This is a genomic window from Citricoccus sp. SGAir0253 (genome assembly GCF_005877055.1).
In the GTDB taxonomy this organism is placed as follows: domain Bacteria; phylum Actinomycetota; class Actinomycetes; order Actinomycetales; family Micrococcaceae; genus Citricoccus.
The window spans coordinates 514,339-737,838 of sequence record NZ_CP039424.1; the positions used below are offsets into that span (position 1 = coordinate 514,339).

Consider the following 223,500-nt stretch of genomic DNA (forward strand, 5'->3'; position numbering starts at 1 on the left):
AGGCCCTGGTGGACGTACCGCGAGCCGCCGCGGGAGTCCCGGGTGTGCAGCACGGAGACCTGCAGGCGGCTGCGGTCGGCCAGCGGGGAGCACAGGGAGTACTGGCGCACGTGGTCCGGCAGGACCAAGTCGATGTGGGCCCCGGGCTCCCAGCGGGCGAACTCCGAGCCGTCCAGGGTGCGCAGCGTCAGGCGGCGGACGCCCTCGGCGACCTCCTCGAGGCGCTCGACCACGACCTCCTCGAGCTCGTGCCCGAAGCGGCCGGTGGACCCGGCCTCGGCGGCCAGGGCGGCGGTGTCAGGGATGGTCTGCATGGTGCCTCCTTCAGGCGGCCGCGGGGGCCATCGCGGTGACGGACCGGTGGGCCAACAGCCCACCGTCCACGCACAGGTCGGTGCCGTTGAGCCAGGCCGCCTGCGGGCTGAGCAGGAAGGCGATCGCCGCGGCGATGTCCTCCGGCTGGCCGGCGCGGCCGAGCAGGGAGACCGCGCCCTCGACCTTCTCCCGGCCGTGGTCCTTCTTGAAGTCCTCGAGGATGGGCGTCTGCACCGGCCCGGGGCTGACCGAGTTGACCCGGACCCGGCCCAGGTTCTCGGACGCCTGCACCTGGGTCAGCCAGCGCACGCACTCCTTGGAGAAGCGGTACGAGTTCCCGGTGACCTCCGGGTCGTCGGCGACGGCGGCGATCGCCTCGGCGGCGTCGGCGGCCTGGACGAAGCGGGCCACCTCCTCCCGGCGCTCGGCCCAGCCGGCGGCGACGTTCGAGGCCAGGTTGACGACGGCGCCGCCGTCGGCGATCTTCGGCAGCAGCAGGCGGGTCAGGTCCCGGACGCCGAAGACGTTGACGGCCAGGACCGTCTGCCACGGCGCGGTGCCGGGCACCCCGGCGATGTTCAACAGGCCGTGGATCCCGGCGGGCACCTGGTCGGCGACGGCGGCCACGCCTTCGGGCGTGGAGAGGTCGCCCTGGACGAAGGTCCCGGCGAAGGCGTCGGGGATGTTGCGGTCCACGCCGACGACCGTGGCGCTGCCGCGCTGCAGCAGCGCCGCGGTGGCCGCGCCGATGCCCGAGGCGACGCCGGTGACGACGAGGGTCTGCCCATCGAGGTTCATGGGGATGTCCTTCCGGTGGTCCGCATCCGGTCCTGCGCGAGCCCCGGAGGGCCGGGATGCGTCAGGATGATGATGCCTGCTGACGGTGTTGCCTCTCACTATGTGGCGTCGAGCACAGGATCTTCAGCCCGGCTTTTCACTGGACGAGAAGACGCGTGGGTCGGCCTCCGCCCGCGGCCCAAGCTTGGAGTGGGAACCCGCGCCCGCCCGCCGGTGGGCGCCTCATCCGTCGAGCCCGAGGAGTACGCGTGACCGCCACGTATGAAGTCATAGACCCGGCCACCCTGGAGCCGGTGGGAGACGTGCCCCTGCACCAGCCCGAGGACGTCGAGCGCGCCATCACCGCCGCCCAGGGGGCCGGGCGGGCGTGGGCCGCGGACCGCGAGGCGCGCCGGGCGGCCCTGCGGTCCGCCGCCGACGCCGTGGACGCGGAGGCCGGGGACCTCGGGCGCATCCTGTCCCTCGAGCAGGGCAAGGTGCTGGCCGAGGCCGTGCAGGAGTTCCGCGTGGCCGCGGGGCTGCTGCGCCACTACGCGGACCTCGACTGGGCCCAGTCCGAGACGCTGCCCCCGCGCGACGGTCGGCAGGTCCAGGTCCAGTACGCCCCCGTGGGACTCGTCGGGGCCATCACCCCGTGGAACTTCCCCATCTCCCTACTGGCCGTGAAGCTGGCCCCCGCCCTCGTGGCGGGCTGCACCGTGGTCGCCAAGCCCTCGCCGTCCACCCCGATGTCCACCCGGGCCCTGGCCGAGGTGCTCAACCGCTTCCTCCCGGAGGGCGTGCTGCAGGTCGTCACGGGCCGCGGCGTGCTGTCCCGTGCGCTGTCCGAGATGCCCGGCGTCCGGAAGATCTCCTTCACCGGATCCACCGAGATCGGCGCGGCGATCATGGCCCAGGCCGCGCCCACCGTGAAGAAGGTGACCCTCGAGCTCGGCGGCAACGACCCGGCGATCGTCCTGCCGGACGCCGACCTCGAGGTCACCGCGCAGCGGATCGTGGCCTCCGCCTTCCGCAACGCCGGCCAGGTCTGCATGGCCGTCAAGCGGGTGTACGCGCCCCGGGAACTGGGCGGCGCGCTGACGGAGGCGCTCGTGGCCGCGGCCGCGGCCCTGCGCGTGGGCCACGGCGTGGCCGAGGGCACCACGATGGGCCCCATGCACACCAGCGGGCAGCAGCAGCTGGTGAAGGACTACGTGGCCCAGGCGGTCGCGCAGGGCGGGCGCATCGCCCACGGCGGTGAGCACGGCACGTCCCTGCCGGGATACTTCCTCGAGCCGACGATCGTGGCCGACGCCCCGGCCGGCTCGGAGCTCGTTTCCTGTGAGCAGTTCGGTGCCGCCCTGCCCGTGGTCGCCTACGACGACCTGGACGCCACGATCGAGGCCCTCAATGCCCAGGAGTTCGGCCTGGGCGCCTCCGTCTGGTCCCCGGACCTGCACCGCGCCCACGAGGTCGCCTCCCGGCTGGAGGTCGGCACCGCGTGGATCAACCAGCACACCGTCGTGGAGCTGGACGCGCCCTTCGGCGGCTGGAAGGGCTCGGGCCTGGGCCGCGAGCGCGGGCGCTGGGGCCTCGAGGAGTACCTCGAGCCGCGCACCGTCAACGCCCGGGCGCACACGGACTGAGCCACGGCGCCCCGCCCTCGCGGAGGGCAGGCCGAGCGGGCCCCGCACCGGACGGTGCGGGGCCCGCGTGCGTCCGGGCGGCCGGGACACCCGCCCGCTCGCCGCGGGGCCGGGGCACCGCCCGCGCGCAGGACGCCCGGTGGGAGGTTCCCACCGGGCGTCCTGGATGGTGCGCCGCCCTCGGCGGCACGGTCGGCGGACGGCTCAGGCCTCGATGCCCAGCCTGCGCCGCTGGCGCTGCTGGTTGACGAACACGAGGGCCAGCACGCCGAACACCGTCAGCAGCACGGCGGTGACCTGGAAGGCCACCTGGTAGCCGGCGGCCGGCGTCACGGCCTGGCCGATGAGGAAGCCCCCCACGGCCGGGGCGAAGACGCCACCGGCCGTCAGGACGGCGTTGGCGACGTTCAGGTGCGCCCCGCGCTGGGAGATCGTCGTCAGCTCACCGACGATCAGGTAGGTGATGGCGAACAGCGCCGGGGCGGTGCCGAAGCCGAGGCTCATCAGGACCAGGGCCAGCACGGGGGAGGCGACGAGCGTGGAGGCCAGCAGGGACAGCCCGGCCAGGGTGCCCGCCAGGCCGAGGGTCCAGCCGCGCGAGCGCCGGCTCGGCACGCCGCGCTGGTCCAGGCGCTGGATCATGGCGTTCAGTCCGATCGTCGCCACCACGCCCCACAGGGCGGGCAGGGCGATGAGCGAGCCGGCCTGCTGGCCGGAGAAGCCCATGACGTTCTGGAAGTAGGCCGGGCCCCAGGACATGGCCAGGGTGAAGGTCCAGTAGCCGAAGAAGGACGCCAGCACCGCGAAGATCCAGGTCGGGTTCGCGATGGTGCGGAAGAACGGCACCTTCTCCTCGCTGACGCGCGTCGCGCCGGGATCCATGGCCGCCACCGGGGTGCCCTCGATCTCCCGCTCCACGGCCAGGGACGTGTAGGGGCCCTCCTTGCCCAGCCACATCCAGACGGCGCACCACACCACGCCGACGACGGCCAGGGCCACGAACGCGGTCCGCCAGCCGTGCTGGGTGATGACCCAGGCGAGGACCGGGGCGAAGGCCACGATGCCCAGCGTCACCCCGGAGGAGGCGACCGCGGCCGGCGTCGCGCCCTTCTTGGAGGGGAACCACTTGTAGATCGCGTGCATCAGGACCGGGGCCAGCGGGCCCTCGCCCGCGCCGAGGGCCAGGCGGCTGACCCACAGGGCGGGCAGGGTGGCGAAGACGACCACGGGCATCACGGACAGGGACCAGATCAGGCACATCACGAACAGCAGCGTCTTGGCCCGGATCTTGTTGGCCAGCGGGGCGGCCACGAGCTGCGCGAGCCCGAAGGTCAGGAACATGGCGCTGGAGACCAGCCCGAACTGCTCGGGGGTGATGCCCAGTTCCTTCATCAGCGGCACGGCCGCGATGCCGAGCACCGCCTTGTCCGCCCAGCTCAGCATCATGAGGAACAGCAGCAGGCCCGTCAGCATCCACGCGTACCGCGTGCGCCGGCGCGCGGACCAGTGGCGCGGGTCGCCGGTGTCGACGGGCGTGGGGCTCGGCATGGTGGTCTGCGCCTGTTGGGGTGGGGCCAGGGTCATCTGATTCTCCTCTGGGGGGACCGTGGGGGTCGGCGGGGGAATGTCTGGAGGCGAATCTAGGAGCGTGTGAACTGGCGCACATAGGTGGCTTTTCGTCCAGTGAGAAGGCCACCTGAGGCGGCGGCAGATGGTCGGGCACAGTGTGGGGGAACCACTGACCCACGGAAGGCCCCCACATGGACCACCGCACCACCACCGAGCAGCACGCCGAGGACCGGGCCTCGGGCCGCGCCGGGCTGAAGGTCGTCACCCTGGGCACGGCGGCCGGACCCGCCATCCGCTCGGAGTGCGCCGGCATCGCCACGGCGATCGTCGTCGACGGGGCGTACTACCTGGTGGACTTCGGCTTGGGCGTCACCCGGGCGGCCCACGAGGCGGGCCTGCGCGGCCAGGACCTCCGCGCGTGCTTCGTGACCCACCTGCACTCGGACCACGTGGCCGAGCTGCCCGCGTACCTGCTGTGGAACTGGGGCCTGCCCGTGCAGGGCTTCACCGAGCCCGTGCCGATCATCGGGCCCGGCTCCGCGGACCCGGCGGCGGGCGCCGTGGGGCTGGCGGGCCTGGTGGACCACGTCCTGCGCGGGTACTCCTACGACATCGACGTGCGCATCGTCGACGAGGGCCGCCCCCCGCTGTACGACCTCGTCACGGTGGAGGAGATCGCCCTGCCGGAGGCCGCCGCGGGCGCCTCGGGGGAGTCCACCCCCGCCATGGACCCGTTCGTGGTGTACGCTGACGAGCGGGTGCGGGTCAGCGCGATCCTGGTGGAGCACCCGCCGATCTTCCCCGCGTTCGCCTTCCGCTTCGACACCGCCCACGGCTCCGTGGTGGTCTCCGGGGACACCACCGAGTGCCAGAACATGGTGCGGATCGCCGCCGGCACCGACCTGCTCGTGCACGAGAGCGTCTACCTGGACTTCTACCGCGCCCGGGACTTCGGCCCGGAGTTCCTCAACCACCAGCTGATCTCCCACACCACCCCGGAGGGGGTCGGCCGGGTGGCCACCCGGGCCGGGGCCGGGCGCGTGGTGCTCTCGCACCTGGCCGGCGTCGCGACGGACGAGCAGTGGGCCGCGGGCGTGGCGGCCGAGTACGACGGGCCCGTCAACGTCGCCCGGCCGGGGACCGTCTTCGAGGTCACCGGGACCCGGGCGGGAACGGGAGCGGCCGTCGTCGGGACGCCGGCCTGAGGTGACGAGCCCGGCCCGGCCGCTGCGGCCCGGACGGGGGAGGGCCGCCGTCGGGGCGACCGCCCGGGCCGCGCCGGCCGCGTCCGCCGCCCCTAGCCGGCGCGCGTCAGGGACCGGGAGATCGCGGCCGAGGCGACCTGCAGGGCCGGCACGATCCGCTGGAAGTCCGTGATCCGCGCCAGGCTGACGATGCCCAGCGCCGCGATGACCTCGCCCTCCGCGCCGCGGATGGGGACGGCCAGGCCGTAGGCGCCGGAGGAGTGCTCGCCCTCCGTGGTGGCGTAGCCGCGCTCGCGCACCAGCTCCAGTTCCGCCTCGAGCCGCGGGCGGTCGGCGATGCTGTACCGGGTCTCCGGGGTCAGTCGCGCGGCGGCCGCCTCCACCAGCTCCGCGGGGCCGTGGGCCAGGAGGACCTTCCCGGCGGCGCTGGTGTGCAGGGGCAGCCGGTCCCCGGGGCGGGCGATCGGCGAGCCCACGCGCGTGCCCGCGATCCGGTCCAGCAGCAGCGCCTCCGTGCCGTCCAGGACGAAGAGGTTGACGATCTGGCGGGTGGCGAAGAGGACGTCCTGCATGTAGGGCGCGGCCGTCTGGCGCAGGCCGCGCTCGAGCGGGGCGAGCAGGCCCAGCTGGGCGAGGCGGGGGCCGATCGTGTAGGTGCCGTCCTCGCCGCGGGCGACGGCCCCCCACTCGGCGAGGTCACGCAGCAGGCGGTAGCAGGTGGGCACGGGCATCCCGGCGCGGCGGGCGATCTGGGACAGGTTCTGCCGGACGTGCTGGGTGTCGAAGGTCCCCAGGAGGTCGAGGGCCCGCGACGTCACCGACCGTCCCGGTGCGTGCGCGTTGCCGGCCACGGAACCGCCTTGTCACTGGATGAAAAATACGCGACCAGTCTACGACCCGGAGACCAGAATGACCCCCATGGACCTCCAGGCGATCACCGACTCCGTGGGCGCCGTGGCCGTCCCCCTGTTCGCCGTGGCCAGCATGGCCGCCGTCGGGCTCGGGCAGACCGTGCAGGAGTTCCTCGCCCCGCTGCGCAGTGCCAGGCTGCTGCTCTCCGGCGCCGTGGCCAACTTCCTGGTGGCCCCGGCCGTGGCCCTGGCCCTGACGGCCCTGCTGCCGATTCCCGCGGACGCGCGCACCGGGCTGATGGTGCTGGCCTGCGCCGCCGGGGCGCCCTTCGCCCTCAAGCTCACCGGCCTGGCCCGCGGCCACATGCCCTCCGCCTCGGCCCTGCTGGCCGTGCTGCTCGTGGCCACCACGCTGTTCATGCCCGTGGTCCTGCCCCTGCTGCTGCCCGGGGCGGAGGTCTCGGCCGCCAGCATCGCCGCCGTCCTGGTGCCCACCATGCTGCTGCCCCTCGGCGCGGCCATCGCCGTGCGGCAGTTCCGGCCCGGCCTGGCCGCCCGGCTGCAGGGACCCGTGCGGCGATTGAGCCTCTGGTCCATGCTCGTGATGCTCGCCAACCAGTTCCTCGCCGACCACCGGGAACTCGCGGGGCTGCTCGGCACCGGCACGGTGCTGGCGATCGTCCTGTTCACCCTGGCCAACCTCGGGGCCGGGTGGGCGCTCGGGGCGATGACGCCCGGCAGTGGGTCCCTCGTCGGGATCTCCGCCTCGCAGCGGAACATGGGCGTGGCCACGCTCGTGGCGGTGGCGAACTTCGGGGACTCCTCCGTGGTGGTCACCGTCGTGCTGGCCGGCTTCCTCGCGCTCGTGCTGCTGCTGCCGCTGACCTGGCTCGCCGGGCGCAGGTGGGGCGGCCGCGCCGCCGTGCCCGCGGGCTGAGCGGGTGGTGGCGCTGCCGGACCGAGGTGGTGTCCCGGGAGGCCCGGAACCGGTCAGAGCCGCTCGGCGAACGCGGCCACCCGCAGCTGCAGCTGCTCGATCCGCCCCTGCCGCGCCGCGTCCAGGTCGTAGCCCTTGTAGGGCAGGGGCGGATCCCGCCGCACGTTCTCCGAGCACTGGAAGTCGCGGCAGAGGTAGGTCCCCATGGTGTTGCCCTGGCGCCCGGAGGCCCCGGAGCGCTTGGCCCCGTAGAACACGACCTCGCTGCTGAGCCACACGTCCTCGCACCAGGCGCACATCATGCGCAGGCCCGCCGGCGCCTCGGCCTGGCGGAAGAGGATGCCGACCGGGCCGCCGTCGAGCGGGACGACCGCGTAGGCCCGGCCCGGGATCTTCGGGTCCCGCCAGCCGAGGTAGTCGAGGCCGTCCCAGTCGGTGGACGCCAGCTCCGCGGGCAAGGTGGCCCCGGTGCGCTCGCGGCGCGAGGCGTTGACGAAGGAGGAGCGGATGTCGTCTTCCGTCAGGGCGATCATGGGCGTCTCTCCTCGTGGGCGGCCGAAACGACAGGACGGTACCAGGGCGCACGGGAGGCTTGCGACGGACCTCACCGCCCACCGGCCCTTGAGCCGCCCCGGGGCCACCGGCCTAGGCTCGGGCCGTGCGCCGCCACCGTGGGCGACGCCGGGACGGACACCGCCCCGCAGTCCGACGTGGAATGAGGTTGATGGCATGAAGGCCTGGCAGTTCGTGGGAACCGACAAGCCCCTGGAGCTCAACGAGGTCGAGGAGCCGCACGCCGGCCCCGGCGAGGTGGTCGTGGACGTCAAGGCGTCCGGCGTCTGCCACTCGGACGTGACCGCCCTCGACGACCCCGGCTGGATGGCCCTGTTCCAGCACGGCCTGCCGCGCACCATGGGCCACGAGTCGGCGGGTGTGGTCAGCGAGGTCGGCGAGGGCATGGACCACTGGGAGGTCGGGGACCGCGTGGGTCTGGCCCCCGTGATGTCCGACGGTGACGCCCTCGGCTACGGCAAGTGGGACGGCGGCTTCGCCGCCAAGCTCCGCGCCACGGACGACAACCTCGTCCGCCTCCCGGACGAGGTCCCCTTCGACCTCGGGGCCATGGCCACCGACGCCGGCCTGACCGCCTACCACGCGATCATGACCGCCGGTGGGGCGAAGGAGGGCATGCGCGTGGGCGTGATCGGCCTCGGCGGGCTGGGCTACATCGGTGCCCGCTGCGCCGTGCTGGCCGGCGCCGAGGTCTACGGCGCGGAGATCAACCCCGAGACGCAGAAGCTGGCCGACGAGATCGGCCTGGCCGGCGTGGCGGACTCGATCGACGCCTTCAAGGACAAGGACCTGCAGCTGATCGTGGACTACGCCGGCTTCGGCACCACCACGGCGGCCGGCATCGAGACCCTCGGCGAGTTCGGCACCCTCGTCCAGGTGGGCATGGGCAAGCTCGAGGCCACGATCAACACGTACCCGATCATCATCAACCAGCTGACGATCAAGGGCTCGAAGTCCGGCACCAAGGAGGACCTGGCCGGCATCTACGAGATCATGAAGTCCGGCCAGCTCAACCCGCCGGTCAACCACATCTCCCACGGCGAGATCCCGGAGGCGATCGACAAGCTGCGCAAGGGCGGGGTGATCGGCCGCTTCATCGCGATGTACGAGTGAGCGGCGGGGGCGCGGGGCGCCCTGACCCTGCGGTGGACGCCGTCGGATGGGTCACGTACACGCCCGACGGCGTCCTGCTCGGCGCGTCTCCACATTCAGCGTGTACGTGAGGCGAGGGCAGGCACGCCAGGCCTAGGGGGGCGGCGCCGTCGGCGCCGCCCCCCTTTCTTGTCCCGGCAGGCCGGGGAGTGCGGTGTCAGGCCGCTCGTGCCACCCTCTCCCCATGACGATCACCCGCGCGACGCCGGCCCACGCCGCCACCGTCGGTCGGCTGCTGCACGACTTCAACGTGGAGTTCGACTCGCCCACGCCCACGGCGGAGGAGTTCGCCGCCCGCTTCACGCGGCTGCTGGAGTGGGAGGACCAGCTGGTGCTGCTGGCCGGCGATCCCGCGGACCCGGAGGGTTTCGCCTACCTCACCACCCGGTCCTCGCCGTACTACGACGGCCCGCTGATGCAGCTCGAGGAGCTCTACGTGCGCCCACGGCTGCGGGACAGGGGCATCGGCACCGAGTTGGTCCTAGGGATGCTCCGCCGGGCGCGGGAACGGCACTGCGGGGAGATCCACGTCAACGTCGACGAGGTGGACGTGGACACCCGGCGGTTCTACGAGCGCCACGGTTTCACGAACACCGAGCCGGGGGAGGACTCCCGCATGCTGCTCTACCTCCGAGAGCTCTGACCAGCACGCCGGGTCGCGTCGCAACGTCCCGGGCGGAGGGGTTACGTACACGGCCGATGGTGTGTTCGTCGGCGTGTCACCACGCGCATCGTGATCGTGACGGAGGGGTGAGGGAGCGGGGCCTGCGTCCGGTGCCGGGCTTCCAGGGAAGCCCAGGGGCGTGCAGTGGGCGCATTAGGGATTCGGACCTCCGTGCCGTACCGTGGGAGTCGAAGTTGTACTAGCAGTAAGTCCGTCACATTTGCGGACCGGGCGGCCCCTCGGGGCCGAACGGGGCGTCGAGAAGCGGTTCGCAACATGCCGCTTCGCCCCGCGGGAATCCCCGCGGGTATACACCCCGAGAGAAAAGAGGCCACCATGGCCACCGGTACCGTCAAGTGGTTCAACGCTGAGAAGGGCTTCGGCTTCATCGCGCCGGACGACAACTCCGCTGACATCTTCGTTCACTTCTCCGCCATCGAGGGCACTGGCTTCAAGGAGCTGCAGGAGGACCAGAAGGTCTCCTTCGAGGCGACCCAGGGCCCCAAGGGCATGCAGGCCTCGGCGGTTCGCCCCGCCTGACCTGACCAGCCCGCGGGCTGACCAGTAGTCGAACGGCCGTCCTCCCCTCGGGAGGGCGGCCGTTCCGCTGTAACCCATTACCTTCCCGACCGTGACCGACTGTGTCGCCCTGCGAGCGGCCGGCGCGCCCCGGGCCCGCGCGCCTGTCATGCTGGGGACATGACCGTGGACCAGTCCCTTCCCGTCGCCGCCGCCCCCACCTCCGGGACGGCCCCCGCCGGCGAGCCCGGAGCCGCCCTCGTGGGCTACCAGGAGCGCGCCGAGTGGCTCGGCGAGCCGATCCTCACGCTGCGGGACCTGTGGCCGCAGGACGCCCGGGCCATGATCGTGGGCCTCAACCCCTCGCCGGTCAGCGTCGCGGCGGGGCACTACTACCAGGGCCCCGTCGGCCAGCGCCAGCTGCGCAGCCTGGCCGAGGCCGGGCTGTTCACGCTCGCCCAGGACCAGCACGCCTTCGAGGAGGCGGCGCTCGCGGCCGGCGTCGGGTTCACGGACATCGTCAAGAAGCCGACCGTGGGGGAGAAGGACCTGACCGCGGAGGACCTGCGCGTGGGCCGCGAGCAGCTGCGGGCGAAGCTCGACGCCCACCCGGTGGACCTCATCGTCTGCGTCTTCCGGCACCCCGTGGAGGCGCTGCTCGGCCACCCCGGCCGGCCCGGGTTCCAGGAGGAGCGCACGGCCTCCGGCGCGCGCATCTTCCGCATGCCCGGCCCGTTCGCGGCCACCCGCCCGCGGCAGGCCGTCCTGGCCCAGCTGCGGGACGCGCTGGCCTGACGCCACCGGCGGTACCCGCCGTCACCGCCCGCCGAACCGCAGCACCCGGTCGTCGTCCGGGCCCGGCCGGCCCCGCCCGTCGGTGTTGTTGGTGAGCACCCACAGCTGCCCGTCCGGCGTGCGCACCACGTCCCGCAGGCGGCCGAACTCGCCGGCCCAGTGCTCCGTCGCGGCGCCGGGGTCCGCCAGGGGCACCTCGCGCAGCCGCCGGCCGCGCAGGTTCGCCACCCACACCGCCTCCCGGGCCACGGCGATCCCGCTGGGGCTCGCCTCGCGCGGGGCCCACTGCTGCACCGGGTCCACGAACCCCTCCCGGCCCGCGATGCCCTCCACCTCCGGCCAGCCGTAGTTGCCGGCGGGCTCGATCACGTTGAGCTCGTCCCACGTGTCCTGCCCGAACTCGCTCGCGTAGAGGGTGCCATCGGGCGCCCACGCCAGGCCCTGCGGGTTGCGGTGGCCCAGCGAGTACACGAGCGAGCCGGGGAACGGGTTGTCCGGCGGCACGCCGCCCTCGGGCGTCATCCGCAGGACCTTGCCCGCCAGCGACCCGGGATCCTGTGCGCTCGGGCGGTTCCCGGCGTCCCCCGTGGTGGCGTAGAGCATCCCGTCCGGGCCGAACGCGATCCGTCCGCCGTTGTGGTTCCCGGCCGCCGGGATGCCGCCGAGCACCTCCCGCGGCTCTCCGAGCGCCAGGGAGCCGGGCTCGCCGGCCACGGTGAAGCGCTGGATCCGGTTCTGCCCGTCTCCGGTGGAGTACGCGTAGAGCGTCCCGTCCCGCACGGCGAGCCCGAGCAGCCCGCCCTCGCCGCCGTGGCGCACGCCGGGCACGGTGCCGACCTCACGCGCCCGCCCGTCCGGGGCCAGTTCGAGCACCCGGCCCGAGTCCCGCTCGCTGATAAGCGGCACCGTCCCGTGGAACGCCACGGACCAGGGGGCCTCCAGCCCGCCCACGACGACGGCCGGCCCGCTCGCGGCCGGCGTGCCGGTGGGTGCCGCGGACGGGGAGGACCGGCCGGAGGCCGGTCCCGCCGGAGACGAGGTGGGGGCGAGCGCGCCGGGGGAGCCGTCGACCGGGGCGGAGGTGCCGGGTCCTGCCGGCCGGTCCCCCTCGCCGTCGCCGGTCCCCATGCCGCAGGCCGCTGCGGTACTCGCGGAGGCGAGGACGGCCGCCGTGGCCAGCATCGTCCGGAGCCGGGGTCCCATGCCCCGAGGGTACGGCGCGCGGCGCGCGCCGGGGGAGTGGCCGCCGTCGGGGGTCGCCCCGCCGCGCCGACCTACCCAGGGCGCGTGACCGCGCGCAGGGCGACCGAGGTCCGGCCGGGACTGAACAGCACGTGGCAGGACGCTGGGAGGGTCCTGCGAGCACGGCGCTCCCGCTCGCCTGACATGGGCGGATGGGCCACGCTGGACCGCGGCCCCGATCCGGGGCGGCCGGCGGGAGGCCCGCCGGGCCGATCCACCCGAGAGGACTGCACGTGACGGACATCCAGACGACCGACCGCGGCCCCGGACGGCGCACGGCGGCTCCGGACGCGGGCCCGCCCTCGCCCGAGGAGCGCGCGGCCCAGGCCCTCACCGCCCGGAGCGCGACGCCGCGGCCCCCGGACGCGGTCGAGGCCGGGACCCCGGAGCCGCCGGCGGGAGCCGACGGCGGACGCCCCGGGCGCCGTGCGGCACGGACGGTCCCGGGGGACGGCACGCTCGTGGGGATGCCCCAGGCCGCCCGGGACCTCGTCCTGCTCCTCGCCCGGCTGGTGCTGGGCGCGGTGCTCGTCGCCCACGGTCTCCAGAAGGTGGCCGTCGGGGCGCCGGGCACGGCGGAGGGCTTCGGGCAGCTGGGCATCCCCCAGCCCGGGGCGGCCGCGGTGTTCACCATGGTCGCCGAGACCGGGGGCGGGCTCCTGCTGCTGCTGGGCGCGCTGACGCCGCTCGCGGCGCTGCTGCCGGCCGTGGTCATGGCCGGTGCCCTGCCGCTGCACGTCGGCCGCGGGGTGTTCGTGACCGACGGCGGCTGGGAACTGGCCGCGACCGTGGGGGCCGGACTGCTGGTGATCGCCGTGGTGGGCCCCGGGCGCGTCAGCGTGGACGGCCTGGTCTCCCGGGCGCGGCGCCGCCGGGCGGCCGTGGCCACCGCGTCGACGCCGGGCTCCACCGGCGGGTGAGGGCACGCGGGCGTGGGCGGCCGGCCGGGGGGACCGGCCGGCCGGAGGGCTCTACCCCATCACGTGCAGCAGGACCTCGGCGGCACCCGCGAGGGCCGTCAGGCCGACGACGCCGGTGATCGTCCAGAAGGCGGTGGTCTCCGACGTCGCGCCGGACAGGCCGGTGCGCGAGACGGGGGCGAAGGAGGGCAGGAAAGCGGACATGGCGTCCTCCAAGTGATGCGGAACCTCTACGGCCCAGAGCGGGCACGGTCCTGCCGAGAGCCGGCATTGGGCAGGACACTACACCCCCTGTGGGGGCCGGAAAAACGCCACGCCGGACGACACGCCGAGGACGTCCGGAGAGGTGGGCGTGCCACCCCTCGCGGGGTCCCGCGGGTCCCGGATATGGTCCGGAGTGCCAGGCGCGGCGCGGGAGCGCTGGCCCGGTTGCGCCAGGGCGGGACGTTCCCCGCCCGGGCCGCCGAGGACCGTCGAGGGAGGGTTCCGCGCCCGCGCCCGGCTGATTAACATGATCGCTGCGCCGCGGACACGGGAACCTCCGGGGCCGCACCCGGGGGCCGCGAGCGCGTGGAACCAGTGGAGGTGAACCCCGCCATGAGCGATCTCTTGAGGTGGAACCCGTTCGAGCGCCGCACGCCCTTCGACCTGGCCGTGCCCTTCCGCCGTCTCCTCGAGGGAGACCTGGACCAGTCCATGATCCGCGTGGAGGAGGAGGTCAAGGACGGCAAGCTGTGCATCCGCGCCGAGCTGCCGGGCGTGGACCCGGACAAGGACGTGGACATCAGCGTCTCCGACAACACGGTGACGATCCGGGCGGAGCGCCGCCAGGAGGAGCGGACCGAGGACCAGGAGGGCTTCCGGTCCGAGTTCCGGTACGGCTCCTTCTACCGCACCCTGCCGTTGCCCGCCAATGCCCAGGCGGACGACATCCAGGCCTCCTACCGGGACGGCGTCCTGGAGATCACCGTCCCCGTCCCGGAGCCGGGCCCGGGCGACGAGGGGCGGCGCAAGGTGCCGATCAGCCGCGGCTAGCCGTCGCCGCCCGGCCGGCGGCGAGGTAGCGGAGGAACTCCGCGAGCACCCCCGCGCCCAGCGCGAGCAGGGCCAGCACGGGCGAGAGGGGCGCGAGGGCGGCGGTCGCCGGCACCCCGGCGGCCGCCATGACCGGCAGGCCGATCGCGAGCACGACGGCCAGGACGAGGCCGAGGAGGATCAGCCCGACGCGCGGCCTCCGCCGGGGCTCGGGGGCCAGCCGGGCGGCGTAGTCCTCGGGATCGCCGAACGCGGAGACCCGGTCGCGCTCCTCGAGGGGCTCCACCGCGCGCACCGCGGAGCGCACCAGGGCCTCGTCCGCGCCCCGGGCCCTCAGGGCCGCCGACAGCCGATCGGTGTAGTCGAACATGGCTCACTCCGCTCTGGTCGTCTCGGTGCGGGACCGCCTCGCGCGTCCGGCCGCCGTGTCCTGGGCCTGCTCCGGGCGGGGACCACGCCGGGCCGCTGGCTCCGGGGCCAGGGCCGCCCGCGCTGCCCATCGTAGGGATCGCCGACGAGGCCGCACCATTGACCGAAGGTCCATGTCCCGCTCCCGCCGGCCGTCTCGCTACGCTGGGCACCGCCGTCACCCGCACCAAAGGGAGCCCCATGGACGTCCTCGCGCTGGACCGCCGCCTCACCGCCCTCGCCGAGGGCGCCCCCTGCGCGCTGCACTACCGCATCGTCCTCCTGGACCCGACGCCGGCCGGGCACCCCGCCCTCCCGGCCGCCGGTCCGGCGGCGCCCACCACCGCACCCCCGGCGGCCACCGCCGGTGCCCCGGCACCCGCCGCCGGCCGGACGCTGTCCCGCGGCGCCGACGTCGTGGTCCCGTCCTTCTCCACCCGGAAGGTGGGGGTGCTGTGCGCGACGCTGGCGCTCGTCCGGGCCGGGCGGCTCGCGCCGGACCACCGGCTCACCGTGACCGAGGAGCTCAAGGAGGGGGTGCAGGCCGGGATCCTGCGCAGCCTCTCCGCGGGGATCGAGCTGGGGCTGCGCGACTGCCTCGTGCAGATGATGGCGACCTCGGACAACGTCTGCACGCGGCTGGTCTTCGAGGCCATCGGCAGCGCGGTGGCGCCCGGCGCGGACCGGGCCGCCGCCGAGGCCGAGGCGCTGCAGTACGTCAACGACTACTGCGCGTGGGCCGGGATGCGGGCCACGTGGCACCGCGAGACCTTCCCGCGCACGGGGGACCTGGCGTGGTCGCACCCGCTCGACGCCGTCACCGTGACCACCGCCGCGGACCAGGCGCACCTGCTGACCCTGCTCGCCACGGGGACCACCGACCCCCGGGCCGCCGCCCGGCTGCAGCTGGCGCCGGAGGACTGCCGGGCGGCGATCGGGCTGATGCGCGGCATCGCCACCCCGCGCCTCGGCGCCGCGACGGAGCGGATCGCCTTCGCCGAGAAGAACGGCCGGGGCCTGCGCTCGCTGTCCCAGGTGGGCATCGCGCTGGACGGGCGGGGCGCGGCGCGGGCCGCCGTCGCCGCCTACGCCGAGACGGTCCCCACGCGGCTGCCCGACGGGGTGCCCGGGCGCAACGCCGTGTTCGACGTCTTCGCCGAGCTGGGGCTCGCGGTGCAGGAGGCGGTCGAGCCGCGGCACCGAGCGTGACCGGCACCGGGTCCGGGCGACGACGCGGCCTCCCCACCGCGGCGCCGACTGCGGACAATGGCGTCAGGACCGCTGCCGCCCGCGGCCCGCACGAGGAGGGCGAACCGGTGACGCCAGACCAGTGGTCCCAGCTCATCACGGCCGGTGCCGCCGTGCTCTCGGCCGTCGCGTGGCCGCTGGTCGTGGTGGTCCTCGTGCTGGCCGTCCTGCGGCGCTTCGGCGCGGACCTGATCGCCAAGTTCAACGCCTCCGACCAGGCCACGGTGCAGGTCGGGAGCTTCCAGCTGGACCTCAGGCGCAGGGTGGAGGCCGGCGTCGCCCTCGCGGTGGCCACCGAGCAGCGGGGCGCCGCCCCGATGGACCCGGCGGGCATCGCCGAGGCCGTCATGGCCCCGGGCACCCGCGCGGGCGGCCGCGAGGGGCTCCAGGGGGCGCGGATCCTGTGGGTCGACGACCGGCCGGAGAACAACCGCTACGAACGGCAGGTGTTCGAGGCGCTCGGCGCCGCGGTGGACACGGCGCTGTCCACCGAGGACGCGCTGGAGAGGCTGCGGCAGCGGGGTGCCGACCTGGTCATCTCGGACATGGGCCGCCCGGGCGACCGGTCCGCGGGCTACACCCTGCTGGAGCGGCTGCGCGCCGGGGGAGACCGCACACCCTACGTCATCTACGCCGGCGCCGGGGCCCGGCAGCAGGCCGCGGAGGCCCGGGAGCGCGGTGCCGCGGGCGCCACGGATTCCCCCGGCGAGCTGCTGTCCCTCGTCACCGCGGCACTCTCCGGCGGCCCGGCCTCCCCGCGGGCGCGCCGGTCCTAGGGTGGTGCCATGAGCGCACCCTCCCCGGCCCGCCCCGCCCCTCCCGCCCTCGGCACGCCGCTCGCGGACGTCCCGACGGCGGCGCCCGGCCTGCGCTTCGCCGTGCGGTTCCCGGGGGCACCGGCGTCCGGGGAGGAGGCCGGTGCCGCGGCGTCGCGGCCCGGCGCCGCAGCGGAGGAGGTCCGCCCCGGGCCCGCGCGGGAGGCAGTGCGCCCCGGCCTCGCCTCGGAGGCGGTGCGCCTCGGCCCCCGGGACCACGAGGCCGACCGGCCGCACGCCCTCGCCGGCACCGGGAAGCTGGTCCTCGCGCTGGCCGTGGCCCGGCTGGCCGACGACGAGCCGGGCCTGCTGGCCCAGCCCGTGGAGATCGGTGCCCGGCACCGCGCCGGCGCCCGGGCCGGGACGTTGCGGCTCATGGGTGGGGACCTGTCCCTGGCGGTCGGCGACGCGATGGCGCTGGTCGTCGGGACCGGGGACGGGGCCTGCGTGCTGGCGCTGCTCGAGGCGCTGGCCGCCCGCGGCGTGGACGTCCTGGCCGAGGCGCGACGGGCGGTGGCGGACGTGGGGCTGGCGGCCACGGAGCTGACCGGCCTGGAGGCGGGGGAGAGCTGGGGCGAGGGGCTGCTGGGCACCACGACCCCCGCGGACCTGTGCGCACTGCTGGAGCGGCTCGTCGCCGCCGGGATGCCGGTTGCCCACGGGGGCGCGCCCGCCGGGCCGCCGCGGGTCGCCCACCGGCTCGCGGCCATGGGAGAGGCCGCCGGGGCGCCCGGTGGCCCGGCCTCGCCGTCTCCGCCCGTGGCCAACCCTGCCCCGGCCACGGAGGAGGGATCCGGAGCGCCGGGCGGACCGGCGCCACTGCCTGCGCCCGTGGCCGACCGCGTCCTGGGCTGGATGGGGACGGCGTTCGAGCCGGCCGGGCTCGCGAGCGCGCTGCCGGGCTTCGGCCCGCGGACCCTCCCGCACCGCACCGTCTCCGGGTGGGAGCTGCTCGCCCCTCCCGGGGCACCCGGGTGCGCCTCCGTGCTCGTCCTGCCGGCCGGCGTCGGGACCGGGAGCCCGGCCGCCTGCGTGGCGGCCTATCACCCCGGCGCCCGGGCCGACGGATCTGCCGTGCCACCGCGGGAGCGCTCACGGACCCTGGGCGCGCTGGGCCTGGCCGTCGCCGCGGCCCGTGGCGACGCCAGCCGCCTCGGCTGAGGCGCCTCCGGACGGTCCCGGCCCGGCCGTCCGGACCCCGGAGACCCGTCCAAGCCCCGGGACCACCCCGGACATGTCCTCCGGAGCCGGACGAATGCCGGCTGGGCCGCCAGCCGCCAGCCGCCAGCCGTCAGCCGCTGACGTGCCCGGCCAGCTCGGCGCCCCAGGCCTTGGCCCGGTCGATCTCGTCGTGCTTGAGCGGGCCGGCGGTGTCCTCGACCCAGAACGTCTCCCCGCGCTCCACGTGCTGGAAGCCGCGGTGCTGCAGCGCCTTCAGTGCGCTCTTGGCCGCCGAGCCGGGCAGGCCGGGGACCTTGACGCGCGTGTCGAAGGTGTACACCGGCACATCGGGCCGGGCCTGCACTGACTCGATCCACTCGCGGATGCCGGACTCGGACGGCTCGTGCGCGGTGGCGCCCTGCTCGTGCGCCCCCTCCCGGGTCCGTTCCCGTGTCATGGAGAAGGCATGCGTGGGACCGCCCACCAGCAGCAGGCGCACCTCCGCGGGGATCTGCGGGCCGGCGTCGGCGGCGTCCACCACCTCGACGGCGGCGCCCCCGCCGAGGGCGTCGTGCAGTCCCTCGGCCACGGCGTCCGCCGCGTGCCGGGTGTTGCCGAACTGCGATTCCACGATGATCAGCACGCTCATGACGACCTCCGGACCGGTGCGATGCCGCCAGTGTAGGAAGCCGCCGGGCGGCCGGTGAAGGCCCGGCCGCCCCCTGGCCTCAGGTGATCCGGACGGTGACCCGCGGTCGCCGGCTCACGGCCAGGACGGCTCCTCGGCGTGGGCGATGAACAGCTCGCGCACCTCGCAGCCGGCCGGCTGGGACAGCGCGAACAGCACGGCGTTGGCCACGTTCTGCGGGTCGTTGAGCTGGGAGTCGTCCTGCGGCTTGTACTGCTCCGTGCGGTCGTCGAAGAACCGGGTCTTCATGCCGCCGGGGATGAGCTGGGTGACGCCCACCTCGCCCTTGAGCTCCGCCGCCAGGGCCTGCGTGAAGCCCAGGACGCCGAACTTGGAGGCGCAGTAGGCGGTCGCGTCTGAGACGCCCTTGAGGGCCAGCGTGGAGGCCACGGTGACGATCCGGCCGCGCGAGGCCCGCAGCGCCGGCAGCGCCGCGCGGACCGTGGAGACGGTGCCGAACAGGTTCACGCCCACCACCAGTTCCCAGTCCTCCACGGACACGTCCTCGAGGCGGCCGCAGCGGTCGATGCCCGCGGCGGTCACGACGGCGTCCAGGCCCCCGGCCTCCTCGGCCGCCGTGCGCACGGCCTCGGTGACCGCGGCGGTGTCCGCCACGTCCACCTGGTAGGCGGGCACCCCGGACACGGCGCTGATGTCCCGGTCCAGGACGATCGGCGTGCCGCCGTGCTCGCGCACCGCCGCCACGATCGCGGCGCCGAGGCCGGAGGCGCCACCGGTGACCAGGACGCGGCCGGGGTTGGGGGACTGGGAGATCATGCGTGGTCCTCTCATCGGGAAGGGCCGCCCCCGCGGCGGCCCGACTTCCCCCACCGTAACGGAGGGCCGGTAGGGTCGGATCCATGACCACCACCGCCACCGCCCCTGCAGAGATCACCGTGCTCAGCCCCCACGACGGCTCCGTCGTCGGGACGCTGCCCTGCGCCGGCGAGGACGAGGTCCGCGCCGCCGTCGCCACCGCCCGGTCCACCGCCCGGGACTGGGCCCGCACCAGCCCGGAGGAGCGCGGCCGCATCCTGCGCGCCGCCGCCGACGCCCTGGCCGAGCACGCGCAGGAGCTGGCCGAGCTGAACACCCGGGAGACGGGCAAGCTGGCCGGCGAGGCCCTCGGCGGCGTGATGGCCGGCGTCGGGACCCTGCACCAGTACGCCGAGCTGGGCCCGGTGCACCGCGGCCGCAGCCTGCGCGGCTCCGCGCTCGCCGCGGACTGGACCGTGGCCGAACCCCGCGGCGTGGTCGCCGCGATCACCCCGTGGAACGACCCCGTGGCCGTGGCCGCGGGCCTGCTGGGCGCCGCGATCGTCACCGGCAACACCGTGGTCCACAAGCCCTCCGAGCGCTGCCCGCACACCGGGGCGCGCCTGGGCGAGATCCTCGCCGCCGCGCTGCCCGAGGGCGTGCTCGTCACCGTCACCGGCGGCCCGGAGACGGGGCGGCTGGTGACGTCCAGCCCGGACGTGGACATGGTCGCCCACGTCGGTTCCACGGAGACCGGCCAGGCGATCGCCCGCGCCGCCCTGGAGACCGGCGCCCACGTGATCCGCGAGAACGGCGGCAACGACCCGCTCGTGGTGGACGAGGACGTGGACCCGGCCTGGGCCGCCGAGCAGGCCGCGATCGGCGCGTTCACCAATGCCGGCCAGATCTGCACCTCCGTGGAGCGCGTCTACGTCCACCGGGCGATCGCGGAGCCGTTCCTGGCGGCGCTCACCGCCGAGGCCGAGCGCCGCTCGGCCGACCCGGAGCTGCTGGCCCCCCTCGTGGACCGCCGCCTACGCGAGACCGTCCACGGGCACGTGACCGAGGCCGTCGCCGCCGGGGGCACCGTGCTCGCCGGCGGGGAGGTGCCCGCGGGAGAGGGCTCGGCCTACCCCGCCACCGTGCTGCGCGACTGCACGCAGGAGATGACCGTGATGCGCGAGGAGACCTTCGGCCCCGTGGCCCCGGTGTGCGTGGTGGACGGCTTCGAGGAGGGGCTGCGGCTGGCCGCCGAGGGCCGCTACGGGCTGGCCGCCACCGTGCTGACGGGGTCGATCGCGCACGCCCAGCAGGCCGTGGCCGAGCTCGGCGTGGGCACGCTCAAGGTCAACAACGTCTTCGGCGGGGCCCCGGGCGGGGCCGCCCAGCCGCGCCGGGACAGCGGCTCCGGCTTCGGCTACGGGCCCGAGCTGCTCGACGAGATGACCGAGGTCAAGGTCGTCCACGTGGAGATGCCGCCGGCCCGGTGACGGCCGGATGAGGGTCCGGGCGGGGGCGGCAGCGCCCGGCGCCGGTCAGCCGCGGATCATCCGCCGCACCCGCGTCACCTGGGTGTCCAGCGTCTCGACGAGCCGCGCGGCCCGGGCGATGTCCTCCGCGAGCCGGAACTCGACGTCGCGGTCCTTCACCGGCGCCAGGTCCGTCTCGAGGGTGACCACCGCGGCCACCAGCCCCGCGCGCACCCCGGCGAGGGCCGTGCCCACGTCGCTGAGCACGTTCGGGTTGCACTTGTCCAGCAGCTCCCGGGCCACCTGCACGACGTCGGCCCCGATCGTCACGATCGCCCGCGGCGGTTCCGCGGCGCGCGTGATTGCCGACTGGATGCGCCGGGAGCGCTCGGCGCGCTCGTCCTCGGTGTCCTTCGGCAGCGCGAAGGCGTCCGCGACGGCGGCGAAGCCGGACTCGTCCGCGTCCGAGAGTCCCAGCGCGCTCGCGATCAGCTCCTCGCAGCGCGCGGCCAGCTCCTCGCGCTCGCTGAAGCGGGCGGCCATGGCCACGAGCGCGGCGCCCTGGGCGGTCATCAGCGCGCCGGTGGCCCCGCCGCCGGGCGTCGGCTCCCCGGAGGCCAGGCGGTTCAGGTAGTCCTCGATGCGTTCGTGACGGATCATGGCCCCATCATGCCCTGCCGCGCCACCGGCGGTCGATGGACGCCCCCGCCTGCCCGCCCGGTTCCCGCCGGATCGCCATCACCGGATGGACGATTCCTGTGGGAACGGTCCGGGGAATGGTCCATCAGGGCATGAACCGTGCGGGTGGCTGTGCCTCGGTGGCGCGGCCGCACCGTGGTGGTCAGCCGCCCAGCCGCACCGTGCTGGTCAGGGTGGTGAGCGTGGGCGAGCGCGGCGTGGAGCTGAACCCGAAGCGCGGTGGCGGGTCCATGTCCGCCAGGGCGCCGAGGTCCTGCCCGTCCCACGTCGCGCTCGATGCGGTGAGCCGGTGCAGGTCCCGGGCGGCGTACCACTCGAGGCGGTCGTTGCCGGCCGTGCCGAGGGTGCGCACGCCGGGCATGACGAGCCGGGCGACCCGGTCGCTGACCCGGGCCACGGTGAGCGTGCGCCCCAGCCGCGGCGGCACCGCGCGCAGCACGTGTCCCCAGCCGGTCCGCGCGCCGACCGTGAACTCCCAGCGCAGCGGGCCCGCGGCGACGGTCCAGCGAGCCCCCGGGCGGTCGCCCGTCCCGATCCCGTCGCCCGCGCCGCCGTCGACGGTGACCGTCACGGGGACCAGCCGGACGGCGTCGAACACGTAGGTGGCGGCCACGAACTCGGCGACCCACTCGTCCGGGGCCAGGAGCTCGCGGCGCCCGTCCGGGTGCTCGACCATGACGTCGGCGAAGGCCCCGTGCGGGCTCCGGTCCCAGGCGCCCAGCACGAGCCGGGTGCCGCCGGCGGTACCCGCCCCGGCGATGTGGCCGGTGAACCGCCACCGTTCCATGGTCGTCTCCTGCCGTCGTCGGGCGTGGCCGGCCGGTCCGCGCACCCGGGACGGACTCTATCGAGGCGGTGGGCGCCGGGGCTGCCGCGAGGGTCTCAGGTGAGGAAGTCCCGGACCGCCTCGTTGAAGGGGCCCGGGGCCTCGGCGGAGATGCCGTGCCCGGCGCCGAGGATGACCACGAGGCGTGACCCCGGGATGGCCTGCTGCAGGGCGCGCGCCACCGAGAGCGGTGAGCGCTCGTCGCGTTCGCCGTAGAGCAACAGGGTGGGCGCCGTGATGGTCGGCAGGACATCGCGCAGGTCGGCGTCGGCCATCGGGCGCAACAGGTGGAGGCACGCCGGTCGCACCGATCGGAGGAGTTCCATGGACTCGGCCACGACCTCCGGGGGCGTGGCGGCGCCGAACACCGTGTCGAGGAACGGCGGTCCCCACTCCTCCACCGGCCGCTCCAGCAGCCCTGTCATCCATTCCTTGCGCCGGGCCACCTCCTCGGGCGGCAGCGAGCCCGCCCAGCCGGCGTAGGCCGAGGCCAGGACGAGACGCCGTGCCAGGCCGGGCTGGTGGCGCTGGATCGCCAGCACGCACACGGAACCGAAGGAGAGTCCACCCAGGTCCGGGTGGTCGAGGCCCAGCGCGGCACAGAATCCCGCCATCAGGTCGGCATATCCCTCGAGGGTGAGGTCCTCGACCGGGTCGGCGGAGCCCCCGCACCCGGGGGCATCGACTGCGATGACGTCACAGTGTTCCGAGAGCCCCGCCAGCTGGTGGTGCCACTCGCGGCCGTCACTGAGCGCGCCGTGCAGGAGCACGAGGGGATGACCCCGTCCGGCGCGCCGATACGCCAGACGGACGCCGTGGACGTCGACCGTGTGCAGTGGGGGCATCATGGGCGCGCCCATTCCGCTCTCGACGGGCCGGAGGCGGTCGGGAGGCCTCGGGCGAAGAGGAACCCGGCGGACCCGGAGGGTCTCGAGGGGGTGGCCAGGGACCCCTGGACCATGGCGGCCCCGACGTCGAGAGCGGTCCGGGGGGCGCGAGCGTGCCCGCGGCCGGCCCGTGCCCGGACCGCGCTGACGACGGTGACGACTAGGAGCCGTCCGGGCATGGTCACCTCCTGGATGGGGGGAGCGGGGGCGCACCGTCCGCCGGGACCAGTAGAGCGACGGCGGCCCCCCGCGTCAATGCATGAGCGAGCGTGCCGCGCGGGGATGAGGGACCGGCGCCGAGGGGTGGCTGGGGCGCGCGGACCGGGCGCACACTGCCGCCATGAGCATGGACCCAGCCGTCACCAACCCGGACCACTATCGCGTGGTGTTCGAGAACGAGCACGTCCGGGTGCTGAGATACCACGACGAGCCGGGGGAGCGGACGACCGCGCACGAGCACCCCGACTCGGTCATGTACACCCTCAGTGCCTTCCGCCGCCGGCTGGTCTCCGGCGACCAGGAGCGTGAGGTGGAGATGGTGGCCGGGATGACCGGCTGGCTGCCGGCGCAGCGGCACATGGGGGAGAACATCGGGGACACCCCGACCGACGTGCTGTTCGTCGAGCTCAAGCACGCCGGGGCGGCCGCCGTTGACCCGGGTTCGGGGAGCGCCGGGAGCGGCGCCGATTCGAACGCCGGGGGAGACGGAGCGGACCAGCCGCTCGGACCCGGCTGAGAGGCGGGGCTCGCGCAGCCGGCACTGCTGTCGCAGGAGCCGTCATGGCCCGGAGGACATGTCCGTGAGGGGCCGCAGGGGGACAAGTCTCCTGGAGCATGACGGAGCCCGCACGGGCGTCGGACGACGGGCGCTGGGCGTTGCGCGGCGGCCGGCGGGCCTCGGGCGACGCGCACCGGACGGAAGCGAGGGGGCGCCGGGCCGGGGGGCACTGCCCCCGGGCATAGGGTGGCGGGGAAGGCCCGGTCCGGGCGTCGGCCCGCCGGGGACCACGAGCACAGGAGGTGCCATGTCCGGATCGTCGACCGACTTCTCCGTGGGAGACCACGTGAGCTGGAACTCCGAGGCCGGCCGCGTCAGCGGCAGGATCACGAAGGTGCACACGAGCGACTTCGAGTTCAAGGGGCGGACCCGCCGCGCCTCCAAGGAGGAGCCGCAGTACGAGATCGCCAGCGACAAGACCGACCACCTCGCCGCCCACAAGGGCAGCGCGCTGCGCAGGCTCTCCTCCTGAACCCTGGGCACTGGGCCCTGGGCCCCGGGTCCTGAGCCCAGCGCCCTCCTGGCCCTGGGCCCTGCGCCCGGAACGCCGCGCCCAGGGCCCCGCGTTCAGAGCCCGAGGTCGCGCCCGATGAGCTCCTTCATGATCTCGTTCGAGCCGGCCCAGATGCGGTTCACGCGCGCGTCCTTCCACGCCCGGGCCACCCGGTACTCGTTCATGTAGCCGTAGCCGCCGTAGAGCTGGACGCAGTGGTCCAGGATCTCGTTCTGCACGTCCGAGGCCCAGTACTTCGCCTTGGCCGCGTCCACGGCGGAGAGCTCCCCGGCGGTGTGGGCCATCACGGCGTCGTCCACGAAGGACTGCGTGACCTCCGCCTTGGTCACCAGCTCGGCCAGCAGGAACTTGTTGTGCTGGAAGGAGCCGATGGGCTGGCCGAAGGCCCGGCGCTCCTTGGTGTACTCGAGCGTCTCCTCGAGCACCTGCCGGGCGTGCGAGAGGCCGTACACGGCGGCGCAGAGCCGCTCCTGGGGCAGGTTGACCATCATCTGGATGAAGCCCGTGTCCACCTCGCCGATGATGTTCTCCGAGGGCACCCGCAGGGTGTCGAAGAACAGCTCGGCGGTGTCCGACTCCGGCTGGCCCACCTTGTCCAGCTTGCGGCCCCGGTGGAAGCCGTCCATGGTGGCCTCCACCCCGAACAGGGTGATGCCGCGGGCCTTCTTCTCCGGGCTGGTCCGGGCGGCGACGATCACGAAGTCCGCCGAGTAGCCGTTGGTGATGAAGGTCTTCGAGCCGTTGAGGATCCAGTCGTCGCCGTCCCGCACGGCGGTGGTGCGCAGGTTGGCCAGGTCGGAGCCGCCGGAGGGCTCGGTCATGGCGATCGCGGCGATGGTGGACCCGTCCGCGATGCCCGGCAGCCACCGCTCCTGCTGCTCGCGCGTGCCCAGCTTGACGAGGTACGGCGGGACGATGTCCGCATGGATCCCGATGCAGGAGGGCAGCGCGAAGTTGACCTTGGAGAGCTCCTCGAACAGCACGGCGTTGAACCGGTAGTCCTGCGGGTAGCCGCCGCCGAACTCCTCCGGGATCTCCAGCCCCAGCAGCCCCTGCTCGCCGGCGGCCCGCCACAGCTCGCGCGGCAGGGACTTGTCCTCGGCCCACTGCTCCACGTGGGGGGTGATGTGGCGCTTGACGAACTCGGCGACGGAGTCGCGGAAGTCCTCGTGCTCGGTCTCGAACATGCGGCGGCGCATGGCTGGTCCTCTCGGTGCTCCGGACGGGGTCCCCTGAGGTTGTCAACCGTCCCGGGGAAAAGCAATACCCGCCGGTAACTTATCCGGTCGTGTCGCGCCCCGGGGCGGGGTCGGCGGGGGATTCCGCGACGTCGGCCGGCGCCTGGGTCCCGGTGGCCGCCCCCTCCGGGGCGGGCGCCCGGTGCGGGGTCCCGACGGCGGCCGGCCCCTCGGGCGCGCCCGGCGCCTCGCCGGCGGGCAGCGGGAAGACGCTGAGGTACAGGCGGACGCGCCGCGTGGGCTCCTCGCCGGAGGGGGCGTCCGTGGCGGGCTCCTCGCCGCCTCCGGCGTGCTCGGCGGACTCCTCGACGTCCGTCTCGGCGGTCCCCTCCGCGGCATCCTCGTCCACCGGCTGGGCACCCGGGGCGACGTCGGCCGGGCCGAGGTGCCGGGCGACCACGGCCATGAGCTCCTCCGTCAGGGCGCGCGCCTGGGCCGCGGTCAGTGACCGGGTGGTGGTGTTGTCCACCGAGGCCTCGATCCACTCCCGGTCCTCGGTGGTCTCCACGGACAGCCAGCGGGCCAGGGCGTCGGCGCGCTCGTGGAGGCGGTTGCGCATCATCGCCTCGATCGCCGGGCGGTTGGCCTCGTCCTGGGCGAGGTCGAAGGTCGGCACCGCGAAGCCCAGGGGCTTCCACCAGCGCTCGCGGCCCGTGCCGCGGCCCGGGTCCTCCGCCACGAAGCCGTGCTTCTCCAGCTGGCGCAGGTGGTAGCTGGTCTGTCCCGTGCTCTCGCCGAGGTGCCGGGCCAGGGCCGTGGCGGTGGCCGCGCCCACGTCGGTCAGGTGGGAGTAGATGGCCATCCGCAGTGGGTGGGCGAAGGCCTTCATCGCCTGCGCGTCCACGGTGCGCGGGGCGGTGCCGGGGAAGCGGGCCGACCCCGCGGCCGCGGGGTCCGGCGAGTCCGGCCCCGAGGGGGCGGACTCCGGGGCGCCGGGCGCGCTCGACTTGTCGGAGGGCATGATGCAGAGGTACCTTTGCATAGACATCTTTGCAAAGAAATCTCTGCAAAGTCTTCTCGGCACCAGTCTACGGAGATGATTCCCTTGCTGCGATCCAGCCTGGACGCACCCGCCGCCTGCCCGCCGGCCGTCGCGACGGCCTCGGCCCCCTCGACCTCCCGGGCCGAGCGCGCCCTCGAGGCGGAGGCCCCGGCACCCGGCGCCGTGCCGGCCGCCGACTCCAGCGGTCCGTCGCCCACGCCCCGCGTCACCGCCCCCGTGGGTGCCGCCGACCCCGCCACGGCCCGGCGGGCGGGCGCGGTCCTGGCCGCGGCCGCCGAGGCCACCGGCACCCCGAGGCGTCGTTCGCGGGGCTGGCTGTCCCGTCGCGGCACCGCCGCCCGTCGCCCCCGCCCGGTCGCCCCCGACCCGCGGGACGCGGAGGCGACGCACCGCATCTGGCGCGCCGCCGTCGTCGGCGGAGGCCCCGGCCTGCGCTGAGCCGGGCAGCCCGGCGCCCTGCCACGGGGTGCCGGGCCGCTCGGGCGCGACGCCGGCGGGCCGGGATCGGAACGGGACCGGCCGGCCGCCGTCGGGCCCACGGGCGGGCCGTAGACTGCAGGACGTGGAGAGCGCAGAGACCACCGGCCGCGGGGCCGGCACGGAGGCCGGTCCGGGGGCCGACGTCGACCCCCGCCCCAACCGCGTCTGGCCCCGGTTCCTCGTCATCGTGCTGAGCCTGGCCGGACTGGTCATCGCGCTGCAGTTCGTGCAGGGGCTGCAGGGCATCATCGGACCGGTGTTCCTGGGCCTGAACCTCGTGATCATCGCCTACCCGCTGCAGTCGTGGCTGATCGGCCGGGGCGTGCACCGCTTCGTGGGAGCCTCGATCACGGTGGCGCTGGTCGTCGTCGTGCTGCTGGTGTTCCTCGGGCTGATCCTGTGGTCGGCCTCCGAGCTCGTGCTGGCCCTGCCGCAGTACAGCGAGCAGTTCACGGACCTCTACGACGGCGTCATCGCCTGGATCGGCAGCTTCGGCGTCACCCCGGACATGGTGCTGGAGCAGCTGTCCGGGCTGAACATGTCCACGGTGATGTCCACCCTCACGGGCGTGCTCACGGCGCTGCTGTCCAACCTCACCGCGATCGTGGGCCTGCTGGCCACCGTGGTGATGGCCGTGTTCTTCCTCGCCATGGACTCGGTGGCCGTGGAGCGCCGGATGGCGCTGCTCAACACCGCCCAGTACGAGCTCGGCCGGGCCCTGGGCGCGTTCGCCCAGGGGGTGCGGCGGTACTGGGTGGTCACCACCCTGTTCGGCCTGATCGTGGCGCTGCTGGACGTCGTGGCCCTCATGGCGATCGGCGTGCCGATGATCTGGGTGTGGGGCGTGCTGAGCTTCCTGACCAACTACATCCCCAACATCGGCTTCATCATCGGCATGATCCCGCCCGCGCTGCTCGGCCTCGTGGAGGGCGGCTGGGGCGCGTTCTTCGGGGTGATCGTGGCCTACTCGGTGCTGAACTTCGTCATCCAGTCGATCATCCAGCCCAAGTTCACGGGCGACGCCGTGGGGGTCATCCCCACCATCTCGTTCCTGTCCCTGCTCTTCTGGGCGTGGATCCTCGGCCCGCTCGGTGCCATCCTGGCCCTGCCGGCCACCCTGTTGCTCAAGGCCATCATGATCGACGCCGATCCGCAATCCCGCTGGATCAACGCCTTCATCGCCTCGGACCTGCGCGGCATGGAGGCCCGCAGCCGCCGGGCGTCCCGGCGGCTGCTGGCGGAGGCCCCTGCACAGCAGTCCGCGTGAGGGCGGGCGTCCCCCGCCGGCCCGCCCCGTTGCCGGACCGGCCGGCGGCGCGTGAAACCATGGAGCGATGACCGCCCGCACCGCCCTGCCCTATGTCGCCGACCAGGAGATCGTCTCCCTGGTGGGGGCCGCGGCGGCCGCCAAGGGCAAGGCCTACGCGCGCCAGGGCGCGGTGACCGGCCTGCAGTGGGATCCCCCCGCGGTCACGGACCCGGGCGCCGGGATCCCCACGGGCGCCGCCCCGGCGGGAGCCCTGGCCACCCTGACCGGATCGGTCCAGGGCAACGACCCGCTGCCCTACGAGACCTACGTGCTGCTGAAGCCGGCCCGGGCCGCCCAGGCCGCCGCCATGCCCGATCCCTGGACGCCGGTCCGCGGCGGCTGCACCTGCCCCGTCCGCAACGACTGCAAGCACGGCGCCGCCCTGCTCTATGCGGCCACCACCGAGTCGATCCGCCGGCACCTGCGGCCCCAGGCGGCCGGCGCGCCGGCCGTGGAGGGCTGGGGCGAGGTGCACCGCTTCACCGAGGGGGCCGGGGCGGCGTCCGACGGCGGCGCCGGCGAGGAGCCCGCGGACTGGCGGGCGGTGCTCGGCGGCCTCGCCGGGGACGGCCCCGCCGAGCACGCCGAGGACCCCGTGGGGATCGGCGTGGAGCTGTTCGCCGAGCCGCGCAGCGCGATGCGCCGGCGCTGGGGCGCCGCCCCGGCCACCGTGGCCGACGTCCGGGAGGGCGCCGCGCTGCAGGTGCACCTGCGCCCCATGCGCCGGGGCTCGCGGGACAACTGGATCAAGGGCGGGCTGACCTGGAAGAAGTTCCAGTACGGGGGCCTGCGGCACCAGCTGCGCGAGGACCACGTGGAGCTGCTGGGGCAGTTCTACCGGCTGTTCCTCGCCGAGCGGCCCCACCAGTCCCTCGGCACGGACGACACCCTCCGGCTCGACCAGCTCTCGGGCCCGGCGGCCTGGCAGTTGCTCGCCCGGGCCCGGCAGGCCGGCATCGAGTTCATCGGCCAGGGCGTGGTGGGGGAGGTGGTCCTGGCCGAGCCGGCCACGCTGCGCCTGGACGTGAGCCGGGACGCGGACCTCGCCGTCGCCCCCGTGGTGGAGTCGGCCGGGCAGCCCGTGCCGGGGGCGCGGGCGGCCGGCACCGGCGGCTTCCTCGCCGTCGAGGTGCCCGACGACGCGCCCCAGTGGGGTGCCCCGGTGCGCCTGACGCTCGTCCCGGCGGCGCAGACGGTGCCGCGGCCCGTGCTGGACCTGCTGGGCCGCGGGGAGTCGCTGCGCATCCCGCAGCAGGAGGCCGAGGAGTTCTTCTACGACGTCTACCCCCGGCTGTCCCGCCTCATGCCCGTGGACAGCGCCGACGGCACCGTGGAGTTCCCCGAGGTCCCCGCCCCCGAGCTGCGCCTGGCGGTCCGCTACGGCCGGGACCACCGGGCCAGCCTCGAGTGGAGCTGGCTGTACTGGGGCCCGCGCCGCGAGCTGCCGCTGGAGGTCCGGCGGTCCCGCTCGCGGGGCGGCTGGTCCCCGACCGGCTACTCCGGGCGCGCCCGGAACCCCGGGGCGGAACGGGACATCGAGCACGAGGACGCCGTGCTGGACCGCGTCCAGGAGCACTGGGCGCCGGGCGGGTCCGGCGGCCTCCAGCACCTGGCCGGCGCCGAGACGGCCCGGTTCGTGGAGCACGTGCTGCCGGCGCTGTCCGCGCTGGAGCACGTCACGGTCACCGAGCAGGGCGAGAGGCCGGACTACCAGGAGCTCACGGACGACCCGCTCGTGCGCGTCACCCAGGTCCAGTCGGCCCGCCCGAACGAGAACGACTGGTACGACCTGGGCTTCGAGATCACCATCGGCGGGCAGCTCATGCCGTTCACCGCGGTGTTCACGGCCCTCGCGCGCGGCGAGAAGGCCCTCGTGCTGGACGACGGGACGTACTTCCGCCTGGACCACCCCTCCTTCGAGCGGCTGCGGGACCTCATCGCGGAGGCCGAGGTGATGGGGGACTGGACCGCCGAGGCGCCGCGGATCACCAAGTACGACGTGGCCCTGTGGGAGGAGTTCGAGGACCTCGCCCACGAGTCCGTCGAGGCGGTGGCCTGGCGCGAGTCCGTGGGCGCCCTCAAGGACCTCCGGGAGATCCCGACGCCGGCCGTGCCCGCCGGCCTCGACGCCACCCTGCGGCCCTACCAGCTCGAGGGCTTCGCGTGGCTGTCCTTCCTCCACGACCACGGCCTCGGCGGCATCCTCGCCGACGACATGGGCCTGGGCAAGACGGTGCAGACCCTGGCGCTCATGGTGCGCGCGCGGGACCGGGCGCCCGCGGGGACGCCGCCGTTCCTCGTGGTGGCGCCGTCCTCGGTGCTGTCCGTCTGGCGGGACGAGGCCGCGCGCTTCGCGCCGGGGCTGGCACTGCGCGTGCTGGACACCACCGCGGCCAAGCGCGGCACGACGGTCGCCGCGGAGGTGGCGGGGGCCGACGTCGTGATCACCAGCTACACCCTGCTGCGGCTGGACTCGGAGCAGTTCACCGCGCTCGACTGGGACGGGCTGGTGCTGGACGAGGCGCAGTTCGTGAAGAACCGCTCGGCCAAGGCGCACCAGGCGGCCAAGGCCGTCCGCGCGCCGTTCCGGCTGGCCATCACGGGCACCCCGATGGAGAACTCCCTGTCCGACCTGTGGGCGCTGCTGTCCCTCACCGCCTCGGGCCTGTTCCCCTCGCCCACCGTGTTCCGCCAGGAGTACCTCAAGCCGATCGAGTCCCCGGACCCCTCCGAGGACGGCGCGCGGTTCGCCGCGGAGCGGATGGCCCGGCTGCGGCGGCGGATCCGGCCGTTCATGCTGCGCCGCACCAAGGAGCTCGTCGCCTCGGACCTGCCGCCCAAGCAGGAGCAGGTCTCCCACGTGGAGCTGGTCCCCCGGCACCGCCGCCTCTACGACCAGGTGCTCCAGCGCGAGCGCAAGAAGGTCCTCGGGCTGCTGGAGAACATGGAGGAGAACCGCTTCGTCATCTTCCGCTCGCTCACCCTGCTGCGAATGCTCGCCCTGGACCCGGCGATCGTGGACGAGGAGCACGCCGCCGTTCCCTCGTCCAAGCTGGAGGCGCTCATGCTCCAGCTCGAGGAGATCGTCGCCGAGGGGCACCGGGTGATCATCTTCAGCCAGTTCACCTCGTTCCTGACCCGGGTGGGGGACCGACTGGCCGACCGCGGCGTGGACTTCGCCTACCTGGACGGCTCCACGCGGAACCGCTCGGAGGTCATCGAGCGGTTCAAGCAGGGCAGCGCCCCGGCGTTCCTCATCAGCCTCAAGGCCGGCGGCTTCGGCCTGACCCTGACCGAGGCGGACTACGTGTTCCTGCTGGACCCGTGGTGGAACCCCGCCACGGAGGCCCAGGCCGTGGACCGCGCCCACCGGATCGGCCAGGAGCGCACCGTGATGGTCTACCGGATGGTCGCCGAGCGCACGATCGAGGACAAGGTGCTGGCCCTGCAGCAGCGCAAGGCGGCCCTGTTCTCCTCGCTCACCGACGGGGACACGGCCTTCGCCAGCACCATCACCGCCGACGACGTCCGGGAGCTGTTCGCCCCGGACCGGGACTGAGCCTCCCGGCGGGTGGGGGCCCGCCCGTCAGGGCCGGCGGGAGGGCTGGGGCAGGCCGACGTGCCGGACGCCCACGCCCCGGCGGTACAGCCGGTGCGCCGGGACGGGGACCACGGTGCGGCCCGGATAGGCGGCCTCGAGCAGCTGGTGGGCGCCCTCGTCGTGCGGGTCGTCGAAGGACGGGACCACCACGGCGCCGTTGACGGGCAGGACGTTGACGTAGGACCACGAGACCTGCGCCCGCGCGTCCGCCTCGGCCAGCGGGGCGACGACGGCCGCCACGTTGAGCGTGCGGCCGCGGGCGTCCGTGGCGCCCTGGAGGATCTCGAGGGCGCGCGCCGAGACCTCGTGGTCCGGGTGGGACGGGTTTTCCTGCCAGTGCAGCAGCACCACGGTGGGGGAGGCGAAGGCGACCAGCTGGTCCACCTGCCCGCCGAGCCCGCGCGGGCCGGCGTCGTGGGTCAGGCCGCCGGGCAGCCAGATCACCTTGCGGACGTCCGTGTACCGGGCGAACTCCGCCTCCACGTGGGCCCGCGTCCAGCCCGGGTTGCGCGCCGGGTCCAGCAGCACGGCCTCCGAGGCGATCACGGTCCCCTCGCCGTCGGTGACGTAGGCCCCGCCCTCGTTGACGAGCAGCGAGAGCTGGCGGCGCGCCCCCGTGAGCTCGGCGATCGTCCCGCCGGCCACGTCGTCGAGCCGGTACTCGATGCCGGGACGGCGGCCGAAGCCGTTGAAGGCCCAGTCGACCATCCCGAGGCGGTGCTGGCCCGTCTCCCGGTCCACCCCGCCCACGGTGAACGCCGGCCCGGACAGCCGCAGGAAGGGGTTGTCCATGGCCAGTGGCACCACCGGGACCAGGGGGTCCACGTAGGTGTGCACGACCTGCCGGTCCGCGGGGTCCACCAGCAGGGTGACCGGCTCGTGGTCCATGACCGCGTGCGCCACCCGCGCCCAGGCCCGGCGTGCACCCGAGAGCTCCCAGGAGTTGGCGCCCATCCGGTGGTAGTCGCGCGGGAACGCCATCCACAGGCGCTCCTGCCGCTCGGTGTCCGCCGGCAGGTGCCACGTGGTCTCCCCGCCCGCCGGCCCGGGGAAGTCCTCGACGTCCGCCTCGCCCAACGACGCCGACTGCTCGCGCATGGCTCCCTCTCCTCCGGTGCTCCACGGGGTCCCTCGCTCCGGCACGCGCGGCGTGGCGGACGACACATGCCTCATGCTATGCGAGCGCCCCGGACCCCCGGCTCCGGGGCGTCGCATGACGCGCCGGGGCCGGGGATCCCGCCTGGGGGCCCGTGCCGAGGGGCCCAGGACCCGTCAGCGGGCCAGCTGCCCCTGGCTGAGGGCGCTGCGCAGCGCCGGGTAGTAGCCGTACAGGTAGCCGAGCTGGTTCGGGTGCAGGTTGTTCGGGTCCTGCAGGTTGGCGGGGTTGAAGTAGATCCACGGGTCCGTGGAGTCCGCGCCGTGGCCGGCGAAGCGGTCGGTGACGTCCACGAAGATCGCGCCGTTGGCCTCGGCGGCGGCCCGCAGCGCGGCGTTGAGCGCGTCGGTCGCCGCGTTGAGCTGGGCGATCCGCTCGGCGGAGAGGAACGCGGTGTCCGCGCCGCCGTCGAACAGGTGGGGGTAGCCCAGCACCACGATCGTGCCGTCGGTGTTGGCGTCGATGAGCCGGATGGTCTCCCCGGCGCTGGCCGCGGCAGCGGCGATCCGGGCCGGGACCTGGGCCAGCAGGGCATCGCAGAGCGCCGGGTCGCCGAGGGTGCTGCAGGCGAGGAGGACCTGGGTCCAGCCGACATCGTTGCCGCCGAGGGTCAGGGTGACCAGCTCGGCCTCGTCGAGCGCGGCGTCCACGGTGGGGTACTGCGCGATGGCCGCGATCTGCGTGGTGGTGGCGCCGGAGCACGAGGCGTCCAGCAGGAGGTCCAGTCGCCCGGTCGACCCCAGCTTCTCGGCGGCGCTCGTCCCGGTGCCCTGGTAGCACCCCGGCACGTCCTCCGCCGGGGCGGGATAGCCGGCGCCGATGCCGGCCGAGAAGGAGTCGCCGAGGTTGACGACGTCGTAGGAGGGCTGGGCGGCGGTGGCGGGCGTGAGGGCGGCCCCCGCGACGGCGACGGAGGCCGCCAGGGCGGCGGCGGAGCGGACAACGGTGCGGATCATGGGGGGTCCTCGGGGCTCGGGACGCGGGCCGCCGGCACGGGGCGTCCCACGGGGGTCTGACAGGGGTGTCTGGACAGTACCGCGCGGCGGGCGGGTTGGTAAGCCCCGTCCCGTCAGTCGGTCCCCTCGACCGTCACGCGCCGCCCGCCGTCCGGCCCCCCACGGGGACCTGCCCCTGGGCCGGAGGAGGGCCATCGGCACCGCTGGCCTCCGCAGGACCGTCCCGACCGGCCTCGAGCCCGAGGCCCGCGGCCACCTCCTCGAGGGCCGAGCGGACGGCGACGACGGCCGGGGACCGGGCGGAGGAGGACCGGACGGAGGTGAAGACCGTGCGCAGCGGCCGGCCGTCCAGCGGGATGCGCCGGAGGCGGGCGGGGGCGTCCACCAGCATCAGCCCGGGCAGCAGGGCGACCGCGTTGCCGGAGGCGACGAGGGCGAGGTGGACCTGGAGGTCGGCGGACACGTAGCGCACGTCCGGCTCGTGGCCGGTGGACCGGCACACCTGCTCGGCCCAGTGCCGGGTGGCGGTGCCCCGCGGCTCCATCACCCACGGCAGCGGACGGTCCTCGAGCAGCCGGCGCAGCTGCGGGCCCGCCCCGCCCTCCGGGCCCGCCCCGCTCGCACCGCACTCGCCCCCCTCGCCGAGGTCCAGCCCCGCCGGGACGACCAGCTGCAGCTCGTCGCGCAGCAGCGGCCGGCGGTCGAGGCCGGGCCAGTGCGGGGCGGCGTGCCCGGGGTACTGCTCGGCGACCACCACGTCCACGTCCCGCGCCCATGTCTCGTGCAGCGCCGCCTCGGGCTCGTACTGCACCACCTCCAGGCGCAGCCCCGGCTGGCGCGCCCGCAGGAGGGTCAGCACGGGCGGCAGCACGGTGAGCGCGGCGGACTGGAAGACCGCCAGGGTGACCCGTCCGCTGAGCTCCTCGCCCGCGGAGGCCAGGGCCGCCTCGGCCTCCTCGAGGGCGTCGAGGATCGGCTCGGTGCGCTCCACCAGGGCCCGTCCGGCATCGGTGAGCTGCACGGTGCGCCCGGCCCGGCGCAGCAGCCGCGTGCGGGTCTCGCGCTCCAGCAGGGCCAGTTGCTCGGAGACGGAGGACGGCGCGAGGTTCATGGCCCGGGCCACCGCGGTCATGGTGCCGCGGATGGACAGTTCGCGCAGCAGGACCAGTCGTCGCACGTCCAGCACAAGGCCTCCCATGGTTCGGTAGAACCGAAGGATACCCTGCGGAAACGTTCGCTGGCCCGGGGGGATGTGACGGAGAACAATGTCAGCATGAGCACCCACACGACGCACTCGGTGATCCCCGACCCGGCCCCGCTGCGGGACCTCGCCCCGGCCGCCGTCGAGCAGGTCCGCGCCTGGCTGCGCGAGGCCCGGAACCATCCCGCCACCTTCTCCGCCCGCCAGCTGGCCGGCGTGCTGAAGGACCCGGCGGGACTGGACTTCACCGTCGGGTTCGTGGACCGCGTGGTCCGCCCTGAGGACCCGGCGATCGCCGCCCGGGCGCTGAGCGACCTCGCCCCGCGGACCCCGCCGTTCCTGCCGTGGCCCATGCGCGCGGCGATGGGCGCCGGCGGCCGGCTCGCCCCCGCCGTGCCCGGCCTGGCCGTCCCCGCGGCCCGGACGGTGCTGCGCGAACTGGTCTCCCACCTCATCGTGGACGCCTCGGAGGACAAGCTCGGCCCGGCCATCGCCCGGCTGCGCGACCCCGGCACCCGGCTGAACATCAACCTGCTCGGCGAGGCCATCCTGGGCCGGGCCGAGGCCGAGCGGCGCATGGCCGGGATCCGCACGCTCATCGAGCGCGACGACGTGGACTACGTCTCCGTCAAGGTCTCCGCCGCCACCGCCCCCCACGCCGCGTGGGCGTTCGACGAGGCCGTCGAGGAGATCACCGAGTCCCTGCGCCCGCTCTACGAGCTCGCCGCCGCGCAGCACGGCCAGCCCGGGCACCCCGGCCCCACCTTCATCAACCTGGACATGGAGGAGTACCACGACCTGGACCTGACCCTGGCCGTGTTCATGCGCCTCATGGACACCCCGTCCCTGCGGGGGCTGCCGGCCGGGATCGTGCTCCAGGCCTACCTGCCGGACGCCCTGGACGCCATGGTCCGGCTGCAGGAGTTCGCCGCGCACCGCGTGGCGGCGGGCGGCGCCCCGATCAAGGTCCGGGTGGTCAAGGGCGCCAACCTGCCCATGGAGCACGTCCAGTCCTCGCTCACCGGTTGGCCCGCCGCCACCTACGGCTCCAAGCAGGCCACGGACACGAACTACAAGCGCGTGCTGAACTACGCGCTGACCCCCGAGCACGTGCGCAACGTGCGCATCGGCGTGGCGGGGCACAACCTCTTCGACATCGCCCTGGCCTGGCTGCTCGTCCGGGACCGGGGGCTCAGCACGTCGCCGCAGGGGGAGCGCGCGGCGGACGTCGAGTTCGAGATGCTCCTGGGCATGGCCACCGGCCAGGCCGAGGCCGTCAAGAAGGACGTCGGCTCGCTGCTGCTCTACACGCCCGTGGTGCACCCGCACGAGTTCGACGTGGCCATCGCCTACCTGGTCCGCCGGCTCGAGGAGGGCGCCAGCCAGGAGAACTTCATGTCCGCCGTCTTCGAACTGGACTCCGATCCCGCGCTCTTCGCCCGCGAGGAGGCGCGCTTCCTCGCCTCCGTGGCGGACGTGGACACCACGGTCCCGACGCCGGCCCGCACCCAGGACCGGCGGGCGGGGGTCCCCGGACCGGTCCCGGAGCCCGTGGACGGCTTCGCGAACACCCCCGACACCGACCCCTCCCTGGCCGCGAACCGCGAGTGGGCCCGGCGGATCACCGCCGCGATCCCCGGCTCCCGGCTCGGGGTGGACGAGGTGGCCGCCGCGCGGCTGGGCAGCCCGCAGGAGGTACGCGACGCCGTCGGGACCGCCGCGGCCGCCGGGGAGCGCTGGCGCACCCTGTCCGGGGCCGAGCGCGAGCGCGTGCTGCGGGCGGTGGCGGACGAGCTCGAGGCCCGGCGCGCCGAGCTGCTCGAGGTGGCCGCCGCGGAGACCGGCAAGACCCTGGACCAGGGTGACCCGGAGGTCTCCGAGGCCGTGGACTTCGCGCGGTACTACGGGCGGCTGGCCCGCGGCCTCGACGAGGTGCCCGGCGCCCGGTTCGAGCCCTCGCGGCTCGTGGTGGTCATCCCGCCGTGGAACTTCCCCGTGGCCATCCCCACCGGCGGCGTGCTCGCCGGGCTCGCCGCCGGGGCGCCCGTGGTGTTCAAGCCCGCCGCGCCCTCGGCGCGCACGGGTGCCGTGGTGCACCGCGCCGTCGTGGAGGGCCTCCGCTCCGGGCTGACGGGCCTGGGGTGGGACGCCCGGGAGGCCGCGGACGTGGCCGGGTCCCTCGTGCGGTTCGTGACGATCGACCGGCAGGACGAGGCGACCCTCGGCCGCGAGCTCATCTCCCACCCGGACGTCGAGCGGGTCATCCTCACCGGCAGCTACGAGACCGCCCGCCGGTTCCGGTCCTTCCGGCCGGACCTGCCGCTGCTGGCGGAGACCTCGGGGAAGAACGCGATCATCGTGACCCCCTCGGCGGACCTGGACCTGGCCGCGAGGGACGTGGTCCACTCGGCCTTCGGCCACGCGGGGCAGAAGTGCTCGGCCTCCTCGCTCGTGGTCCTGGTGGGATCCGTGGCCACCTCGAGGCGCTTCCACCGCCAGCTGCTGGACGCCGCGGCGTCGCTGACCGTCGGCTACCCGGAGGACCCGCGATCGCAGGTGGGGCCGGTCATCCAGGTGCCGGGGGAGAAGCTCGAGCGCGGGCTGACGCAGCTCGGCCCGGGGGAGCACTGGGCCCTGCAGCCGCAGCCGCTGGACGAGACGGGCCGGCTGTGGAGTCCGGGCATCCGGGCCGGCGTGCGGCCCGGCTCCGACGCCCACCTCACCGAGTACTTCGGGCCCGTGCTGGGCGTGATGACCGCCGGCTCGCTCGAGGAGGCCGTGGAGCTGGTCAACGCCGTGGACTACGGGCTGACCAGCGGGCTGCACTCGCTGGAGGACGAGGAGATCGACTACTGGTTGGAGCACGTGCACGCCGGGAACCTCTACGTCAACCGCGGGATCACCGGGGCGATCGTGCGCCGGCAGCCCTTCGGCGGCTGGAAGCGCTCCGCCGTGGGCGCCGGGACGAAGGCCGGCGGACCGCACTACCTGCACGGCCTCGGCACGTGGGTGGACGCCCCGGAGACGTCGGCGGGGGAGCGGGCGGTGTCCTCGGGTGAGCCGGACGCCGCGGCCGTGACCGCGAGCGGGTCACCGAGCGGGACGCCGGCCGGGGCGCCGAGCACGGGCGCCGCCGAGGGCGACCTGCCCGCCCGGCTGCTGGCCGCCGTCGCCGAGGACCTCGACGACCGGGAGCTGGCCTGGCTGGAGCGGGCCGTGGCCCTGGACGCGGCCGCGTGGGAGGAGCGGTTCGGCGTGGCCCGGGACGTCTCCGGGCTGATGGCCGAGCGCAACCTGCTGCGCTACCGGCCGGTGCCCGTGCTCATCCGCTGGGAGTCCGGGCCGCTCGTGCACCTGCTGCGGGTGCTCGCCGCGGGCCTGCGGGCCGGGGGGCCGGTGACGCTGAGCACCCCGGAGCCGCTGGCCGCCGAGGCGCTCGACGTCCTGGTCGAGGAGGGTGCCCCCGTGGACGTCCAGGTCGAGTCCGCGGCCGCCTTCCACTCGCGGGCGCGGCAGCTCGCCGACGTCCCGCCGTCCGCTGAGGGCGGCGGCGATCCCCGGGTCCGCCTGGTGCTGGACTGGGGCGGGGCGGGTGCCGGCGCCGGACGGGCCGGCGGGGCCGAGGAGGCCGACGAGCTGGCCTCGGGTGCGGCGCGCGCCGCCGTCGTGGCCCTGCACGAGGCGGTGGACGGCTCGCCGGACCTGGCGGTGTACGCCGGCCCCGTGGTCTCGGCGGCCGACGTGGAGCTGCTGCCCTTCGTGCACGAGCAGGCCGTGTCCATCACCGCGCACCGCTTCGGCACCCCGGACGGGCTCACGGACCACCTGCTCTGAGGCCGGCGCCGGTCACCTGCGGGGTCGGCCGCCCCGGACCCGGCGCCAGGGCCAACCGTCCTGTCCCAGGAGACTCGTCCGTGGTGGTGCCACCCCGGACGAGTCTCCTGGGGCATGACGGGCGAGCGGGATCGCGCACCTAGAGTCGGGGCATGACCCAGCCCCCGCTCCATGACCCGCCCTCCTCCGCCCCGGCTGCCCGCCCGGCCGACGTGCGCTCGCGCGTGGTGGAGGCCGCCGTCGCGCTGTTCGACGAGCGCGGCTTCGAGGCGACCAGCGTGGACGACATCGCCCGGGCCGCCGGGGTGTCCCGGTCCACCTACTTCCGCCAGGTCGGCGGCAAGGAGGACGCGGTATTCGCCGACCACGGCCCCCTGCTGGACCAGCTCGCCGGGTGGATGGACGAGCGCGCCGCCCGCCCCGGCGACGACCCGTGGGGGACCGTGTGCGCGGCCTCGGAGCGCGTCTTCGCGCACCTGTCCGCGGACCTGCCCCTGGCCCGGCGCCGCTACCGCGTGGTGCGGGCGGTGCCGGCCCTGCGCGACCGGGAGATCGTCACCGAGCGCCGCTACGAGCGGCTCTTCGCCCGCTTCCTGCGCACCGCCGTGCCGGGCCTCGAGCCGGTGGACGCGGTCGGCTTCGCCGCGCTCGTCACCGCGACCCACAACCACGTCCTGCGCGAGGCGGTCCGCTCGGACGACCCCACGACCGAGGCCCACGCCCGCGCCCTGGCCCGGGCGCTGGAGACGGTGCGGCGCCGCTTCGGGGTCGCGGCGGCGGGGGAGGGGCCCGACGGCGGCCCCGCGGGCGAGGCGGGCGGTGCCGGTGCGCGCGTGGTCGTCGCCGCGTTCCCCACGACCATGCCCTCGGGAGAGGTCATCCGCCGCGTGCAGGAGTCCCTGCGCCGGGACGCCGAGGCGGGCGGGCCGGTCGAGGACTGAGAGGACCGGGCGGAGGCGCCGGCGCGCAGCGACCCCGCGGGACTGAGTTCCTCTAGACGCGGAACTGAGTCCCATCTACGATGGGCGGCATGACCGAGACCACCGCCCGCACCGACGCCCCGGCCCCCGCCGGTGAGGCCTCCCCCGCCGCCGGACTGCCCGGCGCCACCGAGCCCGGGTACGACGTGACCACCCCGCTGGACATCGACTACTACGAGGCCTTCGCGGACCTCCCCGCCGCGGACCGCGCGGTGTGGGAACGCGCCCGGGCCGCGGCCACCGCCGTGCAGGCCGAGTTCGTGGCGGCGTGGGACCGCCACGAGTACCCCGTGGCGGCCGCCGCGGGCCTGGGGCGCCACGGGCTGTTCAACGACGGGCTCGACCACCCGGAGCTGGAGCGGTTCTCCCCGCTGGCCACGGGGCTGGTCAACATGGAGCTCTCCCGCGTGGACGGCTCCCTGGGGACCGTGCTCGCCGTGCAGGGCGGCCTGGCCCTGCGCACGCTCGTGTACTTCGGCAGCGAGGAGCAGCAGCGCCAGTACGTCGGGCCGCTGGCGCGGGGCGAGGTGCTCGGCGCCTTCGCCCTGACGGAGCCGGACCACGGCTCGGACTCCGCGGGGCTCGAGACCCGCGCCACCCGGACGGAGCGGGGCTGGGTGCTGCGCGGGGCCAAGAAGTGGATTGGCAACGGGGCCTCGGGCGGGATCACCTTCGTCTGGGCCCGGGTCGAGGACCCCGGGGCCGGGGGCGGCGGCGCCGGCGACCACGGGGCGGTCCGGTGCTTCCTCGTGCCGCAGGACACCCGCGGGTACCGGGGCGAGGTCATCGCCGGCAAGGGCGCGCTGCGGGCGATCGACCAGGCCGTCATCACCCTCGACGACGTGGAGCTGCCCGCCGAGGCGCTGCTGCCCGGGGCCCGCACGTTCAAGGACGCCTCCCGGGTCCTCTACGCCACCCGGGCCGGCGTCGCCTGGTCCGCCCTGGGCCACGCGACCGCGTGCTTCGAGTCGGCCCTGGCCTATGCCACCCAGCGCGTGCAGTTCGGCAAGCGGCTGGCCCAGCACCAGCTGGTCCAGGAGCGGCTCACCCGCATGCTCTCCCAGCTCGTCTCGATGCAGCTGTACTGCGTGGGGCTCGCCGACCTGGAGGCCGCGGGCCGGCTGCGGCCCACCCAGGCCTCGCTCGCGAAGTACCACAACACCCGCACGGCCCGGGCGATCGCCGCCGAGGCGCGCGACCTGCTCGGCGGCAACGGCATCCTGCTCGAGCACGGCGTCATCCGCCACCAGGCGGACATCGAGGCCATCCACACCTACGAGGGCACCGAGTCCGTGCAGGCGCTGCTCATCGGCCGCGACCTCACCGGCTACGGCGCCTTCGCCTAGCGAGCCCTCGGCCGGGTGCGCGCGGTCCGCGCCGGACCGCACCGGGACGCGTCCGCCGGACCGGGGTCACGCGCGGGCGTCAGGGCGCCACCGGGGGCTCCCCGGTCGCCGCCTGCTCGCTCTTCAGGACCCCGCCGACGCACCAGAGCCCCGGGTCCACCTCCTGGGCCACCACGCGGACCGAGGACAGTGGCGCGTCCAGCGTGCGGGCCACCGTCTCCGCGACCTGGCGCAGGCACTCCTGGACGGTCTCGCGGTCCCGTCCGGCGACGAGGTTGATGGTGACGATCGGCATGGCGGGTCTCCGTTCTCCGGCGCCGCGGGCGGCGGCGCGCGTGGACTGGTGCGGACGATACCAAGGCCGGGAACGACGAGGAGCGAAGGGCGAGGCGCAAGGGGGCCGACGAGGTCCGGCGCCCACCGCCCCTTGCCTCCCCACCGACCCCTACCGATGGGTAACATCGCGTGCCACCATGGACCGCATGCACCTGCTCCTGCGCACCCTGCTGCTGCTCATCACCGCCCGGCGCCGCCCGCGCCTCGGCATCTTCGACGACTCGTCGCTGCCGCTCCGGGCCCTGCCCACGGACATCGACATCGCGATGCACGTCAACAACGGCATGTACCTCTCCCTCATGGACCTGGGCCGCTTCGACCTCATGGTCCGCTCCGGCGTATGGGACCTGATGCGCCGGCGCAAGTGGACACCGGTGGTGCAGGCCGAGCAGATCGCCTTCCGGAGGTCCATCACGCTCTGGCAGGACTACGCCTTGGCCACCCGGCTCGTGGGCGTCGACGACAAGGCGGTCTGGTTCGAGCAGCGCTTCGTCGTGGACGGCGAGGTCTACGTCCGCGGCTACGTGGCCACCCGGCTGGTGGGCCCGGACGGCCCGGTGTCGAACGAGGAGATCCTCGCCGCCGTGGAGCAGGAGCTCGGGCACGTCCGGCCGGCGGACCTCGAGCTGCCGGAGTGGCTGCACCAGTGGCGCCTCGACGCCTCCCTGCCCGGCTCCCGGAAGCCGGCGCCGCACCGCTGGTGAGGGCCCGACGGCGGCCGGGCGCCGCCGTCGTTCTCCACGGACCCGCGCGGTGGCACGATGGCCCCATGAACAACCGGCTCCTCCTCATCGGCGGACTGGCGACCCTGCTGCTGGTCCTGGTCGTCGCCTATCTCGTGGGCCTGTGGGCCTGGATCGTGCTCGGCGTGATCGTCCTGCTGCTGATCGGCCTGGCCGTCTGGGACATGACGCAGCGCCGGCACTCGATCCTGCGCAACTTCCCGGTGATCGGCCACGCGCGCTACCTCCTGGAGTCCATCCGGCCGGAGATCCAGCAGTACTTCGTCGAGCGGAACGTGGACGGCAAGCCGTTCAACCGGGACCAGCGCTCGCTCGTCTACTCCCGGGCCAAGGGCCAGGACGACCACAAGGCCTTCGGCACCGAGCGGGACACCAACCTCATCGGCTACGAGTACCTGCTGCACTCCACCGCGCCGGTGCCCACGCCCGAGCCGCTGCCCACGGTGCGGATCGGCGGCCCGGACTGCCGGCAGCCGTACGACATCTCGTTGCTGAACATCTCCTCGATGTCCTTCGGCTCGCTGTCCAAGAACGCCGTGCTGGCCATGAACAAGGGCGCGGGGATGGGCGGGTTCATCCACGAGACCGGCGAGGGCGGGCTGACGCGGTTCCACCGCGGCAACGGCGCGGACCTGTTCTGGGAGATCGGCTCCGGGTACTTCGGCTGCCGCACGGAGGACGGGCACTTCGACCCCGAGCGATTCGCCGCCAAGGCGGTGCTGCCGGAGGTCAAGGGCATCACCATCAAGCTCTCCCAGGGGGCCAAGCCCGGGCTCGGCGGCGTGCTGCCCGCGGCGAAGGTGACCCCGGAGATCGCCGAGGCCCGCGAGGTCCCGGTGGGCGTGGACTGCATCTCCCCGGCCTCGCACTCGGCGTTCCACACCCCGCGCGAGCTGATGCGGTTCATCGGGCGGCTGCGCGAGCTCTCCGGCGGCAAGCCGATCGGCATCAAGCTCTGCGTCGGCTCCCGCACGGACGTGCTCGCCATGTGCAAGGCCATGTGGGCCGAGCGGATCGCGCCGGACTACGTCATCGTGGACGGCTCGGAGGGCGGCACGGGCGCCGCCGCCCTGGAGTACCAGGACAACGTGGGCACCCCGCTGACCGAGGGGCTCATGCTCATGCACAACGCCCTCGTGGGCACGGGCCTGCGGCACATGATCAAGATCGGCGCCGCCGGCAAGGTCGTCTCCGGCTCGGACATCGTCAAGCGCCTCATCCAGGGCGCCGACTTCACGATGTCCGCCCGGGCCATGATGATGGCCACCGGCTGCATCCAGGCGCAGAAGTGCCACACCAACCACTGCCCCGTCGGCGTGGCCACCCAGGACCCGCGGCTCATGCGCGCCCTGGACGTGGACGACAAGGCCAACCGGGTGCACAACTACCACAAGCTCACGGTGCGCGAGGCGGTGCAGATCATGGCCTCGATGGGGGTGTCCAACCCCTCCCAGCTCACCACGCGGATGCTGCGGCGGCGGGTGGACCACCTCACCACGCGTTCGTACGCCTCGATCTACCACTGGCTGCGCGAGGACGAGCTGCTCGAGGACCCGCCGCGCGGCTGGGCCGCGGACTGGGCCGAGGCCGATCCGGACACCTTCGGCGAGCATGCACCGCTGCCCTACGCCGAGGCCGGCCCGCGCTGGCGCACCGACCTGGCCGTGGACACCTCCGCCCTGCCGGTGCGCGGATTGCGGCCCGCCGAGCCGCCCCGGCAGGCCGAGGAGGTCGAGGAGGTCGAGGCGGGGGCCGATGCCGGGGCTCCGGCCCGCGAGCGGGTCCCCGTCGGCGCCGGCCCGGGTGGCCGCGGCGGCTGGGGGGACGCTGGCGGCGACGCCGCCGAGGGCGGTGGCCGCGGTGCCGAGGAGGGCCGGCCCCAGCCGCGCACCGGCGGCAGGGCCCCGGTGCGCGACGCCGCGCCGGCGACGAGCGGGAAGGAGCCGAACCGGGGCACCCGCCGCGGGGAGACGGGGTCCACGCCGGTCGTGAGCGACGCCCCCCGCCCGGAGGGCCGCCCCGGCCGCTGAGCCAGCCGTGCCGCGATCCGGCCCGGGCTCAGCCCCAGGCGGAGCCCGGCGCGGTGTACTGGCCGGTGCGGGCGCCGTCGGGGTCCAGCCGCCAGCCCACGCGCTTGGCGATGGCCGCGATGATGACGCTCTCCCGGATCTCCAGCGTGGGCAGTTGGCGGGAGGCGGCCTGCTCCACGGTCATGATGTCCGCGGCCGAGCGCAGCCACATCATGAACGTGAAGTTCGTCCGCCCCGTGGTGGAGGCGCACAGCCGCAGGGCGCCGAGCGGGGCGAGCGCGGCCGCGGCGGCGTCGTGGTCGGCGGCGGGCAGCCGCGCGAACCACTGGCAGATCACGGGATAGCCGGCCGCGCGGTGGGAGACCTCGCACCGGAAGGACAGCATGCGGCTGTCCAGCACCCTCTGGAGCCGACGCCGCGCCGTGGCCGGGTGCAGCCCGGTCTCCTCCGCGATCCGTGTGGCCGTCATCCGGGCATCGCGGCCCAGTGCCCGCACGATCGGCCCGAACGAGGGCGGCGGTGCCACGTAGCGGGCGATCGCGTGCCGCGGGCCGGCCGCGGACCGCAGGGCGGCGCGTTGCTCGGGGGAGAGGGCGTCGAGCTGCCAGTCCCCGCCGCTGCCGTGCAGCCGGGTACAGAACGCGGACTCGTAGCGGGTGAGCCCGGGCACGCGGTCCAGCTGGGGGTACACCGACCGGGTGAGCTCGGTGGGGCCCGGCGTGATGGCGGTGAGCATCAGGTCGCGGTCCCGGTGACACTCCTCGATGGTGAACACGTCCGGGATGGCGGCGATGGCCTCGGCCACCGCCCGGCGCCGGCCGGGGGCGCACTGGACGTCGTGGAAGGACAGGGCCATCTGGTCCGGGTGGCCCACCGGATGGGCGGTGAGCCAGGCGCGCCCGCTGTCCTCGAGGCGGCGCCAGCGGTCCGCCAGGGAGGTGGGGTGCACGCCGAGGACCTCGCCGAGGACCGCCCAGGGCAGCCGGGGCCCGATCTGCAGGGCGTGCACGAGTTGCAGGTCCTCCTCGGTCAGGAGCGTGGCGCTGTCCATCTCCCCATCATTCCTGACGCGCGATGCAGATTCCGAGGGATTCCGCGTGAAGTGATGTGCATCACCTCACCATGGTACCGAGACGATTCACCGCACCGCCCCCGCCCGCGGACCGCGCCCGCCGCGCGCCGTGGCAGACCCGACGTGGAGGTCCCCATGCCCATCCTGACCACGATGGCCCCCGAGCCCAGCCCGCTGCTGATGCTCGCCAACTCGCCCGTCCTGTGGGCCTGTGCCCTGGGCGTGTTCCTGGTGATCATCGTGCAGTCGGTCATCTACGTGCGCGCCGCCCGGAAGGCCGCCCCGGCCGCCGGGATGAGCCCCCAGGACCTGCGCACCTCGTTCCGCAGCGGCGCGGTCGCGGCGGTCGGCCCGTCCCTGGCCGTGGTGCTCGTGGCCATCGCCCTGCTCTCCCTGTTCGGCACGCCCGCCGTGCTCGTGCGCATCGGCCTCATCGGCTCGGTGTCCTACGAGACCGCGGCGGCGAGCATCTCCGCCGGGACCGCCGGCGCCGAGCTGGGCGGGCCCACCTACACCCCCGAGGTCTTCGCCATCGCGTTCTTCGCCATGAGCCTCGGCGGGGCCATGTGGATGCTCGCCACCCTGGTCCTCACGCCCCTGCTGCAGCGCGGCGAGAACCGGCTGGCCAAGGTCAACCCGGCCCTGATGACCGTGGTCCCGGCCGCCGCCCTGCTCGGCGCCTTCATCTCCCTGGGGCTGGCAGAGGTGCCCAAGAGCATGGTCCACGTGCTCACCCTGGTCACCTCCGCGGCCGTGATGGGCGTGTGCCTGCTCATCGCCCGGCTCCCCGGGATGCGCTGGCTGCGCGAGTGGGGCCTGGGCATCGCCATCCTCCTCGGGCTGACCGTGGCCTTCCTGGCCCAGTCCGCCGGCCTCGGCCCCGCCGCCTGAGCCCGTCCCCCTCCACCGGCCGCCGCTGCCGCATCCCCCGCTGACGCACATCCCCCAGGAGACCCCGATGTCCACCTCCGTCACCACCGCCCCGGGCACCACCGGCATGGCCGAGTTCGAGCGCACCACCTCCCGCTGGGGCCGGCTCACCATGATCGCCGGCCTGGTGTTCTCCCTCGCCGGCCCGCTCTACCTCGTGTTCTTCGCCGACCTCGGCGTGACCGCCACCCAGCTGTTCGGCGCGTTCGCCGCCGTGGCCGGCACGTTCTTCGTCATCTGGCTCGTGGAGCCCCTGACCTACTTCCCGATCCTCGGCCCGGCCTCGATGTACCAGGCGTTCATGATCGGCAACATCTCCAACAAGCTGCTGCCCTCGGCCCTGATCGCCCAGACCAACATCAACGCCAAGCCGGGTACCCCGCGCGGCAGCCTGGCCGCCGTGATGGCGATCTGCGGGGCGGCGTCCGTGCACCTGCTCTCCCTGCTCGTCTTCGTCGGCATCCTGGGCACGTGGCTCATCAGCATCGTCCCGCCCGAGGTGACCGACGTGGTCCGCGTCTACGTGCTCCCCTCCGTCATGGGCGCCGTGATCATCCAGGCGATCGTGAGCCTCAAGCAGGTCCGCGCCACCATCGTGGCCTTCGTGGTGGCCATCCTCGTGCTGTTCGTCCTCGTCCCGCTCGTGCCGGCCCTGTCCATGGTGGCCACCGCGATCGTGGTCATCACCACGCTGGTCATCGGCTGGTTCGTGCGCAAGCGCGAGGGCAACACCGGCCAGGACGTGACGCCCGAGGCCCCGTGAGCCCCCTCAGTCCCCGGCGGGCGGCGTAGCATCCGAAGCGGCGCCGCCCGCCGGCCCACCCCCGAGACTCCCCGCCGCCGCCCGAGAGGAACCCGCGATGTCCACCGACCAGAGCCTGCAGCCCGCCGACCGCCTCGAGCTGGGGGAGGACCTGCGCGCGCGGATGCTGGAGTTCTACCGGCACCTGCACGCGAATCCCGAGCTGTCGATGCAGGAGCACCGCACGGCGGAGTTCATCGAGGCCCACCTGGACACGCTCGGGATCGAGCACGTCCGGGTCGGCGGCACCGGCGTCGTGGGCGTCCTGCGCAATGGGGACGGGCCCGTCGTCGGGTTCCGGGCGGACACGGACGCGCTGCCGATCGAGGAGGACTCGGCCGTCGCGTACCGGTCCACGGCACGCGGCACCCTCGAGGACGGCACCGAGGTGCCCGTGATGCACGGCTGCGGCCACGACACCCACGTCACGGCGCTGATGACCGCCGCCGAGGTGCTGGCCGCGGACCGGGACGGCTGGGCCGGCACCGTGCTGCTGATCTTCCAGCCCGGCGAGGAGACCGCCGCCGGGGCGAAGGCCATGGTGGAGGACGGGCTGTGGGAGAAGGTGCCGCGCCCGGAGGTGGTCTACGGCCAGCACGTGATGCCCGGGCTGGCCGGCACCGTGGAGATCGTGCCCGGCGCCGTGATGGCCTACGCCGACTCCTGGAAGGTCACCCTGTTCGGCGAGCAGTCCCACGGCTCCCAGCCCCAGGACTCCATCGACCCCATCGTGCTCGGCGCCCACATCGTCACCCGGCTGCAGTCCATCGTCGCCCGGGAGATCCACCCGCGCCGGGCCGCCGTCGTGACCGTGGGCACCTTCCACGCGGGCCTGAAGGAGAACATCATCCCGGCCAGCGCGGAGTTCACGCTGAACATCCGCACCATGGACGACGACGTCCGGGAGCGGGTGCTGGCCTCCGTCCGGCGCGTCATCGCCGCCGAGGCGGCGGCCTCCGGCGCCCCGGAGCCGCGGATCGAGGAGCTGTACCGGTTCCCGCGCAACTTCAACGACCCCGCCGAGACGGAGGCGCTGACCGGCGTGCTGCGCGGGGTTCTGGGCGAGGGCAACGTGCTCGAGGCCGAGCCGAAGATGGGCTCCGAGGACTTCGGCGCGCTGCCCGCGGCGCTGGGCGTGCCGAGCGTGTTCTGGTTCTTCGGCGGCTTCGACCAGGCGACCGTGGACTCGGGGACCATGCCCGTCAACCACTCCCCGCGGTTCGTGCCCGTCCCCGAGCCCACCCTGTGGACGGCGGCGACGGCGGCCCTGGCAGCGATCCGGAGCAAGGTCGCCCGCTGAGGCGGGGCCGGCCGGGAGGGCCGGCGCCGCAGTGCCCTTGTCCGGGGGACGCCGCCGACCACGTCGCTACGGCCGGTCCCACGCTCCGGCCCGTGCCGTCCGCAACGATCACGGGCCCGGCCGGCCTGGGGACCATACTGGAGGCGGTCCGGGAGCGGGGTGACGCCACCTCGCGCGAGGAGGGCGCCGAGGGGATCCGTGCCGTGGCCGTCCCGGTCCGCAGCCGGGGCCGGGCCCCACGAGACCAGGAGGACAGGCAGCGGCATGGCAGAGCGATTGACGGCGAGGCCCGGCGAGGCGCCGGCGCCCGGGACGGCCCTGATGGTCGTCCTGCTGCTCACGATGGGCGTCGGCCCGCTGCTGAACTACGGCCTGTCCTCGACGAGTGCCCTGCTCATCGACGACCTGCGGATCACCCCGTCGAGCTTCGGCCTGCTGATCACGGTCCTCTTCCTCAGCGCCGCCGCCGCGTCCATGGTCCTGGGGCGGCTCGCGGACGTCCTCAGCATCCGGGCCCAACTGGTGTTCAACTTCGGCGGCACCGCGCTGGCCCTGCTCGTCTCCGCGATCGGGCCGCAGTACTGGATCCTGATGGTCGCGATGGTCCTCGTCGGGCCGGCCCAGGTCATCGCCAACCCCACCACCAACCGGGTCATCTACCAGGCCGTCCCGGCGGCCAAGCGGCCCGGCTGGATCGGGATCAAGCAGTCCGGCGTGCAGGTCAGCCAGCTGGCGGCGGGCGTGCTCTTCCCGCCTGCCGTGCTCCTGGTCGGCTGGTCGGGCGCGGCGGTCGGCGCCGCCGTGGCCGTGCTCCTGCTGCTGTGGTGGTCCCTCGGCCACGTCCCGCCGGAACCGCCGACGGACTGGGGCCGGCTGCGCACCGCCGCCCGGTCGGCCCTGCGCCGGCGCCGGCCCGCCGCGTCGGTGCCGCTGCCGCTCACCGTCTGGCTGTTCACCGCGGTCGCCTTCGTCTCCGGAGCCGGGACGCAGGCCACCAACGTCTACCTGCCGCTGTTCGCCGTCCGGGAGATGCAGTACAGCCTGGTCGTCGGCGGGTTCGCCGCGGGCCTGTCCGGGGTGATCGGCGTGGCCAGCCGCGTGGGCTGGGGCCGGCTGCTGGGCCGGGGACGGGCACCGGGGGCCATCCTCGTGCTCATCGCCTCCGGCGCGCTGCTGGGCATGGCCAGCATGGTCGGCGCCGCCCTCACCGGCTGGGTCCCGCTCTTCTGGGCCGGGGTGGCGCTGCACGGCATCACGGTGCTCGGGACGAACGTGGTGGTGAACGCCGGGACCATGCAGGCCGTGGGCCGCGGCCAGATCGGCGCCGCCTCGGGCGCCACGACCATGGGCATGTACGCCGGCTTCGCCGTGGGCCCCTTCGGGATGGGCCTGGTCGTGGAGTTCTCGGGCGGATTCGCCCTGGGATGGATCCTCGTGGGCGTCGCCTACCTCCTGCTGCTGGTCCTGGCCCTCCTCACCCTGCGCGCCGGACGCCGGGCCTGAGCCGCCCCGCATCTCCCGTCCCGTCCGTCCCGCCCCGTCCTGCCGGGCGGACGGAGGCGCCCGGACTAGGCTGGAGACCATGGCGAAACGTGGCTCCCTGACCTGGCTGTGGGTCATGGTCGCCGCGGCCGTCCTCACCCAGACCGCCCTGAACCTGCTCCGCCCGGTCACCAGCTACAAGCTGCTCACCCTCGGGGCGGACGAGACGGCTGTCGGCCTGGCGACCGCCGCCTACGCCATCGTGCCCCTCGTCAGCGCCATGTGGCTCGGCCGGGTCACCGGCCGGCTCGGCTCCCTGCGCGGCATGATCGCCCTGGGCGCCGCCGTGATGGCCGCGGCCGGGGCGGCCCTGGCCTGGAGCGACTCCGTCCTGCTCGTCATGGTGGCCTCCGCCCTGCTGGGCATGGGGCACCTCGTGTTCACGATCGCGGGCCAGGCGGCGATCGGCCGCCGCGCGCCGGCCGAGCTGATGGACGCGGCCTTCGGCTGGTTCACCGCCGCCTTCTCCGTGGGCCAGATGGCCGGGCCCCTGCTGTCCGGGCTGATCCTCGGCAGCGTCCCCCTCGCCGCGGCGGCGGCCGGCGGCGGCCTGGACGCCGAGATCGGCTGGGCCCTCTGGCTGGGGGCGGGCGTGGCCCTGCTCGCGGTGCCCGTCATGTACGCCCTCCGGCCCCCGGCCCCGCACCGCACCGGCCCGACGGCGGCCGGCGCCTCCCCGGGGGCGGAGGCCGGACCCGGGCCCTCCTCCGTGGCCCGGGCCACGGTGCCGCGCATCCTGCGGGTGCCCGGGATCCCGTCCCACATGCTCGCCGCGCTGGCCCTCCTGGCCGTGATCGACATCCTCACGGCGTTCCTGCCGCTCGTGGGCGAGGCCGCCGGCGTGCCGCCGCTGTGGGTCGGCATCCTGCTGGCCGTGCGCGGCGGCGGCTCCGTGCTGTCCCGTGTCTTCCTGCCCTGGTTCTCCGCGCGCTGGTCCCGCAACGCGCTCGTGCTGGCCGCCCTGTGGATCTCGGCGGCCACGATCGCCTTGGTCCCGCTGGCGCTGGAGCCCCTGGACGCCCTGTGGCTCGCCGTGGCGCTCATGGCGGTGGGCGGCGCGTTCCTCGGCCTGGGCCAGCCGCTGACCATGACCCTCATCTCGCAGGCGGTCCCGGACAGCTGGCGCGGGGCGGCGCTGGGCCTGCGGCTGGTCGGCAACCGGCTGGGACAGGTCCTGCTGCCCGCGGCCGCCGGCCTCGTGGCCGCGCCGCTGGGCCCGGCCGGGGGCGTCTGGTTCGCGTGCGCGGTGCTGGCCGCCTCCGGCACGGAACGGCTGCTCGGCGGCCGGGCCCGGGGGACCGGCACGCCCTCGGGCGGGGCGGGCGGGAACGGCGGGGACTAGCCCCGCTCGTCCTCGTCCAGGTCCTCGTCGTCCTCGGACGCCCAGTCGCCGTCCTCGTCCGGGTCGTCCTCGCCGGTGGAGTCCTCCCGGCCCTCCTGGTAGTCCGGGATCCCGTTGTAGTCCTCGTCCCCGTCCAGCAGGAACGTGTCCCGCTTCAACGGGTCGATCGCGTCCAGCGTGTCGGGATCGTCGGACGAGCCGAAGTCGACGGTGCCGTCCCGGCCGTCCGCCGGCTCCTCCAGGTCGTTCTCGGGTTCCTCGATGAACTGCTGTTCCAGTTCGTCCTCGTAGCGGGCCACCGCGGACCTCCTCCATCTCGGGCGGCCCTGACTGGGGCTGTTCCCGCCGTCACCGGCCGCGTCGTGGCCCCAGTCTAGTGCTGGCGACGTCCTCGCGGCAGGGCCATCACGGCCAGTCCGGCCAGGGCCATGAGGAGTGCGCCCACCCCGGCGAACAGCCATCCGGAGGCGCCCAGGACCTGGGCGCCGGGCCCGCCCGCCACGGCCGCCGCCGCGGGGGAGGCGTCCTCGGCGGAGGCCGATCCGGCGCGGGCGGCCGACCCCGCGGCGGCCGAGCGCACGAGCCGGCCGGTCCGCTCGAGGGTGCGCTCGGCGCCCTGGGCCACGGCGGAGGGGATGACGTCCCGCCACGGGGACGCCGCGGTGGGGCCGGCGGCGGGCACCGGGGCGACCGGTCCGCCCGCCGTGGGCGCCCCGCCCGGGGCGTCCGGTGGCGCCGGGGCCTCCGGGCCGGCCTCCCGGCCCGCGTCGGGGGCCGCTCCCTCCGGGCCCGAGGACCTGCCGTCGGCGGCGCCGCCCGGGGTGTCACCCGCGGTTCCGCCGTCGGTCCCGTCACCGCCGCCGGGCGTGCCCGGGGCCGCTGGGCCGTCCGTGCCGTCGTCCTCGCCCGGACCGGCCGTCGCCGGCTGTCGCGGCGTCCCCGCCGGCGGCCGGGACGGGGTGGCAGGTGCGGAGTCCGGGGCGGAGGGCGTGCCGGGCACTGCGGGGGACATGCTCGGGGGCGCGGGGGTGGCCGGGGCCGTCCCCGTGGGCTCCGGTGCCTCGCCGCCGGGCCCCGGGGCCGACGTCGGGCTCGCGGCGGGGGCGGTGGGCTGCGGTTCCCCGGCGCCCGGCGTGGGGGAGGCGCTCGTCCCGCTGGGCGAGGGGGTGGGCGTCGGCTCGGGGGCGGGGGGCGCCTCCTGGACCAGCACGGCGATCTCGCAGTTGGCCTCCGCGCCGTGGTCGTCCACCGCCGTGACCGGGACGCCGTCCTGGCCGGTCCGCCCCGAGGGGGCCGTGTAGGTCACCACGTGGCCGGACACCGTGGCCTGCACGCCGAACATGGACGGTCCGGTGCGCAGCGTGACCGGGTCGCCGTCCGGGTCCAGGACCGAGACGCGGATGGACTCCGTGGCCCCCGCCTGTGTCACCACGCCCGGGCAGTCGGCCTGCGGCGCGCCGTTGCCGGGTGATGGGGACTCCGTGGGGGACGAGGAGGGCGAGCCGGCCGCGGACGAGTCTGGGTCACCGTCCGGGGAGGCGGACCCGGCGGGGGCCGGTCCTGACAAGGAGGAACCGGAGGGGACGGCGGCGCCGGCCGCGGCGGGGCGGAGGGGTCCCGGGGCCAGGGCGGGGAGCAGGAGGGCGGCCGCCAGGGCCGTCCCCGTGCCGATCGCCACGATGCGGGCCGCGGTGCCGCGGGCCGCACGGCCGCGGGGGGCGGGGCGCGGCGGCCGGGCGCCGGGATCCGCCGGGACGACGGGAGCGGCCGCCGGCGACAGGCGGAGGGCGGAACGGATGGGGGAGGGGAACCGGCACCGGCCACCCCGGGACGCTGATCGTGCTGCGGTGGTGGTCATTCAGGTGCCCCCCGGCGCTGAAGTGAGTTGGCCCCGTGCCGTCCGCCCCGTCGGGCGGGACGGACGGCACCGGCGTATTCGTGATCATACCGTGATCTTTGCCGAGGCGCATCACGTGCCCGTCACGCCCCGGGACCGGCCCACGCCGGGGATCACGCCCCCGGTGCCCCGGCGCGGGGGCCACCCGGGGCGGGGGAGGCGGGCCCGATGGCGGTCCGGCGCGCCGGCCGGGGCAGGGGCTCAGGCCACCCGGGCCTCGGGGACGGCCACCTTGGCCGGGTCGTCCGTGACCACGTGGCCGATCGCGGCGTCGACCGCGCCGAGCGTCGCCTCGTCCAGGACCAGCCCGGAGGCCGCCACGTTCTCCGCCACCTGTCCGGGCCGAGAGGCGCCCACGATCGCGCCGGCCACGTTGGGATTGGCCAGCACCCAGGCGATCGCCAGCTGGCCCATGGTGCAGCCGAGGCCCTCGGCGATGGGGCGCAGCCGCTGCACGGCCCCCAGCACGTCGTCGCGCATCCAGCCGGCCATGGCCTTCTGGCCGCCCTTCTCGTCCGCCGCCCGCGAGCCGGCGGGCGGCTGCTGGCCGGGCAGGTACTTGCCCGTCAGCATGCCCCCGGCCATGGGGGACCAGACGATCTGGGAGACGCCGAGGTCCTCGCACGCCGGGATCACCTCGGGTTCGATGACCCGCCACAGCATGGAGTACTGCGGCTGGCTGGAGATGAGCTGGATCCCGAGCGAGCGCGCCATGGCGTGGGCCTCGCGGATCCGGTCCGCCGGCCACTCGGAGACGCCGATGTACAGTGCCTTGCCGGCGCGCACCACGTCGGCGAAGGCCTGCATGGTCTCCTCCAGCGGGGTCTCCACGTCGTAGCGGTGCGCCTGGTAGAGGTCGACGTAGTCCATCCGGAGCCGGCGCAGCGAGCCGTCGATCGACTCGAGCACGTGCTTGCGGGACAGGCCGGTGTCGTTGGGTCCCTTGGGGCCGGTGGGCCAGTAGACCTTGGTGAAGACCTCGAGGGACTCCCGGCGCTCGCCTGCCAGCGCCTCGCCGAGGACCTCCTCGGCCCTGCCGTTGGCGTAGACGTCGGCGGTGTCGAAGCTGGTGATGCCGTTGTCCAGGGCCGCCCGGACGCAGGCGTGGGCCGTGTCGTTCTCCACCTGGGACCCGTGGGTCAGCCAGTTGCCGTAGATGATCTCGGAGATCTTGAGTCCGCTGTTGCCCAGGTACCTGAATCGCATGGCCCCACCCTAGACGGGGCGGTCACGGGATGGGCACGGTCCGGTCGGAGACGAGCCGCTTCATCACGAGCGTGGAGGTCAGTCGCTGGACCCCCGGCAGGCTGCCCAGCACCGAGTCGTAGAGCTCCTGGTAGGCCGCGAGGTCGCGCGTGAGCAGCCGGAGGATGTAGTCGGGTTCGCCGAACAGCCGCTGGGCGTCCACGATGTTCGGCACCTCGAGGGCCGCGGCCTCGAAGGCGGAGATGGTCTCCACGTCCGTGACCCCCAGGGTGACGAAGACGATCGCCTCGAAGCCCAGGCCCACGGCCTCGGGGACGACGACGGCCCGGTAGCGCTCGATCACCCCGGACTGCTCGAGGTCCTTGAGCCGGCGGTGGCAGGAGGACAGGCTCAGACCCACCCGCTGGGCGAGGTCCGTGGCGCTCATCCGGCCGTCCTCCTGCAGCAGTGAAAGCATCTCCCGGCTGATCCCGTCCATGCGGATAATCCTCGCACCCACCGCGGCGTTTCTCGCGAAGCGGCGCAGCACATTCCGCGCCGATCTCCGTAGGATCTACGTCCAGGCAAGGTGGGTCGCCCCTCGGGGCCGGCCCGGGACGGGGCCCGGTGCGGCCCGGAGGGAGCGTGGCGCGTGGATGCCTCACTGGCGGTCCAGTTCTGGATGGTGGCGCTGCTGCTGGCCCTGACCCCGGGGGCGGACTGGGCCTACGCGATCTCCACCGGCCTGCGATCGCGCTCCGTGATGCCCGCCGTGCTGGGGATGGTCTCCGGCTACGCCGTGGTGGTGGCCGTCGTCGCCGTGGGCGTCGGCGCCCTCGTCACGCGATACCCCGCGGCCCTGACCGCGCTGTCCCTACTCGGGGCCGCCTACCTGCTCTACCTGGGCGCGGGGGCGCTGTTCCGCCGGGTCGAGCAGGTGGGGGCCAGCGAGCGGCCCACGGGTGAGCGACCCCTGTCCCAGTTCCTGCTCGGGGCCGGCGTCAGCGGCATCAACCCCAAGGGGCTGCTGCTGCTCCTGGCGCTGCTGCCGCAGTTCACCTCGCCCGCCGGCTGGCCCTCCGGGGTCCAGATGCTCGCGCTCGGCAGCCTGCACGTGCTGAACTGCGCCGTCATCTACACCCTCGTCGCCCTGCTCGCCCGCCGCATCCTGCACTCGCGGCCGCGCGCGGGGGCAGTGGTCACCCGGGTGGCCGGCGTGGCCATGACGGTGTTCGGCGTGGCGGTGCTCGTCGAGCAGGGGATGGCCCTGCTCTGAGCCCCCGTGGTTCCTCCGCCGACCCGGTGGCCCCGGCGGGGCGGGCGTGGAGCGGGGCCCCGGCCCGGAACGACGAGACGGCCGCCCTCCCCGAGGGGAGGACGGCCGTCCCGGTGCGTGGGTCAGGTCAGAGCGCGCGGACCGCGGCGGCCTGCATGCCCTTGGGGCCCTGCTGGGCCTCGAACTCGACCTTCTGGTCCTCCTGGAGCTCACGGAAGCCGTTGCCCTCGATGGCGGAGAAGTGCACGAAGATGTCGGCGGAGTTGTCGTCCGGGGAGATGAAGCCGTAGCCCTTCTCAGCGTTGAACCACTTGACGGTACCGGTGGCCATGGGAGCCTCTTTCTGTGGGGTGTCTACCCGCCGGGGTTCCAGCGGGGGCGAAGCGGCGTGTACATACCGCTTCCCAACGCCCCGTGCGGCCCGGAGGCCGACCGGTCCGCAGTGATGACGGACTTACTGCTACTACTACTTCGTCACCCATAGTACGGGACATCCGGCAGAACGAAAGACCCCCTATTCTGCCAGACGCGAAGGGCCCGGCGCTGAATGGGCCGACGATGACCGTGTCGCGGCGGCCGTCAGTCCGGGGCGGTGCGGCCGCGCAGGCGCTCCATCTGGCGGCGGTCGCGCTTGGTGGGCCGGCCGGTGCCGCGGTCCCGCAGCGGGACGGCGAGCAGCTCGCGCGGCACCGGCGGCGGGGAGTGGTCCGCGTAGTGGCGCGCCGCCTCGGCCGCGCCCACCCGCTTGGCCAGCAGTCCGGTGACCTCGAGGATGCGCTCGCGCCCGGGCTGGCGCAGCCGGATGGTGTCCCCGGGCTTGACCACCTGGGCCGCCTTGGCGGGCTGGCCGTTCAGCCGGACGTGGCCGGCCCGGCAGGCCGCGGTGGCCGCCGAGCGGGTCTTGAACATGCGCACGCCCCACAGCCACGCGTCCAGGCGGACCTGGCTCGGGGGCTGCGGGGCGTTCGGCATGCCGGACAGCGTACCGTCCCCGCGCGGGGGACGGCCTACTGGTTGCCCTCGGCGGTGCGCAGGTTGCGGAAGGCGGAGCGGTGGAACACGAGCGGCTCGTGCTCGCTGGAGTGGTCGTGCACGCCGTGGACCTCCAGCAGCACCACGTGGTGGTCGCCGGCCGGCAGCTCCGCGTAGACGGTGGTGTCCAACCACAGCGCCGCGTCCTCGAGGAACAGGGCGCCACGCTCGGAGGCGCGGACGTCCAGCCCGGCGAACCGGTCGCCGTCCTTGGAGGCCAGCTGGCGGCACACGTTCGTGTGGCCCTCGGCCAGCACGGAGATCCCGATGCGCTCGGCCTGCTTCAGCCGGGGCCACGTGCGGGAGGTGTTCTGCACGGCGAAGGACACCAGCGCCGGCTCGAGGGAGACGCCCACCGTGAAGGAGGAGGCCACGAGGCCCTCCTTCTCCCCGTTGGCGATGCCGCACAGGGCGGCCACGCCGGAGGGGAAGTGGGAGAAGGCGGTGCGCAGCGTCTGGGTGCTCAGCTCGGTGTCCAGGGCGACGGCGCGGTTCAGGTCGGTGGCGGCCAGTGCGGTCATCTCAGTCCTCCGTTCGAAGGCGCATCTGCGTGGGAGGACCGGGGGCGGCACGTCCGTCCGGCACCCGCAGAGACGCGGTACTTGCCCGCCGGGGGTACCCGGGGGGCCGAATCCTCACCTGGAGCACCCCACTACTGCGTGGAGAGGGTTGCCGTCCCGCAAGCCAGGGCTGTAACAGCGGGAACTCGTGATTCTGGGATCCAGCGTAACGACGGGGGCGCGGAACGGTCAAAGGCCCCGGTGGGATGTGAACCCCCGTGACGGCCGCCACGCCCCCGCCGCCCCACCGGCGCGGCGGGGTCGACGGGGGCGGCTCAGCGGAAGCGGCGCCGGACCGCCTCGCCGTGGGCGGGCAGGCCCTCCGCCTCGGCGAGCGAGGAGATGTTGTCCGCCAGCTCCTTCAGCCCCGTCTCGGAGTACCGGATCAGCTGCTGCAGCCGCAGGAAGCTGACCGTGTTCAGCCCGGAGGAGTACCGGGCGGACCCACCGGTGGGCAGCACGTGGTTGGAGCCGGAGGAGTAGTCGCCCAGCGGCACGGGGGAGTGGGGGCCCACGAACACGGCGCCGGCGTTGCGGATCCGCCGCGCGGTCTCCAGCGGGTCCACGGTGTGCACCTCGAGGTGCTCGGCGGCGTAGGCGTCCGCCACGGCCACCGCCTCGTCGAGGGTGTCCACCACGAGCACGCCGGACTGCGGGCCGCCGAGGGCCTGGCGGACCTGCTCCTCGTGGAAGGACCCGGGCACCTGCGCCTCGATCTCGGCGACCACGTCCCGGGCCAGCTCGGGGGCGGTGGTGATGAGCACCGAGCCGGCCATCGGGTCGTGCTCGGCCTGGCTGATCAGGTCCGCGGCCACCCAGGCGGCGTCCGCCGTGGCGTCGGCCAGCACGGCGATCTCCGTGGGCCCGGCCTCCGCGTCGATCCCGATCGTCCCGAGCAGCGCGCGCTTGGCCGCGGCCACGAAGATGTTGCCCGGCCCCGTGACCATGTCCACGGGCGCGCACACCCGCGTGCCGTCGTCGTCCGCCACCCCGTAGGCGAACATGGCCACCGCCTGGGCGCCGCCCGCGGCGTAGACCTCGTCCACGCCCAGCAGGGCGCACGCGGCGAGGATCACCGGGTGCGGCAGGCCGCCGAAGTCCTTCTGCGGCGGGGAGGCCACGGCGAGCGAGGGCACCCCGGCCGCCTGGGCCGGCACCACGTTCATCACCACGGAGGAGGGGTACACGGCCCGGCCGCCGGGGACGTACAGCCCCACGCGGTTGACCGGCACCCAGCGGTTCTCGACGACGGCGCCCTCGCCGAGCTCGACCTCGGAGCCGGACGGCAGCTGGGCGGCATGCACGCGGCGGGCGCGGGCGATGGACTCCTCGAGGGCGGCGCGGACCTCCGGGTCGAGGGCCTCCAGCGCCTCGGCCAGCGCCGCGGCCGGCACGCGGAGCGAGGGCGGCCGGATGCCGTCGAAGCGCTCGCCCAGCTCCAGCACGGCCCGGGCCCCGTTGGAGCGGACCTCCTCGAGGATGGGCAGCACGCGCGGCACCGCGCCGGCCACGTCCAGCTCGGCCCGCGGCAGCACCGTGGCCGGGTCGTAGTCGCGTCCGCGCAGGTCGGTGATCGAAAGCATGAAGGGTCCTCTCCCGGTCGTCTCAGGGTCCATTCTCCACCCGTTCAGGTGCGGTGCAGGCGCAGGTGTCAGACTGGTGCCCATGCCCAGTCTGTTCCCCTCCTCCGTGCTGCCCGCCGTACCCCCCGCCGACCCGTCCGCGGCCGACGCCGCCGAGCCCGCCGCGGCGCCCGTCGCCGCGGGCAGCGAGCAGACGGCGGTGCCGCAGGACATCACTGGCACCGTGCCGGACACGGTGCAGGAGGGCGCGCAGGGCGCCGTCGACTCCCTCGGGCCCTTCTGGGGGATCCTGTCCACGGTCGCGCTCGGCGTGGGCATCGCCCTGGCCGTGGTGGTGGCCGGGGCGCTGGTGCTCAACACGCTGCTGGCCCGCCGCCCGCTGATCCGCCAGCAGGTGGCCCGCTGCCGCATCCCGGTGGCCGTGGCCCTGTCCCTCATGGCGAGCCGCGTGGCCCTGGGGCTCACCGCCTCGGGGTACGACTGGTTCGAGGGGACGAACTTCCTGCTGCTGGCCGGCATCATCGGCGCGCTCGCCTGGCTCGCGCTGCGGATCGTGCGGATCGTCGAGGAGCGGCTGCTGGCCAAGTACGGCACCGCGGGGGAGGACGACCGGCGCGACCGCAAGATCCAGACCCAGACCGTGCTGATCCGGCGCATCCTGCAGGCGGTCATCATCGTGATGGCCGTGGCGGCGATCCTGCTGACCATCCCGCAGGTCCGCGCGGTCGGCGCCGGCCTGCTGGCCTCCGCGGGCCTGGTGTCCGTGGTCGCCGGCCTGGCCGTGCAGTCCACCCTGACCAACGTGTTCGCGGGCGTGCAGCTCGCCTTCACGGACGCGATCCGGGTGGGCGACGTGGTCACCATGGAGGACGTCTACGGCACGATCGAGGACATCACCCTGTCCTACGTGGTGGTCAAGATCTGGGACGGGCGCCGGGTGATCTTCCCCTCCAGCCACTTCACCACGACCCCGTTCGAGAACTGGACGCGCGTGGGCTCGGAGCTCTCCGGGACCGTGGAGATGGAGGTCGACTGGCGGGTGCCGATGGACGCCACGCGCGAGCGGCTCAAGGCCCTGCTGGAGTCCACCGAGCTGTGGGACGGCAAGGAGGGCTCCGTGCAGGTCACCGACGCCCTCGGCGGGATGGCCAAGATCCGTGCCGTGGTCTCCGCGCGCAATTCCGGCGACCTGTGGGACCTGCGCTGCCTGGTCCGGGAGGACCTCATGACCTTCCTGCGCGAGGAGCACCCGGAGGCGATCTTCCACCAGCGCCTGGCCGAGGGCGTCACCGTGGTCACCCCCGCCTACGAGGACGAGGCCGGTGCGGAGGCCGACGGCGGCGCGCCGGCCGGCGGGCCCGGCACCTCCGGGCGGCTGCCGGGCGGTCCCGACGCCGGCCCGGTCCCCGGCGCGGCCGCCGGCCCGCGCACCGGCTGGGACGCGGAGGAGGCCGCCCACGACGCCGCGGCCGCGGGCTCCGGGAACGGCGTCGGCCGGGCGGCGGGGAACGGCACGGGGAACGGGGCGGGCCACGCCCACCCGGCACGCCCCGGCCGGACCGCGGAGACGGATCCCCGGACGGGGCCGGTGCACCCCCGCGAGCCGGGGCCCTCGACCAGCCCGCTGCGTCGCATCGGCGGCCACCACGGCCCGGCGACCGCCCAGCAGCCGGCCGTCACCGGCGGCCAGCGCGTGGTCACGGGCTCCGGGCCGGCCGTCACCGGCTCCACGCCGCTGACCCGGGCCTCGGGGGACTCCTCGGTGTTCACGGGCTCGATCACCGCGATCGAGCGCAACAGGGAGTTCGCCGGTCCCGGCGAGAAGGCCTACCAGGAGCGCAAGGAGAAGGCCGCGCAGGCCGAGGCAGGCTCCGGCGACCACGGCGACCACGGCAGCCACGCGGCCGAGACGGACCCGGAGCGGCGCGCCCGTCCGGACGTCGACCTCGAGGGGGACTGAGCCCCGCCTCGTTCCCGAGGCGGCCGCCGGACCGCGGGCTCGCCCGGGGGACGGGCCCAGCCGTGGCCCCCGCGCCGCCTGCGTCCCGACCCGCGCCGCCGTGTCCTCACCGGTCGGAGTCCGAGGGGCCGGGGCTCAGCCGCGGCCGCCGCGGCCGGGGGCGGCCCAGCGGCCCAGCCCGCGGCGCCCGTCCCGGCTGGGCTCCCGCTCCGGGACGCCGTCGCCCCGCCCGCCGGGGCCGGCGTCGGGACCGCCGTCCCGCGTGGGGGAGGGGCCGGGCAGGGCGGTGGGCTCCTGGGCGGCCGTGACGTCCCGCGAGGGATCGTGGCCGTGGACGCCGGCGGGCCGGTCCGGGGACTCCTTGACGCACAGGACCGGCTGGTCGAGCTCCTGCAGCAGCGTGTCCGCCACCGAGCCCATGAGCACTCGGCCGAACGTCCCGCGCCGGCGCAGGCCGATGACCACGAGCGAGGGCTGCACCTCCGTGGCCAGGTCCTTGAACTCGGTCACCGTGGAGCGGCCGCGGGCGTACTGGCGGAACTCGGCGCGCAACCCGGAGGCGTCCAGGACGCGCTGGAGCTCCACCTGCTCGTCCTCGGTGACCATGGCCTCGTGCCGGTGCTCGCCCCCGGGGCCGGCGTTGACCACGAGCAGGTCCTCGAGGGTGATCCGCGCCAGGCGGATGGCCTCCGCCAGGGCCGCCCTGGACTCCGGGCTGGCCGTGTACCCCACGAGGATCGTCATGCCGGCTCCCTGCTCCCTTCCGGTGGGGCGGGCGTCAGGCCCCCGCCCTGCGTGACTTGGGCTCGGTGCGGCTGAGCCGCTCGAGCACGGCGTCCGGGCTGAACCGGGCGGCCGTCATGAGGGAACGATACCGCCGGGACGGCACGCACACGCTGCGGCCCTCGGCGGCCGCCGTGAGGCCCTCGCGCACCACGTCGTCGGCGTCCATCCACGTCCAGCGGGGCCAGCGGGAGGTGTCGATGCCGGCGCGCTGGTGGAACTCGGTGCGCACCAGCCCCGGGCACAGCGCCGTGACGGTGACGCCCTCCGGCTTGTAGCGCGCGTTGGCCCAGCGGCTGAAGCTCACGGCCCAGGACTTGGCGGCGCCGTAGCTGCCGTCCGGGATGAGCCCGGCCACGGAGGCCACGTTGAGGATGCGCCCGCCGCGGCGGGCCAGGAAGGTCTGGATCGCCGCGTGCGAGAGCAGCATGGGCGCCTCCACGAGCAGCCGCAGCATCCGCCGCTCGTCCTCGGCCCCGCTCTCGTGGAACTCGGTGGGCAGACCGGCCCCGGCGTTGTTGACGAGCATGGTGACGGGCTGGTCCGGCGAGCGCAGCCGCGCCGCCACCACGTCCACGCCCTCCGGGGTCGCCAGGTCCGCCGTGAGGGTGTCCACGCTGACCCCGTACTGCGCCTCCAGGCCCTGGGCCTTGCCCACGAGCGCGATCGGGTCGCGGCCCGTGATGACCAGGTGGTGGCCCTGGCCCGCCAGCTGGCGCGCGAACTCGGCGCCGAGCCCGGAGGTGGCGCCGGTGATGAGGATGGTCTGGCCGGTCTCCCCGGGAGCCGGCACGTGCTGCACGTCCCATTCCTGCGGGACGTCGCGTTCGCCGAGTCGTTCTGCCATGAGTTCCGCCTCCAAGCATGGTCCGAGCACCCGGGCCCACGGCGCCCGGGCGCTGGAGGTGCCCCCACTCTCCACAGCACATGCTAGGAGCCGGCGCCGCCCCGGCGGCGGCGCGGGACCGGCGTGGCAGGTCACGGTATGGACACTCTCGCGCCCCGGGGGACGGGGACCGCGGCGACCGCGTCCCCGGGCGGCTCAGCTCCCCGCCGCGCCGGTCTCCGGGGCGAGGTAGGCCAGGTGCGCGGCCATGGTCATCGCCGCCACCGAGCGGACCCGGCCGGTGACCTCGGGATACACCGTGGCGGCCAGTCGCTCGGCGAGTGCGCAGAACGCCGCCGGCTGCTCCCCGGACACCGCCGTGGCGGGGTCCCGGCCGGGCCCGCGGCGCAGGACCTCGAGGTCCGCGGGGCCCAGGGTGGCCACGAGCCCGCGCACCTGCTCCAGCCGGGCGTGCCGGTGCTCGCGGTACTGCCGGCCCACCTCCGCGATCGAGGCGAGCGCCGGGCCGTGCGCGGGCAGCACGGTGGCGTCGCCGAGCGAGATGAGCAGCTCCAGCGAGCGCAGGTAGTCCGCCAGGGTGCCGTCCGGGTGGTCGATCATGGTCGTGCCCCGCCCCAGCACGGTGTCCCCGGTGAGCACCGAGCCGGCCGCGCCGTCGTCGGGCAGGGCGAAGGAGTAGGAGTCCGAGGTGTGCCCGGGGGTGTGCCAGGCGGTGACCACGACGCCGGCCGCCGGGATCCGCTCGCCCGGGGCCAGCGGCGCGGCGCCGCGGGACCAGGCGGGGGAGCCGCCGCGGACCGGCGCGCCGGTCCGGCCGGCGAACAGCTCCACGGCGCCCGTGTGGTCCTCGTGGTGGTGGGTGACCAGGATGAGCTCCACCCGCCGGCGGCCGGCGGCCTCGAGCACGGCGGCCAGGTGCTCCTCGGCGCCCTCGGCCGGCCCCGGGTCCACCACGACGACGGAGTCCGCGGCGGGGTCGCCCACGAGGTAGGTGTTCGTCCCCTCCAACGTCATCCCCGAGGGGTTGCGGGCCAGGACGGCGGCGGTCAGGTGGGTGTCCGGGGCGGGAGAGGCCATAGGCTCAGTGTATGGACCAGTCACAGGACCGCCAGCGCGCGACGGACGACCAGCCGGGCACGGACCGCGAACAGGGGCAGGGGCAGGAGGCCCGCCAGGGCAGCTACGTGCTCGCCGGCCAGGAGTTCACGCGGGACACGAACTACATCCAGGACCGGATCGTCGCGGACCCCGCGGCGATGACCGCCGCCGAGCGGGTGGGGACGGACAAGGTGGGCCACGTCCACGGCGGGCTCACCGAGGACGCCCAGGCGTGGCCGGTGGAGGCCGGGCGCTACCGCCTCGTGGCCGCGCGGGCGTGCCCGTGGGCCAACCGGACGATCATCGTCCGCCGGCTGCTGGGCCTGGAGGACGCGATCTCGCTCGGCATGCCCGGGCCCACCCACGACGAGCGGTCCTGGACCTTCGACCTGGACCCGGACGGCCGGGACCCGGTGCTGGGCACCGAGCGGCTGCAGGAGAACTACTTCAGGCGCTTCCCGGACTACCCGCGCGGGATCACCGTGCCGGCCATCGTGGACGTCCCGACGGGGGCGGTGGTGACCAACGACTACCCGCAGATCACCCTCGACTTCTCCACCCAGTGGTCGGCGTACCACCGCGACGGCGCGCCGGACCTGCTGCCGGAGGAGACGCTGGACGAGATGCACGAGGTCATCACCCGGGTCTTCACGGAGGTCAACAACGGCGTGTACCGGTGCGGCTTCGCCGGCTCCCAGGAGGCGTACGACGCCGCCTACGACCGGCTGTGGACGGCGATGGACTGGCTCGAGGAGCGGCTGGCCACGCGGCGGTACCTGATGGGGGACACCATCACGGAGGCCGACGTCCGCCTGTTCACCACGCTGGCCCGCTTCGACCCCGTCTACCACGGGCACTTCAAGTGCAACCGGACCAAGCTCGACCAGATGCCGGCCCTGTGGGCCTACGCACGGGACTTGTTCCAGACGCCCGGCTTCGGTGACACCACGGACTTCGTCCAGATCAAGCGCCACTACTACGAGGTGCACCGGGACATCAACCCCACGGGCATCGTGCCGAAGGGCCCGGACCTGTCCGGCTGGCTCACCCCGCACCACCGCGAGGAGCTCGGCGGGTCCCCGTTCGGGGACGGCACCGCGCCCGGGCCCGTGCGCGAGTCCGAGCGCGTCGCCGCGGGCCACAACCCGCTCTACCCGGCCTGACGCCCCGGGAGGCGGGGCGGTGCCCCCGCCCGGCGCGGCCGGGGGCCCACCGTGCCCCGGCCGGGGGGCCGACCGCGGGGCCGACCGCGGGGCCGGCGCTCAGGCGTCGGGGGAGCCGGGGCCGGACCACAGGGCGGCGGAGCGCCCGAGGTGGTCCAGGACCGTGGTGCGCACGGAGTGCAGGTGCGCCCGCATGGCCCGCTCGGCCGCGGCCCCGTCGCCGGCCGCCACGGCCTCCACGATGGCCTCGTGCTCGGCCAGCTCCCCCGGGTGGGCCATCTGGACCTGCAGGCCGGGCAGGACGTGGTGGGCCCGGGCCATGTCGTCGAGCACGCGCTCGAGGGCGGCCACGAGCCGGGTGCTGCGGGAGGCCGCGGCCAGGGCCAGGTGCACGTCCCGGGCCGCGCCCATCGCGGCCAGCGGGTCCCCGCCGGTGAGCTCGCGCTGCCGGTCCACGGCGCCGCGCAGGGACGAGACCGTGGGGCTGGTGGCGTGCCGGGCCGCCTCCGCGGCGGCGTGCGGCTCGAGCAGCATCCGCAGGTCCAGGACCTCGCCGAGGTCCTGGGGGGACATGGTCCGCACGAGGTAGCCCTTCTTGGGCAGGACCGTCACGAGGCCCTCCGCGGCCAGGATGTGCAGCGCCTCGCGCACGGGGGTCTTGGACACGCCGAAGCGCTCGGCCAGCCGGGCCTCGGCGAGCACCTCGCCCGGGGCGAGGCGGCCGGTGAGGACCATCCGCCGCATCTCGGCGAGCAGGCGGGGCCCCTTGGGCGGTGCCGGGTGGTGGGCCTCGTCGGTCATGGGCGGGAAGGCTAGCACAGCGTGCTAGAAATATATTTCATGGATTCCCTGACCCTCCGGGCGCCCTCGCCACGCATGGCGCCCGGGGCCCGCCGTGCCCTGTTCGCCGCCGTCACCGGCACGCTGATCGAGTGGTACGACTACGCGCTCTACGGGGCCGCGGCCGGGCTGGTCATCGCCCCCCTGTTCTTCCAGGGCGCGACGGCGGGGGCCACCCTGGCGGCCTTCGCCACCTTCGCCGTGGGGTTCGTCGCCCGCCCGCTGGGCGGGGTGGCCGTCGGCCACCTGGGGGACCGCTACGGCCGCCGGCCGGCACTGCTGCTGACCATCGTGGTCATGGGCGTGGCCACGGTGGGGATCGGCCTGCTGCCCACCGCCGCGGCCGTCGGCGTGCTCGCCCCCGTGCTGCTGGTGCTGCTGCGCCTGCTCCAGGGCATGGGCGCCGGTGCCGAGCTGGCCGGGGCCACCACGCTCGTGGCCGAGTTCGCCCCGCCCCACCGCCGGGGGCTGCTCACCTCGCTCGTGCTGGCCACGCCGCCGGCCGGGATCGCCCTGGCCACGGGCGCGTTCCTGTGGGCCTCCACGGCCGGGGACGAGGCCCTGCTGGACTGGGCCTGGCGGCTGCCCTTCCTCGCCTCCGCCGTGCTGTTCGCCCTCGCCGTGTTCATCCGCCGCCGGCTCGAGGAGACCCCGGAGTACGTCCAGGCCCAGGACCGGGCCGCCCGGGACGGCGAGCGGGACCGGGTGCCGGTGGTCGAGCTCTTCCGCCGGCACCGCCGCGCCGTGCTGCTGGGCTTCCTCGGCGTCACCGGCCACAATGCCCTGAACTACACGATGGCGGTGTACGCCCTGTCCCTCATGACCTCCCCGGCGGTGGGCCTGGACCGGGGCGCGGCGCTGGCCGCCGTGACCCTCGGCTCCCTCGCCGGCGTGGTCGCCACGCCGCTCGGCGGGCTGGCCGCGGACCGCTTCGGCGCGCGCACCGTGCTCGCCGCCGGCTCGGCGCTCGGCGCCCTGTACGTCTTCCCGCTGCTCGGGGCCCTGTCCAGCGGGGACGCGGTCCTCGCCACGGCGGCGATCGCCCTGGGCTACGCGGCCGTCATCTCCTGCACCTCCGGCGCCCAGGGCGCCTACCTCGCCGGGCTGTTCCCGCCCCGCGAGCGCTTCAGCGGCATCGCCGTGGCGCGCGAGGCCAACGGCGCGCTCGTGGCCGGCACCACCCCGCTCGTGGTCGCCTGGCTCGTCACCTCCGGCGGTGGGCTCTGGGCGGGCGGGCTGTTCGTGGCCGGGTGCTGCCTGCTCTCCGCCGCCGCCGTGGCGCTCGCGCCGCACGCCGAGCGGCACTGACCTCCTCCCGAAAGGACCACCCCATGGCCGGACTGAAGCGCCGACTGCCCCAGCCCTCCGAGCTGCTGCCGCTGATGAGGTTCACCGCACCGGGCCTGGGCCGCCGGTCCCACCGGCTGCGCCAGGCGGCGGACATCGCCGACCTGCGCTCGATCGCCCGGCGCCGGACGCCGCGGCCCGCGTTCGACTACGTGGACGGGGCGGCGGGGGCCGAGCTGACCGCCCGGCGCACGCGCGAGGCGTTCGAGTCCACGGAGCTGCTGCCCCGGATCCTGCACGGGACGGCCGAGGCGGACCTGTCCACCACGATCGCCGGCGGCCCCTCCGCCCTGCCCTTCGGCATCGCCCCCACCGGCTTCACCCGGTTCATGCACGCCGAGGGCGAGGACGCCGGCTCCGCCGCCGCGGCCGCCGCGGGCATCCCCTTCACGCTGTCCACCATGGGCACCCGCTCGGTGGAGCAGGTGGCCGCGAACGCCCCGGCCGGGCGGCGCTGGTTCCAGCTCTACCTGTGGCGGGACCGCGAGGCCTCGCGCCGGCTGCTCGAGCGCGCGTGGGCCAGCGGCTACGACACCCTGCTGGTCACGGTGGACACCCCCGTGGCCGGCCAGCGGCTGCGGGACGTGCGCAACGGGATGACGATCCCCCCGCGCCTGTCGGCGCGCACCGTGCTGGACGCCTCGTACCGTCCCGAGTGGTGGTTCAACCTCCTGAGCACCGACCCGCTGACGTTCGCCTCGCTGAGCGACACGACGCACGACCTGCCGACGCTGATCAACTCGATGTTCGATCCCACCCTCTCCGTGGCGGACCTGGAGTGGGCCCGGCGGAGCTGGCCCGGACGGCTCTTCGTCAAGGGCGTGCTGACCGCCGAGGACACCCGCCGCGCGCTGGACGCGGGGGCCGACGGGCTGGTGGTCTCGAACCACGGCGGGCGCCAGCTGGACCGGGCGCCGGTGTCCCTGAAGGCGCTGCCGGAGGTGCGCGCGGAGGCCGGCGGGGACGTGGAGGTCATCCTGGACTCGGGCATCCTCTCCGGGGCGGACATCGTCTCCGCGCTCGCCCTGGGCGCGGACTTCACGCTCATCGGGCGGGCCTACCTCTACGGGCTGATGGCCGGGGGCCGCGAGGGCGTGGACCGGGCGATCGAGCTGCTGGCCACCGAGGTGCGCACCGCGATGCAGCTCATGGGCTGCGCCACGATCGCCGACCTCAAGGCCTCCGGGCAGGTCCGCGCGCCCTGGCTGTGACGCACCCGTCAGCGGCCCGGCACTGGAGGCCGCCGGGGGAACCGGCCAGACTGGGGCCATGAGCGACGCCCCCGCCACCCCGGACCGCGCCGGGACGGGCGCACCCGGCCACCCGGGACGCCACGAGCCCCACGGGGGCGGCGAGTCCCTGGCCCAGCGCCTGAACTGGCTGCGCGCCGGGGTGCTCGGCGCCAACGACGGCATCGTCTCGGTGGCGGCCACGGTGGTGGGCGTGGCCGCGGCCACCACGGCGGACGCCCCCGTGCTCATCGCCGGCGTGGCCGCCGTGGTCGGCGGGGCCATCTCCATGGCCGTGGGCGAGTACGTCTCGGTCTCCTCGTCCTCCGACAGTCAGACGGCCCTGATCCACAAGGAGCGCCGGGAGCTCGCCGAGGACCCCGCCGGCGAGCTCGAGGAACTCGTGGAGATCTACCGCCAGCAGGGCCTGTCGGAGCCGACCGCGCGGCGCGTGGCGGAGGAGTTCACCGCGCAGGACCCCATCCGGGCACACCTGCGCGCCGAGCTGAACCTCTCCGAGGACGAGGTGCTCAGCCCGTGGCGTGCCGCCGGCGCCTCGTTCCTGGCCTTCCTGGTCGGCGCCCTGCTGCCGTTCCTGACCATCGTGCTCGCCCCGGTGGACACGCGCATCCCGCTGACCTTCGCGGTGACCGTCCTCGCCCTCGCACTGACCGGGGCGGCCGGCGCGTGGCTCGGCGGCGCGCGCCCGCTGCCGGCCACGCTGCGCGTGGTGGCCGGCGGGGCGGTGGCGCTCGCGGTCACCTTCGCCATCGGCGCCCTCCTCGGCACCACCGGGGTCGTCTGACCCCCCTGTCCCTGACCCGTTCCCCTCCCGTTCCCCCGACCCTGAAGGAGCCCCCCATGCGTGCCGTCGTCTTCGAGGACTACCAGTCGTTCCCCACGCTGAAGGACGTCGAGCGGCCGGTCCCCGGCCCCGGCGAGGTCCTGCTCAAGGTGGCCGGCGCCGGGGCCTGCCACTCCGACGTCGCGATCTTCCGGGACTTCACCGCCGGCGCCCCCGGCGCCCAGAAGCCGCCGTTCATCCTCGGCCACGAGAACTCCGGCTGGATCGAGGAGCTCGGGCCGGGCGTGGAGGGGCTCACCGTGGGGGACGCCTTCCTGGTGTACGGCCCGATCGGCTGCCAGCACTGCCGCGCCTGCTCGCGCGGCCAGGACACCTACTGCGAGAACGCGGCCACGCAGCCCTACGCGGGCATCGGGCTGGGGCGCGACGGCGGTATGGCCGAGTACCTGCGCGTGCCGGCCCGGAACCTGGTCCCCCTGGGCGACGCCGACCCCGTCGCCGCGGCCTCCCTCGCCGACGCGGGCCTGACCCCGTACCACGCGATCAAGCTCGCGCTGCCCCACCTGGCGGGCGGCGGCAGGTACGCCCTCGTAATCGGCCTGGGCGGCCTGGGGCTGCTCGGGGTGCAGATCCTGCGGGCGCTCACCGGCGCCACCGTCATCGCCACGGACCTGAAGGAGGAGGCGATGGCCGAGGCCGAGCGGCTCGGGGCCGTCACCGTCCCCGGCGGCGAGGGCCAGGTCGAGCGGATCCGCGAGGTCACCGGGGGCCGCGGCGTGGATGCCGCGTTCGACTTCGTGGGGGCCGGGCCGACCATCCGGACGGCCATGGCCGCCACGGCCCGCCAGGGACGCTGCACGGTCGTCGGGATCGCCGGACACCCTTACGAGTGGTCCTTCTTCACCGCCCCCTACGAGGCGGAGCTCACGAGCACCTACTGGGGCACCATCGAGGAGCTGTACGAGCTCGTGGACATGTTCCGCGCCGGACAGGTGACCCCGCAGTACACGACCTACCCCATGGACCGGGCGCTCGAGGCCTACCGGGCCCTCGTGGCCGGAGAGGTGTCCGGGCGCGCCGTGGTGGTGCCCCACGCCTGACCCGCGCCCCCGGGCGACCCGACCGCCGGCCCCTAGGCCACAGATTGTTGAACAATCCGTGGCCTAGGGGCATGCTGGTGTGACCACGAGAGGAGACGGAGGTCACACGATGGGCGAGGTGGTGGGCGATGCGGTGGATCGTGGCGCGGGAGTGCGCATGGACCTGAACAGCGACGTGGGGGAGTCCTTCGGCCCCTACACCATGGGCGACGACGCCGCGATCCTGCGGTCCGTCTCCTCCGCCAACGTCGCGTGCGGCTTCCACGGTGGGGACCCCTCGGTCATCGCCGCGACGTGCCGCCACGCGGCGGCCGCGGGGGCCACGGTGGGCGCCCACGTCTCCTACCGGGACCTCGCCGGCTTCGGGCGACGCTTCCTGGACTGCTCGCCCACCGAGCTCGCCGATGACGTCCTGTACCAGATCGGCGCCCTCGAGGCAATGGCCCGGTCGGCCGGCACGGGCGTGCGCTACGTCAAGCCCCACGGCGCCCTCTACAACGCGATCGTGCACCACGAGGACCACGCCCGGGCCGTCGTCGACGCCGTCCGGGCCTTCGACCGGGACCTGCCCCTGCTCGTGCTGCCGGAGTCCGTGGCCGCCTCGATCGCCGAACGGGCCGGTCTGCGCGTGGTGACCGAGGCCTTCGCCGACCGCGCCTACACGCCCGCCGGCACCCTCGTCTCCCGGCGCGAGCCCGGGGCCGTCCTGCACGACGAGGCGGAGGTGGCCCGGCGGATGGTCCGGCTGGCCACCGAGGGCGTGGTCCGGGCCGTGGACGGCACCGACGTCCGGGTGGACGCCGCCAGCATCTGCGTGCACGGCGACACCCCCGGGGCCGTCTCGATGGCCGCCGCGGTCCGGGCCGCCCTCGAGGACGCCGGGGTGCGGATCGGGTCCTTCGCATGAGGGAGGTGCGCTGGGCGGGCCCGCGCGCGTTCCTCGTCGAGTGCGGGTCCCTGTCCGAGGTCGTGGCGCTGCACGCCCGGCTGCGGGCGGAGCCGCTGCCGGGGCAGGTCGAGGCGGTGGCCGCGGCCGCGACCCTCGCGCTGTCCTTCACCCACCGCTCCGCCGCGGTGGCCGCGGCCGGGGCCGTCCGCACGCTCGCCCCGGTGGCCGGCGAGGCGGCGGAGGCCCGCACCGTGGAGATCGACGTGGTCTACGACGGCGAGGACCTCGCCGAGGTGGGCGAGCTCACCGGGCTCGGGGCGGACGGCGTGGTCCGCGTCCACGCCGGCACCGAGTGGACGGGCGCCTTCGGCGGCTTCGCCCCCGGGTTCACCTACCTCGTGGCCGAGGGCGATCCGCTGAGCGTGCCGCGCCGGGCCACCCCGCGCACCGCCGTGCCCGCCGGCTCGGTGGCCGTCGCCGGGACCTTCTCCGCGGTCTACCCGCGCAGTTCCCCGGGCGGCTGGCAGCTGCTCGGCCACACCGACGCCCGGCTCTGGGACCTCGACCGGCCCGAGCCCGCCCTGGTGCGCCCCGGGGACCGGGTGCGCTACCGGCCCGTGCGCGCCCTCGCCACGCTCACCGATGCCCGGCCGGGGGGCGCCCCGACGCCGGCCGCCGGGGCGACGGCCCATCCCGCGCTGGAGGTGGTCTCCGCGGGGCTGCAGTCGCTCGTCCAGGACCTGGGCCGGCCCGGGCTGGGCGACCTCGGCGTCCCGGCCGCCGGGGCGGCGGACCCCTCCTCGGCCCGCCAGGCCAACCGCCTCGTGGGCAACGGCCCGGACGCGGCCGTCGTCGAGGCCCTGCTCGGCGGGCTGGCCGTGCGCGCCCGCGGCACCCTCGTGCTGGCGCTGGCCGGCGCCGAGGTGCCCGCGGTCATCACCGCCGCCCCCGGCAGGCCCGTTGGGGATGCGCTCCGGTCCGGCGGCGCCGCCGCGGACGCGCCGGGGCCCGGCCGCCCCGCCGCCGGTCCCGGCCGTTCGGTCGACCGTCTGGCGCACCGCCCCGCCACGCGCCCGGCCCCGCTCCGGGCACCCTTCGCCCTGCTGGACGGCGAGACGCTGGAGCTCGGTGAGCCGGTCGCCGGGTTGCGCGCCTACCTCGCCGTGCGCGGCGGGATCGACGTCCCCGCCGTCCTGGGCAGCCGCTCCACGGACACCCTGTCCGGGATCGGCCCGGAGCCCCTGGCCCCCGGTGCGGTCCTGCCGGTGGGCACCCCGGCGAGCCTGGCCGCCGTCGGGCTCCCGGAGCCGGCCCCGGCCGCGCTGCCCCGGGCCGGCCGAACCACCGTGCTGCGCGTGCTCCCCGGCCCGCGCGCCGACTGGTTCGGGCCGGCCGGGCTGGAGGTGCTCACCGGCCAGGACTGGGCCGTGGGGAGCCAGTCGAGCCGGGTCGGCGTGCGGCTGGAGGCCCCCGCGGGTGGCGCGCCCCTGGCGCGGCGGCGCGAGGGCGAACTGGCCAGCGAGGCGGCCGTGGCCGGCGCCCTGCAGGTCCCGCCCTCGGGGTTGCCCGTGCTGTTCCTGGCCGACCACCCCGTCACCGGTGGCTACCCCGTCATCGGCGTGGTGGTCCCCGAGGACCTGCCCCTGGCCGCCCAGCTGCCCCCGGGCGCCGCGGTGCGCTTCGCCCTCGCCGACCCGGACGCGCCCGTCGCGGCGGACGCCCCGACCGACCAGCACGCCTCCCGGGAGGACTGACCCATGACCACGCTGAGCAAGGTCCTGATCGCCAACCGCGGCGAGATCGCCGTGCGGGTGGCCCGTGCCTGCGCGGACGCCGGCCTGGCGTCCGTGGCGGTGTACTCCGACCCGGACGCCGACGCCCTCCATGTCCGCCGCGCGGACGAGGCCTACGCCCTGCACGGGGCGAGCGCCGCCGAGACCTACCTGGACATCGGGAAGCTGCTGGCCGTGGCCCGCCGCTCCGGGGCCGACGCCGTGCACCCCGGCTACGGCTTCCTCTCCGAGAACGCGGACTTCGCCCAGGCCGTCCTCGACGCGGGGCTGACCTGGATCGGCCCGTCCCCGCAGGCCATCCGCGACCTCGGGGACAAGGTCTCCGCGCGGCGGATCGCCGTGGCCGCCGGAGCCCCGCTCGTGCCCGGCACGGACGGGCCGGCGCGGGACGCGGAACAGGTCCGCGCCTTCGCCGAGGAGCACGGCCTGCCCGTGGCCATCAAGGCCGCCTTCGGCGGCGGCGGTCGCGGACTGAAGGTGGTCCGCCGGATGGAGGACATCGGCGACGGGTTCGACTCGGCCGTGCGTGAGGCGGTCGCCGCCTTCGGCCGCGGGGAGTGCTTCGTGGAGCGCTTCCTGGACCGGCCCCGGCACGTGGAGGCCCAGGTGCTCGCGGACGCCCACGGCACCGTGGTGGTGGTCGGCACGCGCGACTGCTCCCTGCAGCGGCGCCACCAGAAGCTCGTGGAGGAGGCCCCCGCGCCGTTCCTCACCGACGCCCAGCGCGAGCTCATCCACGCCTCCGCCAAGGCGATCTGCCGGGAGGCCGGCTACACCGGCGCCGGGACCGTGGAGTACCTCGTGGCCCCCGACGGGCTGGTCTCCTTCCTCGAGGTCAACACCCGGCTGCAGGTGGAGCATCCCGTCACCGAGGAGACCACCGGCGTGGACCTGGTCCGCGAGCAGTTCCGCATCGCGGCGGGGGAGCGGCTGGACCTCACCGAGGACCCGGCGCCCCGCGGGCACGCCCTCGAGTTCCGGCTCAACGCCGAGGACCCGGCCCTGGGCTTCCTGCCCTCGCCCGGACCCGTCGAGGCGTTCGAGGCGCCCACCGGCGCCGGGGTCCGCGTGGACACCGGCGTGCGCAGCGGCTCCGTGGTGCCGGGGGAGTACGACTCCCTGCTGGCCAAGCTCATCGTGTGGGGCGAGGACCGCCAGCAGGCACTCCGCCGGGCCCGCACCGCCCTGGACGAGATCGTGGTCCGCGGCGTGCCCACCGTGGTGCCCTTCCACCGGGAGGTGCTGCGCCAGGAGGCCTTCACCGCCCCGGACCGCCTCGGCGTGCACACCACGTGGATCGAGACGGAGTTCGCCGCGGACCTGGCCGCCTCGCCGTACCTCGCGGCCGCCGCCCCGGACGCCGAGCGCACCGAGCTGACCGTCACCGTGGACGGCCGGGCCGTCCGGCTGGGCCTGCCGGCCGACCTCGTCCGCGCGCTGTACGGCGGGGGAGGGGCCGGCGTGGGGACCGGGACGGACGCCGGTGCCGGCGCGGACGGCGCCGGGCCCGGGGAGCGCGACGGCGTCGTGGCCGCGCCGCTGAGCGGCTCGGTGGTGACGTGGCTCGCCGAGGACGGGGCCGCCGTCACCGCGGGGCAGGGGCTCGTGGTGCTCGAGGCGATGAAGACGGAGACCACCGTGCCGGCGCCGCGGGACGGGACGTTCTCGCGCGGCGACCTGCGACCGGCCGACCCGGTGACCCGGGGCCAGGAACTCGGGCGCCTGGACTGACCGGGCGGGCTCCCGGCGCGCGCGGGGCTGTGGGGCGGGAACGGTGGAGCAGGATGGGGGCAACGGAAGGGGAGCCATGACCGAGGCCGAGGTGGGGCAGTGGGCCCGGCCCGAGGACGCCGCCGTGCACGCGCACACCGGGGCGTGGGTGGCCCAGGTGCTGCGCGAGCGGATCTCCGAGGGGCACCTGCTGCCCGGAGCCAAGCTGCCCGAGGCGGCCCTGGCCGAGGCGCTCGCCGTCTCCCGCAACACCCTGCGCGAGGCGTTCACCACGCTCGCCGCCGAGTCGATCGTGCGCCGCGTGCCGAACCGCGGGGTCTTCGTGGCCTCCCCGGACGCCGAGGACATCCGCGAGGTGTACCGGGTGCGGCGCATGCTCGAGCCGGCGGCGCTGCTGTGGGGCGAGCGCTGGGGCGCCCCGGACAGCCCCGTGGAGCGCGCGCTGCCCGCGCTCCTCGAGCGCATCCGCGCCGCCCAGCAGGCCGGCGACGGGGCCGGCATGGCGGACGCGAACCAGCAGCTGCACGGGGCCATCGTGGCGATGTCCGGCTCCTCGACGCTGAGCACCGCCATGGACCGCACCCTGGCCCGGATGCGCCTCGTGTTCCACGGCATGCCGGACGCCGCCGAGTTCCACGCCCGCTACGCCGCCCGCAACCTCGAGCTGATCCGGCTGCTGCGGGAGGGCCGCCGGGAGGAGGCGGCCACGGCCCTGCGCGGCTACCTCGACCTCGCCGAGCGGGAACTGCTGGACCACCTCGGGCACTGACCGGGGCACCGGTCCGGCCGCGGCGGCGCACGGGCCGGCGGGCGCCGGTGTGGCCGGACTCACGGGCCGGAGGGGAACACCCCGGCTTACGTGACGGTTCAACTGAACATGACCACGATCGCTGATGACCTGACCCGCGACGGCCTGCTGCTCGACGAGGGCGCGCAGGACCTGCTGTTCCGGGAGGCCCGCACCGCCAACGCCTTCACCGACGAGCCCGTCACCGACGAGCAGCTCGCCGCCATCTTCGAGCTCGTGAAGTGGGCTCCCACGGCGATGAACGCCCAGCCGCTGCGCGTCGTCGTGGTGCGCTCCGCCGAGGCGCGCGAGCGGCTGCTGCCGCACCTGGCCGAGGGCAACCGGGCCAAGACCGCGGCCGCCCCGGCCACCGCGCTGCTGGCGGCCGACCTGGACTTCCACGACGAGCTGCCGCGCACCTTCCCGCACTTCCCGGGCGCGCGGGACATGTTCGCCGGGGACGAGGAGGGCCGCGTCCGCACCGCCGAACTCAGCGCGGGGCTGCAGGTGGGCTACGCGATCATCGGCATCCGCGCCGCGGGCCTGGCCGCCGGCCCGATGACCGGCTTCGACGCCGATGCGCTCTCCCGCGAGTTCTTCCCGGACGGCCGCCACCGCGTGCTCGTGGCCGTCAACATGGGCAAGCCGGCCGAGGACGCCTGGCGCGACCGCCTCCCGCGGTTGCCCTTCGACGAGGTCGTCACCGCCGTCTGACCGATCGGCCCCTCCCGGGATCCGCGGGGGCACGGGCCCACGGGCGACCCACGACGGGCGCGGCTCCCCTCCGGCGGCCGCGCCCGTCGTCGTCGAGAGCCTCCACCAGCGTCACGTACACGGCGGAGGTGGCGACACGCCGCGCCGGACCCCGCCGAGCGTGTACGTGACCTCCGGGGGCGGTGCGGGGTGGGCCGGTGGCGGAACCCGGCCGCGGCTTGAGGCGGGGCCGCTGGGGGACCAGACTGGCCCCATGGCTGAGAAGAAGGACGACAACGCCCGGATCAAGGACCCCGAGGTCTACGAGGCCCTGCGCGCGGACGGGGCCAGCAAGGAGAAGGCGGCCCGGATCGCCAACGCCGCGGACCGGGACGGCCGGTCCGACGTCGGCGAGCGCGGCGGCGAGGCCCCGTCCTACGAGGACTGGACGGTCGAGGAGCTCAGGGGCCGGGCCAAGGAGCTCGGCCTCACCGGGTACTCGGACCTGCGCAAGGACGAGCTGATCGAGCGACTGCGCGACCACTGACGCGGCGGGGCCGGTGGGCCCCGGCCGGAGGAGGGGCGGGTCCCCGCCCGCGGCCCTTTCGGCACTCGGTCCCCGCACTCGGTCCCCGCCCTCAGTCCTCGGCGGTCATGAGGGCCAGCAGGGCGCGGTCCGGCTGGCCCCGGAGCGACATGACCCGGCCCTTCTCGAACAGGTCGACCACCCGCGGGTCCACGTAGGAGTCCCGCGCCACGGTGGGGGTGTTGTGCAGCAGCGCCGCGGCGGCCTTGATCGCGATCGTCACCGCCTGGGGTGAGGTGCTGCCGCTGCGGTGGGACCGGGCCAGCGAGCGCGCCGCCGCCAGGGTCCCCTGCCAGGTGCGGAAGTCCTTGGCGGTGAACTCCAGCCCGGCGAGGTCCTTGAGGTACTGGTTGACGTCCGCCGCGGAGATGCCCTTCCACTCGCGGCGGCGGCCCGAGCGCACGGGATAGCAGACCGCGGCGGCCTTGCGGGGCGTGGCGGGGACGGCGTCGAAGAACTCGGCGAGGGCCTCGTCCTCCAGGGTCAGGTCCCACTGGCTGCCGGACTTGCCGCGGAACGCCAGGTGGACCTGGGGGCCGTCCACGTCCACGTGCCGGCGCTGCAGCGTCGCCGCGCCGAAGGCCTCGAGCTCGCCGGTGTGCTCGGTGCCGCCCACGCGCAGCGCCCCGCGGTCCATCAGCCGCACCGCGGCGGCCAGGGCCCGGCGCCGGCCGGCCACCTCGTCCTGCTCCCCGGCGGGCTTCAGGTCCCGCGTCACGCGCCGGCGGACCGCGGGCAGCGTCCGGCCGAAGGACAGCGAGCGCTCGAACTTCTCCGCGTCCCGGGCCTGGCGCCACTGGGGGTGGTAGAGGTACTGGGTGCGCCCGGCGTCGTCCACGCCGGTCGCCTGGATGTGGGCGTTGTCCTCGGCGGCGATCCACACCTGGGTCCAGGCCGGCGGGATGGCCAGCCCGCGGATGCGCTCGAGGGTGTCCTCGTGGGTGATGCGCCGGCCGTTGGCGCCCCAGTAGGTGAACCCCCGGCCGGCCCGCCGCCGGGTGTAGCCGCCCGTGCCGGGGGTGACCGTGGTCAGCCTCGGCACGTCAGGCGCTCTCGCGGCGGGAGGCGCCCGCGGCCTTGCGCCCGCCCCGGCCACCCGAGGAGGCCGTCCCCGGCGACCGCGTGCCCGAGGACTTCGTCCCGGACGTCGCTCCCGATGTCGCCCCCTTGCGCCGTCCCCCGCCGGAGCCCGTGGCCTTCCGCGAGTCGCCGGATCCCCCGGAGGCCCCGGCGCCCGCGGCGTCCGAGTCCTTCGCCCGGGAGGACCGGCCGCCGGCCGCGGTGCCGCGCGCCGACGTCGCCCTCCGGCCCGTGGCCGTGCCCCGGCCGCCGCCCCGGCCCTTCGCCGCGCCCCGGCCACCGGCTCCGCCCGCCCGGCGCCCGCCGCGCTTCTTCTCGAGCGAGGCCTTCAGCGCCTCCATGAGGTCGATCACCTCGGCGTCGTCCTCCACGGCCGAGTCCTCGACGTCCCCGAAGGTGGCGTCGGTGTCCAGGGCCTCGCCCTGCTCGAGCTTGGCGTCGATCAGCACCCGCAGCTCCTGCTGGTAGGTGTCCTCGAAGTCCTCGGGGGAGAAGTCCCCGGCGAACTGGTCCACGAGGGCCCGGGCCAGCTTCTTCTCCTTGGGGCTGATCCGCGCGCGGGACCGGGTGGCGGGGAAGTCGACCTCGCGGATCTCGTCCGCCCAGTGCATCCCCTGCAGCACCAGCACGTCGTCCTGGACCCGCAGCACGCCGAGCCGGGTCTTCTGCCGCAGGGCGAACGTGACCACGGCGGTCCGGTCGGTCGCCTCGAGCGCCTCGCGCAGCAGCAGGTAGGACTTGGGGGACTTGCCCTGCGGCTCCAGGAAGTAGCTGCGCTCCAGCCACACGGGGTCGATCTGCCCGGCGGGGACGAACTGGACCACCTCGATCTCGTCGTTCGCGGCCTCCGGCAGCGCCTCGAGGTCGTCCTCCGTGAGCACCACGGTCTGCTCGCCGTCGTCATAGGCCTTGTCGATGTGCTCGTACTCGACCGTCTTGCCGCACACCTCGCACCGGCGCTGGTAGCGGATCCGGCCGCCGTCGGCATCGTGGACCTGGTGCAGGGAGACATCGTGGTCCGTGGTGGCCGAATACGCCTTGACAGGCACGTTCACCAGACCGAAAGTGATAGATCCAGACCAGATGGCTCGCATGTCCGCCAGCATAGGCGGACCCGCGGCCGCACCGGGAGGGGTGCCATGGCGCGCGGCGGGAGGCAGTCCTACACCGTGGGGGGCCGCAGCCTCTCCGTGTCCTCGCTGGACAAGGTCCTCTACCCTGCCACGGGCACCACCAAGGCCGAGGTGATGCGCTACTACCTGGCCGTGGCGGACGTGCTCATCCCGCAGGTCGCCCAGCGGCCCGTGACCCGCAAGCGCTGGGTCGAGGGGGTGGGCACGGCGCGCGAGCCCGGCAGCATGTTCTTCCGCAAGGACCTCGAGGACTCGGCGCCCCGGTGGATCCCGACCGGCCGGATCGCCCACGCCGACCACACCAACACCTATCCGCTGGCCAACGAGCCGGCCGTGCTGGCCTGGTTCGCCCAGATGGCGGCCCTGGAGCTGCACACCCCCCAGTGGCGCTTCGGCCGCAACGGCCGCCCGCGCAACCCGGACCGCCTCGTGCTGGACCTGGACCCGGGCGAGGGGGTGGGCCTGGCCGAGTGTGCGGAGGTGGCGCGGCTGTGCCGGGACCTGCTGACGGACATGGGCCTGGAGTCCTTCCCGGTGACCTCCGGGTCCAAGGGCATCCACCTGTACGCGGGGCTGGACGGCAGGCACAACGCGGAGGCGATCAGCGGGGTGGCCCACGAGCTCGCGAAGGCGCTGGAGGCCGACCACCGGGACCTCGTGGTCTCGGCGATGCGGCGCTCCCTGCGGCCCGGCAAGGTCTTCGTGGACTGGAGCCAGAACAACGCGGCCAAGACCACGGTCAGCCCGTACTCGCTGCGGGGCCGCGAGCGGCCGTGGGTCGCCGCGCCCCGGACGTGGGAGGAGCTCGGGGACCCGGGCCTGCGCCACCTGGGGTTCGCGGAGGTGCTCGAGCGGGTGGCGGCCGGGCTGGACCCCATCGCCCCGCTCGGCTGGACCCCGGACTCCGGGGGCACGGGGGGTGACGGCGGCCGGCGCGGTCCCGGGGGCCCGGACGGCGGCGCGTCCGGTCGTCAGGACGGCGGACAGGACGGCGGTGCGGCCGGCGGGCCCGTCGACCGGCTCGCCACCTACCGGTCCATGCGCGACCCGGCCAGGACCGCCGAGCCCGTGCCCGCCGAACCGCCGGCCGAGCGTGCCCTGGGCCCCGGCGAGCTGCCCTCCTTCGTCATCCAGGAGCACCACGCGCGCCGGCTGCACTGGGACTTCCGCCTCGAGCACTCCGGCGTGCTGGTGTCCTGGGCCGTGCCGAAGGGTCCGCCGCTGGACACGGGGACCAACCGGCTCGCCGTCCAGACCGAGGACCACCCGCTGGAGTACGGCACCTTCGAGGGGACGATCGCGAAGGGCGAGTACGGGGCCGGGGAGGTGACCATCTGGGACGCCGGGACGTGGCAGCCGGAGAAGTGGCGCGAGGGCCGGGAGGTCATCGGGGTCCTGCGCGGCCGGCCCGAGGGCGGCCTGGGCGGCGTGCCCCGCCGCTATGCCCTCGTCCGGGCGCCGGGCATGGGTGGGGAGGACAACTGGCTCCTGCACCTCATGAAGGACCAGCCCGACGCCGCCCGGGGCCCGGACGCGGCGGCGACGGACCCGCCGGAGCCGGGTGCGGTGCGCCCGCCCGCCGCCGGCAGCGCGGCCCCCGCGCCGGGGGAGGGGGCCGGAGCTCCGGCCGGGCCGCCGTCGGGCCCCTCCGGTGCCACCCCCGGCGGACCCGGCAGTGCCCGCGCCGCCCGGTTCGGGCTGGAGGACCTGCCGGCGCCGATGCTCGCGACGCTCGGCGAGCCCGCGGACCTGGACCCGGGGCAGGACTGGGCCTATGAGATGAAGTGGGACGGCTGGCGGGTGATCGCCGGCGTGGGCCCGCGCCAGGTGCTGCCGGCCAGCCGCAACGGCCAGGACCTCACGCGGCGGTACCCCGCGCTCGCGGAGCTGACCGGCCTGCTCCGGGGCGAGGCGGCCGAGCGGGGCGGGGCGGTGCTCGACGGCGAGCTGGTCGCCCTGGACGAGCGGGGCCGGCCGGACTTCTCCCGCCTGCAGGACGGCACGGGGGAGCTGCGGCTGGTGGTGTTCGACGTCCTGCAGCTCGGACCGCCCGGCGCCACGGCGACCGAGCGCCGGTCCCTGCTGCGCACCCCCTACGCCGAGCGGCGCGCGGTGCTGGAGGCCGTCGTCGTCCCGGGGGAGGCCATTGCCGTGCCCCCGGCCCACCACGGCACCCTGGCCCAGGCCCGGCGTGCCGCCCGCGGACTCGGCCTGGAGGGCGTGGTGGCCAAGCGGACCGACTCCACCTACCTGCCGGGCCGCCGGGGCTCGTCCTGGGTGAAGCTCAAGGAGCAGCAGCACCAGGAGATCGTGGTGATCGGGGCCCGCGAGGGCCGGGGGGCGCGCGCCGGGGGGATCGGCTCGCTGCTCGCGGCGGTGCCGGACGACTCGGGCGAGCTGCGCTACGCCGGCCGGGTCGGCACGGGGTTCACCGCCGCGCAACTGGCCGAGGTGGAGGGGCGGCTGGAGCGCCTGCGCCGCCGGACCCCGCCCGTGGCGGACGTCCCGGCCCCGGACCGGGCGGACGCGTGGTGGGTGCGGCCGGCCCTCGTGGGGGAGGTGGCCCTGGCCGGACGGACGCGGGAGGGGCGGCTGCGCCAGGCCTCGTGGCGCGGGTGGCGGCCGGACAAGGAGCCCGGCGACGTGCGCTGGGAGGTCCCGTGAGCCGCGCCCCGGATCCCACACCGGGCCGGGGGCCGGAACCCCCGCCGGACCCGGAGGACCCGCAGGGGTCCTCCGGCGCGGGGACCTACCGGCGGGAGACCCCGGGGGAGAAGCTGGACCGGAACTGGAACGAACTGCTCCAGGAGCTGCGCGTCATGCAGACCGGCACGCAGATCGTCACGGCGTTCCTGATCGTGCTGCCCTTCCAGTCCCGGTTCGAGGAGCTGGCCGGGGACATGCTCGGGTGGTACGTGGCCCTGCTGGTGAGCGCCGTGCTCATCACCACCCTGATGCTGCTGCCCGTGGTGATCCACCGGAGGCTGTTCGGGCTGCAGATCAAGGACCGGACGGTGGCCTGGGGCAACCTGCTGGTGAAGGTGTGCCTCGCCGGGCTCGCCTTCCTGCTGGCCGGCTGCGTGGCCTTCATCGCGCACGCGGTGCTGGACCCGGTGGCGGGATGGTGGATCACCGGGTCCACCACCGCGGTCATCGCCGTGCTCATGCTCGCGCTGGGCCCGCGCCGGCGGTCCGCCCCGCCGCGCCCCTGAGGGCCGGCCTCAACCGGTCACGTGGGCGTCGGTCACCGCCAGGGCCTGGTCGAGCACGTCGAGGCCGTGGCGCACCACCTCGTCCGGGGTGTTCAGCGGCGGGGCCACGTGGATCCGGTTCATGTTCTGGAACGGCAGCATCCCCAGCCGGCGGCACTCCGCGACGAGGTCCGCCATCGCGGGGCTGGAGCCGCCGTAGGGGGCCATCGGCTCCTTGGTGGCCCGGTCCGTGACCAGCTCCACCGCCCAGAACGCGCCGAGCCCGCGCACGTCCCCCACGGAGGGATGGGCGGCCATGATCTCGCGCAGCCGCGGGCCGATGACGTCGGCGCCCAGGTGCGCGGCGTGGGCCACCATGCCCTCGTCCTCCATGGCGTTGATGGTGGCCACCGCGGCCGCGCAGGCGAGCGGGTGGCCGGAGTAGGTCAGGCCGCCGGGATAGGGCCGCTCGGCGAACGTCTCGTAGACGGCCTCGGACATCGCCACGCCGCCCAGCGGCACGTAGCCGGAGTTGACGCCCTTGGCGAAGGTCAGCAGGTCCGGCACGACGCCCCAGTGGTCCACGCCGAACCACTCGCCGGTCCGGCCGAAGCCGACCATGACCTCGTCGGCGATGAACAGGATCCCGTGCCGGCGGGTCAGCTCCCGCACGCCCTCCATGTAGCCGGCCGGGGGGACGTAGATCCCGGCGGTGCCGGGGATCGACTCGAGGATCACGGCGGCGATCGACTGCGGGCCCTCCAGCAGGATGGTCTGCTCCAGGTGGGCCAGGGCGCGCTCCGTCTCCTCCTGCTCCGTGGTCGCGTCGAAGTAGCTCCGGTACGGGTAGGAGGGCAGGAAGTGCACGACGCCGGCGCGCGCCGTGTCCACCGCGTTGCGCCGCGGGTCGGCGGTCAGGGCGAAGGCCAGGTCCGTGCCCCCGTGGTAGGCGCGGTACGCCGAGAGGACCTTGGGCCGGCCGGTGTGCAGCCGGGCCATGCGCACCGCGTGCTCCACGGCGTCCGCGCCGGCGTTGGTGAAGAAGACGTGGTCCAGGTCCCCGGGCGCCAGGTCCGCGACGAGCCGGGCGGCCTCGGACCGCGCGGCGTTGACGTGGGCGGGGTTGATCGTGGCGATCGTGGCCGCCTGCTCCTGGATGGCCCGCACCACGGCCGGGTGGGAGTGGCCGATGTTGGTGTTGACCAGCTGGGAGGAGAAGTCGATGAGCCGGTGGCCCTCCCCGTCCCACACGTGGGAGCCCTCCGCGCGCAGCACCGTCATGGGCGTGATGGCCCGTTGCGCGCTCCAGGAGTGGAACACGTGGGCGCGGTCGAGGTCGTAGGCCTTGCGGCCGGCGGCCAGCAGGTCCTCGCTGATGCTCGGGTCGGGGGTCACGGGCGAGAGGGTCATCGGCACTCCTGGCGGCGGGGCGGACACGGTCGGTTCTCGGTTCTCGGCTCGCGCCGCGCGGTCCGGGACCGGCCGGGACACCGGCCCCGCACGTGGCGTGGCGCACGCCCCTCCCAGCATGCCATCCCCCACCGGCAGGGGCCCGCCGCTCCGTCACGTGGGATAATCGCCCCATGCACGCCGTGACTGACGCCGAGAACGTGGACCGGGACGCGCTGGCGGAGGCCGGCGCGCCGATCGGCGGGGACGCCGTCCGCTGGCTCACGCCCACCGAGCGCCGGGCCTGGCTGAGCATCGTCGCCACCCACATGCAGCTCATGCCCACGCTCGAGGCGGACCTGCACCGCGACGGGCCGGTCAGCTTCTTCGAGTACCAGGTGCTGGCCATGCTGTCAGAGAACGACGGCCCGCTGGCCATGAGCGAGCTGGCGGCGCGGACCAACTCCTCCCTCTCGCGGCTCTCCCACGTGGCCCGCAAGCTCGAGGCCCGCGGCTGGATCGAGCGCATGCCCTCGAGCGAGGACGCCCGCGTCACCATGGCCGCCATGACGGAGCTGGGGATGCGCGAGCTCGTGCGGATCGCCCCGCACCACGTCGCCAGCGTGCGACGGTGGCTGCTGGACGTGCTGGACGACCGCGACCTCGAGGACATCGGCCGGATCGGCGCCAAGATCCTGGGCCACCTGGACCCCGGCCACTGGATCTTCCGGGACCCCGTGCTGACGGCGGAGGACCCCTCCTCGGTTTGATCGGCGCGGCCCGGTGCCCTAGGATAGGACGGCGCCAAGCCACGCTGTGCCCTCGCGCGCCCGGTGCCCGCACCGGGGGGTGGGGGCGTCGGAAAACAGCGTGGTTCCCGCACATCGGATCCCGCGCCCGCCGCCAGGCGGTGCGTGGGGCTCACCGTCTTCCCCCGCGATCGAGGGCACTTCGGTTGGATCTCACCCAGCCTGGTTACCCCTTCGGAAAGTCGCAGTAAGAGCGCGGTGTCACAACTGGTGGCGGGACTCGTGGGGGCACCGGTCCGCCGGCGTCTCCACAGCGGGTTCCGCCCGTTCTTTTACTACTACTTGCAACGAGGAGTGATCATGGCAGCACACTGCCAGGTAACCGGGGCTGGGCCGGGCTTCGGCCACAGCATTTCCCACTCGCACCGTCGCACCAAGCGCCGGTTCAACCCGAACATCCAGAAGAAGACCTACTGGGTGCCGTCCCTGCGTCGCAACGTCACGCTGACGCTGTCCGCCAAGGGCATCAAGACCATCGACGTGCGCGGTATCGACGCCGTCGTCGCCGACCTGCTCGCCAAGGGAGTGAAGCTCTGACATGGCCAAGGACAAGGACGTACGTCCCATCATCAAGCTGAAGTCCACCGCGGGCACCGGGTACACCTACGTGACCCGGAAGAACCGTCGCAACAACCCGGACCGCATCGTGCTCAAGAAGTACGACCCGGTGGTCCGCCAGCACGTCGAATTTCGAGAGGAGCGCTGAGGCATGGCGAAGAAGTCCAAGATTGCCAAGAACGAGCAGCGTAAGGCCATCGTCGCCCGCTATGCCGAGAAGCGCCTGGAGCTGAAGAAGACCCTGGTGGACCCGAACGCGTCGGACGAGGCCCGCGAGGCCGCCCGCGTGGGCCTGCAGAAGCTTCCCCGCAACGCCTCCCCGGTCCGCGTGCGCAACCGCGACGCGATCGACGGCCGTCCGCGCGGCACCTTCCAGAAGTTCGGCATCTCCCGTGTCCGCTTCCGCGACATGGCCCACCGGGGCGAGCTGCCGGGCATCACCAAGTCCTCCTGGTGATCCCGCGCCGGCCCTGACGGCCGGCTCCGGTGCCCCCCCCCGGGGCGCCCGAACACCACGTCCGACGGGGCGGTGGGCCACTGGCCCGCCGCCCCGTCGTCGTTCCCGGGCCGGTCCCCGGGTGGGGTAGCCGGCGCCTCCCGCCGTTCCCCGGCGGCGACGCCGGCCCCGCATCCGCCCCCGTTTCGCCCCAGAAGTGCCCCGAATCGCCTGCGAATCACCCGGATTCCGCGGATTCCCGCGGTTCCCGGCCGTGTTGCGGCCCCGGTGGGTGGTAGCTTTCCAAGCATGTGCCCGGTCCTGCCGGCCCGGGCCGACCGAAGTACACCGACGTCCAGGAGGACACATGGCTATGAACCGCAGCGAACTGGTGGCCGCCGTCGCCGAGAAGAACAACCTGTCCCAGTCCGCCGTGAACGGCGTGCTGGACGCCCTCTTCGAGGTCCTCTCCGCCCAGCTGTCCAAGGGCGAGAAGGTCAGCATCCCCGGCTGGATCGCCGTCGAGCGCACCGACCGCGCCGCCCGCACGGGCCGCAACCCGCAGACCGGCGAGTCCATCCAGATCCCGGCCGGCCACTCGGTCAAGATCTCCGCTGGCTCCAAGCTGAAGGCCGCTGCCACCGGCAAGTGACCACCGGCGGTCCCGGACGGCCCCGGCCGTCCGCCCCCAGGGCGTCCCACCGCGGTGGGACGCCCTGGGCGCTTAAGGACCGCCACGGACGGCCCCGGACCGCCCGAGGGACCGGGGCGGTTCTTCTACGATCGGTAGAACTCGCGTAGCATGGAGGGCCAGCGGACACGGGCGTTCCGCGGATCTCGACGCGGGGAGGTGCGACCCATGGTCCCTGCCGGTCCGCGCCCCGCCCCCCTCCCCGCCGCCGCCCGGGCCGCGGCGGCCTCCGCCCTCGTGCCGCGCGGCCCGGCCCGCCTGCTGCGCGGCTGGACCGCCGCCGTCGTCGCCACCGTGCTGGCCGCCGGGTCCCACACCCTGGCGGGGGGCCTGGGTTCCGCCCACGACGCCGGCCCGCACCCCGTGGCCTGGATCCTCACCCTGGCGCTGGCGGCGCCGCTGTGCACGGCCCTGGCCGGGCGCGCGCTGTCCTGGTGGCGGCTGCTCGGCGCCGTGGGCGCCAGCCAGCTGCTGTTCCACGCGGCCTACTCGCTGGCGGCGCCGTCGGCCGCCGGCCACCCCGCCGGGCCGTCACCGGACGGCGGTCACGCAGTGCACGCAGTGCACGCAGTCCCCGCGGGGCACGCGCTGGCCCTTGCCCCGGGACCCGCCGGGGCGTCCGCCCTCCCGGCCGACCCCGCCGCGCTCGGCCCCGACCCCGCCGGGGCGGGGATGGTCGCGGCCCACGTGCTCGCCGCCGTCGTCACCGTGCTGCTGCTGCGCCGGGGGGAGCGGCTGGCCCTGCGCGTGGTGGACCTCGCCGCCGGGCTGGTGCTGCGCGCCCCCGGCGCCCGGCTGGCCCGCTGGATGCCCACGGTGCCCGTGCCCCGCGTGCCGTCCCGCCCCCTGCTCCCCGTGCCCGGCCCGGGCATCGTGGTGTCCTCCGTCCTGCGGTGGCGTGGTCCGCCGGTGCTCCTGCCCGCCCGCTGACCACCGACACCACCACCCGCCCGGCGCCCCTCGTGGCCCGGGCCGCGAAGGACACCCATGACCACCACCACCCTTCCCGACCGGCCGCGACCGCGCGCCCGGCGGACCGCCCTCGTCGCGGCCGGCTCCACGGCCGCGGCCCTGGTCCTCACGGCCGCCCCCGCCCTGGCGCACGACCAGCTGGTCTCCACGACCCCGGCGTCCGGCTCCACCGTGGAGGCCGCGCCCTCCACGGTGTCCCTGGCCTTCTCGAACGACCTCATCACGGGACAGGGCATCCAGAACCTCGTCACCGTCACCGACGAGGACGGCAACCAGTGGCAGGACGGCGACGCCCGCGTCACCGGACCCGAGCTCAGCGCCGCGCTGTGCGAGGGGCTGCCCAACGGTGAGTTCCGGGTTGCCTACCGCGTCGTCTACTCGGACGGTCACTCCGAGGCCCAGCAGTACGCCTTCACCGTCGACGACCCCGGGGCCCCGGACGCCGCCGCCCCGCAGGACTGCGGCGTGCCCGACCCGGACGCCCCCGTCAGCGACACCGGGGACGCCACCTCGACCACCCCCGCCCCGTCCGGCGGGGCCGGTGCGGCGGCACCGGGCAGCACGGGGGGCGGCGGCGAGCCGGCGACCGCGGGATCCGGCGCCTCCGGCACGGCGGGGGACCCCGCGACGGGCGAGCCGCCCGTCGTGGAGCCGCCCGCACCGGATCTCTCCGATGCCTCCGACGCGGCTGCCGCCGCCGAGTCAGGGGCACCAGGGGTCCCGGGCTGGGTCTGGGCCGTGGGCGCCGCCGGCGTGCTGGTCGTGGCCGCCGGTGTCCTGTCCGTCCTCCGCCGGGTCCGGGCCCTCGACCGCCCGGACCGCGGCCACGGAACGGAGGGCTGAGCGGTGGCCGCCCCTGGAGCGCGGAGCACGCCGATCGGTCCGGGGGCGGCCGCCACCGCGCCGGACCGCGCCCAGGGCGGCGTCGTCGGCGACGCGCTGTCCACCGCGACTGCGAGAGAATGGAACCCGTGACCTCTTCCCCCACCACCCCCCGGAAGCCGTCCCCGGACGCCGTCCCGGCGCCCCGGGCGGCCGCCGCCGCGGCGACCACCCCGGCCGGCGCCCCGGCCTGGACGTGGCCCGTGGCCGGCGTCGTGGGCGCCGCCGTGCTGGTGCTGGCCGCCGCGCTCTCCGGCGTCACCGCCGCCGACGACCTCTCCGACCCCGGCGCGTTCACGCGCTGGGGCCTGCCGGTGGCCAAGCTCCTGCACAACCTGGCCATGCCGACGGCGATCGCCGCGCTCGTCTTCGCCTGCGCCGTCCTGCCCCCGCGGCGCGGGGAGGAGGAGCACCCCGCCTTCACCCGGCTGATGCAGGTGGCCGCCCTGGCCTCCGGGGCGTGGACCGTGGCGGCGCTCGCCGTGATGCTGCTGTCCTACTCCGACCTGGCCGGCGTGCCGCTGGCCCCGGGCCCCTCGTTCACCTCGGGGCTGGTCGGCTACCTCCAGGACATCTCGGTGGGGCAGGCCTGGGTGGTCGTGACCGTCATCGCCGCGGTGGTGACCTCGCTGACCCTGGCCGTGCGCTCCGCCGCCGGCCTGGCGTGGACGGCGCTGCTGGCCCTCGTGGCGCTCGTGCCGCAGGCGCTCATCGGCCACTCCGCCTCGGGTGACGACCACATGGGCGCCGTGAACTCGATCGGGCTGCACCTGCTCGGCGTGGTCGTCTGGGTCGGCGGGCTGTTCGTGCTGCTGCTGCTCGCCCCCCGCCTGGTGGGCCCGGACGGCGCCACCGGCCGCGCCTCGGCCCACCGCCAGGGACCGGAGCCGCTCGTCTACACGGTCGTCTCGCGCTACTCCGTGCTCGCGGGCCTCGGCCTGGCCACGGTGGTGCTCTCCGGCATCGTCAACGCCGCGCTGCGGATGGACAGCCCCGAGCAGTTGGCCAGCCCCTACGGCCTGATCGTGGTCGCCAAGCTGGCCGGGTCCCTGCTGCTCGGGCTGGTGGGGCTCATGCACCGGCGGTGGATCATCCCGCGGCTGGCCACGGGCACCTCCGCCCCGGCGCCGGGCGCCCGGCGGCTGCTGTGGCAGCTCGTCGCGGTGGAGGCGGTCGTCATGGCGGCCATCATGGCCCTGGCCACCGTGCTGGCCCGCACCGCCCCGCCCGTGCCGGAGGAGATCGCCCCGGACGCCACGCCCGCCCGCATCCTCACCGGCTACGACCTGCCGCCGGAGCTGACGGGGGAGCGCTGGTTCACCACGTGGCGCCTGGACTGGCTGTGGGTGGCCGTCATCGCCTTCCTGGCCCTGTGGTACGTGTGGACCACCGTGCGGCTGCACCGTCGGGGCGACTCCTGGCCCGTGCTGCGCACCGCCTCTTGGCTGACCGGGCTCACCATCCTCTTCTGGGTCACCTCCGGTGCCCCGGCGGTCTACGGGATGGTCCTGTTCAGCGCCCACATGGTGGCGCACATGACCCTGACCATGATCTCGCCGCTGTTCCTCGTGCTCGGCGCCCCCGTCACCCTGGCGCTGCGCTCGCTGCCCACGCGCACCGACGGCACGCGGGGCCCGCGCGAGTGGATCCTGTGGATCGTGCACTCGTGGTGGGGGCGCTTCGTCACCCACCCGGTGGTGGCGGCCGTGGGCTTCGCCGGCTCCATCCTGGTCTTCTACTACACGCCGTTCTTCGGGTTCTCGCTGGAGTACCACCTCGGCCACGAGTTCATGAACGTGCACTTCCTGCTCACCGGCTACCTCTTCGCCACGGTGATGATCGGGATCGACCCGCTGCCGCGGTCGGTGGCGTACCCCATGCGGCTCGTCCTGCTGCTGGCCACCATGGCGTTCCACGCGTTCATCGGGGTGGCCATGACGTCCTCGGAGTCGCTGCTGCAGGCCTCCTGGTTCGGCAGCACGGGACGGGACTGGGGCCCCTCGGCGATCGCCGACCAGCAGATCGGCGGCGCGATCATGTGGGGGATCGGCGAGGTGCCCACCGTGATCATGGCCGTGGTGGTGGCCGTGATGTGGTGGCGATCCGACCTGAGGGAGGCCAAGCGGCTGGACCGCAAGGCCGACCTGGACGGCGAGGCCGAGCTCAAGGCCTGGAACCGCATGTACGAGCAGTTGGCCGAGGACGACACGACCCCCGGAGGGACCGCCCGATGACCACCCGACACCCCGCCCGGCTCGCCCTGGCCGGCACCGCCCTCGCCGGGGCCGTGCTCCTGGCCGCCTGCTCCGCCCCGGCCGGTCCCGCCGCCTCCTCCGCGCCCGGCTCCTCCGGCCCGGCCTCGTCCGCTGCGGCCGCCCCCACCCCGGCCACCGCGGACCCGCACGGCACCGCGGGGGCCTCGGCGCCGTCGTCGGGCCCCGGGGACGGGACCGGCCCCGCCGGCGCGTCCGGCGATGCGGCGGCCGACGCGCGCGCCGACCAGCGAGCGGTCCGGGCCGCGTCGGAGCGCGCCGCGAGCTTCGGCTTCACGAACCAGGTCGCCGCCACGGACGAGGAGATCGCCCGCACCCGCGAGGAGAACCGGCTGCGCCGGGCCAACACGGCCGGCACCACCGTGGACCCGGCCCGGTGCAAGGCCCCGCTCACCGCCGTGGACTGGTCTCCGATCCTGCTGCCGGACGCGGACGCCTCCCGCGTGGACTTCGGCTCCGAGGGCTTCGCGGGCACGGGCACGGTGGAGGTCGCCGCCGTGGAGGACCCGCGGGTGGTGCGCGAGCACCTGGCGGACGTGGAACGGCTCGTGGCGGACTGCCCCGAGCTGCGCATGACGGTCACGGACCAGGACCGGCAGCGGTCCACGTTCGACTTCACGGCCCGCGACTCGGCCGCGGACGCGGACTCGGCGCTGGTGTGGACGCGGACGCCGGCCGGCGGGGGAGCGGCGACCACGGCGCAGGTGCTCATCAGCCAGGCGGGCGGCCACGTGGTGATGGTGTCCTTCCTTGGCCGGGCCGAGGTGGCCGGCGAGGAGTTCACCACGATCGCCGAGCAGCTGCTCGCCGCCGCCGAGGGCGCGCTGTAGGTCGCCGCTGGTCGCCGTCGTCCAGGACCGGCCGGGCCGGCCCGCCGCCCGGGGGTTCCCCGGCGGTGGCCCCGGTGACAGGATGGCCGGACGCCGGGGACACCCGGCGGCGCCGTCCCGCCGCCGCGGGGCCGCGGCACGCCGACGAGGACGGGGACCACCATGGCCGGAGAGCCACAGCCCGACGACGCCATCCGCGACACCGGTGCCACCGACCGGCGCCTGACCGAGCAGCCCGACCTCGGGGTCACGGGCGCCGGGAACCAGGCCGGCGAGGCGCCCCGGGACGACTGGGCGGACGGCGAGCCCAGCGAGGAGCAGGCCCGCTCGGCCAATCCGGACCCGGCCGAGGAGGACATCCCGGGCCTGGAGGAGGGCGGGGGCGTGCCCCCGGGGGAGACACCGCCCGCCGGCGGCTCCCAGAGCGGGGACCAGGGCCACCAGGAGTAGCCCGGCGGCGGCTCCCAGAGCGGGGACCAGGGCCACCAGGAGTAGCCCGGCGGCGCCGCGTTACGCCCGTAGCGTGCGCCGGCGTCATCCGCTGGAAGGCCCGGTCGGCTTCCGGCCACAATGGAGCGCATGAGCAGCCCCGAAGACCAGCCGGTCAGCACGCCCTCCGCCACGGCCACCGCCGCCCCCTCGCCCCGCGCCGCCTCGCGCGTGCGCGCCTCCGAGCTGTCCGGCCGCACGTGGCTGAACACCGGCGGGACCCCGCTGGACCTGGCGGCCCTGCGCGGCAAGATCGTCATCCTGGACTTCTGCTAGTTCTGAGTCAAAGCATCAACTTGGGACTAGACTCGCCGCATGGCATCGTCTCAAGTCACAGCGTCGCCGGATCGGTGCGCCGCTATCTACGTCCGCCGGTCCTCTCGAAAGGATCTCGGGCTCAACCGATCACTAATGGAACAGGAGGCCGATTGTCGGGCCCTGGCCGAGCGGTTCGGCCTCGACGTCGTCCGGCTGTACTCGGAGCGCGAGGGGACCGGGGCCTCCAATCGGTCGCGGAAGGCGCGGCCCCAGTGGGAGGCGGCCCTCGCCGACCTGGACAAGGGCGGGGACTTTCATACGCTCATCGTCTGGAGCCTGGACCGGGCCGACCGCCGAGGGGCGGACACACTCGCCGGGCTCCTCACGCGGCACGCGGCCAGCGGGCGCCGCATCATTGCTTGCGACGGGACGGACACGTCGGACGAGCGCCAGCGGCTATCAATCATCATCCGGGGCGAGATCGCCCGGGAGGAGGCCGAGAACACGGCCAAGCGCGTCGCCCGGACGAAAGCGACGAGGCGCGCGGATGGGCGTTGGCTCGGCGGGCGGCCGCCCTATGGGCTCCAAATCGTCGACGGCCACGTCGAACCGGACCCGGAGACCGCGCCTATCGCCCGGAGGATCGCCGAGGAGGCCCTCGCGGGGCGGAGCCTATGGGAGATCGTCCAGGGACTAAACGCGGACGGCATAGCGACGGCCAGGGGCGGCCAGTGGCGGACTAACACGCTCAGTCAGCTAGTCCGGTCGCCCGCTTTCGCCGGGCTCCAGTCGGTCCGCGAGAGGACCGCCTCGGGCGGCTGGCGGGCCGTCGCCGAGGTCTACCGGGATCCCGAGACGCGCGACCCGGTCACGATCGGCGAGGGGATCATCACGCCGACCGAGCGGGCGCTCATCATGCGGCGGCTCGCCGACCGATCCGCCGAGCGCGCCCGGGGCCAGGTACGCGGCCGCAAGGGCTCCAAAGCGCTCCTCGGGCCGATCGCGCGCTGTCGGACTTGCGGGAGGCGCTCGGCGCTCTCCTCGGGCGGGACGACGGGCTCCTACCGTTGCGCCAGCCTGGCGGCCGGGAACCCATGCGAGCGGCCATTCAGCGCGCCACGGGGCGGCCTGGACGACTACGTCACCGGGCGGTTTCTGTCCTACCTGGCGACCCTGGAGCCCGACGACGAGCGGCTCGTCGCAATTGCCGAGCGCTGGACCGCTCACGTCGACCCGGCCAGCGACGTCGAGCGGCGCGCGGCTCAGGCGGCCCTCGACGCGGTCGACGCCGACCTGGCCCGCGCCCGGCGCCTGGCCGTGGCCGGGATCTTGACCGAGGACGAGGCCGCCGTCGAGCTCAGGCGGCTACGGTCGCACCGGGCCAAGGCCGCCGAGGAGCTCGCGGCCCTGCCGACCGGGACGCTCGACGTCGCCCCGCTCTTGGACCTGGCACAGTCCCGCGAGGCATGGGACGCGCTCCCGCTCGACGAGCGCCGGGAGCTCCTCCCGCTGGCGATTGACGAGGTCCGCGTCGGCCCCGCCAAGGGGCGGGGCTACAGGTTCACCCCAGAGGAGCGCGTGACGTTCGTGTGGGCGGGCGAGGAGCTCGAACGGACTAACAACTAGAGAAGCGCCACGTAAAGCCCCCGGCGCAAGGAAGTTTGCGTGCAAGTTTGCAGTGCGCTTAGAGGCTCATGGAGGCGTCGACCGGCTCCTAGGCTCCCGTCCAATGTCTTCGTGCTCCCAGAGGTATCCGGCGAGATCGGTTATCCAATGCGTACCGCGCGCATCGCGGAAATAGAGCTTTAACCGAGGCCGGTCGCGGAAGTGATCCTGATTGCGCGTGCCCCACGTAACTTCACCGTTAGGAGGGATCGTCCGCAAATCGTCTAACGGGCGGGCGTAGTAAGTGACCTCTCCGAAGAATATCTGGACATGCGAAATCGGGCTCGGCCCATGGTTGACGATCTTCAGGTCGAGTCCAACCTCGTTTGTCGGCTCACCGAACTCGTCTCGCAGGGCAACAGCTGTAAAGGTGAAACTGACTTGGCGGGCGAGTTCCTGCCGCCGCTCGGCGGCCTCCTCCTCCTGGATGCGGCGGAACCGATTACGGTCCTCGGCGGCTTCCCGCCGCTCCCTCGCGGCGTCGGCGCGCTCGCGCGCGTTGATCCGGTTGGCGATCAGTGCCGCACCGACAGCTCCGACGGTGCCCACGGCGGCGAACCACTCGGGTACCGTTCCCCAATCCCATGCCCCGACTGCCGTCGCCAAGCTCTCCCAGGCCATGCCGCCAGCCTAGGCGGCATGAGATCGGCCCCGCTCATATTTGCGGCATGGGCGGGGCCCGATTCGCCTCAGGAGATCGCAGCGGCCTCAGCACGCTTGCGGGTGCGGCGCTGGCGGGCACCGGCGGCCTCGCATTCTCGACAGCGCGGCTGTGCGCCGTCGGGAGTGAGCGGGTGGGAGCCATAGGCGCTTAGAGGCTTGCGGTCTCCGCATCCTGTACATACGCGGCCGCCCGTGCGATACCGCCAGCGCCAGCGGCTCGCGGCACCCTGCAATGCCTCGGCGAGCTCCTCGCGGTCAAGGCCTTCCGCGCGGAGTGCCTCCTCGTAGTCCGCCAGGAGCGCCGCCGGAGGCTCACGCGGGGGCAGGAGCGGGGCCTGGCGCCTCTCCAGGGACGGAAAGTCCAGGGCGCCGTCCCCGAGCGCGTCGGAGGCGCGGATCACGGGGCGGGTCACAGGCCGATCTCCAGGGCGTCGAGGTCATCGACCGTGAAGCCGTGGACGGCCTTGGTGACAGCCTCGACGATCTCGGGCGAGGAGTCGCCCTCGGCGGCGCTGGCGGCGGTGGCCTCGACGGAGGCGCGGAAGGCGCGGGCGTCCTCGACGAAGGCGAAGCCGGGCAGGGTGAGGCCGGGGAGAGTGGCGCGGACGATGGTGAGCATGGCGGGGATCCTTTCGGGGAGAGGGTGTCAGGCGGTATGGAGGGCGGCGGTCACGTCATGGCCGCCGAGGCGCTGAATCGTCCATTGACGATGCAGGCCGGAGACCTCGCGACACAGGGCGCGGAACGCCACGGCCGCGAGGCGGTGATGAGACAGGTCCGGCCCGGACGCCTCGGTGTCGTCGGCGTAGTCCAGGGCGGCGGACCACGCGGACGCCGGGGTCCAGCCTCCGCGAGGCGGACACGGAGCGAATGGCGGGAGCGGGCCGGAGGGGTCGCGGACCTCGATCTCGGCGGCGGTGGCCGGGCCGGTCCCGGCGCGGGACTGGCGCGCCATCAGCGACGGCTCCAACGCTTAGAGGCCAGCGCCGCCCCAGCCCGCGAGGCGCCGGACTGGTTCAGGCCGACGCCAAACGACTTGAGCGCGGCGATCGCGGCCGCTCGCGCCTGACGGGCCTCGGCGATCAGCGGGTTAGCGACCGGCTGGCCCTTGTAGCCCGTGGTCATCAGGCCGACGCGGTCGACCTCGGCGCTCATGGCATCGGCGGAGGAGATCAGAGTACAGGCCTCCCAGAGAGCGCCCTCGGCGGCGGAGGACATGGCGGGGTTTTCCGCGTCGACGTTGACGTAAAGATCGCGGGCGGACTGTGACCAGGACTCGGGGAGATCGGCGTAGGGGTCAGTTTCGGTGGTCACGGGAGCCTCCTAGGTGGCAGTGGTGAAGGTGTGGGCCGCCCGAGGGGCGGGAGGGCTGTGTGCATCGGGCCCGCCGAGCTATGCCCTGCCGGCATTGGGCAGAGGGGCCGGGGGGAGGGGGTACCCAGGGTCTCAGTCGGTGACGACGAGGACGTCCTCGACCCGCTGGCGCCCATCGGGGGACATGAGCGGGGCGACGTGGGCCAGGGCCTCGCGCGACTCTCCGCCGCGACGCGCCGACGACACGCCGCTGCGCGGTGAGATTCCCGTTCCGTTCCGCGCTGTGCACGATCGGTGCTGCGGCGGTCGACACCTGTGGACGGGCCGGGGGGCGGGTGCGCCGATCCGCGTGGTTCCGGCGTACTGGGCGCACGGGCCCGGACACGTCCGTACACAGCGCCTGTGGACGGCATGGGGAAACGCGCGGGCGCGGAGGGGGAACAGGATCTTGTGGTTGGTGCATGCGCAGACCACTAGATGTAGTATTGGACTCGTGAGTAGCCAACGCACGAAAGCCCCGTTCCGATGACGGGGTCACCGAAAGTGGGGCTCTACGCTTGTAAATTTGTTCTTGGTCGGAACGAGTACAAACGTAGTGCAAAGGAGCGGGATCCACAAACCCTCTCCCCCCTCTTCGGTCGTGTGAGGTGCCACACCGACTGAAAGGCCGTGACCATCATGGCGAAGAACACCTACAGGCCAGGCGAGTACGCCCCTGCCTCCGCACAGTACGAAATCGTGGGTCCGCGCGGCGGACGCACCGGAGAAGAACGGACGGTCGTCCGGGGAACCACCCTGCCTCCCACGGGAAAGCCTGGTCAGTCCTACGTGATTGCAGACCGGACTCGTAATAAGTCGGGGCGAGGCAATTGAGCGGCGATGGGCAGCCCAAGGGGCTGCACGGGTTCCGCGCTGTTCCCGCTGCCATCCTGCGGGAGATTCATGAGCTCAAGGGATCGGACTTTCGGATCGGGCATCGTTGGACGGTCTCGGAAGAAGAGTTGCGGATGGGTCGATTGGCCCACATCGGGGTCGGCATCGGCCCTGACGGCATCACCTACGAGACTCCGCTAGTGCCCAGCCCGTCCAAGAAATGGGCGAAGTGGAACGCGGACGGCAGGGTCATCAAGCGACCCGACCTTCCCAAGCAAGAGATCCACTGGTCCACGACCTCACCGAGATACGGAGATCCCGCGAGGGGCTATCACACGCAACCGCATTCTCGGTTGGTGATCCACAAGCAGGTTGTTCACGGCAAGAATTTCGCGCTAAACATCACCCACAAGGCCACGAAAGACGAAAAGTTCGTTGTCGCGTGCGAAGTGGATGTGGTGTTTCCTTGGGCAACTGGCGCAGACTCCTCCGACTTGCTCATGGCCGTTTCCCTGGTCGGAGAATGTGTGGGCTCTCCGCGGGTCTACCCCTCTGCCCAGTCGCTCAGCGATTGGACGGCGACACAGGCTGTTGGTTGGGAACTCTTGCCCGTGAAGCATGGCGGTTCCCTTCCTCAGTTCAGTGAGGTCGCCGCCAACTTCAAACGACGGACTGGTCGAGACCTTCCGGACACGTATGAAGAGCGCTATACGGCAATGGCAGGGTTGCAGGCAGACAAGGTTTGGACCGGTGTCTCCGGCTTCCACCGGTACATGGCCTTCGATTTCGGTACCGCAGTCGTCCTGGAGAATTTCTCCTACGGCAATGCGGCGTACGTGATGTTCGACGATTGGCGCGAACTGAGCCAGCGAAGCCGTCCGGACTTGCTGGCAGACCAGAACGCCAACTACGTCCGCATCGTCCATCGGAATGGCTGGGCGAAGCGCGTCCGGGCGGAGATCGAAGCCACCCGCTGACACATGCGGCCCCTCGCGGTTTCTACCGTGGGGGGCCGTAGTGTCCTACGCACGGCGGCCGTAGGCCGGTCGCGGGTAGAGCAGGCCGGTCGCGGGTAGAGCGTGGACGGCAGGACGTCGGTGCAGTCGTGGCACCTCGACGCGATCCGGGTCTCGCGGCCGGGGTCTGCCGGGAATGCTTTGGCCGGGCGGAGCGCCGTGCAGACCAGGCACCGGTGCCTGGCGCCGATCAGGCGCCGGGCGCGGGCGTCCAGTGCGCGCCCGGCGGTGGTCATGGCCTCGGCTTCGGTCGCGCCGTTAGCCAGTGCGGCGGAGTGGATCCTGGCGCCGAGGGCGTCCTCGCGGGGGTCTAGCGGCGGCCGCAGCCGGGGGTCCTCGGCGAGCTCGTCGGCGGGGATCGCGGACGCTGTTGCAGTCATGGGGCGCCTCCTTGGCGTCAGGCAGTGGAAACGCGAGGAGGCGGCCGCCAGCGTGGGCGACCGCCTCCAGGCGGCGGAAGGGGAGCCCTGGAGAGAGGGCCAGGGGTCGCCGATGTGGTCAGGCGGTCTCCTCGGCCGGTCGGGCGGGCATCGTGTAAACGGCCGTGCGCGCCTTGCCGACGCGGCGGCGTGGGCCGAGGATCTCGTCGGCGACGGCGTAGAACACTCGGCGGCGCGGGACGCGATACTCGTCGCCTTGGGGCGTCTTGTCGCCGAAATCACGGTTGTCGTTGATCTCGTCGACAGCACGTGCGAACAGGTCCGCCGCGTTGACGGCATCGCCTGGCGCCGGGGCGTCGTCGTACTCGCGCCATTCGGCCAGCCATGCTCGGATGCTGTCGGCCTCGATCCGGGCGGCCTTGTCGCGGGAGCGCTTGACGTACTCCGAGGGGGTCAGCGCCGGGCCGCGCTCGGCGGCCGGGCGGGGTGGGCGGTACGTGGGGAGCCGGACGCGGACGGCGCGGACCACGGCCTCAACGTAGGCGCCGACGGTCCCGGCGTCGCCGTGGAGGACCAGGAGCCGGGCGTCGTGGTAGCGGTCGCCGGCCTCAGTGGGGCGGACCTCGGGCAGGGAGGCCAAGCTGGCGCGGATCTCGTCGGCCAGGCCCGCGAGCGGGACCGGCGTCGGGGCGGCGGTGGAGCCCTTGGCGCGGGCCAGGATGGCGGAGCCTTCGCGGTAGAGCTCGCGGTCGCCGGTCAGGTAAGGGAGCGCGTAGACCTCGGCGAGGCGCTTGGCCGAGGGCGTCTCCAGGTTGAGGCCGGAGTCCAGACGGACGCGGAATGGGCGGCCGTCGTCGGGGTCGCCGGTGCCGAGTCGGGCGAGAGTGGTGGCATGGGCGGGGATCATGGGCGGGTGTCCTTTCAGGGGTCGCCGCAGACGCGGCGGTAGCGCCGGGGTAGGCCCGGTGCTGAGGGAGAACAGAAGGGGCGGGGCGACGGGAACGTGATAAGTGAGGAAGTAACGTTCCCCTGCCCTTCTCTTGTGGAGAGAGAGAACTCTCGATAAAAGAACGGAGAAGGAAGGAAGTAGGCGCCCTTATCACGTTGCAGTCACCTTGCGCCGGTCAGGGCGCCACGTCGGCGTCCCCGTCGGTGGCGTCGGCCCGCGTGGGCGGGCGGTGCGGTCACTGGCGCCGGTCGGCGCGGCCGAGGTAGATCCCGGCGCGGTCCAGGAGGCGGTGAGTCTCGCGGTCCTCGGCGTCGACGTGGTCGCGGAGCTCGGCGAGGCAGTCGCGGAGCCCGGCCAGGGCCTCGCGGTGGCGCTGGCGGTGCCGCCGGGTCCGGCACGTGACGGAGCAGAACGCCCGTCGCGGTCCGGCGTCAGCGGCGAGGGGGTCGCCGCACTGGATACAGGATCGGCGCAGCTTCACGGCAACTCCTCTCGGTAGATAGTTCGGAACAGGTCAGGACCACGAGAACGGCCCTCGTCCTCGACGCCGGAGCGGAGGGCGAGGGCCAGTCCTCGGGAGGGGACACCTTATAGAGGGCCAGGACGCCCGGAAATGCCCACACCGGGACGGATCAGAGCGCCGGGGCGGTGTCCACGCGGACGGCGCCGCCGTGAGCCACGAGGGTCACTGTGCCGTCCTCGGCGTCCACGGCAAGCGGCATCGGGGCCACCTTCACCAGAGACTCGACGATCGAGACCTCGGCGCCGACGCCCGGGTCGAAGTCCCGGATCTGGGTCAGGGCCCAGCCGTCGACCTTCACGGACGCGGCAGCGGTCGCGCCAGCCGGGACGGCCGGGGCGCGGACCACCACGGCGAACGCGGCCGGGATGAACGCGGCCGCCTCAGCCGGGGCCAGACGGGTCGACTCGATAACCTCCAGGCCGCGCACCTTGCCGGAGTCGTCGAACGCGGCGGCGTCCAGCAGGTCGGCGTAGACGTCGGCGCCGACGGCGACCTTGATCGTCGCCTCGGCCGGGACGCCGTTGGAGCGCAGGACGCGGCGCATGGCGGTGACGACCTTGGCCGGGTCGGCCGGGTCGTAGGTGATGGAGGCGGTGGCCGGGGTCGCCTGGATCGCGGCGGCGGCCTCGCGCTCGATGTGGGTCACGATCGCGCGGCACTGGGGCGCGAGGACCTGGGTGGAGAAGTCGCGCAGGTCCAGGGTGGTGTCCTGGACGGACAGGACGGTCTTGTTGTAGGCCAGGGTCTCCAGCTTGACCGGGATGGTCTGCTCGGCGATCTCGTCGGCGACGAGCTGGGTCGTCTTGTCGCTGGCGGCCTTGGTGCGGGCCACGACGGCGCCGCCGACGCGCACGTCGACGGTGGAGCCCTTACCGGCGGCGTAGTTCGCGGCCAGATCCAGGCGCATGTGCTGAGCCAGGTTCAGGTCCTGGCCGACGATCTCCGCGGCGACCTTGGCGGAGTCGGTGATAGCGAAAGTGCTCATAGGGTGTACCTCACTCGGTAGATGGGGATTGGATGTGGTGGGATCCAGTCCGTCGCGCTTGCGAGGCCACCGGGGCACGGCTCTAGCCGGGGCGGGACCTTGGGGACGTGGAAGGGCCCGCCGCCGGAAGCTTGCCGGGGCGGGCGTGGGCGGCGCGCAGAGGCCGCCGGGGGGCGCCCGGAATGAGGACGCCGGGAGCGCTGGAGAAAGGCGCTCAGCGCGCCGGAGGGGCGCGGGCCTGTCCCCTCGGCGCCTTGGCCGGGGACGGAAGATGGGGGAGGGCCACGGCGGCGCCTGGCCGTCGTGGGCAGGGATAGACCGGCGCCCGACTACGACAACGGGCGCCGGTCCTGCACCTGGACACTGTCACCTGATCCGACTATTCGCGTGAGGCGCCTAGGGCGGTAGCACTAGGACGCCTTGTGGGCCAGTAGTGGTTAACAGTGGAGCGGACGCCTGACGGCGCCCTACCGGCGGGCTCTGGGCCGTGCCGGATCCTGGAATGTCTGGGCGGTTGGGATGACGCTGGGGCCCGACGCCGGAGTGCGGACGTGGGCCCCAGCGGCCGCCACCTTGGGCGGCCGTTCCCTGTGAAAGGACTCCCCTGCGGGGCGTCTCGCGGCAAGGCACCACCCTTGCCGCTCGTAATAAGAGAGGGCCTTGCTTTAGGACGCGGAGACGCCGAGGGCCGGGAGGGACGGTAGGGACGGTTAGGACCCTCCCCTATTCCTTATGTAGAGGCAGCTCTCTTTCGTACAAAGAATGAGCGGGGTGGCCCGAACGCGCCCTACCGTCCCCTTACGGCCCTCGGAGGGCGTTGGAGCTCCTCCCGCGTCCCGGACCAACGGGTAAGGCAGCGTCTCGCGGAGTAGCACGGTCACAACCCGAGGTCGACGAGAAGGCACAATGTTTACATGGCTTCTCTCCAGCGTCCTCAGTCCCGCATCCGCGCCTCGGAGCTCGTCGGCCGAGCATGGCTCAACACTGGTGGCGAGGAACTCTCCCTGGAGTCGCTCCGGGGTCGTGTTTTGATCCTGGACTTCTGGTCCTTCTGCTGCATCAACTGCCTGCACGTCCTGGACGAGCTGCGCCCGCTCGAGGCCCAGTTCCACGACGTCCTGGTGACCGTCGGCGTGCACTCGCCGAAGTTCGACCACGAGGCGGACCCGGAGGCGCTCGCCGCCGCCGTGGAGCGCTACGACATCCAGCACCCCGTCCTCGACGACCCGCAGCTGACCACGTGGCAGGCCTACACGGCCCGCGCCTGGCCCACCCTCGTGGTCGTGGACCCGGAGGGGTACATCGCCGCCCACCTGTCCGGCGAGGGACACGTGGCCGGGCTGACCTCCCTCGTGGAGGAGCTCGTGGCCGAGCACGAGGCCAAGGGCACGCTGCACCGCGGGAACGGCCCCTACGTGCCCCCGGAGCCGGTCGCGCGGGACCTGAGGTTCCCCGGCAAGGCGATCGCCCTGGGCGCCCGCGGCACCGAGCCGGGGACCTTCCTCGTGGCGGACACCGGCCACCACCGGCTCGTGGAGCTCGGCGCGGACCTGGCCACCGTGGTGCGCACCGTGGGCGGGGTCGGCGCGGAGGCGGCCGGCTCGGACCACGACGGCGGCGCGGGCCCCGCCGCGACGCCCGGCACCCGGGGCCTGGCCGACGGCGGCCCCCGGGAGGCGCTGTTCAACGAGCCCCAGGGGCTGGCCCTGCTGCCCGAGGACGTCGCGGCCGCGGTGGGCTACGACGTGGTCGTGGCCGACTCCGTCAACCACCGGCTGCGCGGCGTCCGCCTGGCCGACGGCACCGTGACCACGGTGGCCGGCAACGGCGTGCAGCGGTTGATCGACCCCGAGCGCGCCCGCGCCGCGGCCGACCCGGATGCCGAGGAGACCGTCTCGCTCGAGCCCTTCGGCACCGACCCGCTGCAGACCTCGCTGTCCAGCCCGTGGGACGTGCTGTGGTCCACCGCCGAGGACACCCTCGTGGTGGCGATGGCCGGCACCCACCAGCTGTTCAGCTTCGACCCGCGCACCGGCGACCTGGCCGTCTACGCCGGCACCGGGCTGGAGGGCCTGGAGGACGGCGACCCGACCGTGGCCTGGTTCGCCCAGTCCTCCGGGCTGGCCGAGTCCGCCGACGGCACGCTCTGGGTCGCCGACTCGGAGTCCTCGGCGCTGCGCCGCGTCACCCCGGCCGGCCGTGACGCAGCGGAGGGCGCGCTGTCCCGCCGCGTGGAGTCCGCCGTCGGGACGGGGCTGTTCGACTTCGGCTTCCGCGACGGCGCCGCCGGGCAGGCCCGCTTCCAGCACCCCCTGGGCGTGGCCGCCCTGCCGGACGGCTCCGTCCTGGTGGCCGACACCTACAACGGGGCGATCCGCCGGTACGCGCCGGCCGGCGTCGCCGCCGACGGCCGCGAGACCGAGGCGGGCGTGTCCACCGTGGCGCGCGGGCTGAAGGAGCCCTCGGACGTGCTGTTCATCCCCGCCGGGCCGGAGGGCGGCGCCGCCTCGATCGTGGTGGTGGAGACCAACGCGCACCAGCTCGTGCGGCTGTCCGTGCCGGAGGAGTACCTGCAGGTGGATGAGGGTGCCCTCCAGACCCACCGGCCGCGCACCGCGGTGGCCGCCGGCGAGCTCGAGCTCACGGTCGCCTTCGAGGCCCCGACCGGCCAGAAGCTGGACGACCGCTGGGGCGATCCCACGCAGCTGAAGATCTCCTCCTCCCCGGAGGAGCTGCTGCTGGCGGGGGAGGGCACCTCCACCGGCCTGGCCCGGACGCTGCGGATCAACCCGGACGTGGCCGAGGGCGTCCTGCACATCACCGCGCGGGCCGCCTCCTGCGACGGCGAGAAGGGCCAGCCCATCCCGGACCACGCGGCCTGCCACCTGTACCAGCAGGACTGGGGCATCCCCGTCACGGTGCACGCCGGGGCGCCCGAGGACCCGCAGGTCGTCCCGGAGACCCGCCTGGACCTGGACCTGCGCGGGATACACTGACAGCGACCCGCACCCGAGAGACCCGAAGGCGGCCGTTCCCCATGACCACCCTGGTAGTTGCCTCGTCCAAGCACGGTTCCACCCGCGAGATCGGCGAGCGCATCGCCGACGTCCTGCGCACCAACAAGGGCGTGACCACCGTCGTCGAGGACACCGAGGACGCTCCCGGCTGGCTGGCCACGGTCGGCGCCGTGGTCGTGGCGCTGCCCGTCTACGGCGGCAGGCTGGACAAGGCCGGCAAGGCCTTCCTGGACTCGCGCCGGGCCGAGCTCGCGGACAAGTCGCTGTTCATCCTGGCCTCCGGGGCCGGCCCCGAGCTCGACCCGCGGCTGCGCGCCACCCTCGAGGCCTACGCGCCCAAGGAGCTCGGCTACTTCCGGGGCGCCCTCGTGGAGGAGCGCCTCAGCTGGTCCGAGAAGCTCGTGATCCGGCTCGCGAAGGGCCAGTACGGGGACTTCCGCGACTGGCCGGCGATCGAGGCCTGGGGCAAGTCCCTCGCCACGCGCGGCGCCAGCTGAGCCGCCCGCACCCCCAACGACCTCGACGCCCCGTCCCACCCGGCACTCCGGGAGGGACGGGGCGTTCGTCGTTCGCGGGCCGGCAGGGCCACCCCGGTCGCGGGACGTCCGGGCGCGACGCCCCTTGTGGGAGCGGCTCGAGTACCGCAGTGTGCAACGAGGAGCGGCATCCGGGATGGCCGTCCCTGCCGAAAGGAGTGCCGCGCACCTCTGCCACGTCTCTTGACAACCTCGTGTGAGGCCCGTCACTGTTGCTTAACGCGATACATGATGAGTATTGCGGAACCCCCACCGTGACGACCAGAGAGGTCCGACATGCACCGCGTCCGTCCCCTGAAGGACCTGCCGCCGGGCGATGCCCTCCGGCTGGACCGTTTCCCACCCCTTCCCGCCCTCCGGACCGGAGCCGCGGATGTCTGAGGTCACCTCCGTGCGCGAGGGCACGCATGACGAGGACCGTCCCCGCCGCCAGGACGGGGATCCCGCGCCGGGCACCGGCAGGCACGCGGCCCGGCCGGCGGTCCCCGACGTCGATCCGACGACCGATCCGGTGACCGATCCGGTGACCGATCCAGCGGCCGATCCGGCGGCCGTCCTCGATCGGGGCGCGCAGGAGGCGGCCCCGTCGACGGAGAGCCTGGCCATCCTGCAGGACCTGCGCCGCAGCACGATCAGCCAGCAGGTCTCCCACCGCTGGGCGCAGCGCCAGGGCTCCGGACTGGACCGCCTCGTGTTCGGCGTCGCCGGCGTGTTCGTGCTCGCCTTCATCGTGTGGGGCTTCGCCGGCCGGGACAACCTCGCCGAGGTCTCCACCGCGGCCCTGGGCTGGGTCATGGAGAACACGGGCTGGATCTTCATCGGCCTGGCGTCCTTGTTCGTCACCTTCATCCTCTGGGTGGCGCTCGGCCGTTTCGGCAACATCCCGCTCGGCCAGGACGGGGAGCGGACCGAGTACGGGACCGTCTCCTGGGTCTCCATGATGTTCGCGGCCGGCATGGGCATCGGCCTGATGTTCTACGGCGTGGCCGAGCCCCTCTACCACTACGTCTCGCCTCCGCCGGGCACCGCCGAGGGCCAGACGGCGGAGGCCATCCGGACGGCCATGGCCACCTCGCTGTTCCACTGGACCCTGTACCCGTGGGCCATGTACGCCGTGGTCGGCCTCGCCATCGCCTACGGCACGTACCGGTTGCGCCGCCGCCAGCTCATCTCCTCCGTGTTCACCTCCCTCTTCGGCACCCGCGCGGTGGACGGCGCGGCGGGACGGATCATCAACATCCTCGCCATCTTCGCCACCCTGTTCGGCACCGCCGCCTCCCTCGGGCTCGGTGCCCTGCAGATCGGCAGTGGCCTCAGCTCCACCGGCTGGGTGGGCGAGCCCGGCACCCCGCTCCTCGTGGTGATCGTGGCCGTGCTGACCGCCTGCTTCGTCGCCTCCGCGGTCTCGGGCATCAGCCGGGGCATCCAGTGGCTGTCCAACATCAACATGGTCCTGGCCGTGGTCCTCGCGCTGATCGTGTTCGTCGGCGGCCCCACCCTGTTCATCCTCAACCTGGTCCCGGCCGCGATCGGCGACTTCGTCGCGGACCTGCCGGAGATGGCCGCCCGCACGGAGGCCACGGGGGACGAGGCGCTGCGCGCGTGGATGTCCTCCTGGACGATCTTCTACTGGGCCTGGTGGGTGTCCTGGACGCCCTTCGTGGGCATGTTCATCGCCAAGATCAGCCGGGGCCGCACCATCCGCCAGTTCGTCATCGGCGTCCTGCTCGTCCCCGGCGTGGTGAGCCTGTTCTGGTTCTGCATCTTCGGTGGCGCCGCGATCAACACGCAGGCCGCGGACCGCGCGGCGGGCGACGACTCCGGGCTGGCCCGCGTGGTGGACGGGGCGCCGACGTTCTCCACGGAGGGCGCCCTGTTCGACCTGCTGGGCGCGCTGCCCCTCGGTCCGGTCCTCTCGGCGGTCGTGGCCGTGCTGGCCATGGTGCTCGTCGGCATCTTCTTCGTCACCGGCGCCGACTCCGCCTCGCTCGTCATGGGCTCCCTGAGCTCGAAGGGGGCCGAGCACCCGCGGCGCCCCGTGGTGATCTTCTGGGGCGTGCTGACGGGAGCCGTGGCGGCCGTGATGCTCATGGCCGGCGGGGACGAGCCGGCGGAGGCCCTCAGCGGCCTGCAGCGGATCACCATCGTGGCCGCCCTGCCGTTCGTGCTGGTGATGCTCCTGATGTGCATCGCCCTGGTCAAGGACCTGCGCAACGACCCGTTGGTGCTGCGCCGGCGGCTGGCCGAGAGCGTGGTCGCCGACGCGATCCGCACGGGCGTGGACGAGCACCAGGGCGGGCTGTTCAAGCTCGTCACCGAGCACGACTGCCCGGACGGGGACTGCGACTCCCACCCGGACGGGCAGGGAACCGCCCCCGCGGACGGGCGGGGAACCGCCCCCGCGGACGGGCGGGGAACCGCCCCGGCGGACGGGCGGGGACCCGCCCGCCCGTGACCGCCGACCGGGGGGAGGGGACCTGCGCGTCCCCTCCCCCCGTCCCAGACCACACCCTCCCGGCGGGCGGCCCGCCGGACACCGAAAGGCCATCATGATCACTCCACGCGTCGTCATCATCGGGGCAGGAATCGTCGGGGCGAACCTGGCGGACGAGCTCACCGAGCGCGGCTGGACGGACGTCACCGTCCTGGACCAGGGACCCATCCCGCTGACGGGCGGTTCCACCTCCCACGCCCCGGGCCTCGTGTTCCAGACCAGTCCCTCGCGGACCATGGCGCGGCTGGCCGCCTACACGGGCGAGAAGCTGGCCTCGCTGACCCGGGGCACGGCCCGCGCCTTCAACGCCGTGGGCGGGCTGGAGGTCGCCCTGACCGAGGAGCGGCTCGCGGAACTGCACCGCCGGTGCAACCTCTCCACCGCGTGGGGTATCGAGTCCTGCGTGGTGGACGCCGCCGAGGCGAAGGCCCTGCACCCGCTGATCGACGAGGACCGCGTCCTGGGTGCGCTCTACCAGCCGCAGGACGGCCTGGCCTCGTCCCTGCTGGCCGTCGAGCTGCTGCGGGAGCGGACCGAGTCCCGCGGGGCCCGCTTCCTGGGGGGCGTCCGGGTGACCGGGGTGGAGCGCGACGGCGGCCGGGTCACCGGCGTGCGCAGCGGGGACACGGTCTTCCCCGCGGACATCGTCGTGAGCGCGGCCGGGTTCTGGGGTCCCCAGGTCGGCGAGCTGATGGGCATGGACGTGCCGCTCGTGCCGCTGGCGCACCAGTACGCCTTCACCGAGGAGGTCCCCGGCCTGTCCGGCGAGCCCGAGGAGTCGGTGGGCACCGGGAACAACGCGCGGCTGCCAATCCTGCGCCACCAGGGGGAGGGGCTGTACTACCGCCAGGTCGGGCCCCGCCTCGGCATCGGCTCCTACGCCCACCGCCCCATGCCCGTGGGCTACGACGAGCTGCCCGCGCACGAGGGCCCGGGCCGGGGCGGCATGCCGTCAATGCTGCCCTTCACCCCGGAGGACTTCGAGCGGCCGTGGCGCGCCACCCAGGAGCTGCTGCCGGCGCTGCGGGACGTCCGGGTGCGCGACGGGTTCAACGGCATCTTCTCCTTCACCCCGGACGGCGGCTCGCTCGTGGGGGAGTCGAAGGACCTGCGGGGCTTCTACGTGGCCGAGGCCGTGTGGGTCACCCACTCGGCCGGCGTGGCCCGGTGCGTGGCCGAGATGCTCGTGGAGGGCCGGTCCTCCACGGACGTGCGCGAGCTGGACATCGCGCGGTTCGAGAGGGTCCAGCTGGAGCCGGGGTACGTGCTGGAGACCTCGCAGCAGAGCTTCGTGGAGGTCTACGACATCAAGCACCCGCTCGAGCCGCGGCAGTCCCCCCGCGACCTGCGCCTGGCCCCGTTCCACGAGCGCCAGGTGGAGCTGGGGGCGTTCTTCCTCGAGTCGGCCGGCTGGGAGCGGCCGCACTGGTACGAGGCCAACCGGCCGCTGCTGGACCAGTTGCCGGCGGAGTGGCTGCCGCCGGCCCGGGACGGCTGGGCGAGCCGCTACGACTCGCCCATCTCGGCCGCCGAGGCCCATGCCACCCGGACCAACGTGGCGCTGTACGACATGACCCCGCTCAAGCGCCTCGAGGTGTTCGGACCCGGCGCCCCGGGCCTGCTGCAGGGGCTGGCCACCGGCAACCTGGACAAGAAGCCCGGGGCCGTGACCTACACCCTGCTGGTGGACGGGGGCGGGGGCATCCTCAGCGACCTCACCGTCGCCCGCGGCGGCCAGGAGCTGTTCCAGGTCGGGGCGAACGGCGGGATCGATGCCGCGTACATCGCCCGGCGCGCCCGGGAGTGGAACGAGGAGCACCCGCAGGCCCCGGTCAGCGTGGAGGACACCACGGACACCACCTGCTGCATCGGCGTCTGGGGTCCCCGGGCCCGGGATCTGGTCCAGCCGCTGACGGACGTGGACCTGTCCAACGACGGCCTGCGGTACTTCCGCATGGCCACCGGCACGATCGCCGGGATCCCGGTCCGCCTGATGCGGCTGTCCTACGTGGGCGAGCTCGGCTGGGAGGTCTACGCCGACGCCGCGGACGGGCTCGCCCTGTGGGACGCCCTGTGGGCGGCCGGGCAGGACCTGGGGGTGATCGCCGCCGGGCGCGGGGCGTTCAACAGCCTGCGCCTGGAGAAGGGCTACCGGTCCTGGGGGACGGACATGGACACGGAGCACGACCCGTTCCAGGCCGGCCTCGGGTTCGCCGTCCGCCGGGACAAGGAGGACTACGTGGGCCGCGAGGCGGTGGAGCGGCGCCGCGAGGAGACGGGCCGGCCCCGCCTGCGGTGCCTGACGGTCGACGACGGCACCACGGTCCTGATGGGCAAGGAGCCCGTGTTCGTGGACGGCCGCCCGGCGGGGTACACCACCAGCGCGGCCTACGGGTACACCGTGCACCGCCCCGTGGCGTACGCCTGGCTGCCGGCCTCGGTGGCCGAGGGCGACACCGTCCAGGTGCGGTACTTCGACCGGCTCGTCGACGCGACGGTGGCCGCCGAGCCTCTCGTGGACCCCGAGATGGCGAGGATCAAGGGCGAGGGCGCCGTCGTCGGCTGACCGGTCAGCCCCTCCCTCGGTACGCCAGGACGGCCCGTCCCCAGGGGGCGGGCCGTCCGTCCGCGGGGGACGGGTTCAGGGCGCCGCCCGCCACGGGCCCCGGGCTCAGGGCGCCGAGTAGCCCATCCGCCAGGACAGGTCCAGCCCGGCCTGCTGGAGCGTCTCGAGCAGCTCGGGCCGGTCGCGCGGGGAGAACCGGAACCCCGGACCGGAGACGCTGAGGCTGGCGATGACGTGGCCGAGGTGGTCGCGGACGGGGACCGCGACGGCGCAGAGGCCGATCTCGTACTCCTCGTCCGTGAAGGCCAGCCCCGTCCGGGCGACCTCCAGCAGCTGGGTCTCGAGGGCGGTCCGGGAGGTGATGGTCTGGGAGGTGAACCGGGGCAGCCGGGTCTTCTTGAGCACCTTCTGGCGCTCCTCGGTCGGCAGTCCGGCGAGCAGGACCTTGCCGCTGGCCGTGGCGTGCAGCGGGGTGAGGCTGCCGATCCAGTCCTGGCTGGCCAGGGTGGCCGGCCCGAGCGCCTGGTCCACGTTGACCGCGTAGCCCGAGCGCAGCACGGCCAGGTTCGCCGTCTCGCGGAACGTGGTGGCCAGGTCCCGCAGGATCGGGCCGCCCTCCTGCACGAGGTTGAGCCGGCCGGGGATCGAGGCGGCCAGCCGGAGGATGCCGAAGCCGAGCTGGTACTTGCCGCGGTCGTGGTCCTGCTGGACCAGCCCGCGGTGCACGAGGGCGGCGAGCAGCCGCGAGGCGGTCGACTTGTGGATCCCGAGCTCGTCGGCGATCTCGCTGACGCCCGCCCGCCCCTCGCGGGAGAGGATCTCCATCACGGAGATGGCCCGGTCCACGGACTGCACGCCCCCCTGGCCCGGGGCCTCGGCCTCCTCGGCCGCCGCGTCCGGTCCTCCGTTGCCCTCGGCGAGCGTCGCCATCCGGTTGCCTCCCTGCCCTCGTCCTCCGCGGGTCCCCGCCGGTCCCGCCGCAGCGCGACGCCGGCCGGTGCTGTCCATCCTGTCCGAAAGACGGGTGCGGCGCGAGTCGGCCCGGTCCGGGGCCCGGGCGGGGTGCCTCCGGGAATCCCGCGGCCGGTGTCCCGACGGCGTCAGCGCCAGGCCGGCGTGTAGCGCAGCGACTCGGGGGTCACCTGCAGGTCGCCCTCGAGCCGGAGGTCCTCGACGTGCTCGACCGGGCGCTGCTCGCCGGAGACGAGGTCGATCTCCTGCAGCTCGAGCCGGGCCCGGGTCTCCACGGGAGCGGCCACCGTGAGGTCGCGGTCCTCGCCCGCGCCGCCGCCCGCGGACCCGCCGGCCGCCTGGGCCAGCGGCAGCAGCCGCACGGCGGGGTCCCAGGCCACGGACCAGTCGATCGACTCCGGCGGGACGCGGTTCGAGGTCTGGTAGCCCATGGGGCAGCCGGTCGGGTTGAGGACCTCCTGCTCGGTGCAGCCGGCCAGGTACGCGTCCAGTTGCCGGTTGGCCTCCGCGGTGGCCTCCTCCGTGTACTCCACGGCCAGTTCCACGGGCACCGGCTCGCCGGCCGCCGCGCCCGGCCCCGCGCCGTCCAGGACGGTGCGCACCGGGGCGGCCCGCAGGTAGGTGCCCGCCGCCGCCGTGTCCACCACGGCGGGCGGCAGCACGGCGAGCTCTCGCGCCGGGACGCCCTCTCCGGCGAGGGGCACCTCCGCCCCGTTGACGGTGGCGGCCAGCCCGTGCCCCGCGGCCTCGCCCGGCCACGGGGCCGGCTCCACGCGCACCGCCTGCAGCCCCACCCCGGTCATCCGCCAGCGGTCGAAGAACAGCCAGTCCCGGCCCGTGCGCTCCACGGTGAACACGGTGGAGTGCTCGCGACCGTCCACCGCGTAGGAGACCTCCACCGGCACGCGGTCCCCGGAGCGCTCGCCCTGCCGGACGGTGACCTCGCCCAGGGCGGCGCGGCCCGCGGCCAGCGGTGCCCCGTCGAGCAGCGTGGTGGCGGTGCCCTCCGGCAGCGCGGTGCCGGCCCCGGCCAGGGCGAGGGCGGTGCCGCCGTCGCCGGCCTCCAGGGCCTCCAGGTAGCGCTCCACCGGGGCCTCGGGGGAGTAGACGGTCGCGTTCACGGCGCCGATCGCCACGCCGCCGGCCACCAGCACGACGGCGGCCGCCCCGCCCCAGGGGGCGAGGATGCGGCCGGGGCGCGGGGGAACGGAGCGTCGATCTGCCATGACCAGCATCCTAGGGGCGGTGGCGTGCCCGCCCGGGTCATCGGTCAGGTCATCGGCCAGGTCACCCGTCAGGTCATCAGCAGGGCGACGGCGATCATGGCGGGGATTGCCACCACGGTCGTCACCAGGACGGTGTCCTTGGCCGTGACCACCCCGGTCTCGTAGCGCGAGGCGGACACGAACACGTTCTGCGCGGTCGGCAGCGAGCCGAGCACCACCGCCGTGAGCAGGTCCCGTCCCTCCAGGCCCAGCACGGGGCCCGCGACCAGCCAGGCGAGCGCCGGGTGCACCACGAGCTTGACGGCCGAGGCCACCGCCACGTCGGCGCGCCGGCCCGCGGCGCGCTCGAGCGGCCGCGAGCCCACGAGGGACATGCCGAAGGCCAGCAGCATCGCCGGGATCGAGGCGCCGGCGATGAGGGACACCGACTCCGCGACCGGACCGGGCAGCCGCCAGCCGGTGGCCGAGAACACCAGGCCGAGCACCGAGCCGATGATCATCGGGTTCATCGCGATGTGCCCGGCCTGCCGCCAGGCCCGGGCCCACCGCCCGAGGGGACGGACCGGGCCGGGGGGACGGCCGGCGTCGTGCCCCCGCCCGGGGCCCCTCCCGCCCGCCGAGCCCTCACGGCGGGCCCGGGCCTCGGCGGCGGTGGCCGTGTCCAGGGCGGCGACGTAGAGCGGGGTGTAGATCGCCAGCTGGAAGATCAGCACGGGTGCGGCCAGCGCCGCGTCGCCCAGCACGTAGGCGGCGATGGGGATGCCCAGGTTGGCGGAGTTGACGAGGGAGGCGCTCAGGGCGCCCATGATGGTCTCGGAGGCGCTGCGGCGCGGCAGCAGCAGGCGCGCGACCAGCAGGTAGAGCGCGGCGGCGGCGAGCGCGGAGACCGTGGCCACGAGGAGCTGCGGGCCCAGGACGGCCTCGACGTCCGCGGCGGAGAGAGTCTCGAAGAGCAGGGCGGGGCTGGCCACGAAGAAGGCGGTGCGGGAGAGCACGTGCTGGCCGTGCGGGCCGAGGACGCCGGAGCGCCCGGTGAGGTAGCCGACGAGGATGATCACCCAGATGACGGTGAAGCCGGACAGGACCTCGACCACCGGCGGCCCCCTCCCGTCCGGAGGGCCCCGGACACCACGAGAGCGGGCGACGGGAATCGAACCCGCGTATCTTGCTTGGGAAGCAAGCGCTCTACCATTGAGCTACGCCCGCAGGGCCGTGTCGTGGACCGGCCGTGTGCGCTCCAGCTTACACGCTCCGCCGCGTGCCCCGTGCCACGCCCGCCGGGGGCCGCGTGTCGCGCCGGGTGCCGGCGGGGTGGGGGCCGGTCCGGGAGGGCCCGCGGTCCGGCCGGGGACCCGCGGAGACCCGCGGGACCCGGCGAGAGGCCCGCGGGACCCGGCGGGAGGCCGCCAGGGGCCGTCGGGTCGTGGCCGGAGCCGTGAAGCGGACGTCAAGATCCAGCCCCGGGGCATTAAGCCGGCGTTAAGGAGCGACCCGGCCCGGGCGGGCACGGGATGTGCTGGGAGACGTCCGGCGGTCGCCGGGGGCTCCGTCGCGCGCGCCGGGACCGCGCCGACGACCGCACCGCCCGAGGAGAGGCGTCCCATGTCCGTCACCGACAGGCCCGGTCCGCAGCCGTCCCCGCGCACCGCCGGGGCGGCCCGCCCGACCGCCGTCGGCCGCCCATCCACCGTCGGGCGGGACGGCACGGCCCGGCGAGGACCGGGGGGCGCGCGCGTCCGCGCGGGCGGCCGGTCCTGGGCGCGGCGCCCGGGCCCGCGCCCCGGGGCCCCGTGGCACCAGGGTGCGCTCGCCCGGGTGCGGGACCCGTTCCTGGAGAACCCCGTCCGCCTCGTGCCCGTCGGATTCCTGCTGGCGATCCTGATCGGCACGGCGCTGCTGTCCCTGCCGGTCTCGCGGACGGACCCGGGCGGCGGGGCACTGCTGCCCGCCCTGTTCACCTCCGTGTCCGCCGTGTGCGTCACCGGGCTGGCCACCGTGGACACCGCCACGTTCTGGACGCCCTTCGGCCAGGGCGTGGTCCTCGCGCTCGTTCAGGTCGGGGGGTTCGGCATCATGACCCTCAGCACGCTGCTGGCCCTGCTCGTGCGCAAGCGGCTGGGCCTGTGGACCCAGCTCGTCGCGGCCTCCGAGACCCAGGCGCTGAACCTGGGGGACGTCCGGCGCGTGCTGGTGCGGGTCGCGCAGATCATGCTCGGCGTCGAGCTCGTGGTCGCGGTGGTGCTCACCCTGCGCTTCTGGATCGCCTACGACCACGGCCCCGGACGGGCGGCGTGGCACGGGGTCTTCCACGCCGTCTCCGCGTTCAACAACGCCGGGTTCGCGGTGTACGGCGACAACCTCGTCGGCTTCGTGGCCGACCCCTGGATCATCATCCCGATCTGCGCCGCCGTGGTCCTCGGCGGACTGGGCTTCCCGGTGGTCATCGAGCTCCTGCGCGGTCCGAAGATGGACAAGGCCTGGGCGGTGCACACGCGCCTGACGGTGTACGGCTCCCTCGGGCTGTTCGTGCTCGGGTTCGTGGTGCTGGGCGCCTTCGAGTGGAACCGGCCCGAGACCCTGGGCGGGCTGGGACCGGGCGGGCGGCTGCTGGGCGCGCTCGGGCTGACGGTCTTCCCGCGCACCGCGGGATTCAACAGCATCGACTACGGTGCCGCGGCCCCGGAGACCCTCGTGGTGACCAACGTGCTGATGTTCATCGGCGGCGGCAGCGCCGGCACCGCGGGCGGGATCAAGGTCACCACCTTCCTCGTGCTCGCCTTCGCCATCTGGAACGAGGTCCGCGGCCACGACCAGGTCACCGTGGGCCCGCGCTCCATCAGCTCCTCCGTCCAGCGCCAGGCCCTGTCCGTGGCCCTGCTCGGGATGGCCTCCGTGACCCTGGGCACCATCCTGCTGCTCGTGCTGACCGACCACGGCCTGGAGCAGGTGGCGTTCGAGGCCGTCTCCGCCTTCGCCACGGTGGGCCTGTCCACGGGCATCACGGGCCACCTGCCGGCGGCGGCCCAGGCGGTGCTCATGGCGCTCATGTTCATCGGCCGCGTCGGGGTCACCACGGTGGCCGTGGCCATCGCCCTCAAGACCCGGCCGCGGCGCTATCGGCTGCCCGAGGAGCGGCCCATCATCGGATGACCGGCGTGGTCGGCACACCCCCGCGCGCGCCGGCCGGGGCACCGGTCCCCGGACCCGGGGCCTTCCCCGGCCCGACGACGGCCGCGCCGGGGCACGGCACGGTATCCTCGCCGTCGTATCCCCGGACGGCGGACCGGCCGGGCCCGGGCGACGTGTGGAGGAGCACCATGGCGGCTGGCAGCGCACCGGTGGGCCGCCGTCGGCGGGCGCAGCGGCTGGGGCGGGGCCGGCGGGTGGGGGGCTGGGCCCTCGCCGTGGCCGCCCCGGCGCTGCTGACGGCGGCGTTCCTGCCGGCCGGGCAGGGGCCCGCGGCCACCACGCTGAACTTCCTGTGCCACCTCACCGGTGTCGTGTTCGTGGCGCTGGTCGGCGGGTGGTGGCCCGCCGTGACGGCCGCCCTGCTGGGCACGCTCGCGCTGAACTGGTTCTTCACCCCGCCCACGGGGCAGTGGCACATCCACGAGCCGCTCAACGTCGCCGCGCTCGGGCTGTTCCTGCTGGTGGCGGCCGGCGTGGCCCGCGTGGTGGACATCGAGGCCCGGCGCACGGCCGAGGCGCAGCGGGCCCGCCGGCAGGCGGACGTGCTCTCGGACCTGGCCGGCAGCGTGATCCGGGAGGAGCTCGGCGTCACCGCGCTGCTGGAGCGGCTGTGCACCACGTGCGACCTGGCGGGGGTGGCCCTGGCGGCCCGGGCGGCGGGGCGTGCGGACGGGAGCGCGGAGGGGAGCCCGGCGGGGCGTGCGGACGGGGGAGCCGACGGCGGCCCGGGCGGTGGCGCGGAGGGTGCCGGCGGCGTGGCGGAGGCTGCCGGGGCCGGGGCGGTGCTGGCCAGCGCGGGCGAGCGCCTCCCGGACGCCCGTCACTGCGACCGGGTCCTCACCGTGGACGAGGACCACGTGCTGCTCGTCGACGGCGCCACGCCGGGGGCGGCGGACCAGGGGGTGCTCGAGGCCTTCGCCAGCCGCATCGCCGTGGTCCTGCAGCAGCGCCAGCTCGCCGAGGCCCGGTGGCGGGCCGAGGAGCTCGCCGCCGCCAACGCCATCCGCACCGCGCTGCTCGCCGCCGTCTCCCACGACCTGCGCACCCCGCTGGCCGGCATCAAGGCCTCCGTGTCCAGCCTCCGGCTGCGGGACGTGGTGCTCAGCCCGGAGGACACCGCGGAGCTGCTGGCGACCATCGAGGAGTCGGCGGACCGGCTCAGCGAGCGGGTGGAGGACCTGCTGAGCATGGGCCGGATCCAGGCCGGCGACCTCGTGGTGCACCGCACCCCGCTCGAGGTCGAGGACCTGCTCTCCGCCGCCGTCCACGACCTCGGCGCCCACCCGGGCCGCTCGCGCGTGCGGGTGGAGGTCGTGCCCGGGTGCCCGGCCGTCGTCGGGGACAACGGACTGGCGGTGCGCGTGCTGGCCAACCTCGTGGAGAACGCGCTGAAGCACGGGGGCACCGGACCGGTGCTCGTGCAGGCCGTGCCCGGGCCCGGCGGGGTCCAGCTGCGGGTGATCGACCACGGGCCGGGCGTGCCCGGGCCGGACCGGGAGCGGATCTTCCGCCCGTTCCAGCGGCTCGGGGACCGAGACCCGTCCACCGGCCTGGGCCTCGGGCTGGCCGTGGCACGGGGCCTGGCGGAGGGGATGGGCGGGACCGTCCACGCCGCGGACACCCCCGGCGGGGGCACCACCATGGTGCTCACGCTGCCGAGCGCGGAGGAGGCCGCATGAACCCGAGCGTGCTGGTCGTCGAGGACGACCCGCAGATCGCCCGCGCGCTGCTGGTGAACCTGCGCGCCCGCGGCTACCGCACCCACCGGGCCGCCACGGGGCGCCAGGCGCTCCAGCTGGCCGCCGACGAGCACCCGGACGTGGTCCTGCTGGACCTGGGCCTGCCGGACCTCGAGGGCGGCGACGTCATCGACGGGATCCGGGGCTGGTCCTCCGTGCCGATCATCGTGGTCTCGGCCCGGCACGAGTCCCAGTCCAAGGTCGACGCCCTGGACCGCGGGGCGGACGACTTCGTCACCAAGCCCTTCGCCATGGACGAGCTGCTCGCGCGGCTCCGGGCCGCGCTGCGGCGGGCCCAACCCGGGCCGGGGGAGCCGGTGGTGGAGACCTCCGACGGCCGCGTGCGGATCGACCTGGCCCATCGCGCCGTCACGGTCGCCGGCGAGCCGGCGCGGCTGACCCGCCTGGAGTGGCGGCTGCTGGAGGCGTTCGCCCGCAACCCGGACCGGCTGATCGGCCGCTCCGAGCTGCTCACGAGCGTGTGGGGTCCCGGCTACGGGGACGAGGCGAACTACCTGCGGGTCTACGTCTCGCAGTTGCGCGCCAAGCTCGAGCCCGAGCCCTCCCATCCGCGGTACCTGCGCACCGAGCTGGGGATGGGCTACCGCTTCACCCCCTGAGGGGCGGTCCGGGGATCACGACGCCGGCCGGGCCTGGGGCGCGCGGGCCCGGCGCCGGGCGGCCGCCCGGCCGAGGCCGTCGGCGTAGCGCGTGAGCACCGGCCCGGCGATCGCCAGGGTCATGACGTACGCGGTGGCCAGGGCCGAGACGTCCGCGGCCATGGCCCCGGAGGCCACCGCCAGCCCGGCGATGACGATGGAGAACTCCCCGCGGATCGTCAGGGCGGCCCCGGCGCGCCAGCGGCCGGCGACGCCGATCCCCGCCGAGCGGGCCGCGAGGTAGCCCGTGAGGACCTTCGTCAGCGCGGTGGCGAGCGCCAGCAGCAGGGCCCAGCCGAGCACGGGCGGCAGCGTGCGCGGGTCCGTGTTCATGCCGAACAGGACGAAGAACAGGGCCGCGAACAGGTCCCGCAGCGGCTCGAGGAGGTCCCTCGCCGAGTGCGCCGTGGCCCCCGAGATCGCGATGCCCAGCAGGAAGGCGCCGACGCCGGCCGAGACCTGCAGGGCCCCGGCGACCCCCGCGACCAGCAGGGCCAGGCCGAGCACCTTGAGCAGGAACGTCTCCTGCTCGGGGGAGGCCACGAAGCGGGAGATCTGCGGTCCGAACCGCAGGGCCAGCAGCAGGACCACCGTGACCACGGTCAGCGCGATCCCCACGGCCTGGGCCCCCGCCGCCAGGGACACGCCCCCGAGGAACGCCGTCATCAGCGGCAGGTACAGGGCCATCGCCAGGTCCTCGAAGACCAGGATGGACAGGATCACCGGCGTCTCCCGGTTGCCGAGCCGGCCCAGGTCCCCGAGCACCTTGGCGATGATCCCGGAGGAGGAGATGTAGGTGATGCCGCCGAGGACCACGGCCCCGGTGGCGCCCCAGCCGAGCAGCAGCCCGGCCAGGACGCCGGGGGTGGCGTTCAGGACCAGGTCCAGCAGGCCGTCCCGCCAGGACCCGCGCAGCCCGGTGACCAGCTCGCGGGCCGAGTACTCCAGGCCCAGCATCAGCAGCAGCAGGACGACGCCGATCTCGCTGGCCAGGTGCGTGAACTCCCCGATGTCCTGGAAGGGGACCGCCTCGGCGTCCGCCGTCAGCGGGTTCATGTCCCGGCCGAAGAGGATGCCGCCGTAGCCGATGCCCAGTCCGCCGAGCAGGTACAGGGGGACGGGGGACATCCCGATGCGCGCGGCGAACCGCCCCAGCACCCCGAGCAGCAGCAGGATGGCGCCGAGCTCGACGAGGGCCAGGGCGGTCGTGGTCATGGGGCGGGAGGGGTCACAGCGAGAGGATCTCGGACGCCTTGCGCAGGCCCTCGCCGGTGCCCACGATGATCAGCACGTCGCCCTCCTCCAGCAGGAAGTCCGGTCCGGGGGAGGGGTGGGTGGTGCCGGCCCGGATCACGGCGACGATCGAGGCGCCGGTGCGGGTGCGCATCCGCGTGGCCCCCAGGCGCTCGCCCACGAAGGGGGAGTCCGAGGCGAGCACCATCTGCCGCGTGGAGATGCCCGGGACCTCGGCGTGCTCGTCCTCCAGCTGGGCGACGAGCTGGGGGGCGGAGAGCAGTGCCCCGAGGGACGCCGCCTCCTGGGGGGAGAGCGGCACGGTGGCCACGCACGCGTCGGGGTCCTCGAGGGAGGACACGATCAGCTCCGTGTTGCCGTCCCGGTGGGAGACGATCCCGATCCGGCGGCCGTCCCGCAGCTCGATCTCCTTGCGCGAGCCGATCCCCGGCAGCGGGGTCTCATGCACAGTCATGCGAGAAGCCTAGGCCGCGCACGGGCGGGGGTGCAGGAGCGGTGCGCTATCGTGTCCCCGTGCTGCTCTCCGACCGCGATATCCGCGCCGAACTCGACTCCGGGCGCGTGCGCCTGGACCCGTCCGCGCCGGAGATGGTCCAGCCCTCCAGCGTGGACGTGCGCCTGGACCGGTTCTTCCGGCTGTTCGACAACCACAAGTACGCGCACATCGACCCCTCCCAGCCGCAGGAGGAGCTCACGCGCCTCGTGGAGGTGGACCCGGACGAGGCGTTCATCCTCCACCCGGGCGAGTTCGTGCTCGGGGCCACGTACGAGCAGGTCACCCTCCCGGACGACATCGCCGCGCGCCTCGAGGGCAAGAGCTCCCTGGGCCGGCTCGGGCTGCTGACGCACTCCACCGCCGGGTTCATCGACCCGGGCTTCTCCGGGCACGTGACCCTCGAGCTGTCGAACATGGCGACCCTGCCGATCAAGCTGTGGCCCGGGTCCAAGATCGGCCAGCTGTGCTTCTTCCGGCTCTCCTCGCCGGCGGAGCACGCCTACGGCTCCGGTCCCTACCTCAACCGGTACCAGGGCCAGCGCGGGCCGACGGCCTCCCGCTCGCACCTGAACTACCACCGCACCATCATCGAGCGCTGACCCGCCGCCTGTTCCGTCCCTCCACGAGGCCGTGGCCACCCGTCAGTCGAGGGATTCCACGCCTTCCGGGGGTGCGGGATGGCGGAGGATCCCTCAACTGACGGAGGGTGGTCGTCACCGCCCGTGCTCGAGCCGCTCGCGGACACGGCGGACGAGCCGGACGAATCCCTGCCGGAGGTCCAGCCAGGTCAGGCGGATGACCGTCCAGCCGAGCTGCCGGAACCGGTCGTCACGGTAGGCATCGGCCGCTTGTTGCTGCGCCGTCCGATGGTGGCTCCCGTCGTACTGGATGGCCATCCGGAGGTCGCGGTACCCGAGGTCGGCCACGGGCGTGTAGGGATCGGCGGGGTCGGCCGGTACCTGCACCCCGGGCTCGGGCAGCCCGGCATCGACCAGCGCCAAGCGGGCGCGGGTCTCCGGAGGTGAGTCGGCGCCGACCCTCGCCCGCGCCAGGGCGGCACGTGCTCGGCCAACTCCCTTGACGGACCCCGCGCGCCCCAGGGGCTCGGCCAATCCCGTGGTGGTGTCCAGTCCGTCCACCCGGTGCCCCCGGACCCACGGGCGATTCACGATGGCATCGGCCAGCACCACGAGGTCGGAGTCGTCCAGGCGGGGGTCGGCGGCGAGGTCGACCCAGGTCCGCGCGGCGGTGGTCACGGGCACGCCAAGCAGCATCGTGCGATCCGGCGTCCCCAGGGGGCTGCGGTGGGCCACGATGCCCCGTCGTTGCGCGGGTCCCTTCCCATCGAACCGGGTCACGTGGATCCGGTGCTCTCGTTCCAGGGCGGCCGGGACCGGCAACCGCCAGCAGTGGGCGGCCGTGGCATGGGAGGCCACGCTCGCCGGGTAGGACCGCAGGAGGGCGGCCAGGGCGGCGGGACCGAGCCCGTGACCGGGCGCCGGCCGTCCTCGCGGCCAGCGCAGGTCGGCCTGCACGTGGGCGTAGAGCCCGAACCCGAGGGACACGACGTCGGGGGATTCCAGGCGGTACCCGGGGACCCCCAACGCCCTCGCCTCCGCGCGGGTGAAGGGCCGTTCGTGGAGGAGCCTGGGAAGCGGGGCGCGTCGGCGGGGCATGGACCCATGGTGGCGGCCTTCCGCGGCGCGCGGGCGTGGACGCGACTCGGCTGTGGACAACCGCGGACCATTTCCTGCTGCGTGATCAGGTGTGGGATCCGACGGTCATGGGGTCTCGGGAAGCCGTCGCCTCCGACGACTGGGCCGGGGCTGGGGCGGCGGGGGACACGGGGCCGGGCCGGGAGGCGTTCACCGGGGAGCGGCCCCGGGCCAGTACGATGCCCGGCATGAGCACCACGTCTGCCGTCCCGGGCCCGGGGCCCGCCACGCCGGCCGGACCGATCGAGCGGCGGCTGGACCGCCGGCACGTCACGGCCTGGGCCCTGTGGGACTGGGGCTCGGCCTCCTTCAACGCCGTGATGGTGACGTTCGTGTTCGCCACCTACCTCGCGTCCGACGCCTTCGACGTCCCGGGCAACGAGGCCCGCGGGACCCAGTGGCTGACCGCGGCCAACGCCGTCGGCGGGATCGTCATCGCCCTCACGGCGCCGGTGATCGGCCAGCGGTCCGACCGCGGCGGCCGCCGCCGGCTCTGGCTGGGGCTGAACACGGGCATGGTCATCGCGCTCACGGCCCTGTGCTTCCTGGTCCGGCCGCACGAGTCCTACCTGCTGCTGGGGGTCATCCTGCTCGCGGCCGGGAACGTCTTCTTCGAGTTCGCCGAGGTCAACTACAACGCGATGCTGCTGCAGGTGGCCACGCCGCGCACCATCGGCAGGGTCTCCGGCCTCGGCTGGGGGGCCGGCTACGTGGGCGGCATCCTCCTGCTGCTCGTGCTCTACGTCGGGTTCATCGCGGGGGACGCCCACTGGTTCGGCATCACCGAGGACGACGCCCTCAACATCCGCCTCGTGGCCCTGTTCGCCGCCGCCTGGTTCCTCGTCTTCGCGTTGCCGGTCCTGCTCGGCGTGCCTGAGCACCGGCCCACGGCCCCGGGCGCCCGCGCGAGCCTGCCGGAGTCCTACCGCCGTCTCGGCCGCACCATCCGGGGGCTGTGGCGCGAGGACCGGAACACCTTCTGGTTCCTCGTCTCCTCGGCCGTGTTCCGGGACGGCGTGGGGGCGGTCTTCACCTACGGGGCCATCCTGGGCGTCGCGGTCTACGGGGTGCCCCAGGCGGACATCCTCCTCTTCGGGATCGCCGCCAACGTGGTCGCCGCCGCGGGGTCCTTCCTCGGCGGCTGGATCGACGACCGCACCGGTCCCAAGCGGGTCATCCTGGCCTCGCTGCTGGGGTTGGTGGTCACCGGGGCGGTCATCTTCTTCCTCGACGGGACCACGGCCTTCTGGGTCTTCGGGCTGATGCTGTGCTTCTTCGTCGGTCCCGTGCAGTCGGCCTCGCGGTCCTTCCTCGGCCGGCTGGCCCCGGAGCAGCGCGCCGGGGAGCTCTACGGCCTCTACGCCACCACGGGGCGGGCCGTCTCCTTCCTGGCCCCCGCCCTCATCTCCGTGACGATGGCCCTGACCCACGACGAGCGGTTCATGGTGCCCGCGATCCTCGTGGTGCTGCTGCTGGGCATGGCCTTCCTCCTGAGGGTGCGCGACCCGGCCGCCTGAACCCGCCGCCGGGAGGGGAGGGTGCCCCGGCTCCGCCGCCGTGACCGGGGCCTCCGGTCCCCGCGCCCGGGCGTGCCGGGCCCGTCCGCTAGGATGGGAGGCAGAACCCGACCCCCGACCCCTGGAGGCCGCCGCGTGCTGACCGTGCTCATTGCACTCTTCGCAGTGGCACTGGTCGCGCCAGTCGTCTTCCGGGTCCTGGACCGCAACGGGTTCTACGTCCTCGCCGCCGTGCCGGCCGCCGGCTTCGCCTGGCTGCTCAGCCGCCTGCCCGAGGTCCTCACCACCCAGCGCGCCGTCAACGCGGGGGCCGCGCCGCCCGGCCACGCCCCCGGCGGCCTCGTCCAGGCCTACCCGTGGATGCCGGACCTGGGCATCGAGCTCTCGTTCCGGATGGACGCGCTGTCGGCGTTCATGGGGCTCATCGTGCTCGGCGTCGGTGCGCTCGTGCTGGCCTACTGCGCCCGCTACTTCCCCCGGGGCGAGTCGCGCAACGCCGGCTTCGGCGCCCAGCTGCTGGCCTTCGCCGGGTCCATGTTCGGCCTGGTCACCACGGACGACCTGATCGTCCTCTACACCTTCTGGGAACTGACCTCGGTGCTGTCGTTCCTGCTGATCGGCTACTCCGCGCACCGCATCTTCGCCCGCCGCTCCGCCATCCAGGCCCTCGTCGTGACGACCTTCGGCGGACTGTCCATGCTGATCGGGCTCGTCATGCTCGGCCAGGCCGCCGGCACCTACCGCCTGTCCGAGATCGTGGCGGCCGGCCCGGCGCTGCTCACGGGACCGCACGCCGGGGCGTTCATGGAGTGGGCCATCGTCCTGGTGCTGGTCGGGGCGCTGTCCAAGTCCGCGCAGGTGCCCTTCCACTTCTGGCTGCCGGCGGCCATGGCCGCCCCCACCCCGGTGTCCGCCTACCTCCACGCCGCCGCCATGGTCAAGGCCGGCATCTACCTCGTGGCCCGGCTGGCCCCGGCCTTCGCGGAGTCGTGGTGGTGGCAGGCGCTCGTGCTCGGCGTGGGGCTCTGGACCATGCTCGTGGGGGGCTGGCGGGCCCTGCGCCAGACGGACATCAAGCTCATCCTCGCCTACGGGACCGTCTCCCAGCTGGGCTTCCTCATGGTCGCCAACGGGCTGGGGAACCGGGACGCGGCCATGGCCGGGCTGGCCATGCTCGCCGCGCACGCGCTGTTCAAGGCGCCGCTGTTCATGGTGGTGGGCATCATCGACCACGAGGCCGGCACGCGTGACCTCGCCCGGCTCTCCGGGATCGGGCGCAACCACCCCTGGCTGTTCGCCACGGCGCTCGTGTGCGCCGGCTCGATGGCGGGGATCCCGCCGCTGCTGGGCTTCGTGGCCAAGGAGTCGGTGCTCGAGTCCCTCGTGCACTGGGCGGAGCACGGGTCCGCCGCGGCCGGTCCCTGGGCCACCGCCTGGGCGTGGGCGCCGCTCGTCGGCGTCTCGCTCGGCTCCGTGCTGACCGTCGCCTACTCGGCCCGTTTCCTGTGGGGCGCCTTCGCCACGAAGTCGCTCGTGGCGGACGGGCGGACGGTGCGGGTGGAGGACACCCGCTTCGCCGGCGCCGTGACGCCCGGCGCGCTCGGCCCCTCCGCCGTCCTGGCCCTGGCGTGCGTGGCCGCGGCCCTGGTCCCGGGCACCGTGGAGGCCCTGGCCGCCGCGTTCGGCGCCGGCATGCCCCCGCTCGAGCCCGGCTCCGAGGCCGCGTACCTGGCGCTGTGGCACGGCCTGACCCCCGTGCTCGGCCTCTCGGCGGGGATCATCGCGATCGGCCTGCTGCTCTACGCCGCGAAGGACCCGGTGGCCCGGCTGCAGTCCGCGGTGCCGCCGTGGGTGGACGCCCAGCGCGTCTACCGGTCCGCGCTGGCGGTGCTGGACGACGCCGCCATCTGGGTCACGGGCCGCACCCAGCGCGGTTCGCTGAGCTACTACCTGTTCATCATCCTCGCGGTCGCCCTGCTGGCCCCGGCCGCCGCCCTCGTCCTGCCGCAGGGGGACGACGACGGCGCCCGGCTCGTGGAGTCCGTCCTCGCCTCCGCGCGGTGGACGTGGGCGGACTCGGTCGCCCAGGTGCTCATCGCGGCGGCCATGATCGTGGCCACGGTGGCGGCGCTGCGCGCCCGCAAGCGCTTCATGGCCGTCCTGCTGGTCTCGGTGACGGGCTACGGCCTGGCGGCCATCTTCGCCCTGCAGGGCGCCCCGGACCTGGCCCTGACGCAGCTGCTCGTGGAGTCCATCATCCTGGTGGCCATGGTGCTCGGCCTGCGGGTGCTGCCCCCGGGCTGGTACCGGCGCCGCCGCACGGAGTTCCGCGCCGCGCGGGCGTTCCTGGGCATCGCCTTCGGCGTGGTCATGGTCGGGGTCGCGATCACCATGCTGGCCTCGCGCACCGCGGACCCCATCTCGTGGGAACTGCCCCGGCTGGCCTACGAGGACGGCGGCGGGGCGAACATCGTCAACGTGCTGCTCGTGGACATCCGCGCCTGGGACACCTTCGGCGAGATCACGGTGCTGGCCGCCGCGGCCACGGGCGTGGCCTCGCTCATCTTCATCCAGCACCGGGACCGCCGCACGGCCAACCTCGAGGACGTCGCCTCCGGCTCGGTGGGCCGCTACCGGGCGCAGGGACCGCTGGAGACGCGGGAGCTGGCCGCGGTGCGCAAGTTCGCGATCGTGGACCAGGACCAGTGGCTGGTGGCGGGCCGCACGGTGGCCCCCGAGCGCCGCTCCATCATCTTCGAGGTCATCACCCGCCTGGTCTTCCACGTCATCATCCTGCTGTCGGTCTACCTGCTGCTCGCCGGGCACAACACCCCGGGCGGCGGCTTCGCCGGCGGCCTGATCGCCGGGCTCGCCCTGACCATCCGCTACCTGGCCGGCGGGCGCTACGAGCTGGAGCAGGCCATGCCCATCCCGGCCGGTGTCCTGCTCGGCGCGGGGCTCGCGGTGGCGGCGCTGACCGGCGCCGTCCCGCTGCTGGCCGGCGGCGAGGTGTTCGAGTCCGCGATCGTGGAGTTCACCCTGCCGGTGGTGGGGCACGTCAAGTTCGTCACCTCCACGGTCTTCGACATCGGCGTCTACCTCGTCGTCGTCGGGCTCGTCATCGACGTCCTGCGCTCCCTCGGCTCCGAGGTCGACCGCCGCGCCGAGGCCGAGGCCACGACCCAGTCCGAGGCGGCCCAGCGCCGCCGTCGGGACCGGGCCCTGGCCGGCACCACCACGGCCGCCGACGGGCACCGCCGCGGCACCGCCGCGTCCAGCCCCCGCCGTGCCGCGCGCGTCACCGGCGCCGTCGGCGTGCGGAGCGCCTCGCGCCCCGGGAGGTCCGGCCGATGAGCGTGAACATCGTCCTGCTGCTCGTGATGGGCGTGCTGTACGCCGGCGGCGTCTACATGCTGCTCGAGCGCACGCTGACCCGCGTGCTGCTGGGCATGGTCCTGATGACCAATGCCACCAACCTGCTGATCCTGGCCATGGCCGGTGAGCCCGGGGAGTCGCCGATCGTGGAGGCCGGCCTGGCCCCGGAGGACTACTCCGACCCCCTGCCGCAGGCGCTCACCCTCACCGCGATCGTCATCTCCTTCGCCATCACCGCGTTCATGCTCGGCATGATCTACCGGTCGTGGAAGCTGGGCCGGCGGGACGAGGTCCTCGTGGACACCGAGGACGTCAAGGTCGCCGTCCAGCCGGCCTTCGACGCGGAGGACGACGCCGTCCTGCAGGACGAGAGCTCGGAGTTCCTCGACGAGGACGAGGACCCCAACGCCGACTACGAGCACGCCACGGCCATCAACCCCACCACCGGGACGCTCGCCGTGCGGCCCCGGGGCGACGGCACCGTGCGCGTGCAGGCCCCGGCGGACCGGCACCTGCCCTCCTCCCCGGGCCGGCGGCCCTCGCAGGAGCCGGAGGAGGGCGAGTACCCCGTGGGCGCCACGGGGCACGGGGACCACCTGCCGGACGAGGACGAGCGGGCCGGCAGCCCGCGTTCCCGGCCTCGGCGGCACGAGCCCTGGGAGGACGAGGACCACGACGACGGCGGGCCGGGCCACGGCCGGGGAGAGGGGGAGCGGTGACGGACATCGTCTCGCTGACGCCGCTGGCCGTGCTGCTGCCCATCCTGGGCGCGGCCCTGGCCTTCGTGCTGGTCCGCCGGCCGCGCGCCCAGATCGCGATCACGGTCACCACCATCACGCTGACCCTCGTGCTGGAGTGCCTGCTGCTGGCCGCCACGTGGGACACCGGCGCCGTGGCGGTCTACCTGGGCGGCTGGGAGGCCCCGTGGGGCATCGCCATGGTGGTGGACCGGTTCTCCGCCCTCATGCTGGTGATCTCCTCGGCGGTCGTGCTGGCCGTGCTGCTCTACGCCTCGGCGCAGGGCATCACCGACCAGGACCAGGGCGGGCCGGTCTCGATCTTCCACCCCACGTTCCTCATCCTCGTGGCCGGGGTCTCCAACGCGTTCCTCGCCGGTGACCTGTTCAACCTCTACGTGGGCTTCGAGATCCTGCTGACCGCCTCGTACGTGCTGCTCACGCTCGGTGGCACGGGGCCGCGCGTGCGCGCCGGCATCACCTACGTGGTGGTCTCGGTGATCTCCTCGGTGATCTTCCTCATCGCGATCGCGATGATCTACGGGGCCACCGGCACCGTGAACATGGCCGACCTGGCGGTCAAGCTCGCCCAGCTGGACCCGGACGTGCAGATGGTGCTGCACGTCATGCTGCTCGTGGGCTTCGGCATCAAGGCCGCCGTGTTCCCGCTCTCGTTCTGGCTGCCGGACTCCTACCCGACCGCCCCGGCCCCCGTGACCGCCGTGTTCGCGGGCCTGCTGACGAAGGTCGGCGTCTACGCGATCGTGCGCACCGAGACCCTGCTGTTCCCGGGGGACCGGGTGAACTCGCTGCTGATGTGGGTGGCGCTGCTGACGATGGTCGTGGGCATCCTCGGCGCGCTGGCCCAGAACGACATCAAGCGCGTGTTGTCCTTCACGCTCGTCTCCCACATCGGCTACATGGTCTTCGGCCTCGGGATGTCCACCGTCCTGGGCCTGGGCGCCACCATCTTCTACGTGGTCCACCACATCACGGTGCAGACCTCGCTGTTCCTCGTCACCGGCCTGATCGAGCAGCGGGCCGGCTCGGCGAACGTGGACCGGCTCGGCGGCCTGGCCCGGATCTCCCCGCTGATCGCCGTCCTGTTCTTCCTGCCGGCCATGAACCTCGCCGGCATCCCGCCGTTCTCCGGGTTCCTCGGCAAGGTCGGCCTCATCCAGGCCGGCGTCGAGCTGCAGACCCCGCTCGCGTGGGCCCTCGTGGTGGGCTCCGTGGTCACCTCGCTGCTGACCCTGCTGGTCATGGTGCGGGTGTGGACCCGCGCGTTCTGGCGCCGCGTGGAGGACGTGGAGCACCCGCCGGCCAAGCTGGTGCTCGCCGTGCAGGCCCTCGAGTCCCGGGGGCACGCGGACGCCCCCGGTGCGCCCGCCGTGCGGGCGCCCCGGGGCGCGACGACGGGGCTCGTGGCACCGACGATCGGGCTCGTGGCGCTCGGGCTGGCCTTCACCGTCCTCGCCGGCCCGCTGTACGCCTTCGCGGACCGCTCGGCGACGGACATGCTGGCCCGCACCCCGTACATCGAGGCGGTGCTCGGCCCGGAGGCGGCCGCCCAGGCCGAGGCGGACGTGCGCTCGCTCGAGGAGCGCGGCGTCGTGGCGCCCCCGGCCCCGCACACCGGCCCCGGCAGTCCCCAGCCGCTCGAGGGCGCGGACTCCCGCGGCACGGACGCCGGCACCCGGCCCGGCGGGGACGTCCCGGGGGACGAGGGCGCGGGCGACGCCGGCCCGGCGGACGGGGGACGACCGTGAGCACGAGGACCGAGGGCCCGGCGGGGCGCGCGGGGAACGGGCGGGACACCGGCGCGGAGGGGCGCCAGCCCTTCTGGAGCCAGTGGCCCCTGCTGCTGGGGCTCACCCTGACGTGGGGCGCGCTGTGGCAGGACTTCTCCCCGGGCGTGCTGCTGGCCGGCGTGGTGTTCTCGCTGCTGGTCCTGTGGTTCTACCGGCTGCCGCGCGTGACCTTCGCGGACCGGTTCAGCCCGTGGCACGTGCTCGTGTTCACGGGCCGGTTCCTGGTCCACGTGGTCACCGCCTCCGCCTCCGTGGCGTGGGACGCGATCACCAAGGGGCCGCGGATCGCGAACTCGGTGGTGGCCGTGCCGCTGCGCAGCCACGACGACCTCGTCGTCACCCTCACGGGGCACGCGCTCGCGCTCGTGCCGGGCTCGCTCGTCATCGACGTGGACCGGCCCAGCTCCACGCTGTTCCTGCACGTGCTCGACGCGCGGGACGAGGCGGACGTGGAGTCGTTCCGGGCGGAGGCGCTCGCCACCGAGGCGGCGATCATCCGGGCGATCGGCTCCCGGGCGGACCTCGCCCTGGTCGAGGAGGACGAGGCGCGCCGGGCGGACCGCCGGGCCGACCGTGGGGGGAAGGAGACCCGATGACCGTGCTGGAGATCGCCGGCTACGTGAGCCTGGTGCTGCTGGCCCTCGGGGCCGTGGGCGCCATCTACCGGATCGTGGCGGGGCCGTCCATCCTGGACCGGGCCATCGCCACGGACGTGCTGCTGATCGTCATCTCCTCGGGGCTGTGCGTGGAGATGGCGGTGAACCACCACACGGACAACATCGTGTTCGTGGTGGTGGCCTCGGTCATCGGCTTCATCGGCTCGGTGACGCTGTCCCGGTTCGTGGCCGAGTCGCGGAAGGAGCCGGTCGAGCATGCCTGAGTCCTCGTGGTGGGAGGCGGCCGCGCTGCTGGCCGCCGGTCCGGCGGGCGCCGCGGCGCCCGGCCTCGACTGGCCGGCGGTCGCGGACGGCATCGCCGGCGTCCTGCTCGTGCTGGGCGCGGCGCTGTCCACCGTGGCGGGCATCGGCCTGCTGCGCTTCCCGGACCTGCTCTCGCGGATGCACGCCGCCACCAAGCCCCAGGTGCTGGGCCTGCTGCTGGTGCTGCTGGCCCTGGCCTTCGCGTGGCGGGCGTGGGCGTGGGTGCCGGTGCTCGTGCTGGCGTGGGTGCTGCAGATGCTCACGGCGCCGGTGTCCGCGCACCTCGTGGGCCGGGCCGGCTACCGCACCAAGCACCTGCGGCGGGAGATCCTCTACACGGACGAGCTGGCCGACGTCGTGGCCCGCCAGGACGACGAGGGCCGGCCGGTGACCGGGGCCGACCGCCGCACCGCGCCGCGCCCGGACCCCTCGGACCACCACGGCCGCGACTGACCCGGAGACGACGACGTCCCGGCCGGGACGGTGCCCGGCCGGGACGTCGGGGGGACTGCTCAGACCTCGGCGCGGCCGGCCAGCTGCTTGCGGGCGGAGCGGGCCTGCATCCGCTCGATCGCCTCGTGGGCGCCGCGCTGGGAGACCACGCGGATGAGGGCCGCGATCCCGGCGGCGATCGTGGCGAAGGCGATGGCCTCCCACATGTTGTTCTCGGTGTCGTCGAGGTCCTTCGGCGCGTCGTGGCCGGTGACCTTCCGCCATCCGAAGTCGACGATCTTCGTGCCGATGAGGCCGCCGCCGACCGTGACGCCGGTGGTGATGAGCTTGTTCACGAGGGTGTTCACGAGGGTTCCTCCCGGACGTGGTGCATGGTCGGGCCCAGCCTATCGGGTCGCCGCACCGGCCTCCGGACCCTTCCCAGGACCCGTCTCCGGGCCGGCGTCCGGGCCAGCGGCCCCGGCAGCGCCGGGGGAGTCGTCCGCGCCGGGCCCGGCCTCCTGCCGCAGGGACTCGGCCATGGCGTCGAGGAACTCCGCGACGGCGGCGCGCGAGTGCTCGGGCACGGCGCGGGCCACCTCCATCATCCGCCGGTGCATCCGGGCCATGTGCCCGCGCACCTCCCGGTGGGCGTGGTCCGTGGCCCGGACCACCACCGAGCGGCGGTCCTCCGGGTTCGGCTCGCGCACCAGGTGCCCGGAGGCGGTGAGCCGGTCCAGCAGCTTGGTCGTGGAGGCGGTGGAGATCCCGAGGTAGTCCGCCAGCGACCGCGGGGTGGGGCACTCGCCGGCCAGCTCGCGGGCGATGACGAACCGCAGGGCGTCCACGTCCGTGGCGTTCATGTCCATCCCGGCGCTCATCTGCCGGCGCATGTCCCGGTCGGCGGCCCGGAAGCGCCGGAGCGCGGCGAGGATGCCGACGGCGGGGTCGCCCGCGTCGAACCAGTAGCCCGCCGGGGGGCGCTCGCCGTGTAGCTCCGTCACGGCCTCGATGCTACGCTCAATTCACTAGCCAAGCTAGTGACACACTCATCGTGACATCTTCCCCGTAGGATGGGCACCACCTGAGCCGCCGCTACCCCAGGAGACAGCCATGGATCCCGACCCCTCGGACCATGTGGTCCTCGTGGACGACGACGACGAGGTCCTCGGCCTGGCCCCCCGGGCCACCGTGCACGGGGCGGACACCCCGCTGCACCGGGGCTTCTCCTGCTACGTCCTGCGCGAGGACGGCCACGTGCTCGTCACCCGCCGGGCCCTGGCCAAGAGGACGTGGCCGGGGGTGTGGACCAACGCCTTCTGCGGCCACCCGCGGCGGGACGAGGACGTCCTGCAGACCGTCCACCGCTACGCGCGGCACGAGCTGGGGCTCGAGCTGGAGGCGGTGCGCTGCGTGCTGCCGGACTTCCGCTACCGCGCGGTGGACGCCTCGGGCGTCGTGGAGAACGAGCTGTGCCCGGTCTTCGTGGCCCGGGCGGCCGGCCCCGTGCGGCCGAACCCCGAGGAGGCGATGGACCACCACTGGGTGGCGCCGCGGGCGCTGGAACAGTGGGTCCAGGCCGCGCCCTTCGCGGTGAGCCCGTGGATGGCGGAGCAGCTGCCCGGGGTCCTCGCGGCCCTCTCGGCGGGGGAGGTGGCCCGGTGAACGGCACCGACCGCCGGCTCCAGGCCGCCCTCGAGGCGGGCGCGGCGCGGTCCGGGGAGTACGGCGAGGGGCACCGTGAGCTGTGGGCGGCCCTGTCCGCGGCGGTCGACGGGGGCAAGAGGTTCCGTCCGGCGCTGGTGCTCGCCGCCCACGACGCCCTGGGCGGCCGCGCCCCGGGCCCCGCCGAGCGGGTCGGCGCGGCCCTGGAGATGCTCCACACCGCCTTCGTGGTCCACGACGACGTCATCGACGGCGACGTCGTGCGGCGCGGCCGGCCCAACGTGTCCGGGACCTTCCGCGCCGAGGCCCGCCGCCGCGGCGCCGGGGAGGAGGCGGCGCGCGGCTACGGCGACGCCGCGGGCATCCTCGCCGGCGACCTCGCCCTCGTCACCGCCACCCGGATGATCGCCCGGTGCGGGGCCCCCGAGGACGTCCTCGACGCCCTGCTGGACCTGCTCGAGGACGCCGTGCACGCCTCCGCGGCGGGCGAGCTGGCCGACGTCGGGCTGTCCCTGCCGCTGGACGGGCGCTCCACCGGCGTGGCCGACGCCGTGCGCGTGGCCGAGCTCAAGACCGCCGTGTACTCCTTCCGCCTGCCCCTCCAGGCCGGCGCCCTGCTGGCCGGGGCGCCCGAGGAGGCCGTCGCCGCCCTGGGGCCCGTGGGACGGGACCTGGGCATCGGCTTCCAGCTGCTGGACGACCTGCTGGGCGTCTTCGGCGACCCGTCCCGCACCGGCAAGTCCGCCCTGTCCGACCTGCGCGACGGCAAGCCCACCGCCCTGCTGGCCCACGCCCGGGGCACCGGGGCCTGGGAGCACCTGGGCGCGCTCGTGGGGGACCCGGCCCTGGACGATGGCGGCGCCGAGCGCGCGCGGGCGCTGCTGACCGGGTGCGGGGCGCGCGAGCGCGTGGCCGCCCTCGCCGACGAGTACCTCGACGGGGCGTTGCGCGCGGCCGGCCGGGCCCCCGTGGCGCCGCCGCTGGGGGAGGCCCTGGCCGGCGTCGTGGAGCAGATCCGCCGGACCGCGGCCGCCGCCCTCCTCCCCGCCGAGGCGTCCCCGCCCGCCGCGGCGCCCCCGCCGGCCCCCGGCGAGCGCGCGGGCGCCCGGCCGGGAGGCCCGGCGCGCCGGTCCGCGGCCGCCGTCGGGCCCGCCGTCGCCCGCCCCGGGACCCTGGCGGTGCCGCGATGAGCGCCGGGCTGCAGCAGCGCCCGGCCCCCGGCCGGCGCCGGGACGGTCGGGCCGCGCGCCCCGGCCCGGCCGCACGGGAGGGCCTGGACCGCTACGACCGCGTGGCGCAGGCGAGCGCGGGCGAGGTCATCGCCGGCTACTCCACCTCCTTCGGCTGGGCGTGCCGGCTGCTCGCCGAGCCGGTGCGCACCCACGTGCGCAACCTCTACGCCCTGGTCCGGGTGGCGGACGAGATCGTCGACGACCCGGACCCGTCGCTGTCCCCGGCCTGGCGCCGGGAGCAGCTCGACGCGCTGGAGGCCGAGGCCTACCGCGCGCTGTCCAGCACCCGCAGCACGAACCTCGTGGTCCACGCCTTCGCCCTGACCGCGCGCCGGTACGGGATCGGCCGCGAGCTCGTGGAGCCGTTCTTCGCCTCGATGCGGGCGGACCTGGTCCGCACCCACCACGACGAGGCCAGCCTGGGCGAGTACGTGCACGGCTCGGCCGAGGTGGTCGGGCTGATGTGCCTGCGGGTGTTCACGGGCGGGGACACCGCGGCCTACGAACGGCTGCGCCCCGGCGCCGAACGGCTCGGCGCGGCCTTCCAGAAGGTGAACTTCCTGCGCGACCTGGCCGCCGACCACGACGAGCTGGGCCGCACCTACTTCCCGGGCCTGGACCCGGCCGCGTTCAGCGACGCCCACCGGGACGAGCTGCTGGACGGGATCGACGCGGACCTGGCGGCCGCGGCCGCCGTCATCGGGCAGCTGCCGGACTCCAGCCGCCGGGCCGTGCTCGCCGCCCACGGGCTGTACGCCGCCCTGTCCCGCCGGCTGCGCGCCACGCCAGCCGAGCGCATCCGCACCGCCCGCGTGCGGGTGCCGGACGCCCAGAAGGCCCTGATCCTCGTGCGCGCCCTCGCGGGGGTGGCGGCGTGAGCGCGCGCCGCGCCGCGGGCGGCGGCACCCCGGGCGGCCGCACCGCGGGCGCGACGCCGGCCCGCCGGGTCGTGGTGATCGGCGGCGGCATCGCGGGCCTCGCCTCGGCCGCGCTGCTGGCCCGGGACGGGCACGAGGTGGACCTCGTGGAGGCCCGGGACGAGTTCGGCGGCCGCGCCGGGTCCTGGGAGCGGGACGGCTTCCGCTTCGACACGGGCCCGTCCTGGTACCTCATGCCGGAGGTCTTCGACCACTTCTTCCGGCTGCTGGACACCTCGGCCGCGGCGGAGCTGGACCTCGAGCGGCTGGACCCCGGCTACCGCGTGTTCTTCGAGGACGAGCCGGAGCCCCTGGACGTCCGCGCGGACCGGGCGCTCAACGTGGCGGCCTTCGAGCGGATCGAGCCGGGGGCGGGCCGGGCCCTGGAGCGCTACCTCGACTCGGCCCGGCGGACGTACGACATGGCGATCGAGCGGTTCCTCTACACCTCCTTCACCTCGCTGCGCCCCTTCCTCTCCCGCGAGCTGGCCGGCCAGCTGCACCGGCTGGGCCCCCTGCTGCTGGAGTCCCTCGAGCGCCTCACCGCCCGGCACTTCCGGGACCGGCGGCTGCGGCAGGTCCTCGGCTACCCGGCCGTGTTCCTCGGCTCCTCCCCGGACCGCGCCCCGAGCATGTACCACCTCATGAGCGCCCTGGACCTGACGGGGGGAGTGCTCTACCCGCAGGGCGGCTTCGCCCGGCTCATGGAGGTCCTCGTGCGCCTGGCCCGCGAGCACGGGGTGCGCCTGCACCCGGCCACGGCCGCCACGGCGATCGAGACCGAGCCCACCGGGGCCCGGCGCGGCGCCCGCGCCCGGGCCACCGGGGTGCGCGTGCGCGGGGCCGACGGCGCCGAGCGGGTGCTGCCGGCCGACGTCGTGGTCTCCACGGCGGACCTGCACCACACCGAGACCACGCTGCTGCCCCCGGCCCTGCAGACCTACCCGGAGCGGTGGTGGCGCCGCCGGACCTCCGGCCCCGGGGCGGTGCTCGTGCTGCTGGGCGTGCGCGGGGAACTGCCCGCGCTGGAGCACCACAGCCTGTTCTTCACACGGGACTGGGAGGCGAACTTCGGGGCCATCCGCGCCGGGACGGTGCCGGACCCCGCCTCGGTGTACGTGTGCCGGCCCTCGGCCACGGACGACTCCGTGGCCCCGCCCGGGCACGAGAACCTGTTCGTGCTCGTGCCCCTGCCGGCGGACCCGTCCCTGGGCCGCGGTGGGCTGGACGGCGGCGGCAGCCCCGCCGTGGAGGCGGTCGCGGACGCGGCCCTCGAGCAGGTGGCCCGGTGGGCGGGCATCGAGGACCTCGCCGAGCGCGTGGTGGTCCGGCGCACCCTCGGCCCGGCCGACTTCGCCGAGGACCTCGGCGCCTGGCGCGGCGGGATGCTGGGGCCGGCGCACACGCTGGCCCAGAGCGCGATGTTCCGGGCGTCCAACGCCTCGCGCCGCGTGGAGTCGCTCTTCTACGCCGGCTCCAGCACCATCCCGGGCATCGGCCTGCCGATGTGCCTGATCAGCGCCGAGATCCTGCTCAAGCGCCTGCGCGGGGACCACTCCGCCTCGCCGCTGCCCGAGCCCGCGCCCGCCGCGGGGCCGGTGGCCGCCGACGCCCCCGGGGAGGCGTGATGGCCCTGGCGTACCTGTTCTCGCTCGCGGTGAGCCTGGGCTGCATGGTCCTGCTGGACCGGCGCTTCCGGCTCGTGCTGTGGCGCGCCCCGCGCACGGGCGCCGTGGTGCTCGGCGTCGGCATCGCGCTGTTCCTGGCCTGGGACCTGGCGGCCATCGCGGCCGGGCACTACGCGGCCGGGCAGTCCCGGGCGATGACCGGGATCATGCTCGCCCCCGAGCTGCCCCTCGAGGAGATCCTGTTCATCACCTTCCTGTGCTACCTCACCCTCGTGCTGCGCGGCCTGCTGGAGCGCCTGCCGGCCGCCGCCAGGGACCGCCGGCGGGGAGTGTCCCGCGGGCCCGGGCCATCGAGCCGTCCCCGGGTGTCCCACCGGGAGCACGGGGATCGCCGGACCGCGGGGGTGGGCCCGTGAGCTACCTGGCCCTCGCGCTCGTGTTCGTGGGGATCTCGGCGGCCGTCGCGGCCGTGGCCACGTGGCGCCGCCGGCTCGGCGCACGGTGGTGGGCCATGACCGCCGCGACCATCGCGGTGCTCGCGGTGCTCACGGCGGTGTTCGACAACGCCATGGTCGCGGCGGACCTGTTCCGCTATGACGCCTCCCAGCTCACCGGCTGGTCCGTGGGGCTCGCCCCCGTGGAGGACTTCGCGTGGCCCGTGGCCGCGGGGCTGCTGCTGCCCTCGGCGTGGGCCCTGCTGCGGCCGCGGGACGCGGAGCGGGACGGACGGCCGGAGCGGCGGCCGGGCGAGGCCGGGACCGGGCGGGGCCCCGCCCCGCGCGCGGAGGAGGCGGCATGACGGCGGTGGCCACGACCACGGGAGCGGTCCGGCAACTGGTCGGCTCCTCGCGCCCGGTGAGCTGGGTCAACACGGCCTATCCCTTCGCGGCGGCCTACCTCATGGGCGGGGGAGGGATCACCCCCGCCCTCGTCCTGGGCACCGTGTTCTTCCTCTTCCCGTACAACCTGCTGATGTACGGGATCAACGACGTCTTCGACTACGAGTCCGACCTGCGCAACCCGCGCAAGGGCGGGATCGAGGGGATCGTCCTGTCCGACCGGTGGCACCGGCTCACGCTGTGGGCCTCGGCGCTGCTGGCCCTGCCGTTCGTGGTGGCGCTCGTGGCCGCCGGCACCGTCCTCTCCACCGTGGTCCTCGCGGTCACGCTGGCGGCCGTCGTCGGGTACTCGGCCCCGCGGATCCGCCTGAAGGAACGGCCCGTGCTGGACTCGATGACGTCCTCCACGCACTTCGTGGGCCCGGCGGCCTTCGGCCTCGCCCTGGCCGGCGGGGACTGGACGCTCGCCGCCGTCGCCGCGCTCGCCGCCTTCTTCCTGTGGGGCATGGCCTCGCAGGCGTTCGGGGCGGTCCAGGACGTCACGGCGGACCGCGAGGCCGGCATCGGCTCCATCGCCACCGTGCTCGGCGCGTCCACCACCGTGCGGGCCGCGATCGGCCTGTACGCGGGCGCGGGGGTCGTGGCCCTGCTCACCGGGTGGCCCGGGGCGCTGTCCGCCCTGCTCGTGGTGCCCTACATCGCCAGCATCCTGCCGTTCCGTTCCCTGCCGGACGCCCGGTGCGAGGAGGCCAACGCCGGATGGCGCCGGTTCCTGTGGATCAACCAGGTCACCGGATTCCTGCTGACGATGCTGCTCATCGCCATCGCGTGGGGGCGCTGAGATGGCCTCGCCACGGACCGGTGCCCACGCCGTCACCCCCGCCGCGGTCCGGCGCATGCTGGGGGTGCCGGGCCGCTGGTCCGGCGCGGTCGCGGCCCTGGCGACGGCGGCCAGCGTCCTGGGCCTGCTGGCCACGCTGTGGGACGGCCCGGTGGCGGCGGCCCTGTTCGCCCTCGTGCTCCTGGGGGACGTGGTGGTGCGGCTGGCGCCCCTGCGCCCGCCCGTGCAGGCCGTCACCGTCCTGTGCCTGCCGGCCGCGGCCTGGGCGGCGCTCGCGGACGCCTACCAGCGCGTGTCCGGCCTCGACCTGCTGGCCCACTGGGCCGTCACCGGGCTGCTCGCGGTCCTGGCCGCGGCGCTCGTGGGCCGCGGCGGGTGGCTGCGCGCCACGCCGGCCGGGACGGTCCTGCTCACCGTCGCCCTCGGGACCACGCTGGCCGTGGTGTGGGAGTTCGGCGAGTGGGTGGGACACACCCTGCTGGACCCGGGCATCCAGGTCGGCTACGACGACACGGTCGGCGACCTCGCCGCGGGCGCCCTCGGCGCCCTGGTGGCCGGCCTCCTGCACGATCGCCTGGTGACCGGGACGCCGCACGGCGGCAGCCGGGGCGGGGCCTCGCCCGCCCACGGGGTATCCGCCGAGGGGGCGTCCGCCGGCGGTCGCCGGACCGGGGCGGCGACCGACGGCGGCACCCCGGCCACGCGCACGCCGGCGGGCTCCCCGGGCACGCTCCCGTCGAGGCCCCCCGTGGGACCGGCCGCATGAGCGCCGGGACCGCGGCACCCGGGGGGATCCCCGAGGGGGAGGGGGTCAGCGTGGTCATCCCCGCCCGGGACGACGCCGTCCTGCTGGCCCGCTGCCTGGCCGCCCTCGCGCGGCAGACGCTGGCCCCGGCCGAGGTCATCGTCGTGGACAACGCCTCCACGGACGGGACCGCGTCCATTGCCCGCGCCCACGGGGCGCGCGTGCTCGAGGAGCCCTCGGTGGGCATCTGGGCCGCGGCCGCCACCGGCTACGACGCCGCCCGGGCCCCCGTGATCGCCCGGCTCGACGCGGACTCGCTCCCGCCCGCCGACTGGGTGGAGCGCATCGCCGAGGGGATGCGGCGCCGTCCGGCGTCCGTGGCGATCACGGGCTGGGGCGTCTTCGAGGACCTGCCCCGCCCGGTGGGGATCCCCGTGGCCGCCGCCTACCTGGGCGCCTACTACGCCCTGGGCCACGCGGCCGCGGCCGGGCCCGTGCTGTGGGGCTCGAACATGGCCATCCGGCGCTCGGCGTGGCACGCGGTGCGCGACCGGGTGCACCGCACCGAGCGCGAGGTGCACGACGACATGGACCTGGCCCTGGTCCTCGGGCCGCGGCAGGAGGTGGTGCTCGACCCGCGGCTCGTGGTGGGGGTCTCCGCCCGGTCCCTGCGCGGGGGCGCCCAGCTGGGACGCCGGATGCGCCGGGCCGTGCGCACCCTCGACCTCAACTGGGCCGAGTCGCGCCCCTGGCAGCGCTGGGCCGAGCGCGGCCGGGCGTCGTCCGCTCCCACGCCTCCACGGGACCCGGGACCACCACGAACAGCGGGTGCACCTCCGGCACCGTGACGTCCGCCAGCGGCGCGCCCCACTCGGGGCTGCGCAGGGCCAGCTTGGCCAGCAGGTGCTCCCACTCGTACAGGACCTGGCCCTCGGTGGCGGGGACCCGCGCCACGGCCGGTGTCCGGGCCGGTGCCCCGGTGACGCCGGCGACGGCACCCCCGGCCGGGCCCTCGACCGGCTCGGCCGGGCCCTCGACCGGCTCGGCCGGGCCGAGGGGGGACTCCGGGGCCGCGGGCGCGACCGGGGCGGGGTCGATGCGCGTCCGGTCGAAGCGGTAGCCTCGGGACTGCGCCTCGTCGGCGAGGGCCTCGAGATAGGCCCGCACCGCGGCGAGCGGTTCCGGGTGCGCCCGGAAGCGCTCGAGCTGGGGGTGGGAGCGGTAGCCGCGGGTCCGTCCGGCCAGCACGGCCTGGGCCAGCAGGGCCTCCCGCCAGCCGCCCGTGAGGCCGGGGCGGTCGAGGTACTTCGGGTGCAGGGTCCACAGGCGCATGGTCCCATCATCGCGCGCCTGCGCCGGTGGGCGCCGGACGGGACGCACCGGTGGGTGCCGGGCCGGAGAGGCCGACGGGCGCCGGACCGGAGAGGCCGACGGGCGCCGGACCGGAAACGCCGACGGGTGCCGGACCGGATGGTCCGACGCCCGTCGGGTCGGGAGGGGGTGGCCTCCGCCGGGGTCAGCGGGTGGGGGTGGGCTGGCCGGTGGTGGCGTGGCGTTGCTGGTACTCCCGGGCCACCTTGGCGTCGTGGGCGGCGCGCAGGGCCTGGTGCTCGGGGTTGCGGCGCAGCACGAGGTAGCCGGCGCCGAGGGCGAGGAACCAGGCCGGGGTGGACAGCAGGGCGGCCAGGGTGTCGGGCTGGGTGGTCAGGGCCCAGACGACGAATCCGAAGAAGCCGAGGACCACGTAGGGCATGAAGGACCCGCCGGGCATCTTGAACGCGCTGGCCGCGTGCAGGTGGGGGCGGCGGTGCCGGTAGACGAGGTAGCTGACCAGGATGATGGACCACACGAACATGAAGCACAGCGCGGAGATGGTGGTGACCAGGGTGAAGGCCTCGGCGACCCCGCCCTCGGCGTAGAGCAGGGCGACCCCGGCCAGCAGGAACATGCAGGAGAACAGCAGGGCGTTGCGCGGCACCTGCCGGGAGGACAGGCGGGCGAAGCGCTGGGGGGCGTCGCCCTCCTGGGCCAGGCCGTAGATCATCCGGGAGGTGGAGTAGATCCCGGAGTTCGCCGAGGAGGTCGCGGAGGTGAGCACGATGAAGTTGACCACCCCGGCGGCCCCGGCGAGCCCGGCCAGGGCGAACATGCCCACGAAGGGGGACTCCTCGGCGCTGTAGGCGGTCCAGGGCTTGACGGCCATCAGCACGACCAGGGCGCCGACGTAGAACAGCAGGATGCGCACCGGGATGGAGTTGATCGCCCGGGGCAGGGTCTTCTCGGGGTCCTTGGCCTCGGCGGCGGTGGTGCCGACCAGCTCGATGCCCACGAAGGCGAACACGGCGATCTGGAACCCGGCCACGAAGCCCATGAACCCGGTGGGGAACATCCCGCCCTCGGTCCACAGGTTGGCGAACGCCGCCCGGGTGCCGTCGGACTCGAAGCCGGTGATGATCATCACCAGGCCCACCACGATCAGGGCCAGGATGGCCACGATCTTGACCAGGGCGAACCAGAACTCGGTCTCGCCGAAGGCCTTGACCGAGGGCAGGTTCAGCCCCACCAGCAGCACGATGCACACCACCGCGGGGATCCACAGGGGCAGCTCGGCCCACCAGAAGGACACGTAGTGGGCGATGGCGACCACGTCGGCGATGCCGGTGACGACCCAGCAGAACCAGTAGGTCCAGCCGGTGAAGAACCCGGCCCAGGGGCCCAGGATGTCCGCGGCGAAGTCCGCGAAGCTCTTGTACTCGGTGTTGCTCAGCAGCAGCTCGCCCATGGCGCGCATGACGAAGAACAGCATGAACCCGATGATCATGTAGACGAAGATCACCGAGGGCCCGGCCACCGAGATGGTCTTGCCCGAGCCCATGAACAGGCCGGTGCCGATGGCCCCGCCGATCGCGATCAGCTGGATGTGGCGGTTGGACAGCGCCCGCTCCAGGTGCGGGGACTGCGGGGTCTCACTCGCAGGACGTGCTTGGGTAGTGGTCATCGAGGAACTCCAGGGGTTGCGCGGTGTCCGCGTCGTCGGTGGGTTCCTCCCCCTCTGTTGCACGGCCTGAGAGTTTTCGCCCCACCCGGACCCGGGGGAACCTGCTCCGTCGGCGAGCACGGGCGAGACCGCGCTACTTTCCAGAGATGCCTCGGTGCGGCGGTACGGGGACCTGAGAGTTTCCCGGGGAGGAAATTGCTCCTACGGTGCCCGACCGGATGACGGACGGGACTCTCCCGCCGCACGTCAACGGCTATTTCGTTGTGACAGCCATCACATCCTAGGGGCAATGAATGAGGAATGCAACGATTTCCTGCGCAGTGCCCCGCCGCGCGGCCGACGGCCGGGCCCTCCCGCCCGGTGGCGGCCCAATGGAAGGTGGGCCTCCGCCCGGACGCCGACCGGCCGGGTGGACTATGATGGACGCACATCTGGAACGACAGGGGAGCGCCTCACGGCGCTGAGAGTGCGCGCAGCGCAGACCCTCGAACCTGCCCCGGCTAGCACCGGCGAAGGAAGTCGAGTTCTCCGGTGGACCGCGGGGCGGGCATCCCGCACGGCCCAGGCCGTGCCGTGCCGGCCTCCCGGGTACACCCCCCTCCTTGGATCCTTGAGGAGGACGACCATGGGCCCCGCCCACCACACCCACCCCACCGACCGGTCCGCCCGGACCGGCACCGCCGCCGCCGGCCGGCGGCCCGTCCCCACGCGCCGCAACTGGCGCGTGGTGGACATCGTCGTGGCCGCCGTCATCGCCGTGGCCAGCGGCGTCATCTTCTGGGCCTGGAACCTGGCCTACGCCGGGATCGGCGGCCTGTTCTTCGCCTTCCCGCCCTCGGCCGGGCTCGTGGCCGGCATGTGGCTGTTCCCGGCCGTGCTCGGCGGTCTCGTCATCCGCCGGCCCGGCGCGGCCCTGTTCACCGAGCTGGTGGCCGCGGCCGTCTCCGCCCTGCTGGGCTCCCAGTGGGGCCTGACCGTGCTGGCCTCCGGGCTGGTCCAGGGCCTCGGCGCCGAGCTGGTGCTGCTGGCCTTCCTGTACCGCCGCTTCACCCTGCCCGTGGCGCTGCTCGCCGGCCTGGCCACGGGCGTGTTCGGCGGCGTCAACGACGCCTTCGTCCAGAACTGGTTCCCCGAGTACACCCTCGAGTGGAAGTGGATCTACGTCGCCTGCGTGGGCGTCTCCGGGCTGGTCATCGCGGGCCTGCTGTCCTGGCTCGCCACCCGGGCCCTCGCGGCCACCGGGGCGCTGTCCGCCCTGGCCTCCCGCGGGGCGCACCGGGAACCGGTGGCCTGATCCGTGCCCGAGGCAGTGCAGTCGCCGCCCGCGTCCCGGCGCCGGGCCCCGACGCCGGCCCCGCCCCTGGGGGACTCGCAGCTGCAGGGCTCGGCCGGCTCCCGGCCGGGCGCCGTCCGGGAGGGACGCGCGCCGGCCCGACCGGCGGGCGGCGCCACCATCACGGCCTCCGGCTGGGGCTGGCGGCACGCCGGCCGGGAGCGCGCCGCCGTCGCCGGCCTGGACCTCGTGGTGCCGGCCGGCCAGCGGGTGCTGCTGGCGGGGCCCTCCGGGGCCGGCAAGTCCACCCTCCTGTACGCCCTGGCCGGAGTGCTGGACCCCGCGGACGAGTCCGAGGAGACCGGCCGGCTGCTGCTGGACGGGGTGCCCACGCACGCGCTGCGGGGCCGCGCCGGGCTCGTGCAGCAGGACCCGGAGACGCAGGTCATCCTCTCCCGCGTGGGGGACGACGTGGCGTTCGGGGCCGAGAACCTGTGCGTGCCCCGGGAGGAGACGTGGGCGCGCGTGCGCCGCGCGCTGGACGCCGTGGGGCTCGGCGAGGCCGAGGGCATCTCGCTGTCCCGGGACACCGCCCGGCTCTCCGGCGGGCAGAAGCAGCGGATGGCGCTGGCCGGGATCCTGGCCATGCGCCCGCCGCTCGTGCTGCTCGACGAGCCGACCGCGAACCTGGACCCCGCCGGGGTGCTCGAGGTCCGCGACGCCGTGCTCGCCGTGGTCGAGGCCACGGGGGCCACGCTCGTGGTCGTGGAGCACCGGCTGGGCACGTGGGCCGAGCACGTGGACCGGTTGCTCGTCCTCGAGCCCGGCGGCGGGATCAGCCACGACGGGACCCCCGCGGAGCTGCTCGGCCCGGGCGCCGTGCGCGAGGAGCTGGCGGCCGCCGGCGTCTGGGTCCCGGGCGTGGTCCCCCAGCCGGTCCCCGCCCCGCCCTCCGCCATCGAGCGGTCGAATCCGCCCCGCCGAAGCCCCGTTCCGGGCCCGGACCGGGGCGGAATCGACCTGCAGGTGCCCGGTGGGGGGCTGCTGGCGGCGCGGGGACTGGCCGTGTCCCGCGAACCGGTGCGCCCGGGATGGCGACGCCGGCTCGGCCCGCCGCCCGTCCCGGTCCAGCGAGACCTGGACCTCACCGTGGGACCCGGGGAGGCCGTCGTCGTGACGGGGCCGAACGGGGCCGGGAAGTCCACCCTGCTGCTCACCCTCGCCGGGCTGCTGCCGGCCCACGGCGGCACCCTGCGCGCCGGGCCGGCGCTCAAGGGCGCCGACGGGGACCGGCTGCCGGACGACCCGGGCCGCTGGCGCGCCGCGGACCTGGTCAGCCGGATCGGCACGGTCTTCCAGGAGCCCGAGCACCAGTTCGTGGCCACCACTGTGCGGGAGGAGTTGGTGTTCGGCCCGCGGCACGCCCGCGACCCGCGGACCCGCCAGCGGCTGTTCACGGACGAGGAGGCCGCGGCCCGCGCCGACGAGCTGCTCGCGGTGCTGGGCCTGTCCGCCCTCGCCGACGTCAACCCCTTCACCCTCTCCGGCGGGGAGAAACGGCGGCTGTCCGTGGCCACCGTGCTGGCCGCCGGCCCGCGCCTCGTCTTCCTCGACGAGCCGACGTTCGGCCAGGACGCCGTCACGTGGGCCGTGCTCACCGGGCTGCTGCGGCGGCTCGTGGCCGAGGGCCGCTCCGTGGTGGCCGTGACGCACGACGCCGACTTCGCCGCCGCGCTCGGCGCCCGGGTGGTGGAGCTGTCATGACGGCGGCCGCCCCCTCCCGGCCGGTGGCCGTGTCCGTGTTCGAGCGGGCCAACCCGCTCGCCAAGCTGCTGGCCCTGCTGCCCGTCACCGTGGTGCTCGTGGCCTCGATGGACTGGGTGTCCTCGGGCATCGTGCTCCTCGCCGCGGTGGCGCTGCTGCCGCTGTCCGGGATCCGCACCGGGGAGTTCCTGCGCCGGGCGTGGCTGCTCGTGGCGGCGGCCCTCGCCTCCGCCTGGGGCACCGCCCTCGTGGGGGAGGACTCCGGGCGGGTGCTGCTGGCCGCCGGGCCGCTGGACGTCACGGAGGGCTCCGTGCTCGCCGGGGCCGCCACGGGACTGCGCATCCTCGCCGTCGCGCTGCCCGGGGTCATGGTGTTCATCACCACCGACCCCACCGACCTGGCGGACGCGCTCGCCCAGCGCCTGCGTCTGCCCGCCCGGTTCGTCCTCGGCTCGCTCGCGGCCTTCCGCATGCTCGCGGTGCTCACGGACGAGTGGCGCACCCTGGGCCAGGCCCGGCGCGCGCGCGGCGTGGGCACCGGCGGGAACCCCGTCCGCCGGACCGCGTCCTGGCTCGGCCAGGCGTTCGGCCTGCTGGTCCAGGCCATCCGCCGGGCCACCCGGCTGGCGGTGACCATGGAGGCGCGCGGCTTCGGGGCCGGGGAGCGCACGTGGGCGCGCGAGTCCCGGTTCACGCCCCTGGACGGCGCGGTGGTGGCCGCCGGGTTCGCCCTCGCCGCGCTGGCCGCCGGGCTGGCCCTGGGCACCGGGGCGTGGAACCTCGTGTGGTCCTGACCCGGCCCGGGGCCGCTCAGCCGAGCGGGCCGTGCTGCCCGGGGGCCAGGTCCTCGGCGAGGAACGCCGTGAGCCGGTCGGTGAGCTCGGCGTCCACGCCGAGCGCCACCCCGTCCAGGCTCTTCACGGGTGCCACCCCGCGCACGGAGGACACGAGCCAGACCCCGTCCGCGTCGAGCAGGTCGGAGGGGACCAGCGGTCCGTAGCCGAGGTCCCAGCCGGCCGCCTGGGCGGCGGCGAAGATGGTGCCCTGGCTGGTGCCCGGCAGGATGCCGGAGCTGCGCAGCGGGGTGACCAGCTCCACGGTGGTGCCGCGGCCGCCCGCGGCCGGCACGCGCCGGGCCATCAGCACGGTGGAGGTGGGCCCCTCCAGGACCTTGCCGTCGGCGGACACGAAGATCACGTCGTCCGCGCCCTGGGCCGCCGCGTGGCGCATGGCGGCCATGTTCACCGCGTAGCTCAGCGTCTTGGCACCCAGCAGCAGCCACGGGGCGCGCTCGGCGGCGGCCGAGTCGAAGCCGCGGTCCAGCAGGAGCACGTCCAGCCCCTCCCGCCGGGTGGCGGCCAGGCCGGGGGAGACAGGGGAGACCAGCACCCAGTACGTCCCGGTGAGCCCCGCGGCGTCCGCGGCCCCCGGTCCGCCCGCGGTCGCGCCCGGCGCGGCCGCCGCCCCGGACCGGGCCGCGGCCGGGGAGGTGTGGTCCGTCAGCTCGCCGTCCGAACCGGTGTCCGCGGTGCCGTGCACGTAGTGGCCCCCGCCCGGGGCGCCCTCGGGACCGCGCGTGGCCACGAGCTTCACGACGGCGTCCCGGCCCGGGTTGCCGGCGGCGTAGGCCTCGAGCCCGGCCAGGGCGGCGCGCCGCCACGTGGAACCGGAGGGCACCGGCAGTTCCAGGGCCTCGGCCGAGGCCGCGAGCCGCTCCAGGTGCGAGTCCTCCTTGCGGATCCGGTGCCCGGACGGACCGGCGACGGCGGTCATGGTCTCGAAGATCCCGTCACCGCGGGTCAGGCCCTGGTCCGTGACGAGGACGGCCGGCTGCCGCGGATCGGCCACCCGGATCGCCGGTCCGGCGGGGGAGGGCTCGAGGAACACGACGACGGAGCCGCCGGCGGCGGGGACGAAGGGGCCGCCGGGGGTGGCGCGGGAGGCTGCGGGTGCTTTCGTCATGCCGCCAGCCTACGCACCCCTCCGGCGCCGCCGCGCACGCGGCGCGGGGCAGGTGCGCCCCCGCCCCGCGCCGGTCGTGCCCCGCCCCGGTCGTGCCCCGCCCCGGTCGTGCCCCGCCCCGGTCGTGCCCCGCCCCGGCCGCGCTCAGGCCCGGGCGGGCTCGGGCTCGGCCCGGTGGCGACCGGTGCCGCCGACCCCGCCGGCCCCCGCGCCGTACCCCGAGCCGGAGCCCGCCGCGGGACCGGACCGGCCGTCGTCGGGCCCGTGGCCGTGGTCCCGCTCGAGGGCGGCGCCCTCCACGTCCACGTTGGGCAGGATCCGGTCCAGCCAGCGCGGCAGCCACCACGCGGCCTCGCCGACGAGGTGCATGAGCGCGGGCATCAGCAGCAGGCGCACGAGCAGGGCGTCCAGCAGCACGCCGAAGGCCAGGCCAAAGCCGATCGGCCGGATCATGGCGGACTCGGCGAAGACGAAGCCGCCGAACACGGAGATCATGATGATCGCCGCGGCCGCGACCACGGAGCGGCCGGCGCGCAGCCCCTCCACCACGGCCACGCGCGCCGGGGCGCCGTGGGCGTAGGCCTCGCGCATCCCCGAGGAGATGAACAGCTGGTAGTCCATCGCCAGGCCGAACAGCACGCCGACCATGATCGTGGGCAGGAAGGCCAGGATCGGCCCGGGGGCGTGCACGCCGAACAGCCCGGACAGCCAGCCCCACTGGTAGATGGCCACCACGCCCCCCATGGCCGCGAACACGGACAGGATGAACCCGCCGGTGGCGATCAGCGGCACCACGAGCGAGCGGAACACCACGACCATGATGAGCAGGGACAGCCCGACGACGACGCCCAGGTAGACCGGCAGGGCGGCGGCGAGCTTGTCCGCCACGTCGAGGGAGCCGCTCGTCATGCCCGCCACGGCCAGGTCGGTGGCCCCGCCGGCGGGGTCGGTGGTGCGCAGCTCGTGCACGAGCTCCCCGGTGGAGACCGCGTTGGGGCCCTCGGCGGGGACCACCTGGAACATCATCATGGTGGAGTCCTCGTTGACGGCCGCGGGCACCACGACCTCGACGTGGTCCAGGCCCGCCAGCTGCTCGCCGACCGCCACCTGCGCGTCGCGCACCTCGCCCTCGTCCAGGCCCGCGGGCAGGTCCGCGGTGACCACGAGCGGTCCGTTGTAGCCCTCCCCGAAGGCCCGGCCGAGGGCCGTGTAGGACTGGTACGCCGCGCTGTCCTGCGGTTCCGAGGCGCCGTCCGGCAGGCCCAGGCGCAGCGAGAGGAAGGGCACGGCCACGAGGCCCAGCACGGCGGCCGTGGCCAGGGCGGTCACCACGGCGCGGCCGGTGGACATCGGGGCCCGCCGGCCGGCGGAGCCGGCGGCGCGGGAGGCGAGCTGGCCGCCCGAGGCCACCTCGCGGCCGAGGTCCTCCTGGCGGCGCAGGCCGCGTTCCACCGCCCGGGCCTCGAGGTCCCGGGCCAGCCGGGCGCGCTCGCCGCGGCCGAGGGCGCGGTGGCCGATCAGCCCCAGCAGGGCCGGGGTGAGGCTCACCGCGATCAGCACGGCCACGAGCACGCAGAACGCGCCCACCGTGCCCATCAGGCCCAGGAACGGGATGCCCGTGACGTTCAGGGCGGCCAGGGCGATGATGACGGTCAGCCCCGCGAACACCACGGCGTTGCCGGAGGTGCCCGTCGCCAGGCCGATCGACTCGTGCAGCGGGGCGCCGTCCTTGAGCTGGCGGCGGTGCCGGTTGACGATGAACAGCGCGTAGTCGATGCCCACGGCCAGCCCGAGCATCAGGCCCAGCACGGGGGTCACCGAGAGCATCTCCACGGTGCCGGAGAACGCGAGCGAGGCGGTGGCGCCGATGCCCACGCCGATGAGCGCGGTGACGATCGGCAGCCCCGCCGTGACCAGGGTGCCGAGCATGACCACGAGCACCACGGCGGCCACCACGAGGCCGATCACCTCGCCGGGGCCCACGATGTCCGGGATGGTCTGGGACAGCGCGTTGGTGGGCAGGACCTCCACGCCGTCGATCGAGGCGCCCTCGAGCGTGGAGACGACGGCCTGCTGGATCTCCTCCGGCACCTCCGTGGAGGGCCGGTCGAACACCACGGTCCCGACGGCGGTGCTGCCGTCCTGCGCGACGGTGCGGTAGTCCCCGGCGAGGGCGAGCAGCGCCTCGCCGCGGTCCAGGTCGGCGCGCCCGGACTCGGCGTCCCGCGCCCCCCGCTCCAGCTCGGCGCGCTGGGCCTCGAGCTGGGCCCGGCCCTCCTCGAGCTGCGCGCGGCCGGCGTCGAGCTGGGCCTGCTGGGCGTCGAGCGGGGCGGTGGCGGCCGGCGGTGCCCCGGCGGCCTCGGCCTGGGCGCGGGCGGCGTCCAGCTGCTCCTGGCCGGCCCGCAGCTCGGCCTCCGAGGCGTCCAGCCGGTCCTCGGCGGCGGCGATCTGCGCGCGGCCGGCGTCCAGGCGGTCCCGGCCCTCGGCGAGCTGCGCCCGCCCCTCCTCGAGCCGGGCCCGCTGGTCGGCGAGCTCCTGCTCGGTGGCGAAGGCGTCCACCACCGAGTCCACGCCGTCGAGGCCCTCGACCTCGGCGAGCAGGTCGGTGACCTGCCGGCGCTGCCCCTCGGCGAGGGCCGAGCCGTCCGTGGTGCGGAAGACCACGGCGCCGGAGCCGTGGGCGGCCTCGGGGAACTCCTCCTGCAGCCGGTCGGTGACCTGCGCGGTGGGGGTGCCCGGGATGGTGATGGTCGAGGTCAGGGCCCCGCCGAAGGCCGTGAAGGCGCCGACCGAGAGGGCCAGCACCGCCAGCCAGGAGACGATCGCGATCCACGGGCGCCGTGCCGAGGCGAATCCGAGGCGGTAGAGCAGTTCAGCCATGAGCGGTCCTTCGGGAGGGGCGGGCGCAGGGGGGAGGGGCACACGGGGCCGGCGCCCCGGGCGGGGGCCGCAGGTCCTGCCGCCGAGTATAGTAGACGCAACGTCTCGTTTCGGAGAAGATCGCAGGAGGAAGCCCGTGGGAGCACCGTCGCCGGGGGCCGCCGAGCAGCGCGGGCGTCCGCGCAGCCAGAGGGCCCGGGTGGCCGTGCTGACGGCCGCGGCCGAGCTGATGGTCTCCGGCGGCTTCGCGGACCTGACGGTCGAGGGCATCGCCGCCGCCGCCGGGGTGGGCAAGCAGACCGTCTACCGCTGGTGGGGGTCCAAGGCGGACGTCGTGGTCGAGGCGGTCGCCGAGGGGTACCTCACGCTGCCGATCGTCTCCCTCGGGGACGCCGGCGACCTCCGGGCGGACCTGGCCGCCTGGCTGCGGGGCATCCGCTCCGCGATCGAGGAGGAGGACGCCGCCCGGCTGGTCGAGGCGATCATGTCCGCCCTCGCCTCGGCGGGGGAGACGTCCGAGGCCATCCACCAGTCCCTGATCCGGCCGATCATGGCCGAGATCGACTCCCGGTTCCGGGAGCACGACCGCGCCCACCCCGGGGCGTTGCCCGGGCCGCCGTCGTTCCTCGCCGAGACCGTGGGCGCCCACCTGCTGCTGCACGTGATGTTCGGCTGGCCCCTGGGCGAGGAGCGGATCGGGCAGCTGCTGGACCTCGTGGCCCCGGCCGCCCCGTAGGCTGGGAGGATGCTCTGGCCGCTCGCCGAGTTCGGCGCCCTCCCCCAGTGGCTGACGGTCCTGGCCTGGGTCATCGACGTCGGCATCCGGGTGCTGCTGCTGGGGATCGTGCCGGGCGGGCGCCGCCCCGCCGTGGCCATGGCGTGGCTGCTCATCATCTTCTTCCTGCCGCTGCCGGGGCTCGTGCTGTTCCTGCTGCTCGGCTCGTTCCGGCTGGGCGGCCAGCGCGGCTCGCGCCAGCGCGCGGTCACCGAGGCGCTGCGGCGCGCGACCGCCCACCTGGACCTGCCCAACGACGCGGGCGAGGCCCCGGAGTACGTGGTGTCCGCCGCCCGGCTGACCCGCAACCTCACGAGCTTCCCCATGCTGGACGGCAACCACTTCGAGTTCATCACCGACTACCGCGCGTCGATGCGGCGGATGGCCGAGGACATCGACCGGGCGCAGGAGTACGTCCACCTGGTCTTCTACATCCTGGCCGAGGACCCCGAGGGGCGGGAGGGGTACGCCGACGTGGTGCTCGACGCGCTGGAGCGGGCCCGGGCGCGCGGGGTGAGCGTGCGGATCCTCTTCGACCACGTCGCCACCCTGCGGGTGCCCGGCTACCGGCGGCTGCTGCGCCGGCTGGACGCCGCGGGGCTCGAGTACCGGCAGGCCATGCCCGTGATGCCGCTGCGGGGCAAGTACCAGCGCCTGGACCTGCGCAACCACCGCAAGATCCTCGTGGTGGACGGGCTGGTGGGCTACACCGGCTCGCAGAACCTCATCGAGCCCGGCTACAAGCGGCGCTCGTCCCACCGGCTCGGCCGCGAGTGGGTGGACCTGATGGCCCGGATCACGGGGCCCACCGTCGCCTCGCTGGACATCGTCTTCGTCACCGACTGGTTCTCCGAGACCGGTGACGACCTGCAGGGCCGGCTGCGCAGCCCCACCGAGGCGGAGCTGGTGGAGCACGAGGGCTCGATCGCCCAGGTGGTGCCCTCCGGGCCCGGGTTCTCCACCGAGAACAACCTGCGGCTGTTCAACCACCTGTTCTACGCCGCCACGCGCCGGATCGTGGTGGTCTCCCCGTACCTCGTCCCGGACGACTCGATGCTCTACGCCCTGACCACGGCCGCCCAGCGCGGGGTGGAGGTGGAGCTGTTCGTGTGCCGCAAGGCGGACCAGGTCATGGTCCACCACGCCCAGCAGTCCTACTACGACGCCCTGCTCTCGGCCGGCATCCGCATCCACCGCTACCCGGACCCCAACGTGCTGCACGCCAAGCTGTTCACGATCGACGACGACGTGGCCGTGTTCGGCTCCTCGAACATGGACATGCGCTCGTTCTCGCTGAACATGGAGGTCTCGGTGCTGATGGTCGGCTCCGAGATGGTGCAGGCCCTGCAGCCGGTCATCGAGCAGTACCGGGAGGTCTCCGAGGAACTGACCGCCGCGGAGTGGCGCGCGCGTCCGCGGGCGGTGCGCTGGGTGGACAACGTCTTCCGGCTCACCTCCGCCCTGCAGTAGCCGCCCGCCCCCGCCGAGCGGCCGCCCGCCCCCGCCGAGTAGCAGCCCGCCTCCGTAGCCGCCCGCCCCGGCCGGCCCACGCCGACCGCGTCGCCCGCCGAGGCGCTCCCGGGTCACGAACCACGGGTCCGGGCGCCCCGCACCCTCGGTTCGCGACCCGGGAGCGGGTGGGGAGGTGCGCGGGCGGGGAGGGGAGCGGGCGGGGAGGTGCGCGGGAGCGCCTGGGGAGCGGGCGGGGAGGTGGGTGTGTGGGAGCGCCGCGTCAGCGGGGGAGGGGGGCCTCGTCCGGGAAGGCCGAGCCGAGCACGCGCAGCACGCCGTGGGCCTTGGTGCGGACCTCGTCCCACTCCTCCTCCGGGTCCGAGTCGGCCGTGATGGCCCCGCCGACGCCGAGGGACAGCCGGGTGCGCACCGCTCCGCCGGTCGCCGTCCCGGTGGCGCCGTCCGGCCCGGGCGGAGCCCCGGCGGCCGGCTCGCGCGTGGCCACGAGGGTGCGGATGAGCACGCTCAGGTCGGCGGCGCCGTCGTCGGAGAGGTAGCCGGCCACGCCCGAGTACACGCCCCGGGGGCCGGACTCGAGCCGCTCGAGGATGTCCATCGTGGAGATCTTGGGCGCCCCCGTCATGGAGCCGGGCGGGAAGGCCGCGGCGACCGCGTCGGTCCGCGGGACGCCGGGCTCGAGCCGGGCGGTCACCGTGGAGACCATCTGGTGCACGGTGGGGTAGGACTCGATCGCGCAGACCCGCTCGGCGGCCACCGTCCCGGGCACGGCCACGCGGGAGAGGTCGTTGCGGGCCAGGTCGGTGATCATGATGTTCTCCGCGCGGTCCTTCGTGGAGGCCGCCAGCTCCGCCGCCAGCTCCCGGTCCCGCTCGGGGGTGGCCCCGCGGGGCCGCGTCCCCTTGATCGGCTCCGTCACCAGCCGCCCGTCAGCGGCCAGGGCCAGGAACCGCTCGGGGCTGGTGGACAGCAGCTCGACGTCGGCCGTCCCGTGCCCCGTGCCCGCGGCCGCCGCGGCGCGCAGGTAGAGCGTGAACGGGGCGCGGTTGGCCGCGACGAGGCGGCGGTAGGTGCCCCAGCCGTCGAAGGCCGCGGTCCCGAGGTCGGCCTCGAGCATGGTCGTCAGGCACACCTCGTAGGTGTTGCCCTCGTAGATCTCGTGCTGGGCCGCCCGGACCATGCCCAGGTAGCGCTCGCGCGGGTCGCGCACGGTGAACGCGGGGGCCGGGGGCGGTGTCCGGGCCGCGGCCGGGTCGCCCGGCTCCGTGCCGTCCGATCCGGCGCCGCCCGCGTCGCCCCCGCCCGCCGTGTCCCCGGCCACCGCCGCGGCGACCCGGTCCGCCCAGGCCGCGCCGCCGTCGTCGTCGGCCGACCACCACAGGGTGGTGGTGCGCTCCCGGTGGTCCACCGTGGCGACCCGGCCGGGGCGGAACAGCAGGGCGTCGGCCGGCGTGGGGGCCTCGGCGCGGGCCGTGGCCGCGCCGTCCGGGGACCCGGCCTCGCGCTTGAGCCCGTAGCCCAGCCAGCCCATCCAGCCGGCGGTGAACGGCCCGGCCGCCGGCGCTCCGGGCGTTCCCGCCCCGGACGCCGAGGGCTCCCCGGCGGGGTCGGGCCAGGCCCCGGCCAGCCAGCGGAACAGCGGGCCCGGGTGGCGCACGGTGACCGCCCCGTGCCGGACGGTGGTCACGCCGTCCCCGTGCCGGGCGACCGGGTCGCCGGGTGCGGCCACGCCGACGATCGCGTGCCGGCTGCGGGCCGGGGCGGGCGTCGTGGCGTGGTCGGAGCTCTCCAGCAGCATGGCCGTGGCCGCCTCGGGGCCACCGGCCGCGGCGAAGAGGACGTGCGGGTCCGCCGCGCCGGCCAGCGTGCGGCGGCGCCGGTCCGCGCGCGGCGGGGCGGGCACCTGGGACAGCGCCGCCTCCCAGCCGGGCAGCGTGCGCAGGGCCGCCACGAGGGCCGCCGCGGCGGCCGGGGTGCCGGCCGCGCCGTCGACCGTCACGGTGGCCGCCCCGGCCGGGTCGTCGCCGGCGAGGTAGGCGTCCTCCTGCGCGGCCCAGCGGTCCCAGTGGGCCGCGAAGGTCTCCCCGTCCCGCTCGAGGGCGCGGTGCCGGCGCGCCCCGGCGGGCATCTCCACCCACGCCAGCGCGTCGAGCAGCGGCCGCGCGCCCCGGTGGCCGGCGCCGACCCCCTCGAGGATCACGACGTCGGCCGGGGCCGTGGTGCCCGGGCGCCCGGGCGCTCCGGCGCTCCAGTCCCACCAGGTCCAGTGGGCGGTGCGGCCGGCGGCGAGCGGCGCGAGGACATCGGCGGCGTACGTCCCGAGGGCGGGGGCGAGCCCGTCCCAGCCGGGGTAGACGGCGTCCAGGTGGAACACGGCCACGTCGAGATGGGCCCGCAGCAGGGCCGCGGTCTCGAGGGCGAGGGATGTCTTGCCCGCCCCGGACCGGCCGTCCACGGCCAGCAGGAGGGGGCGGTGGGCCACGGTGTCCTCCGGTCGGTCGGTGGGGCGCCGCCACGGGGCGGGAACGGCACGGACCAGTCTACTGAGCGGGGCCGCCGGCGCCGTCCAGGTCGTCCAGCGCGCCGGTGGCGGCGGCGATGACCTCCGCCGCCGTGCGCATCTGCTCGGGGCTGAAGCCGGTGAGCCGGCGCATCATGTGCTCGCTGATGGGGGCGAAGACCGCGCGGCCGTCCTCGAGGGCCTGCGGGGTGTGGTGCACGATCACGCTCCGGCGGTCCGTGGTGGACCGGCTCCGCCGGGCGTGGCCGTTGGCCACCAGCCGGTCCACGAGGGCCGTGGTGGAGGCGGAGGTCAGGTTCAGCAGGCGGCCCAGGTCCTTCGGCGTGGTCTGCAGGCCCTCGGCCTGCCGTTGCATGAGCAGGGCCAGGGCGCGCAGGTCCGTGCGGAACAGCCCGTGTTCCTGCCCCGCGGCCTCCACGACGCGGTCCGAGGCCTCGGCGTACCGGCGCAGGGCGTGCACGAGCTCGCGCATCTCCTCGGCGCCACGGGCGGGGCTCGGCATGGAGTCTCCTTCGGCTGGCAAGTGGTCGGGCAGGAAGCGGTCGGACGGGCGAATGGGCGGGGGGTGGACGCGGGGACGGCGGGTCCTCGGCGTGGCCGGGACGATCGTCCAGTCTAGGGCGGCGCGGCCCCGACACGCCAGATCACTAGCCCGGAGAGTATCTTGACGATCAAGACATAAGCGGTACGCTGGGACCATGCCCAGAACCACCTCCCGCCCCCGGCACGCCGGTGCCCCCGCGTCCTCCGCCCCGGCCCGCCGCCGCGGCCCCGCCCTGCTGCGCATCGCCGTCGCCGTCGTGATGGTGCTGGCCTGGCTGGCCGGCACCGGCCTCGGCGGCCCGACCTTCGGCAAGCTCTCCGAGGTCTCCAGCAACGACCAGTCGACCTTCCTGCCGGCCTCGGCCGAGTCCACCCGTGCCGGGGAGTGGGCGGCGCGGTTCGGCGGCACCGACCAGGTGCCCGCGCTCGTGGTCGGCGGGCTGCCCGCGGGCCGGGCGCTGCCCGAGGATGCCACGGGGGAGCGGGACGCCCTGGCCGCCCTGGGCGAGGAGGTCGGGGCGGTGCCCGGCGTGGACCGCGTGATCGGCCCCACGGTCTCCGAGGACCGCGAGGCCGTCCAGTACATCGTGCTGGTGGACACCGCAGCGGCCGAGACGGAGGCGGTCGTGGAGCAGCTGCGGGAGGTCGTGGCCGGCGCCGCGGGGGACCTCGTCTCCGCCGGGGACGGCGCCCTGGCCGGGACCGAGCTGCACGTGGCCGGTCCCGCCGGGCTGGCGGCCGACCTGGCCGGGGCCTTCGAGGGCATCGACGGGCTGCTGCTCGCCGTGGCCCTCGTGGTGGTCTTCGTCATCCTCGTGCTGGTGTACCGCTCGGTGCTGCTGCCCGTGCTCGTGCTGCTGAACTCCGTGGCGGCCCTGTCCGTGTCCGTGCTGGCGATCTACGCGATGGCCAGGGCGGACTGGATCTCCCTCAACGGCCAGTCCCAGGGCATCCTGTCCATCCTCGTGATCGGCGCCGCCACCGACTACTCGCTGCTGCTGGTGGCCCGCTACCGCGAGGAGCTGCGCCACCACCGGCACGCCGCCGGCGCCCTGCGCGCGGCCTGGACGGGGTCCTTCGGGGCCATCACCGCCTCCGCCGCCACCGTGGCGATCGCGCTGCTGTGCCTGCTGGTCTCGGACCTGAACTCCAACAGCTCGCTCGGGCCGATCGCGGCCTCGGGCATCGTCCTGGCGTGGGCGGCCTCCCTGACGTTCCTGCCGGCCGTGCTGGCCCTCACCGGGCGGGCCGCCTTCTGGCCCTCGATCCCGCGGTTCGGCGTGCCGGTGCGGCACCGCCGGCCGTTCGCCCAGCCCCGCGACGCCGCCGGCGAGCCGATCCCCGGCCTGGAGGAGGACCACGGCGTGTGGACCCGCGTCGGCGCCCTCGTGGCGCGCCGGCCCCGCGCCGTGTGGACGGTGACGGCGGCGGTCCTGGTGGCCGGCGCGGTGGGCGTGACCCAGCTCCAGGCCAGCGGCGTGCCGCAGACCGACGTCCTGCTGGGCGACTCGGACGCCAAGGCCGGGCAGGTCGTCCTCGAGGAGCACTTCGCCGCCGGCACCGGCTCCCCGGCCACGGTCATCGCCCCGGCGGACCGGGCGGACGAGGTGCTGCGGGCCGTGGAGGACACCGACGGCGTCGCCTCCGCGTACCTGACGGCCGAGGGCGGTGCGCCGGCCGGGACCCCCGACCCCGAGGCGCTCGCCCGGATGCGCGACGCCGCCGGCGGGCAGGGCCCCGCCGGTCCGCCGGCCGGCACCGGCGAGCCCTCCGGGCAGCCGGCCGGGCCGCCGTCGGGCGCCGGGACCGAGGGCTCCGGCGGCCTCCCGCCGGGGGTGCCCACCCTGCAGCCGCAGGAGATCGACGGCCGCGTCTACCTGCAGGCCACGCTCGCGGACCCGGCCGACTCCGCGGAGGCCGAGCAGACGGTCGTGGCGCTGCGCGAGCGGCTGCACGCGATCGACGGGGACATCCTCGTGGGCGGCACCTCCGCGACCACCCTGGACACCAACACGACGGCCCAGCAGGACCTGCGCACCATCATCCCGCTCGTGCTCCTCGTGGTGCTGGGCATCCTGATGATCCTGCTCCGCTCGCTCGTGGCCCCGGTGCTGCTCGTGCTCGCCACGGTGCTGAGCTTCGGCACCGCCATGGGCGTCTCGGCGCTCGTGTTCGACCAGGTGCTGGGCTTCCCGGGCGCGGACCCCACGGTGCCGCTCTACGGCTTCGTCTTCCTCGTGGCCCTCGGCGTGGACTACACGATCTTCCTCATGACGAGGGCCCGGGAGGAGGCCGGCCGGATCGGCACCCGGGCGGGCGTGCTCAAGGCGCTCACCGTGACCGGCGGGGTCATCACGTCCGCGGGCATCGTCCTGGCGGCCACGTTCGCCGCGCTCGCCGTGATCCCGCTCATGTTCATGGTGCAGCTGGCGTTCATCGTGGCGTTCGGCGTGCTGCTGGACACCTTCCTGGTGCGCTCCCTGCTGGTCCCGGCGCTGACCCACGACATCGGGCCGGCCGTCTGGTGGCCCTCCCGGCTCGCGCGCCGGGCGGAGACCCCCGACGGCGGCACCCCGGCGGGCACCGGTCCGGCCGGCGCGGCCGGTGATGCCGGCGACGCGCCGGCGTCCGACGCAGACGGGCGCGGGCGCCTGGCCGTGGACGCCTGATCTGCGGGCGCCTGGCCGTGGACGCCTGACCCTCGGCACCCGGGCCGCGGGGCCCGGGCCGCGGGGCCCGAGGCCCGGGTTCCGCGCCGGGGCGGGCGGGGCCACGGCGACCGTGCCCGCACGAGCGGGGCCCCGGCATCGGGAGGATGCCGGGGCCCCGCTCGGGCCGTCCGCCCCGCGCGGCGGGGCGTGGCGGTCAGGACTTCTTGCCGGTGCTCTTCCGCGCCGCGCCCTTCTCCGTGGTCTCCCCGGCGGAGCTCAGCTCGCCGGCCTCGTTGGTCAGGAACGCCCGCAGGAACCACTGGAACTGCTCGAGGGCGCCGGTCTGGCCGATGAGGATGTCCTCGGTGACCGGGTCGAGCTTGCCGACCTCCTCGACCGCGTTGCGGTGGTCGCCGATGACCCCGTCGTAGACCTGGTCCAGGGCCGCGATGTGGGCGATGGTGTCCGCCCGGCCGAGGTCGTAGTCGTCCCACGTGCGCTCGGCCACGAGGGCGCCCGGGGTGCCCTTGGGGGAGACACCCAGGGTGGCCATGCGCTCGGCCAGCACGTCCACGGCCGCGCGGACCTCCTCGATCTGCGGGTCCAGCATCTCGTGCACGCCGATGAAGTTCCGGCCCACCACGTTCCAGTGCGCGTGCTTCAGGGTCAGCTGCAGGTCGTTGAGCGCGTGCAGGCGCATCTGCAGGATCTCGCCGACGCGGTGGCCGTCCTCGAGCTCGAGTCCGGGAACCGTGTACCGGGCGGTGGTGTCCTTGGCTGCCATGATGACTCCTTTCCGTGCGGCGCCGGCCGGTCGGGCGGGTGCCGCGGTGGGTTGTCCCTTCACTCAAACATCCTTGTGGGAGGCGTGCAAGGAGCGCCCAGCTGGCACTCAGGAAACGGCCAGGCCCTTCCCGGGTTGCTCGGGGGCGGCCCGGGAATGAATCCCCGCGGGGTGCCGTTGTACCCCTCGGCACAGAGTTGAGCCACGTCCGCTCAAGGCAGATTGACAGGGAACTCCCGGACGTGAAACCTTGAGTCCTGAAGGCTCAGGTGGCTGGATGGCAGGTGATCCGCAGGACCGCCGGCCGCCCGTCCCTGGCCTGGCCAACTCGACATCCGTGAAGGAAAGGAACCCCCATGTCCCGTGCAGTGGGAATCGACCTCGGTACCACCAACTCCGTCGTCTCGGTCCTCGAGGGCGGCGACCCCGTCGTCATCGCCAACGCCGAGGGCTCCCGGACCACCCCGTCCGTCGTCGCCTTCTCCAAGTCCGGCGAGGTCCTGGTCGGCGAGATCGCCAAGCGCCAGGCCGTCAACAACCCCGAGCGCACCATCGCCTCCGTCAAGCGCCACATGGGCACCGACTGGACCACCGAGATGGACGGCAAGAAGTACACCCCGCAGGAGATCTCGGCGCGCACGCTGATGAAGCTCAAGCACGACGCCGAGGACTACCTGGGCGAGAAGGTCACCGACGCGGTCATCACCGTGCCGGCGTACTTCAACGACGCGGAGCGCCAGGCCACCAAGGAGGCCGGCGAGATCGCGGGCCTGAACGTCATGCGCATCATCAACGAGCCCACCGCGGCGGCCCTGGCCTACGGCCTGGAGAAGGGCAAGGAGGACGAGCTCATCCTGGTCTTCGACCTCGGCGGCGGCACCTTCGACGTGTCCCTGCTCGAGGTGGGCAAGGACGAGGACGACTTCTCCACCATCCAGGTGCGCGCCACCGCGGGCGACAACCGCCTCGGCGGCGACGACTGGGACCAGCGGATCGTCGACTGGCTCCTGCAGCAGGCCAAGTCCAAGGGTGCCGACCTGTCCAAGGACAAGATCGCCCTGCAGCGCCTGAAGGAGGCCGCCGAGCAGGCCAAGAAGGAGCTGTCCTCGGCCTCGTCCACGAACATCTCGCTGCAGTACCTCTCCGTGACCCCGGAGGGCCCGGTGCACCTGGACGAGCACCTGTCCCGCGCCAAGTTCCAGGACATGACCTCCGACCTGCTGGAGCGCACCCGCAAGCCGTTCCAGGACGTCATCAAGGAGGCCGGCGTCTCCGTCAAGGACATCGCCCACGTCATCCTCGTCGGCGGCTCCACCCGCATGCCGGCCGTGGCCGAGCTCGTCACGGAGCTGACCGCCGGCCAGGAGCCCAACAAGGGCGTGAACCCGGACGAGGTCGTCGCCGTGGGCGCCGCCCTGCAGGCGGGCGTGCTCAAGGGCGAGCGCAAGGACGTGCTGCTGATCGACGTCACCCCGCTCTCGCTGGGCATCGAGACCAAGGGCGGCGTGATGACCAAGCTCATCGAGCGCAACACGGCCATCCCGACCAAGCGCTCGGAGACGTTCACCACGGCCGAGGACAACCAGCCGTCCGTGTCCATCCAGGTGTTCCAGGGCGAGCGCGAGTTCACCCGGGACAACAAGCCGCTGGGCACCTTCGAGCTGACGGGCATCGCCCCGGCCCCGCGCGGCGTGCCGCAGATCGAGGTCACCTTCGACATCGACGCCAACGGCATCGTCCACGTCTCCGCCAAGGACAAGGGCACCGGCACCGAGCAGTCCATGACCATCACGGGCGGCACCTCGCTGTCCGACGAGGACATCGACCGCATGGTGAAGGACGCCGAGGCCCACGCGGCCGAGGACAAGGAGCGCCGCGAGGCCGCCGAGCGCCGCAACCAGGCCGAGCAGACCGCGTACTCCGTGGACAAGCTGCTCAAGGACAACGGGGACAAGCTGCCGGAGGACGTCAAGACCGAGGTCCAGGCCGACGTCGACGCCCTCAAGGCGGCCCTGGATAAGCAGGGCAACGACGACGAGGTCAAGGCCGCGTTCGAGAAGCTGCAGTCCTCCCAGACCCGGATCGGTGAGGCCCTGTACGCCTCCCAGGGCGCCGAGGCCGGCGCCGCCGCCGGGGCCGGGACCGACGGCGGCTCCTCCGCCGGCGGCGCGGGCGACGAGGACATCGTCGACGCCGAGGTCGTGGACGAGGACGAGCCCAAGGGCGAGTCCAAGTAGTCCCCGCGTCCCAGCACCCCTGACACACCCCGGCCCGCCCCAGCGGCGGGCCACCGGACCCGGGCCGGCCGCCCTCGCCCCACGGCGTGGACGGCCGGCCCGGGGGCACCGGAGGAAAGGACCCCAGACCATGCCCCACCACGGACACGACGAAGAGCACGACCAGCACGAGGAGCCGGTGAGCTTCCAGGACAAGCGCCGCATCGACCCCGAGACCGGCCGGGTCCGCCAGCCGCAGGACGTCCCGGCGGAGGACGGCGACGCGCTGTCCCAGGCCGAGAGGATCCTCAACGACGCCGCCGGCGCGGACGCCGCGGACGAGGGCATCACCGGTGCCCAGGAACCGGACGTCGCGGGGGTCTCCGCCCGCGAGGAGGAGCTCCGCGCCGACCTGCAGCGGCTGCAGGCAGAGTTCGTGAACTACAAGCGCCGCGTGGAGCGGGACCGGAACGTGGCCAAGGACGCGGCCATCGTCTCGGTCATCAGCGCCCTGCTGCCGGTCCTCGACGACCTGGACGCCGCGCGCGCCGCCGGCGACCTCGCCGAGGGGCCGTTCGCCGCGATCGCCACGAAGTTCGACGGGGTGCTCGCGGGCTTCGGCCTGGAGCGCCAGGACCAGGAGGCCCTGGGCGGCGAGCCGTTCGACCCGTCCCAGCACGAGGCGGTCATCCGCCAGCCCAGCGCCGAGGTCCCGGAGGAGCACATCGTCCAGGTCTTCCGCAACGGCTACGTCCGTGAGGGCCGGGTGCTGCGGGCGGCCCAGGTGATGGTCTCCGCCGGCGCCGAGGGCTAGTCCCCGCCCCGCCAGGGAACCGACCAGACGCGAAAGGAGGCACCATGGCCTCACAGGATTGGGTGGACAAGGACTTCTACGCCACCCTCGGTGTCTCCAAGGACGCCTCGGAGGCCGACATCAAGAAGGCCTACCGGAAGCTCGCCCGCAAGTTCCACCCGGACCAGAACCCGGGGGACGCCGCGGCCGAGAAGCGGTTCAAGGAGATCACCGAGGCCAATGCCGTGCTCTCGGACCCCGAGGAGCGCCAGCAGTACGACGCCATCCGGGCCATGGGCTCCGGCGCGCGGTTCAGCGCGCCGGGGGCCGGGGCCGGCGCCGGTGCCGCCGGCGGGGGCTTCGAGGACCTCTTCGGCGGCCTGTTCACCGGCGGGGGCGGGCGCAGCCGCTCCTACTCCACGAGCGGTGACATCCCGCCGGAGTTCGCCGACCTGTTCGGCGGCTTCGGCGGCGGGGGCGGGTTCTCCGGCGCCCCGGGCGGCGGCCGCGGCGGCTTCGGCGGCTACGGCACCCCCACCAAGGGCGCGGACCGCACCGCCACCACCACGATCTCCTTCGCCGGGGCGATGCGCGGCACCACCATCTCGCTGCGCGAGCCGGACGGGGACGTCATCGACGTGCGCATCCCGGCCGGCATCCGGGACGGCCAGAAGGTGCGCGCCCGCGGCAAGGGCGCGCCCGGCTCGGCCGGCCCCGGGGACCTCATGGTCACGGTGAAGGTGCGCGAGCACCCGTTCTTCCACCGCGAGGGGGACAACCTGCGCATCCAGGTGCCCGTCACGTTCGACGAGGCGGCCCTGGGCGCCACCATCCAGGTCCCCACGCTGGACGGCCCGGTCAAGGTGCGCGTGCCGGCCGGGTCCTCCTCGGGCCGCGTGCTGCGGGTCAAGGGCCGCGGGGTGAAGACCGCCAGGGCCGCCGGCGACCTGCTCGTGGAGCTGCAGGTCGCCGTGCCGGGCTCCCTGTCCGACGAGGCGCGCGCCGCGGTCGAGGCCTACGCCGCGGCGGCCGCCGGCCACGACCCGCGCGCGCAGCTGGCGGAGAAGGCACGGCTGTGACCACGTCCTGGGAGGAGCCCGTCTACGTCATCTCGGTCGCGGCCGAGCTGGCGGACATGCACCCGCAGACCCTGCGCCAGTACGACCGGCTCGGCCTGGTGGTGCCGCAGCGCCAGGGCGGCCGGCAGCGCCGCTACTCCCGCCAGGACGTGCACCGGCTGCGCACCATCCAGCAGCTCTCCCGCGAGGGCGTGTCCCTCGAGGGCATCCGCCGGATCGTGCAGCTGGAGGGGGAGGTCGAGCAGCTGCAGCGGACCGTGGCCGAGCTGGCCGGGCAGATCCAGGCCTTCCAGGCCTTCGCCCGCTATCCGCGGGTGTTCGCCGCCGGGGCGCAGGGGGACGTCACCACCACGTTCGACGCCGGCCCGGACGCCGAGCACCCCGGCCAGCCCGGGACCCGGCGCGCCGGCCGGCCGGGGCGGCGCGCCCCGCGCCCGCTGCGGCCCGCCGCCGCCATCACCGCGGGGCCGACGACGTCGGCCCTGCCCGCCAGGCCCGCCCCCGGGGTGCTGGTGTGGAAGCCGAAGCGCTGACCCCGGGCCAGGCCGCCCGGCGGGACGTCTGGGACCCCGCCGAGCGGCGGGCCACGCGCGAGCGGCTCCGGGCGGACATGCGCCGCCGGCACCTTCTGGGCCCGCGGCAGCGCTCGGCGCTGGACGGGCTCGTCCACGCCCTCAAGCCCCGGTCGATGGACCCCTCGTTCCCGGCCCGGGTCCTGCTGGCCTACGACCTCGGCAGCGCCCGGCGCCCGGCGGCCGCGGTGGTCGCGGTGGGGGAGCCCGCCACGGCCACGCACATGACGTGGCAGGTCTCCGGGATGGGCGTGTTCGTGCACACCGCGATGTGGGGCAGCGTGCGCGAGGCGGGCCAGCTGTGGGCCGCCCAGCGCGCGGCGGGGGCGGCGGACCCGTGCGTGGTGTCCTGGCTCGGCTACCACCCGCCCGGTCCCTGGGGCGCGCTGGCCGGCCGGCACGCCCTGCGCGGCGGGGCCCGGCTCGCGCTGCACCTGGCCGGGTGGTTCGAGTACCGCGAGCGGCTGGCCGCGGGCCGCGGCGCCGCCCTGGGCGCCCGACCGGGTGCTGGACGTGGCGATGGACCGGGTGCCGCGCCGGCGCCGGTCCCCGCGGCGGGGGCCGCCCTGCCGGTCCACACGGCCGTGGAGGCCCATTCCTACGGCACCCTCGTGGCCGCCCGGGCCCTGCAGATCCTGCAGCGCCGCACCCCACCGCGCTCCGTGGACGCCCTCGTGGTGTCCGGGGCGGTGGGACTGCCGCGCGACCTGGCCGGCCACCCCGAGCTGCTGGGGCTGACCGCGGACCAGGTCTACTTCGCCCTGACCCGGTCCGACTACCTGTCCTGGCTGGGCACCCGCCTCTCGGGACGCCGGCCGTGGCGGAAGGCCACCCGGCTGAAGATCGCGGCGGACGAGGCGCTCGACCTGGCCGCGGCCGTCGGGCACAACACCTCGCGGTTCCGCCCGGACGCCGGGTTCCTCCACCGCGGGCGCGGCTACCGGGACGTGGGCACCGCCTCGCTGTACCGGATCGCCCGGGCCACCGCCGGCCTCGCCGTGGACTGAGCCCGGCCAGACCCCCGGCGGCCCCGGCCGCCGAGGGCGCAGCGGACCGCCGGGCCCGGACCGTCCGGCCCGGCCCCGTGCGCCCGGTCCCGCCGGCTCAGCCCCGCGGGCTCAGCCCCGCCGGGCCGGGCCGTCCGCAGGGGCCCGACCGGCCCCGTCGGCGTCGTCCCCGGGGACGGGATCCCCGGCGGTCCAGCCATCGGCGTAGGTGCCGGTCCCGTAGTCGTAGTCCACGGGCTGGCCCTCCTCGTCCGTGCGCTGGTACCACTCCGTGACCTCATCGGCCGTGGAGTCGAAGTCGGCCCCGGCCCCGCGGCCCTCGGGGGCGCGGCGGACGGAGAGCTCGAAGTCGTCGCCGTGGTCCTCGATGCCCCGGCGGACCGCGTTGGACAGGGCGGTGGCCGCGTAGTCCCGGCGGATGGCGGCCGGGTCCGTGGACAGGTCCCGCAGGAACGCCACGATCATCAGCAGCAGCACCACCGAGAACGGCAGGGCGATGAGGATGGTCAGGTTCTGGAGGCCGGACAGGGCGGACTCCCCGCCGGTCAGCAGCATGACCACGGCGATGCCCATCATGCACAGGCCCCAGAAGACCACGACCCAGGACTTCGGGGCCGGGTCACCCCGGGAGGACAGCGTGCCCATGACCACCGAGGCGGAGTCGGCCGAGGTGATGAAGAAGATGGACAGCACCACCATGATGACGATCGGCGTGAAGCCGGCCCAGGGCAACTGGCCGAACAGGGCGAACAGCAGGGACTCGGGGGAGGCCTCGCCGTCGATGCCCGGTGCCCCGTTGCGGTTCATCCAGATCGCGGCCCCCCCGAAGACGGTGAAGGCGAAGACCAGGATGGCCGTGGGGACCCCGATCACCACGAGCACGAACTCGCGCAGGGTGCGGCCGCGGGAGACCCGGGCGATGAAGACGCCGACGAACGGGGTCCACGCGATCCACCAGGCCCAGTAGAAGGCGGTCCACAGGGACTGGAACTCCACGGTCTCCGCGCCCCAGGAGAGGGACTTGCCCATCATGGCGAAGAACTGGTCGAGATACTGCATCACCCCGGAGGGGAGCAGGTTCAGCATGAACAGGGTCGGCCCGGTGACGAAGACGAAGAGGACCAGCCCCAGCGTCAGGACGATGTTGATGTTGGACAGGTACCGGATGCCGCGGGCCACGCCGGAGACAGCGCTGACGATGAAGGCCGCGGTCAGGACCGACACGATGACGATCAGCCCGCTGTTGCCCAGCCGGCCCGCGCCCGAGACGATCTCCACGCCCTGGCCGATCTGCAGGGCGGCCAGGCCGAGGGCCGCGGCGGTGCCGAACAGGGTGGCGATGATGGCGAAGATGTCCACCAGCCGGCCCGCGAAGCCCTCGGTCTGCCGGGCGCCGAAGAGCGTGCGGAACACCGAGCTGACCAGGGGCACCCGTCCGCGCCGGTAGGAGGCGTAGGCGATGGCGCCGCCGACGAGGGCGTACATGGCCCAGGCATGCAGTCCCCAGTGGAAGTGCGACTGCGCCAGCGCCTGGTGCAGTGCCGCCGGAGTCCGCGCCTCGACCGTCTCCGGCGGCGGCGAGAGGTAGTGCGCCAGCGGTTCGGAGGGACCGAAGAAGAAGAGCCCGACGCCGATGCCCGCGGCGAACATCATGGCGACCCAGGAGAAACGCGAGAACTCCGGCTCCTCGTCGTCGCGCCCCAGCTTGATCCGGCCGAACCGGCTGAAGCCGATGTACAGCATGGCTCCCAGCGCTGCGATCGCGCTGAGGTTGAGCAGCCACGCCGCATGCGTCATCGCCCATCCGAAGGCGGCGGCGGCCGCCACGGAGACGGACTCGGGCGAGGCGACGCCCCAGGCCACGAAGGCCACGACCAGCACGCCGGTCACGCCGAGGACGATCCGGTCCACGCCGAAGCGGTGACGCTGCTCGTCGACACCGATGCCGGGAACCAGCCCGGGGTGGATGTCGTGGGGGTAGACGCTCACGGCGTCGGTGCCGTCGGCTTCCGGGGCCGGCGGATGGCCGTCCGATGGTCGGCCGTCGGGGGTTGCGGGGGAGGACGAGGTGTCGGGCACCCGGGGTCCCTTCGTCATGACCGGGTCCCGGGGGCGGCAGCCGACGCCCGGCGGGCGCTGGCCCGCCCAGGGTCCACGGTCGCTGGTCGGTGTTTCGGCGTCCAAGTATCGCCCGCGGAACGCCCGGCCGCAAAGGCGGTGGCCGGGCTCACACCCCTCAGAGGCGGCGGTAGGCGAGGTCGAAGACCAGCCGGCCGGCCCGCAGGGCCTTGGCCTCGAAGCTCGTCAGGGGGCGCCCGTCGAACCGCGGCGCCCAGCCGCCGTCGTGGTCCACCGGGTCCTCCACGCCCGCCGCGGCGGACGCCTCGCTCAGCCCGGCGCGCGAGCCGGCCGCGTCCGGGGTGATGGGCTGGGCGCCGACCTGCAGCTCCCGGCCCTCCACGCGCACCCGCGTCAGCGGGGACTCCGCACCGGCCGCGCGGCCGGGGTGCAGGTTGGCGAACTCCGGGTGGGCCTCCATGACCGAGCGCATGTGCACGGCGTAGCTGGACCAGTCGGTGGCCAGGCGCAGCACGCCGCCGGGGACCAGCACGCGCGCCACCCGGTCGGCGAAGGCGGGGGAGACGAGACGGCGCTTGTGGTGGCGGGTCTTGTGCCACGGGTCCGGGAAGAAGACCCACACCTGCTGCACGGACCCCGGGGCCAGCAGGTGGTCCAGCACCTCGGGGGCGTTGGCCTGGACGCCCCGGACGTTGGCGAGGCCGCGGTCCTCGATCTCGGTCAGCAGGGCGGCCAGCCCGGGGGTGTAGACCTCCACGGCGAGGAAGTCGGCCTCCGGGCGGTCGAGCGCGCCCTGCACGGTGGACTCGCCGAGGCCGCAGCCCACGTCCACCACGAGCGGGGCGGTGCGGCCGAAGACCTGCGCCCAGTCCACCTCGGCGCCGGCCGCCACGGAGGTGGTGGCGCGGTCGCGCGGCACGTCCACGAGGTACGTGCCGCGGGCGCGGTCCCACGTGCGCTGCCGCCGGGGGTTGAGCCGGTCGCCGCGGCGCACGAAGGACACCGGCTCGGTGCGGTAGAGCTCCGGGTCGGGCCGGTCGTTGTGGCCGTGGGCGTGCCGGGCGGGGGCGGGGTGGTCCGCGGCGGGGGCGGGATTCTCCGGGGAGGGGCGGTCGCTGTTCATCAGGCCTCCAAGGCTACCGGCGCTCACTCCGAGGGGAGGACCCCCTCCACGGCCGTGAGGAAGTCGCGCACCAGCGGCCCGTTGTCGTGGCCGCCGCCCAGCCCCTCGTTGAGGAACAGCGCCACGGCCAGGTCCCCGTGGATCGCGATGAGCCACGTGTGCGCGAGGTCCTCGCCGTCGGCCACGAACTGGGCGGTGCCCGTCTTGGCCAGCACGGGGGCGCCGGGTACGTCCCGGAGCATCTCGGCGGTGCCGTGCTCCACGACCCCGGCCATCAGGGTGCGCAGCGTCGCGGCCTCCTGGTCGGTGACGCCCGTCGCCGGCGCCGGCGGGGTGTCCACGGCCGGGTCGGCGACGAAGACCGGGCGCACGGTGTGCCCGGCGGCCACCGAGGCGGCCACGGTGGCCATGCCCAGGGGCGAGGCCTCCACCACGCCCTGGCCGAACAGGTTCGCGGCGTGCTCCGTCCCGCTGGAGTCCTCGGGCACGGAGCCCAGGAAGGCCCCGTCGAGCCCGGTCGCCGGCTCGGGGTCCAGCCCCAGGGCCCGGGCGGCCTCGGCCTCCCGGGCGGCGGAGACCTCGTCGTGCGCCCCCACGAACACGGTGTTGCAGGACTCGGCGAAGGCCTCGGAGAACGGGACCGCGCCGAGCGAGGAGTCCGGGTAGCCGTCGTAGTTGCCCACGACCATGCCGTCCACGTCGATCGTGGCCGGGCACTGCACCGTGTCGTCCGGCCGGAGCCCCTCGCGCAGCAGCGCCAGGGAGGTGACGACCTTGAAGGTCGAGCCCGGGGCGTAGGCACCGGACACGGCCACCGGCCACCCCTCCGGGCCAGAGGCGGCGGCCAGCACGTGACCGTCCGAGGGCCGGATGGCCACGAGCCCGGCGGGCACGTCCGAGGCCCCCACCACCTCCTCCGCCGCGGCCTGCACCCGGCGGTCCAGGGTGGAGGCGAGGTCCTTCCCGGGCACGGGCTCCTCCTCGAGGGCCGCCACGTCCGCCGACGCGCCGGTGCCCGCCGGGGCGGACACCGCGGGCGAGGCGCCGGCGTCGTCCGGGTTGTCCACGGTGATCACCAGCCCGGCCGACCCGGCCAGGCGGTCCTGCCAGGTGGCCTGCAGGCCCGAGAGCCCGACGGCGACCCCTGCCTCCAGCGCCCCGTCCGAGTCCTCCACCTGCTCGGCCGAGGGCTCGCCGTAGGTGCCCAGCACGTCCCGGGCGAAGGTGCGGGTGGGCGCCAGCACGGCGGTGTCCTCCACGACCCGCCCGCCGGGCACCCGTTCGAGGTCCGCGCGCGGGACCTCGACGCTGCCGTCGGCGCGCAGGGTGATCGCCTCCACGAAGGCCCGGTCGCCGGCCGCCTCGGCACGGGCCACGAAGGCGTCCTCGTCCACCCCGGCGACCTCCGCGACCCTGCGGGCCGAGGCGGCGAGGCGGTCCGGCTCCACGCGGGCCTTGTCCAGCCCCAGCACGGCCACCTCGCGCTCGGTCACCAGCGGGTCCCCGGCCGCGTCGAGGATGTCCCCCCGGTCGGCCGCGGTGCGCCGGACGGTGACGGTGCCGCCGGGGGCCAGCCCGGCCACGACGTCGTCGGGGCGCAGGTCCACGGCCCACCGGCCGCCGTCCCCGGAGTCCTCCTCCCACACCAGCTCGGCGTCCGTGCGGTACGTCCACGCCTCGCCGTCCCGGCCCAGCGCGGCCAGGCCGCGCCGCACGGTGTACCGCGCGGTCGCCCGGGCGGGGTCGTCCCCGTGGACCTCGACGGCGTCCGTGGTGACGGTGACGTCCTTCCGCAGCCCCTCCGGCAGGGCCTCGGGCAGCGCCGCGGCGGCCCGCGCGCCCGGTTCCGTCAGCGGCACCGCGGAGAGGTCCCCGGCGGAGATCGCGGTGGCGAGGGCGCCGGCGGTGTCCTCGGGGGAGGGGCGGGAGGGGCCGAGGCAGCCGGTGGTGGACAGCACGAGCGTGGCGGCCAGCCCGGCGGCCGCGGCGCGGGGGAGCGGGGCGCGCCCCGGGCGCGCGGGGGCGGGGGACTGCGGACCGTGCGCACGGCGCTGCGTCATGGGGGCCTCCGGTCGGGACGGCGTCTGTCCCGGCCAGCGTATCGGCCGGCCCGCCCCGACCCGTGAAGCCTCCCCAACACTTTGCGGGCAGAAGCGACCGGTCGCTTCTGCCCGCAAAGTGTTGGGGTTGGGGTTGGGGTTGAGGTGGACGGGGACGGGGACGGAGGCGGAGGCGTGGGGGCGAGTGGTGGGTGGTGGGTCAGCGGCGCGGCTGGGAGGGCTCGCCCAGCAGGGCGTCCATGCGCGCGGCGGCCTCCTCGGCCGAGGGCGGCACGTAGTGCGGGTCCCGGGCCCGGCGGCGGTTGCGCACGATCCGGGCCACCACCCAGCCGACGAGGAACAGCACGACCGCGGCCATCACGAGGTTGGAGAACACGTCCGCGTAGTCCGAGACGAGGTGCCAGTTGTCCCCGAGCAGGTAGCCGCCCCACACGAAGATCGTGTTCCACAGGGCCGAGCCGAGCAGGGTGTACAGCGAGAACAGCCACAGGTTCATCCGCTCGATGCCGGCCGGGATGGAGATGAGCGAGCGGAAGATCGGCACCATCCGTCCGACGAACACGGTGAGGTAGCCGTGCCGGTTGAACCAGCGCTCCGTCTTCTCCACGTCGTCGATGTCCACGAGCGGCAGCCAGTCGACGATGCGGTACATCCGCCGCCGGCCCAGCCACGCCCCGATGCCGTACAGCAGCAGGGCGCCCAGCACGGAGCCCACGGTGGCCCAGACGGTCGCCTCCCACGGGCCGAAGGCCCCGCCCGCGGCGGTGAAGCCCGCCAGGGGGAGGATCAGCTCGGAGGGGATGGGCGGGAAGAGGTTCTCCGCGAACACGGCCAGGGCGACGCCGACCGGGCCGATGGCCTCCATGACGGCGACCACGATGTCCCCGAGCCAGCCGTAGGACTCCTGGCCGCCCCCGGACGCGGCGCTCGCCGCCAGGAGGGGTGAGGACAGGGCGGGTGGTCCGGAGGAGATCAGCAGGCTCATGACCGCCATTGTCCCGGACGCGGCGTGCCATCGCCGAACCGACAGGCGCCGGACGCGCTGGGAGCATCCCGGGAACGCCGCCACGCGCGGGGCACGGCCGGGCACCGGACCGGGGCGTGGCATGGGCATAATGGACGGCATGCGGCTGAGACCTGACGGGGCGGGACTGGCCGGTGCCCACGTCATGAGCTGGGTGTCCCTCTCCCCGAGCTTCATCCCCCGCACGTGGTGGATGACCGCCGCGTCCACCGCCGTCTCCCAGACCTTCGGCTACGTCGTGGGCGCCACCGGCCGGGCCCTCGTGCGCCGCGCCGGCCGGGCGCTGGGGGTCACGGTGACCGTGGACCCGGAGCGGATCCGGCCCCTCGAGCGCGCCGCCCCGTGGGTGATGTTCGGCATGAGCGGCATCTCGTGGCTGCGCAGCCTCAAGGCCCAGGCGGAGATCGCCGGGCTGATGGAGACCCGGCCCATCCGCACCCGTGAGCACGTCCTGGGGGTGGCGGGCGGCGTCGCCCTCACGGCCGGGCTCGTCGGCGTCGGGCGGGGCATCAACGGGGTCGCCGCCACCGCCGGCCGCGTCCTCAAGCCGGTCCTGCCCGCCCCGGTGGCCGCCGCCGTCGGGGCCGGGGCCACCGCCGCCGGCACCGCCTTCGTCCTGGACAAGGTGGTCTACCGGCAACTGCTCGAGCGGCTGTCCAAGGCCGCCCAGGAGACCAACGCCCGGCTGCTGCCCGGACGGGTGCCGCCGGTCGAGCCGGAGCGCTCCGGCTCGGACGCCTCGTACGAGCCGTGGAGCACCCTCGGGGCCAAGGGCCAGGCGGTCGTCTCGGACGGCCCGCGCGCCGTGGACATCGAGGAGGCCACGGGCCGGCCGGCCATGACGCCGATCCGGGCCTACGCCGGCTGGCGCGAGGGCCGCGACCTGGAGGCCACCGCGGCGGCCGTCGTGGCCGAGCTGCACCGCACCGGCGCCTTCGAGCGCGAGGTGCTGCTCGTGCTGACCACCACGGGCACGGGCTGGCTTCAGGAGTGGTCGGCGTCCTCGGTCGAGTTCCTGACCGGTGGGAACTGCGCCCTGGCCGCCATGCAGTACACCTACCTGCCCTCGGGGGTCGCGTTCTTCGCCGACCGCACCACGCCCGTGCTCGCCGCGACCGCCCTGCTGGGGGCGATCGAGGCGGAATTCGACCGCCTGCCGCCGGACCGCCGGCCGAAGCTGCTCGTGGGCGGGGAGTCCCTCGGCGCGCTCGGCGGCACCCAGGCCTTCGAGGGGCTGGAGGACATGATCGAGCGGGTGGACGGGGCCGTCTGGTCCGGGTTGCCCCGGTTCACCGAGTTCTGGCGCTCGCTGGTCCCGTTCCGGCGTCGCGGCACCCCGGAGATCGCCCCGGTGGTCGACGACGGCCGGCACGTCCGCTTCGCCACGCGCCCCCAGGACCTGGTCACCGACGTCAACGGCGTGCCGTTCGGCGAGTGGCACCGTCCGCGCATCGTGGTGGCCCAGCACGCCTCCGACCCCGTGGTGTGGTGGAGCCCGGAACTGATGTGGCGCAAGCCCGACTGGGCCAAGGAGAAGGCCGGCCTGGACGTGTCCCGGAACCTGCGCTGGCTGCCGTGGGTGACCTTCTGGCAGGTGGCCTCGGACATGCCGCAGTCGGTCGCGGTGCCCGGCGGCCACGGCCACCGGTACGTGGAGGACATGCTGCACCACTGGGCCGCCGTCCTGGGGCAGGACCCCCTGGACGACTACTCGCGCATCGCCCAGGCCATCCGCCGCACGATCGTGCCGAACTACGCCTGAGCACCACGCCCGGGCACCACGCCCGGGGCCCGTCACCCGCGCGCCGGGTGCGCGGGGTATCCTGCGCCCCAGAGCCCCCCAGCGCAGGAGTGCCCCATGCCGGACGCCGTCCCGGACCCCGCCCGCAGCGCCTCTCCTCCCGGTCCTTCCCGTCCTTCCCGTCCTCCCGGTCCCGCCCGCCGGCGTGCCCGCCCCGCCCGCCGCCCCGCCGCGGGTCCCGGAACGGGGCCCGCCGCCGGTCCCGTCGACGACCCGGTCCCGTCCGCCGACTGGACGGTGACGGAGGCCGGCGCCGCGGCGCGGGCGCTCGGCACCGACCCGGAGCGGGGGCTGACCGTGGCCGAGGCGGCCGAGCGCGCGCGGCGCCACGGGCCCAACGAGCTGCTGTCCGCCCCGCCCGAGCCGGCCTGGCGGCGCTTCGCGCGCCAGTTCGCGGACCCCCTGGTGCGCCTGCTGCTGGCCGCCGTCGCGGTCTCGGTGCTCGCGTGGGCCGCGGAGGGGGCCGCCGGCGTGCCCGTGGACGCCGTGGTGATCCTGGCGATCGTGGTGTTCAACGCCGCCCTGGGCTACGCGCAGGAGGCCCGGGCCGCGGACGCGGTGGCCGCCCTGCGGGACCTGGCCGCCGTGACCGCCACGGTGGTGCGCGAGGGGCGCGCCGAGCGGGTGCCCGCCGCCGCGCTGGTCCCCGGGGACGTGCTGGCCCTGGCCGAGGGGGACTCCGTGGGCGCGGACGCCCGGCTGCTCGGCGCCTCGGCCCTGCAGGTCGCGGAGGCCTCCCTCACCGGCGAGTCGATGCCCGTGGCGAAGTCCCCGGCCGTCCTGCCCGCCCCCGTGCCCCTGGGGGACCGCGCGAACATGGTGTACCGGGGCACCGCCGTGGTGCAGGGGGTCGGCCGCGCCGTGGTGACGGCCACGGGCATGGACACCGAGATGGGGCGCATCGCCGCCCTGCTGGCCGGCACCGGGCGGGAGCCCACCCCGCTGGAGCGGGAGATCGCCGCGATCGGCCGGGCCCTGGGCCTGGCCGTGGCCGTCATCGCGGTGCTGGTCATGGCCGCCGTCGGCCTCTCGACCGGCATCTCGTCCCTGGGCGAGGCCGTGGACGTGCTGCTGCTCGGGGTCTCCCTGGCCGTGGCCGCGGTGCCGGAGGGACTGCCCGCGGTCCTGTCCGTGGTGCTGTCCCTCGGCGTGCAGGCGCTCAGCCGGCGCCGGGCGATCGTCAAGGAGCTGGCCTCGGTGGAGACCCTCGGCTCCGCCTCGGTCATCTGCACGGACAAGACCGGCACCCTGACCCGCAACGAGATGACCATGGTCCGGGTGCGCTCCAGCTCGGGGGAGTCCCACGTCACGGGGGTCGGCTACGCCCCCGAGGGGCAGGTGCTGCTCCACGGCACCCCGCTGCTGGAGCACGACCCCGCCCTGGACCTGCGCGAGGAGGACATCGTGGTGCTCTCCGGCGGCACGCTCGCCTCGGACGCGGAGGTCCGCCGGGACGCGGACGGGCACTGGCGGGTGGTGGGGGACCCCACCGAGGCGGCGTTCGTGGTGGCCGAGCGCAAGGCGGGGCTGACCGCGCGCCGCGAGGCGCGCTTCGCCCGGGTGGCGCAGGTGCCCTTCACGTCCGAGCGCAAGATGATGTCCGTCGTCGTGGACGACCGGGAGCACCCGGCGGGCGAGGACGCCGCCGGCTGGCCCGGGACCGGCCGGCCCGTCCTGGTGGCCAAGGGGGCCCCGGACGTGCTCCTGCGGCACTGCACGCGCCGGCGCACCGGGGAGCGCGTGGCCCCGCTCACCGAGGCCGACCGGGCCGCCGTCGCCCGGGACGTGGAGTCGATGTCCGCCGAGGCACTGCGGACCCTGGGCGTGGCCTACCGGCCGCTGGCCCCGGCGGAGTACGCCGGCGCGCTGGGCCCGGACGGGGCCTTCGACGCCGAGGCCGGCCGCGCGCTCGAGCGGGACCTCGTCTACGTGGGCACGGTGGGGATCGTGGACCCGCCGCGTGCGGAGGCGGCCGAGGCCGTGGCCCGGGCGCACCGGGCCGGCATCCGGGTGGTGATGATCACGGGGGACCACCCGGCCACGGCGCTGCGGATCGCCCAGGAACTCGGGATCGCGGCCGCCGGGGACCGTGCCGTCGCCGGTCCCGAGCTGGAGCGGATGGACGGGGAGCGGCTGCGCGCGGCCGCGCGGGAGGCGTCCGTGTTCGCGCGCGTGGCCCCGGAGCACAAGCTGCGGATCGTCACGGCCCTGCAGGCGGACGGGCACGTGGTGGCCATGACGGGCGACGGGGTGAACGACGCCCCGGCCCTGAAGCGCGCGGACATCGGCGTGGCCATGGGGATCACCGGGACGGAGGTCTCCAAGGAGGCCGCCGCCATGGTCCTGGCCGACGACGACTTCGCCACGATCGTGGCCGCGGTCCGCCAGGGACGGGTGATCTTCGGCAACATCCGCAAGGTCCTGCGCTACCTGCTCTCGTCCAACATGGGGGAGGTCCTGACCATGGTCCTGGGCGTGCTGCTGGCCGGGTTCCTGGGCCTGGCCGGCCACGGGGACGGGATGGTCGCGCCGCTGCTGGCCACCCAGATCCTGTGGGTCAACCTCGTGACGGACGCGGGCCCGGCGCTCGCGATGGGGGTGGACCCGGAGACGGAGGACGTCATGGCCCGCCCGCCGCGCCGGCCCGGCGAGCGCGTGGTGGACCGCGCGCTGTGGGCCGGCATCCTCTCCACGGGCCTCGTGATGGCCGTGGTCACCCTGCTGGCGGTCGACCTGCACCTGCCGGGCGGTCTGGTGGCCGGGACCGGGACCGTGGAGCAGGCCCGCACCGCGGCGTTCACCACGCTCGTGCTCGCGCAGCTGTTCAATGCGCTGAACGCCCGCTCGGGCACCGCCTCGGCCCGCCACGGCCTGTTCACCAACCGCTGGCTGTGGGCGGCGATCGGCGCCGGGCTCGCCAGCCAGGTCCTCGTGGTGCACCTGCCGCCGCTGCAGGCCGCGTTCGGCACCGTCCCCCTCGGGCCGGGGCAGTGGCTGGCGTGCCTGGCGCTGGCCTCCGTGGTCCTGGGCGCCGAGGAGCTGCGCAAGGTGGTGCTGCGGGCGCACCCGGCGGGACAATGGACCCGCCGCGGCGCGGCACCCCGGTGACACCCCCAGTGGCACCCCGTGGCGCGGGCCCCTCCGGAGAGGAGTCGTCATGGACGACCCGGCACGCCGTTCCCAGCTGGTGACCTGCCTGTGGTTCACGGGACAGGCGGAGGAGGCCGCGCGGTTCTACGTGGGGGCGTTCGCGGCCTACCGGCCGGGCTCGGCCGTGGACCAGGTCCAGCGCAACGCGGCCGACGTCGTCACCCCGGACGGCACGGTGCACGGACGGGCGGGGGAGGTGCAGGCCGTGTCCTTCACCCTCGACGGGCAGCCGTTCGTGGCGCTCGACGACCCGGCCCGGCCCGTGGAGCACACGGACGCGGTGTCCTTCCAGGTGCTGTGCTCCACCCAGGAGGAGGTGGACCACTTCTGGGACACCCTCTCCCTGGGCGGACGGGAGGTCGCCTGCGGGTGGCTCCAGGACCGCTACGGCGTGCGCTGGCAGGTGGTCCCCGCCGTGCTGCCCGAGCTGCTCGCCGGCGAGGACCGGGACGCCGCCGCGCGCGTCCAGCGCGTGCTGCAGGACATGGTCCGCCCGAGCATCGAGCGGCTCCTGGACGCCGCGCGGGACGCCTCCGGGGCCGACGAGGAGCAGTAGCGGGGCCTAGCGCTCGAGCACGGCGACCAGGAAGTCCGCGGCCGCCGGGTCCTCCGGGAACGGGTCCAGCTGCCACGTGGAGTACCGGCCCTGCACCCGGAACCCGGCCCGGCCGGCGTCGTCCAGGAAGTCCGCGAAGTCGTAGCCGCGGCCCGCGCCGAAGCCGATGACCGCCCGGCCGCCGTCCCGCAGCGCGTCCCGCAGGTGGCGCAGCACGTCCAGCCGCGAGCCGGGGGAGAGGAAGCCGAAGACGTTGCCGGCGGAGAAGACGAGGTCGAAGGGCTCGTCCTCGCCGAGGGCGGCGAGCGCCCCGGCGTCGAGGGTCTCGAGGTCCGCCACGAACCAGTCGCCCTCCGGGTGGTCCTCCCGGGCGACCTCGATGAGGTGCTCGTCCAGGTCCACCCCCGTCACGCGGTGACCGGCCCGGGCGAGGTGGCCGCCCACGCGCCCGGTGCCGCAGCCGGCGTCGAGCACGCGGGAGCCGCGCGCGCACATCGCGTCGATCAGCCGGGCCTCGCCGTCCAGGTCCATGCCCTGCGCGGCCAGGGTGCGCCAGCGCTCGGCGTAGCGGCGGGAGTGCTCGGGGTCGTCGGCCACCATGCGGGCCCACAGGTTCTCGCTCGGGTTCTCGCTCATGGGACCAGTATCCCCGCCTGCACATCTGCGGCCGAGTGGTTATAGGGTGTGGAGGGAACCAGCCCGTACACCGGAAGGACCTTGTCATGAGCATCGCGCAGATCCCGCTTCGGCTGACCGCCGGCGCCTTCATCCTCAACTCGGGGATCAACAAGTCCAAGCTCACCGAGGAGCAGGCCGAGCAGTTGCGGGACATGGGCGCCAACGGCATGCCGTTCCTGAAGGACATGTCCCCGAAGCAGTTCAAGCAGTTCATCACCGCCTCGGAGATCGGCGTGGGCGCCGCCCTGCTGCTGCCGTTCGTGCCGGGCTGGCTCGCCGGCGCCGCGCTGACCGCCTTCTCCTCGGGCCTGCTGTCCATGTACAAGAACACCCCCGGGATGACCGAGGCCGACGGCATCCGGCCGAGCCAGGAGGGCACCGGCGTGGCCAAGGACGTGTTCCTGTTCGGCATCGGCTCCGCGCTGATGGTGGACGGCGCCGTGAACCGCGTGGGCCGCAAGAACGCGGCCGCGGACCGCCGGGCGAAGAAGCTCGGGGCCGCCGCCGAGTCCAAGGCCGAGGCCATCCGCGCCGCCGCCGAGGCCAAGGCCGCCGCGATCCACAAGGCCCGCGAGGAGCAGACCAAGGCCCTGCACGACGCCCGCGTGAAGATGCAGCAGACCCGCAAGAGCATCTGAGGCGCGCGTCGGCCGACGCACCCCCCAGGGCCCGCCCCGGTTCCCACCGGTGGCGGGCCCTGTGCCGTCAGGCGCCCTCGACCGCGATGCGGGACCAGCCGCCGTCGGGGTCCGCGGGCAGGTCCCGGACCACGCGGGCCGGCACGCCGACGGCCACCACGTCCGCCGGCAGGTCGGAGACGACGACGGCCCCGGCGCCCACCACGGTGTTCTCGCCGATGCTCACCCCCGGCCCCACGATGACCCCGCCGCCGAGCCACACGTTGTCCCCGATCGAGATCGGCCGCGCGCCCTCCCACTTGTCCCGGCGCGGGCCCGGCTCCAGCGGGTGGGTGGCGGTGAGCAGTTGCACGTCCGGGCCGATCTGCACGTCCGCGCCGATGCGGATGGGTGCGCAGTCCAGGGCCACGAGGTTGACGTTGGCGAAGGTGCGCTCGCCGACGTGCAGGTTGACGCCGTAGTCCACGCGCAGCGGCGGGCGGATGACGACGCCGGCCCCGACGGTGCCGAGCAGCTCGGCCAGCAGCTCGCGGCGGCGCTCCCGCTCAGTGACCGAGGTCGCGTTGTACCGCTCGGTGAGCAGCTCGGCGCGGGTGTTCATCTCCTCCAGCCGCGGGTCGTCGGCGAGGTAGGGCGCGCCGGCCAGCATCCGCTCGTGCATGGACCGGTCGTCGGGGAAGTACGGGGAGGCCATGGTCCCAGCGTGCCAGACCCCCGGGCCGACGGCGGCCGGTCACCCGCCCTTGAGGGACACGGCCGCGACGGCCAGCATGGGGGGATGGACCTCCTGGACGAGCCCCGCGACCCGACCGGCCACATCCTGCAGGGCCCGGAGGGCCCCGCCATCCGGATCGAGCGGAGGCTGGACCACCCCGTCGAGGACGTGTGGGCGCACCTTTCCGATCCGGCCCTGCTGGCCCGCTGGTACGGCACGTACACCGGTGACCCGGCCTCGGGCAGCGTGCGGCTGGCCATGGCCGAGGCGCCGGACCGGCCGGGGGAGTGCACCATCGAGGCGTGCGAGCGACCGCACCGGCTCGCGGTGGTGCTGCGGGACGCCCCGGGGGCGGGCTGGCGCCTGCGCGTGAGCCTGGACTCCTCCGGCGTCGGGGCGGACACCCTGCTCGTGTTCACCCAGCCGATCGCCGGCGTCGAGGACCAGGCCGCGGACGTGGGACCGGGCTGGGAGTACTACCTCGACCGCCTGGAGGCGGCCCTGGACGGCGGGGACGTGGAGGCCGTGGACTTCGCCGACTACCACCCGGCCCTGCGGGAGCACTACACGCCGTGACCGGCGTGCAGGATGCGCTCAGCCGTGGCTGTCCTCCTCGACGCCGGTGACGGTGGTCAGCAGGAAGACGCTGTCCTCGTGGGCGAGCACCCCGTGGCGCTCCTTGGTCAGCGCCGCGAGCTGGCCGGCGGCCAGGCGCTGGGCGTCCCCGGACGCCGCGGTGACCTCGAGGGCGCCCCGCAGGACCTGCACGGTGGCGGCCGGGGGCGCGTTGTGGTCGGCGAGGCGGGAGCCCGCCGCCAGGGCGATCAGCGTCTGCCGCAGGTGCCCGTCCCGCAGCAGCAGCTCGGCGTGCCGGCCGTGGGCGTCGGCGCGGGCGCCCTCCAGCGCGCCGTCGGCCAGGGCGGTCAGGTCGTGGGGTCCCGTCACGGTGCTCATGGGACCACCGTAGCCCGCGGCCCCCGGCGGGGTCAGGGGCCCTGCGCCGCGCCGGGATCGCGCGGGGCGTGCGGGGCGCCGGTGGAGACCGGCCGGTCCACGGCGTCGATCGCCCACAGCGTGCCGGCCTCGGCGATCCACGGGCTGCGCGGCACGGTCACCGGCTCGCCCGTGCGCGCGGACTCGGCCACGGCCCGGGCGGTCGAGCGGGCGCGCGCGGCGTCCTCGTCGAGGAACTCGAGCACCCCCGTGTAGCGCGTGCGCAGCTGCAGGACGTCCCACGCGGGCAGCCCGGCGGCCAGCTGGCGGCCGCGCAGCAGCTCGGCGTCGAAGGCCGCCCCGGCCACGAGCACGATGTAGCCGATCCACAGCAGCACCATGACCACCACGAGGCCGTTCAGGGTGCCCAGGACCTGGTCGAACGTCCCGAACCGGTCCGCGAGCCAGCCCAGCAGCACCGTCATCCCGAACAGCACGAGCACGGCCGCCAGCCCGCCCCAGGACAGCCAGCGGAACGGCGGCTGCACCACGTTGGGGCCCCGGTGGTAGGCCGCCGTGACGGCCACGACGATCACCGCGAGGATCACGGGCCACTTCAGCAGGTTCCACGCGGCCACGGTGGTGGTGGGCAGCCCCAGCACGTCGCCCAGCCGCTCCGAGAGGCCGCCGCCCACCAGCACGAGCAGCAGGAGCGCGATCATCGCGATCATCAGCACGAGGGTCTCCAGGAAGACCACCGTGCGGAACCACAGGAACCGCCGCCCCTCCCGGGTGTCGTGGATGCGGTGCATCGCGCGGTGGACGGAGGCCATCACGTTCGAGGCGGCCACGATCGAGCCGACCAGGCCCAGGACCACGCCGAGCACGCCGCCGGAGGTCTCGGACAGCGCGAGCAGGGTCGCGCTGGCCACCTCGGGGTCCACCCCGGGCAGCAGCTCGTGGACCAGCTCGGCGCCGGTGCGCACCGTCTCCTCCTCCAGGCCCAGCAGGGACACGATGGAGACCACGGAGATGGCCGCCGGCACGAGGGACAGCAGCGAGAAGAACGTCATGGACGCGGCCACGTCCCACACCTGCAGGTCCACGAGCTTCATCACGGTGCGGCGGATGACGTGGAACAGCGTGACGCGCGGCCGGTCCAGGGTCCGGACCGCGGCCGGTCGGCGGGACGGCAGGCGGGGCATGGGACGAGCGTAGCCGCCGGTCCCGCTCAGAAGTCGACGTCGGTGGGGTTCAGCACGCGGGCCAGGAAGTCCTGGGTGCGCGGCTGCCGGGGATCGCCGATCACCTGGGCGGCGGGGCCCTCCTCGACGACCACGCCGCCGTCCATGAAGACCACGCGGTCCGCGACCTCGCGGGCGAAGCCCATCTCGTGGGTGACCACGAGCATGGTCATCCCGGACCCGGCCAGCCGGCGCATCACGGAGAGCACCTCGCCCACCGTCTCCGGGTCCAGGGCGGAGGTCGGCTCGTCGAAGAGCATCAGCTGCGGGTCCATGGACAGGGCCCGCGCGATCGCCACGCGCTGCTGCTGCCCGCCCGAGAGCTGGTCCGGGAAGCGGTCCTCCATGCCGGACAGGCCCACGCGCTCGAGGTTGGCGCGCGCGACGGCGGCCGCCTCGGCCCTCGAGCGGCGCAGCACCTTGGCCTGGGCGACCGTGCAGTTCTGCAGCACCGTCAGGTGCGGGAACAGGTTGAACTGCTGGAAGACCATGCCCACGTGCCGGCGCATCGCGTCCAGGTCGACGTCCGGGTCGGTGGCCTCGAAGCCGCCCACGGTGACGGAGCCGGCGTCGGGCGTCTCGAGCAGGTTGACGCAGCGCAGCAGGGTGGACTTGCCCGAGCCCGAGGGGCCGATCAGGCACACCACCTCGCCGGGGGCGACCTCCAGGTCGATGCCCTTGAGCACGTGGTTGGCGCCGTAGGACTTGTTCAGCCCGGCGATGGACACCCCGGAGGGCTGCACGGCGTGCGCCGCGGGGTCGGTGGCGGGGGCGTTCGTCATGGGATCACGTCGGCTTTCTGGGGTTCTCGTCAGGCCTTGGCACCGCGGGCGCTGCGCGACTCGAAGCGGCGGGCCAGCAGGGACAGCGGCACGGTGATGATGAGGTACATCAGCCCCGCCACCAGCACGGGCGTCAGCCCGGCGCCGAGGGCGGTGATCCCGTCCCGGCCGAACTTGGTCAGCTCGTACTCGTGCGCGGCCAGCCCCAGGACGTAGACGAGGGAGGAGTCCTTCGTCAGCAGGATGACCTCGTTGGTCAGCGGCGGCAGCACGAGCCGGAAGGCCTGGGGGATGACGATCGTGACCATCGCGCGCCAGCCGGGCATGCCCAGCGAGCGGGCCGCCTCGTACTGGCCCTTGGGCACCGCCTGCAGCCCGGCGCGCAGCGTCTCGGAGATGTACGCGGCGGAGACCAGTCCGAGGGAGGCCATGACGACCACGGGGATCGGCCACTGCACCCCGAAGGCGAACGGCACGCCGTAGCCGAAGGCCAGGAACACCAGCAGGGCGGGCACGCCGCGGAAGAACTCGGTGTACACGGTGGCGAGCCAGCGGTACGGCGGGAAGGCGGACATCCGCATGAGGGCCAGCAGCATGCCGCCCACCAGGCCGACCGCGAACGAGGTCACCGTGTAGAGCAGGGTGTTGCCGAAGCCCACGAGGATGATGTCCGGGAACATCGGGGCCACGGCGCCGAAGTTGAACACCGACTCGCCCATGGTCTTCCAGTCGACGGCGACCAGCACGGCGACGATGACCGCCACGAACACGGCGGCCTGGATGCCCAGGGAGATCCGGCGCCGGCGCCGGGCGCCGCCACGGCGGGGGGTCACGTCCAGGGTCTTCTCGCTCACCGCACGGCCTCCTCGCCGAACCAGCGGACCCGGGACTCGTCCAGGGAGCCGTCCTTCTCCATGTCGAGCAGCGTCTGGTTGACGGCGCTCAGCAGCAGGGCGTTGTCCGGCGAGACGCCGATGCCCAGCTGCTCCCCCGTGGCGAAGGTCTCCACCACGGTGTACTCGGGGTCGTCCTTGAGCTGGTACAGCAGCACGGAGCCGTTGCCGAGCACCGCGTCCGCGCCGCCCGAGCGCAGGCCCTCGACCTGCATGCCGCCGTCCTCGTACTGGACGATGTCCAGGCCCTTCTCCTCGGCGAAGAACTGGCCCGTGGTGTCCTGCTGGACGCCGACGCGCTTGCCCTTCGCCGACTCCAGGTCCGTGATGCCCGAGTCCTTCGGGGCCACCAGCACGAGGTCGTCGTCCAGGTAGGGGACGGAGAACGCCATGGTCTGGCGCCGCTCGTCCGTGATGGTGATCGAGGAGACGTTCAGGTCGCAGCCGGTCAGGGACGCCCCGGACTGGATGCCCTCGAACGAGGAGTCCACGACGTTCAGGTCCGCGCCGAGGTCGTCGGCGATCCGCTGGACGATGTCGATGTCGTAGCCGACGACCTTCCCGTCCTGCTGGAACTCGAAGGGCGGGTAGGGGATGTCCGAGCACACGGAGAGCTGGCCCTCGGCCAGCAGCGGCACTGACCGGTCGGGGTCGGTCGTGCCGCCGGCGCCCGCTCCACCCCCGCCGCCGGGGCCGAGCACCGCGCACCCGGACAGGACCAGGGTGCCGGCGCAGAGGACGGTCGCGGCGAGGCGCGGCCGGACGCGTGAGGATGACATGGTCTGCCTTCCGGTGGGACGGGCATGGTGGACTGGCCGGTCGGGCCGGCCCGCGGGCGTGGTCCCTGTGGGGCGCTCCAAGGCAGTCATGATAGTGCCCGGCGTGGGAGGACGTCGACGACGGGGCCGGGACACACCGGCCCGGGCGCGTCCTGCGCCTCCTGACAGGGGCGCGCGGCGGCGGGCACACTGGCCGGGTGGGGGCGCGGGCCGCGGGGAACGCCGGGGGAACGCCGGGGGGAATACGGGGTGCCGATCGCAGGTTGAGTGGAGTAGGCTCAACTTTGAGCACGGACCCAATGCCGATGTCCCCGACACCGCGGGACGGGAGGAGTACGCCATGGACGCGAAGTTCACCACGAAGAGCCAGGAGGTGCTGTCCGCCGCGGCGATGAACGCCTCGACGCTCGGCAACCCCCAGATCGAACCGGCCCACCTGCTCAAGGCGCTGATGGACCAGCGCGGCTCGGTGGCCGTGGCCGTGCTCAAGGCCGCCGGCGTGGACCCGGACGTGGTGTCCACCGCCGCCTCCACCGCCATCAAGGAGCTGCCCGCCACCTCGGGCGCCTCCGTCGCCCAGGCCCAGCTCTCCCGCCCGGGGCTGCTCGTGGTGCAGGCCGCCCGCCAGCAGGCCGAGGCCCTCGGGGACGAGTACGTCTCCACCGAGCACCTGCTGCTGGGGCTCGCCGCGGACGCCGGCAAGGCGGGCGCCGCCCTGCGGGACGCCGGGGGCTCCGTCGAGGCCCTCTCCGCCGCGGTGAAGGAGGTCCGCGGGGACAGCCGGGTGACCACCCCGGACCCGGAGGGCACCTTCCAGGCGCTCGAGAAGTACGGCACCGACCTGACCGAGATGGCCCGCTCCGGCAAGCTGGACCCGGTCATCGGCCGGGACGCCGAGATCCGCCGCGTGGTCCAGGTGCTCTCCCGCCGGACCAAGAACAACCCCGTGCTCATCGGCGAGCCCGGCGTCGGCAAGACCGCCGTCGTCGAGGGCCTCGCCCAGCGCATGGTGGCCGGGGACGTGCCCGAGTCGCTGCGCGGCAAGTCCCTGATCTCCCTGGACCTGGGCTCCATGATCGCCGGGGCCAAGTACCGCGGCGAGTTCGAGGAGCGGCTCAAGGCCGTGCTCGAGGAGATCCGCCAGTCGGACGGGCAGGTCGTCACGTTCATCGACGAGATCCACACCGTGGTCGGCGCGGGCGCCTCCGAGGGCGCGATGGACGCCGGCAACATGCTCAAGCCCATGCTGGCCCGCGGCGAGCTGCGCCTGATCGGGGCCACCACGCTGGACGAGTACCGCGAGAACATCGAGAAGGACCCGGCCCTGGAGCGCCGCTTCCAGCAGGTCTACGTGGGCGAGCCGTCCGTGGACGACACGATCGCCATCCTGCGCGGGCTCAAGGAGCGCTACGAGGCCCACCACAAGGTGGCGATCGCCGACTCGGCGCTCGTGGCCGCGGCCAACCTCTCGCACCGGTACATCTCCGGCCGGCAGCTGCCGGACAAGGCGATCGACCTGGTGGACGAGTCCGCCTCGCGGCTGCGCATGGAGATCGACTCCGCCCCGGAGGAGATCGACCAGCTGCGCCGCTCCGTGGACCGGCTGACCATGGAGGAGCTCGCCCTGGCCGACGAGACCGACCCCGCCTCGGTGGAGCGGCTCGCGAGCCTGCGCGAGGAGATGGCCAACCAGAAGGAGAAGCTCGCCGGGCTCACCGCGCAGTGGGAGGCCGAGAAGGCGTCCCTCAACCAGGCCGGTGACCTGCGCGTGCGGCTGGACGAGCTGCGCTCGGCCGCCGAGAAGGCCCAGCGCGACGGGGACCTCGCCGAGGCCTCCCGCATCCTGTACGGGGAGATCCCCGCCCTGGAGAAGGAGCTGCAGGCCGCCGTCGAGGCCGAGAACGGCGCCCCGGGCCACGGGGAGGCGACCATGGTGTCCGAGGAGGTCACCGCGGACGACATCGCCGAGGTCATCTCCGCCTGGACCGGCATCCCCGCCGGGCGCATGCTCCAGTCCGAGCAGGACAAGCTGCTGTCCATGGAGGAGCACCTGGGGGAGCGGCTGATCGGCCAGCGCGCCGCCGTCGCCTCCGTCTCGGACGCCGTGCGCCGCTCCCGCGCCGGGATCTCCGACCCCGACCGGCCCACCGGCTCGTTCCTGTTCCTGGGCCCCACGGGCGTGGGCAAGACCGAGCTGGCCAAGGCGCTCGCGGAGTTCCTCTTCGACGACGACCACGCCATGGTCCGCCTGGACATGTCCGAGTACTCGGAGAAGCACACGGTCGCCCGGCTCGTCGGTGCCCCTCCGGGCTACATCGGCCACGAGGAGGGCGGCCAGCTCACCGAGGCCGTGCGCCGGCGCCCCTACTCGGTCATCCTGCTGGACGAGGTGGAGAAGGCCCACCCCGAGGTCTTCGACATCCTGCTGCAGGTGCTCGACGACGGCCGCCTCACCGACGGCCAGGGCCGCACCGTGGATTTCCGCAACGTCATCCTCATCCTCACGTCCAACCTGGGCTCGCAGTTCCTCGTGGACCCGGCGCTGGACGACGCGGCGAAGCGCGATGCGGTGATGAAGGTGGTGCACGCCTCCTTCAAGCCCGAGTTCCTCAACCGGCTGGACGACATCATCATGTTCGACCCGCTCTCGATCGAGGACCTGACCCGGATCGTGGACCTGCAGGTCGCCTCGCTCGCGCGGCGGCTGACCTCGCGCCGGCTGGAGCTCGAGGTGACCGACGCGGCCCGCGAGTGGCTGGCCCTGACCGGCTACGACCCGGCCTACGGCGCCCGGCCGCTGCGCCGGCTCGTGCAGCGCGAGATCGGCGACCAGCTGGCCCGCGCCCTGCTGGGCGGGGAGATCGCGGACGGGGACACGGTCCTCGTGGACCGGGCGCCGGGCGCCGCGGACGGCGAGCGGGACCGGCTGGTGGTCACCCGCAGGGCGGGCTGAGCGCCCCGGCGCCCTCAGGCGTCGTCGTGGTCCGACCAGTCCTGGAACGCGGGCTCCTCCACGAGGGACCCGGTGAGGACGCCGTCGTGGGCCACGGCGACGCAGTCCACGCGGCGGTCCCCGGCGGCCCAGGTTCCCTCGGTGGGGTGGGAGACCTCCACGGTCACCTGGGCGTCCGGGATCCCCGCCAGCGCGATCGCCCCGCAGAACTCCTCGGCGGCCGCCCGCATCCCCTCGCCCGGGAACGCGCGGTCCGTGGGCCAGAGCTTGCGTCCCACCAGCTGCGCCTCGTGCTCGCGGCTGCACTCCACCACCGTGGCCGGCGCCTGGACGCCCTCGAGGTCCGTCAGGCAGTCCCCGGGGCGCACCTGCGCCGGCGGCACCGCGCGGGCCACGATGCCGTCCAGGCCCGGGTCCGGGTCGCGGGACACGGTCGGCTGGGGCGTGCCGGGGTCCCCGGCGGGCGGGGCCGGCGGGGCCAGCAGGGGCCACAGCAGCACCACGAGGACCGCGAGCACCGCGAGGGCGCCGAGGGGTAGCCACCAGGCGGGGCGGCGTCGGGGGGCGGGGTCCTCGCCGACCGGGCGCGGAGGGAGGTAGGGGACGGGGCCGGCGTCGCCCCCGGGGCCCTCCGGGCGGTCGTGCTGCGGGTCCATGGGGGTCCTTCCGGGTGGCGGTCGTCGGTGGCGGCCGCGTGCGGCCGGGACCGGCGCCACGGCGTGCTGAAACATGTTAACCTAGTGAGCACGAACCATCATGATCAGTGCATACTCCGGTCCAGCCCTGCCTAGAAGCTGACCACCCGGAGACGGAGAACAAAGGGGGTCACGCTCATGGGGCGCGGCCGTCAAAAGGCGAAAGCAACCAAGCAGGCCCGGGACATGAAGTACTTCTCCCCGGCCACTGACCTGTCGGCGCTCGAACGCGAGCTCGCCGGCAACAGCGGTTCCCGCCATGACGATGACCAGTACATCGACTATGCGGACAAGTACGCGGACTTCGGAGGCGAAGCCGACGGCGATGAGGACGACGGTCCCCGCTACGCGGGTTGAGCGTCGCCATGTCCCCCGCGTCTCCCCAGGATCCTGACGGGGTCCCCGGCGTGGGCGCCGGGCTCCCGGGTTCCCCCCTGCGCACCGGTCATCCCGCGGCGGACGGCCACCGTGCCGCGCTGCGCTCGATCGCGCGCCTGGTGGAGGACTCGGCCCCGCCCCAGGACCCCGGGGTGGCGCGGGCGGGCATCCTCTCCCTGCTCCGGGACCACCGGCCCCTCGTCATCACCGGCGCCGGTGTCTCCACGGACTCCGGCATCCCGGACTACCGCGGGCCCGGCGGGTCGCTGCGGCGGCACCGGCCGATGACCTACCAGGAGTTCCGGCACGACCCCGGCGCCCGGCACCGCTACTGGGCCCGCTCCTTCGTGGGCTGGCGGCAGATGGACGCCGCCGTGCCCAACGCCGCCCACCACGTCCTGGCCGGGTGGCAGCGCGCGGGCCTCCTCGCCGGCCTCGTCACCCAGAACGTGGACGGGCTCCACGCCGCCGCCGGGACCCCGCGGGTCATCGCCCTGCACGGGGACCTGGACCGGGTCATCTGCCTGCACTGCGGTGCCGTGGAGGACCGGCGCTCCTTCGACGCCCGGCTGGTCGCGGCCAACCCCGGCTACCTCGAGGCCGTCCGCGTGGACCCCTCGCTCGTGAACCCGGACGGGGACGTGACCCTGGACCAGGAGTGGGTGGACCGGTTCCGGATGGCCCCGTGCCGGGCGTGCGGGTCCCTCGAGCTCAAGCCGGACGTGGTCTACTTCGGCGAGAACGTGCCCGCCGCGCGCAAGGCCGCCGCGCGCGAGGCCTTCGAGCGGGCCGGCGCGGTGCTCGCGATCGGGACCTCACTGGCCGTGATGAGCGGTTTCCGCTTCGTGCTCGACGCCGTGCGCGCCGGCAAGCCCGTGGCCGTGCTCAACGGCGGCCCCACGCGGGCGGACTCCCGGGCCGACTACCGGTGGCGCACCCGCGTGGCCCCGGCCCTGGACTGGCTCGACGCCCGGCGCTGAGCGCGCCGCCCCCACCCCTCGGCAACTGGCGGTCGATTCCGCCCCGGAACGGCGTGCCGAGGGGCCCGATCCGGGGCGGAATCGACCGCCAGATGAGGGTGGGAGGTGCCGGGTACGGGCGGGCCGGCCCCGGGGGCGCTGGCGCCGGGGCCCCGGCTGCGGGAGAGTGGCCGTCATGGCCCTCACCCCCGCCCCCGGCTTCACGACGCGCCCCACCCTGCGGGGCTCCTTCGGGATGGCGGCCTCCACGCACTGGCTGGCCACCGCCACCGCGCAGTCGGTCCTCGAGCGCGGGGGCAACGCCTTCGACGCCGCCACGGCCGCCGCCTTCGTGCTGCACGTGGTCGAGCCGCACCTCAACGGCCCCGGGGGCGACCTCGTGGGCCTCTTCGCCACGGCCGGGGAGCCCGGACGCCCGGTGGTGCTGATGGGCCAGGGCCCGGCCCCCGCCGGCGCCTCGCCGGCGCGCTTCCGCGCCGAGGGCCTCGAGCTGGTGCCGGGCTCCGGGGCGCTGGCGGCCGCGGTCCCGGGGGCGGTGGACGCCTGGCTGGTCCTGCTGCGGGACCACGGCACGTGGGAGCTGGAGGCGGTCCTCGCGTACGCGGTCCACTACGCGCGCCACGGCCACGAGGCGGGGGAGCGGGTCGCCGCGACCATCGCCACCGTGCGGGACCTCTTCGCCGTGCACTGGCCCACCTCGGCCGCCCTGTGGATGCCGCACGGGCGGCCGCCGCGGCCGGGGGAGCGGATCGTCAACACCGCCTACGCCGCGGTGCTGGACCGGCTCGTCGCGCAGGGCCGGGGCCGCCCGGGCCGGTCGGCGCGCATCGAGGCGGCCCGCGCCGCGTGGCGCACCGGCTTCGTGGCGGAGGCCGTCGTGGCGTTCGCCGCCCGGCCGCACCACCACGCCACCGGGCACTCCACCGGTGACGCCGCGGGCCGCTCCGCCGGTCACCTCCCGGGCAGCGTCCACGCCGGGGTGATCTCCCGGGAGGACCTCGCCGGCTTCGAGGCGGGCTACGAGCCGGCGGTGACGGTGGAGTTCCGCGGCCACACGATCGCCAAGTCCGGACCGTGGGGCCAGGGGCCGGTCCTGCTGCAGGCACTGCGCCTCCTGGACGGGCTCGACGACGACCGGCTCGACCCCTCGACCGGCCGGGGCGCCCACGCCGTCCTCGAGGCCGAGAAGCTCGCGCTGGCCGACCGCGAGGCCTACTACGGCGACGGCGACGTCCCGCTGGCCACGCTGCTGTCCGCGCCGTACGCCGAGCGCCGCCGCGCCCTGCTCGGCGAGGTGGCCTCGCGCGAGTTCCGCCCCGGCCGGATCGACGGCGTCCCGGCCTTCGTCCCGCCCCTGCGCCGCGCGGGGGACGTCCCGGCGGGCCCCGGCGGGACCGGCGAGCCCACGGTCTCGCCCGGGGGCCGCACGCGCGGGGACACGTGCCACCTCGACGTCGTGGACCGCTGGGGGAACATGATCGCGGTGACGCCCTCCGGGGGATGGCTGCAGTCCTCCCCGGCGATCCCCGGGCTCGGGTTCTGCCTCGGCACGCGCCTGCAGATGACCTGGCTCGAGCCGGGCTCGCCCTCGACGCTGGTCCCCGGGGCGCGCCCGCGCACCACGCTCTCGCCGACCCTCGTCCTGCGCGGGGCCATCCGGTCGCGGCCCTGGGCTCGCCCGGCGGTGACCAGCAGGACCAGTGGCAGCTGCCCTACCTGCTGCGCACGATCGTCGGCGGGTACGAGCCGCAGCAGGCGGTCGACGCGCCCACCTTCCACACGACCTCGGTCCCGGAGTCGTTCTGGCCACGCACGTGGACGCCCGGCGGGGCCGTGGCCGAGTCGCGGCTCGGGGACGAGGTCCTCGACGAGTTGGAGCGGCGCGGGCACCGGCTGACCCGGACCGGGCCGTGGTCGCTGGGCCGGCTGTGCGTGGTGACGCGGGATCCGCGCACCGGCGCCCTCGGGGCCGCCGCCACCCCCGCGGTGGCCAGGGCTACGCCGCCGGGCGCTGAGCCGGCCCCCCATGGCAACGGGCGGTCGATTCCGCCCCGGAACGGCGCCCCGGGGGGACGGATCCGGGGCGGAATCGACCGCCCGATGGGGAAGGGAGGGGAGGGGTGTGTCAGGCGCGGGCGTAGTCGCCCGTGAGCAGGACCGCGCCGCCGTCGACGCCCTTGGCGCCCTGCATGAAGTCCAGCCCGGCGGCCGCCGCCTCGTCGGTGACGCGGCCGACGGTGCCGGCGACCCACGAGGCCACCCCGCGCGAGGTCAGCCGGGCCACGGCCTCGTCCGCCGCGGCGGGATCCACCACGGCGACCATGCCCACGCCGAGGTTGAGGGTGCGCTCGAGGTCGGACCGCGGCACCCGGCCGAGCTGCGCGATGAGCTCGAACACCGCCGGCAGCGACCACGTGCCGCGGTCCACGGTGGCCATGAGGCCCTGCGGCAGGACGCGGGCCAGGTTCGCGGCCAGCCCGCCGCCGGTGACGTGGGAGAAGCCGTGCAGTGCCGGCTCGCCCGAGGCGGTGGACACCGCGGCGGCGGTGCCGGCCAGCGGGTCGCCGTTGAGGTGCCGGACCAGGTCCAGGCAGTCCGCGGCGTAGATGCGGGTGGGCTCGAGCAGCTCCTCGCCGAGGGTGCGGCCGAAGTCCGTGACCTCGCGGTCCAGGGACCAGCCGGCCGCGTTGATGACCCGGCGCACGAGCGAGTACCCGTTGGAGTGGATGCCGGAGGAGGCCATGGCGATCACCACGTCGCCCTCGCGCACCCGCTCGGGGCCGAGCAGGGCCGAGGCCTCGACCACGCCCGTGGCCGCCCCGGCCACGTCGTACTCGTCCACGCCCAGCAGGCCCGGGTGCTCGGCGGTCTCCCCGCCCACCAGGGCGGTGCCGGCGGCGGCGCAGCCGGCGGCGATGCCGCGGACGATGTCCGCGATCCGCTCCGGGACGACCTTGCCGCACGCGATGTAGTCGGTCATGAACAGCGGCTCGGCGCCGACCACGACGATGTCGTCCACCACCATGCCGACCAGGTCGAAGCCGATCGTGTCGTGGGTGTCCATGGCCTGGGCGATGGCGACCTTCGTGCCGACCCCGTCCGTGGAGGTGGCCAGCAGCGGCCGGGAGTACCGCAGCAGCGCCGAGACGTCGTAGAGCCCGGCGAAGCCGCCGAAGCCGCCGACCACGTCGGCGCCGTGGGTGGCCTTGACGGCCTCCTTCATCAGCTCCACGGCGCGGTCGCCGGCCTCCACGTCCACCCCGGCGGCGGCGTAGGTGATGCCGGGGGCCCCGGCGGGGGAGGGGGTCACGGGATCGGTCACAGCGGGGTCCTGTCGGTCTCGGTCAGCAGGTCTTCGAGGGCGGCGTCGGGGCCCGGGTCGCAGCCGTTGGACCCGGCGTTGGCCCCGGAGTCCTCGGCCACGGGGATCTCCTGCGGCTCCGCCGGGGCGGTGGGCACCGGCTTCTCCAGCAGGTGCTTGCCCCGCTCGTCCTCGCGCGGCAGCGGGATGGGGTACTCGCCGGTGAAGCAGGCCGTGCACAGCCCGGAGCGCGGCTGCTGGGTGGCCTGGATCATCCCGTCCTCGGAGATGTACTCGAGGGAGTCCGCGCCGATCGAGGCGGCGATCTCCGCCACGCCGGCGCCGTTGGCGATCAGCTCCGCGCGCGAGGCGAAGTCGATGCCGTAGAAGCAGGGCCACTTCACGGGCGGGGAGGAGATGCGCACGTGCACCTCGCGGGCCCCGGCCTCCCGCAGCATCCGCACGATCGCGCGCTGGGTGTTGCCGCGCACGATCGAGTCGTCCACCACCACCACGCGCTTGCCGGCCACCACGGCCGGCTGCACGTTGAGCTTGAGCCGGATGCCGAGCTGGCGCAGCGTCTGCGAGGGCTGGATGAAGGTGCGGCCCACGTAGGCGTTCTTCACGAAGCCCTGGCCGAACGGGATGCCGGACTCCTCGGCGTAGCCGACCGCCGCGGGGGTGCCGGACTCCGGGACGGGGATGACGACGTCGGCCTCCACCGGGTTCTCCCGGGCCAGCGCCCGGCCCATCTCCCCGCGGGACTCGTAGACCGAGCGGCCGTTGATGGCCGCGTCCGGGCGGGCGAGGTAGACGTACTCGAACACGCAGTGCGCGGGCGTGGACTCGGCGAAGCGGGTGGAGCGCACGCCCTCCTCGTCGATCGCGATGAGCTCGCCCGGGGCGACCTCGCGGATGAAGCTGGCGCCCACGGTCGCCAGCGCGGACTGCTCGGAGGCGACCACCCAGCCGCGGTCCAGCCGGCCCAGCACGAGCGGGCGCACGCCGTGCGGGTCGCGCGCGGCGTAGAGGGTGTGCTCGTCCATGAAGACGAAGCTGAAGGCGCCGCGGATCTGCGGCAGCAGGGCCTGGGCGGTCTCCTCGAGGGTGGCGCCCTCCTCGCCCTGCAGCAGGGCGGTCACGAGCGCCGTGTCCGTGGTGTTGCCCTGGGCCAGCTCGCCGCGGCTCTGCTCGCCGTAGCGCTCCTGGACCATGCGGTAGAGCTCGGCGGAGTTCACCAGGTTCCCGTTGTGCCCGAGCGCGACGGTGCCGGCCGAGGTGGCCCCCAGGGTGGGCTGGGCGTTGGCCCAGTTGTTCCCGCCCGTGGTGGAGTACCGGCAGTGCCCGACGGCGATGTGCCCCACCAGGGTGTTCAGGGTCGCCTCGTCGAAGACCTGGGAGACCAGGCCGAGGTCCTTGTAGACGGCGATGCGCTGGCCGTCCGAGGCGGCGATGCCCGCGGACTCCTGGCCGCGGTGCTGCAGCGCGTACAGCCCGTAGTAGGCCAGCTTGGCGACGTCCTCGCCGGGGGCCCAGACGCCGAAGACGCCGCACTCGTCCTGCGGGCCCTTCTCCCCGGGGTCGAGATCGTGGTTGAGCAGACCGTCACCGCGCATCGTTCTCACGTCCTTCATCCTCCCACTTCTGGCTCCACTGCTGCAGGTCGCCGGAGCCGACGGCCCAGTCGGCCTCGGCCGCGTCCGTGACGGCCCGGGCGTGCACCGTGTAGGCGCGCTTCCGCGACCGCCGGTCCAGCACCAGCCAGACGAGCGCGCCCACGGCCACCCCCACGATGCCGAACACCACGAGGAAGTACCCGAAGGTCGAGCCGAACGTGAACTCGGGGTTGTCCGAACCGGTGGCCGCCACGGCGAGGGCCGCGATCGCCCCCAGCAGGGCCCCGCCCAGCAGGAACACCTGCACCCGGGGGGCTCGGCGGACCAGCAGGTCGCGGTGTTCCAGGGCGTCCGGTGCCGGCCGCGCGGGGTCGTCCGCGGGCCCGTCGGGGGCAGAAGTCATGCCGTCCATGGTACTGGGAGCGGGGCGTCCCTCCCGCAGTGCGTCGGCGCCCTGCGGGGCCCTACCGGGCCAGCGGCAGCCACGCGGACAGGTCGGCCCGTGAGCCGGAGGCGAGCACCCGTCCGGAGCCCACGGCGTCCGCCCAGCCCAGCCGGCCCGTGGCCAGGTCCAGCCACGTCGCGGGGTCCGTCTCCACGACGTTCGGGGGCGTGCCGCGCGTGTGGCGCGGCCCGGCGATGCACTGGCACACCCCGAACGGGGGCACCCGGACCTCCACCGAGGTGCCGGGGGCGCGCTCGGCCAGTTCCTCGAGCAGGTAGCGCACGGCCGTGGCCCGCGTGGCCCGGGGCAGGGCGGCGGCGTCCTCGGCGCCCGCGGCGCGGGCGCGCGACCACTGCCCGACGGCGGCGGTGCCGGCGTCCTCGGCGATGCGGCGCTTGGTGGCCATGGTCCTCCCTCGGTCCCGTGCCCTGGTCCTCTGCCCATCCCGTCCGGCCGCGGTGGGAGGCGGCCGGTCCGGCAGGGGTCCGTGCGGCGGTGGTCGGTGCGGCGGTGGTCAGTCCAGCAGGTCCAGCACGGGCCGGGCCAGGTGCACCCGGCCCACCGGCTCGCCGCGGCCCAGGATCCGGGGGACCACGGTCTCCAGCACGCCCGGCAGGGCCTCGAGGTCCACCTGGCCCGGGGCGAACTGGGCCAGCAGGGCCAGGGCCACGAGGTTGCCGGCGCGCGTGCCGCCGTCGAGCGCCTTGACCGCCACGGCCGTGCCGTCCGGGGCGGCCATGGCCATCACGCCGTCCGCGCCGAGCTTGGCCAGCACGCCCAGCTCGCGGATGACCACGGTGTTGCTGTTGGTCTCCCCGTGCACCGCCCAGGGGTGCTCGAGCATGGCGGTGGCCACCGTGGCGGCGTGCACCTCGGCGTCCCGGCGCTGCGGGGCGGCGGCCACCCGGCCGATGCCCCGGGCCAGCCCGGCCAGGGACAGCACGGGGGCGGGGGCGCCGCAGCCGTCCACGCCCCAGTGGGCCACGGGCTCGCCGCAGTACTGCTCCAGGACGGCGGCGACCTCGCGCTGCACCGGGTGGTCGGGGTCGAGGTAGGCGTGCACGTCGTGCCCGCCGTGGCGCGCCGCGGAGAGGAAGCCGGCGTGCTTGCCGGAGCAGTTGTACGCCAGCGGCGTCTGCCCGGGGCCGGCGGGGCCGGCGTCGCGCGCCAGCTGGACGATCCCGGCGGGGTCCGCGGGCCAGGCCGGCGGGCACTGCAGGAAGGAGGCATCCAGTCCCGCCGCGGAGAGGGCGGCGGCCGCCGTGGCCCGGTGCCGGGCCGTGCCGCGGTGCGATCCGCAGGCCAGGGCCACCTGCTCGTCCGTGAGCCGGGCGCCCCGGCGCAGCGAGGCGATGGCCTGCAGGGGCTTGAGCGTGGAGCGGGGGTAGACGGGGGCCCCGGGGCTACCCAGGGCGGCCAGCACGGACCCGTCCGGGGCGGTCACCACGGCCGAGCCGGTGGACCGGGACTCGATGAAGCCGTTGCGCACCACATGGACGAGCTCCACGGCCTCGGGGACGGAGAAGGTGGCGGTCGGCGCCGGGGGGGCGGCCTGGGGGGACGCGGTGTGCGAGGACATGGGGACCACTCTAGGCCGCGGGCCGGGGCCGGCTCAGCGCCGGCGGCGGGCCCAGGCGGTGAGGGCGACCGCCGCCACGAGCGAGACGGCCAGCGAGGTCACCGCCGCGCCGAGGTGGCCCCGCTCGAAGCCCAGCAGCCGCGTGCCGAACCCCATGATGAGCGCCGTGGTGAACCAGACGAGCACGAACGTGTAGACGGCGGACAGCCGCGTCGGGCGGCCGCCCGGGCGCGGGGCGCGGCCGTACAGCCGGCCGGGGGCGTAGTCGAGGTGCGGCGGGCGGCGGGGGTCGTCGCCGGCCGGCCCCGGGGACGGGGTGCTCATGGGCCCAGCGTACGGGAGGGCCCCGGGGCCGGGCCCGGGACCGGCGCCGTCGCGGTGACCCGGCGCGCCCGCGGAGCGTCTAGGCTGGGGCACCGTGAAGATCCTCGTCCTCGGCTCCGGCGGCCGTGAACACGCCATCGTCCGCGCCCTGCTGCGCGACCCCTCCGTCCGCGAGGTCCACGCGGCCCCGGGCAACGCCGGCATCGCCGGTGACGTCCCCGTGCACGCGGTGGACGCCACGGATGCCACGGGCGTCACCGAACTGGCCGGGGAGCTGGGAGCCGACCTCGTCGTCGTCGGTCCCGAGGCCCCCCTGGCCGCCGGCGTCTCCGATGCCCTGCGCGAGGCCGGGTTCACCGTCTTCGGCCCCTCCCGGGCCGCCGCCACCCTCGAGGCCTCCAAGTCCTTCGCCAAGGACGTCATGGACCAGGCCGGCGTGCCGACCGCCGCCGCCCACGCGTGCGCCACCCGCGCCGAGGCCGAGGCCGCGCTCGACGAGTTCGGGGCCCCCTACGTGGTCAAGGACGACGGCCTGGCCGCCGGCAAGGGCGTGGTGGTCACCTCCGACCGCGCCGAGGCCCTGGCCCACGCCGAGTCCTGCTTCGCGGCCAACGGCACCGTGGTCATCGAGGAGTTCCTGGACGGCCCCGAGGTCTCCCTCTTCGTCATCTCCGACGGCACCAACTGCGTCCCGCTCGTGCCCGCCCAGGACTTCAAGCGGATCGCCGACGGGGACGCCGGCCCCAACACGGGCGGCATGGGCGCCTACACCCCGCTGGACTGGCTGCCCGAGGGCTTCACCGAGGAGGTCATGGCCGAGGTCGCCCGCCCGGTCATCGCCACCATGGCCGACCGCGGCACCCCGTTCTCCGGCGTGCTGTACTGCGGGCTCGCGCTGACCTCGCGCGGCGTGCGCGTCATCGAGTTCAACGTGCGCTTCGGCGACCCCGAGACCCAGGCCGTGCTGGCCCGGCTGCGCACGCCCCTGGGCCGGCTGCTCATGGACGCGGCGACCGGCTGCCTCGCCGGGGTGCGCTCGCTGGACTGGCGCCCCGAGTACGCCGTGGACGTGGTGGTGGCCGCCGAGGGGTACCCCGACTCGCCCCGGAAGGGCGGGGCCGTGACCGGCGTCGAGGAGGCGGAGGCGCTCGAGGGCGTGTCCGTGCTGCACGCGGGCACCGCCACCGGTCCCGACGGCGGGCTGGTCGCCGCCGGCGGGCGGGTGCTGGCCGTCGTCGGGCTGGGGGAGTCCCTCGCCGCGGCGCGCGAGCGCGCCTACGCGGGCGTGGAGCGCATCCGCCTGGAGGGGTCGCAGCACCGCACCGACATCGGCCTGCGGGCCGAGCGCGGGCAGGTCACCGTCCCGGCCGGGGAGGCCCGCTGATGGCCGGGGTGGGCAAGGGCCTGGACACGACCGCCCCGGAGCTGCCCGGCTGGCGGCACGTGTACTCCGGCAAGGTCCGGGACCTGTACGAGCCGGCCGACGCCGCGCCGGGCACCTCCGCGACGCTGCTCGTGGTGGCCTCGGACCGGATCAGCGCCTACGACTTCGTGCTGGACACCGAGATCCCGGACAAGGGCGCGGTGCTGACCCAGCTGTCCCTGTGGTGGTTCGAGCAGCTGGGCGTCCCGCACCACGTGGTGTCCGTGGACGTGCCCGCCGCGGTGGCCGGCCGGGCGATGGTGGTCAAGCGCCTGGACATGTTCGAGGTCGAGTGCATCGCGCGCGGCTACCTCACCGGCTCCGGCCTGGCGGAGTACCGCGAGTCCGGGACCGTGACCGGGATCGCGCTGCCGCCCGGGCTCGTGGACGGCTCCCGGCTGGAGGAGGCGATCTTCACCCCCTCGGCCAAGGCGGAGGTGGGCGAGCACGACGAGAACATCACCTTCGAGCAGATGGCCCGGCTCATCGGGGAGACCCCCGCGCGGCGGCTGCGGGAGCTCACGCTGGACGTGTACACGCGGGCCGAGGCGATCGCGCGGGAGCGCGGGATCATCCTGGCGGACACCAAGGTCGAGTACGGACTGGACGCCGACGGGCGGATCGTGCTCGGCGACGAGGTCCTCACCCCGGACTCCTCCCGCTTCTGGGACGTGGACGACTACGAGCCCGGCCGCGCCCAGCCCTCCTTCGACAAGCAGTTCGTCCGCGACTGGCTGACCTCGCCGGCCTCCGGCTGGGACCGCCGCTCGGGCGAGGCCCCGCCGGCCCTGCCCGAGGACGTGGTGGCGCGCACCCGCGCCCGCTACGTCGAGGCCTACGAGCGCCTGACGGGCCGCACCTTCACCCCCTGACCCGGCGGCCCCGTCCCTCACCTCCACCCTCCGAGTCTCATCTCGCCGTGCCGCAGCCCCGTCCACCCCTCCGCGCCGCACCCCCGTCCACCCCTCCGCGCCGCACCCCCGTCCTGGCCTCCCGCTCCCGGGTCGCGAACCACGGGTGTGGATCACGTTCATCCGCGGTTCACGACCCGGGAGCATCCGGACGAGGGGGGAGCGCAGGGGAGGACGTCAACGGCCGTGGGACGCCATGCGCTCGCGGACCAGGCGGACGACCCGGCGGAAACCGTTCCGCAGGTCGGCGCCCGTGACCTTGATGACGAGCCACCCGTGCACCTGGAACCAGGCGTCGCGGTAGGCGTCCAGCTCCTGTTGGCGCGCATCCCGGTGGTGATGCCCCTCGTACTGGAGGGCGATCCGCCACGGCACCAGCCCCAGGTCGGCCCGCGGCGAGGAGGGGTCGTCCGGGTCGGCCGGTACCTGCAGTCCGGGTTCGGGGAGCCCCGCGTCGACCAGGGCCAGCCGCAGCCGGGTCTCCGGCGGCGAGTCCGCGCCCACGCGCACCAGGTCCAGGGCCTCCCGGGCGGCGACGATCCCGCGGAATCGGCCGGCGCGGTGCAGCGCCGCCCGGACCTCCGTGACGGTGGTGAGGGGATCCGTCCGCCCCTCTCCCCTCACCCAGGGGTGCCGGACGAGGTGGTCCCCGGCGACGACCAGGTCGTCCCGGTCGAGACGGGGCCACAGGGCGGCGAGGTCCAGCCACGTGCGGGCGGCGCTCGTCACGCGCAGGCCCAGCCGCGAGGTGACGTCGGCGTCCGGCACGGCTCGGCGGTGGGCGACGACGCCCTCCCGGCGGATGCGGGATCCATCGTGGGGGACCGAGAGATGGAGCGACCCCGGGCCGGCGGGCGACCGGCCGGCCGGCGACGCGGTGAGGCCTCGCGGAAGCGGCACCCGGTAGAGGTGGGCCGCCGACAGGTGCGACACCACCGCATCGGGGCGGAGGCGCAGGAGGGCCCGAACGTCCTGCGGTGAGAGGCCGTGACCGGGATCCTCCAGCCCGCAGGCCTGCCAGGACGGGCCGGAGGGGCCGGCCCCCCGATAGAGCCCGTGGGAGAACCGCTGCACGTCGCGGGCGTTGGTGCGGGCGAGGCCGAGGCCCGCGGCGCGGAGCTCGGCGGTGGAGAAGGACTGGCCTTCGAGGTGCGGGGGCAGGGGCCGACGGGCGATCATCCCCCCAGCGTCCACGGATCATGGCCGGGCGGCGCGGTCAGCGGTGGTGCACGTGGCCGGCCCGCCCGGGGAGGGCCGCTGTGGAGCGGGTCCGCCGAGCACCGCCCGGCCCCGCCCGCTGCTCCCGGGTCACGGACCGAGGGTGTTGGCCGCTCGAACCCATGGTTTGTGACCCGGGAGCACGACGCACGGGCGGGGCGGCCACGGGTGACCCGGGACCACGACGCACGGGCGGGGCCGGGACCGGGGGCGGTCAGGAGACGAGGGAGGCCTTCCACGCCGCATGGAGCTCGGCGAAGCGCCCGCCCGCGGCGACCAGGTCGGCGGGGGCCCCGTCCTCCACGATCCGCCCGTCGTGGACCACGAGCACGCGGTCCGCGATCTCCACGGTGGACAGCCGGTGCGCGATGATCAGCGCGGTCCGGTCGCCCAGCAGCCGCTCCAGGCCGGACTGCACGAGCCGCTCGCTCGGCAGGTCCAGGGAACTGGTGGCCTCGTCGAGGATGAGCACGGCGGGGTCGGCCAGGAAGGCGCGGGCGAAGGACACCAGCTGCCGCTGCCCCGCGGACAGCCGCCCGCCGCGCTTGGTGACGTCCGTGGCGTAGCCCTCGGGCAGCGCCTCGATGAACCCGTCGGCGCCCACGGCCCGCGCCGCGGCCCGGATCTCCGCCTCCGTGGCGTCCGGCCGGCCCAGCGCGATGTTCTCGGCCACGGAGCCGGAGAACAGGAACGCCTCCTGGGTCACCATCACCACGTGCCGGCGCAGGTCGGCCGCGGACAGCCGCCGCAGCTCCACCCCGTCCAGGGTGAGCGAACCGGCGCTGAGGTCGTAGAACCGGGCGATGAGCTTGACGAGCGTGGACTTGCCGGCCCCGGTCTGCCCCACCACGGCCACGGTCTGCCCGGCGGGGATGACCAGGTCGAAGCGTGGCAGCACCACGCTGCCGGCGCCGTAGCCGAACTCGGCATCCCGGAACTCCAGCCGCCCCACGGCCCGCGGCAGCGGCACCGGCCGCTCGGGCTCGCGCACGGAGGGGGACTCCTCGAGCAGGCCGGAGACCTTCTCCAGGGCCGCGGTGGCGGACTGGAAGGAGGAGTAGAACATGGCCACCTGCTCCATCGGCTGGAACACGCGCTTGCCCGCCAGCAGCAGCGCCACCAGCACGCCGACGGCGAGCGTGCCGTCCAGCACCCTGAAGCCGCCGAGGACCAGCAGGGCCACCACGGTGAGGTTGCCCGTGACCAGCAGGGTCGGCTGGAGCACGCCGAACAGGTTGAGCGAGTCCACCATGTCGTCGCGGTACCGCGTGGCCAGGCCCTCGTAGGCCTCGTCGTTGGCGCGCTGCCGGCGGAACGCCTGCACCGCGCGGATCCCGGTCATGGTCTCCACGAAGTGCACGATCATCCGCGCCGAGGACACCCGCGAGCGGCGGTACACCGCCTCGGAGCGCACCTGGTACCAGCGCACGGCGACCGCCACGGGCACGAAGGCGCCCAGCAGCACGAGCCCGGAGCGCCAGTCGAGCACGAACACGGAGATCGTGGTGAACACCATGAACATCAGGCCGGACACGAGCGCGGACACGCCCTGGTCCAGCAGCTCGCGCAGCGAGTCCAGGTCCGAGGTCTGCCGGGAGATCACCCGGCCGGAGGTGTACCGCTCGTGGAACTCCAGCGAGAGCCGCTGGGTGTGCCGGAAGACCCAGACGCGCAGGTCCAGCAGCATCGCCTGGCTCACCCGGGCGGTCAGCCACGTGTAGGTGCCCAGCAGCAGCCCGGCGGCCAGCCCGGCCGCCACGTAGGTGCCCCCGACGGCGGCCACCACCGGGGTGGGGGAGCCCCCGGCCTCCAGCGTGGAGACGACCTGCGGCAGCCCCCAGTCGATGCCCCACGCGATGATCAGCGGGAACGACGCGCGCGCGGCGTTCGAGACCACGACGAGCACCGCCGTCAGCAGCAGTTGCCACCGCACCGGCCGGGCGAGGTCCTTGAGCAGCCGCCACGACCGGGCCCGGACGTACCGGCGCTCCTCGGCGCTGAGGTCGAGCCGCTCCTCGCCCCGCGTGCCGACCGGTCCGGGGCCCCTCATCGCCGGCCCCCGTCCACCACGCCGTCCACGGCGGCGCCCGCCGCGTCCCCCTCGACCACGGGCGTCGTCCCCGTGATGGCCCCGGAGTCCAGGACGGACTCGATGGAGCGGTCCCGGCCGAGGCTCGAGATGATCGCCCGGTACGGCGCGGACCGGCCCAGCAGCTCGGCGTGCGTGCCGACGTCGGCGATCCGGCCGTCCTGCAGGACGGCCACCCGGTCCGCGAGGGCCACGGTGGAGGGCCGGTGGGCGACGATGAGCGTGGTGGTCCCGGCCAGCACGTGGCGCAGCCGCCGGGTGACCTCCTCCTCGGTGCGCACGTCCAGGGCCGAGAGCGGGTCGTCGAGCACGAGGACCTCGGGCCGGGCGGCGATCGCCCGGGCCAGGGCGATGCGCTGGCGCTGGCCGCCGGACAGGCTCAGCCCCTCCTCGCCGATCTCCGTGTCCACTCCCTCCGGCAGCCCGTGCACGAAGCCGGCCCGTGCCGTGTCCAGGGCCGCCGCCAGCAGGGCATCGGCCGCCGCGGGGTCGGCACGGACCTCCTCGGGCGCGCCGAGCAGCACGTTGTCCCGGACCGTGTCCGAGAACAGGGTGGCGTCCTCGAAGGCGATCGACACCCGTCGGCGCAGCTCCGTCAGCGGGACCTCGCGCACGTCGCGCCCGTCCACCAGGACGCGGCCCGCGCTGACGTCGTAGAGCCGGGGCACGAGCTGCACGAGCGTGGACTTGCCCGAGCCGGTCAGCCCCACGAGCGCCATCGTCTCGCCGGGCTCCAGCGCCAGGGTGACGTCCCGCAGCAGGGGCGGGGCGCCGGCGGGGGCGTCGGGGTAGCGGAAGGCCACGCCCTCGAAGGCGAGGGACCCGCGGGGTGCCGGGGCGCCGTCGTCGGGACCGCCGGGACCCGCCCCCGGACCGGTGGCCGGGGCCGGGCCCGCGCCGCCCGCCGGGCCCGCGCCGTCCAGCGGGTCCGCGATCGTCACCGGGGTGTCCATGACCTCGAGGTGGCGGTCGATCGCGGTCTTGGCGGACAGGGACATGCCCATGAGCTGGCCCACCGACTCGACCGGGCCCGCGAGCACGGCCGTGGTGGCGAAGAACCCGGCGATCGCGCCCACCGTGAGCTCGCCCGTGGCCACGAGGTACACCCCGGTGGCCAGGGAGAGGCCGATCACCGTCTCCGGCAGGGCCACGATGAGCGCGATGAACCGGGACAGCACGGCGGCCTTGTGGACCTCCGTGCCGCGCAGCGTGTCCGCCTGCCCGCGGAAGCCCTCGAGCGCCTCGCCGCCGCGGCCGAACGCCTTGAGCACGCGGATGCCGTGCACGGACTCCTCCACGGTGGTGGCCAGGTCCCCGGCCTGGTCCTGGGAGAGCCGGGAGGCGGCCCGGAAGTCGGTGCGGAAGGCGTAGGAGTGCCACATGATCGGCGCCGCGCCGGCCAGGTAGATGAGCGCGAGCACCCAGGACGTGCTGAACAGCAGGACCAGCCCCACGGCGATCGTCACGATCGAGACCACGAACATCACCGTGCCGAACGCGATCCACCGCCGCAGCAGGGACAGGTCGCCCACCGCCCGGGAGAGCAGCTGGCCGGACGGCCAGGTGTCGTGGAAGGAGACGGGGAGCCGCTGCAGCCGGCGGAACAGGGCCACGCGGGCGCGCTGCTCCACGTTCGCCGCGGGCGGCAGGATGAAGAACCGGCGCAGGTAGACCAAGGCACCCTCGGCCACGCCGAGGACCGCCATGACCGCCACCGCCGTCCACACGTCCCGCGCGTCGCCGCCGGGGCGCAGCACCGAGTTCACGAGCTGCTGGATCACCTGCGGGATGGCCAGGGCCACGAGGCCGGCGAGCATCGCGGACGCCAGCCCGGCCACCCAGCGCCAGCGGACGCCCTCGAGGTAGGGGGAGAGGCGGCGGACCGACGCGGCGAGGCCGCGCTCCCCGTCCCGGGCGCGGCGCGGCACGGGACGGGCGGGCGTGCGCACGGGCGGACCTCCGGGGTGGGGCGGGGACGGAGCCTCCATCCTACGGTCGCCCGGGGCGACCTGAAAGACTCCTTGAACCTTCTCGGCCCGGGGGGACCGCTGCCCGCCGGCGCCGGCGGCGCCGGCGGTGCCGGAGGTCCCGGCGGCTCGCGCGGGGGCCGGCGTCAGGGGGCGACGACGTCCAGCACCACGGCCTCCGGGCGGCACGCGAAGCGCACGGGCGCCGTGGGGGACGTGCCGATGCCGGCGGACACCTCGAGCGGGACGGTGCGGCCCCGGTGGGTCCACTCACTCAGCCCCGAGGCCTGGCGCGTCGGCAGGTCGCAGTTGGTCACGAGTGCGCCCACCCCGGGCACGCACACCTGGCCGCCGTGGGTGTGGCCGGCGAAGATGACGTCCGCGCCGTCGTCCACCATGGCGTCCAGGACCCGCCGGTAGGGCGCGTGGGTCACGCCGAGGCGCAGGGCCCGGCCCGTCGTCGCGCTGCCGCCGGGGAAGCCGGGCCAGTCGTCCCGGCCCAGGTGCGGGTCGTCCGTGCCGGCCGCGTCGAGGCGGATCCGGTGCACCACGGTGCTCGCCCCGCGGTTCGTCAGGTCCGTCCAGCCGCGCGTGGCGAAGGCGTCGAACAGCCTCGCCGAGGGCAGGCGCTGCCGGTCGGGGTCCTGCCGGGAGGGCCCGGCGAGGTAGCGCAGGGGGTTGGCGAAGGTCGGCCCGTAGTAGTCGTTGGAGCCCGGGACGAACAGCCCGGGCACGTCGAGCAGGGGACCGAGGGCCTCCAGCAGCGGCTCGATCGCGGCGGCGGAGGCGATGTTGTCCCCGGTGTCCACCACGAGGTCCGGCTGGTACCGGGAGAGCGTGGAGAGCCACTCGAGCTTGTCCTCCTGGCGGGGGTCCAGGTGGATGTCGGACAGGTGCAGGATCCGGAACGGCAGCCCGCCGGCCGGCAGGACGGGCAGTCGCTCGGTGCGGACGGTGAAGTTGCGGGCCTCCACGAGGGAGCCCCAGGCCAGGGCCCCGGCGCCGGCGGCGGCCAGGGTCCCCACCGCGGCGGCGGTCGTGCGCAGCATGCCCGTGCCCCTCACTCCGTGGACACCACGGTCGAGTCGTCGTGGTACGGCTGCGGCCCCGGCCGCGGCTCGTCGAGCTTCACGGTCGTGCCGCCCTCGCGCTCGCCCTCGGTGCGCGGGTCGGACTCCGGGCCGTCGAACGGCGTGAACTCGGCGGTCTCGTAGCGGCCGGCCACGGTGCCCATGTAGTCCGCCCACATCGGCCCGGCGATGATCGAACCCCACACGTCCTCGAACTCCACGCCGCCGATGGTGCGGCCCTCGAGGCTGCCCAGGCCCTTGTAGTTGCCGACCCACGAGGCCGTGGTCAGGCCCGTGGTGGAGCCGATGAACCACGTGGACGAGGAGGTGTTGTTCGTTCCGGTCTTGCCCGCGATGGGGAAGGGGATGTCCTTGGCGATGCGCTCGGAGGCGATCGCCTTCAGGGTGTTGTTCAGCTCCGCGACCTGTTGGGTGTCCGCCACCTTCTCGCAGGCCACCGGGGGCACCTGGTAGGAGTTGCCGCGGGTGTCCGTGACCTCGGCGAGCACGCGCGGCTCGCAGTAGTTGCCGTCGTCCGCGAGCGTGGCGTAGGCCGAGGCCATGGTCATCGGGGAGACCTCCTCGGAGCCCAGCACGAAGGAGGGCTGGCCGGGGTCGATCCCGTTGCCGTTGTCCGCCCGGTGGATCCCCACGCGGTTGGTCATGTCCGTGATGGCGCACAGGTCCATCAGGTAGGTGGCGGCCACGGTGGCGGTGTTGATCGACCAGTACAGGCCGTAGTCCGCCCGCATCGGCTTGGTCATGTCCCGGATGGCGTTGCGCACGGTCCAGCCGTTCTCGTCCGGGATGTGCACGTCGCCGTCCTCCTCGCAGGAGGCCTTGAACTCGGTCCACTGGGGGTACTTGTTGTTCTTCGCGTCCAGGGTGTCCACCATCGAGTGGCCGGACTCGATCCAGGTGAGGAAGACGAACGGCTTGAGGGTCGAGCCGGCCTGGAAGCCGTTGCCGCCGCCCATCGGCTTGTCCACGTTGAAGTTCAGGGTCGTCTGGCCCTGGCCCTCGGCGGTGTCGTAGCGGGTGTTCTGGGCCATGGCGCGGACATTGCCGGTGCCCGGCTCGACCGTCACCAGGGAGGCCCCCACGCCGTCGGACTCGTCGTTCGGCACGTGCTCCAGGACGGTCTTCTCGGCCTGCTTCTGCAGGGTGGAGTCCAGCGTGGTGCGGATCTGCAGGCCGCCGCGGTCCAGCAGGCGCTGGCGGGACTCCACGTCCGGGCCGAAGGCCTCGTTGTCCAGGACCGCGCGCTGGACGTAGTCGCAGAAGTAGTTGCCGTAGGCCGCGGACATGCAGCCCGAGGCCAGCGGGGTGACGTCCAGGCCCAGGTCCGTGGCCACGGCCTCGTCGTGCTGGGCCTGGGTGATCTTGCCGGTGCGCAGCATGGCCGCCAGCACCGTGTTGCGCCGCTGGGTGGCCCCCTCGGGGTTGTTCACCGGGTTGTAGCCGTTGGGGGACTGCACCATGCCGGCGAGCATGGCCGACTCGGGGATGGTCAGGTCCGCCGCGGCCTTGTCGAAGAAGTAGCGCGAGGCGGCCTCGACGCCGTACACGCGACCGGAGAACAGGACGATGTTGAGGTAGCCCTCGAGGATCTCGTCCTTGGACATCTCCTTCTCCACGGCCACGGCCAGCTTCATCTCGCGCAGCTTGTCCGCCACGTTCTTGGTGCCGGAGATCGTGGTGCGCTCGTTGTTGAGGTACTGCGCGTTGACCAGCACGTTGTTGACGTACTGCTGGGTGATCGTGGAGGCGCCCTGCGTGGAGGAGGAGGTGGCGTTGTTGACGAGAGCGCGGGTCAGGCCGCGCGCGTCCACGCCGCCGTGCTGGTAGAACCGCTCGTCCTCGATCGCGATGATCGCGTCCTGCATGTTCTTCGAGATCTTGTCCAGCGTGACCGGCACGCGGTTCTCGGCGTAGAACGTGGCCAGGACGGTGCCGTCCTTGTCCAGGATCCGGGAGGGCACCGAGAGCGGCTCCTCCTTGAGCTCGGCGGGCAGCTGCTCGAGCATGTCCCCGCCGGCGGTGGCCGTGGCCCCGCCCATCGCGGCGGCGGGCAGCAGCAGCCCCGCCGCGAGCACGCCGCACAGGGCGCTGACGCCCAGGAAGGCGACGATCTTGCCCAGTGTCGTGGCAGTGTCGAAGAAGGGGGACGTGCGCTTGGCCATGGGGAGGATTCTACCGGCCGGGGTATCCACCGCGCGGGAGGCCGGTCCGGCTAGGGTGGGAGCCATGACAACCTGGGAATACCTCATCACCCCGTTGCCCCTGCACACCCCCAAGCAGGTCCTCGACCTGCACGGATCCGAGGGCTGGGAGCTGGTCACCGTGCTGACCGGTCCCGAGGGCGGGGCCGTGGCCTACCTGAAGCGGCCGAAGCAGTGACCGGCGTCGTCGAGGCCCGCCTGGCGGAGCTGGGCCTGGAGCTGCCCCCGGTGGCCGCCCCCGTGGCCGCCTACGTGCCGGCCGTGGTCCAGGGCGAGCTCGTCCACACCTCCGGCCAGCTGCCGTTCCAGGGCGGCCAGCTGCCGGCCACGGGCAAGGTGGGCGCCGGCGTGGACCCGGACCGGGCCGCCGAGCTGGCCGCCGTGTGCGCCGTCAATGCGCTGGCCGCCGTGAAGTCCGTGATCGGGGACCTGGACCGCGTGGAGCAGGTCGTCAAGGTCGTCGGCTTCGTCGCCTCCGATCCGGCGTTCACCGGGCAGCCCCAGGTCGTCAACGGCGCCTCGGAGCTGCTGGGCAAGGTCTTCGGCGAGGCCGGCGCCCACGCGCGCTCCGCCGTCGGGGTGGCCGTGCTCCCGCTCGACGCGCCGGTCGAGGTCGAGATCACCGTCCGCTTCCGCTGAGCCGGAGGGAGCCGCGGCCATGCCCGAGCAGGAGTACCCGGCGCGCACGGGCGTGGCCGTCGGCCACGGGCCGGTGCACCGGCCCGAGGGGGCGCCGGAGCGCCGGCTGTTCGAGTTGCCCGAGGACCAGCACGCCGCCGCGCGCAGCTGGCTGGTCCACGGGGAGCGCCGGCCGCGGGCGGCGCGCCGGGCCTCCTCCGTGGCGGTCGTGCGCGACGGCTTGCGGGGCGTGGAGACCCTGCTGCGCTACCGCGCCGGGTCCACGCCCCTGGGGGCGGTGGCCTTCCCCGGCGGTTCGCTCGAGACCTTCGACGAGGACGAGTGCGCCTGGTTCGGCCCGACGCCGGCCCAGTGGGCCCGGGTGCTCGGGCTTGACGACCACCGGCTGGCCCGCCGCCACGTGGCCGGCGCGATCCGCGAGCTCTTCGAGGAGACGGGGATCCTGCTGGCCGGCACGGACGAGCACTCGGTGGTGGAGAACCCCGGCGGCGGGGAGTGGATGGAGGCCCGGCAGGCCCTCGACGAGCAGCAGACCACGCTCGCGGCCCTGCTGAACCGGCGCGGCCACGGGCTGCGCACCGACCTGCTGCGCGCGGTCGGCCGCTGGCACAGCCCGCACTTCGCCCACCGCCGCTTCGACACCCAGTACTTCGCAGTCGCCGTCCCGCACGCACAGGACACCACGCTGCTGGCCGGCAAGGGGCTGTGGGCCGACTGGGTCCCGGCCGCCTGGGTGCTCGCCGGGCGGAACGGCACGCGGCTGGGGGACGCGATCGGCCGGCCGGAGACGGTCGGGCGCCGCCTGGGCCAGCTCACCGTGCCGCCCGTGGAACTGCTGCTGGAGCGGATGGCCGCGGCCGGGTCCACGGTGGAGTTCCTCATGGACCTGACCATCCGCGGCCGGGTCCCCGAGTACACCCCGGAGCTGCAGGGCGCCCCGGACGGGGAGGGGGACTTCCGGCTCGGGGTGAGCCTGCCGGGCGGCCGCTGGGGCCGCTAGGCGGACCGGCTCAGCGGGAGCGCTGGCGCAGCCGCTGCAGGTCCAGCACCACGACGGCGCGGTTCTCCAGGCGGATCCAGCCGCGCTGCACGAACTCGGCCAGGGCCTTGTTCACCGTCTCGCGGGAGGCGCCGACGAGCTGGGCCAGCTCCTCCTGGGTCAGGTCGTGGGCCACGAGCAGGCCGTCGGTGGCCGGCCGGCCGAAGCGGTCCGCGAGGTCCAGCAGGGCCTTGGCGACGCGGCCCGGGACGTCGGAGAAGACGAGGTCGGCGAGGGACTCGTTGGTCTTGGACAGCCGCTGGGCGAGGGCCCGGAGCAGCTGCATGGAGACCTCGGGGGTGGACTGGATGACCTTGCGCAGGTTGTCGTGGCGCAGGCCGGCCAGGCGGGTCGCGGACACGGCGGTCGCCGAGGCGGTGCGGGGCGCCGGGTTGAACAGGGCCATCTCGCCGAAGACCTCTCCCGGGCCGAGGATGGCCAGCAGGTTCTCGCGGCCGTCCGGGGCGGTGCGGCCCAGCTTGATCTTGCCGGACATGATGACGTAGAGCTGGTCGCCCTGGTCGCCCTCGTGGAAGGCCGAGGCGCCGCGGGACAGCTCGACCTCGGTCAGCTCCGAGGTGAGGGCCGTGAAGACCTCGTCATCCAGGTTGGTGAACAGCGGGGCCTTGCGCAGTACCTCGAGATCCATGTGTCCTTCGTCCTCCGTGTCGGGGATGTACCGGTGTGCCGCAGGCCGGCGGGAGCCGTGCCTGCGATGACTCGCAGTCCATTCTGCCCCATCCGTCGCCATCGTAACGGTAAACTCGGTGACCACGCGTGCGCCGGCGCCGGGGCGCAGGATGGAGATGCAGTGGTACTGGGACTGGCCTGGCTGGACTGGGCGCTCGTCGTCGTCCTGCTGCTGGCCCTGCTGGGCGGCTACCGCCGCGGCTTCTGGGTCACCCTCGGCACGGTGTCCGGGCTCGTGGCCGGGGCCGCCGCCGCGTTCTTCTCCATCCCCCTCGTCTCGGAGTGGGTCCCGGACCCCGCCTGGCGCATCCTGGCGATCATCGCCGCGGCCCTCGTGCTGGTGTTGGCCGGCCAGGCCATCGGCGCCGGCATCGGCCGCGCCATCCGGCTGCGGATGGCCCTGCCGGTCCTGCGCACCGTGGACCGGGCCGCCGGTGCCGTGGTCAACACCGCGGTGGCCGCGGCCCTCGTCTCGCTCGTGGCCTTCTCCGCCTCTTCGATGGGCATCCCGCCGGTGACCTCGGCGATCTCCGAGTCCCGGGTCATCACGGCGATCAACCGCCTCGCCCCGGACGCCGCGAAGTCGCTCGTGGCGCGCGTGCGCTCCGAGGTGGCCGGCTCGGACGTGGTGCCCGTGCTCGAGGAGCCGGTGGTGCGCGAGGTGCCCACCGCCGAGCCCTCGGCGCCCGAGCCGGGGGACCGGATCGAGGAGGCTCGGGCGGCGGTGGTGCGCATCAGCGGCACCGCCTACGCGTGCGGGCAGAACCAGACCGGCTCCGGGTTCGCCGTGGCTCCCGACCGGGTGGTGACGAACGCGCACGTGGTCTCGGGCCTGGCGGAGCCCGCCGTGGAGGACTCCCGGGGCACCGTCTACGCCGGCCGGGTGGTGCACTTCGACGTCGCGCGCGACCTGGCGGTGATCGCGGTGGACGGGGCGGAGCTGCCCACGGTGCCGAGCGGGGCGGACCTGGCCGACGGGGAGGCCGGCTACATCATGGGCTATCCCTCCGGGGGACCGTTCTCGATGGACCCGGCGGAGGTCCAGGCCCGCGGCGCCGTGACGGTGGAGAACATCTACGGGGGCGAGCCGGGCCTGCTGGACATCTACCAGCTCAACGCGGACGTCCAGCTGGGCAACTCCGGCGGCCCGCTGCTGGACGAGACCGGCACGGTGGCCGGCGTCGTCTTCGCCCGCGCCCCGGGGGACGTCAAGGTCGGCTTCGCCGTCACGGGGGACGAGGCCGGGGAGGTCCTCACGGGGGCGGGGGAGATGGAGGACACCGTCTCCACCGGCCAGTGCGTGCAGGGCGGCTGAGCGGCCGCGTCCCGCGCTGACGTGCGCGGAACCGGTGGACCGGCCGTGTACGCTGGACCGCCGACTGCACTACTGTGGTCGCCACCACTTCACGCACCGTAGCGCGGGTCCCCGCCGGCTCCGATCCTCCTGGCCGGCACCGGTCCGCGCGACCACGGCACTGACCGGGAGGGACCGTGTCAACCAATACCGCATCACCCCAGAGGACGAGCCGCGAGCAATGGGGCGGCCGCTGGGCCTTCATCTTCGCCGCGATCGGCTCCGCCGTCGGGCTCGGGAACATCTGGCGCTTCCCGTACGTGGCCTACGAGAACGGCGGCGGCGCCTTCATCGTCCCCTACCTCGTCGCGCTGCTCACCGCGGGCATCCCGCTGCTGTTCTTCGACTACGCGATCGGCCACCGCTTCAAGGGCTCGCCGCCCCTGGCGTTCCGCCGGCTGACCCGGTGGACCGAGTCCATCGGCTGGTGGCAGGTCCTGATCTGCTTCGTCATCGGCGTCTACTACGCGGCGATCATCGCCTGGGCGGCCATGTACACCTTCTTCTCCGTGACCAAGGCCTGGGGGGACGACCCGGAGGCCTTCTTCTTCGGCGACTACCTCCAGGTGGCCGAGGACGTCACGCCCAACCTCGAGTTCGTGCCCGGGGTGTTCTGGCCGATGCTGGCCACGTGGGTGATCCTGCTGGTCATCCTCGGCGCCGGCGTGCAGAAGGGCATCGCGCGGGCCTCGCTCGTCGGCATCCCGGTACTCGTGGTCATGTTCGTCGTCCTGGTCATCGTGGCCCTGACCCTGCCGGGCGCCCTGCAGGGCCTGGACGCCCTGTTCACCCCGAACTGGTCGGTGCTGACCGACCCCTCGGTGTGGATCGCCGCCTACGGGCAGATCTTCTTCTCGCTGTCCGTGGGCTTCGGCATCATGATCACCTACTCCTCGTACCTCAAGCGCCGCACGAACCTCACGGGGTCCGGCCTCATGGTCGGCTTCTCGAACTCCAGCTTCGAGATCCTCGCCGGCATCGGCGTCTTCGCGGCCCTCGGCTTCATGGCCCAGGCCAACGGGGTGGCCGTGGCGGACGTCGTGAGCAACGGCATCGGGCTGGCGTTCGTGGCCTTCCCGACGATCATCTCCCAGGCCCCGCTCGGCGCGCTGATCGGCGTGCTGTTCTTCGCCTCCCTGGTCTTCGCCGGCTTCACGTCCCTGATCTCCATCCTCGAGGTCGTCGTCTCGGCCGTGAAGGACAAGCTCGGCTGGAGCCGGTGGACCACGGTGATCGTCGTCGTCGGGATCTCCGGAGCCCTGTCCCTGCTGCTGTTCAGCACCACCTCGGGCATCAACCTGCTGGACGTGACGGACGCCTTCGCCAACAACTTCGGCATCGTGGGCGCCGCGCTCGTGGCCGTCATCGTGGTCTCGTGGCTGCTGCGCCGGCTCGGCGGGATGGTGGACCACCTCAACGCGGTCTCCTCGTTCCGGGTGGGCACCGTCTACAAGGTGCTCGTCGCCGTGGTCATGCCGATCGTCCTGGCGTACATGTTCATCGCGGACGTGGTGAAGAAGGCCACCGAGGGCTACGGCGGGCTGCCGGCCTGGTTCGTGGGCACCTTCGGCTGGGGCATGTCGATCGCGCTGATCGTGCTCGCCATCGTCCTGGCGCTGCTGCCGTGGGCGCCGAACTCGGCGCTGCACCGGGAGTACAACGAGAACCTCGAGCCCGCCCCCGTGGACGCGCACGAGGGCCTCGGCGTCGCGTGGGAGGGCGTGGGGGAGCGACACCCCCACGGCGCCCACACCGCCCGTCCCCGCACCGACGACCCCCAGAGAGGAGCCTGAGATGAGCGGCATCGCGATCCTGTTCCTGGTCATCGCCATCGTGGTGGTGTGGGGCGGCATGGTGGCCTCCCTGGTCCACCTGATGCGCAACCCCGACCACCTCTCGGGTGACGAGGGCATCGCCCCCGGCCCGACCACCTGATCCCCGGTCCCCGCCGCTGCCGGCCGCCGGGAGCGGCGGGGACCGCACGCGAGAGGCCCGGGCCCCTGGAGCGATCCAGGGGCCCGGGCCTCTCGCGTGCGGTCCGGCTACTTGCGCAGGGACTCGGCGATCTGCTGCATGATCGTCGGGTCGGACAAGGTCGAGGCATCGCCCGGGTCACGGCCCTCGGCCACGTCCTTGAGCAGCCGCCGCATGATCTTGCCCGAGCGGGTCTTGGGCAGCTCGGGCACCACGAGGATGTGCTTGGGCTTGGCGATCGCGCCGATCTCCGAGGCCACGTGCGCCCGGAGCTGCTGCTCGGCCTCGGCCGGGTCCACCTCGCCGGCCTCCTCGGTGAGGATGACGAAGGCGACGACGGCCTGGCCGGTCGTGGCGTCGGCGGCCCCGACCACGGCGGACTCCGCGACGATCCGGTGCGAGACGAGCGCGGACTCGATCTCCGAGGTGGACAGCCGGTGCCCGGAGACGTTCATGACGTCGTCCACGCGGCCGGTGACCCAGATGTCCCCGTCCTCGTCCTTCCGGGCGCCGTCCCCGGCGAAGTACATGTCCTCGAAGCGCGACCAGTACGTGTCCCTGTAGCGCTGCGGGTCGCCCCAGATGCCGCGCAGCATGGCCGGCCACGGGTCGCGGATCACCAGGAAGCCGGCCGAGTCGTTGCCGAGCGAGGCGCCCGTCTCGTCCACCACGTCCACGGTGATGCCCGGCACGGGGACCTGGGCGGAACCCGGCTTGGTGGCGGTGACGCCCGGCAACGGGGCGATCATGTGCGCGCCCGTCTCGGTCTGCCACCACGTGTCGACGATCGGGGCCGGGTGCTCCTTGCGGGCACCCGGGGTGACGGAGCCGTCGTCGTTCCTGGTCCCGGCCCCCGCATTGGCGCCGATGACCTCGCGGTACCACATCCAGGCCTCGGGGTTGATGGGCTCGCCCACCGAGCCCAGCACGCGCACCGAGGACAGGTCGTAGGAGTCCGGGACGGCCCGGCCCCACTTCATCATGGTGCGGATCGCGGTGGGGGCGGTGTAGACGATCGAGACCCGGTACTTCTCCACGATCTCCCACCAGCGCCCGTTGTGCGGGAAGTCCGGGGTGCCCTCGTAGAGCACCTGGGTGGCGCCGTTGACCAGCGGGGCGTAGGTGACGTAGGAGTGCCCGGTGACCCAGCCGACGTCGGCGGTGCACCAGTACACGTCCGACTCGGGGTGCAGGTCGAAGGTGTCCCGGTGGGTGACCGCGGTCTGGACCAGGTAGCCGCCGGTGGTGTGCAGGATGCCCTTGGGCTTCCCGGTGGTGCCGGAGGTGTAGAGGATGAACAGCGGGTGCTCGGCGTCGTGCCAGGCGAGGGCGTGCTCGTCCGAGGCGGCGCCGACCACGTCGTGCCACCACAGGTCCCGGCCCTCGGTCCACTCGACGTCCTGCTCGTTGCGGCGCACGACCACCACGTTGCCCACGGAGTGGCCGGGGGCGGACAGGGCCGCGTCCACGGCGGGCTTGAGCATGGAGGGCTTGCCGCGGCGCCAGGAGCCGTCCGCGGTGACCACGAGCTTCGCCTCGGCGTCGTCGATGCGCGAGCGCAGGGCGTCGGCGGAGAAGCCGCCGAACACCACGGAGTGCACGGCGCCGATGCGGGCGCACGCCAGCATGGTGATGACGGCCTCGGGGATCATCGGCAGGTACACGGCCACGCGGTCGCCCTTGGCCACGCCGAGGGACTCGAAGGCGTTGGCGGCCCGGCGGACCTCGATGGCCAGCTCGGCGTAGGTCCAGGTCCGGGTGTCGCCGGGCTCGCCCTCGAAGTACAGGGCCACCCGGTCGCCGCGGCCGGCCTCCACGTGCCGGTCCAGGGCGTTGTAGGCGGCGTTGGTGGTGCCGCCCACGAACCACTTCGCGAACGGGGCGTCCGACCAGTCCAGGACCTCCGAGAAGTCCTGCTCCCAGTGCAGGACCTGGCGTGCCTGGTCCGCCCAGTAGCCCAGGCGGTCGGCGGAGGCCTGCTCGTAGCGCTCGGCGGTGGCCACGGCGGCGGCGGCGAAGTCCTCGGAGGGCGGGAAGGTCCGCCGCTCCTCGAGGAGGTGGTCCATGGTGTCGCTCGGCTGGCCGGAGGCGGACGTCGTCATGCGTGCTCCTTCAGGGCGTGGGTGCAGGGAACGGTCCCGGTCGGGAGGTGCGGTGTGCTGCCCGTCACAGGTCCGCAGTGACAGCCTAGCGCCATCGCCCGGGCCGTGGTCGCGAGTGTGACGGGCCACAACGGGACCCTCCCGGCGCGGGGGCCCGGAGGACTGATTGAATAGGATCCGGAACCGTCCACGACCCCGCACCCCGGCCCCCGGCCGCGTGCCCAGGAGGAAACGCATGAGCACCGCACCGCACCCCGGGCCGTCCACCCGCTGGGACCTCGGCTTCCTGGTCTCGGTCCTGGTCATCCTGCTGGGATCGGTCCTGCCCCTGTCCGCCCTGCGGCAGAACCTGTGGAACACCCCGGGCCTGTTCTTCCTCGGCGTGGGCGTGCTCGCCCCGCTCGTGGCCGCGGGCCTGGTGCTGGCCCGGATCGCGGCCCGCGGGGCGGGTCCGCGCGTGGGGTCCCTGGGCACGGAGCAGTTCGCCCACGTGGCCTCGTGGCTCGCGCTCGCGTTCTTCTTCCTGTCCGTCGCGACCTCCCTCAACCCCGTCTTCCTGGTCGGCCTGCTCGGGGCGCTCGGCATGGTCGCCACCTCGCCGCTGCGGGCGCTCGTGGCCCGCGCCCTGCACTCCGCGGCCACGCGCCGGTCGCGGCCGACCGCCGTCGGGAGCCCGACGCCGGCCCCCGCCGGGACGGCCCGGACGGAGCCGGAGGCGTCCACGACGGCCGCCGGCGGCCCGCACGTGCCCGGGACGCTCCGGGCGGAGCCGGCCGAGGCGGAGCCGGCGGACCGGGAGCGGGCCACCGCGGACGAGCCGGTCCGGGCCACCCGGCCGCACCCGGCCGTGGCCGGGCGGGAGTACGGGGACACGGCGCACGCGGAGCCGACGGGTACGGAGCCGGGGGATGCCGGGTGGACGGACGCGGAGCCGGCCGACGCGCGCGCCGCCGCCGAGCCGTCCGGGCCGGCCCCCGCGGCCCACGGATCGGTCGCCGCGACGGCAGCGGCTCCCGAGACGACCGCCGGGGGACCCGTCCCGGAGCAGGTCCACGAGGCCTTCTGGTTCGCGGTCGGCACCCGGCGCACGACCGTGGACCCCGAGGACGGCAGCCCGGCCTTCCCCCTCGAGCCCGGCGCCTGGATCCTTGCCCTCGAGGACCGGGGGGACGAGTTCCTGGTGCAGGACACGGACGGGCGCACCGCGGTGCTGCGGGACCTGTCCGACATCGAGCGCGCATGACGGAGACGCGGCTGGCGCTCGTGCGCCGGGCCCGCCGGATCAACCGGGTCCTGGCGGAGGCGTATCCCTACGCCGTGGCGGAGCTCGACTTCCGCAACCCCTTCGAGCTGCTCGTCGCCACGGTCCTGTCCGCCCAGACCACGGACGTGCGCGTCAACGCGACCACGCCCGCGCTCTTCGCCCGGTTCCCGGACGCGGAGGCGATGGCCCACGCGGACGAGCGCGAGCTGCAGGAGATCGTGCGGCCGCTCGGCTTCTTCCGGGCCAAGGCCGCGGCCGTCCAGGGCCTGTCCCGTTCCCTCGTGGAGCGCCACGGCGGCGAGGTGCCCGGGCGGCTCGAGGACCTCGTGGCGCTGCCCGGGGTGGGCCGCAAGACGGCGTTCGTCGTGCTCGGCAACGCCTTCGGCGTCCCGGGGCTCACGGTGGACACGCACTTCGGCCGGCTGGCCCGCCGCCTCGGGTTCACCACCGAGCAGGACCCGGTGAAGGTGGAGCGGGACGTCGCCGAGCTCTTCGAGCCGCGCGACTGGACCATGCTCTCGCACCGCCTCGTCTTCCACGGACGGAGGGTGTGCCACGCCAAGCGCCCGGCCTGCGGGGCCTGCCCCATCACGCGGTGGTGCCCGTCCTACGGCACGGGGGAGACCGACCCCGAGGCCGCCGCCCGGCTGCTGAAGTACGAGCTCGCGCCGGGACGCGAGGAGCTGCTGGCGCGGATGCGGGCCGGGGCCACGCGCGCGGAGCTGCGCGCCGAGGGCCACGGCCTGGGGGCATGATGCACGCGGAGGGAGCACTGGCCGACCTGCGGGCCCTCGTGGCCCGGTACGGGACCCCGGACCCGGCCCTGCCGCCCCGGCCGGGCGGGGAGGTGCCGGACCGGCTGCCCGACGACGGCCGGGGCTGGGACTTCGGCGTGGACCCGGGACCCGGCGGGGAGACCCCGGCCGAGTCGGCCGTGCTGGTGCTGTTCGGCGCCCTGGACCGGCGGCCCTCCCACTTCCACGCCGAGGCCGTGCCCGAGGACCTCGACCTGTTGCTCACCCAGCGCGCCCTGCACCTGCGCAAGCACCCCGGGCAGGTCGCCTTCCCGGGCGGGCGCAAGGACCCCGAGGACCGCGACCACGTGGCCACCGCCCTGCGCGAGGCGCAGGAGGAGACCGGGTTGGACCCGCAGGGCGTGAAGGTCCTCGGCTCGCTCCCGCCGGCGCCGCTGACCGTGACGAACTTCCGCGTGACCCCCGTGGTGGGCTGGTGGGACCGCCCCTCGGACGTATTCGTGGTGGACGAGGGCGAGGCCTCGCGCGTGTTCCGCGTCCCCGTGGCGGACCTGGTGGACCCCGCCAACCGCGTCGTCACGAGCCGGGAGGCCGTCCCGCCCGTGCGCGCGGGGCGGTTCCGCGGCCCCGGCTTCCTCGTCTCGGACACGCTGGTGTGGGGCTTCACCGCGATCGTCATCGACCGGATCCTGGAGCTGCTCGGCTGGGCCCAGGACTGGGACCGCGGGCGCGTCGTGGACATCACCGGCTGGGACGCCTCCCTGCCGGTGCCCCCGCTCGGCGGCTGAGCCGCTCCTGCACAGCCCGGTGGTCCCCGGGCGCCGTCCCCGGCGGCCCCGCGGCCGCGGCGCGGGCGGGGACGGCGGCGGCAGGATCGGGCCATGACCGCCTCGACCGCCGCCCCGTTGCCCGTGCTGTACCTGTCCCCGGCCGGCCCGCCGGGGCTGGTGGACGACCTGCTGCTCGGGGAGGTGGCGGCCTGCGTGGCCGCCGTCGGGCACCGGCTGCACGTGGCCCCGCCCGGGTCGGCGCACGAGGCCGTGGCACGCTGGACCGCCGAGGCCGGGCGGGAGCCCGTCGTGGTGCTGGCCGGGCGGACGGGCCCGGCCGGCGGCCCGGACCGCGTGAGGACCCCCTCCGGGCGCGCCGTGCCCGTGGTGGGGGTGGCGCTGGACGGCACGGGGGCCGCCGACCTCACGCTGCCGCGCCGGTCCCGGTCCCTGTGCCGGCTGCTGGCCCACGGTGCCCGGGGGCCGGGGGAGGGCGGGCTGCCCGGCCGGGCCGTCGTCCTGCTCCACCACGGACCGGGAGGCGGCGGGGACGACGACTGGCCGGGACTGGCGTGGGGACTGGCGCTGCTGCTGGCCGGTCCCGGCCGCGGCGCGCTGCTGGACCTGCAGGGCCCGGAGGGAACCCTGCGCGGGCGGCTGGGCCCGACCGGCGACCCGGCTCCCGGGGCGCAGGGACCGCCGGTGCTGGGCTCCGCCGTGGTCCCCGTCCCGGGGCCGGCGTTCGCCGCGCGACTGCCGGCGGCCGGGCCCGTGCGCTGGTGGGGGACCGGTGGCGAGCGTCCGGACCCCCGGGCACCGGAGCTGCTCGGCGGCCTCGGGGCGGTGCTCGACACCTTCGACTGGGCCGTGCTGGACGCCGGCCGGGACGCCGCCCTGGCCGGCGCCCTGGGAGCCGAGGGATTGCCGGTGCTGGAGTGCGCCCGCCCGGGACCGCGGGTGCGGCGGCGGGGCGCCCCGGCGGACACCGCCGTGGACCTCGGGGTGCGGGACTGGTCGGGGCGCTCGTGGGCCTCGTGGTCGCGGGCCGCCCGGCGGCGGCCGGGACTCGGCCTCGGGGCGCGGCTGGCGGCCGTCCTCGCCGGGCCCACGGGCACCCCGGGGGCCGGCCGGCCCCCGGGCCCCGCCCCCTCCCCGGTCCTGGCCGACCCTGCCGCCGCGACCGATCCCGCCGACCCTGCCGGCCCCGCCGGTCCCCGGCGCGTGGCGGCGGGCGCCTGATGGGCCGCGGCTGGGCCCCCGCGCCGCCGCCGGCCCCGCGGGACGGGCACGACCGCGCCCGCCGGTGGCTGGCCGGCCGCCTGGCCGCCGCCGACGCCGCCGGGCGCGGATCCCGCCCCGGCGGGGAGGGGAGTGCCGTCCCGCCCGCCGAGCTCCTCGCCGAGGCGGTCCGGCGTCACCTGCCGGTCCACACCCCGGAGGACGCCGCGCGGCAGATGACCGCGCTGGCCGACGGGCTCGCCGGGCTGGGCCCCCTCGCGGAGCCGGCCCGGCACGCCGGGGTCACGGACGTGCTCGTCGACGGCACCGGGACCGTGTGGACGGACGGGGACGGCGGGCTGCGCCGCACCGGGCGGCGGCTCTCCGCGGACGAGGCGCGGCACCTGGCCGTGCGGCTGCTGGCGCAGGGCGGGCGGCGGCTGGACGAGGGCCAGCCCTTCGGGGACGCCCAGGTCACGGGCGCCCGCGTGCACGCCGTCCTGCCCCCCATCGCCGCTGGCGGCACGCAGATCAGCGTGCGGCTGCCCGCCGCCGAGCCGCCGACCCTGGCCGAGCTCGCCGAGCGGTGGCCGCACGGCGAGCGCTGGCTGGCGGTGCTGCGGCACGTGCTGGCCGTCCGCGCCAACCTGCTCATCTCGGGGGCCACGGGCTCGGGCAAGACCACGCTGCTCACCGCGCTGCTGTCCGAGGTGCCGGCGGGCGAGCGCATCATCACGGTGGAGGACACCCGCGAGCTGTGCCCGCGCCACGGGCACGTGGTCTCGCTCCAGGCACGCGGCGGCAACGCCGAGGGAGCCGGGGCGGTCACGCTCGCCGACCTCGTCCGCCAAGCCCTGAGGATGCGGCCGGACCGGCTGGTGGTGGGCGAGTGCCGCGGGGCCGAGGTGGCCGACTTCCTCGCGGCCATGAACACCGGGCACCGCGGGGCGGCCGGGACGCTGCACGCCAACGCCGCCCGCGACGTGCCCGCCCGCCTGCAGGCCATGGGCGCGCTCGCGGGACTCGGCCCCGGGGCCACCGCCCTGCAGGCGGCCAGCGCCGTGGACGCGGTCCTGCACGTCGAGCGCACCACAGCCGGGCGCGCGCCCGTGGAACTGGCCGTCCTGGACCGGTCGGAGGGCCCCGGGCCGACCGGGCTGCGCGTCGTGCCGGCCGTGACTACCGGCCGGGACGGCCTGCGCGTGGGCCCGGGCCTGGACGTCCTCGAGTCCCTGGCGCCGGCCGCCGGCGGAGGACGCCATGCGCTGGGGACGTGAGGCCGGGGCCGTGTGGCTCCCCGGCGGCGCCCGACGGCAGCGCGAACGCCGGGCGGAGGAGTTCATCGTGCTGCTGCGCCGGTCGGCCGCCCTGCTCCAGGCCGGGCGGCGCCCCGACGCCGTGTGGGCCGAGCTCGCCGGGCTGCACGAGCCGTGTCCCCGGCCGGCCGCGGAGGCCGGCTGCTGCCTGCACCACGCGCTCCTCGGGGCGCACGCCACGGTCCTGCTCGGCGAGCCGGCCTGGGAGGGCCAGCCGGGACCGGGGGACCCGCAGCACTGGCAGCAACTGGCCGGGTGCCTGGCCGTCAGCCGCGTGGCGGGCGTCCCCCTCGCCGGGTTGCTGGAGCGGCTGGCGGACGCCCTGGAGGACGGCCAGGACGCCCACCAGGCCCGCCGTGCCGCGTCCGCCGGCCCGCGCTCGACCGGGCGGTTGCTCGGGCTGCTGCCCCTGGCCGGCCTCGGGCTGTCCGCGGCGGCCGGGTCCCCGCCGGCCGAACTGCTCACCGGACCGCCCGGCTGGCTGGTGCTCGCCACCGGGGGCGGGCTGGCCGTCGTCGGGCATCTGTGGACCCGGGCGCTCGTCCGCCGGGCCGAGGCCCCCTCGTGACGGGCCCGGGACCGGCCACGCCGGACGCGGCGCTGGCCCTCGACCTGCTGGCGGGCCTGCTCGACGCGGGCCAGGGGTTCCTCCCCGCCCTGGAGCTGCTGGGCGCGCACCTGCCCGGGACCGGACCCGTGCGCGGCGTCGCCGCCCTGCTGCGCCTCGGCGTGGACTGGGACGAGGCGTGGAGCCCGCCGGAGGCGGAGCCCCCCGATCCCGAACTGCTGGTGCTCGCCGCCGAGCTGCGCTTCGCGTTCCACACGGGCGCCCCCACCGCGGCGCTGCTGCGCTCCGCGGCGACCGCCCTGCGACGACGGCGCCGGCGCGAGGCCGAGGTCCGGGCGGCCGAGCTCGCCACCCGGCTCGTGCTGCCGCTGGGGCTGTGCCAGCTGCCCTCCTTCCTGTGCTTGGGGGTCGTGCCGCTCGTCCTGGCGCTGCTGCCGTGAGCCGGGGCGCCCCGGGCCGGTCGCCCGACCCGGCCTCGTCCGCGCTCGTCCACCCGGTCCTCCACCCGCTCGCCCACCGGCTGGTCCGTCCGGTCCTCCACACCGGGCCACTGCTCCCGGACCGTCCAGAACGGCCCGCCCGGGGCCCCCACCGCCACGCGCCGGCCAGCAGTCTGGAACCGGGGCGCCGGACCGACCGGCACGCAGCACCGACCCCCATCACCCCGACCGGAGGAGACACCATGAACCGCGCATCCACCGCCCCCGCAGCCGACCTCACACCCGACCTCGCGACGGCGCCCGTCCCCGCCACCGCGCCCGGCGCCGGACGGCGGCCGACCGGGTCCGGGCCGAGCGGCCTCGGCCCGGCGGGCTCCGCGCCCACCGGTCCGGTCGCGACCGGACCGGACTGGTCGGACGAGACCGGCGCCCAGACCGCCGAGTACGGCATCGTGACCCTCGCCGCCGTCGGCTTCGCCGGGGTGCTGGCCGTCATCCTGGCCGGAGCCGACGTGCAGGGACTGCTGCTGGACCTCGTCAAGGGCGCCCTGAGCCTCGGCTGACCGGCCGGCACCGGGCCGCCCCGGGTGATGCGGGCGACCCCGCCGACCCGACGGTCGGCGGATCCCCGGCAGGCCCGTCCGGTCCCGGGGCCCGCCCGGTCCCGCACCGGACGGGCCCCGGGCTCCCGCGCCGCCCACCACCCTGCCCCCGAGAACCCCGAGAGCCCCGAGAACTCCCGCCGCAGACCCCGAGGAGCACCGATGCCCGAGCATCCCACCGCCGATCGTGGATCGGTGACGGCCGAGTACGCCGTCCTGCTGCCCGCCGCCGTCGTCGTGCTCGCGGGGGCCCTGCTGGGGGGCGCGGCCACCCTCCAGCAGGTCCGGCTCGAGGAGGCCGCCGCCGCCACGGTGCGCCAGCTGGCCCGCGGGGAGGACACCGCCCGGGCCTCCGCCACGGCGCGGCGCATGGCGGGGGAGGGCTCACGGCTGGACAGCGACCGCGGCGGCGGCTGGGTGTCGGTGACGGTCAGCCACGCCCCGCCGGGGCCGGCGGACTGGTGGGGCGGCTGGCGCCAGGAGGCCACCGCCCACGCCCCGGACCAGTGGGCCGTCCCGCCGGCGGCCACGCCGTGAGCGGCGAGCGCGGCGCGGGCAGCGTCACGGTGCTGCTCACCATCCTCGTCACCCTCACGCTGCTCGGCGCCGCGCTGGCCCTCGGCTCGGCGGCCGTCGCCGCGGCGCGGGCCGGGGCGGCAGCGGACCTGGCCTCCCTCGCCGCCGCGGACGCGGCGCGCGGCCTCGTCGCGGCGGACCCGTGCGTCCTCGCCGGCGCCGTCGCGGACCGCCACGGGGCCGTGCTCACCGAGTGCACGCCGGGCGGCCGCGGGACGGTCCTGGTCCGGACGCGCTACGCCTCGTCGCTGCCCTGGCCCGCCGAGGGGGTCTCCCGGGCCGGGCCGCCCCCGGTGTCCGGATGAGCGCGCAACCGGCCCAGGACGAAGTCCAGCAGCGTCGCGGCCCCGGCCTTGTCCAGCGGGTTGTTGCGGTTGCCGCACTTGGGGGACTGCACGCAGGACGGGCACCCGTCCGGGCACGCGCAGGACCGGACGGTGTCCAGGGTGGCCTGCAGCCACGTCTCGGCCTGGGCGAAGCCGCGCTCGGCGAAGCCGGCGCCCCCCGGGTGGCCGTCGTAGACGAACACGGCCGGTTCCCCGGTGTCCGGGTGCAGCGCCATGGACACCCCGCCGATGTCCCAGCGGTCGTTCGAGGCCACGAGCGGCAGCAGCCCGATCATGGCGTGCTCGGCCGCGTGCAGGGCCCCGGGCAGCCGGTCCATGGTCAGCCCCGCCGCCACGAGCACCTCCGAGGGGCAGTGGAACCAGACGGCCGTGGTGAACAGCTCGCGGGCGTCCAGGTCGAGCGGCTCCTCGCCGAGGACCTCGCCGGAGACGAGCGCCTTGCGCTGGAAGGACACCACCTGGGTGGTCACCTTCACCGGCCCGGTGCACCACTGCAGGTCCCGGGCCGACCGGCGGTGCACCGTCTCCAGGACCTCGATCTCCGTGATGTCCCGGGCCTGCGTGTAGTAGTCCGGCCAGGCCCGGGTGACGAGCACCGCGTGGGCGTCCTCGTCGAGCTCCTCCACCAGGTAGGTGCGGTCCTGGTGCACGTACACCGCCCCGGGATGGGCCTGGTAGTGCGTCTGCGGCGAGCCCATGGTGCCGAGCACGGCGCCCGTGCCGGCGTCGATGATCTCCACCGGCCCGCCGCCGTCGTCCCGCAGGGACACCAGGGCCGCCGCGTGCTCGGGATGGGTCCAGAACCACCCCGCCGGCCGGCGGCGCAGGTAGCCCTGCCCGGTCAGCTGCTCCACGAGCTCCCGGACCCGCGCGGGGTCCCCGAACGCGGCGAGCCCGTCCGGCACGAGCGGCAGCTCGGCGGCCGCGGCGCACAGGTGGGGGGCCAGGATGTGCGGGTTGGCCGGGTCCGTGACGGAGTCCTCCACGGCCAGCTCGAAGACGGCCTCCGGGTGGTGCACCACGAACGTGTCCAGGGGGTCGTCGCCGGCCACGTACAGGGCCACGGACTCCTGGCCGGCCCGCCCCGCGCGGCCCACCTGCTGGAAGAACGAGGCCCGGGTGCCCGGCCAGCCGGCCACGACCACGGCGTCGAGCCCGGCGATGTCGATGCCCAGCTCGAGGGCCGGCGTGGACGCCACGCCCAACAGCCGGCCGGTGCGCAGGGCGGTCTCCACCTCGCGGCGTTCCTCGGGCAGGTACCCGGCCCGGTAGGCCGCGACCCGGGGCGGCAGGGACGGGTCCACCTCGGCGAGCTCGCGCTTGGCGGCCGAGGCCATCGCCTCGGCGCCGCGGCGGGAGCGGATGAACGCGATCGTCCGCGTGCCGCGCACCGCGAGGTCGGCCATCATGCCCGCGGCCTCGGCGGTGGCGGACCGGCGCAGCGGGGCACCGTTCTCCCCGCGCCGGTCCGTCAGCTCCGGCTCCCAGAACCCCACCGTGACGGCCCCGTGCGGGGAGGCGTCCTCGGTCACGGCCTCGGCCGGCGCCCCGACCAGCCGGGAGAAGGAGGCGGCCGGGTCCGCGCTCGTGGCGGAGGCGCCGATGAACACGGGCCCGCCCCGGTAGTGGGCGCACACGCGGGCGAGCCGGCGCAGCAGCACGGCCACGTGCGAGCCGAAGACCCCGCGGTACACGTGGGCCTCGTCCACGATCACGTAGCGCAGCCGGCGCAGGAACCGGGCCCAGCGCTCGTGGTGGGGCAGGATCCCCACGTGCAGCATGTCCGGGTTGGTCAGCAGGACGTTGGCGTGCTCGCGCGCCCATGCGCGGTCGGCGGGGGCGGTGTCGCCGTCGTAGGGCGCCGGGCGCAGCCAGTCGGCGCCGTCACGGGCCAGGGCCCGCCACGCGACGAGCTGGTCCGCGGCCAGCGCCTTCGTGGGGGAGAGGTACAGCACGGTGGCCACGGGGTCCTGCGCCAGCGCGGTGCCCGCGGCGAGCTGGTAGCCCAGCGACTTCCCGGAGGCGGTGCCGGTGGCCAGCACCACGTGCCGGCCGGCCGCGGCGAGCTGCGCGGCCCGCACCTGGTGGCGCCAGGGCTCGAGCACCCCGGAGCCGCCGAAGGCCCGGACCAGGCCCTCCGGCGTCCCCTCCGGCCAGGCCTCGGTGACGGCGGGCCGCTCCGGCAGGTGCCGGACGTGCACCAGCTGCCTCGGCACCGAGGGCCGCCCGAGGGAGCGGGCCAGGGCCTCCGCGTCCCGGGGATCGTCGGTCCGGGCGTGGGGGTTCAGCTGTTGTCCGAGTGGGAGGGGTTCTCGGTGTGGTCCTCGGGGGCGCCGAAGACGGTGACGTCGGCCAGCTCGGTCCAGCCCAGGTGCCCGTACAGGGCCTGGCCGTCGGCGCTGGCCACGAGCAGGCCCTGCTCCACGTCGTGCTCGAGGGCGAGCGAGGCCAGGTAGCGCATGACGAGGGAGCCCAGTCCCTGGCGGCGGAAGTCGGGGGAGGTCCAGATCCGGTCGAACACGGCGTAGCCCTCCACGGCGGCCACGCGGCCGCGGGCGGCCACGGCACCGGCCCCGGCCGGGTGCTCGTCCGAGGTGGTGATGGTCAGCAGGAACCAGTCGGGCTCGTTGCGCTCCACGGTGGCCTCGAACTCCTCGGGCACGCGCGGGGCCTCGACGTCCTGGCCGTTCATGTCCACCACCATGAGCTTCTCGCCCCAGGACACGCGCTTGAGGGGCACGCCCGCGGGCACGGCGGGGGCGGTGCCCACCACGGTCAGCAGCCGCCCCGGGTGCTCCTGGACCTCGCGGGAGACGGCCTCCAGGGCCCGCTCGTCCGGGTTGGCGAGGATGTACTCCCAGTCCTGGCCGTCGGTGGACTGGTGGCCCGTGCGCAGGGAGGCGTGCACGGGACCGTCGTGGCGCACCTCGAAGTCACGGCACCGGGACCATCCGGTGACCCACGTGCTGACCAGAGCGTCGTTCAGGGCGGAAGTCATGGCACGAGAGTAGCCGGTGCGGGGGATCACCCGCACGGTGGCACCGGTGATGGCGCCCAAAACGTCATCCGTCCGTAGTCTGCGGTCCACGTCCCGTCCTGGCAATGACCCGCGCCCCCGGGCCCCGCCGCGGATCGCCCACTACCCTTGATGCGGTGAGCCAGTCGAAGATCGCCCTGTACTACCGCTTCGCCCCCGTGGCCGACCCGGAGGCGGTCCGGCTGTGGCAGTCGGCCCTCGCCGAGCGCTGGGGGCTGCGGGGCCGGATCATCGTCTCCCCACAGGGCCTGAACGGCACCGTGGGCGGGCCGCTGGACGCGGTCAAGCAGTACCTCAAGGCCACGCGCGCCTACCCGGCCTTCGCCGGCCTGGACGTGAAGTGGTCGGACGGCTCGGCGGAGGACTTCCCCCGGCTGTCGGTCAAGGTGCGGCCCGAGCTGGTCGCCTTCGACGCCGCGGACGAGGTGACGGTCACGGCGGACGGGGTCGAGGGCGCCGGGACCCACGTGGGCCCCGCCGAGCTCCACCGGCTGGTCGAGGAGCGCTCCGCCGCGGGCGACCCGGTGGTCTTCTTCGACGGCCGCAACGCCGTGGAGGCCCGCATCGGCCGGTTCCGCGGCGCCGTGGTGCCGGACACCACCACCACGCGCGACTTCGTGGCCGAGCTGGACTCCGGCCGCTACGACCACCTCAAGGACCGTCCCGTGGTGACGTACTGCACCGGCGGCGTCCGCTGCGAGGTGCTCAGCGCCCTGATGCGCCGGCGCGGCTTCGCGGAGGTCTACCAGCTCGAGGGCGGGATCGCCCGCTACGGCGAGGCCTACGGCGACGGCGGGCTGTGGGAGGGCTCGCTCGCCGTGTTCGACCGGCGGATGCGGGTGGAGTTCTCCGACCGGGCGGCGGTCGTGGGCCGCTGCAGCCTGTGCGCGGCGCCCACCGCGGACCTGCGCAACTGCGCCGACCCGTCCTGCCGCACCCTGGACACCGTGTGCGCCGGCTGTGCCGCCGACCGGCCCGAGCGCGTGTGCCCGGCGTGCGCGGCGGTGGCCTCGTGAGCGCCCCGCTCGTGCCCGTCTCCGCCGACCGGGCGGCCGTGGCCGCGCTCGCCGAGGACCTGGCCGCCCTGCCGTACACGACCGAGGCCGTGGCCGGCCTGCTCGGGGACCAGGCCGCCGCGGCGCTGGACCGGGAGCAGGCCGAGCCGGCCCGGTGGCGGGTG

202 protein-coding genes, 1 tRNA gene, 3 pseudogenes and 3 riboswitches (2 of these 209 cut by a window edge) are annotated in these 223,500 nt (G+C 74.9%); of the genes and pseudogenes, 121 read left to right on the forward strand and 85 right to left on the reverse strand.

Annotated features, from left to right (window positions below):
- Positions 1-314 carry the 5' portion of a PDR/VanB family oxidoreductase gene (locus tag E7744_RS02295; RefSeq protein WP_137772724.1) on the reverse strand. The gene continues 697 nt to the left of window position 1, outside the view, so the window shows 314 of its 1,011 coding nt (coding positions 1-314); it begins with the start codon at positions 312-314; the stop codon falls past the left edge of the window.
- 10 nt (positions 315-324) lie between these two features.
- Positions 325-1,113, reverse strand: a complete 789-nt coding sequence (locus E7744_RS02300; protein ID WP_137772725.1) for a coniferyl-alcohol dehydrogenase — start codon at positions 1,111-1,113, stop codon at positions 325-327.
- A 248-nt stretch (positions 1,114-1,361) separates the two neighbouring features.
- Between E7744_RS02300 and E7744_RS02305 the strand changes: the two genes are divergently transcribed.
- Positions 1,362-2,738 (forward strand): aldehyde dehydrogenase family protein, encoded by a 1,377-nt coding sequence (locus E7744_RS02305; RefSeq protein WP_137772726.1) that lies wholly within the window; start codon positions 1,362-1,364, stop codon positions 2,736-2,738.
- Positions 2,739-2,942: 204 nt separating this feature from the next.
- On the opposite strand, the gene E7744_RS02310 is transcribed toward E7744_RS02305, so the two are convergent.
- Positions 2,943-4,322, reverse strand: coding sequence for an MFS transporter (locus E7744_RS02310; protein WP_246858514.1), 1,380 nt, complete (start codon positions 4,320-4,322; stop codon positions 2,943-2,945).
- A 176-nt stretch (positions 4,323-4,498) separates the two neighbouring features.
- Between E7744_RS02310 and E7744_RS02315 the strand changes: the two genes are divergently transcribed.
- Positions 4,499-5,512 (forward strand): MBL fold metallo-hydrolase, encoded by a 1,014-nt coding sequence (locus tag E7744_RS02315; RefSeq protein WP_137772727.1) that lies wholly within the window; start codon positions 4,499-4,501, stop codon positions 5,510-5,512.
- 92 nt (positions 5,513-5,604) lie between these two features.
- Here E7744_RS02315 and E7744_RS02320 read toward each other — a convergent pair whose 3' ends face one another.
- Positions 5,605-6,363 carry an IclR family transcriptional regulator gene (locus E7744_RS02320; protein WP_137772728.1) on the reverse strand — a complete coding sequence of 253 codons (759 nt, stop codon included), beginning with the start codon at positions 6,361-6,363 and terminating at the stop codon, positions 5,605-5,607.
- A 67-nt stretch (positions 6,364-6,430) separates the two neighbouring features.
- On the opposite strand from E7744_RS02320, the gene E7744_RS02325 reads away from it, so the two are divergent.
- A complete protein-coding gene (locus E7744_RS02325) occupies positions 6,431-7,300 on the forward strand; it encodes a bile acid:sodium symporter family protein (protein ID WP_168199727.1) in 870 nt (289 codons plus the stop codon).
- 53 nt (positions 7,301-7,353) lie between these two features.
- Here E7744_RS02325 and E7744_RS02330 read toward each other — a convergent pair whose 3' ends face one another.
- Positions 7,354-7,833, reverse strand: a complete 480-nt coding sequence (locus E7744_RS02330) for an FBP domain-containing protein (protein WP_137772730.1) — start codon at positions 7,831-7,833, stop codon at positions 7,354-7,356.
- 196 nt (positions 7,834-8,029) lie between these two features.
- Between E7744_RS02330 and E7744_RS02335 the strand changes: the two genes are divergently transcribed.
- The 4 genes from E7744_RS02335 (at position 8,030) to E7744_RS02350 (ending at position 11,003) form a co-directional block, all read left to right on the forward strand.
- Positions 8,030-8,986, forward strand: coding sequence for an alcohol dehydrogenase catalytic domain-containing protein (locus E7744_RS02335; protein ID WP_137772731.1), 957 nt, complete (start codon positions 8,030-8,032; stop codon positions 8,984-8,986).
- 223 nt (positions 8,987-9,209) lie between these two features.
- Entirely contained in the window at positions 9,210-9,668 is a 459-nt protein-coding gene (locus E7744_RS02340; protein WP_137772732.1) for a GNAT family N-acetyltransferase, read from the forward strand.
- Positions 9,669-10,025: 357 nt separating this feature from the next.
- Positions 10,026-10,229 (forward strand): cold-shock protein, encoded by a 204-nt coding sequence (locus tag E7744_RS02345; protein WP_137772733.1) that lies wholly within the window; start codon positions 10,026-10,028, stop codon positions 10,227-10,229.
- A 159-nt stretch (positions 10,230-10,388) separates the two neighbouring features.
- Positions 10,389-11,003, forward strand: a complete 615-nt coding sequence (locus E7744_RS02350) for a uracil-DNA glycosylase family protein (protein WP_137772734.1) — start codon at positions 10,389-10,391, stop codon at positions 11,001-11,003.
- A 21-nt stretch (positions 11,004-11,024) separates the two neighbouring features.
- On the opposite strand, the gene E7744_RS02355 is transcribed toward E7744_RS02350, so the two are convergent.
- Positions 11,025-12,206, reverse strand: a complete 1,182-nt coding sequence (locus tag E7744_RS02355; protein ID WP_246858515.1) for a sorbosone dehydrogenase family protein — start codon at positions 12,204-12,206, stop codon at positions 11,025-11,027.
- Positions 12,207-12,478: 272 nt separating this feature from the next.
- Between E7744_RS02355 and E7744_RS02360 the strand changes: the two genes are divergently transcribed.
- Positions 12,479-13,165, forward strand: a complete 687-nt coding sequence (locus E7744_RS02360; protein ID WP_246858516.1) for a DoxX family protein — start codon at positions 12,479-12,481, stop codon at positions 13,163-13,165.
- Positions 13,166-13,216: 51 nt separating this feature from the next.
- Here E7744_RS02360 and E7744_RS15715 read toward each other — a convergent pair whose 3' ends face one another.
- Positions 13,217-13,369 (reverse strand): hypothetical protein, encoded by a 153-nt coding sequence (locus tag E7744_RS15715; protein ID WP_168199728.1) that lies wholly within the window; start codon positions 13,367-13,369, stop codon positions 13,217-13,219.
- Between the two features lie 393 nt (positions 13,370-13,762).
- Here E7744_RS15715 and E7744_RS02365 point away from each other — a divergent pair, with 393 nt between their 5' ends.
- Positions 13,763-14,200: an Hsp20/alpha crystallin family protein gene (locus E7744_RS02365; RefSeq protein ID WP_137772735.1), complete on the forward strand. Its 438-nt coding sequence runs from the start codon at positions 13,763-13,765 to the stop codon at positions 14,198-14,200.
- Here the strand turns inward: E7744_RS02365 and E7744_RS02370 are convergent.
- Positions 14,187-14,570, reverse strand: a complete 384-nt coding sequence (locus tag E7744_RS02370; protein WP_137772736.1) for a hypothetical protein — start codon at positions 14,568-14,570, stop codon at positions 14,187-14,189. The genes E7744_RS02365 and E7744_RS02370 overlap by 14 nt on opposite strands.
- Before the next feature lie 239 nt (positions 14,571-14,809).
- On the opposite strand from E7744_RS02370, the gene E7744_RS02375 reads away from it, so the two are divergent.
- The 3 genes from E7744_RS02375 (at position 14,810) to E7744_RS02385 (ending at position 17,832) form a co-directional block, all read left to right on the forward strand.
- The gene (locus E7744_RS02375; protein ID WP_137772737.1) at positions 14,810-15,817 is read left to right on the forward strand and encodes a serine hydrolase; all 1,008 of its coding nucleotides are present in this window, start codon (positions 14,810-14,812) and stop codon (positions 15,815-15,817) included.
- Between the two features lie 107 nt (positions 15,818-15,924).
- Positions 15,925-16,632 (forward strand): response regulator, encoded by a 708-nt coding sequence (locus E7744_RS02380; protein WP_137772738.1) that lies wholly within the window; start codon positions 15,925-15,927, stop codon positions 16,630-16,632.
- Between the two features lie 9 nt (positions 16,633-16,641).
- Positions 16,642-17,832 carry a serine hydrolase gene (locus tag E7744_RS02385; RefSeq protein ID WP_137772739.1) on the forward strand — a complete coding sequence of 397 codons (1,191 nt, stop codon included), beginning with the start codon at positions 16,642-16,644 and terminating at the stop codon, positions 17,830-17,832.
- A 130-nt stretch (positions 17,833-17,962) separates the two neighbouring features.
- Here the strand turns inward: E7744_RS02385 and E7744_RS02390 are convergent, their stop codons facing one another.
- The gene (locus E7744_RS02390; protein ID WP_137772740.1) at positions 17,963-18,481 is read right to left on the reverse strand and encodes a flavodoxin/nitric oxide synthase; all 519 of its coding nucleotides are present in this window, start codon (positions 18,479-18,481) and stop codon (positions 17,963-17,965) included.
- A 114-nt stretch (positions 18,482-18,595) separates the two neighbouring features.
- On the reverse strand, positions 18,596-19,297 hold the full coding sequence (locus tag E7744_RS02395) for an SDR family oxidoreductase (protein WP_137772741.1): 702 nt from the start codon (positions 19,295-19,297) through the stop codon (positions 18,596-18,598).
- Between the two features lie 83 nt (positions 19,298-19,380).
- Here E7744_RS02395 and E7744_RS02400 point away from each other — a divergent pair, with 83 nt between their 5' ends.
- Entirely contained in the window at positions 19,381-20,766 is a 1,386-nt protein-coding gene (locus E7744_RS02400; protein ID WP_137772742.1) for an aldehyde dehydrogenase, read from the forward strand.
- 45 nt (positions 20,767-20,811) lie between these two features.
- Here E7744_RS02400 and E7744_RS02405 read toward each other — a convergent pair whose 3' ends face one another.
- From E7744_RS02405 to E7744_RS02415, 3 genes are all read right to left on the reverse strand, one after another.
- Positions 20,812-21,405: a cyclodeaminase/cyclohydrolase family protein gene (locus tag E7744_RS02405; protein WP_137772743.1), complete on the reverse strand. Its 594-nt coding sequence runs from the start codon at positions 21,403-21,405 to the stop codon at positions 20,812-20,814.
- Between the two features lie 181 nt (positions 21,406-21,586).
- Positions 21,587-22,231 carry a hypothetical protein gene (locus E7744_RS02410; RefSeq protein WP_137772744.1) on the reverse strand — a complete coding sequence of 215 codons (645 nt, stop codon included), beginning with the start codon at positions 22,229-22,231 and terminating at the stop codon, positions 21,587-21,589.
- 95 nt (positions 22,232-22,326) lie between these two features.
- Complete coding sequence (locus E7744_RS02415; RefSeq protein WP_246858517.1) at positions 22,327-23,118, reverse strand: alpha/beta fold hydrolase; 792 nt, start codon at positions 23,116-23,118, stop codon at positions 22,327-22,329.
- Positions 23,119-23,497: 379 nt separating this feature from the next.
- Between E7744_RS02415 and E7744_RS02420 the strand changes: the two genes are divergently transcribed.
- Both E7744_RS02420 and E7744_RS02425 read left to right on the forward strand, forming a co-directional pair.
- Positions 23,498-23,893, forward strand: coding sequence for a cytoplasmic protein (locus tag E7744_RS02420; RefSeq protein WP_246858518.1), 396 nt, complete (start codon positions 23,498-23,500; stop codon positions 23,891-23,893).
- A 289-nt stretch (positions 23,894-24,182) separates the two neighbouring features.
- Positions 24,183-24,407, forward strand: a complete 225-nt coding sequence (locus tag E7744_RS02425) for a DUF2945 domain-containing protein (protein WP_137772745.1) — start codon at positions 24,183-24,185, stop codon at positions 24,405-24,407.
- 95 nt (positions 24,408-24,502) lie between these two features.
- On the opposite strand, the gene E7744_RS02430 is transcribed toward E7744_RS02425, so the two are convergent.
- Both E7744_RS02430 and E7744_RS02435 read right to left on the reverse strand, forming a co-directional pair.
- Positions 24,503-25,648, reverse strand: a complete 1,146-nt coding sequence (locus E7744_RS02430; protein ID WP_137772746.1) for an acyl-CoA dehydrogenase family protein — start codon at positions 25,646-25,648, stop codon at positions 24,503-24,505.
- 79 nt (positions 25,649-25,727) lie between these two features.
- Positions 25,728-26,648, reverse strand: coding sequence for a helix-turn-helix domain-containing protein (locus tag E7744_RS02435; protein ID WP_137772747.1), 921 nt, complete (start codon positions 26,646-26,648; stop codon positions 25,728-25,730).
- Positions 26,649-26,723: 75 nt separating this feature from the next.
- Here E7744_RS02435 and E7744_RS02440 point away from each other — a divergent pair, with 75 nt between their 5' ends.
- The 3 genes from E7744_RS02440 (at position 26,724) to E7744_RS02450 (ending at position 32,038) form a co-directional block, all read left to right on the forward strand.
- Positions 26,724-27,128, forward strand: coding sequence for a hypothetical protein (locus E7744_RS02440; RefSeq protein WP_137772748.1), 405 nt, complete (start codon positions 26,724-26,726; stop codon positions 27,126-27,128).
- 124 nt (positions 27,129-27,252) lie between these two features.
- Positions 27,253-28,437 (forward strand): AI-2E family transporter, encoded by a 1,185-nt coding sequence (locus tag E7744_RS02445; RefSeq protein ID WP_137772749.1) that lies wholly within the window; start codon positions 27,253-27,255, stop codon positions 28,435-28,437.
- A 67-nt stretch (positions 28,438-28,504) separates the two neighbouring features.
- Positions 28,505-32,038 (forward strand): DEAD/DEAH box helicase, encoded by a 3,534-nt coding sequence (locus E7744_RS02450; RefSeq protein WP_137772750.1) that lies wholly within the window; start codon positions 28,505-28,507, stop codon positions 32,036-32,038.
- Between the two features lie 27 nt (positions 32,039-32,065).
- Here the strand turns inward: E7744_RS02450 and E7744_RS02455 are convergent, their stop codons facing one another.
- The 3 genes from E7744_RS02455 to E7744_RS02465 all read right to left on the reverse strand — a co-directional run bounded on the left by E7744_RS02455 (position 32,066) and on the right by E7744_RS02465 (position 35,390).
- A complete protein-coding gene (locus E7744_RS02455) occupies positions 32,066-33,178 on the reverse strand; it encodes an agmatine/peptidylarginine deiminase (protein ID WP_168199729.1) in 1,113 nt (370 codons plus the stop codon).
- 174 nt (positions 33,179-33,352) lie between these two features.
- Positions 33,353-34,192 (reverse strand): GDSL-type esterase/lipase family protein, encoded by an 840-nt coding sequence (locus E7744_RS02460; RefSeq protein WP_168199730.1) that lies wholly within the window; start codon positions 34,190-34,192, stop codon positions 33,353-33,355.
- 133 nt (positions 34,193-34,325) lie between these two features.
- A complete protein-coding gene (locus E7744_RS02465) occupies positions 34,326-35,390 on the reverse strand; it encodes a LysR substrate-binding domain-containing protein (RefSeq protein WP_371415371.1) in 1,065 nt (354 codons plus the stop codon).
- A 75-nt stretch (positions 35,391-35,465) separates the two neighbouring features.
- On the opposite strand from E7744_RS02465, the gene E7744_RS02470 reads away from it, so the two are divergent.
- From E7744_RS02470 to E7744_RS02480, 3 genes are all read left to right on the forward strand, one after another.
- Positions 35,466-39,227, forward strand: a complete 3,762-nt coding sequence (locus E7744_RS02470; protein WP_137772753.1) for a bifunctional proline dehydrogenase/L-glutamate gamma-semialdehyde dehydrogenase — start codon at positions 35,466-35,468, stop codon at positions 39,225-39,227.
- Between the two features lie 152 nt (positions 39,228-39,379).
- Positions 39,380-40,168 carry a TetR/AcrR family transcriptional regulator gene (locus E7744_RS02475; protein ID WP_137772754.1) on the forward strand — a complete coding sequence of 263 codons (789 nt, stop codon included), beginning with the start codon at positions 39,380-39,382 and terminating at the stop codon, positions 40,166-40,168.
- Between the two features lie 89 nt (positions 40,169-40,257).
- Entirely contained in the window at positions 40,258-41,553 is a 1,296-nt protein-coding gene (locus E7744_RS02480) for an acyl-CoA dehydrogenase family protein (protein WP_137772755.1), read from the forward strand.
- 79 nt (positions 41,554-41,632) lie between these two features.
- On the opposite strand, the gene E7744_RS02485 is transcribed toward E7744_RS02480, so the two are convergent.
- Complete coding sequence (locus tag E7744_RS02485) at positions 41,633-41,848, reverse strand: tautomerase family protein (RefSeq protein WP_137772756.1); 216 nt, start codon at positions 41,846-41,848, stop codon at positions 41,633-41,635.
- Between the two features lie 187 nt (positions 41,849-42,035).
- Here E7744_RS02485 and E7744_RS02490 point away from each other — a divergent pair, with 187 nt between their 5' ends.
- Positions 42,036-42,593, forward strand: coding sequence for an acyl-CoA thioesterase (locus E7744_RS02490; RefSeq protein WP_137774802.1), 558 nt, complete (start codon positions 42,036-42,038; stop codon positions 42,591-42,593).
- A gap of 65 nt (positions 42,594-42,658) precedes the next feature.
- Complete coding sequence (locus E7744_RS02495) at positions 42,659-44,662, forward strand: FMN-binding glutamate synthase family protein (RefSeq protein ID WP_137772757.1); 2,004 nt, start codon at positions 42,659-42,661, stop codon at positions 44,660-44,662.
- A gap of 28 nt (positions 44,663-44,690) precedes the next feature.
- Here E7744_RS02495 and E7744_RS02500 read toward each other — a convergent pair whose 3' ends face one another.
- The gene (locus E7744_RS02500) at positions 44,691-45,713 is read right to left on the reverse strand and encodes an Lrp/AsnC family transcriptional regulator (protein ID WP_137772758.1); all 1,023 of its coding nucleotides are present in this window, start codon (positions 45,711-45,713) and stop codon (positions 44,691-44,693) included.
- Positions 45,714-45,869: 156 nt separating this feature from the next.
- Here E7744_RS02500 and E7744_RS02505 point away from each other — a divergent pair, with 156 nt between their 5' ends.
- From E7744_RS02505 to E7744_RS02530, 6 genes and pseudogenes are all read left to right on the forward strand, one after another.
- On the forward strand, positions 45,870-46,625 hold the full coding sequence (locus tag E7744_RS02505) for a DUF5058 family protein (protein ID WP_137772759.1): 756 nt from the start codon (positions 45,870-45,872) through the stop codon (positions 46,623-46,625).
- A 67-nt stretch (positions 46,626-46,692) separates the two neighbouring features.
- Complete coding sequence (locus E7744_RS02510; protein WP_137772760.1) at positions 46,693-47,427, forward strand: hypothetical protein; 735 nt, start codon at positions 46,693-46,695, stop codon at positions 47,425-47,427.
- 97 nt (positions 47,428-47,524) lie between these two features.
- Positions 47,525-48,766 (forward strand): amidohydrolase, encoded by a 1,242-nt coding sequence (locus E7744_RS02515; RefSeq protein ID WP_137772761.1) that lies wholly within the window; start codon positions 47,525-47,527, stop codon positions 48,764-48,766.
- Positions 48,767-48,858: 92 nt separating this feature from the next.
- A pseudogene (locus E7744_RS16560) lies at positions 48,859-48,981 on the forward strand (IclR family transcriptional regulator C-terminal domain-containing protein); the annotation flags it as partial.
- A gap of 49 nt (positions 48,982-49,030) precedes the next feature.
- The gene (locus tag E7744_RS02525) at positions 49,031-50,269 is read left to right on the forward strand and encodes an MFS transporter (RefSeq protein ID WP_137772762.1); all 1,239 of its coding nucleotides are present in this window, start codon (positions 49,031-49,033) and stop codon (positions 50,267-50,269) included.
- 79 nt (positions 50,270-50,348) lie between these two features.
- Positions 50,349-51,650, forward strand: a complete 1,302-nt coding sequence (locus E7744_RS02530) for an MFS transporter (RefSeq protein WP_137772763.1) — start codon at positions 50,349-50,351, stop codon at positions 51,648-51,650.
- Here the strand turns inward: E7744_RS02530 and E7744_RS02535 are convergent.
- The 4 genes from E7744_RS02535 to E7744_RS02550 form a co-directional block, all read right to left on the reverse strand.
- Positions 51,647-51,949: a hypothetical protein gene (locus E7744_RS02535; RefSeq protein ID WP_137772764.1), complete on the reverse strand. Its 303-nt coding sequence runs from the start codon at positions 51,947-51,949 to the stop codon at positions 51,647-51,649. The genes E7744_RS02530 and E7744_RS02535 overlap by 4 nt on opposite strands.
- Positions 51,950-52,023: 74 nt before the next feature.
- Positions 52,024-53,328 carry an Ig-like domain-containing protein gene (locus tag E7744_RS02540; RefSeq protein WP_137772765.1) on the reverse strand — a complete coding sequence of 435 codons (1,305 nt, stop codon included), beginning with the start codon at positions 53,326-53,328 and terminating at the stop codon, positions 52,024-52,026.
- A gap of 420 nt (positions 53,329-53,748) precedes the next feature.
- Complete coding sequence (locus E7744_RS02545) at positions 53,749-54,753, reverse strand: aldo/keto reductase family protein (RefSeq protein WP_137772766.1); 1,005 nt, start codon at positions 54,751-54,753, stop codon at positions 53,749-53,751.
- A 22-nt stretch (positions 54,754-54,775) separates the two neighbouring features.
- Positions 54,776-55,231 (reverse strand): Lrp/AsnC family transcriptional regulator, encoded by a 456-nt coding sequence (locus tag E7744_RS02550; RefSeq protein ID WP_137772767.1) that lies wholly within the window; start codon positions 55,229-55,231, stop codon positions 54,776-54,778.
- 153 nt (positions 55,232-55,384) lie between these two features.
- Here E7744_RS02550 and E7744_RS02555 point away from each other — a divergent pair, with 153 nt between their 5' ends.
- Positions 55,385-56,008 (forward strand): LysE family translocator, encoded by a 624-nt coding sequence (locus E7744_RS02555; RefSeq protein ID WP_210417147.1) that lies wholly within the window; start codon positions 55,385-55,387, stop codon positions 56,006-56,008.
- Between the two features lie 127 nt (positions 56,009-56,135).
- Here the strand turns inward: E7744_RS02555 and E7744_RS02560 are convergent, their stop codons facing one another.
- The 4 genes from E7744_RS02560 to hisD all read right to left on the reverse strand — a co-directional run bounded on the left by E7744_RS02560 (position 56,136) and on the right by hisD (position 59,183).
- Entirely contained in the window at positions 56,136-56,339 is a 204-nt protein-coding gene (locus E7744_RS02560) for a cold-shock protein (protein WP_137772768.1), read from the reverse strand.
- 248 nt (positions 56,340-56,587) lie between these two features.
- Positions 56,588-56,980 (reverse strand): RNA-binding S4 domain-containing protein, encoded by a 393-nt coding sequence (locus E7744_RS02565; protein WP_137772769.1) that lies wholly within the window; start codon positions 56,978-56,980, stop codon positions 56,588-56,590.
- Positions 56,981-57,015: 35 nt separating this feature from the next.
- Positions 57,016-57,561 carry a flavin reductase family protein gene (locus E7744_RS02570; RefSeq protein ID WP_137772770.1) on the reverse strand — a complete coding sequence of 182 codons (546 nt, stop codon included), beginning with the start codon at positions 57,559-57,561 and terminating at the stop codon, positions 57,016-57,018.
- A gap of 72 nt (positions 57,562-57,633) precedes the next feature.
- A riboswitch (SAM riboswitch) is annotated at positions 57,634-57,754 on the reverse strand.
- Between the two features lie 121 nt (positions 57,755-57,875).
- Positions 57,876-59,183, reverse strand: a complete 1,308-nt coding sequence (hisD, locus tag E7744_RS02575) for a histidinol dehydrogenase (protein WP_137772771.1) — start codon at positions 59,181-59,183, stop codon at positions 57,876-57,878.
- A gap of 82 nt (positions 59,184-59,265) precedes the next feature.
- On the opposite strand from hisD, the gene E7744_RS02580 reads away from it, so the two are divergent.
- The gene (locus tag E7744_RS02580; RefSeq protein WP_168199731.1) at positions 59,266-61,143 is read left to right on the forward strand and encodes a mechanosensitive ion channel family protein; all 1,878 of its coding nucleotides are present in this window, start codon (positions 59,266-59,268) and stop codon (positions 61,141-61,143) included.
- 135 nt (positions 61,144-61,278) lie between these two features.
- Here the strand turns inward: E7744_RS02580 and E7744_RS02585 are convergent, their stop codons facing one another.
- The 3 genes from E7744_RS02585 to E7744_RS02595 form a co-directional block, all read right to left on the reverse strand.
- Positions 61,279-61,887, reverse strand: a complete 609-nt coding sequence (locus E7744_RS02585) for a universal stress protein (protein ID WP_137772773.1) — start codon at positions 61,885-61,887, stop codon at positions 61,279-61,281.
- Between the two features lie 34 nt (positions 61,888-61,921).
- Positions 61,922-62,773, reverse strand: coding sequence for an SDR family oxidoreductase (locus E7744_RS02590; RefSeq protein ID WP_137772774.1), 852 nt, complete (start codon positions 62,771-62,773; stop codon positions 61,922-61,924).
- 195 nt (positions 62,774-62,968) lie between these two features.
- On the reverse strand, positions 62,969-63,850 hold the full coding sequence (locus tag E7744_RS02595) for an MBL fold metallo-hydrolase (RefSeq protein ID WP_137772775.1): 882 nt from the start codon (positions 63,848-63,850) through the stop codon (positions 62,969-62,971).
- Positions 63,851-63,861: 11 nt separating this feature from the next.
- On the opposite strand from E7744_RS02595, the gene E7744_RS02600 reads away from it, so the two are divergent.
- The gene (locus tag E7744_RS02600) at positions 63,862-65,034 is read left to right on the forward strand and encodes a glutathione S-transferase family protein (RefSeq protein ID WP_246858519.1); all 1,173 of its coding nucleotides are present in this window, start codon (positions 63,862-63,864) and stop codon (positions 65,032-65,034) included.
- Positions 65,035-65,133: 99 nt separating this feature from the next.
- Here the strand turns inward: E7744_RS02600 and E7744_RS02605 are convergent, their stop codons facing one another.
- A complete protein-coding gene (locus E7744_RS02605) occupies positions 65,134-65,835 on the reverse strand; it encodes a GntR family transcriptional regulator (RefSeq protein WP_246858520.1) in 702 nt (233 codons plus the stop codon).
- 39 nt (positions 65,836-65,874) lie between these two features.
- Here E7744_RS02605 and E7744_RS02610 point away from each other — a divergent pair, with 39 nt between their 5' ends.
- From E7744_RS02610 to E7744_RS02655, 10 genes are all read left to right on the forward strand, one after another.
- Positions 65,875-67,182, forward strand: a complete 1,308-nt coding sequence (locus tag E7744_RS02610) for an MFS transporter (RefSeq protein WP_137772776.1) — start codon at positions 65,875-65,877, stop codon at positions 67,180-67,182.
- 23 nt (positions 67,183-67,205) lie between these two features.
- Positions 67,206-68,432, forward strand: a complete 1,227-nt coding sequence (locus tag E7744_RS02615; protein ID WP_137772777.1) for an alpha-hydroxy acid oxidase — start codon at positions 67,206-67,208, stop codon at positions 68,430-68,432.
- A gap of 58 nt (positions 68,433-68,490) precedes the next feature.
- On the forward strand, positions 68,491-69,255 hold the full coding sequence (locus tag E7744_RS02620; protein ID WP_137772778.1) for a VIT1/CCC1 transporter family protein: 765 nt from the start codon (positions 68,491-68,493) through the stop codon (positions 69,253-69,255).
- A 56-nt stretch (positions 69,256-69,311) separates the two neighbouring features.
- Complete coding sequence (locus E7744_RS02625; protein ID WP_137772779.1) at positions 69,312-70,355, forward strand: NAD(P)-dependent alcohol dehydrogenase; 1,044 nt, start codon at positions 69,312-69,314, stop codon at positions 70,353-70,355.
- Between the two features lie 157 nt (positions 70,356-70,512).
- On the forward strand, positions 70,513-71,262 hold the full coding sequence (locus E7744_RS02630; RefSeq protein WP_137772780.1) for a LamB/YcsF family protein: 750 nt from the start codon (positions 70,513-70,515) through the stop codon (positions 71,260-71,262).
- Positions 71,259-72,998, forward strand: coding sequence for a carboxyltransferase domain-containing protein (locus E7744_RS02635; protein WP_137772781.1), 1,740 nt, complete (start codon positions 71,259-71,261; stop codon positions 72,996-72,998). Before E7744_RS02630 ends, E7744_RS02635 begins: the two co-directional genes overlap by 4 nt.
- A 3-nt stretch (positions 72,999-73,001) precedes the next feature.
- A complete protein-coding gene (locus E7744_RS02640) occupies positions 73,002-74,768 on the forward strand; it encodes a biotin carboxylase N-terminal domain-containing protein (protein WP_137772782.1) in 1,767 nt (588 codons plus the stop codon).
- 76 nt (positions 74,769-74,844) lie between these two features.
- The gene (locus tag E7744_RS02645; RefSeq protein WP_137772783.1) at positions 74,845-75,537 is read left to right on the forward strand and encodes a GntR family transcriptional regulator; all 693 of its coding nucleotides are present in this window, start codon (positions 74,845-74,847) and stop codon (positions 75,535-75,537) included.
- Positions 75,538-75,627: 90 nt separating this feature from the next.
- On the forward strand, positions 75,628-76,269 hold the full coding sequence (locus E7744_RS02650) for a malonic semialdehyde reductase (protein ID WP_246858521.1): 642 nt from the start codon (positions 75,628-75,630) through the stop codon (positions 76,267-76,269).
- A gap of 253 nt (positions 76,270-76,522) precedes the next feature.
- A complete protein-coding gene (locus tag E7744_RS02655) occupies positions 76,523-76,795 on the forward strand; it encodes a Rho termination factor N-terminal domain-containing protein (RefSeq protein WP_137772784.1) in 273 nt (90 codons plus the stop codon).
- 91 nt (positions 76,796-76,886) lie between these two features.
- Here the strand turns inward: E7744_RS02655 and E7744_RS02660 are convergent, their stop codons facing one another.
- On the reverse strand, positions 76,887-77,876 hold the full coding sequence (locus tag E7744_RS02660) for a DNA topoisomerase IB (protein WP_137772785.1): 990 nt from the start codon (positions 77,874-77,876) through the stop codon (positions 76,887-76,889).
- A gap of 1 nt (position 77,877) precedes the next feature.
- Positions 77,878-78,969 carry a Ku protein gene (locus E7744_RS02665; RefSeq protein ID WP_371415373.1) on the reverse strand — a complete coding sequence of 364 codons (1,092 nt, stop codon included), beginning with the start codon at positions 78,967-78,969 and terminating at the stop codon, positions 77,878-77,880.
- An 84-nt stretch (positions 78,970-79,053) separates the two neighbouring features.
- Here E7744_RS02665 and E7744_RS02670 point away from each other — a divergent pair, with 84 nt between their 5' ends.
- Together E7744_RS02670 and E7744_RS02675 are read left to right on the forward strand one after the other, a co-directional pair.
- Complete coding sequence (locus tag E7744_RS02670) at positions 79,054-81,711, forward strand: ATP-dependent DNA ligase (protein WP_137772787.1); 2,658 nt, start codon at positions 79,054-79,056, stop codon at positions 81,709-81,711.
- On the forward strand, positions 81,708-82,259 hold the full coding sequence (locus E7744_RS02675) for a DUF6328 family protein (RefSeq protein ID WP_137772788.1): 552 nt from the start codon (positions 81,708-81,710) through the stop codon (positions 82,257-82,259). The genes E7744_RS02670 and E7744_RS02675 overlap by 4 nt, the downstream gene beginning before the upstream one ends.
- Positions 82,260-82,268: 9 nt before the next feature.
- Here E7744_RS02675 and E7744_RS02680 read toward each other — a convergent pair whose 3' ends face one another.
- A complete protein-coding gene (locus tag E7744_RS02680) occupies positions 82,269-83,648 on the reverse strand; it encodes an aspartate aminotransferase family protein (protein WP_137772789.1) in 1,380 nt (459 codons plus the stop codon).
- A gap of 173 nt (positions 83,649-83,821) precedes the next feature.
- Between E7744_RS02680 and E7744_RS02685 the strand changes: the two genes are divergently transcribed.
- From E7744_RS02685 to E7744_RS02745, 12 genes are all read left to right on the forward strand, one after another.
- Positions 83,822-84,397 carry a MarR family winged helix-turn-helix transcriptional regulator gene (locus E7744_RS02685; protein WP_137772790.1) on the forward strand — a complete coding sequence of 192 codons (576 nt, stop codon included), beginning with the start codon at positions 83,822-83,824 and terminating at the stop codon, positions 84,395-84,397.
- Between the two features lie 339 nt (positions 84,398-84,736).
- Positions 84,737-84,973 carry a 50S ribosomal protein L28 gene (gene rpmB, locus E7744_RS02690; protein WP_137772791.1) on the forward strand — a complete coding sequence of 79 codons (237 nt, stop codon included), beginning with the start codon at positions 84,737-84,739 and terminating at the stop codon, positions 84,971-84,973.
- Between the two features lies 1 nt (position 84,974).
- Complete coding sequence (rpmG, locus tag E7744_RS02695; RefSeq protein ID WP_137772792.1) at positions 84,975-85,142, forward strand: 50S ribosomal protein L33; 168 nt, start codon at positions 84,975-84,977, stop codon at positions 85,140-85,142.
- A gap of 3 nt (positions 85,143-85,145) precedes the next feature.
- Positions 85,146-85,451, forward strand: coding sequence for a 30S ribosomal protein S14 (gene rpsN, locus E7744_RS02700; RefSeq protein WP_137772793.1), 306 nt, complete (start codon positions 85,146-85,148; stop codon positions 85,449-85,451).
- Positions 85,452-85,722: 271 nt separating this feature from the next.
- The gene (locus E7744_RS02705; protein ID WP_256376026.1) at positions 85,723-86,082 is read left to right on the forward strand and encodes an HU family DNA-binding protein; all 360 of its coding nucleotides are present in this window, start codon (positions 85,723-85,725) and stop codon (positions 86,080-86,082) included.
- A gap of 207 nt (positions 86,083-86,289) precedes the next feature.
- Positions 86,290-87,051 (forward strand): hypothetical protein, encoded by a 762-nt coding sequence (locus tag E7744_RS02710; protein WP_137772795.1) that lies wholly within the window; start codon positions 86,290-86,292, stop codon positions 87,049-87,051.
- A gap of 57 nt (positions 87,052-87,108) precedes the next feature.
- Positions 87,109-87,936, forward strand: coding sequence for a copper resistance CopC family protein (locus E7744_RS02715; protein ID WP_137772796.1), 828 nt, complete (start codon positions 87,109-87,111; stop codon positions 87,934-87,936).
- A gap of 119 nt (positions 87,937-88,055) precedes the next feature.
- The gene (locus E7744_RS02720; protein ID WP_137772797.1) at positions 88,056-90,209 is read left to right on the forward strand and encodes a cytochrome c oxidase assembly protein; all 2,154 of its coding nucleotides are present in this window, start codon (positions 88,056-88,058) and stop codon (positions 90,207-90,209) included.
- The gene (locus E7744_RS02725; RefSeq protein WP_137772798.1) at positions 90,206-91,078 is read left to right on the forward strand and encodes a hypothetical protein; all 873 of its coding nucleotides are present in this window, start codon (positions 90,206-90,208) and stop codon (positions 91,076-91,078) included. The genes E7744_RS02720 and E7744_RS02725 overlap by 4 nt, the downstream gene beginning before the upstream one ends.
- Positions 91,079-91,240: 162 nt before the next feature.
- Positions 91,241-91,528, forward strand: a complete 288-nt coding sequence (locus tag E7744_RS02730; protein ID WP_137772799.1) for a DUF6480 family protein — start codon at positions 91,241-91,243, stop codon at positions 91,526-91,528.
- Positions 91,529-91,657: 129 nt separating this feature from the next.
- Positions 91,658-91,843: a hypothetical protein gene (locus E7744_RS02740; protein ID WP_137772800.1), complete on the forward strand. Its 186-nt coding sequence runs from the start codon at positions 91,658-91,660 to the stop codon at positions 91,841-91,843.
- A gap of 39 nt (positions 91,844-91,882) precedes the next feature.
- Positions 91,883-93,451, forward strand: coding sequence for a recombinase family protein (locus E7744_RS02745; protein ID WP_137772801.1), 1,569 nt, complete (start codon positions 91,883-91,885; stop codon positions 93,449-93,451).
- A 66-nt stretch (positions 93,452-93,517) separates the two neighbouring features.
- Here the strand turns inward: E7744_RS02745 and E7744_RS02750 are convergent, their stop codons facing one another.
- The 4 genes from E7744_RS02750 to E7744_RS02765 form a co-directional block, all read right to left on the reverse strand.
- A complete protein-coding gene (locus tag E7744_RS02750; RefSeq protein WP_137772802.1) occupies positions 93,518-94,111 on the reverse strand; it encodes a hypothetical protein in 594 nt (197 codons plus the stop codon).
- 451 nt (positions 94,112-94,562) lie between these two features.
- A complete protein-coding gene (locus tag E7744_RS02755) occupies positions 94,563-94,772 on the reverse strand; it encodes a hypothetical protein (protein ID WP_137772803.1) in 210 nt (69 codons plus the stop codon).
- Between the two features lie 27 nt (positions 94,773-94,799).
- Complete coding sequence (locus E7744_RS02760; protein ID WP_137772804.1) at positions 94,800-95,108, reverse strand: hypothetical protein; 309 nt, start codon at positions 95,106-95,108, stop codon at positions 94,800-94,802.
- The gene (locus E7744_RS02765) at positions 95,108-95,467 is read right to left on the reverse strand and encodes a P27 family phage terminase small subunit (RefSeq protein WP_137772805.1); all 360 of its coding nucleotides are present in this window, start codon (positions 95,465-95,467) and stop codon (positions 95,108-95,110) included. The genes E7744_RS02760 and E7744_RS02765 overlap by 1 nt, the downstream gene beginning before the upstream one ends.
- Positions 95,468-96,696: 1,229 nt before the next feature.
- On the opposite strand from E7744_RS02765, the gene E7744_RS02775 reads away from it, so the two are divergent.
- On the forward strand, positions 96,697-97,317 hold the full coding sequence (locus tag E7744_RS02775; RefSeq protein ID WP_137772807.1) for a hypothetical protein: 621 nt from the start codon (positions 96,697-96,699) through the stop codon (positions 97,315-97,317).
- 537 nt (positions 97,318-97,854) lie between these two features.
- Here the strand turns inward: E7744_RS02775 and E7744_RS02780 are convergent.
- From E7744_RS02780 to E7744_RS02790, 3 genes are all read right to left on the reverse strand, one after another.
- Entirely contained in the window at positions 97,855-98,643 is a 789-nt protein-coding gene (locus E7744_RS02780; RefSeq protein WP_137772808.1) for a hypothetical protein, read from the reverse strand.
- 277 nt (positions 98,644-98,920) lie between these two features.
- Positions 98,921-99,166, reverse strand: coding sequence for a hypothetical protein (locus E7744_RS02785; RefSeq protein WP_137772809.1), 246 nt, complete (start codon positions 99,164-99,166; stop codon positions 98,921-98,923).
- A gap of 151 nt (positions 99,167-99,317) precedes the next feature.
- Positions 99,318-100,193, reverse strand: coding sequence for a P22 phage major capsid protein family protein (locus tag E7744_RS02790; RefSeq protein WP_137772810.1), 876 nt, complete (start codon positions 100,191-100,193; stop codon positions 99,318-99,320).
- A 914-nt stretch (positions 100,194-101,107) separates the two neighbouring features.
- On the opposite strand from E7744_RS02790, the gene E7744_RS02795 reads away from it, so the two are divergent.
- From E7744_RS02795 to E7744_RS02810, 4 genes are all read left to right on the forward strand, one after another.
- Positions 101,108-103,189, forward strand: coding sequence for an NHL domain-containing thioredoxin family protein (locus E7744_RS02795; protein WP_137772811.1), 2,082 nt, complete (start codon positions 101,108-101,110; stop codon positions 103,187-103,189).
- Positions 103,190-103,230: 41 nt separating this feature from the next.
- Positions 103,231-103,707, forward strand: coding sequence for a flavodoxin domain-containing protein (locus E7744_RS02800; RefSeq protein WP_137772812.1), 477 nt, complete (start codon positions 103,231-103,233; stop codon positions 103,705-103,707).
- Positions 103,708-104,119: 412 nt separating this feature from the next.
- Positions 104,120-106,201 carry a BCCT family transporter gene (locus E7744_RS02805; protein WP_137772813.1) on the forward strand — a complete coding sequence of 694 codons (2,082 nt, stop codon included), beginning with the start codon at positions 104,120-104,122 and terminating at the stop codon, positions 106,199-106,201.
- Between the two features lie 91 nt (positions 106,202-106,292).
- A complete protein-coding gene (locus tag E7744_RS02810) occupies positions 106,293-108,806 on the forward strand; it encodes an FAD-dependent oxidoreductase (protein ID WP_168199840.1) in 2,514 nt (837 codons plus the stop codon).
- Between the two features lie 105 nt (positions 108,807-108,911).
- On the opposite strand, the gene E7744_RS02815 is transcribed toward E7744_RS02810, so the two are convergent.
- The 4 genes from E7744_RS02815 to E7744_RS02835 form a co-directional block, all read right to left on the reverse strand.
- Positions 108,912-109,736 (reverse strand): IclR family transcriptional regulator, encoded by an 825-nt coding sequence (locus tag E7744_RS02815; RefSeq protein ID WP_137772815.1) that lies wholly within the window; start codon positions 109,734-109,736, stop codon positions 108,912-108,914.
- A gap of 170 nt (positions 109,737-109,906) precedes the next feature.
- The gene (locus E7744_RS15720) at positions 109,907-111,004 is read right to left on the reverse strand and encodes a hypothetical protein (RefSeq protein WP_168199732.1); all 1,098 of its coding nucleotides are present in this window, start codon (positions 111,002-111,004) and stop codon (positions 109,907-109,909) included.
- A 68-nt stretch (positions 111,005-111,072) separates the two neighbouring features.
- Positions 111,073-112,098 carry an AEC family transporter gene (locus E7744_RS02830; RefSeq protein ID WP_137772816.1) on the reverse strand — a complete coding sequence of 342 codons (1,026 nt, stop codon included), beginning with the start codon at positions 112,096-112,098 and terminating at the stop codon, positions 111,073-111,075.
- Between the two features lie 41 nt (positions 112,099-112,139).
- Positions 112,140-112,210: transfer RNA gene (locus E7744_RS02835), tRNA-Gly, on the reverse strand.
- A 396-nt stretch (positions 112,211-112,606) separates the two neighbouring features.
- On the opposite strand from E7744_RS02835, the gene E7744_RS02840 reads away from it, so the two are divergent.
- The 3 genes from E7744_RS02840 to E7744_RS02850 all read left to right on the forward strand — a co-directional run bounded on the left by E7744_RS02840 (position 112,607) and on the right by E7744_RS02850 (position 116,552).
- Positions 112,607-114,154: a TrkH family potassium uptake protein gene (locus E7744_RS02840; RefSeq protein WP_137772817.1), complete on the forward strand. Its 1,548-nt coding sequence runs from the start codon at positions 112,607-112,609 to the stop codon at positions 114,152-114,154.
- 167 nt (positions 114,155-114,321) lie between these two features.
- Positions 114,322-115,872 (forward strand): ATP-binding protein, encoded by a 1,551-nt coding sequence (locus E7744_RS02845; protein WP_168199733.1) that lies wholly within the window; start codon positions 114,322-114,324, stop codon positions 115,870-115,872.
- Positions 115,869-116,552, forward strand: coding sequence for a response regulator (locus E7744_RS02850; protein ID WP_137772819.1), 684 nt, complete (start codon positions 115,869-115,871; stop codon positions 116,550-116,552). The genes E7744_RS02845 and E7744_RS02850 overlap by 4 nt, the downstream gene beginning before the upstream one ends.
- A 15-nt stretch (positions 116,553-116,567) precedes the next feature.
- Here the strand turns inward: E7744_RS02850 and E7744_RS02855 are convergent, their stop codons facing one another.
- Both E7744_RS02855 and E7744_RS02860 read right to left on the reverse strand, forming a co-directional pair.
- The gene (locus tag E7744_RS02855) at positions 116,568-117,806 is read right to left on the reverse strand and encodes a cation:proton antiporter (protein WP_137772820.1); all 1,239 of its coding nucleotides are present in this window, start codon (positions 117,804-117,806) and stop codon (positions 116,568-116,570) included.
- A 13-nt stretch (positions 117,807-117,819) separates the two neighbouring features.
- On the reverse strand, positions 117,820-118,299 hold the full coding sequence (locus E7744_RS02860) for a cation:proton antiporter regulatory subunit (RefSeq protein ID WP_137772821.1): 480 nt from the start codon (positions 118,297-118,299) through the stop codon (positions 117,820-117,822).
- Between the two features lie 59 nt (positions 118,300-118,358).
- Here E7744_RS02860 and dcd point away from each other — a divergent pair, with 59 nt between their 5' ends.
- The gene (dcd, locus tag E7744_RS02865; RefSeq protein WP_137774807.1) at positions 118,359-118,940 is read left to right on the forward strand and encodes a dCTP deaminase; all 582 of its coding nucleotides are present in this window, start codon (positions 118,359-118,361) and stop codon (positions 118,938-118,940) included.
- Between the two features lie 114 nt (positions 118,941-119,054).
- On the opposite strand, the gene E7744_RS02870 is transcribed toward dcd, so the two are convergent.
- Positions 119,055-120,017 carry an endonuclease domain-containing protein gene (locus tag E7744_RS02870; protein ID WP_137772822.1) on the reverse strand — a complete coding sequence of 321 codons (963 nt, stop codon included), beginning with the start codon at positions 120,015-120,017 and terminating at the stop codon, positions 119,055-119,057.
- A gap of 227 nt (positions 120,018-120,244) precedes the next feature.
- Here E7744_RS02870 and E7744_RS02875 point away from each other — a divergent pair, with 227 nt between their 5' ends.
- The 7 genes from E7744_RS02875 to mnhG all read left to right on the forward strand — a co-directional run bounded on the left by E7744_RS02875 (position 120,245) and on the right by mnhG (position 128,869).
- Complete coding sequence (locus tag E7744_RS02875; protein ID WP_137772823.1) at positions 120,245-121,573, forward strand: MFS transporter; 1,329 nt, start codon at positions 120,245-120,247, stop codon at positions 121,571-121,573.
- A 135-nt stretch (positions 121,574-121,708) separates the two neighbouring features.
- Positions 121,709-124,927 carry a Na+/H+ antiporter subunit A gene (locus E7744_RS02880; RefSeq protein ID WP_137772824.1) on the forward strand — a complete coding sequence of 1,073 codons (3,219 nt, stop codon included), beginning with the start codon at positions 121,709-121,711 and terminating at the stop codon, positions 124,925-124,927.
- Complete coding sequence (locus E7744_RS15925; protein ID WP_210417148.1) at positions 124,924-125,667, forward strand: Na(+)/H(+) antiporter subunit C; 744 nt, start codon at positions 124,924-124,926, stop codon at positions 125,665-125,667. The genes E7744_RS02880 and E7744_RS15925 overlap by 4 nt, the downstream gene beginning before the upstream one ends.
- On the forward strand, positions 125,664-127,454 hold the full coding sequence (locus tag E7744_RS02890) for a Na+/H+ antiporter subunit D (RefSeq protein WP_137772825.1): 1,791 nt from the start codon (positions 125,664-125,666) through the stop codon (positions 127,452-127,454). The genes E7744_RS15925 and E7744_RS02890 overlap by 4 nt, the downstream gene beginning before the upstream one ends.
- Positions 127,451-128,092 (forward strand): Na+/H+ antiporter subunit E, encoded by a 642-nt coding sequence (locus E7744_RS02895; RefSeq protein ID WP_137772826.1) that lies wholly within the window; start codon positions 127,451-127,453, stop codon positions 128,090-128,092. Before E7744_RS02890 ends, E7744_RS02895 begins: the two co-directional genes overlap by 4 nt.
- Entirely contained in the window at positions 128,089-128,376 is a 288-nt protein-coding gene (locus E7744_RS02900) for a monovalent cation/H+ antiporter complex subunit F (RefSeq protein ID WP_137772827.1), read from the forward strand. Before E7744_RS02895 ends, E7744_RS02900 begins: the two co-directional genes overlap by 4 nt.
- Positions 128,369-128,869 (forward strand): monovalent cation/H(+) antiporter subunit G, encoded by a 501-nt coding sequence (mnhG, locus tag E7744_RS02905; RefSeq protein WP_137772828.1) that lies wholly within the window; start codon positions 128,369-128,371, stop codon positions 128,867-128,869. The genes E7744_RS02900 and mnhG overlap by 8 nt, the downstream gene beginning before the upstream one ends.
- 59 nt (positions 128,870-128,928) lie before the next feature.
- Here mnhG and E7744_RS02910 read toward each other — a convergent pair whose 3' ends face one another.
- Entirely contained in the window at positions 128,929-129,216 is a 288-nt protein-coding gene (locus E7744_RS02910) for a DUF4235 domain-containing protein (protein ID WP_137772829.1), read from the reverse strand.
- A gap of 39 nt (positions 129,217-129,255) precedes the next feature.
- Positions 129,256-129,852: a MarR family winged helix-turn-helix transcriptional regulator gene (locus E7744_RS02915; RefSeq protein WP_246858523.1), complete on the reverse strand. Its 597-nt coding sequence runs from the start codon at positions 129,850-129,852 to the stop codon at positions 129,256-129,258.
- A 109-nt stretch (positions 129,853-129,961) separates the two neighbouring features.
- On the opposite strand from E7744_RS02915, the gene idi reads away from it, so the two are divergent.
- The 9 genes and pseudogenes from idi to E7744_RS16095 all read left to right on the forward strand — a co-directional run.
- Positions 129,962-130,513 (forward strand): isopentenyl-diphosphate Delta-isomerase, encoded by a 552-nt coding sequence (gene idi / locus E7744_RS02920; RefSeq protein ID WP_137772830.1) that lies wholly within the window; start codon positions 129,962-129,964, stop codon positions 130,511-130,513.
- Entirely contained in the window at positions 130,510-131,703 is a 1,194-nt protein-coding gene (locus E7744_RS02925) for a polyprenyl synthetase family protein (RefSeq protein ID WP_210417149.1), read from the forward strand. The genes idi and E7744_RS02925 overlap by 4 nt, the downstream gene beginning before the upstream one ends.
- Positions 131,700-132,623, forward strand: coding sequence for a phytoene/squalene synthase family protein (locus E7744_RS02930; protein WP_137772831.1), 924 nt, complete (start codon positions 131,700-131,702; stop codon positions 132,621-132,623). Before E7744_RS02925 ends, E7744_RS02930 begins: the two co-directional genes overlap by 4 nt.
- Before the next feature lie 71 nt (positions 132,624-132,694).
- Positions 132,695-134,290 (forward strand): phytoene desaturase family protein, encoded by a 1,596-nt coding sequence (crtI, locus tag E7744_RS02935; RefSeq protein ID WP_137774809.1) that lies wholly within the window; start codon positions 132,695-132,697, stop codon positions 134,288-134,290.
- Positions 134,290-134,706, forward strand: coding sequence for a lycopene cyclase domain-containing protein (locus tag E7744_RS02940; RefSeq protein ID WP_137772832.1), 417 nt, complete (start codon positions 134,290-134,292; stop codon positions 134,704-134,706). Before crtI ends, E7744_RS02940 begins: the two co-directional genes overlap by 1 nt.
- Positions 134,703-135,089: a lycopene cyclase domain-containing protein gene (locus tag E7744_RS02945; protein ID WP_137772833.1), complete on the forward strand. Its 387-nt coding sequence runs from the start codon at positions 134,703-134,705 to the stop codon at positions 135,087-135,089. Before E7744_RS02940 ends, E7744_RS02945 begins: the two co-directional genes overlap by 4 nt.
- The gene (locus E7744_RS02950; RefSeq protein WP_137772834.1) at positions 135,086-135,970 is read left to right on the forward strand and encodes a prenyltransferase; all 885 of its coding nucleotides are present in this window, start codon (positions 135,086-135,088) and stop codon (positions 135,968-135,970) included. The genes E7744_RS02945 and E7744_RS02950 overlap by 4 nt, the downstream gene beginning before the upstream one ends.
- Before the next feature lies 1 nt (position 135,971).
- Positions 135,972-136,736, forward strand: coding sequence for a hypothetical protein (locus E7744_RS02955; protein ID WP_137772835.1), 765 nt, complete (start codon positions 135,972-135,974; stop codon positions 136,734-136,736).
- Positions 136,733-137,305 (forward strand): annotated as a pseudogene (locus tag E7744_RS16095) (glycosyltransferase family A protein); the annotation flags it as partial. The gene E7744_RS02955 and the pseudogene E7744_RS16095, both read left to right, overlap by 4 nt.
- Positions 137,306-137,441: 136 nt before the next feature.
- On the opposite strand, the gene E7744_RS02965 reads toward E7744_RS16095, so the two are convergent.
- On the reverse strand, positions 137,442-138,047 hold the full coding sequence (locus E7744_RS02965; protein ID WP_246858524.1) for a pyrimidine dimer DNA glycosylase/endonuclease V: 606 nt from the start codon (positions 138,045-138,047) through the stop codon (positions 137,442-137,444).
- Between the two features lie 184 nt (positions 138,048-138,231).
- Entirely contained in the window at positions 138,232-139,713 is a 1,482-nt protein-coding gene (gene cycA, locus E7744_RS02970; RefSeq protein WP_137772837.1) for a D-serine/D-alanine/glycine transporter, read from the reverse strand.
- 150 nt (positions 139,714-139,863) lie between these two features.
- Positions 139,864-139,962, reverse strand: a riboswitch (glycine riboswitch).
- A 182-nt stretch (positions 139,963-140,144) separates the two neighbouring features.
- A riboswitch (TPP riboswitch) is annotated at positions 140,145-140,248 on the forward strand.
- A gap of 90 nt (positions 140,249-140,338) precedes the next feature.
- On the opposite strand from cycA, the gene E7744_RS02975 reads away from it, so the two are divergent.
- The 3 genes from E7744_RS02975 to E7744_RS02985 all read left to right on the forward strand — a co-directional run bounded on the left by E7744_RS02975 (position 140,339) and on the right by E7744_RS02985 (position 143,544).
- Complete coding sequence (locus E7744_RS02975) at positions 140,339-141,007, forward strand: ECF transporter S component (RefSeq protein ID WP_137772838.1); 669 nt, start codon at positions 140,339-140,341, stop codon at positions 141,005-141,007.
- Between the two features lie 159 nt (positions 141,008-141,166).
- On the forward strand, positions 141,167-142,750 hold the full coding sequence (locus tag E7744_RS02980; RefSeq protein ID WP_246858610.1) for an ABC transporter ATP-binding protein: 1,584 nt from the start codon (positions 141,167-141,169) through the stop codon (positions 142,748-142,750).
- Entirely contained in the window at positions 142,747-143,544 is a 798-nt protein-coding gene (locus E7744_RS02985; RefSeq protein WP_137772839.1) for an energy-coupling factor transporter transmembrane protein EcfT, read from the forward strand. Before E7744_RS02980 ends, E7744_RS02985 begins: the two co-directional genes overlap by 4 nt.
- A gap of 16 nt (positions 143,545-143,560) precedes the next feature.
- Here the strand turns inward: E7744_RS02985 and E7744_RS02990 are convergent, their stop codons facing one another.
- Together E7744_RS02990 and E7744_RS02995 are read right to left on the reverse strand one after the other, a co-directional pair.
- Positions 143,561-144,712 carry an aminotransferase class IV gene (locus tag E7744_RS02990; RefSeq protein ID WP_137772840.1) on the reverse strand — a complete coding sequence of 384 codons (1,152 nt, stop codon included), beginning with the start codon at positions 144,710-144,712 and terminating at the stop codon, positions 143,561-143,563.
- A gap of 144 nt (positions 144,713-144,856) precedes the next feature.
- Positions 144,857-147,592 (reverse strand): MMPL family transporter, encoded by a 2,736-nt coding sequence (locus tag E7744_RS02995; protein ID WP_137772841.1) that lies wholly within the window; start codon positions 147,590-147,592, stop codon positions 144,857-144,859.
- 136 nt (positions 147,593-147,728) lie between these two features.
- Between E7744_RS02995 and E7744_RS03000 the strand changes: the two genes are divergently transcribed.
- Both E7744_RS03000 and cls read left to right on the forward strand, forming a co-directional pair.
- Positions 147,729-148,328, forward strand: a complete 600-nt coding sequence (locus E7744_RS03000; protein WP_210417150.1) for a TetR/AcrR family transcriptional regulator — start codon at positions 147,729-147,731, stop codon at positions 148,326-148,328.
- 9 nt (positions 148,329-148,337) lie between these two features.
- The gene (cls, locus tag E7744_RS03005; protein ID WP_137772843.1) at positions 148,338-149,837 is read left to right on the forward strand and encodes a cardiolipin synthase; all 1,500 of its coding nucleotides are present in this window, start codon (positions 148,338-148,340) and stop codon (positions 149,835-149,837) included.
- A 262-nt stretch (positions 149,838-150,099) separates the two neighbouring features.
- On the opposite strand, the gene E7744_RS03010 is transcribed toward cls, so the two are convergent.
- Positions 150,100-152,319 carry a chorismate-binding protein gene (locus E7744_RS03010; RefSeq protein WP_137772844.1) on the reverse strand — a complete coding sequence of 740 codons (2,220 nt, stop codon included), beginning with the start codon at positions 152,317-152,319 and terminating at the stop codon, positions 150,100-150,102.
- A 58-nt stretch (positions 152,320-152,377) separates the two neighbouring features.
- The gene (locus E7744_RS03015) at positions 152,378-152,860 is read right to left on the reverse strand and encodes a MarR family winged helix-turn-helix transcriptional regulator (protein WP_137772845.1); all 483 of its coding nucleotides are present in this window, start codon (positions 152,858-152,860) and stop codon (positions 152,378-152,380) included.
- Positions 152,861-153,056: 196 nt separating this feature from the next.
- Here E7744_RS03015 and E7744_RS03020 point away from each other — a divergent pair, with 196 nt between their 5' ends.
- On the forward strand, positions 153,057-155,570 hold the full coding sequence (locus tag E7744_RS03020; protein ID WP_137772846.1) for an MMPL family transporter: 2,514 nt from the start codon (positions 153,057-153,059) through the stop codon (positions 155,568-155,570).
- Between the two features lie 196 nt (positions 155,571-155,766).
- On the opposite strand, the gene E7744_RS03025 is transcribed toward E7744_RS03020, so the two are convergent.
- Positions 155,767-156,336 (reverse strand): Dps family protein, encoded by a 570-nt coding sequence (locus E7744_RS03025; RefSeq protein ID WP_137772847.1) that lies wholly within the window; start codon positions 156,334-156,336, stop codon positions 155,767-155,769.
- A 356-nt stretch (positions 156,337-156,692) separates the two neighbouring features.
- Between E7744_RS03025 and dnaK the strand changes: the two genes are divergently transcribed.
- The 5 genes from dnaK to E7744_RS03050 all read left to right on the forward strand — a co-directional run bounded on the left by dnaK (position 156,693) and on the right by E7744_RS03050 (position 162,003).
- Positions 156,693-158,573, forward strand: a complete 1,881-nt coding sequence (gene dnaK / locus E7744_RS03030) for a molecular chaperone DnaK (protein WP_137772848.1) — start codon at positions 156,693-156,695, stop codon at positions 158,571-158,573.
- Between the two features lie 130 nt (positions 158,574-158,703).
- Positions 158,704-159,366, forward strand: a complete 663-nt coding sequence (locus tag E7744_RS03035) for a nucleotide exchange factor GrpE (protein ID WP_137772849.1) — start codon at positions 158,704-158,706, stop codon at positions 159,364-159,366.
- A gap of 44 nt (positions 159,367-159,410) precedes the next feature.
- On the forward strand, positions 159,411-160,424 hold the full coding sequence (locus E7744_RS03040) for a DnaJ C-terminal domain-containing protein (RefSeq protein ID WP_137772850.1): 1,014 nt from the start codon (positions 159,411-159,413) through the stop codon (positions 160,422-160,424).
- Positions 160,421-160,957 carry a heat shock protein transcriptional repressor HspR gene (locus E7744_RS03045; RefSeq protein ID WP_137772851.1) on the forward strand — a complete coding sequence of 179 codons (537 nt, stop codon included), beginning with the start codon at positions 160,421-160,423 and terminating at the stop codon, positions 160,955-160,957. The genes E7744_RS03040 and E7744_RS03045 overlap by 4 nt, the downstream gene beginning before the upstream one ends.
- Positions 160,939-162,003 (forward strand): alpha/beta hydrolase, encoded by a 1,065-nt coding sequence (locus tag E7744_RS03050; RefSeq protein ID WP_246858525.1) that lies wholly within the window; start codon positions 160,939-160,941, stop codon positions 162,001-162,003. Before E7744_RS03045 ends, E7744_RS03050 begins: the two co-directional genes overlap by 19 nt.
- A gap of 111 nt (positions 162,004-162,114) precedes the next feature.
- Here E7744_RS03050 and E7744_RS03055 read toward each other — a convergent pair whose 3' ends face one another.
- The 4 genes from E7744_RS03055 to E7744_RS03070 all read right to left on the reverse strand — a co-directional run bounded on the left by E7744_RS03055 (position 162,115) and on the right by E7744_RS03070 (position 168,250).
- Positions 162,115-164,100 (reverse strand): BCCT family transporter, encoded by a 1,986-nt coding sequence (locus tag E7744_RS03055; protein WP_137772852.1) that lies wholly within the window; start codon positions 164,098-164,100, stop codon positions 162,115-162,117.
- A 139-nt stretch (positions 164,101-164,239) separates the two neighbouring features.
- On the reverse strand, positions 164,240-165,205 hold the full coding sequence (gene trmB / locus E7744_RS03060; protein ID WP_137772853.1) for a tRNA (guanosine(46)-N7)-methyltransferase TrmB: 966 nt from the start codon (positions 165,203-165,205) through the stop codon (positions 164,240-164,242).
- A 23-nt stretch (positions 165,206-165,228) separates the two neighbouring features.
- Entirely contained in the window at positions 165,229-167,265 is a 2,037-nt protein-coding gene (locus E7744_RS03065; RefSeq protein WP_137772854.1) for a penicillin-binding transpeptidase domain-containing protein, read from the reverse strand.
- Between the two features lie 199 nt (positions 167,266-167,464).
- Positions 167,465-168,250, reverse strand: a complete 786-nt coding sequence (locus tag E7744_RS03070; protein WP_137772855.1) for a DedA family protein — start codon at positions 168,248-168,250, stop codon at positions 167,465-167,467.
- Positions 168,251-168,389: 139 nt separating this feature from the next.
- Here E7744_RS03070 and E7744_RS03075 point away from each other — a divergent pair, with 139 nt between their 5' ends.
- From E7744_RS03075 to E7744_RS03085, 3 genes are all read left to right on the forward strand, one after another.
- Complete coding sequence (locus E7744_RS03075; protein WP_168199734.1) at positions 168,390-170,051, forward strand: alpha/beta-hydrolase family protein; 1,662 nt, start codon at positions 168,390-168,392, stop codon at positions 170,049-170,051.
- A 276-nt stretch (positions 170,052-170,327) separates the two neighbouring features.
- Positions 170,328-173,198, forward strand: coding sequence for a cation-translocating P-type ATPase (locus E7744_RS03080; RefSeq protein ID WP_137772857.1), 2,871 nt, complete (start codon positions 170,328-170,330; stop codon positions 173,196-173,198).
- A gap of 49 nt (positions 173,199-173,247) precedes the next feature.
- Entirely contained in the window at positions 173,248-173,796 is a 549-nt protein-coding gene (locus E7744_RS03085) for a VOC family protein (RefSeq protein WP_137772858.1), read from the forward strand.
- Between the two features lie 6 nt (positions 173,797-173,802).
- Here the strand turns inward: E7744_RS03085 and E7744_RS03090 are convergent, their stop codons facing one another.
- Complete coding sequence (locus tag E7744_RS03090; RefSeq protein ID WP_137772859.1) at positions 173,803-174,432, reverse strand: bifunctional 2-polyprenyl-6-hydroxyphenol methylase/3-demethylubiquinol 3-O-methyltransferase UbiG; 630 nt, start codon at positions 174,430-174,432, stop codon at positions 173,803-173,805.
- Between the two features lie 86 nt (positions 174,433-174,518).
- Here E7744_RS03090 and E7744_RS03095 point away from each other — a divergent pair, with 86 nt between their 5' ends.
- The gene (locus E7744_RS03095) at positions 174,519-175,112 is read left to right on the forward strand and encodes a hypothetical protein (RefSeq protein ID WP_137772860.1); all 594 of its coding nucleotides are present in this window, start codon (positions 174,519-174,521) and stop codon (positions 175,110-175,112) included.
- Positions 175,113-175,179: 67 nt separating this feature from the next.
- Here E7744_RS03095 and E7744_RS03100 read toward each other — a convergent pair whose 3' ends face one another.
- Positions 175,180-175,806 carry a sugar O-acetyltransferase gene (locus E7744_RS03100; protein ID WP_168199735.1) on the reverse strand — a complete coding sequence of 209 codons (627 nt, stop codon included), beginning with the start codon at positions 175,804-175,806 and terminating at the stop codon, positions 175,180-175,182.
- An 84-nt stretch (positions 175,807-175,890) separates the two neighbouring features.
- On the opposite strand from E7744_RS03100, the gene E7744_RS03105 reads away from it, so the two are divergent.
- Complete coding sequence (locus E7744_RS03105; protein WP_137772861.1) at positions 175,891-176,403, forward strand: SRPBCC family protein; 513 nt, start codon at positions 175,891-175,893, stop codon at positions 176,401-176,403.
- 18 nt (positions 176,404-176,421) lie between these two features.
- Here the strand turns inward: E7744_RS03105 and E7744_RS03110 are convergent, their stop codons facing one another.
- Genes E7744_RS03110 through E7744_RS03130 form a run of 5 tightly spaced genes read right to left on the reverse strand, consistent with a single transcriptional unit; the run spans position 176,422 to position 180,458 of the window.
- The gene (locus tag E7744_RS03110) at positions 176,422-176,781 is read right to left on the reverse strand and encodes a cupin (RefSeq protein WP_137772862.1); all 360 of its coding nucleotides are present in this window, start codon (positions 176,779-176,781) and stop codon (positions 176,422-176,424) included.
- Positions 176,782-176,813: 32 nt separating this feature from the next.
- Entirely contained in the window at positions 176,814-177,965 is a 1,152-nt protein-coding gene (locus E7744_RS03115; RefSeq protein ID WP_137772863.1) for a YihY/virulence factor BrkB family protein, read from the reverse strand.
- A gap of 26 nt (positions 177,966-177,991) precedes the next feature.
- Positions 177,992-178,786 (reverse strand): amino acid ABC transporter ATP-binding protein, encoded by a 795-nt coding sequence (locus E7744_RS03120; RefSeq protein WP_137772864.1) that lies wholly within the window; start codon positions 178,784-178,786, stop codon positions 177,992-177,994.
- A gap of 29 nt (positions 178,787-178,815) precedes the next feature.
- Positions 178,816-179,640: an amino acid ABC transporter permease gene (locus tag E7744_RS03125; protein WP_137772865.1), complete on the reverse strand. Its 825-nt coding sequence runs from the start codon at positions 179,638-179,640 to the stop codon at positions 178,816-178,818.
- Positions 179,637-180,458 carry an ABC transporter substrate-binding protein gene (locus E7744_RS03130; protein WP_137772866.1) on the reverse strand — a complete coding sequence of 274 codons (822 nt, stop codon included), beginning with the start codon at positions 180,456-180,458 and terminating at the stop codon, positions 179,637-179,639. Before E7744_RS03130 ends, E7744_RS03125 begins: the two co-directional genes overlap by 4 nt.
- A gap of 340 nt (positions 180,459-180,798) precedes the next feature.
- Here E7744_RS03130 and clpB point away from each other — a divergent pair, with 340 nt between their 5' ends.
- Positions 180,799-183,411: an ATP-dependent chaperone ClpB gene (gene clpB / locus E7744_RS03135; RefSeq protein ID WP_137772867.1), complete on the forward strand. Its 2,613-nt coding sequence runs from the start codon at positions 180,799-180,801 to the stop codon at positions 183,409-183,411.
- A 14-nt stretch (positions 183,412-183,425) separates the two neighbouring features.
- Here the strand turns inward: clpB and E7744_RS03140 are convergent, their stop codons facing one another.
- Complete coding sequence (locus E7744_RS03140) at positions 183,426-184,067, reverse strand: hypothetical protein (RefSeq protein WP_137772868.1); 642 nt, start codon at positions 184,065-184,067, stop codon at positions 183,426-183,428.
- 225 nt (positions 184,068-184,292) lie between these two features.
- Here E7744_RS03140 and E7744_RS03145 point away from each other — a divergent pair, with 225 nt between their 5' ends.
- From E7744_RS03145 to E7744_RS03155, 3 genes and pseudogenes are all read left to right on the forward strand, one after another.
- Entirely contained in the window at positions 184,293-184,463 is a 171-nt protein-coding gene (locus E7744_RS03145) for a DUF3073 family protein (protein ID WP_371415374.1), read from the forward strand.
- Between the two features lie 77 nt (positions 184,464-184,540).
- Entirely contained in the window at positions 184,541-185,464 is a 924-nt protein-coding gene (locus E7744_RS03150; protein WP_246858612.1) for an NAD-dependent protein deacetylase, read from the forward strand.
- Between the two features lie 175 nt (positions 185,465-185,639).
- Positions 185,640-187,479 (forward strand): annotated as a pseudogene (locus E7744_RS03155) (gamma-glutamyltransferase family protein).
- A 110-nt stretch (positions 187,480-187,589) separates the two neighbouring features.
- Here the strand turns inward: E7744_RS03155 and purM are convergent.
- The 6 genes from purM to E7744_RS03185 all read right to left on the reverse strand — a co-directional run bounded on the left by purM (position 187,590) and on the right by E7744_RS03185 (position 192,729).
- Entirely contained in the window at positions 187,590-188,786 is a 1,197-nt protein-coding gene (gene purM, locus E7744_RS03160; protein ID WP_246858527.1) for a phosphoribosylformylglycinamidine cyclo-ligase, read from the reverse strand.
- Complete coding sequence (purF, locus tag E7744_RS03165) at positions 188,783-190,381, reverse strand: amidophosphoribosyltransferase (protein WP_371415375.1); 1,599 nt, start codon at positions 190,379-190,381, stop codon at positions 188,783-188,785. Before purF ends, purM begins: the two co-directional genes overlap by 4 nt.
- Positions 190,371-190,784 (reverse strand): hypothetical protein, encoded by a 414-nt coding sequence (locus E7744_RS03170; RefSeq protein ID WP_137772872.1) that lies wholly within the window; start codon positions 190,782-190,784, stop codon positions 190,371-190,373. Before E7744_RS03170 ends, purF begins: the two co-directional genes overlap by 11 nt.
- Positions 190,785-190,845: 61 nt before the next feature.
- Complete coding sequence (locus E7744_RS03175; RefSeq protein ID WP_137772873.1) at positions 190,846-191,232, reverse strand: sterol carrier family protein; 387 nt, start codon at positions 191,230-191,232, stop codon at positions 190,846-190,848.
- A 108-nt stretch (positions 191,233-191,340) separates the two neighbouring features.
- Positions 191,341-192,405, reverse strand: coding sequence for an asparaginase (locus E7744_RS03180; RefSeq protein WP_137772874.1), 1,065 nt, complete (start codon positions 192,403-192,405; stop codon positions 191,341-191,343).
- A gap of 33 nt (positions 192,406-192,438) precedes the next feature.
- On the reverse strand, positions 192,439-192,729 hold the full coding sequence (locus E7744_RS03185; protein ID WP_137772875.1) for a hypothetical protein: 291 nt from the start codon (positions 192,727-192,729) through the stop codon (positions 192,439-192,441).
- A gap of 94 nt (positions 192,730-192,823) precedes the next feature.
- Between E7744_RS03185 and purD the strand changes: the two genes are divergently transcribed.
- Both purD and E7744_RS03195 read left to right on the forward strand, forming a co-directional pair.
- Positions 192,824-194,113, forward strand: a complete 1,290-nt coding sequence (gene purD, locus E7744_RS03190; RefSeq protein ID WP_137772876.1) for a phosphoribosylamine--glycine ligase — start codon at positions 192,824-192,826, stop codon at positions 194,111-194,113.
- The gene (locus E7744_RS03195; RefSeq protein ID WP_137772877.1) at positions 194,113-195,024 is read left to right on the forward strand and encodes a phosphoribosylaminoimidazolesuccinocarboxamide synthase; all 912 of its coding nucleotides are present in this window, start codon (positions 194,113-194,115) and stop codon (positions 195,022-195,024) included. Before purD ends, E7744_RS03195 begins: the two co-directional genes overlap by 1 nt.
- 216 nt (positions 195,025-195,240) lie before the next feature.
- Here the strand turns inward: E7744_RS03195 and E7744_RS03200 are convergent, their stop codons facing one another.
- From E7744_RS03200 to E7744_RS03220, 5 genes are all read right to left on the reverse strand, one after another.
- Positions 195,241-196,242 (reverse strand): hypothetical protein, encoded by a 1,002-nt coding sequence (locus tag E7744_RS03200; protein WP_137772878.1) that lies wholly within the window; start codon positions 196,240-196,242, stop codon positions 195,241-195,243.
- 253 nt (positions 196,243-196,495) lie between these two features.
- Positions 196,496-198,331: an ABC transporter ATP-binding protein gene (locus E7744_RS03205; protein ID WP_137772879.1), complete on the reverse strand. Its 1,836-nt coding sequence runs from the start codon at positions 198,329-198,331 to the stop codon at positions 196,496-196,498.
- Positions 198,328-200,358 carry an ABC transporter ATP-binding protein gene (locus E7744_RS03210; protein WP_137772880.1) on the reverse strand — a complete coding sequence of 677 codons (2,031 nt, stop codon included), beginning with the start codon at positions 200,356-200,358 and terminating at the stop codon, positions 198,328-198,330. Before E7744_RS03210 ends, E7744_RS03205 begins: the two co-directional genes overlap by 4 nt.
- A 125-nt stretch (positions 200,359-200,483) precedes the next feature.
- Entirely contained in the window at positions 200,484-201,386 is a 903-nt protein-coding gene (locus tag E7744_RS03215) for a metallophosphoesterase (protein WP_137772881.1), read from the reverse strand.
- Between the two features lie 11 nt (positions 201,387-201,397).
- Positions 201,398-203,590, reverse strand: a complete 2,193-nt coding sequence (locus tag E7744_RS03220) for a transglycosylase domain-containing protein (protein WP_137772882.1) — start codon at positions 203,588-203,590, stop codon at positions 201,398-201,400.
- A 64-nt stretch (positions 203,591-203,654) separates the two neighbouring features.
- Here E7744_RS03220 and E7744_RS15725 point away from each other — a divergent pair, with 64 nt between their 5' ends.
- From E7744_RS15725 to E7744_RS03230, 3 genes are read left to right on the forward strand one after another with little or no spacing between them, the layout of a single operon-like run.
- Complete coding sequence (locus E7744_RS15725) at positions 203,655-203,807, forward strand: hypothetical protein (protein ID WP_168199736.1); 153 nt, start codon at positions 203,655-203,657, stop codon at positions 203,805-203,807.
- Entirely contained in the window at positions 203,804-204,268 is a 465-nt protein-coding gene (locus tag E7744_RS03225) for a RidA family protein (protein ID WP_137772883.1), read from the forward strand. Before E7744_RS15725 ends, E7744_RS03225 begins: the two co-directional genes overlap by 4 nt.
- A 19-nt stretch (positions 204,269-204,287) precedes the next feature.
- Positions 204,288-205,268, forward strand: a complete 981-nt coding sequence (locus tag E7744_RS03230) for an NUDIX hydrolase (protein ID WP_137772884.1) — start codon at positions 204,288-204,290, stop codon at positions 205,266-205,268.
- A gap of 10 nt (positions 205,269-205,278) precedes the next feature.
- Here the strand turns inward: E7744_RS03230 and E7744_RS03235 are convergent, their stop codons facing one another.
- On the reverse strand, positions 205,279-205,956 hold the full coding sequence (locus E7744_RS03235; protein ID WP_137772885.1) for a Crp/Fnr family transcriptional regulator: 678 nt from the start codon (positions 205,954-205,956) through the stop codon (positions 205,279-205,281).
- 162 nt (positions 205,957-206,118) lie between these two features.
- On the opposite strand from E7744_RS03235, the gene E7744_RS03240 reads away from it, so the two are divergent.
- The 3 genes from E7744_RS03240 (at position 206,119) to E7744_RS03250 (ending at position 209,286) form a co-directional block, all read left to right on the forward strand.
- Complete coding sequence (locus tag E7744_RS03240) at positions 206,119-207,312, forward strand: MarP family serine protease (protein ID WP_168199737.1); 1,194 nt, start codon at positions 206,119-206,121, stop codon at positions 207,310-207,312.
- A 176-nt stretch (positions 207,313-207,488) separates the two neighbouring features.
- A complete protein-coding gene (locus E7744_RS03245; RefSeq protein ID WP_137772887.1) occupies positions 207,489-209,144 on the forward strand; it encodes a sodium-dependent transporter in 1,656 nt (551 codons plus the stop codon).
- 1 nt (position 209,145) lies between these two features.
- Positions 209,146-209,286 carry a methionine/alanine import family NSS transporter small subunit gene (locus tag E7744_RS03250; RefSeq protein ID WP_137772888.1) on the forward strand — a complete coding sequence of 47 codons (141 nt, stop codon included), beginning with the start codon at positions 209,146-209,148 and terminating at the stop codon, positions 209,284-209,286.
- 107 nt (positions 209,287-209,393) lie between these two features.
- On the opposite strand, the gene E7744_RS03255 is transcribed toward E7744_RS03250, so the two are convergent.
- On the reverse strand, positions 209,394-211,427 hold the full coding sequence (locus E7744_RS03255) for an acetate--CoA ligase (RefSeq protein WP_137772889.1): 2,034 nt from the start codon (positions 211,425-211,427) through the stop codon (positions 209,394-209,396).
- A 235-nt stretch (positions 211,428-211,662) separates the two neighbouring features.
- Between E7744_RS03255 and E7744_RS03260 the strand changes: the two genes are divergently transcribed.
- The 10 genes from E7744_RS03260 to E7744_RS15745 all read left to right on the forward strand — a co-directional run bounded on the left by E7744_RS03260 (position 211,663) and on the right by E7744_RS15745 (position 219,241).
- Entirely contained in the window at positions 211,663-212,670 is a 1,008-nt protein-coding gene (locus E7744_RS03260; RefSeq protein ID WP_137772890.1) for a hypothetical protein, read from the forward strand.
- Positions 212,667-213,446 carry an endonuclease III gene (gene nth / locus E7744_RS03265; RefSeq protein WP_137772891.1) on the forward strand — a complete coding sequence of 260 codons (780 nt, stop codon included), beginning with the start codon at positions 212,667-212,669 and terminating at the stop codon, positions 213,444-213,446. The genes E7744_RS03260 and nth overlap by 4 nt, the downstream gene beginning before the upstream one ends.
- The gene (locus E7744_RS03270) at positions 213,443-214,234 is read left to right on the forward strand and encodes a CoA pyrophosphatase (protein ID WP_137772892.1); all 792 of its coding nucleotides are present in this window, start codon (positions 213,443-213,445) and stop codon (positions 214,232-214,234) included. The genes nth and E7744_RS03270 overlap by 4 nt, the downstream gene beginning before the upstream one ends.
- 93 nt (positions 214,235-214,327) lie before the next feature.
- Positions 214,328-215,455 carry a hypothetical protein gene (locus E7744_RS03275; RefSeq protein WP_137772893.1) on the forward strand — a complete coding sequence of 376 codons (1,128 nt, stop codon included), beginning with the start codon at positions 214,328-214,330 and terminating at the stop codon, positions 215,453-215,455.
- The gene (locus E7744_RS03280) at positions 215,455-216,711 is read left to right on the forward strand and encodes a CpaF family protein (protein WP_246858529.1); all 1,257 of its coding nucleotides are present in this window, start codon (positions 215,455-215,457) and stop codon (positions 216,709-216,711) included. The genes E7744_RS03275 and E7744_RS03280 overlap by 1 nt, the downstream gene beginning before the upstream one ends.
- Positions 216,695-217,318 carry a hypothetical protein gene (locus tag E7744_RS15730; RefSeq protein ID WP_168199738.1) on the forward strand — a complete coding sequence of 208 codons (624 nt, stop codon included), beginning with the start codon at positions 216,695-216,697 and terminating at the stop codon, positions 217,316-217,318. Before E7744_RS03280 ends, E7744_RS15730 begins: the two co-directional genes overlap by 17 nt.
- Positions 217,315-217,758 carry a type II secretion system F family protein gene (locus tag E7744_RS15735; protein ID WP_168199739.1) on the forward strand — a complete coding sequence of 148 codons (444 nt, stop codon included), beginning with the start codon at positions 217,315-217,317 and terminating at the stop codon, positions 217,756-217,758. Before E7744_RS15730 ends, E7744_RS15735 begins: the two co-directional genes overlap by 4 nt.
- A 242-nt stretch (positions 217,759-218,000) precedes the next feature.
- Entirely contained in the window at positions 218,001-218,321 is a 321-nt protein-coding gene (locus E7744_RS03290; RefSeq protein ID WP_137774815.1) for a DUF4244 domain-containing protein, read from the forward strand.
- Positions 218,322-218,522: 201 nt separating this feature from the next.
- Positions 218,523-218,897 (forward strand): TadE family type IV pilus minor pilin, encoded by a 375-nt coding sequence (locus E7744_RS15740; RefSeq protein ID WP_168199740.1) that lies wholly within the window; start codon positions 218,523-218,525, stop codon positions 218,895-218,897.
- Positions 218,894-219,241 carry an Rv3654c family TadE-like protein gene (locus E7744_RS15745; RefSeq protein WP_168199741.1) on the forward strand — a complete coding sequence of 116 codons (348 nt, stop codon included), beginning with the start codon at positions 218,894-218,896 and terminating at the stop codon, positions 219,239-219,241. The genes E7744_RS15740 and E7744_RS15745 overlap by 4 nt, the downstream gene beginning before the upstream one ends.
- Here E7744_RS15745 and E7744_RS03300 read toward each other — a convergent pair.
- Entirely contained in the window at positions 219,172-221,571 is a 2,400-nt protein-coding gene (locus E7744_RS03300; RefSeq protein ID WP_371415389.1) for a DEAD/DEAH box helicase, read from the reverse strand. The genes E7744_RS15745 and E7744_RS03300 overlap by 70 nt on opposite strands.
- Positions 221,568-222,281: a GNAT family N-acetyltransferase gene (locus tag E7744_RS03305; RefSeq protein ID WP_137772895.1), complete on the reverse strand. Its 714-nt coding sequence runs from the start codon at positions 222,279-222,281 to the stop codon at positions 221,568-221,570. Before E7744_RS03305 ends, E7744_RS03300 begins: the two co-directional genes overlap by 4 nt.
- A 155-nt stretch (positions 222,282-222,436) precedes the next feature.
- On the opposite strand from E7744_RS03305, the gene E7744_RS03310 reads away from it, so the two are divergent.
- Positions 222,437-223,336, forward strand: a complete 900-nt coding sequence (locus E7744_RS03310; protein ID WP_137772896.1) for a rhodanese-related sulfurtransferase — start codon at positions 222,437-222,439, stop codon at positions 223,334-223,336.
- A protein-coding gene (locus tag E7744_RS03315; protein ID WP_137772897.1) for a methyltransferase crosses the window boundary here: on the forward strand, positions 223,333-223,500 show its 5' portion. 1,428 nt of this gene lie beyond the right edge of the window; the window shows 168 of its 1,596 coding nt (coding positions 1-168); the start codon lies at positions 223,333-223,335; the stop codon falls past the right edge of the window. The genes E7744_RS03310 and E7744_RS03315 overlap by 4 nt, the downstream gene beginning before the upstream one ends.

What these genes read in the sequence shown, in the direction of transcription:
- E7744_RS02565 (WP_137772769.1), bottom strand. Translation starts at nt 56,980, where the DNA reads ATGCCGAACGCCCCGCAGCCCCCGAGCCAGGTCCGCCTGGACGCGTGG.
- E7744_RS02995 (WP_137772841.1), bottom strand. Translation starts at nt 147,592, where the DNA reads ATGGCTGAACTGCTCTACCGCCTCGGATTCGCCTCGGCACGGCGCCCG.
- E7744_RS02475 (WP_137772754.1), top strand. Translation starts at nt 39,380, where the DNA reads ATGACCCAGCCCCCGCTCCATGACCCGCCCTCCTCCGCCCCGGCTGCC.
- E7744_RS02420 (WP_246858518.1), top strand. Translation starts at nt 23,498, where the DNA reads ATGAGCATGGACCCAGCCGTCACCAACCCGGACCACTATCGCGTGGTG.
- E7744_RS03145 (WP_371415374.1), top strand. Translation starts at nt 184,293, where the DNA reads ATGAAGTACTTCTCCCCGGCCACTGACCTGTCGGCGCTCGAACGCGAG.
- E7744_RS03170 (WP_137772872.1), bottom strand. Translation starts at nt 190,784, where the DNA reads ATGACTTCTGCCCCCGACGGGCCCGCGGACGACCCCGCGCGGCCGGCA.
- E7744_RS02655 (WP_137772784.1), top strand. Translation starts at nt 76,523, where the DNA reads ATGGCTGAGAAGAAGGACGACAACGCCCGGATCAAGGACCCCGAGGTC.
- E7744_RS02850 (WP_137772819.1), top strand. Translation starts at nt 115,869, where the DNA reads ATGAACCCGAGCGTGCTGGTCGTCGAGGACGACCCGCAGATCGCCCGC.
- E7744_RS02805 (WP_137772813.1), top strand. Translation starts at nt 104,120, where the DNA reads ATGTCTGAGGTCACCTCCGTGCGCGAGGGCACGCATGACGAGGACCGT.
- E7744_RS02330 (WP_137772730.1), bottom strand. Translation starts at nt 7,833, where the DNA reads ATGATCGCCCTGACGGAAGACGACATCCGCTCCTCCTTCGTCAACGCC.
- E7744_RS02715 (WP_137772796.1), top strand. Translation starts at nt 87,109, where the DNA reads ATGACCACCACCACCCTTCCCGACCGGCCGCGACCGCGCGCCCGGCGG.
- hisD (WP_137772771.1), bottom strand. Translation starts at nt 59,183, where the DNA reads ATGCTTTCGATCACCGACCTGCGCGGACGCGACTACGACCCGGCCACG.
- E7744_RS02340 (WP_137772732.1), top strand. Translation starts at nt 9,210, where the DNA reads ATGACGATCACCCGCGCGACGCCGGCCCACGCCGCCACCGTCGGTCGG.
- E7744_RS03040 (WP_137772850.1), top strand. Translation starts at nt 159,411, where the DNA reads ATGGCCTCACAGGATTGGGTGGACAAGGACTTCTACGCCACCCTCGGT.
- E7744_RS02450 (WP_137772750.1), top strand. Translation starts at nt 28,505, where the DNA reads ATGACCGCCCGCACCGCCCTGCCCTATGTCGCCGACCAGGAGATCGTC.
- E7744_RS02630 (WP_137772780.1), top strand. Translation starts at nt 70,513, where the DNA reads ATGGACCTGAACAGCGACGTGGGGGAGTCCTTCGGCCCCTACACCATG.
- E7744_RS03200 (WP_137772878.1), bottom strand. Translation starts at nt 196,242, where the DNA reads ATGATCGCCCGTCGGCCCCTGCCCCCGCACCTCGAAGGCCAGTCCTTC.
- E7744_RS02510 (WP_137772760.1), top strand. Translation starts at nt 46,693, where the DNA reads ATGTCCACCTCCGTCACCACCGCCCCGGGCACCACCGGCATGGCCGAG.
- E7744_RS03105 (WP_137772861.1), top strand. Translation starts at nt 175,891, where the DNA reads ATGGACCTCCTGGACGAGCCCCGCGACCCGACCGGCCACATCCTGCAG.
- E7744_RS02530 (WP_137772763.1), top strand. Translation starts at nt 50,349, where the DNA reads ATGGCGAAACGTGGCTCCCTGACCTGGCTGTGGGTCATGGTCGCCGCG.
- E7744_RS03210 (WP_137772880.1), bottom strand. Translation starts at nt 200,358, where the DNA reads ATGGAGGCTCCGTCCCCGCCCCACCCCGGAGGTCCGCCCGTGCGCACG.
- E7744_RS02440 (WP_137772748.1), top strand. Translation starts at nt 26,724, where the DNA reads ATGATTCCCTTGCTGCGATCCAGCCTGGACGCACCCGCCGCCTGCCCG.
- E7744_RS02840 (WP_137772817.1), top strand. Translation starts at nt 112,607, where the DNA reads ATGTCCGTCACCGACAGGCCCGGTCCGCAGCCGTCCCCGCGCACCGCC.
- E7744_RS02610 (WP_137772776.1), top strand. Translation starts at nt 65,875, where the DNA reads ATGGATTCCCTGACCCTCCGGGCGCCCTCGCCACGCATGGCGCCCGGG.
- E7744_RS02680 (WP_137772789.1), bottom strand. Translation starts at nt 83,648, where the DNA reads ATGACCCTCTCGCCCGTGACCCCCGACCCGAGCATCAGCGAGGACCTG.
- E7744_RS03305 (WP_137772895.1), bottom strand. Translation starts at nt 222,281, where the DNA reads ATGACTTCCGCCCTGAACGACGCTCTGGTCAGCACGTGGGTCACCGGA.
- E7744_RS02875 (WP_137772823.1), top strand. Translation starts at nt 120,245, where the DNA reads ATGAGCACCACGTCTGCCGTCCCGGGCCCGGGGCCCGCCACGCCGGCC.
- E7744_RS02335 (WP_137772731.1), top strand. Translation starts at nt 8,030, where the DNA reads ATGAAGGCCTGGCAGTTCGTGGGAACCGACAAGCCCCTGGAGCTCAAC.
- E7744_RS03140 (WP_137772868.1), bottom strand. Translation starts at nt 184,067, where the DNA reads ATGGACCCGCAGCACGACCGCCCGGAGGGCCCCGGGGGCGACGCCGGC.
- cycA (WP_137772837.1), bottom strand. Translation starts at nt 139,713, where the DNA reads ATGACCACTACCCAAGCACGTCCTGCGAGTGAGACCCCGCAGTCCCCG.
- E7744_RS02600 (WP_246858519.1), top strand. Translation starts at nt 63,862, where the DNA reads ATGGACCAGTCACAGGACCGCCAGCGCGCGACGGACGACCAGCCGGGC.
- E7744_RS02730 (WP_137772799.1), top strand. Translation starts at nt 91,241, where the DNA reads ATGGCCGGAGAGCCACAGCCCGACGACGCCATCCGCGACACCGGTGCC.
- E7744_RS03015 (WP_137772845.1), bottom strand. Translation starts at nt 152,860, where the DNA reads ATGCCGAGCCCCGCCCGTGGCGCCGAGGAGATGCGCGAGCTCGTGCAC.
- E7744_RS03055 (WP_137772852.1), bottom strand. Translation starts at nt 164,100, where the DNA reads ATGACGAAGGGACCCCGGGTGCCCGACACCTCGTCCTCCCCCGCAACC.
- E7744_RS03095 (WP_137772860.1), top strand. Translation starts at nt 174,519, where the DNA reads ATGAGCATCGCGCAGATCCCGCTTCGGCTGACCGCCGGCGCCTTCATC.
- E7744_RS02470 (WP_137772753.1), top strand. Translation starts at nt 35,466, where the DNA reads ATGAGCACCCACACGACGCACTCGGTGATCCCCGACCCGGCCCCGCTG.
- E7744_RS02545 (WP_137772766.1), bottom strand. Translation starts at nt 54,753, where the DNA reads ATGCGATTCAGGTACCTGGGCAACAGCGGACTCAAGATCTCCGAGATC.
- E7744_RS02375 (WP_137772737.1), top strand. Translation starts at nt 14,810, where the DNA reads ATGGACGTCCTCGCGCTGGACCGCCGCCTCACCGCCCTCGCCGAGGGC.
- E7744_RS02750 (WP_137772802.1), bottom strand. Translation starts at nt 94,111, where the DNA reads ATGGCCTGGGAGAGCTTGGCGACGGCAGTCGGGGCATGGGATTGGGGA.
- E7744_RS03085 (WP_137772858.1), top strand. Translation starts at nt 173,248, where the DNA reads ATGGACGACCCGGCACGCCGTTCCCAGCTGGTGACCTGCCTGTGGTTC.
- E7744_RS03025 (WP_137772847.1), bottom strand. Translation starts at nt 156,336, where the DNA reads ATGGCAGCCAAGGACACCACCGCCCGGTACACGGTTCCCGGACTCGAG.
- E7744_RS03275 (WP_137772893.1), top strand. Translation starts at nt 214,328, where the DNA reads ATGACCGCCTCGACCGCCGCCCCGTTGCCCGTGCTGTACCTGTCCCCG.
- E7744_RS02625 (WP_137772779.1), top strand. Translation starts at nt 69,312, where the DNA reads ATGCGTGCCGTCGTCTTCGAGGACTACCAGTCGTTCCCCACGCTGAAG.
- E7744_RS03070 (WP_137772855.1), bottom strand. Translation starts at nt 168,250, where the DNA reads ATGAGCCTGCTGATCTCCTCCGGACCACCCGCCCTGTCCTCACCCCTC.
- E7744_RS02815 (WP_137772815.1), bottom strand. Translation starts at nt 109,736, where the DNA reads ATGGCGACGCTCGCCGAGGGCAACGGAGGACCGGACGCGGCGGCCGAG.
- E7744_RS02430 (WP_137772746.1), bottom strand. Translation starts at nt 25,648, where the DNA reads ATGCGCCGCCGCATGTTCGAGACCGAGCACGAGGACTTCCGCGACTCC.
- E7744_RS02930 (WP_137772831.1), top strand. Translation starts at nt 131,700, where the DNA reads ATGAGCGCCGGGCTGCAGCAGCGCCCGGCCCCCGGCCGGCGCCGGGAC.
- E7744_RS02490 (WP_137774802.1), top strand. Translation starts at nt 42,036, where the DNA reads ATGCACCTGCTCCTGCGCACCCTGCTGCTGCTCATCACCGCCCGGCGC.
- E7744_RS03065 (WP_137772854.1), bottom strand. Translation starts at nt 167,265, where the DNA reads ATGACGCAGCGCCGTGCGCACGGTCCGCAGTCCCCCGCCCCCGCGCGC.
- E7744_RS02985 (WP_137772839.1), top strand. Translation starts at nt 142,747, where the DNA reads ATGACGGCGGCCGCCCCCTCCCGGCCGGTGGCCGTGTCCGTGTTCGAG.
- E7744_RS02425 (WP_137772745.1), top strand. Translation starts at nt 24,183, where the DNA reads ATGTCCGGATCGTCGACCGACTTCTCCGTGGGAGACCACGTGAGCTGG.
- E7744_RS02685 (WP_137772790.1), top strand. Translation starts at nt 83,822, where the DNA reads ATGCACGCCGTGACTGACGCCGAGAACGTGGACCGGGACGCGCTGGCG.
- dnaK (WP_137772848.1), top strand. Translation starts at nt 156,693, where the DNA reads ATGTCCCGTGCAGTGGGAATCGACCTCGGTACCACCAACTCCGTCGTC.
- mnhG (WP_137772828.1), top strand. Translation starts at nt 128,369, where the DNA reads ATGCCTGAGTCCTCGTGGTGGGAGGCGGCCGCGCTGCTGGCCGCCGGT.
- E7744_RS02590 (WP_137772774.1), bottom strand. Translation starts at nt 62,773, where the DNA reads ATGGCAGAACGACTCGGCGAACGCGACGTCCCGCAGGAATGGGACGTG.
- E7744_RS15725 (WP_168199736.1), top strand. Translation starts at nt 203,655, where the DNA reads ATGACAACCTGGGAATACCTCATCACCCCGTTGCCCCTGCACACCCCC.
- E7744_RS03035 (WP_137772849.1), top strand. Translation starts at nt 158,704, where the DNA reads ATGCCCCACCACGGACACGACGAAGAGCACGACCAGCACGAGGAGCCG.
- E7744_RS02315 (WP_137772727.1), top strand. Translation starts at nt 4,499, where the DNA reads ATGGACCACCGCACCACCACCGAGCAGCACGCCGAGGACCGGGCCTCG.
- E7744_RS03260 (WP_137772890.1), top strand. Translation starts at nt 211,663, where the DNA reads ATGAGCACCGCACCGCACCCCGGGCCGTCCACCCGCTGGGACCTCGGC.
- E7744_RS02870 (WP_137772822.1), bottom strand. Translation starts at nt 120,017, where the DNA reads ATGCCCCGCCGACGCGCCCCGCTTCCCAGGCTCCTCCACGAACGGCCC.
- E7744_RS02385 (WP_137772739.1), top strand. Translation starts at nt 16,642, where the DNA reads ATGAGCGCACCCTCCCCGGCCCGCCCCGCCCCTCCCGCCCTCGGCACG.
- E7744_RS15720 (WP_168199732.1), bottom strand. Translation starts at nt 111,004, where the DNA reads ATGGCAGATCGACGCTCCGTTCCCCCGCGCCCCGGCCGCATCCTCGCC.
- E7744_RS02405 (WP_137772743.1), bottom strand. Translation starts at nt 21,405, where the DNA reads ATGATCCGTCACGAACGCATCGAGGACTACCTGAACCGCCTGGCCTCC.
- E7744_RS03090 (WP_137772859.1), bottom strand. Translation starts at nt 174,432, where the DNA reads ATGAGCGAGAACCCGAGCGAGAACCTGTGGGCCCGCATGGTGGCCGAC.
- idi (WP_137772830.1), top strand. Translation starts at nt 129,962, where the DNA reads ATGGATCCCGACCCCTCGGACCATGTGGTCCTCGTGGACGACGACGAC.
- E7744_RS03175 (WP_137772873.1), bottom strand. Translation starts at nt 191,232, where the DNA reads ATGGCCACCAAGCGCCGCATCGCCGAGGACGCCGGCACCGCCGCCGTC.
- E7744_RS02605 (WP_246858520.1), bottom strand. Translation starts at nt 65,835, where the DNA reads ATGACCGACGAGGCCCACCACCCGGCACCGCCCAAGGGGCCCCGCCTG.
- E7744_RS02395 (WP_137772741.1), bottom strand. Translation starts at nt 19,297, where the DNA reads ATGATCTCCCAGTCCCCCAACCCCGGCCGCGTCCTGGTCACCGGTGGC.
- E7744_RS03020 (WP_137772846.1), top strand. Translation starts at nt 153,057, where the DNA reads ATGCCCAGAACCACCTCCCGCCCCCGGCACGCCGGTGCCCCCGCGTCC.
- E7744_RS02515 (WP_137772761.1), top strand. Translation starts at nt 47,525, where the DNA reads ATGTCCACCGACCAGAGCCTGCAGCCCGCCGACCGCCTCGAGCTGGGG.
- E7744_RS03180 (WP_137772874.1), bottom strand. Translation starts at nt 192,405, where the DNA reads ATGTCCTCGCACACCGCGTCCCCCCAGGCCGCCCCCCCGGCGCCGACC.
- E7744_RS02965 (WP_246858524.1), bottom strand. Translation starts at nt 138,047, where the DNA reads ATGCGCCTGTGGACCCTGCACCCGAAGTACCTCGACCGCCCCGGCCTC.
- E7744_RS02620 (WP_137772778.1), top strand. Translation starts at nt 68,491, where the DNA reads ATGAGCGACGCCCCCGCCACCCCGGACCGCGCCGGGACGGGCGCACCC.
- E7744_RS02365 (WP_137772735.1), top strand. Translation starts at nt 13,763, where the DNA reads ATGAGCGATCTCTTGAGGTGGAACCCGTTCGAGCGCCGCACGCCCTTC.
- E7744_RS02310 (WP_246858514.1), bottom strand. Translation starts at nt 4,322, where the DNA reads ATGACCCTGGCCCCACCCCAACAGGCGCAGACCACCATGCCGAGCCCC.
- E7744_RS03290 (WP_137774815.1), top strand. Translation starts at nt 218,001, where the DNA reads ATGAACCGCGCATCCACCGCCCCCGCAGCCGACCTCACACCCGACCTC.
- E7744_RS02940 (WP_137772832.1), top strand. Translation starts at nt 134,290, where the DNA reads ATGGCCCTGGCGTACCTGTTCTCGCTCGCGGTGAGCCTGGGCTGCATG.
- nth (WP_137772891.1), top strand. Translation starts at nt 212,667, where the DNA reads ATGACGGAGACGCGGCTGGCGCTCGTGCGCCGGGCCCGCCGGATCAAC.
- E7744_RS03235 (WP_137772885.1), bottom strand. Translation starts at nt 205,956, where the DNA reads ATGGATCTCGAGGTACTGCGCAAGGCCCCGCTGTTCACCAACCTGGAT.
- E7744_RS02500 (WP_137772758.1), bottom strand. Translation starts at nt 45,713, where the DNA reads ATGGACAGCGCCACGCTCCTGACCGAGGAGGACCTGCAACTCGTGCAC.
- E7744_RS03215 (WP_137772881.1), bottom strand. Translation starts at nt 201,386, where the DNA reads ATGCTGCGCACGACCGCCGCCGCGGTGGGGACCCTGGCCGCCGCCGGC.
- E7744_RS02410 (WP_137772744.1), bottom strand. Translation starts at nt 22,231, where the DNA reads ATGGAACGGTGGCGGTTCACCGGCCACATCGCCGGGGCGGGTACCGCC.
- E7744_RS15925 (WP_210417148.1), top strand. Translation starts at nt 124,924, where the DNA reads ATGAGCGTGAACATCGTCCTGCTGCTCGTGATGGGCGTGCTGTACGCC.
- E7744_RS02950 (WP_137772834.1), top strand. Translation starts at nt 135,086, where the DNA reads ATGACGGCGGTGGCCACGACCACGGGAGCGGTCCGGCAACTGGTCGGC.
- trmB (WP_137772853.1), bottom strand. Translation starts at nt 165,205, where the DNA reads ATGAACAGCGACCGCCCCTCCCCGGAGAATCCCGCCCCCGCCGCGGAC.
- clpB (WP_137772867.1), top strand. Translation starts at nt 180,799, where the DNA reads ATGGACGCGAAGTTCACCACGAAGAGCCAGGAGGTGCTGTCCGCCGCG.
- E7744_RS02435 (WP_137772747.1), bottom strand. Translation starts at nt 26,648, where the DNA reads ATGCCCTCCGACAAGTCGAGCGCGCCCGGCGCCCCGGAGTCCGCCCCC.
- E7744_RS02780 (WP_137772808.1), bottom strand. Translation starts at nt 98,643, where the DNA reads ATGATCCCCGCCCATGCCACCACTCTCGCCCGACTCGGCACCGGCGAC.
- E7744_RS02525 (WP_137772762.1), top strand. Translation starts at nt 49,031, where the DNA reads ATGGCAGAGCGATTGACGGCGAGGCCCGGCGAGGCGCCGGCGCCCGGG.
- E7744_RS02390 (WP_137772740.1), bottom strand. Translation starts at nt 18,481, where the DNA reads ATGAGCGTGCTGATCATCGTGGAATCGCAGTTCGGCAACACCCGGCAC.
- E7744_RS03220 (WP_137772882.1), bottom strand. Translation starts at nt 203,590, where the DNA reads ATGGCCAAGCGCACGTCCCCCTTCTTCGACACTGCCACGACACTGGGC.
- rpmB (WP_137772791.1), top strand. Translation starts at nt 84,737, where the DNA reads ATGGCAGCACACTGCCAGGTAACCGGGGCTGGGCCGGGCTTCGGCCAC.
- rpsN (WP_137772793.1), top strand. Translation starts at nt 85,146, where the DNA reads ATGGCGAAGAAGTCCAAGATTGCCAAGAACGAGCAGCGTAAGGCCATC.
- E7744_RS02900 (WP_137772827.1), top strand. Translation starts at nt 128,089, where the DNA reads ATGACCGTGCTGGAGATCGCCGGCTACGTGAGCCTGGTGCTGCTGGCC.
- E7744_RS02300 (WP_137772725.1), bottom strand. Translation starts at nt 1,113, where the DNA reads ATGAACCTCGATGGGCAGACCCTCGTCGTCACCGGCGTCGCCTCGGGC.
- E7744_RS02550 (WP_137772767.1), bottom strand. Translation starts at nt 55,231, where the DNA reads ATGGACGGGATCAGCCGGGAGATGCTTTCACTGCTGCAGGAGGACGGC.
- E7744_RS02400 (WP_137772742.1), top strand. Translation starts at nt 19,381, where the DNA reads ATGACCACCACCGCCACCGCCCCTGCAGAGATCACCGTGCTCAGCCCC.
- E7744_RS03280 (WP_246858529.1), top strand. Translation starts at nt 215,455, where the DNA reads ATGGGCCGCGGCTGGGCCCCCGCGCCGCCGCCGGCCCCGCGGGACGGG.
- E7744_RS02855 (WP_137772820.1), bottom strand. Translation starts at nt 117,806, where the DNA reads ATGACCACGACCGCCCTGGCCCTCGTCGAGCTCGGCGCCATCCTGCTG.
- E7744_RS02455 (WP_168199729.1), bottom strand. Translation starts at nt 33,178, where the DNA reads ATGCGCGAGCAGTCGGCGTCGTTGGGCGAGGCGGACGTCGAGGACTTC.
- E7744_RS02795 (WP_137772811.1), top strand. Translation starts at nt 101,108, where the DNA reads ATGGCTTCTCTCCAGCGTCCTCAGTCCCGCATCCGCGCCTCGGAGCTC.
- E7744_RS02580 (WP_168199731.1), top strand. Translation starts at nt 59,266, where the DNA reads ATGCCCAGTCTGTTCCCCTCCTCCGTGCTGCCCGCCGTACCCCCCGCC.
- E7744_RS02495 (WP_137772757.1), top strand. Translation starts at nt 42,659, where the DNA reads ATGAACAACCGGCTCCTCCTCATCGGCGGACTGGCGACCCTGCTGCTG.
- E7744_RS02790 (WP_137772810.1), bottom strand. Translation starts at nt 100,193, where the DNA reads ATGAGCACTTTCGCTATCACCGACTCCGCCAAGGTCGCCGCGGAGATC.
- E7744_RS02645 (WP_137772783.1), top strand. Translation starts at nt 74,845, where the DNA reads ATGACCGAGGCCGAGGTGGGGCAGTGGGCCCGGCCCGAGGACGCCGCC.
- E7744_RS02975 (WP_137772838.1), top strand. Translation starts at nt 140,339, where the DNA reads ATGGGCCCCGCCCACCACACCCACCCCACCGACCGGTCCGCCCGGACC.
- E7744_RS03205 (WP_137772879.1), bottom strand. Translation starts at nt 198,331, where the DNA reads ATGAGGGGCCCCGGACCGGTCGGCACGCGGGGCGAGGAGCGGCTCGAC.
- E7744_RS02345 (WP_137772733.1), top strand. Translation starts at nt 10,026, where the DNA reads ATGGCCACCGGTACCGTCAAGTGGTTCAACGCTGAGAAGGGCTTCGGC.
- E7744_RS02465 (WP_371415371.1), bottom strand. Translation starts at nt 35,390, where the DNA reads ATGGGAGGCCTTGTGCTGGACGTGCGACGACTGGTCCTGCTGCGCGAA.
- E7744_RS02615 (WP_137772777.1), top strand. Translation starts at nt 67,206, where the DNA reads ATGGCCGGACTGAAGCGCCGACTGCCCCAGCCCTCCGAGCTGCTGCCG.
- E7744_RS03120 (WP_137772864.1), bottom strand. Translation starts at nt 178,786, where the DNA reads ATGACGAACGCCCCCGCCACCGACCCCGCGGCGCACGCCGTGCAGCCC.
- E7744_RS02325 (WP_168199727.1), top strand. Translation starts at nt 6,431, where the DNA reads ATGGACCTCCAGGCGATCACCGACTCCGTGGGCGCCGTGGCCGTCCCC.
- E7744_RS03115 (WP_137772863.1), bottom strand. Translation starts at nt 177,965, where the DNA reads ATGCCCCGCCTGCCGTCCCGCCGACCGGCCGCGGTCCGGACCCTGGAC.
- E7744_RS02670 (WP_137772787.1), top strand. Translation starts at nt 79,054, where the DNA reads ATGGCGCGCGGCGGGAGGCAGTCCTACACCGTGGGGGGCCGCAGCCTC.
- E7744_RS15715 (WP_168199728.1), bottom strand. Translation starts at nt 13,369, where the DNA reads ATGTCCGCTTTCCTGCCCTCCTTCGCCCCCGTCTCGCGCACCGGCCTG.
- E7744_RS02640 (WP_137772782.1), top strand. Translation starts at nt 73,002, where the DNA reads ATGACCACGCTGAGCAAGGTCCTGATCGCCAACCGCGGCGAGATCGCC.
- E7744_RS03075 (WP_168199734.1), top strand. Translation starts at nt 168,390, where the DNA reads ATGCGGCTGAGACCTGACGGGGCGGGACTGGCCGGTGCCCACGTCATG.
- E7744_RS02845 (WP_168199733.1), top strand. Translation starts at nt 114,322, where the DNA reads ATGGCGGCTGGCAGCGCACCGGTGGGCCGCCGTCGGCGGGCGCAGCGG.
- E7744_RS02710 (WP_137772795.1), top strand. Translation starts at nt 86,290, where the DNA reads ATGGTCCCTGCCGGTCCGCGCCCCGCCCCCCTCCCCGCCGCCGCCCGG.
- E7744_RS03110 (WP_137772862.1), bottom strand. Translation starts at nt 176,781, where the DNA reads ATGAGCACCGTGACGGGACCCCACGACCTGACCGCCCTGGCCGACGGC.
- E7744_RS02415 (WP_246858517.1), bottom strand. Translation starts at nt 23,118, where the DNA reads ATGATGCCCCCACTGCACACGGTCGACGTCCACGGCGTCCGTCTGGCG.
- E7744_RS15740 (WP_168199740.1), top strand. Translation starts at nt 218,523, where the DNA reads ATGCCCGAGCATCCCACCGCCGATCGTGGATCGGTGACGGCCGAGTAC.
- E7744_RS03130 (WP_137772866.1), bottom strand. Translation starts at nt 180,458, where the DNA reads ATGTCATCCTCACGCGTCCGGCCGCGCCTCGCCGCGACCGTCCTCTGC.
- E7744_RS02990 (WP_137772840.1), bottom strand. Translation starts at nt 144,712, where the DNA reads ATGACGAAAGCACCCGCAGCCTCCCGCGCCACCCCCGGCGGCCCCTTC.
- cls (WP_137772843.1), top strand. Translation starts at nt 148,338, where the DNA reads ATGCTCTGGCCGCTCGCCGAGTTCGGCGCCCTCCCCCAGTGGCTGACG.
- E7744_RS02725 (WP_137772798.1), top strand. Translation starts at nt 90,206, where the DNA reads ATGACCACCCGACACCCCGCCCGGCTCGCCCTGGCCGGCACCGCCCTC.
- E7744_RS03195 (WP_137772877.1), top strand. Translation starts at nt 194,113, where the DNA reads ATGGCCGGGGTGGGCAAGGGCCTGGACACGACCGCCCCGGAGCTGCCC.
- E7744_RS02955 (WP_137772835.1), top strand. Translation starts at nt 135,972, where the DNA reads ATGGCCTCGCCACGGACCGGTGCCCACGCCGTCACCCCCGCCGCGGTC.
- E7744_RS02740 (WP_137772800.1), top strand. Translation starts at nt 91,658, where the DNA reads ATGAGCAGCCCCGAAGACCAGCCGGTCAGCACGCCCTCCGCCACGGCC.
- E7744_RS03255 (WP_137772889.1), bottom strand. Translation starts at nt 211,427, where the DNA reads ATGACGACGTCCGCCTCCGGCCAGCCGAGCGACACCATGGACCACCTC.
- E7744_RS02560 (WP_137772768.1), bottom strand. Translation starts at nt 56,339, where the DNA reads ATGGCCACCGGTACCGTCAAGTGGTTCAACGCTGAGAAGGGCTACGGC.
- E7744_RS03100 (WP_168199735.1), bottom strand. Translation starts at nt 175,806, where the DNA reads ATGGCCTCCCCGTACTTCCCCGACGACCGGTCCATGCACGAGCGGATG.
- E7744_RS02350 (WP_137772734.1), top strand. Translation starts at nt 10,389, where the DNA reads ATGACCGTGGACCAGTCCCTTCCCGTCGCCGCCGCCCCCACCTCCGGG.
- E7744_RS03230 (WP_137772884.1), top strand. Translation starts at nt 204,288, where the DNA reads ATGCCCGAGCAGGAGTACCCGGCGCGCACGGGCGTGGCCGTCGGCCAC.
- E7744_RS02755 (WP_137772803.1), bottom strand. Translation starts at nt 94,772, where the DNA reads ATGCTCACCATCGTCCGCGCCACTCTCCCCGGCCTCACCCTGCCCGGC.
- E7744_RS02355 (WP_246858515.1), bottom strand. Translation starts at nt 12,206, where the DNA reads ATGGGACCCCGGCTCCGGACGATGCTGGCCACGGCGGCCGTCCTCGCC.
- E7744_RS02860 (WP_137772821.1), bottom strand. Translation starts at nt 118,299, where the DNA reads ATGACTGTGCATGAGACCCCGCTGCCGGGGATCGGCTCGCGCAAGGAG.
- E7744_RS02480 (WP_137772755.1), top strand. Translation starts at nt 40,258, where the DNA reads ATGACCGAGACCACCGCCCGCACCGACGCCCCGGCCCCCGCCGGTGAG.
- E7744_RS03250 (WP_137772888.1), top strand. Translation starts at nt 209,146, where the DNA reads ATGAGCGGCATCGCGATCCTGTTCCTGGTCATCGCCATCGTGGTGGTG.
- E7744_RS02585 (WP_137772773.1), bottom strand. Translation starts at nt 61,887, where the DNA reads ATGACGATCCTCGTGGGGTACACGGCCAGCCCGGAGTCCAGGGCGGCC.
- E7744_RS03185 (WP_137772875.1), bottom strand. Translation starts at nt 192,729, where the DNA reads ATGAGCACCCCGTCCCCGGGGCCGGCCGGCGACGACCCCCGCCGCCCG.
- rpmG (WP_137772792.1), top strand. Translation starts at nt 84,975, where the DNA reads ATGGCCAAGGACAAGGACGTACGTCCCATCATCAAGCTGAAGTCCACC.
- E7744_RS15730 (WP_168199738.1), top strand. Translation starts at nt 216,695, where the DNA reads ATGCGCTGGGGACGTGAGGCCGGGGCCGTGTGGCTCCCCGGCGGCGCC.
- E7744_RS02635 (WP_137772781.1), top strand. Translation starts at nt 71,259, where the DNA reads ATGAGGGAGGTGCGCTGGGCGGGCCCGCGCGCGTTCCTCGTCGAGTGC.
- E7744_RS02595 (WP_137772775.1), bottom strand. Translation starts at nt 63,850, where the DNA reads ATGGCCTCTCCCGCCCCGGACACCCACCTGACCGCCGCCGTCCTGGCC.
- E7744_RS02460 (WP_168199730.1), bottom strand. Translation starts at nt 34,192, where the DNA reads ATGATCCGCACCGTTGTCCGCTCCGCCGCCGCCCTGGCGGCCTCCGTC.
- E7744_RS02485 (WP_137772756.1), bottom strand. Translation starts at nt 41,848, where the DNA reads ATGCCGATCGTCACCATCAACCTCGTCGCCGGACGGGACCGCGAGACC.
- E7744_RS02570 (WP_137772770.1), bottom strand. Translation starts at nt 57,561, where the DNA reads ATGACCGCACTGGCCGCCACCGACCTGAACCGCGCCGTCGCCCTGGAC.
- E7744_RS02370 (WP_137772736.1), bottom strand. Translation starts at nt 14,570, where the DNA reads ATGTTCGACTACACCGATCGGCTGTCGGCGGCCCTGAGGGCCCGGGGC.
- E7744_RS02505 (WP_137772759.1), top strand. Translation starts at nt 45,870, where the DNA reads ATGCCCATCCTGACCACGATGGCCCCCGAGCCCAGCCCGCTGCTGATG.
- purF (WP_371415375.1), bottom strand. Translation starts at nt 190,381, where the DNA reads ATGCGCGGTGACGGTCTGCTCAACCACGATCTCGACCCCGGGGAGAAG.
- E7744_RS02760 (WP_137772804.1), bottom strand. Translation starts at nt 95,108, where the DNA reads ATGGCGCGCCAGTCCCGCGCCGGGACCGGCCCGGCCACCGCCGCCGAG.
- E7744_RS02720 (WP_137772797.1), top strand. Translation starts at nt 88,056, where the DNA reads ATGGAACCCGTGACCTCTTCCCCCACCACCCCCCGGAAGCCGTCCCCG.
- E7744_RS02800 (WP_137772812.1), top strand. Translation starts at nt 103,231, where the DNA reads ATGACCACCCTGGTAGTTGCCTCGTCCAAGCACGGTTCCACCCGCGAG.
- E7744_RS03270 (WP_137772892.1), top strand. Translation starts at nt 213,443, where the DNA reads ATGATGCACGCGGAGGGAGCACTGGCCGACCTGCGGGCCCTCGTGGCC.
- E7744_RS02745 (WP_137772801.1), top strand. Translation starts at nt 91,883, where the DNA reads ATGGCATCGTCTCAAGTCACAGCGTCGCCGGATCGGTGCGCCGCTATC.